At 69.0% G+C, this 228,510-nt stretch carries 211 protein-coding genes and 4 pseudogenes (1 of these 215 only partly in view); 96 read left to right on the top strand and 119 right to left on the bottom strand.

Annotated elements, in window-relative coordinates; all coding sequences use genetic code 11:
• The 5 genes from DMH01_RS04585 to DMH01_RS04605 all read right to left on the bottom strand — a co-directional run.
• Window positions 1-477: the 5' portion of an ABC transporter substrate-binding protein gene (locus tag DMH01_RS04585; protein WP_125673836.1), read on the bottom strand. The gene continues 507 nt to the left of window position 1, outside the view; the window shows 477 of its 984 coding nt (coding positions 1-477); its start codon is at window positions 475-477; its stop codon lies off the left edge, out of view.
• Window positions 474-1,262, bottom strand: a complete 789-nt coding sequence (locus DMH01_RS04590) for an ABC transporter ATP-binding protein (protein ID WP_125673837.1) — start codon at window positions 1,260-1,262, stop codon at window positions 474-476. Before DMH01_RS04590 ends, DMH01_RS04585 begins: the two co-directional genes overlap by 4 nt.
• Window positions 1,262-2,356, bottom strand: coding sequence for an iron ABC transporter permease (locus DMH01_RS04595; RefSeq protein WP_125673838.1), 1,095 nt, complete (start codon window positions 2,354-2,356; stop codon window positions 1,262-1,264). The genes DMH01_RS04590 and DMH01_RS04595 overlap by 1 nt, the downstream gene beginning before the upstream one ends.
• Complete coding sequence (locus DMH01_RS04600; protein WP_125673839.1) at window positions 2,337-3,077, bottom strand: bifunctional 2-polyprenyl-6-hydroxyphenol methylase/3-demethylubiquinol 3-O-methyltransferase UbiG; 741 nt, start codon at window positions 3,075-3,077, stop codon at window positions 2,337-2,339. The genes DMH01_RS04595 and DMH01_RS04600 overlap by 20 nt, the downstream gene beginning before the upstream one ends.
• A 351-nt stretch (window positions 3,078-3,428) precedes the next feature.
• The gene (locus DMH01_RS04605) at window positions 3,429-4,436 is read right to left on the bottom strand and encodes an XRE family transcriptional regulator (protein ID WP_125673840.1); all 1,008 of its coding nucleotides are present in this window, start codon (window positions 4,434-4,436) and stop codon (window positions 3,429-3,431) included.
• Between the two features lie 554 nt (window positions 4,437-4,990).
• Here DMH01_RS04605 and DMH01_RS04610 point away from each other — a divergent pair.
• The 8 genes from DMH01_RS04610 to DMH01_RS04645 all read left to right on the top strand — a co-directional run bounded on the left by DMH01_RS04610 (window position 4,991) and on the right by DMH01_RS04645 (window position 14,580).
• Complete coding sequence (locus DMH01_RS04610) at window positions 4,991-6,433, top strand: FAD-dependent oxidoreductase (RefSeq protein ID WP_125673841.1); 1,443 nt, start codon at window positions 4,991-4,993, stop codon at window positions 6,431-6,433.
• On the top strand, window positions 6,411-7,511 hold the full coding sequence (locus DMH01_RS04615) for a Gfo/Idh/MocA family oxidoreductase (RefSeq protein ID WP_125673842.1): 1,101 nt from the start codon (window positions 6,411-6,413) through the stop codon (window positions 7,509-7,511). Before DMH01_RS04610 ends, DMH01_RS04615 begins: the two co-directional genes overlap by 23 nt.
• Entirely contained in the window at window positions 7,508-8,698 is a 1,191-nt protein-coding gene (locus tag DMH01_RS04620) for a hypothetical protein (RefSeq protein ID WP_125673843.1), read from the top strand. Before DMH01_RS04615 ends, DMH01_RS04620 begins: the two co-directional genes overlap by 4 nt.
• 109 nt (window positions 8,699-8,807) lie before the next feature.
• The gene (locus DMH01_RS04625; protein WP_233621399.1) at window positions 8,808-10,154 is read left to right on the top strand and encodes a UDP-glucose/GDP-mannose dehydrogenase family protein; all 1,347 of its coding nucleotides are present in this window, start codon (window positions 8,808-8,810) and stop codon (window positions 10,152-10,154) included.
• A gap of 72 nt (window positions 10,155-10,226) precedes the next feature.
• On the top strand, window positions 10,227-11,828 hold the full coding sequence (locus tag DMH01_RS04630) for a DHA2 family efflux MFS transporter permease subunit (RefSeq protein ID WP_125673845.1): 1,602 nt from the start codon (window positions 10,227-10,229) through the stop codon (window positions 11,826-11,828).
• Window positions 11,829-11,859: 31 nt separating this feature from the next.
• Complete coding sequence (locus DMH01_RS04635; RefSeq protein WP_125673846.1) at window positions 11,860-12,852, top strand: isopenicillin N synthase family oxygenase; 993 nt, start codon at window positions 11,860-11,862, stop codon at window positions 12,850-12,852.
• Between the two features lie 105 nt (window positions 12,853-12,957).
• Entirely contained in the window at window positions 12,958-13,353 is a 396-nt protein-coding gene (locus tag DMH01_RS04640; protein ID WP_233621430.1) for a YciI family protein, read from the top strand.
• Window positions 13,354-14,580 (top strand): RNA polymerase sigma factor, encoded by a 1,227-nt coding sequence (locus DMH01_RS04645; RefSeq protein WP_125673848.1) that lies wholly within the window; start codon window positions 13,354-13,356, stop codon window positions 14,578-14,580. It begins immediately after the preceding gene.
• Window positions 14,581-14,814: 234 nt separating this feature from the next.
• Here the strand turns inward: DMH01_RS04645 and DMH01_RS04650 are convergent, their stop codons facing one another.
• Both DMH01_RS04650 and DMH01_RS04655 read right to left on the bottom strand, forming a co-directional pair.
• The gene (locus DMH01_RS04650) at window positions 14,815-15,672 is read right to left on the bottom strand and encodes a DUF11 domain-containing protein (RefSeq protein ID WP_125673849.1); all 858 of its coding nucleotides are present in this window, start codon (window positions 15,670-15,672) and stop codon (window positions 14,815-14,817) included.
• A gap of 134 nt (window positions 15,673-15,806) precedes the next feature.
• Window positions 15,807-16,472, bottom strand: a complete 666-nt coding sequence (locus DMH01_RS04655) for a nitroreductase/quinone reductase family protein (protein WP_125674329.1) — start codon at window positions 16,470-16,472, stop codon at window positions 15,807-15,809.
• Between the two features lie 110 nt (window positions 16,473-16,582).
• On the opposite strand from DMH01_RS04655, the gene DMH01_RS04660 reads away from it, so the two are divergent.
• A complete protein-coding gene (locus DMH01_RS04660) occupies window positions 16,583-17,017 on the top strand; it encodes a MarR family transcriptional regulator (RefSeq protein WP_125674331.1) in 435 nt (144 codons plus the stop codon).
• Between the two features lie 8 nt (window positions 17,018-17,025).
• Window positions 17,026-17,352, top strand: coding sequence for a YciI family protein (locus tag DMH01_RS04665; protein ID WP_125673850.1), 327 nt, complete (start codon window positions 17,026-17,028; stop codon window positions 17,350-17,352).
• A gap of 269 nt (window positions 17,353-17,621) precedes the next feature.
• Here the strand turns inward: DMH01_RS04665 and DMH01_RS04670 are convergent, their stop codons facing one another.
• A complete protein-coding gene (locus tag DMH01_RS04670; protein WP_233621400.1) occupies window positions 17,622-18,446 on the bottom strand; it encodes a class I SAM-dependent methyltransferase in 825 nt (274 codons plus the stop codon).
• Window positions 18,447-18,587: 141 nt separating this feature from the next.
• Here DMH01_RS04670 and DMH01_RS43160 point away from each other — a divergent pair.
• Window positions 18,588-18,728: pseudogene (locus tag DMH01_RS43160) on the top strand (NmrA family transcriptional regulator); the annotation flags it as partial.
• A gap of 178 nt (window positions 18,729-18,906) precedes the next feature.
• Here DMH01_RS43160 and DMH01_RS04680 read toward each other — a convergent pair.
• Window positions 18,907-19,827, bottom strand: a complete 921-nt coding sequence (locus DMH01_RS04680; RefSeq protein WP_125673851.1) for a proteasome assembly chaperone family protein — start codon at window positions 19,825-19,827, stop codon at window positions 18,907-18,909.
• A 105-nt stretch (window positions 19,828-19,932) separates the two neighbouring features.
• On the opposite strand from DMH01_RS04680, the gene DMH01_RS04685 reads away from it, so the two are divergent.
• Together DMH01_RS04685 and DMH01_RS04690 are read left to right on the top strand one after the other, a co-directional pair.
• Window positions 19,933-20,472 carry a PH domain-containing protein gene (locus DMH01_RS04685; RefSeq protein WP_199745362.1) on the top strand — a complete coding sequence of 180 codons (540 nt, stop codon included), beginning with the start codon at window positions 19,933-19,935 and terminating at the stop codon, window positions 20,470-20,472.
• Window positions 20,469-21,992 carry a PH domain-containing protein gene (locus DMH01_RS04690; RefSeq protein WP_125673853.1) on the top strand — a complete coding sequence of 508 codons (1,524 nt, stop codon included), beginning with the start codon at window positions 20,469-20,471 and terminating at the stop codon, window positions 21,990-21,992. The genes DMH01_RS04685 and DMH01_RS04690 overlap by 4 nt, the downstream gene beginning before the upstream one ends.
• On the opposite strand, the gene DMH01_RS04695 is transcribed toward DMH01_RS04690, so the two are convergent.
• Window positions 21,983-22,891: an SDR family oxidoreductase gene (locus tag DMH01_RS04695; RefSeq protein WP_125673854.1), complete on the bottom strand. Its 909-nt coding sequence runs from the start codon at window positions 22,889-22,891 to the stop codon at window positions 21,983-21,985. The two genes, DMH01_RS04690 and DMH01_RS04695, sit on opposite strands and share 10 nt — an antisense overlap.
• A gap of 111 nt (window positions 22,892-23,002) precedes the next feature.
• Here DMH01_RS04695 and DMH01_RS04700 point away from each other — a divergent pair, with 111 nt between their 5' ends.
• The 4 genes from DMH01_RS04700 (at window position 23,003) to DMH01_RS04715 (ending at window position 25,045) form a co-directional block, all read left to right on the top strand.
• Window positions 23,003-23,782 carry an IclR family transcriptional regulator gene (locus DMH01_RS04700; protein WP_125673855.1) on the top strand — a complete coding sequence of 260 codons (780 nt, stop codon included), beginning with the start codon at window positions 23,003-23,005 and terminating at the stop codon, window positions 23,780-23,782.
• 61 nt (window positions 23,783-23,843) lie between these two features.
• Complete coding sequence (locus DMH01_RS04705) at window positions 23,844-24,338, top strand: GNAT family N-acetyltransferase (protein WP_125673856.1); 495 nt, start codon at window positions 23,844-23,846, stop codon at window positions 24,336-24,338.
• 111 nt (window positions 24,339-24,449) lie between these two features.
• Window positions 24,450-24,644 carry a hypothetical protein gene (locus tag DMH01_RS04710; RefSeq protein WP_020631236.1) on the top strand — a complete coding sequence of 65 codons (195 nt, stop codon included), beginning with the start codon at window positions 24,450-24,452 and terminating at the stop codon, window positions 24,642-24,644.
• Window positions 24,623-25,045 (top strand): VOC family protein, encoded by a 423-nt coding sequence (locus DMH01_RS04715; protein WP_125673857.1) that lies wholly within the window; start codon window positions 24,623-24,625, stop codon window positions 25,043-25,045. Before DMH01_RS04710 ends, DMH01_RS04715 begins: the two co-directional genes overlap by 22 nt.
• Before the next feature lie 187 nt (window positions 25,046-25,232).
• On the opposite strand, the pseudogene DMH01_RS43165 reads toward DMH01_RS04715, so the two are convergent.
• Window positions 25,233-25,550, bottom strand: a pseudogene (locus DMH01_RS43165) (IS1634 family transposase); the annotation flags it as partial.
• Window positions 25,551-25,905: 355 nt separating this feature from the next.
• Between DMH01_RS43165 and DMH01_RS04730 the strand changes: the two are divergent.
• Window positions 25,906-26,646 (top strand): hypothetical protein, encoded by a 741-nt coding sequence (locus tag DMH01_RS04730; RefSeq protein WP_125673859.1) that lies wholly within the window; start codon window positions 25,906-25,908, stop codon window positions 26,644-26,646.
• Between the two features lie 156 nt (window positions 26,647-26,802).
• On the opposite strand, the gene DMH01_RS04735 is transcribed toward DMH01_RS04730, so the two are convergent.
• From DMH01_RS04735 to DMH01_RS04775, 9 genes are all read right to left on the bottom strand, one after another.
• Window positions 26,803-28,074, bottom strand: a complete 1,272-nt coding sequence (locus DMH01_RS04735; protein WP_125673860.1) for an aspartate aminotransferase family protein — start codon at window positions 28,072-28,074, stop codon at window positions 26,803-26,805.
• Between the two features lie 303 nt (window positions 28,075-28,377).
• Complete coding sequence (locus DMH01_RS04740; protein WP_125673861.1) at window positions 28,378-29,073, bottom strand: GntR family transcriptional regulator; 696 nt, start codon at window positions 29,071-29,073, stop codon at window positions 28,378-28,380.
• A gap of 4 nt (window positions 29,074-29,077) precedes the next feature.
• The gene (locus DMH01_RS04745; RefSeq protein ID WP_199745364.1) at window positions 29,078-29,863 is read right to left on the bottom strand and encodes an SDR family NAD(P)-dependent oxidoreductase; all 786 of its coding nucleotides are present in this window, start codon (window positions 29,861-29,863) and stop codon (window positions 29,078-29,080) included.
• 2 nt (window positions 29,864-29,865) lie between these two features.
• Window positions 29,866-31,563, bottom strand: a complete 1,698-nt coding sequence (locus DMH01_RS04750) for a hydantoinase B/oxoprolinase family protein (protein ID WP_125673863.1) — start codon at window positions 31,561-31,563, stop codon at window positions 29,866-29,868.
• Complete coding sequence (locus DMH01_RS04755) at window positions 31,560-33,620, bottom strand: hydantoinase/oxoprolinase family protein (protein ID WP_125673864.1); 2,061 nt, start codon at window positions 33,618-33,620, stop codon at window positions 31,560-31,562. The genes DMH01_RS04750 and DMH01_RS04755 overlap by 4 nt, the downstream gene beginning before the upstream one ends.
• Entirely contained in the window at window positions 33,617-35,248 is a 1,632-nt protein-coding gene (locus DMH01_RS04760) for a thiamine pyrophosphate-binding protein (RefSeq protein WP_125673865.1), read from the bottom strand. Before DMH01_RS04760 ends, DMH01_RS04755 begins: the two co-directional genes overlap by 4 nt.
• Before the next feature lie 51 nt (window positions 35,249-35,299).
• Window positions 35,300-35,923, bottom strand: coding sequence for a pyridoxamine 5'-phosphate oxidase family protein (locus DMH01_RS04765; RefSeq protein ID WP_125673866.1), 624 nt, complete (start codon window positions 35,921-35,923; stop codon window positions 35,300-35,302).
• Window positions 35,916-37,073, bottom strand: coding sequence for an FAD-binding oxidoreductase (locus tag DMH01_RS04770; protein WP_125673867.1), 1,158 nt, complete (start codon window positions 37,071-37,073; stop codon window positions 35,916-35,918). The genes DMH01_RS04765 and DMH01_RS04770 overlap by 8 nt, the downstream gene beginning before the upstream one ends.
• The gene (locus DMH01_RS04775) at window positions 37,057-38,070 is read right to left on the bottom strand and encodes a glutathione S-transferase family protein (RefSeq protein ID WP_125673868.1); all 1,014 of its coding nucleotides are present in this window, start codon (window positions 38,068-38,070) and stop codon (window positions 37,057-37,059) included. Before DMH01_RS04775 ends, DMH01_RS04770 begins: the two co-directional genes overlap by 17 nt.
• Window positions 38,071-38,165: 95 nt before the next feature.
• On the opposite strand from DMH01_RS04775, the gene DMH01_RS04780 reads away from it, so the two are divergent.
• Window positions 38,166-39,542 (top strand): wax ester/triacylglycerol synthase family O-acyltransferase, encoded by a 1,377-nt coding sequence (locus tag DMH01_RS04780; RefSeq protein WP_125673869.1) that lies wholly within the window; start codon window positions 38,166-38,168, stop codon window positions 39,540-39,542.
• A gap of 51 nt (window positions 39,543-39,593) precedes the next feature.
• Here the strand turns inward: DMH01_RS04780 and DMH01_RS04785 are convergent, their stop codons facing one another.
• Complete coding sequence (locus DMH01_RS04785; protein ID WP_125673870.1) at window positions 39,594-40,577, bottom strand: sorbosone dehydrogenase family protein; 984 nt, start codon at window positions 40,575-40,577, stop codon at window positions 39,594-39,596.
• A 281-nt stretch (window positions 40,578-40,858) separates the two neighbouring features.
• Between DMH01_RS04785 and pqqA the strand changes: the two genes are divergently transcribed.
• The 5 genes from pqqA (at window position 40,859) to pqqB (ending at window position 43,911) form a co-directional block, all read left to right on the top strand.
• Entirely contained in the window at window positions 40,859-40,945 is an 87-nt protein-coding gene (pqqA, locus tag DMH01_RS04790) for a pyrroloquinoline quinone precursor peptide PqqA (RefSeq protein ID WP_125674335.1), read from the top strand.
• Between the two features lie 83 nt (window positions 40,946-41,028).
• A complete protein-coding gene (gene pqqC / locus DMH01_RS04795; protein WP_125673871.1) occupies window positions 41,029-41,712 on the top strand; it encodes a pyrroloquinoline-quinone synthase PqqC in 684 nt (227 codons plus the stop codon).
• Window positions 41,712-41,984 carry a pyrroloquinoline quinone biosynthesis peptide chaperone PqqD gene (pqqD, locus tag DMH01_RS04800; protein WP_125673872.1) on the top strand — a complete coding sequence of 91 codons (273 nt, stop codon included), beginning with the start codon at window positions 41,712-41,714 and terminating at the stop codon, window positions 41,982-41,984. Before pqqC ends, pqqD begins: the two co-directional genes overlap by 1 nt.
• Entirely contained in the window at window positions 41,975-43,057 is a 1,083-nt protein-coding gene (gene pqqE, locus DMH01_RS04805; RefSeq protein ID WP_125673873.1) for a pyrroloquinoline quinone biosynthesis protein PqqE, read from the top strand. The genes pqqD and pqqE overlap by 10 nt, the downstream gene beginning before the upstream one ends.
• Window positions 43,054-43,911 carry a pyrroloquinoline quinone biosynthesis protein PqqB gene (pqqB, locus tag DMH01_RS04810; RefSeq protein WP_125673874.1) on the top strand — a complete coding sequence of 286 codons (858 nt, stop codon included), beginning with the start codon at window positions 43,054-43,056 and terminating at the stop codon, window positions 43,909-43,911. The genes pqqE and pqqB overlap by 4 nt, the downstream gene beginning before the upstream one ends.
• Here pqqB and DMH01_RS04815 read toward each other — a convergent pair.
• Window positions 43,908-44,882 carry an aldo/keto reductase gene (locus tag DMH01_RS04815; RefSeq protein ID WP_199745365.1) on the bottom strand — a complete coding sequence of 325 codons (975 nt, stop codon included), beginning with the start codon at window positions 44,880-44,882 and terminating at the stop codon, window positions 43,908-43,910. The two genes, pqqB and DMH01_RS04815, sit on opposite strands and share 4 nt — an antisense overlap.
• 107 nt (window positions 44,883-44,989) lie before the next feature.
• On the opposite strand from DMH01_RS04815, the gene DMH01_RS04820 reads away from it, so the two are divergent.
• Both DMH01_RS04820 and DMH01_RS04825 read left to right on the top strand, forming a co-directional pair.
• Window positions 44,990-45,508: a transcriptional regulator gene (locus DMH01_RS04820; protein ID WP_125673875.1), complete on the top strand. Its 519-nt coding sequence runs from the start codon at window positions 44,990-44,992 to the stop codon at window positions 45,506-45,508.
• The gene (locus DMH01_RS04825; RefSeq protein WP_125673876.1) at window positions 45,505-46,725 is read left to right on the top strand and encodes an MFS transporter; all 1,221 of its coding nucleotides are present in this window, start codon (window positions 45,505-45,507) and stop codon (window positions 46,723-46,725) included. The genes DMH01_RS04820 and DMH01_RS04825 overlap by 4 nt, the downstream gene beginning before the upstream one ends.
• 51 nt (window positions 46,726-46,776) lie before the next feature.
• Here DMH01_RS04825 and DMH01_RS04830 read toward each other — a convergent pair whose 3' ends face one another.
• Together DMH01_RS04830 and DMH01_RS04835 are read right to left on the bottom strand one after the other, a co-directional pair.
• Entirely contained in the window at window positions 46,777-48,153 is a 1,377-nt protein-coding gene (locus tag DMH01_RS04830; RefSeq protein WP_125673877.1) for an amidase, read from the bottom strand.
• 8 nt (window positions 48,154-48,161) lie between these two features.
• Entirely contained in the window at window positions 48,162-49,151 is a 990-nt protein-coding gene (locus DMH01_RS04835) for a D-2-hydroxyacid dehydrogenase (protein WP_125673878.1), read from the bottom strand.
• A 98-nt stretch (window positions 49,152-49,249) separates the two neighbouring features.
• Here DMH01_RS04835 and DMH01_RS04840 point away from each other — a divergent pair, with 98 nt between their 5' ends.
• From DMH01_RS04840 to DMH01_RS04850, 3 genes are all read left to right on the top strand, one after another.
• Window positions 49,250-49,990, top strand: a complete 741-nt coding sequence (locus DMH01_RS04840) for a maleate isomerase (protein WP_016336992.1) — start codon at window positions 49,250-49,252, stop codon at window positions 49,988-49,990.
• Window positions 49,991-50,076: 86 nt separating this feature from the next.
• The gene (locus DMH01_RS04845) at window positions 50,077-50,805 is read left to right on the top strand and encodes a maleate cis-trans isomerase (protein WP_125674339.1); all 729 of its coding nucleotides are present in this window, start codon (window positions 50,077-50,079) and stop codon (window positions 50,803-50,805) included.
• A gap of 3 nt (window positions 50,806-50,808) precedes the next feature.
• Window positions 50,809-51,501, top strand: a complete 693-nt coding sequence (locus DMH01_RS04850; RefSeq protein ID WP_125673879.1) for a GntR family transcriptional regulator — start codon at window positions 50,809-50,811, stop codon at window positions 51,499-51,501.
• A gap of 4 nt (window positions 51,502-51,505) precedes the next feature.
• Here the strand turns inward: DMH01_RS04850 and DMH01_RS04855 are convergent, their stop codons facing one another.
• The 3 genes from DMH01_RS04855 to DMH01_RS04865 form a co-directional block, all read right to left on the bottom strand.
• Window positions 51,506-51,982: a DUF4262 domain-containing protein gene (locus tag DMH01_RS04855; protein ID WP_125673880.1), complete on the bottom strand. Its 477-nt coding sequence runs from the start codon at window positions 51,980-51,982 to the stop codon at window positions 51,506-51,508.
• A 437-nt stretch (window positions 51,983-52,419) separates the two neighbouring features.
• Window positions 52,420-53,493: a tartrate dehydrogenase gene (locus tag DMH01_RS04860; protein WP_125673881.1), complete on the bottom strand. Its 1,074-nt coding sequence runs from the start codon at window positions 53,491-53,493 to the stop codon at window positions 52,420-52,422.
• A complete protein-coding gene (locus DMH01_RS04865) occupies window positions 53,490-54,953 on the bottom strand; it encodes an NAD-dependent succinate-semialdehyde dehydrogenase (protein WP_125673882.1) in 1,464 nt (487 codons plus the stop codon). Before DMH01_RS04865 ends, DMH01_RS04860 begins: the two co-directional genes overlap by 4 nt.
• Before the next feature lie 88 nt (window positions 54,954-55,041).
• Here DMH01_RS04865 and DMH01_RS04870 point away from each other — a divergent pair, with 88 nt between their 5' ends.
• Both DMH01_RS04870 and DMH01_RS04875 read left to right on the top strand, forming a co-directional pair.
• Complete coding sequence (locus DMH01_RS04870; RefSeq protein ID WP_125673883.1) at window positions 55,042-56,292, top strand: aspartate aminotransferase family protein; 1,251 nt, start codon at window positions 55,042-55,044, stop codon at window positions 56,290-56,292.
• Entirely contained in the window at window positions 56,292-56,789 is a 498-nt protein-coding gene (locus tag DMH01_RS04875; RefSeq protein WP_125673884.1) for a DUF3830 family protein, read from the top strand. The genes DMH01_RS04870 and DMH01_RS04875 overlap by 1 nt, the downstream gene beginning before the upstream one ends.
• 60 nt (window positions 56,790-56,849) lie before the next feature.
• Here the strand turns inward: DMH01_RS04875 and DMH01_RS04880 are convergent, their stop codons facing one another.
• Complete coding sequence (locus DMH01_RS04880) at window positions 56,850-57,836, bottom strand: hypothetical protein (RefSeq protein ID WP_125673885.1); 987 nt, start codon at window positions 57,834-57,836, stop codon at window positions 56,850-56,852.
• A gap of 173 nt (window positions 57,837-58,009) precedes the next feature.
• Here DMH01_RS04880 and DMH01_RS04885 point away from each other — a divergent pair, with 173 nt between their 5' ends.
• Window positions 58,010-60,973, top strand: a complete 2,964-nt coding sequence (locus DMH01_RS04885) for a BTAD domain-containing putative transcriptional regulator (protein ID WP_125674341.1) — start codon at window positions 58,010-58,012, stop codon at window positions 60,971-60,973.
• Here the strand turns inward: DMH01_RS04885 and DMH01_RS04890 are convergent.
• Window positions 60,957-61,751 carry a Calx-beta domain-containing protein gene (locus DMH01_RS04890; RefSeq protein WP_125673886.1) on the bottom strand — a complete coding sequence of 265 codons (795 nt, stop codon included), beginning with the start codon at window positions 61,749-61,751 and terminating at the stop codon, window positions 60,957-60,959. The two genes, DMH01_RS04885 and DMH01_RS04890, sit on opposite strands and share 17 nt — an antisense overlap.
• A 190-nt stretch (window positions 61,752-61,941) precedes the next feature.
• Between DMH01_RS04890 and DMH01_RS04895 the strand changes: the two genes are divergently transcribed.
• Together DMH01_RS04895 and DMH01_RS04900 are read left to right on the top strand one after the other, a co-directional pair.
• Entirely contained in the window at window positions 61,942-63,324 is a 1,383-nt protein-coding gene (locus DMH01_RS04895; protein WP_125673887.1) for an FAD-binding oxidoreductase, read from the top strand.
• Between the two features lie 12 nt (window positions 63,325-63,336).
• Complete coding sequence (locus DMH01_RS04900; protein ID WP_199745366.1) at window positions 63,337-64,890, top strand: acetolactate synthase large subunit; 1,554 nt, start codon at window positions 63,337-63,339, stop codon at window positions 64,888-64,890.
• A gap of 45 nt (window positions 64,891-64,935) precedes the next feature.
• Here the strand turns inward: DMH01_RS04900 and DMH01_RS04905 are convergent, their stop codons facing one another.
• The 5 genes from DMH01_RS04905 to DMH01_RS04925 form a co-directional block, all read right to left on the bottom strand.
• Complete coding sequence (locus tag DMH01_RS04905) at window positions 64,936-66,363, bottom strand: MFS transporter (protein WP_125673889.1); 1,428 nt, start codon at window positions 66,361-66,363, stop codon at window positions 64,936-64,938.
• Between the two features lie 57 nt (window positions 66,364-66,420).
• Window positions 66,421-66,909, bottom strand: a complete 489-nt coding sequence (locus tag DMH01_RS04910; protein ID WP_233621402.1) for a DUF3761 domain-containing protein — start codon at window positions 66,907-66,909, stop codon at window positions 66,421-66,423.
• 73 nt (window positions 66,910-66,982) lie between these two features.
• On the bottom strand, window positions 66,983-67,735 hold the full coding sequence (locus DMH01_RS04915) for an SDR family NAD(P)-dependent oxidoreductase (RefSeq protein ID WP_125673890.1): 753 nt from the start codon (window positions 67,733-67,735) through the stop codon (window positions 66,983-66,985).
• A 9-nt stretch (window positions 67,736-67,744) separates the two neighbouring features.
• Entirely contained in the window at window positions 67,745-68,632 is an 888-nt protein-coding gene (locus tag DMH01_RS04920; protein WP_233621403.1) for an SRPBCC family protein, read from the bottom strand.
• Window positions 68,625-69,182, bottom strand: a complete 558-nt coding sequence (locus DMH01_RS04925) for a transcriptional regulator (RefSeq protein WP_125673892.1) — start codon at window positions 69,180-69,182, stop codon at window positions 68,625-68,627. Before DMH01_RS04925 ends, DMH01_RS04920 begins: the two co-directional genes overlap by 8 nt.
• A gap of 84 nt (window positions 69,183-69,266) precedes the next feature.
• On the opposite strand from DMH01_RS04925, the gene DMH01_RS04930 reads away from it, so the two are divergent.
• The 3 genes from DMH01_RS04930 (at window position 69,267) to DMH01_RS04940 (ending at window position 73,220) form a co-directional block, all read left to right on the top strand.
• On the top strand, window positions 69,267-70,343 hold the full coding sequence (locus tag DMH01_RS04930; RefSeq protein ID WP_125673893.1) for a sensor histidine kinase: 1,077 nt from the start codon (window positions 69,267-69,269) through the stop codon (window positions 70,341-70,343).
• The gene (locus DMH01_RS04935) at window positions 70,340-71,008 is read left to right on the top strand and encodes a response regulator transcription factor (RefSeq protein ID WP_125673894.1); all 669 of its coding nucleotides are present in this window, start codon (window positions 70,340-70,342) and stop codon (window positions 71,006-71,008) included. The genes DMH01_RS04930 and DMH01_RS04935 overlap by 4 nt, the downstream gene beginning before the upstream one ends.
• A gap of 109 nt (window positions 71,009-71,117) precedes the next feature.
• Window positions 71,118-73,220, top strand: coding sequence for an MMPL family transporter (locus DMH01_RS04940; RefSeq protein WP_125673895.1), 2,103 nt, complete (start codon window positions 71,118-71,120; stop codon window positions 73,218-73,220).
• 67 nt (window positions 73,221-73,287) lie between these two features.
• Here DMH01_RS04940 and DMH01_RS04945 read toward each other — a convergent pair whose 3' ends face one another.
• Window positions 73,288-75,459: a 3-hydroxyacyl-CoA dehydrogenase NAD-binding domain-containing protein gene (locus DMH01_RS04945; protein ID WP_125673896.1), complete on the bottom strand. Its 2,172-nt coding sequence runs from the start codon at window positions 75,457-75,459 to the stop codon at window positions 73,288-73,290.
• Between the two features lie 10 nt (window positions 75,460-75,469).
• A complete protein-coding gene (locus DMH01_RS04950; protein ID WP_125673897.1) occupies window positions 75,470-76,681 on the bottom strand; it encodes an acetyl-CoA C-acetyltransferase in 1,212 nt (403 codons plus the stop codon).
• 146 nt (window positions 76,682-76,827) lie between these two features.
• On the opposite strand from DMH01_RS04950, the gene DMH01_RS04955 reads away from it, so the two are divergent.
• From DMH01_RS04955 to DMH01_RS04975, 5 genes are all read left to right on the top strand, one after another.
• Window positions 76,828-78,012 carry a TetR/AcrR family transcriptional regulator gene (locus DMH01_RS04955; protein ID WP_125673898.1) on the top strand — a complete coding sequence of 395 codons (1,185 nt, stop codon included), beginning with the start codon at window positions 76,828-76,830 and terminating at the stop codon, window positions 78,010-78,012.
• 52 nt (window positions 78,013-78,064) lie between these two features.
• Window positions 78,065-79,288, top strand: a complete 1,224-nt coding sequence (locus tag DMH01_RS04960) for a low temperature requirement protein A (protein WP_125673899.1) — start codon at window positions 78,065-78,067, stop codon at window positions 79,286-79,288.
• Between the two features lie 110 nt (window positions 79,289-79,398).
• Window positions 79,399-80,694: an acyl-CoA dehydrogenase family protein gene (locus tag DMH01_RS04965; protein ID WP_125674345.1), complete on the top strand. Its 1,296-nt coding sequence runs from the start codon at window positions 79,399-79,401 to the stop codon at window positions 80,692-80,694.
• Between the two features lie 18 nt (window positions 80,695-80,712).
• Window positions 80,713-81,921 (top strand): acyl-CoA dehydrogenase family protein, encoded by a 1,209-nt coding sequence (locus tag DMH01_RS04970; protein ID WP_125673900.1) that lies wholly within the window; start codon window positions 80,713-80,715, stop codon window positions 81,919-81,921.
• Window positions 81,922-82,067: 146 nt separating this feature from the next.
• Complete coding sequence (locus DMH01_RS04975) at window positions 82,068-83,075, top strand: MASE1 domain-containing protein (protein WP_125673901.1); 1,008 nt, start codon at window positions 82,068-82,070, stop codon at window positions 83,073-83,075.
• On the opposite strand, the gene DMH01_RS04980 is transcribed toward DMH01_RS04975, so the two are convergent.
• From DMH01_RS04980 to DMH01_RS05015, 8 genes are all read right to left on the bottom strand, one after another.
• Window positions 83,039-84,094, bottom strand: coding sequence for an alpha/beta fold hydrolase (locus tag DMH01_RS04980; protein ID WP_125673902.1), 1,056 nt, complete (start codon window positions 84,092-84,094; stop codon window positions 83,039-83,041). The two genes, DMH01_RS04975 and DMH01_RS04980, sit on opposite strands and share 37 nt — an antisense overlap.
• Before the next feature lie 117 nt (window positions 84,095-84,211).
• Entirely contained in the window at window positions 84,212-85,075 is an 864-nt protein-coding gene (locus DMH01_RS04985) for an SDR family oxidoreductase (RefSeq protein WP_125673903.1), read from the bottom strand.
• 86 nt (window positions 85,076-85,161) lie between these two features.
• Window positions 85,162-85,668: a GNAT family N-acetyltransferase gene (locus DMH01_RS04990; protein WP_125673904.1), complete on the bottom strand. Its 507-nt coding sequence runs from the start codon at window positions 85,666-85,668 to the stop codon at window positions 85,162-85,164.
• A 9-nt stretch (window positions 85,669-85,677) separates the two neighbouring features.
• Window positions 85,678-86,445 carry a type I methionyl aminopeptidase gene (gene map / locus DMH01_RS04995; RefSeq protein WP_125673905.1) on the bottom strand — a complete coding sequence of 256 codons (768 nt, stop codon included), beginning with the start codon at window positions 86,443-86,445 and terminating at the stop codon, window positions 85,678-85,680.
• A 43-nt stretch (window positions 86,446-86,488) separates the two neighbouring features.
• Window positions 86,489-87,643 (bottom strand): acyl-CoA dehydrogenase family protein, encoded by a 1,155-nt coding sequence (locus DMH01_RS05000; RefSeq protein ID WP_125673906.1) that lies wholly within the window; start codon window positions 87,641-87,643, stop codon window positions 86,489-86,491.
• Entirely contained in the window at window positions 87,640-89,625 is a 1,986-nt protein-coding gene (locus tag DMH01_RS05005; RefSeq protein WP_125673907.1) for a biotin carboxylase N-terminal domain-containing protein, read from the bottom strand. The genes DMH01_RS05000 and DMH01_RS05005 overlap by 4 nt, the downstream gene beginning before the upstream one ends.
• A gap of 175 nt (window positions 89,626-89,800) precedes the next feature.
• Window positions 89,801-91,414, bottom strand: a complete 1,614-nt coding sequence (locus DMH01_RS05010) for a carboxyl transferase domain-containing protein (RefSeq protein ID WP_125673908.1) — start codon at window positions 91,412-91,414, stop codon at window positions 89,801-89,803.
• 147 nt (window positions 91,415-91,561) lie between these two features.
• Window positions 91,562-92,371 (bottom strand): SGNH/GDSL hydrolase family protein, encoded by an 810-nt coding sequence (locus tag DMH01_RS05015; RefSeq protein WP_125673909.1) that lies wholly within the window; start codon window positions 92,369-92,371, stop codon window positions 91,562-91,564.
• A 151-nt stretch (window positions 92,372-92,522) separates the two neighbouring features.
• Between DMH01_RS05015 and DMH01_RS05020 the strand changes: the two genes are divergently transcribed.
• Together DMH01_RS05020 and DMH01_RS05025 are read left to right on the top strand one after the other, a co-directional pair.
• Window positions 92,523-93,113: a TetR/AcrR family transcriptional regulator gene (locus DMH01_RS05020; protein ID WP_199745367.1), complete on the top strand. Its 591-nt coding sequence runs from the start codon at window positions 92,523-92,525 to the stop codon at window positions 93,111-93,113.
• A gap of 57 nt (window positions 93,114-93,170) precedes the next feature.
• Window positions 93,171-93,668: a hypothetical protein gene (locus DMH01_RS05025; protein WP_034309225.1), complete on the top strand. Its 498-nt coding sequence runs from the start codon at window positions 93,171-93,173 to the stop codon at window positions 93,666-93,668.
• Between the two features lie 529 nt (window positions 93,669-94,197).
• Here DMH01_RS05025 and DMH01_RS05030 read toward each other — a convergent pair.
• The 3 genes from DMH01_RS05030 to DMH01_RS05040 form a co-directional block, all read right to left on the bottom strand.
• Window positions 94,198-95,319: a homoserine O-acetyltransferase gene (locus DMH01_RS05030; protein ID WP_125673910.1), complete on the bottom strand. Its 1,122-nt coding sequence runs from the start codon at window positions 95,317-95,319 to the stop codon at window positions 94,198-94,200.
• On the bottom strand, window positions 95,316-96,617 hold the full coding sequence (locus DMH01_RS05035; RefSeq protein ID WP_125673911.1) for a bifunctional o-acetylhomoserine/o-acetylserine sulfhydrylase: 1,302 nt from the start codon (window positions 96,615-96,617) through the stop codon (window positions 95,316-95,318). The genes DMH01_RS05030 and DMH01_RS05035 overlap by 4 nt, the downstream gene beginning before the upstream one ends.
• A gap of 78 nt (window positions 96,618-96,695) precedes the next feature.
• Window positions 96,696-97,094: a VOC family protein gene (locus tag DMH01_RS05040; protein WP_125673912.1), complete on the bottom strand. Its 399-nt coding sequence runs from the start codon at window positions 97,092-97,094 to the stop codon at window positions 96,696-96,698.
• A gap of 56 nt (window positions 97,095-97,150) precedes the next feature.
• Between DMH01_RS05040 and DMH01_RS05045 the strand changes: the two genes are divergently transcribed.
• From DMH01_RS05045 to DMH01_RS05055, 3 genes are read left to right on the top strand one after another with little or no spacing between them, the layout of a single operon-like run.
• Complete coding sequence (locus DMH01_RS05045; protein ID WP_125673913.1) at window positions 97,151-97,501, top strand: PadR family transcriptional regulator; 351 nt, start codon at window positions 97,151-97,153, stop codon at window positions 97,499-97,501.
• Complete coding sequence (locus DMH01_RS05050) at window positions 97,498-97,935, top strand: VOC family protein (RefSeq protein WP_125673914.1); 438 nt, start codon at window positions 97,498-97,500, stop codon at window positions 97,933-97,935. Before DMH01_RS05045 ends, DMH01_RS05050 begins: the two co-directional genes overlap by 4 nt.
• Before the next feature lie 36 nt (window positions 97,936-97,971).
• Window positions 97,972-99,525, top strand: a complete 1,554-nt coding sequence (locus DMH01_RS05055) for a helix-turn-helix domain-containing protein (protein ID WP_125673915.1) — start codon at window positions 97,972-97,974, stop codon at window positions 99,523-99,525.
• Window positions 99,526-99,647: 122 nt separating this feature from the next.
• Here the strand turns inward: DMH01_RS05055 and DMH01_RS05060 are convergent, their stop codons facing one another.
• From DMH01_RS05060 to DMH01_RS05070, 3 genes are all read right to left on the bottom strand, one after another.
• Entirely contained in the window at window positions 99,648-99,875 is a 228-nt protein-coding gene (locus DMH01_RS05060) for a hypothetical protein (protein ID WP_034309241.1), read from the bottom strand.
• 117 nt (window positions 99,876-99,992) lie between these two features.
• The gene (locus DMH01_RS05065; protein WP_125673916.1) at window positions 99,993-100,412 is read right to left on the bottom strand and encodes a pyridoxamine 5'-phosphate oxidase family protein; all 420 of its coding nucleotides are present in this window, start codon (window positions 100,410-100,412) and stop codon (window positions 99,993-99,995) included.
• Window positions 100,412-101,353, bottom strand: a complete 942-nt coding sequence (locus tag DMH01_RS05070; protein WP_125673917.1) for a zinc-binding dehydrogenase — start codon at window positions 101,351-101,353, stop codon at window positions 100,412-100,414. The genes DMH01_RS05065 and DMH01_RS05070 overlap by 1 nt, the downstream gene beginning before the upstream one ends.
• A gap of 166 nt (window positions 101,354-101,519) precedes the next feature.
• Between DMH01_RS05070 and ald the strand changes: the two genes are divergently transcribed.
• Window positions 101,520-102,635 carry an alanine dehydrogenase gene (gene ald / locus DMH01_RS05075; protein WP_034309245.1) on the top strand — a complete coding sequence of 372 codons (1,116 nt, stop codon included), beginning with the start codon at window positions 101,520-101,522 and terminating at the stop codon, window positions 102,633-102,635.
• Window positions 102,636-102,764: 129 nt separating this feature from the next.
• Entirely contained in the window at window positions 102,765-105,497 is a 2,733-nt protein-coding gene (locus DMH01_RS05080) for a BTAD domain-containing putative transcriptional regulator (RefSeq protein ID WP_125673918.1), read from the top strand.
• 25 nt (window positions 105,498-105,522) lie between these two features.
• Here the strand turns inward: DMH01_RS05080 and DMH01_RS05085 are convergent, their stop codons facing one another.
• Genes DMH01_RS05085 through DMH01_RS05100 form a run of 4 tightly spaced genes read right to left on the bottom strand, consistent with a single transcriptional unit; the run spans window position 105,523 to window position 107,198 of the window.
• The gene (locus tag DMH01_RS05085) at window positions 105,523-106,305 is read right to left on the bottom strand and encodes a hypothetical protein (protein ID WP_125673919.1); all 783 of its coding nucleotides are present in this window, start codon (window positions 106,303-106,305) and stop codon (window positions 105,523-105,525) included.
• The gene (locus DMH01_RS05090; protein WP_125673920.1) at window positions 106,298-106,627 is read right to left on the bottom strand and encodes a hypothetical protein; all 330 of its coding nucleotides are present in this window, start codon (window positions 106,625-106,627) and stop codon (window positions 106,298-106,300) included. The genes DMH01_RS05085 and DMH01_RS05090 overlap by 8 nt, the downstream gene beginning before the upstream one ends.
• Entirely contained in the window at window positions 106,627-106,899 is a 273-nt protein-coding gene (locus DMH01_RS05095) for a hypothetical protein (RefSeq protein ID WP_125673921.1), read from the bottom strand. The genes DMH01_RS05090 and DMH01_RS05095 overlap by 1 nt, the downstream gene beginning before the upstream one ends.
• Complete coding sequence (locus tag DMH01_RS05100) at window positions 106,896-107,198, bottom strand: YbaB/EbfC family nucleoid-associated protein (RefSeq protein WP_158633189.1); 303 nt, start codon at window positions 107,196-107,198, stop codon at window positions 106,896-106,898. Before DMH01_RS05100 ends, DMH01_RS05095 begins: the two co-directional genes overlap by 4 nt.
• 592 nt (window positions 107,199-107,790) lie before the next feature.
• On the opposite strand from DMH01_RS05100, the gene DMH01_RS05105 reads away from it, so the two are divergent.
• The 3 genes from DMH01_RS05105 (at window position 107,791) to DMH01_RS05115 (ending at window position 113,686) form a co-directional block, all read left to right on the top strand.
• A complete protein-coding gene (locus DMH01_RS05105) occupies window positions 107,791-108,954 on the top strand; it encodes an ABC transporter ATP-binding protein (RefSeq protein WP_034309248.1) in 1,164 nt (387 codons plus the stop codon).
• Window positions 108,954-109,838, top strand: coding sequence for an ABC transporter permease subunit (locus DMH01_RS05110; RefSeq protein WP_005150670.1), 885 nt, complete (start codon window positions 108,954-108,956; stop codon window positions 109,836-109,838). Before DMH01_RS05105 ends, DMH01_RS05110 begins: the two co-directional genes overlap by 1 nt.
• A 125-nt stretch (window positions 109,839-109,963) precedes the next feature.
• Window positions 109,964-113,686 (top strand): ABC transporter ATP-binding protein, encoded by a 3,723-nt coding sequence (locus DMH01_RS05115; protein WP_125673923.1) that lies wholly within the window; start codon window positions 109,964-109,966, stop codon window positions 113,684-113,686.
• 71 nt (window positions 113,687-113,757) lie between these two features.
• Here the strand turns inward: DMH01_RS05115 and DMH01_RS05120 are convergent, their stop codons facing one another.
• Window positions 113,758-114,069 carry a hypothetical protein gene (locus DMH01_RS05120; RefSeq protein WP_125673924.1) on the bottom strand — a complete coding sequence of 104 codons (312 nt, stop codon included), beginning with the start codon at window positions 114,067-114,069 and terminating at the stop codon, window positions 113,758-113,760.
• 74 nt (window positions 114,070-114,143) lie between these two features.
• On the opposite strand from DMH01_RS05120, the gene DMH01_RS05125 reads away from it, so the two are divergent.
• Entirely contained in the window at window positions 114,144-114,713 is a 570-nt protein-coding gene (locus DMH01_RS05125) for a DUF4291 domain-containing protein (protein WP_125673925.1), read from the top strand.
• Here DMH01_RS05125 and DMH01_RS05130 read toward each other — a convergent pair.
• Entirely contained in the window at window positions 114,710-114,976 is a 267-nt protein-coding gene (locus tag DMH01_RS05130; protein ID WP_125673926.1) for a hypothetical protein, read from the bottom strand. The two genes, DMH01_RS05125 and DMH01_RS05130, sit on opposite strands and share 4 nt — an antisense overlap.
• 361 nt (window positions 114,977-115,337) lie before the next feature.
• Between DMH01_RS05130 and DMH01_RS05135 the strand changes: the two genes are divergently transcribed.
• Both DMH01_RS05135 and DMH01_RS05140 read left to right on the top strand, forming a co-directional pair.
• Window positions 115,338-119,057, top strand: a complete 3,720-nt coding sequence (locus tag DMH01_RS05135; RefSeq protein WP_125673927.1) for a multifunctional oxoglutarate decarboxylase/oxoglutarate dehydrogenase thiamine pyrophosphate-binding subunit/dihydrolipoyllysine-residue succinyltransferase subunit — start codon at window positions 115,338-115,340, stop codon at window positions 119,055-119,057.
• A 125-nt stretch (window positions 119,058-119,182) separates the two neighbouring features.
• Window positions 119,183-119,971: an SMP-30/gluconolactonase/LRE family protein gene (locus DMH01_RS05140; protein ID WP_125673928.1), complete on the top strand. Its 789-nt coding sequence runs from the start codon at window positions 119,183-119,185 to the stop codon at window positions 119,969-119,971.
• Between the two features lie 246 nt (window positions 119,972-120,217).
• On the opposite strand, the gene DMH01_RS05145 is transcribed toward DMH01_RS05140, so the two are convergent.
• Together DMH01_RS05145 and DMH01_RS05150 are read right to left on the bottom strand one after the other, a co-directional pair.
• Window positions 120,218-120,937: a hypothetical protein gene (locus DMH01_RS05145; RefSeq protein ID WP_125673929.1), complete on the bottom strand. Its 720-nt coding sequence runs from the start codon at window positions 120,935-120,937 to the stop codon at window positions 120,218-120,220.
• 132 nt (window positions 120,938-121,069) lie between these two features.
• Window positions 121,070-122,635: a S8 family peptidase gene (locus tag DMH01_RS05150; RefSeq protein ID WP_125673930.1), complete on the bottom strand. Its 1,566-nt coding sequence runs from the start codon at window positions 122,633-122,635 to the stop codon at window positions 121,070-121,072.
• A 393-nt stretch (window positions 122,636-123,028) separates the two neighbouring features.
• On the opposite strand from DMH01_RS05150, the gene DMH01_RS05155 reads away from it, so the two are divergent.
• On the top strand, window positions 123,029-123,544 hold the full coding sequence (locus tag DMH01_RS05155; RefSeq protein WP_125673931.1) for a GNAT family N-acetyltransferase: 516 nt from the start codon (window positions 123,029-123,031) through the stop codon (window positions 123,542-123,544).
• 76 nt (window positions 123,545-123,620) lie between these two features.
• Here DMH01_RS05155 and DMH01_RS05160 read toward each other — a convergent pair whose 3' ends face one another.
• Genes DMH01_RS05160 through DMH01_RS05175 form a run of 4 tightly spaced genes read right to left on the bottom strand, consistent with a single transcriptional unit; the run spans window position 123,621 to window position 126,974 of the window.
• Window positions 123,621-124,508, bottom strand: a complete 888-nt coding sequence (locus DMH01_RS05160) for an ABC transporter substrate-binding protein (protein WP_370323351.1) — start codon at window positions 124,506-124,508, stop codon at window positions 123,621-123,623.
• An 8-nt stretch (window positions 124,509-124,516) separates the two neighbouring features.
• On the bottom strand, window positions 124,517-125,206 hold the full coding sequence (locus DMH01_RS05165) for an ABC transporter permease (RefSeq protein ID WP_125673933.1): 690 nt from the start codon (window positions 125,204-125,206) through the stop codon (window positions 124,517-124,519).
• Window positions 125,203-125,886, bottom strand: coding sequence for an ABC transporter permease (locus DMH01_RS05170; protein ID WP_125673934.1), 684 nt, complete (start codon window positions 125,884-125,886; stop codon window positions 125,203-125,205). The genes DMH01_RS05165 and DMH01_RS05170 overlap by 4 nt, the downstream gene beginning before the upstream one ends.
• On the bottom strand, window positions 125,886-126,974 hold the full coding sequence (locus DMH01_RS05175; protein ID WP_125673935.1) for an ABC transporter ATP-binding protein: 1,089 nt from the start codon (window positions 126,972-126,974) through the stop codon (window positions 125,886-125,888). The genes DMH01_RS05170 and DMH01_RS05175 overlap by 1 nt, the downstream gene beginning before the upstream one ends.
• Window positions 126,975-127,065: 91 nt before the next feature.
• Between DMH01_RS05175 and DMH01_RS05180 the strand changes: the two genes are divergently transcribed.
• Together DMH01_RS05180 and DMH01_RS05185 are read left to right on the top strand one after the other, a co-directional pair.
• Window positions 127,066-128,469 carry a bis-aminopropyl spermidine synthase family protein gene (locus tag DMH01_RS05180; RefSeq protein ID WP_125673936.1) on the top strand — a complete coding sequence of 468 codons (1,404 nt, stop codon included), beginning with the start codon at window positions 127,066-127,068 and terminating at the stop codon, window positions 128,467-128,469.
• Window positions 128,470-128,512: 43 nt separating this feature from the next.
• Window positions 128,513-129,256, top strand: coding sequence for a DUF4190 domain-containing protein (locus DMH01_RS05185; RefSeq protein WP_125673937.1), 744 nt, complete (start codon window positions 128,513-128,515; stop codon window positions 129,254-129,256).
• A gap of 96 nt (window positions 129,257-129,352) precedes the next feature.
• Here the strand turns inward: DMH01_RS05185 and DMH01_RS05190 are convergent, their stop codons facing one another.
• Complete coding sequence (locus DMH01_RS05190) at window positions 129,353-130,528, bottom strand: NADP-dependent malic enzyme (RefSeq protein ID WP_125673938.1); 1,176 nt, start codon at window positions 130,526-130,528, stop codon at window positions 129,353-129,355.
• Window positions 130,529-130,905: 377 nt separating this feature from the next.
• Between DMH01_RS05190 and DMH01_RS05195 the strand changes: the two genes are divergently transcribed.
• Complete coding sequence (locus DMH01_RS05195; RefSeq protein ID WP_125673939.1) at window positions 130,906-131,511, top strand: dTDP-4-dehydrorhamnose 3,5-epimerase family protein; 606 nt, start codon at window positions 130,906-130,908, stop codon at window positions 131,509-131,511.
• Window position 131,512: 1 nt separating this feature from the next.
• Here the strand turns inward: DMH01_RS05195 and DMH01_RS05200 are convergent, their stop codons facing one another.
• Window positions 131,513-133,120: a GMC oxidoreductase gene (locus tag DMH01_RS05200; RefSeq protein WP_125673940.1), complete on the bottom strand. Its 1,608-nt coding sequence runs from the start codon at window positions 133,118-133,120 to the stop codon at window positions 131,513-131,515.
• 168 nt (window positions 133,121-133,288) lie between these two features.
• Here DMH01_RS05200 and DMH01_RS05205 point away from each other — a divergent pair, with 168 nt between their 5' ends.
• Window positions 133,289-133,966: a hypothetical protein gene (locus tag DMH01_RS05205; protein ID WP_125673941.1), complete on the top strand. Its 678-nt coding sequence runs from the start codon at window positions 133,289-133,291 to the stop codon at window positions 133,964-133,966.
• 46 nt (window positions 133,967-134,012) lie between these two features.
• A complete protein-coding gene (locus DMH01_RS43510) occupies window positions 134,013-134,144 on the top strand; it encodes a hypothetical protein (RefSeq protein ID WP_255432000.1) in 132 nt (43 codons plus the stop codon).
• Between the two features lie 82 nt (window positions 134,145-134,226).
• Here DMH01_RS43510 and DMH01_RS05210 read toward each other — a convergent pair whose 3' ends face one another.
• Window positions 134,227-134,697 carry a hotdog fold domain-containing protein gene (locus DMH01_RS05210; protein ID WP_125673942.1) on the bottom strand — a complete coding sequence of 157 codons (471 nt, stop codon included), beginning with the start codon at window positions 134,695-134,697 and terminating at the stop codon, window positions 134,227-134,229.
• A 62-nt stretch (window positions 134,698-134,759) separates the two neighbouring features.
• Between DMH01_RS05210 and DMH01_RS05215 the strand changes: the two genes are divergently transcribed.
• Complete coding sequence (locus DMH01_RS05215; protein WP_125673943.1) at window positions 134,760-135,353, top strand: acid phosphatase; 594 nt, start codon at window positions 134,760-134,762, stop codon at window positions 135,351-135,353.
• Window positions 135,353-135,832, top strand: a complete 480-nt coding sequence (locus DMH01_RS05220) for a GNAT family N-acetyltransferase (RefSeq protein ID WP_125673944.1) — start codon at window positions 135,353-135,355, stop codon at window positions 135,830-135,832. Before DMH01_RS05215 ends, DMH01_RS05220 begins: the two co-directional genes overlap by 1 nt.
• Here the strand turns inward: DMH01_RS05220 and DMH01_RS05225 are convergent.
• Entirely contained in the window at window positions 135,829-136,365 is a 537-nt protein-coding gene (locus tag DMH01_RS05225) for a hypothetical protein (protein WP_125673945.1), read from the bottom strand. The two genes, DMH01_RS05220 and DMH01_RS05225, sit on opposite strands and share 4 nt — an antisense overlap.
• Before the next feature lie 245 nt (window positions 136,366-136,610).
• On the opposite strand from DMH01_RS05225, the gene DMH01_RS05230 reads away from it, so the two are divergent.
• Both DMH01_RS05230 and DMH01_RS05235 read left to right on the top strand, forming a co-directional pair.
• The gene (locus DMH01_RS05230; RefSeq protein WP_125673946.1) at window positions 136,611-137,537 is read left to right on the top strand and encodes a diacylglycerol kinase family protein; all 927 of its coding nucleotides are present in this window, start codon (window positions 136,611-136,613) and stop codon (window positions 137,535-137,537) included.
• 273 nt (window positions 137,538-137,810) lie between these two features.
• Window positions 137,811-138,065, top strand: a complete 255-nt coding sequence (locus DMH01_RS05235) for a WhiB family transcriptional regulator (RefSeq protein WP_007028999.1) — start codon at window positions 137,811-137,813, stop codon at window positions 138,063-138,065.
• A 467-nt stretch (window positions 138,066-138,532) separates the two neighbouring features.
• Here DMH01_RS05235 and DMH01_RS05240 read toward each other — a convergent pair whose 3' ends face one another.
• Window positions 138,533-140,056 (bottom strand): sensor histidine kinase, encoded by a 1,524-nt coding sequence (locus DMH01_RS05240; RefSeq protein WP_034305170.1) that lies wholly within the window; start codon window positions 140,054-140,056, stop codon window positions 138,533-138,535.
• A 106-nt stretch (window positions 140,057-140,162) separates the two neighbouring features.
• On the opposite strand from DMH01_RS05240, the gene DMH01_RS43650 reads away from it, so the two are divergent.
• Window positions 140,163-140,237 (top strand): 50S ribosomal protein bL37, encoded by a 75-nt coding sequence (locus DMH01_RS43650; RefSeq protein WP_369299112.1) that lies wholly within the window; start codon window positions 140,163-140,165, stop codon window positions 140,235-140,237.
• A gap of 69 nt (window positions 140,238-140,306) precedes the next feature.
• Here the strand turns inward: DMH01_RS43650 and rsrA are convergent, their stop codons facing one another.
• Window positions 140,307-140,630, bottom strand: coding sequence for a mycothiol system anti-sigma-R factor (gene rsrA, locus DMH01_RS05245; RefSeq protein ID WP_034305173.1), 324 nt, complete (start codon window positions 140,628-140,630; stop codon window positions 140,307-140,309).
• Window positions 140,627-141,265 (bottom strand): sigma-70 family RNA polymerase sigma factor, encoded by a 639-nt coding sequence (locus DMH01_RS05250; RefSeq protein ID WP_026466946.1) that lies wholly within the window; start codon window positions 141,263-141,265, stop codon window positions 140,627-140,629. Before DMH01_RS05250 ends, rsrA begins: the two co-directional genes overlap by 4 nt.
• Window positions 141,266-141,455: 190 nt before the next feature.
• Here DMH01_RS05250 and ybaK point away from each other — a divergent pair, with 190 nt between their 5' ends.
• A complete protein-coding gene (gene ybaK / locus DMH01_RS05255) occupies window positions 141,456-141,932 on the top strand; it encodes a Cys-tRNA(Pro) deacylase (RefSeq protein ID WP_125673947.1) in 477 nt (158 codons plus the stop codon).
• Window positions 141,933-142,037: 105 nt separating this feature from the next.
• Complete coding sequence (locus tag DMH01_RS05260; RefSeq protein WP_125673948.1) at window positions 142,038-142,601, top strand: hypothetical protein; 564 nt, start codon at window positions 142,038-142,040, stop codon at window positions 142,599-142,601.
• On the opposite strand, the gene DMH01_RS05265 is transcribed toward DMH01_RS05260, so the two are convergent.
• Complete coding sequence (locus DMH01_RS05265) at window positions 142,551-143,159, bottom strand: alpha/beta family hydrolase (RefSeq protein WP_125673949.1); 609 nt, start codon at window positions 143,157-143,159, stop codon at window positions 142,551-142,553. The genes DMH01_RS05260 and DMH01_RS05265 overlap by 51 nt on opposite strands.
• On the bottom strand, window positions 143,156-143,914 hold the full coding sequence (locus DMH01_RS05270) for an SOS response-associated peptidase (protein WP_125674347.1): 759 nt from the start codon (window positions 143,912-143,914) through the stop codon (window positions 143,156-143,158). Before DMH01_RS05270 ends, DMH01_RS05265 begins: the two co-directional genes overlap by 4 nt.
• A 101-nt stretch (window positions 143,915-144,015) precedes the next feature.
• On the opposite strand from DMH01_RS05270, the gene rsgA reads away from it, so the two are divergent.
• The 6 genes from rsgA (at window position 144,016) to DMH01_RS05300 (ending at window position 149,485) form a co-directional block, all read left to right on the top strand.
• The gene (gene rsgA / locus DMH01_RS05275; protein ID WP_125673950.1) at window positions 144,016-145,026 is read left to right on the top strand and encodes a ribosome small subunit-dependent GTPase A; all 1,011 of its coding nucleotides are present in this window, start codon (window positions 144,016-144,018) and stop codon (window positions 145,024-145,026) included.
• A 60-nt stretch (window positions 145,027-145,086) separates the two neighbouring features.
• Window positions 145,087-145,989, top strand: coding sequence for a hypothetical protein (locus tag DMH01_RS05280; protein ID WP_125673951.1), 903 nt, complete (start codon window positions 145,087-145,089; stop codon window positions 145,987-145,989).
• Complete coding sequence (locus tag DMH01_RS05285; protein WP_125673952.1) at window positions 145,990-146,862, top strand: hypothetical protein; 873 nt, start codon at window positions 145,990-145,992, stop codon at window positions 146,860-146,862. It begins immediately after the preceding gene.
• 139 nt (window positions 146,863-147,001) lie between these two features.
• On the top strand, window positions 147,002-147,673 hold the full coding sequence (locus DMH01_RS05290) for a hypothetical protein (protein ID WP_125673953.1): 672 nt from the start codon (window positions 147,002-147,004) through the stop codon (window positions 147,671-147,673).
• 71 nt (window positions 147,674-147,744) lie between these two features.
• Window positions 147,745-148,539: a hypothetical protein gene (locus DMH01_RS05295; protein WP_125673954.1), complete on the top strand. Its 795-nt coding sequence runs from the start codon at window positions 147,745-147,747 to the stop codon at window positions 148,537-148,539.
• A gap of 61 nt (window positions 148,540-148,600) precedes the next feature.
• Window positions 148,601-149,485: an NAD(P)-dependent oxidoreductase gene (locus DMH01_RS05300; protein ID WP_125673955.1), complete on the top strand. Its 885-nt coding sequence runs from the start codon at window positions 148,601-148,603 to the stop codon at window positions 149,483-149,485.
• Window positions 149,486-149,556: 71 nt separating this feature from the next.
• Here DMH01_RS05300 and DMH01_RS05305 read toward each other — a convergent pair whose 3' ends face one another.
• Window positions 149,557-150,048, bottom strand: a complete 492-nt coding sequence (locus DMH01_RS05305; protein ID WP_125673956.1) for a hypothetical protein — start codon at window positions 150,046-150,048, stop codon at window positions 149,557-149,559.
• Window positions 150,045-151,451, bottom strand: a complete 1,407-nt coding sequence (locus DMH01_RS05310; protein WP_125673957.1) for a wax ester/triacylglycerol synthase family O-acyltransferase — start codon at window positions 151,449-151,451, stop codon at window positions 150,045-150,047. The genes DMH01_RS05305 and DMH01_RS05310 overlap by 4 nt, the downstream gene beginning before the upstream one ends.
• Window positions 151,452-151,485: 34 nt before the next feature.
• On the opposite strand from DMH01_RS05310, the gene DMH01_RS05315 reads away from it, so the two are divergent.
• Window positions 151,486-152,265: an RNA methyltransferase gene (locus tag DMH01_RS05315; protein WP_034305196.1), complete on the top strand. Its 780-nt coding sequence runs from the start codon at window positions 151,486-151,488 to the stop codon at window positions 152,263-152,265.
• On the opposite strand, the gene DMH01_RS05320 is transcribed toward DMH01_RS05315, so the two are convergent.
• A complete protein-coding gene (locus DMH01_RS05320) occupies window positions 152,240-152,644 on the bottom strand; it encodes an HAD-IA family hydrolase (protein WP_125673958.1) in 405 nt (134 codons plus the stop codon). The genes DMH01_RS05315 and DMH01_RS05320 overlap by 26 nt on opposite strands.
• A gap of 111 nt (window positions 152,645-152,755) precedes the next feature.
• Between DMH01_RS05320 and DMH01_RS05325 the strand changes: the two genes are divergently transcribed.
• Window positions 152,756-153,259 (top strand): Rv3235 family protein, encoded by a 504-nt coding sequence (locus DMH01_RS05325; protein WP_125673959.1) that lies wholly within the window; start codon window positions 152,756-152,758, stop codon window positions 153,257-153,259.
• 66 nt (window positions 153,260-153,325) lie between these two features.
• Here the strand turns inward: DMH01_RS05325 and secA are convergent, their stop codons facing one another.
• From secA to DMH01_RS05370, 8 genes are all read right to left on the bottom strand, one after another.
• A complete protein-coding gene (gene secA / locus DMH01_RS05330) occupies window positions 153,326-156,157 on the bottom strand; it encodes a preprotein translocase subunit SecA (protein WP_125673960.1) in 2,832 nt (943 codons plus the stop codon).
• 222 nt (window positions 156,158-156,379) lie between these two features.
• Window positions 156,380-157,066, bottom strand: coding sequence for a ribosome hibernation-promoting factor, HPF/YfiA family (hpf, locus tag DMH01_RS05335; RefSeq protein WP_125673961.1), 687 nt, complete (start codon window positions 157,064-157,066; stop codon window positions 156,380-156,382).
• Window positions 157,067-157,618: 552 nt separating this feature from the next.
• A complete protein-coding gene (locus tag DMH01_RS05340) occupies window positions 157,619-158,257 on the bottom strand; it encodes a ComF family protein (protein WP_125673962.1) in 639 nt (212 codons plus the stop codon).
• Window positions 158,258-158,711: 454 nt separating this feature from the next.
• The gene (locus DMH01_RS05350; RefSeq protein ID WP_125673964.1) at window positions 158,712-160,439 is read right to left on the bottom strand and encodes an LpqB family beta-propeller domain-containing protein; all 1,728 of its coding nucleotides are present in this window, start codon (window positions 160,437-160,439) and stop codon (window positions 158,712-158,714) included.
• Window positions 160,436-162,151 carry an MtrAB system histidine kinase MtrB gene (gene mtrB / locus DMH01_RS05355; protein ID WP_125673965.1) on the bottom strand — a complete coding sequence of 572 codons (1,716 nt, stop codon included), beginning with the start codon at window positions 162,149-162,151 and terminating at the stop codon, window positions 160,436-160,438. The genes DMH01_RS05350 and mtrB overlap by 4 nt, the downstream gene beginning before the upstream one ends.
• 7 nt (window positions 162,152-162,158) lie before the next feature.
• The gene (gene mtrA / locus DMH01_RS05360) at window positions 162,159-162,836 is read right to left on the bottom strand and encodes an MtrAB system response regulator MtrA (RefSeq protein ID WP_005150760.1); all 678 of its coding nucleotides are present in this window, start codon (window positions 162,834-162,836) and stop codon (window positions 162,159-162,161) included.
• 111 nt (window positions 162,837-162,947) lie between these two features.
• Window positions 162,948-164,084 carry an NAD(P)/FAD-dependent oxidoreductase gene (locus DMH01_RS05365; RefSeq protein ID WP_125673966.1) on the bottom strand — a complete coding sequence of 379 codons (1,137 nt, stop codon included), beginning with the start codon at window positions 164,082-164,084 and terminating at the stop codon, window positions 162,948-162,950.
• The gene (locus tag DMH01_RS05370) at window positions 164,081-164,398 is read right to left on the bottom strand and encodes a bifunctional 3-phenylpropionate/cinnamic acid dioxygenase ferredoxin subunit (protein ID WP_125673967.1); all 318 of its coding nucleotides are present in this window, start codon (window positions 164,396-164,398) and stop codon (window positions 164,081-164,083) included. Before DMH01_RS05370 ends, DMH01_RS05365 begins: the two co-directional genes overlap by 4 nt.
• Window positions 164,399-164,551: 153 nt before the next feature.
• Between DMH01_RS05370 and DMH01_RS05375 the strand changes: the two genes are divergently transcribed.
• The 4 genes from DMH01_RS05375 to DMH01_RS05390 all read left to right on the top strand — a co-directional run bounded on the left by DMH01_RS05375 (window position 164,552) and on the right by DMH01_RS05390 (window position 170,176).
• Complete coding sequence (locus tag DMH01_RS05375) at window positions 164,552-165,337, top strand: IclR family transcriptional regulator (protein WP_125673968.1); 786 nt, start codon at window positions 164,552-164,554, stop codon at window positions 165,335-165,337.
• Between the two features lie 158 nt (window positions 165,338-165,495).
• Entirely contained in the window at window positions 165,496-167,934 is a 2,439-nt protein-coding gene (locus DMH01_RS05380; RefSeq protein ID WP_125673969.1) for an FAD-dependent oxidoreductase, read from the top strand.
• The gene (solA, locus tag DMH01_RS05385) at window positions 167,931-169,076 is read left to right on the top strand and encodes an N-methyl-L-tryptophan oxidase (protein WP_125673970.1); all 1,146 of its coding nucleotides are present in this window, start codon (window positions 167,931-167,933) and stop codon (window positions 169,074-169,076) included. The genes DMH01_RS05380 and solA overlap by 4 nt, the downstream gene beginning before the upstream one ends.
• On the top strand, window positions 169,073-170,176 hold the full coding sequence (locus DMH01_RS05390; RefSeq protein WP_125673971.1) for an aromatic ring-hydroxylating dioxygenase subunit alpha: 1,104 nt from the start codon (window positions 169,073-169,075) through the stop codon (window positions 170,174-170,176). The genes solA and DMH01_RS05390 overlap by 4 nt, the downstream gene beginning before the upstream one ends.
• Before the next feature lie 373 nt (window positions 170,177-170,549).
• Here DMH01_RS05390 and DMH01_RS05395 read toward each other — a convergent pair whose 3' ends face one another.
• The 3 genes from DMH01_RS05395 to DMH01_RS05405 form a co-directional block, all read right to left on the bottom strand.
• Window positions 170,550-171,182, bottom strand: a complete 633-nt coding sequence (locus DMH01_RS05395; protein ID WP_199745390.1) for a dTMP kinase — start codon at window positions 171,180-171,182, stop codon at window positions 170,550-170,552.
• Between the two features lie 84 nt (window positions 171,183-171,266).
• On the bottom strand, window positions 171,267-172,034 hold the full coding sequence (locus DMH01_RS05400) for a hypothetical protein (protein ID WP_125673973.1): 768 nt from the start codon (window positions 172,032-172,034) through the stop codon (window positions 171,267-171,269).
• The gene (locus tag DMH01_RS05405) at window positions 172,031-172,600 is read right to left on the bottom strand and encodes a papain-like cysteine protease family protein (RefSeq protein ID WP_125674349.1); all 570 of its coding nucleotides are present in this window, start codon (window positions 172,598-172,600) and stop codon (window positions 172,031-172,033) included. Before DMH01_RS05405 ends, DMH01_RS05400 begins: the two co-directional genes overlap by 4 nt.
• 250 nt (window positions 172,601-172,850) lie before the next feature.
• Between DMH01_RS05405 and DMH01_RS05410 the strand changes: the two genes are divergently transcribed.
• Window positions 172,851-173,885 carry a hypothetical protein gene (locus DMH01_RS05410; protein WP_125673974.1) on the top strand — a complete coding sequence of 345 codons (1,035 nt, stop codon included), beginning with the start codon at window positions 172,851-172,853 and terminating at the stop codon, window positions 173,883-173,885.
• A 63-nt stretch (window positions 173,886-173,948) separates the two neighbouring features.
• On the opposite strand, the gene ahcY is transcribed toward DMH01_RS05410, so the two are convergent.
• The gene (gene ahcY / locus DMH01_RS05415; RefSeq protein ID WP_125673975.1) at window positions 173,949-175,421 is read right to left on the bottom strand and encodes an adenosylhomocysteinase; all 1,473 of its coding nucleotides are present in this window, start codon (window positions 175,419-175,421) and stop codon (window positions 173,949-173,951) included.
• 92 nt (window positions 175,422-175,513) lie between these two features.
• Here ahcY and DMH01_RS05420 point away from each other — a divergent pair, with 92 nt between their 5' ends.
• The gene (locus DMH01_RS05420; RefSeq protein ID WP_233621431.1) at window positions 175,514-177,808 is read left to right on the top strand and encodes a hypothetical protein; all 2,295 of its coding nucleotides are present in this window, start codon (window positions 175,514-175,516) and stop codon (window positions 177,806-177,808) included.
• Between the two features lie 68 nt (window positions 177,809-177,876).
• Here the strand turns inward: DMH01_RS05420 and DMH01_RS05425 are convergent, their stop codons facing one another.
• The 3 genes from DMH01_RS05425 to DMH01_RS05435 all read right to left on the bottom strand — a co-directional run bounded on the left by DMH01_RS05425 (window position 177,877) and on the right by DMH01_RS05435 (window position 181,464).
• Complete coding sequence (locus DMH01_RS05425) at window positions 177,877-178,578, bottom strand: LPXTG cell wall anchor domain-containing protein (RefSeq protein WP_125673976.1); 702 nt, start codon at window positions 178,576-178,578, stop codon at window positions 177,877-177,879.
• A gap of 224 nt (window positions 178,579-178,802) precedes the next feature.
• Complete coding sequence (locus DMH01_RS05430) at window positions 178,803-180,323, bottom strand: amino acid permease (protein ID WP_125673977.1); 1,521 nt, start codon at window positions 180,321-180,323, stop codon at window positions 178,803-178,805.
• Between the two features lie 226 nt (window positions 180,324-180,549).
• Window positions 180,550-181,464 (bottom strand): cation diffusion facilitator family transporter, encoded by a 915-nt coding sequence (locus DMH01_RS05435; protein ID WP_125673978.1) that lies wholly within the window; start codon window positions 181,462-181,464, stop codon window positions 180,550-180,552.
• Window positions 181,465-181,608: 144 nt separating this feature from the next.
• On the opposite strand from DMH01_RS05435, the gene DMH01_RS05440 reads away from it, so the two are divergent.
• Window positions 181,609-184,608, top strand: a complete 3,000-nt coding sequence (locus DMH01_RS05440; protein ID WP_125673979.1) for a BTAD domain-containing putative transcriptional regulator — start codon at window positions 181,609-181,611, stop codon at window positions 184,606-184,608.
• Between the two features lie 58 nt (window positions 184,609-184,666).
• Here DMH01_RS05440 and DMH01_RS05445 read toward each other — a convergent pair whose 3' ends face one another.
• The 6 genes from DMH01_RS05445 to DMH01_RS05470 form a co-directional block, all read right to left on the bottom strand.
• The gene (locus DMH01_RS05445) at window positions 184,667-185,176 is read right to left on the bottom strand and encodes a hypothetical protein (RefSeq protein WP_125673980.1); all 510 of its coding nucleotides are present in this window, start codon (window positions 185,174-185,176) and stop codon (window positions 184,667-184,669) included.
• Window positions 185,177-185,365: 189 nt separating this feature from the next.
• The gene (gene manA, locus DMH01_RS05450) at window positions 185,366-186,589 is read right to left on the bottom strand and encodes a mannose-6-phosphate isomerase, class I (protein WP_125674353.1); all 1,224 of its coding nucleotides are present in this window, start codon (window positions 186,587-186,589) and stop codon (window positions 185,366-185,368) included.
• Window positions 186,590-186,655: 66 nt separating this feature from the next.
• Window positions 186,656-187,747 (bottom strand): hypothetical protein, encoded by a 1,092-nt coding sequence (locus DMH01_RS05455; protein WP_125673981.1) that lies wholly within the window; start codon window positions 187,745-187,747, stop codon window positions 186,656-186,658.
• Window positions 187,731-187,952 (bottom strand): Trm112 family protein, encoded by a 222-nt coding sequence (locus DMH01_RS05460; RefSeq protein ID WP_125673982.1) that lies wholly within the window; start codon window positions 187,950-187,952, stop codon window positions 187,731-187,733. Before DMH01_RS05460 ends, DMH01_RS05455 begins: the two co-directional genes overlap by 17 nt.
• A 52-nt stretch (window positions 187,953-188,004) precedes the next feature.
• A complete protein-coding gene (locus tag DMH01_RS05465) occupies window positions 188,005-189,360 on the bottom strand; it encodes a phosphomannomutase/phosphoglucomutase (protein ID WP_125673983.1) in 1,356 nt (451 codons plus the stop codon).
• Between the two features lie 72 nt (window positions 189,361-189,432).
• Complete coding sequence (locus DMH01_RS05470) at window positions 189,433-189,786, bottom strand: DUF3499 domain-containing protein (protein WP_073848429.1); 354 nt, start codon at window positions 189,784-189,786, stop codon at window positions 189,433-189,435.
• Window positions 189,787-189,902: 116 nt separating this feature from the next.
• On the opposite strand from DMH01_RS05470, the gene DMH01_RS05475 reads away from it, so the two are divergent.
• Entirely contained in the window at window positions 189,903-190,334 is a 432-nt protein-coding gene (locus tag DMH01_RS05475) for a metallopeptidase family protein (RefSeq protein ID WP_007028954.1), read from the top strand.
• A gap of 350 nt (window positions 190,335-190,684) precedes the next feature.
• On the opposite strand, the gene DMH01_RS05480 is transcribed toward DMH01_RS05475, so the two are convergent.
• Window positions 190,685-193,954: a glycosyltransferase family 2 protein gene (locus DMH01_RS05480; protein WP_233621406.1), complete on the bottom strand. Its 3,270-nt coding sequence runs from the start codon at window positions 193,952-193,954 to the stop codon at window positions 190,685-190,687.
• A gap of 133 nt (window positions 193,955-194,087) precedes the next feature.
• Window positions 194,088-194,471 carry a WhiB family transcriptional regulator gene (locus DMH01_RS05485; protein WP_007028952.1) on the bottom strand — a complete coding sequence of 128 codons (384 nt, stop codon included), beginning with the start codon at window positions 194,469-194,471 and terminating at the stop codon, window positions 194,088-194,090.
• A gap of 171 nt (window positions 194,472-194,642) precedes the next feature.
• On the opposite strand from DMH01_RS05485, the gene DMH01_RS05490 reads away from it, so the two are divergent.
• On the top strand, window positions 194,643-195,404 hold the full coding sequence (locus DMH01_RS05490; protein ID WP_125674357.1) for a site-2 protease family protein: 762 nt from the start codon (window positions 194,643-194,645) through the stop codon (window positions 195,402-195,404).
• Here DMH01_RS05490 and DMH01_RS05495 read toward each other — a convergent pair.
• The 3 genes from DMH01_RS05495 to mshB are packed head-to-tail and all read right to left on the bottom strand — an operon-like array spanning window position 195,388 to window position 197,430.
• On the bottom strand, window positions 195,388-196,194 hold the full coding sequence (locus DMH01_RS05495) for a hypothetical protein (RefSeq protein ID WP_125673984.1): 807 nt from the start codon (window positions 196,192-196,194) through the stop codon (window positions 195,388-195,390). The two genes, DMH01_RS05490 and DMH01_RS05495, sit on opposite strands and share 17 nt — an antisense overlap.
• Window positions 196,187-196,591 carry a hypothetical protein gene (locus DMH01_RS05500; RefSeq protein WP_125673985.1) on the bottom strand — a complete coding sequence of 135 codons (405 nt, stop codon included), beginning with the start codon at window positions 196,589-196,591 and terminating at the stop codon, window positions 196,187-196,189. Before DMH01_RS05500 ends, DMH01_RS05495 begins: the two co-directional genes overlap by 8 nt.
• Entirely contained in the window at window positions 196,588-197,430 is an 843-nt protein-coding gene (gene mshB, locus DMH01_RS05505) for an N-acetyl-1-D-myo-inositol-2-amino-2-deoxy-alpha-D-glucopyranoside deacetylase (RefSeq protein ID WP_125673986.1), read from the bottom strand. The genes DMH01_RS05500 and mshB overlap by 4 nt, the downstream gene beginning before the upstream one ends.
• Before the next feature lie 158 nt (window positions 197,431-197,588).
• Here mshB and DMH01_RS05510 point away from each other — a divergent pair, with 158 nt between their 5' ends.
• On the top strand, window positions 197,589-199,370 hold the full coding sequence (locus tag DMH01_RS05510) for an ABC transporter ATP-binding protein (protein ID WP_199745368.1): 1,782 nt from the start codon (window positions 197,589-197,591) through the stop codon (window positions 199,368-199,370).
• Window positions 199,371-199,745: 375 nt separating this feature from the next.
• Here DMH01_RS05510 and DMH01_RS05515 read toward each other — a convergent pair whose 3' ends face one another.
• The 5 genes from DMH01_RS05515 to typA all read right to left on the bottom strand — a co-directional run bounded on the left by DMH01_RS05515 (window position 199,746) and on the right by typA (window position 208,196).
• Entirely contained in the window at window positions 199,746-200,678 is a 933-nt protein-coding gene (locus tag DMH01_RS05515) for an ABC transporter permease (RefSeq protein ID WP_125673987.1), read from the bottom strand.
• Complete coding sequence (locus DMH01_RS05520) at window positions 200,671-201,687, bottom strand: ABC transporter permease (RefSeq protein ID WP_125674361.1); 1,017 nt, start codon at window positions 201,685-201,687, stop codon at window positions 200,671-200,673. Before DMH01_RS05520 ends, DMH01_RS05515 begins: the two co-directional genes overlap by 8 nt.
• Before the next feature lie 180 nt (window positions 201,688-201,867).
• Window positions 201,868-203,673 (bottom strand): ABC transporter family substrate-binding protein, encoded by a 1,806-nt coding sequence (locus DMH01_RS05525; protein ID WP_125673988.1) that lies wholly within the window; start codon window positions 203,671-203,673, stop codon window positions 201,868-201,870.
• 287 nt (window positions 203,674-203,960) lie between these two features.
• Window positions 203,961-205,670, bottom strand: coding sequence for an ABC transporter family substrate-binding protein (locus DMH01_RS05530; RefSeq protein ID WP_125674363.1), 1,710 nt, complete (start codon window positions 205,668-205,670; stop codon window positions 203,961-203,963).
• 603 nt (window positions 205,671-206,273) lie between these two features.
• Window positions 206,274-208,196, bottom strand: coding sequence for a translational GTPase TypA (typA, locus tag DMH01_RS05535; protein WP_125673989.1), 1,923 nt, complete (start codon window positions 208,194-208,196; stop codon window positions 206,274-206,276).
• Between the two features lie 195 nt (window positions 208,197-208,391).
• Between typA and DMH01_RS42930 the strand changes: the two genes are divergently transcribed.
• The gene (locus DMH01_RS42930; protein WP_007028942.1) at window positions 208,392-208,550 is read left to right on the top strand and encodes a hypothetical protein; all 159 of its coding nucleotides are present in this window, start codon (window positions 208,392-208,394) and stop codon (window positions 208,548-208,550) included.
• 7 nt (window positions 208,551-208,557) lie between these two features.
• On the opposite strand, the gene DMH01_RS05540 is transcribed toward DMH01_RS42930, so the two are convergent.
• Window positions 208,558-208,857, bottom strand: a complete 300-nt coding sequence (locus DMH01_RS05540) for a YciI family protein (protein ID WP_125673990.1) — start codon at window positions 208,855-208,857, stop codon at window positions 208,558-208,560.
• A 278-nt stretch (window positions 208,858-209,135) separates the two neighbouring features.
• Between DMH01_RS05540 and trpS the strand changes: the two genes are divergently transcribed.
• Complete coding sequence (trpS, locus tag DMH01_RS05545) at window positions 209,136-210,101, top strand: tryptophan--tRNA ligase (RefSeq protein ID WP_125673991.1); 966 nt, start codon at window positions 209,136-209,138, stop codon at window positions 210,099-210,101.
• An 83-nt stretch (window positions 210,102-210,184) separates the two neighbouring features.
• On the opposite strand, the gene DMH01_RS05550 is transcribed toward trpS, so the two are convergent.
• From DMH01_RS05550 to DMH01_RS05560, 3 genes are all read right to left on the bottom strand, one after another.
• Window positions 210,185-210,577 carry a (deoxy)nucleoside triphosphate pyrophosphohydrolase gene (locus DMH01_RS05550; protein WP_125673992.1) on the bottom strand — a complete coding sequence of 131 codons (393 nt, stop codon included), beginning with the start codon at window positions 210,575-210,577 and terminating at the stop codon, window positions 210,185-210,187.
• Window positions 210,578-210,671: 94 nt separating this feature from the next.
• A complete protein-coding gene (locus DMH01_RS05555) occupies window positions 210,672-212,003 on the bottom strand; it encodes an ATP-binding protein (RefSeq protein ID WP_125673993.1) in 1,332 nt (443 codons plus the stop codon).
• The gene (locus tag DMH01_RS05560; protein WP_125673994.1) at window positions 212,000-212,728 is read right to left on the bottom strand and encodes a response regulator transcription factor; all 729 of its coding nucleotides are present in this window, start codon (window positions 212,726-212,728) and stop codon (window positions 212,000-212,002) included. Before DMH01_RS05560 ends, DMH01_RS05555 begins: the two co-directional genes overlap by 4 nt.
• 144 nt (window positions 212,729-212,872) lie before the next feature.
• Between DMH01_RS05560 and DMH01_RS05565 the strand changes: the two genes are divergently transcribed.
• From DMH01_RS05565 to DMH01_RS05575, 3 genes are read left to right on the top strand one after another with little or no spacing between them, the layout of a single operon-like run.
• Window positions 212,873-213,958 (top strand): outer membrane lipoprotein carrier protein LolA, encoded by a 1,086-nt coding sequence (locus tag DMH01_RS05565; protein WP_125673995.1) that lies wholly within the window; start codon window positions 212,873-212,875, stop codon window positions 213,956-213,958.
• Window positions 213,955-214,950 carry an ABC transporter ATP-binding protein gene (locus DMH01_RS05570; RefSeq protein WP_125673996.1) on the top strand — a complete coding sequence of 332 codons (996 nt, stop codon included), beginning with the start codon at window positions 213,955-213,957 and terminating at the stop codon, window positions 214,948-214,950. The genes DMH01_RS05565 and DMH01_RS05570 overlap by 4 nt, the downstream gene beginning before the upstream one ends.
• On the top strand, window positions 214,947-215,828 hold the full coding sequence (locus DMH01_RS05575) for an ABC transporter permease (protein WP_125673997.1): 882 nt from the start codon (window positions 214,947-214,949) through the stop codon (window positions 215,826-215,828). Before DMH01_RS05570 ends, DMH01_RS05575 begins: the two co-directional genes overlap by 4 nt.
• A gap of 86 nt (window positions 215,829-215,914) precedes the next feature.
• Here DMH01_RS05575 and DMH01_RS05580 read toward each other — a convergent pair whose 3' ends face one another.
• From DMH01_RS05580 to DMH01_RS05590, 3 genes are read right to left on the bottom strand one after another with little or no spacing between them, the layout of a single operon-like run.
• A complete protein-coding gene (locus tag DMH01_RS05580; protein ID WP_125673998.1) occupies window positions 215,915-216,928 on the bottom strand; it encodes an ABC transporter ATP-binding protein in 1,014 nt (337 codons plus the stop codon).
• Window positions 216,928-218,550, bottom strand: a complete 1,623-nt coding sequence (locus DMH01_RS05585; protein WP_199745392.1) for an iron ABC transporter permease — start codon at window positions 218,548-218,550, stop codon at window positions 216,928-216,930. The genes DMH01_RS05580 and DMH01_RS05585 overlap by 1 nt, the downstream gene beginning before the upstream one ends.
• An 11-nt stretch (window positions 218,551-218,561) precedes the next feature.
• A complete protein-coding gene (locus DMH01_RS05590; RefSeq protein WP_125673999.1) occupies window positions 218,562-219,614 on the bottom strand; it encodes a thiamine ABC transporter substrate binding subunit in 1,053 nt (350 codons plus the stop codon).
• Window positions 219,615-219,689: 75 nt separating this feature from the next.
• Between DMH01_RS05590 and DMH01_RS05595 the strand changes: the two genes are divergently transcribed.
• Window positions 219,690-219,980: a 4a-hydroxytetrahydrobiopterin dehydratase gene (locus DMH01_RS05595; protein WP_125674000.1), complete on the top strand. Its 291-nt coding sequence runs from the start codon at window positions 219,690-219,692 to the stop codon at window positions 219,978-219,980.
• 385 nt (window positions 219,981-220,365) lie between these two features.
• On the opposite strand, the pseudogene DMH01_RS05600 reads toward DMH01_RS05595, so the two are convergent.
• Window positions 220,366-220,494: pseudogene (locus DMH01_RS05600) on the bottom strand (winged helix-turn-helix transcriptional regulator); the annotation flags it as partial.
• Between the two features lie 69 nt (window positions 220,495-220,563).
• Here DMH01_RS05600 and DMH01_RS05605 point away from each other — a divergent pair.
• From DMH01_RS05605 to DMH01_RS05615, 3 genes are all read left to right on the top strand, one after another.
• Complete coding sequence (locus tag DMH01_RS05605) at window positions 220,564-221,028, top strand: DUF2716 domain-containing protein (protein WP_125674001.1); 465 nt, start codon at window positions 220,564-220,566, stop codon at window positions 221,026-221,028.
• An 85-nt stretch (window positions 221,029-221,113) separates the two neighbouring features.
• Entirely contained in the window at window positions 221,114-221,488 is a 375-nt protein-coding gene (locus DMH01_RS05610) for a hypothetical protein (RefSeq protein WP_125674002.1), read from the top strand.
• Between the two features lie 90 nt (window positions 221,489-221,578).
• The gene (locus DMH01_RS05615; protein ID WP_125674003.1) at window positions 221,579-222,940 is read left to right on the top strand and encodes a M20/M25/M40 family metallo-hydrolase; all 1,362 of its coding nucleotides are present in this window, start codon (window positions 221,579-221,581) and stop codon (window positions 222,938-222,940) included.
• Between the two features lie 48 nt (window positions 222,941-222,988).
• Here DMH01_RS05615 and DMH01_RS05620 read toward each other — a convergent pair whose 3' ends face one another.
• From DMH01_RS05620 to DMH01_RS05645, 5 genes and pseudogenes are all read right to left on the bottom strand, one after another.
• On the bottom strand, window positions 222,989-224,050 hold the full coding sequence (locus tag DMH01_RS05620; RefSeq protein WP_125674004.1) for an ankyrin repeat domain-containing protein: 1,062 nt from the start codon (window positions 224,048-224,050) through the stop codon (window positions 222,989-222,991).
• A gap of 38 nt (window positions 224,051-224,088) precedes the next feature.
• Window positions 224,089-224,316, bottom strand: coding sequence for a hypothetical protein (locus tag DMH01_RS05625; RefSeq protein WP_125674005.1), 228 nt, complete (start codon window positions 224,314-224,316; stop codon window positions 224,089-224,091).
• The gene (locus tag DMH01_RS05630; protein ID WP_158633190.1) at window positions 224,313-224,807 is read right to left on the bottom strand and encodes a hypothetical protein; all 495 of its coding nucleotides are present in this window, start codon (window positions 224,805-224,807) and stop codon (window positions 224,313-224,315) included. The genes DMH01_RS05625 and DMH01_RS05630 overlap by 4 nt, the downstream gene beginning before the upstream one ends.
• Before the next feature lie 20 nt (window positions 224,808-224,827).
• Window positions 224,828-226,824, bottom strand: a pseudogene (locus DMH01_RS43170) (DUF6357 family protein).
• A complete protein-coding gene (locus tag DMH01_RS05645; RefSeq protein WP_125674009.1) occupies window positions 226,821-227,315 on the bottom strand; it encodes a hypothetical protein in 495 nt (164 codons plus the stop codon). The pseudogene DMH01_RS43170 and the gene DMH01_RS05645 overlap by 4 nt, the downstream one beginning before the upstream one ends.
• A 42-nt stretch (window positions 227,316-227,357) precedes the next feature.
• Here DMH01_RS05645 and DMH01_RS05650 point away from each other — a divergent pair, with 42 nt between their 5' ends.
• The gene (locus DMH01_RS05650; RefSeq protein ID WP_125674010.1) at window positions 227,358-227,726 is read left to right on the top strand and encodes a hypothetical protein; all 369 of its coding nucleotides are present in this window, start codon (window positions 227,358-227,360) and stop codon (window positions 227,724-227,726) included.
• Between the two features lie 67 nt (window positions 227,727-227,793).
• Here the strand turns inward: DMH01_RS05650 and DMH01_RS05655 are convergent, their stop codons facing one another.
• Window positions 227,794-228,504: a prevent-host-death protein gene (locus tag DMH01_RS05655; protein WP_125674011.1), complete on the bottom strand. Its 711-nt coding sequence runs from the start codon at window positions 228,502-228,504 to the stop codon at window positions 227,794-227,796.
• Window positions 228,505-228,510: the final 6 nt, after the last annotated feature.

The raw sequence follows: 228,510 nt of genomic DNA on the forward strand, positions 1-228,510 counted from the left end.
CACTTCCGACCTCGCGGTCGGATACTCCCAGCAGGTCTCGGTGTGCAGGTAACTCCGGATGCCGACCTGCTCCAGCAGTTTCGGCGTGATCCCGCGTTCCTCGCTGAAACCGGAGTTCCAGCCCGCGATCACCCAGTCGGCCTTGGCGTTGACCAGGATCTCACGCGTGACCCGCGAGGTGCCGAGCCGCTCGACCTTGGCGTAGTCGTCCTTCCACGGCGAACCGGCGATCGACGGGTCGCCGAGCGAATTCATCACGTAGCCGCGCATCCGGCCGGCGAGCCCGAGCGCGAACATCTTCTCGGCGCCCGAAACGTCGTAGGCGACGGGACGTTGCGGTGCCGGGAAGGCGACTTGCGCGCCGCAATTGGTCACGGTGGCCTGTGCCGGCGCGGTCGGTCCGGCCTCGACCTGGGCACCGCAGGCGCTCAGGAGCAGTGCCGCGGCGAAGAGCGCGATCACCCTGGACGGCTTCATCGTGGGATCCCCTCGGTTTCATCGGCAGGAAGGTCGTAGAGCAGTTGGAGCGCCCCGGTCACGGGGTGGGTCACCTGGGTGACCTCGACGCCGAACACGGCACGGACCGTTCCGGGGGTGAGCACTTCGGCCGGGGTTCCGCAGGCGGCCAGCGATCCGCCGCGCAGCAACGCGATCCGGTGACAGACGGCGGCGGCGAGGTTGAGGTCGTGCAGCGCGACGAGCACGGTGAGCCCGCAGTCCCGCAGGAATTTCAGCAGTTCCACCTGGTGGCGGACGTCGAGATGGTTGGTCGGCTCGTCGAGGACCAGCACCTCCGGTTCCTGCACGAGCGCCCTCGCCACCAGGACCCGCTGCCGTTCGCCACCCGAAAGCGTCAGCACACTGCGCTGGGCGAGATGGGTGATGTCCATCCGCCGCAACGCTTCCCGGCACAGCGCGCGTTCGCGGGCCGACAGCCGGAGATTGCCGCGCTGATGCGGCGACCGCCCGAGCGCGACGACCTCCTCGACGGTGAAGTCCAGATCCGCCCGGCTGTCCTGGGTGAGCGCGGCGATCCGGCGGGCGGTGTCGCGCAGGCCCTGCTCGGCGAGATCGGTCCCGTCGAGCAGGACCGCGCCGCCGGACGGTGACAGCGCCCGGTAGACACAGCGCAACGCCGTCGACTTGCCGCTGCCGTTGGGGCCGAGAAGGCCGACGACCTCGCCCGCGCCGACGTCCAGGCACAGCTCGCGGATCAGCGTCGACCCGGCCACCTCGACGGAGAGTTCGCGCAGTGACAGCATCAGCGACCTCCGAACGCGTAGCCGCGGCGCCGCATCACGACGAGGAACACCGGAACGCCGATGAGCGCGGTGATCACGCCGATCGGCAGTTCCTCGGGCGCGACGAGCGTGCGGGCGAGCAGATCGACCCACACCAGGAAGACCGCGCCCACCAGCGGCGCGAGCGCCAGCACCCGGCGGTGCCCCGAACCGGCGATCATCCGCACCACATGCGGCAGGACCAGCCCGACGAACCCGATCGAACCGCTGACCGCCACCAGCAGACCGGTGACGACCGCGGTGAGCAGGAAGAGCCAGCGGCGCAACGCGGCCGCGTCGGTACCGAGGCTCATCGCGGTCTCGTCGCCCATGGACAGGACGTCGAGCGCGGTGCCGTACCGGAGCAGGACCACGACGGCGACGGCCACCCCGAGCGCGGCCAGCGGCAGGGACGCCCACGTCGCCGCGCCGAGGCTGCCGAGCAACCAGAACAGCACGGTCTGCGCGGCCTGGCCGTTCGGCGACAGGTAGACGAGCACGCTCATCACGGCCTGGAAGGCATACGTGAGCGCGACGCCGGTGAGCACGAGCCGCAACGGCGTCAGGCCGAATTTGCTGCGGGCGGCGAGATAGACGATCGCCGTCGCGGCCAGCGCGCCGAGGAAGGCGGCCGTCGACAGCGCCAGCACGCCGAGCCCGGCGAACAGGCCGAACACCACGACGGCGGCGGCACCGACCGAGGCGCCCGACGAGATCCCGAGCACGAACGGATCGGCGAGGGCGTTGCGGACCAAGGCCTGTACCGCGACGCCGACCACCGCGAGCCCCGCGCCGACCACGGCCGCCAGCAGCACCCGCGGCGTGCGGACCTGCCAGACGATCGAGTACCCGGTGACCTCGTCGCCGGTGATGGTGCCGCCGGTGATCGCCTTTCCCAGGTAGCGCAGGACATCCGTGAGCGCGACGTTCGACGGGCCGAGCGCGATGCCCGCGATCAGCGAGATCAGGAGCGCGACCGACAGCAGGAGCACCGGGCCCGTGAGCCGGAGCGGGCGCGCGGTGCCGTCGTCCGGTTCCGCGAAGAGGCGGAGAGGTTCAGCCGGCACGTTCACCACGCACGATCAGGCGGCGCGCGTGGTTGTCGTACGGCGAGCCGTCGAAGTCACCGAAGCACTCGACGCCGGCGAAGCCCGCCGTCTCGAACAGCGCCTTCAGTTCCGCGGCGCTGTATAAGAAGGACAGGATCGACGCCTGCTTCACCTCTCCGCCGCGGACGAGGGTCCACTCGGTCCTGAGCCGCGTCCAGTCGTCGAGGATGGTGTCGCGCATGAACACCGTCCCGCCGTCGACGTCGACCGCCTTCGGGCGGCCGACCCAGCCGGCCAGCACCTCCTTGCCGAGAACGTCGATCAGCAGCCTGCCGCCGGGCGCGAGACTGGCGTGGGCGTTTCGCAGCACTGTGAGGTTGTCGCCGGGCTCGGTGAAGTAGCCGAACGACGTGTACATGTTGATGATCAGGTCGTACGCGGCGGGTTCGGTGTATTCGAGCATGTCGGCCTGGATCAGCTTCGCTGCGACTCCCGCGTTTTCGCAGGCTTCGCGCGCGCGTTCGAGCATCGCCGGGCTGAGGTCGACGCCGGTCACGTCGGCGCCCTTCTTCGCCAGCGGCACGACGTGGATCGCCGGGCCGCACGCGAGATCGAGCACCTTCGCGCCGTCGGCGACTTCGAGCAGCGGTGACGAGGCCGTCAGGCGTTCGGCCTCTTCGGCCCGGCTGGGCGGGAACATCACGTCCGCGAAGCCGACCCACAGGTCGTCGTCCTCGTACCAGTGCATCTCTCTCCGCTCGCCGGGCCGCATGATTCAGCCCCACAAGTCGTCGAAAGGTCGTCTTCGGTTCCCGGATCCGCCACCTTTCTCGTGGAGTGATCACGGGATGGCGTGTTCGGGGCCGCTCCGTGAAGGCCTCCCTTGAGACGCTGGATGTCTTCAAGGGCCCCTTGAAGACATCAGGAGTCACCGGTGCCCGTGCCCGCCTGAAGTACATGAAGGCCCCCTTCCTTGCGCCAGGCGCAAGGAAGGGGGCCTTCATGTACTGGGCAAGGTGTGAAGGCCTCCTTCCCTACCCTCACGGTAGGCAAGGAGGCCTTCACCACCTGACCGGAACGACCACCCCGGCGCCGGGGATCACGGCGGCGGGATCAGATCGATCAGGAAAGTCTGGTCGGGCGCTCCGGAACAACGCTCCCGGACGACCTCCGTACCCGCGACGGTGTCCAGGTCGCGCAGGCCCAGACACTGACTGGTGCCGACGGGCCGGATGACGAACCGTCCCGGCTCCGCCGGATCCGCCGAGGCGATGGTGAACAACTGGTCCATACCATCGTCGTCGCATTCGTCGCGGGACTCGATGAGGTCGTGCCCCAGCCCTTCGTTCACGACCGTGAGGCAGCCGACGCCGGTCTCCGGATGGTGCCACTGGAACTGCACGGCGTTCTCTTCCCCGACGGGGTCGATGAACAGGCGCGGCGCCGCGTCACCACCGCAGATCTGCTGGGCGACGATGGCACCGGAGTAGAGCCGGGTCCGATCCCGCCCCTCCGCGAGACAGAACTCGGGTGACCGGGCGGGCCGGATCTGCGCCCAGCTGCCCACTTCCCGCACGTCCAGCCCCGGCACCACGGCCGCGGTTTCCTTGGCCTTCGAGGACGCGCCGAACGACCGCGTCAGATATCCCAAGGTCCCGACGAGGACGAGGCTCACGATCGCGGCGACGATCATCGGCGCGCGCCAGCGCCGACGGGGTCGCGATTCCGGCTCCGGCTCCGGATCGGGCGGCGGGGCGGCTTCCCCCTTCGTCTCGTCGGGGGGCCGCGGCGGTGCCCCCATCGCGATCCGGGTCCGGGCGTCGAGCCACCGCCGTACCTCTTCGTCGTTCAACCCGCACGCGCGCGTGAACGTTTCGACGAACGATTCGCGCGGCAGTGTGGTGCGCCCGAGAGTGGTCGCGACCGTACTCGCCGGAAGGGTTCCCCCGAGTTCTTTCGCCCGTCCGGCCAGCTGTCGATAAGTCAATCCGGACCACGTTCTCAATACACGCAGTGCTGCTGTGAACTCAGCCGGTGAAGCCGTCGAGTCCGGCGGGTGAACCGTCGTCGGCGACTCCCCGTCGTCGCCCCCCTCATCAACGATCATCGCTCTAGATTGACTGAGCGGATCTCAGCCGCGATACCGCCATTCAGCGGCGTCGGAAACCGCTGTTCGGACCACTCGAACGATTTCGAACAAGGCCGAACTAGCCGAAGGTTGCCCCTGCGCTGGTCAGGAAGTCAGGCTGGCCCCAGTCGGCTTGAACACCGACCGAACCTGGGGAGGCTCGGGAAAGCCGGGCCGAAGAAAAATGAGCAAACCAGAGGCATCCGCACGATCATCGTCAAGGGCGACGGTGAACCCGGTGGAAACTCCTGGTTCATCTCGGAAGGCGTCCACTGAAATCTCTGCACTGAAGACCGGATGACGCCGGCATCGCCCGCATGGGGCTGGCGATGCGCTGATTCCGAAGAAAGACCCTCGTGCGCCGCACATCTGAGCACACACGAGGAGTGAACGCTGCGTTTTCCGCAGCGAATCGACTGTTCGACACCCGTTCGAGGGCATAACCCTTCGCCATGCCCTCCGGCGGCACGTCCCGATCTCGTTCGAACTCGGTCGTCCTGAATGGCGAACATCGGATTTGTGGAGCGTTGTTGATGGATAACGGTCAAAATGCCGTCGCCGAAAGGCAGGTAGTCGTCGTCGGCGCCGGCAATGCGGGCCTCTGCGCGGGAATAGCCGCACTACAGGCGGGTGCGACGGCGGTCAGCGTCCTGGAAGCCGCACCGAAACAATTACGTGGCGGGAACAGTTCCCTGACCAGGACCATGCGTTTCTCCTGGCCGGGAAGCCCCTTCATCGCCACCCTGCTGCGGGAGGCGGACAAAGGCCGGGTCGACGAGATAGTGGCGGGCCGGACCGGGTACACCGACGAGCAGTACCTCCGCGACTGGCTGGCGGTGTCCGGCGACCAGGTGGACGTCGCCCTCATCGAATCGATCATCCGCCGTTCGACGGACGCGATCACCTGGATGCGCGACTTCGGCCAGCGCTGGGCCCCGAGGCCGACCCCGCTGCCCGGTGACGTGCCGATCGTCCTCGACGGCGGCGGCCAGAGCCTGCAGGACCGGAACTTCGACCGGTTCGAACAGCTCGGTGGAACGGTCTTCTACGGCAGCGCGGTCACCGGTTTCGAAAAGACCGCCGACGACCGCTATCTGCTCCACGGTTCCGGCCCCGCGTTCCCGATGCTCGCCGACGCGCTGGTGCTGGCGTCGGCGGGCTTCGAGGCGAACGACCGGCTGCGTGAACGCCACCTCGGCGAGGAGTGGCGGGACGTGAAGTTGCGCGGCGTTCCGTTCAACGAAGGCGCCCCGCTGACGGCGGCCATCGACATCGGCGCCGACACCGCGGGCAACTGGGAGAAGTGCCACACCACGCCGCAGGGCATCAACCTGCCCGACCACATGCTGCCGGGGCAGATGCACAAGTCCCATGGTCTTGCCCGCTACGCCTTTCCGCTGGGCGTCGTGGTCAACCGGGAAGGCCGCCGGTTCTTCGACGAGTCCGGCGGTTACAGCAACCTCACCTACGTCACGCTGGGCCAGAAGATCCAGGAACAGCCCGGAAAGATCGCCTTCCAGATCTTCGACGACAAGGTCGTCTCGGCGGGCTCGCTCCCGAAGGGCTACGTCGGCGACCCGGCGTCCGTGTCCGTCTCCTCGCTCGAGGAAGGCGCCCGGAGGCTCGGTATCGACGCGGCGAACCTGACCGCCGAAGTCCAGCGGCTGCACGACGGCCAGACGGAGAAGCGGCTCGACACGCCTCCGTTCCTGTTCGTCCCTGTGGTCTGCGGGCTGACCTTCACCTACGGCGGGTTGTCCGTGACCCCGGACGCGGAGGTACGCGGCGGTGGCGAGCCGATCAGCGGCCTTTACGCGGCCGGCGTGATCGTCGGCGGTCTTTACGACCAGGGCTACCCGGGCGGCACCGGCCTCATGGCGGGCGCCGTGCTGGGCCGGGCGGCGGGCACCTCCGCCGCCCGTCACTCCATCCGGTCACGAGGAGGGGAAGCCCGTGTCGGCACCGTCGCAGGCTGAGAAGACGATCGTGATCGTCGGGCTCGGCAAGATCGGTTCGCTGTACGCCTCCTGTTACGGAGAGGCGGGGCACCGGATCCGCACCGTGGACATCTGCGACGGCGCCGACTGGGAGCGGGTGGCGCAGGTGCCGGATCCCTCGGCGGTCGACGCCTGGGTGGTCGCCACCCCGACGGCGACCCATCTCGCGGTCGTCGACGAGATCCTGCGGCGGCAGCCCGACGCCCGTGTCCTGCTCGAGAAACCGGCCTGCTACCCGGAAGACCTCGCCGGTCTCGGCCACACGGTCCGGCGCCACCCCCGTGCCCGGATCATCGTCAACGACGTGTATTCGCACAGTGAAGCCGTGCAGCGCTTCGCGGCGTCGGTGCGGGAACTCGCCGGCTTCGATCCGATCAGGAAGATCACCGTCGAATTCACCAAGAACCGGGAATTCGACGTCGCGAACGGCAGGTTCGTCGACACCCAGTACGGCGAGGCCGGTTACGAGGGCTTCCACATGCTGAGCATCCTGCGCGCGATCCTCCCTTCCGCGGAGTACCGGAGGTATCTGCGCACGGTGCCGTCTTCGGTGACGGCGGAGATGCGGGTGCGGACCACGGCGCCCGGCATCCCGGAGGTCGAGCTCTACACGTCGTCGACCGGCGCCATCGCCTTCCCCGAGCTGGCCGGATTCGCCTTCCCGGAAAGGGTTTCGGCGGACTTCATCACCCCATCGATGATCCCGTACGGGTCCGAGTTCCGGTACCGGTTCGCGGACGTCGAACTCTTCTCCGGGAAGCACGTAACCCTGGTCTTCGAACCGTTCTTCGGTTCGGAGCCCGACCACAAGAACATCCACGCCGTCCACCTCCGGGACGCCGCCGTTCCGGCGCGCCATTTCCTGATCGCCGTCAACCATTTCAAGGAGGCACTTCTGACCCAGCTCGACCTTTTGCAGCACCTCGACGAGGGCACCACGGTGGTCCGCCCCGCCGAGCACCGGTTCCTCGCCGCGCTGGGCTCGGCGATGTTCACCGGAACCTTCCCGCAGACAACGGAAAACGAGAAGTTCGCACGAATTGGGAGCGAAGCATGACGCGAAGCATCGAGGATCTTTCGGCACTGTTGCGGCCGGCCAAGGACATGCTGCCCGAGGTCTCGGACCGCGAGGTCGCGCTGGCCGAGGTCACCGGCCAGATCAAGAACGACGACGCCGCCCGTGCGCTGTTCGCGAAGGCGTGCCGGTTCGAGGCACCCTTCACCGCGAGCTGGATCCACGGCCCCGGTGACGAATCCCCTTACCTGTCCTTGGAGCTGGCCGCGTCGTCGCTGGACGACGACCGGTATCGCGCCCTGCTCGCCGACGTCGTGCTGTCGACGTCGACCTCGATCCCTTACGACTACCGGGCCATGGCCGCGGAAAGGCTCGTCCAGGCCGGAACGGGCGAGTACGCCGTCGCCCTCCAGGAGATCGTCGACTCCTACGAACCGCTGCCCGCCCGGGGACTCCAGGCGAAGATCGCCGTCCCCACCGACGGCATCGACCACCTCTTCGACATCCCCGAAACCGTGACCGGCAGGCTCAACCTCCTGATCGCGGCCAGCAGGGCGAAAACGCTGGAGAGCAGGCACATGCTCGCCGTGCGGATCCTCGCGAACGGTGTCCTGCCGTCGGAACCGGCCGGTGAGCCGGAGCGGCTGATCCTCGAAGACGTCGGGACGAGCATGGTGGCGGCGTCGGACTACCTCGTGCCGTGGGACCAGGAATTCCCCGGGGAGCACGGTTCCGGCCTCACGCTCGCGGAACTGGTGCGCATCACCCTGATGTGCGGGGAATTCTCGCTTCCGGACACGACCGTGCGGCCGATCCTGGTCGACTTCTACCGCTCGGTGCTGCGCACCTGCGGCCGCTCGATCATCGGTCTGTCGGCGGGGGTGTTCCATGTGGAGCACGGCACGCTCGCCACGCCTTCGTACTACTACCAGGGCCGCGACGCGATCCTCGGCAAGGGCTGCGTGATCGACTGCGTCGGCGGGGCGGTGCTGCAGGCGGGTTCGTTCCTCGGCGGCGGCTACATGCCGATCCTGATCCACACCCACAAGCACATCCGCAAGGGCGGCCAGGCCGCCGCTTCGGAGCGGAAGCAGATCCTTCCGTGCGTCTTCGCCGCGGAGGCGGGCGCCCGCTATCCGATGGACGCCATCGGCCTGTTCGAAACGGTGGACTACCTCGGCAAGGAGACCCCGTACGAGGGGATCAGGGCCATCCCCCACGCCAAGTGATTCACGGCTCGTCCTGCTGAAAATCCGTATCTCGCGAGGGCGCCGGGCAGTGCGGCTCCGTGCTGCCCGGCGCCATCGAAACTGGAGGGTAAGGGAAATGGGTGCAACTATGGGGGCAGAGGTCGCCGTCATCGGCGCGGGCTACGTCGGGCTGACCACGGCCGCGTGCCTCTCGTCCTTGGGACACCGCGTCGTCTGCGCGGACGTCGACCAGGAGAAGGTCGACGCGCTGCGGCGCGGTGAGGCGACCATCAGGGAACCGGGGATCTGCGAACTCGTGGTGGACGGGCTGGCGTCCGGGCATCTGCGGTTCGTCCTCGGCGCGAGCGCGGCGGCGGCCGGGGCGGACATCGTGATCCTCTGCGTGCCGACCCCGATGGGCGCGAGCGGCGCGGCGGATCTGTCCACTTTGGAATCCGTCGTGGCGGAGGTGCGGGATCTGCTGCCGCCCGGCTGCGTCGTGGTGAACAAGTCGACGGTCCCGGTCGGCACGGCGGCCCGCGTCGCGGACCTGATCGATCGCCCCGACGTGGCGGTCGTGTCCAATCCCGAGTTCCTGCGCGAAGGGTTCGCGGTCTACGACTTCCTGAACCCCGACCGGATCGTGGTCGGTTCGGCCGACCGTGACCCGGTCCCCGCCCGCCGGGTCGCCGAGCTGTACGACAAGCTCGACACCTCCGTGCTGGTGACCGATTCCGCGAGCGCGGAGATGATCAAGTACGCGTCCAACTGCTACCTCGCGACGCGTCTGTCCTTTGTGAACACCGTCGCCGAACTGTGCGAGTACCTCGACGCGAGTATCGACGACGTGACGACCGGGATGGGGTACGACGAGCGGATCGGCAAGTCGTTCCTGCGCCCGGGTCCTGGCTGGGGCGGTTCCTGCCTGCCGAAGGACACTTTCGCGCTGTTGCGCACCGCGGAATCGGCCGGCAGCGACTTCGCCCTGCTGCGAGCGGCGATCGAGACCAACGTGAAGCAGCAGGAGCTCGTGGTCGACAAGGTGCGCAAGGCCGTCGGCGGCGACCTCGCCGGCGTCCGGATCGGCCTGCTCGGTTTGACGTTCAAGGCCGGGACGGACGATCTGCGGGATTCCCCGTCGCTGGCGATCGCGGCGCTGCTGGCCGCCGAGGGCGCGGAACTGACCGGTTACGACCCCAGCGTCCACGCGCCGGTGCCGGGCGTGACCGACGACGTCCGGATCGCCGGGACCGCCTATCACGCGGCGAACGGGGCGGCGGCGGTCGTGCTGCTGACCGAGTGGCCGGAGTTCCGCGCCCTCGACTGGGGGCGGATCGCCGACCGGCTCGACGGCCGGTCCGTCATCGACACCCGGAACCTGCTCGATCCGCACACCGTGGCGCGGACCGGGCTCTCCTATCAGGGCATCGGCCGTCCGGACAGCGTCTGGGCTCCCGTGGCGAACGTCGCCGAAATGGTCACGCAAGCAGGATGACCCCCGGGGGGGGCGGACGGCGAGCGGCGCTGCTCGTCGTCCACCCCTTCCAGCGCCGGAACAGGAGGACGGATGGCGAAGCGGACCCGGCCCTGGCCCGCGCTTTTCGCATTGTGCCTGGGTTTCTTCATGGTCATGCTCGACATCAGCATCGTGAACATCGCGGTGCCGTCGATGGTGCGCGAACTCGGCACCGAGCTGACCGCGGTGATCTGGGTGACCAGTGTGTACCTGCTCGCCTACGCCGTCCCGATCCTGCCCGCCAGCAGGCTGGGCGACCGGTTCGGGCCGAAGCGCGTCTTCGTCGCGGGGCTGCTCGTGTTCACCGCGGCGTCGCTGTGGTGCGGGCTTTCCGGTGACGTGGAGACGCTGATCGTCGCCCGCGCGGTGCAGGGTTTCGGCGCCGCGCTGATGACCCCGCAGACCACGGCCTTCATCACGCATCTGTTCCCACCGGACGAACGCGGCCCGGCGATGGGCGCCTGGGGCAGTGTCGCGGGCCTCGCCATGATCGCCGGCCCGGTACTGGGCGGTGTGCTCGTCGACCATCTCGGCTGGGAATGGATCTTCTTCGCGAACGTCCCGGTCGGGTTGATCGCGCTGGTGCTCACCGTCGTCCTCGTCCCCGACTGGCGGCCGGGGAATTCGCACCGCTTCGACGTTCCCGGGATCCTGCTCTTCGGCGCGGGTCTCGTCTGCGTCGTCTTCGGTATCCAAAATGGACAGACCTACGGCTGGGGAACGGCCTTCGAGGTCATCGGGGCCGGGGTGCTGCTGCTGGGTGGTTTCGTCCTGTGGCAACGGGCCAACCGCCGCGAACCGTTGCTGCCGTTACGGATCTTCCGCCACCGCGACTTCTCACTCGGTGCCGCGTCCGCGGTGATGGTCGGTTTCACCATGACCAGCATGCTGCTGCTGTTCGTCATCTACGTCCAGTCGGTCCTCGGCCTGTCCCCTGCCGACGCCGGGCTGCTCATCGCGCCGCTCGCCCTGGTGTCCGGCGGCGTCGCGCCGTTCGCGGGCAGGCTTTCGGACCGGGTGAATCCCAAGTACCTGCTGGCGTTCGGGATGCTCTCCCTGAGCGGCGGCCTGTGCCTCGTCTCGCTGGTGATCATCCCGGCGAGTTCGCCGCAGGCCCTGCTCCCCGGGCTGCTGCTCTGCGGTCTCGGGGTCGGGTTCACCTTCTCCCCGATGAACAACGTGACCCTCAACTCCGTCGAGCGTTCGCTGGTCGGCAGCGCGTCGGGCATCTTCAACACCGCGCGCCAGGTCGGCGGGGTGCTCGGCGGCGCGGCGGTCGGGGTCCTGGTGCAGGCACGGGCCGGGGCCTCGATGACGGAACGGGCGAACGAAGCGGCGGCGGCGTTGCCCGCCGAGTTCCGGCAGCGCTTCGTCGACGGTTTCACCGGGGAGGCGGGGGCGGAGGTCGCCGCCAGCGAGTTCGGCGGCACTCCCCAGGTCCCCGCGAATCTGCCGTCCGAGATCGCTGCCCAGGCACGGGAACTGGCCGCGCAGATCACCGGCGCCGCGCTCACGGACGCGGTCAAGGCCGCTTTCCTGCTTCCCGTCGGCGTGCTGATCCTCGGCCTGCTGTGCTCGGTGAGCATGCGTGGCACCCGGACCGGGTCGATCGGGCAGGACAGATCGCCCGATCGGATGGCCGCGACCCGGTGATCACCGGCGCGGACCTGGCTACCGTCGCTCCATGACACTCGTACCGACGGTCGACCTGAGCGCCTGGCACGACGGCGACCGCACACAGCTCGCGCACGCCGTCGACGAAGCGTTGAAGCGCGTCGGATTCCTGCAGGTCGTCGGGCACGGCATCCCGCGGACGACGATCGACGACATGTGCGAAGCGACCGCTGCCTTCTTCGCGCTCCCTGTCGAGGAGAAGCTCCGATCAGCGCCGGCCGACCGCGCTTCGGACCGTGGGTATGCGGCCGAAGGCACCGAAGGGCTGGCGTACAGCCTCGGCGAGACGACGCCGCCCGATCTGTCGGAATCGTTCGTCATCGGCGCGGAGCACATCGACGGCGAAGACCCCTATGGCTTCTTCGTCCCCAACATCTGGCCCGAGCTGCCGGAGAACCTGCGTCCCGCGCTCACCGCGTACGCCGACGAAGCGCACCGGGTCGCCCGAGTGCTGCTGGAGATCTTCGAGAAGGCGCTCGGGCTGCCCGACGGCTACCTCGGCGCGTACACCCAGCACCCGACACGCACCTTGCGGGTGAACCACTTCGAGCGCCGAGCCGGAGCGCCCGAACCCTTGCCGGGCCAGATGCGGCTCGGCGCCCACACCGATTACGGCATCGTCACCGTCCTCTACGCCGATCCCGTCCCCGGCCTGCAGATCCACGGCCCCGACGGTGCCTGGCACGACGTCGTTCCCGCCGAAGACGCGCTGGTGGTGAACCTCGGCGACCTCACCGCGCAGTGGACCAACGACCGCTGGCGCTCCACCCTGCACCGGGTCGTGCCGCCGTCCGGGCCGGGGCCGTCACGGCGGCGAAGCGTGGCGTTCTTCTTCGACGGCGACCACGACGCGCGGTTCGAATGCCTTCCGACCTGCCATTCCGCCGAGAACCCGCCGAAGTATCCGCCGGTACTCGGCGGCGAGCACCTCTACGCCAAGATCACCGGCGGGCGCACCCTGGAACCCGCCGACGCGATGAACACCGCGGCCGACCGCGGCTGAGGAAGAATTCCCGGCGGACCATGTCCGGTCCGGTCCGGCGGCTCCGACGTCCCCGGCAGAAGGCACCGGAGCGGTGCCCGCCGAGAGGAGAAAACCGTGAAGTACATGATCATGATGTTCGGGTCGCAGAAGGACCTCGTCGACATCGCCGGCGCCTGGAGCGCCGACGAGGTCAAGGCCCTGCACGAGTTCATGACCAAGTGGAACAACGATCTGGTCGAGTCCGGCGAGTTCGTCGACGCGCAGGGCCTCTCCCAGCCGGCGCACGCCCGCCGCATCTCCCTGCGGGACGGCGCGCCCGTGGTGACGGACGGACCGTACGCCGAGACGCAGGAGGTCCTGGTCGGGTACACGACCGTCGACTGCGTGAGCTACGACCGCGCGACCGAGATCGCGGCCCGGCTCGCGGCCACCCCGCATCCGGAAGGCAGCGACCTCGGCCGCGACTGGTACGTCGACATCCGGCCGTGCGCCGACAGCTTCGAAGAACTGGAGCTCTAGGTGCCGGACAGCGGCGTCGAGGAGCTGCTGCGCGAGCTTTCGCCGCAGGTCCTCGGCGCTGTCGTCCGCCGCTACGGTCACTTCGACCTGGCGGAGGACGCGACGCAGGAGGCGCTGCTCGCGGCCGCGACGCAATGGCCCGCCGAAGGGCGGCCCGAGAATCCGCGCGCGTGGCTCATCACGGTCGCCTCACGGCGGCTGACCGACCTCCTCCGTGCCGAGCAGGCGCGGCGCCGTCGCGAGGACACCGTCGTCCACCGGACCTTGCCGGAGGAGCACCTCGCCCCCGCCGCCGACCGGCGTGCCGCCGACTCCGACGACACGCTCGTCCTGCTCTTCCTGTGCTGCCACCCGTCCCTGTCGCCCGCGTCGCAGATCGCGCTGACCCTGCGCGCGGTCGGCGGCCTCACCACGGCGGAGATCGCCCGCGCGTTCCTGGTGCCCGAAGCGACGATGACCCGGCGGATCAGCCGCGCGAAGGCCGGTATCAAGGCCAGTGGCGTCCCGTTCGGCATGCCGCCGGAACCGGGACGGCTCGACGCGGTGCTCCACGTGCTGTACCTGATCTTCACCGAGGGATACGCCAGCACGTCCGGCCCCGATCTGGTGCGGAGCGACCTTTCCGCCGAAGCCATCCGGCTGACCAGGATCGTCCACCGGCTGCGGCCGGACGACAGCGAGGTCACCGGCCTGCTCGCACTCATGCTGCTCACCGACGCGCGCCGTCCGGCGAGGACGGGGCCGGACGGCGCGCCGATCCCGATGTCCGAACAGGACCGGGGCCGGTGGAACACCGAGTACGTCACCGAGGGCATCGCGCTGCTGTCCGAAGCGCTGCCCCACGGGCCGACCGGGCAGTTCCAGATCCAGGCGGCCATCGCCGCGCTGCACGACGAGGCGCCGAGCGCCGAGGAGACCGACTGGCCGCAGATCGAAGCGCTGTACGAACTTCTGTTGCGGCTCTCCGACAATCCGGTGGTGGCGCTGAACCACGCCGTCGCCGTCGGAATGGCCCGAGGGCCGCGAGAAGGCTTGGCGGCGCTGGAAGAACTCGGTGACCGGATCTCCGGCGACCACCGGTTCCACGCCGCCCGCGCGCATCTGCTGGAGATGGCCGGAGACATCGCCGAAGCAGTCGAGTCCTATGTGGACGCCGCGCGGCTGGCCACCGGCCTGCCGCACCAGCGCTATCTCCACGCCCGGGCCGAACGCCTGCGGGGGTCGTGAGTGTCGTTCTACCGACCCGAAACACTCACGCACCCAGCGCGAACCCGCCGCGCCTTGGCGAGGGGAACCTTCCCCGCATCCAATGCAGCGAAAGCGCCCTTCACAACAGAACCCGAAACACCACGACCAGCACCAGCGCTATCTCCACGCCCGGGCCGAACGCCTGCGCGGGTCGTGAGTGGCAAGTGTCGTTCTAACGACCCAAATCACTCACGACCCACCGCTACCGAAGTGTCAGCAACTGACGAGGAGCCCGGTGATCGCCGTGCAGGTCGACGACGCGGTGTCGTTGGCGGGGTTCGGATCGGCGACGGAACTCTGCGTGATCTTCGCGGTCGTCTTGACCGGTCCGACGGTCAGCAGCCCGGTCGCGACCGAGAACTTGGCCGTGGCACTGGCTCCGGACGCGAGCGATGAGAAGTCGCAGTTGACGACCTTGGTGCCGCTCGGGTTCGAGCAGGCCGACGAGCCGGTGAAGCGCAGCCCGTTGGCGAGGGTCGACGCCACCCGGATCCCGGACGCCGCGGCCGGGCCCGCGTTCGTGACCTTGACCGTGTAGTCGATCGACGACGTCAGGAGCCCACGCGGGGACGCGGTCAGCGTGACCCCGAGGTCGGCGGCGATCGTGCCGCCGGTGATGGTCAGGACGGGACCGTCGAACGTCTCGAAACTGTAGTTCTCACCGAGGAACTGGTGCCGCAGGGTCACCGGGCCGAGCGGGGCGTCGTCCTTGATCCGCAGGGTGAACGTCACCTTGCGGCTGTCGCCGGGGGCCACGTCCCCGACCCCGCCGCGAATGCTCACGACATGCGAGCCACAGGTGAGCGCGCCCGGGCACGAGACGACCTCGGCGATCCCCGTGAGCGGCGTCTCGGCGGTGTAGAGCGTCGCCGCCCCACCCTCGATGGCCGCGTCCGTGAGCGCGTTGTACAGCGAGTGCTCGACGGTGAACGTCTGTCCACGCTGGACAGTGGTCGGGGCGACCACCACCGAACTGGTGGGAGTCTCGGCGAAGGCGGGGGACGGCGACACGAGGGTGATCGTGGCGGTCGCGACCACAAGCGACAGAAGTGTGGCTCTTCGGAGCTTCATCGGTTCTCACAATTCCCGTCGGGGGCGTCGCGCCGATCGGTGCGGACAACGATCAGTCGCCGGGTGACGGGCATTCGTTACCGGTGTTCCCCCGGCGAACCCGCCGCTCTCACCCGCTCGGAGCAACCCATCCGTCAGCTCGCGCCGTCGCCGCGGAGCGCGGGAAGCAGATTCGCCTCCTCGTAGGCGAAATGCTCTTCGAGTCCGTTCACCACGCGCTCGAATTCCTCGCGCAGCGCCGCGCGTTCGATCGTGCCCTCGCCTCGCAGCAGCCGATCGAGATCGCGCAGTGCGCGGGACACGGTCTCGTGCTCCTGACGCAGCCGCTTCAGCGCCGGCGCGAGCCCGGGATGGGCCTTCTCGATCGCGGTGAACGCGCCGTCCTCCCGGAGATGATGCATGCTCAGGTCGTTGCAGAAAGTCACGCAATGGCCGAGTAGTTCGCGCCGCAGATCAGGCCGGTCCGCGACCGGCGCGCCGTCGAGTTCGGCCCGCGCGGCCGCCAGTGTCTTGCGGAGCTCCGCGTGGTGGACGAGCAGTTGATCGGCGATCGCCCGGCCGCGGGCGGCATCGACCTCCAGCAGGTGCAGCGTGAAGCCCCGCTCCCCGCCTTCGAGCAGCACGGCACGCGCGGCGTGCGGCACACCGTCGATCTCGAGAGTCGCTTGTGGACTGACCAGAAGGTCGCGATACCAAGGCGAATCGTCGTCGAGCGCGAAAACCAGGTACCGGCTTCCGGCCGGGCGGCAGTCGACGCGAGTGGTGCGGGGACGCCCCGTTTCGGCGTCCGCGGTGGTCATCAGCACCGGCACTCCCCAGGTAGCATCATCGAGAAAGCTATTTTGCTTTGCAAGCAAAGCCTCTTTGCTTGCAAAGGTATCCAGGAGGGTGCCCGGTGTCAACCGAGGACATGGAAGTCGACGACGCCGTGCGGGCATTGCTGCTGCTCATGCCGCGGATGGTCGGACGCGCGAAGCGGATCAAGATCCCCGACGAACTCCAGTCGTTGTCACTGGCTCCGCGTCATCTGTCGCTGTTGTCGTACCTGCTCTTCGACGGGCCCATGACGGTGAACGAACTGGCCGAACGGCTGGAGGTCGCCCCGACCACGGTGAGCCTGATGGTCGGCGAACTGACCAAGAAGGACGTGCTCGACCGGCGCGAGGACGAGGCGGACCGGCGGCGGCGGATCGTCGCCATCGCCGAGCCGATGCGGCCCGCGATCGACGGCTGGCTCGCGCGGGGCGCCCGCGCCTGGCAGAAGGCACTCACGCCGTTGACCCCGGCCGAGCGGCGCATGTTCATCGATACCCTGCGCGCGTACGAAGACGGACTGACCGACTAGGAGGAGCGGTGCGCTACCTGCTCATGCTCTGCGGAACCGACGGCGATCCGGCGGTGACCACGGACATCACCGAGCCCTGCCGCGCCTGGAGCGAAGAGATGACGCGGCGCGGCCTGCGTGTCAACGGAATGGGCCTGCACCCGCCGGCGTCGGCGACGACCGTCCGCGTCCGCGGCGGCGAGGCACTGCTCACGGACGGTCCGTTCGCCGAGACGAAGGAACAGATCGGCGGCATCAACATCCTCGAATGCGACAGCCGCGAACAAGCCGTCGAGGCGGCGAAGACCCATCCCTGGGCCGCGATCGGCACGATCGAGGTCCGCGAACTGCTTTAGGCGCTGTCCTGCAAGTCCGCGCCTGCGCCGAGTGTTCGAGAGGGGTCGTGAGTGGTAAGGACGGTTCTAACCGTCCTTACCACTCACGACCCCCCGCGCAAAGTACTCAAAATGGACGCTGTCACTCACGACCTCGTTGGCGGCGTTCCACAGGTGGCCGTGCGGCCGGAGCTTGTCGCGAAAGCCACTTTCGCGACGTCTGATGTCCCGAAAGTGGCTTTCGCGACACCTGGATGCGCAGACCGCCAACAGGACTACCGGACACCGCTTTAGGCGATCCGGACGGTGACCTGGTTGTCGGCGTAGGTGTAGGCCACGTATTCGAATTCGACGCCGGTGCGTTCGACGTACTCCAGCCACGCCTTGTGCTCGTGCCGCTGCCAGCCTGGATAATTGAAGAACTCGTCGAAATGCACGATGCTGCCGGACCGCAGACGCGGGCCGACCAGATCGAGCACGGTTTTCGCGGAGCTGTACAGATCGCCGTCCACGTGCAGGAAATCGACGACGCCTTCGTGCCGCTCGAGAAAACCGGGAAGCGTGTCGGCGAACAGACCGACGACGAGTTCGGCGCCGGGGACATCGGGCAGGTCGTCGCGCGCGAACGAACCGGCGGGCATCCCGTTGAGCCAGTTCTCCGGCAGGCCTTGGAACCAGTCGAATCCGTAGGTCTCGACACCACCACGGGCCTTGGCGATCACGCGCAGCGTGTTCCCGCTCGCGACGCCGAATTCGAGGGCCATTCCCCCGGACGGGGCAAGGGAAAGCGCGTACGCGAGAGTCTCTTGCGGACGCGCGAAGTGCTTGGTCCCGGTCAGATGCTCACGGGCGAAACGATTGCTGTCCCTGGCCGCGTCCTGGTCGCCTGCGTAGATGATGTCGCGACGGCTCCGGATTTCGAACTCGACGATCCGATCGAAACAGCGATCGCCCTGCCGGACGATCTCCGCGCGCAGTTCCGCGGCGACCCGGTCCAGTTCCTCCGTATAAGGATCATGGAATCGGCGGGCGAGCCGGTGCAGGCCCCGGCCGAGCGTGCCACGAGCCGACCGGCTCAGGGTTTTCAGGGCTGAATGGGGTACCAGGTGACGCATCCCGGGACGATACACCAGCACCTTTCGGGTGAACGGGTTCAGAACGCGCGAGGCCCGGTTTCGTTGCGGTAACCGAGGGGTCCGCTCCCAGCATCGCGATCGCCGCCGGTACTCGGGTACCGGCACGGGAAAGGGAGCACGATGAGCAGGATCGTCATCTTCGGGGCGGGTGGACGCGGCGGACGCCGTGCCGTCGCCGAAGCCGTGAGCCGGGGGCACCAGGTCACCGCCGCCGTCCGGGATCCCGGCCGCCACGCGGATCTCGCCGGGGGCAACGTCACTGACCGGTCGACCACTCACTCCAGTCTCCGTGATCGCCACGCCTGCCACACGTCCACCGGCAACCACAGCTTGGCCAGGAAAGCCGCCAGCACACCTCCCCACCAGTACATGAAGGCCCCCTTCACTGCGTCTAGCGCAGTGAAGGGGGCCTTCATGTACTGGGACCAACGTAGGACTTCTAGCGCTCCGGCGCGTCGCCGCCGTTCTGCTCGGCCAGGAACCGCTCGAACTGGTTGCCCAGTTCCTCGGCGGTCGGCATGTGCTCGACCGACTCCGCCAGCAGGCTTTCCTTCCCGGAAGCCTCCATGAACGTGTCGTACTGCTGCTCCAGCGCGCGCACGACGCCGGCGACCTTCTCCGATCCGGCGACCTGGCGGGCGATCTCCGCTTCCGCCTCGTGCGACGCCTTCCGCAGTTCCCCGTCCGGCAGGTTCAGCCCGGTCGCCGCGGCGACGGCGCCGAGCAGGTTCAGCGCGGCACTCGGGTACGTCGATTCCTCCAGGTAGTGCGGCACGTGCGCCGCGAATCCGGAAGCGTCGTGCCCCCACTCGCCGAACCGGAACTCCAGGAGCCCGGCGATACTGCCCGGCACCTGCATCCGGTTGGGCAGCGGGCGGTGTTCGCCGACGAGTTCGTTCCGCGTCGCGTGCGCGGTCACGCCGAGCGGGCGGGTGTGCGGCGCGCCCATCGGGATGCCGTGGAAACCGGTCGTGAGCCGGACGTCCCAGCGTTCGACGAGCCCGCGCACCGCCGCGCAGAACCGCTCCCAGTCGTGGTCCGGCTCCGGCCCGGTGAGCAGCAGGAACGGCACTCCGTCGGCGTCGTGCAGCAGGCGGACGACCAGTTCGGGGGCGTCGTAGGCGTCCCAGTGGTCGATCGAGTACGTCATCGCCGGACGGCGCGAGCGGTAGTCGATGAGGCGGTCCACGTCGAACCGCGCGATCACCCGGTGCTCGGAGGAGTTCAGCAGCTGCTCGGCCACGAGCCTGCCCGCCGAACCCGCGTCCATGAAGCCGTCGAAGTAGTGCAGGAGCACGGCCCCGCCGAGGTCAGGGACGTCCGAGTCCACCTCGTACAGGTCTTCCGGGTCCAGCGCCACCAGATCCTCCAGGTTTCGTGGGTACGACCGTCTACAGGTGCCAACGCCCCGATAGGGGGTATCCATTCCGCCGACGGTGGCTTGGATCCTATCGGTCCGTGACAGGTGTCGTGGGCGGTCCACACCGAGGTGGTGCAGGGTGGAGGGGTGACAGAAGAGACGCTCGGCCTGCGCCCGCCCGCCAATCGGGTGAGCAGGCGCGCCATCGGCTACTGGACGGTGTGGGCCGCGGTCGGCTGGGTGATCCTCATCGCCGCGCAAGCGGTGTTCGTCCTCACGAGCGACGACGCGCCGACGTGGCTCACGGTGACCTTGACGATCTCCTGCGTGGTCGCGCCGCTGCATCTGCTGGTCATGCCGCAGTGGCGCTACCGGATCCACCGCTGGGAGGTCACCGGCGAAGCCGTGTACACCCAGGAAGGCTGGCTCAGCCAGGACTGGCGGATCGCGCCGATCTCGCGGATCCAGACCGTCGACATCGAACGCGACCCGGTCGAGCAGTTGTTCCGGCTGGCGAAGATCACCGTGACGACGGCGTCGGCCGCGGGCCCGGTCAAGATCGCCGGTCTCGACCACGCCGAAGCGCTGAAGCTGGCCGCGGAACTCACGAAGACCACGCAGGCCACGCCGGGTGACGCGACATGAGCACCGAGGCACCACCGGGCGCCGCCGTCGGCCAGTGGCGCCGGCTCGACCGCCGGATGCTGCTGATCCGGCCGGTGCTCGACGTCGTCAAATCACTCCCGGTGCTGATCGGGACGGTGATCCTCGGCCGGGGCAACGGCTGGGAGTGGTTCGGGCTCGGCGTCACCGCGCTGACCGTGTTCGTCGGTGTCTCGCACGTGCTCACTTCCCGGTACCGCATCGCGGACGGCCAGGTGGAATGGACCACGGGCCTGTTGCTGCGCAAGCATCGCGCGATCCCGCTGGACCGGGTGCGCACGGTCGACGTCACCTCGGAACCCAAGCACCGCTTGTTCTCCCTCAGCGCCGTGCGCATCGGCACCGGACGGCATTCACCCGCCCAGGGCGCGAACGGCGATCAGCTGGTGCTCGACGCCGTCAGCAAGACCGAGGCCCACCGCCTGCGCACGGTTCTCTTGCACCGCAAGGAGATTCCCAGCGAAACCGAGGCGGCGCCGCCACCGGAGCAGGTCGTGGCGGTGGTCGACCGCAAATGGGTGCGGTACGCGCCGTTCACGCTGTCCGGGCTCGCCGTGGTGGGCGCGATCTTCGCCGCGGTCTGGCATTTCGCGCACCAGCTGGACATCGCGCCGGAGAACGTCGGCCCGCTGCGGGATCTCATGGACGATCTGGCGAACACGGCGGTGTGGCTGATCGTGGTCGTCGCGGCGGTCGTCCTGCTCGTGGTCGTCTCCCTGCTTTCCGTCGGCGGCTACGTCCTGTCGTTCTGGAACTTCAAGCTCACCCGGGAGACGGAGGGCACCCTGCACGTCCGGCGCGGGCTGATCACCACGCGTTCGGTGTCCATCGAAGAAGAACGGCTTCGCGGCGTCGAAGTGAAAGAGCCGCTGCCGCTGCGGATCGCGGGCGGGGCGCGGCTCACCGCGATCGTCGGCGGGCTGCGGGAGGGCAAGGGCGGGGACAAGGGCGGCGGGCTCCTGCTGCCGCCCGCGCCCGTCGACCGGGTCCACGAGGTCGCTGCCGAGGTGCTGCGGGAGAATTTCGACCCGGCCACCGTCCCGCTGAACCGGCATCCCCGGCGGGCGCTGACCAGGCGGCTGACCCGCGCGGTCGGCGGCGTGCTGATCCTGGCCGCCGCCCTGTTCGGCTCGGCGTGGATCGATTTCCTGCCGTCGTGGATGTGGCAGGTCGCGCTCGGCCTGGTCCCGCTCGCCGCGCTGGTGGGCTGGGACCGCTATCGCAATCTCGGCCACGCGATCGTCGGGCGATATCTGGTCAGCCGGTCGGGTTCGCTGGCGCGGGCGACGGTGGCGATCCGGCGCGAGGGGCTCACCGGTGTCGTCGTCAGCCGATCGTTCTTCCAGCGCCGCGCCGGACTGATCACCGTGACGGCCCCGATCGCGGCGGGCAAGGGCGGCTATCAGGTGGTCGACGTCGGCGAATCGGCCGGGCTCGCGATGGCGGAGCAGGCGGCGCCCGGTCTGCTCACGCCCTTCCTGCGCCGGGAGGTTCAGCGATAGCCGGTGACGTCCGCGGGCAGGCCGGGGTCCTGGACCTCGACGAGATAGCGCCAGCAATCGGGACGGCTGCCGTCGAGGTCGGTGAATCCGTATTCCTTCGCCAATTCGCCACTGGACACCGATTTCCCGTTCCAACGGGCGACTTCCGCGTCGCAGGCCAGCGCCGCGACCGCCCTGCCGACGAACGCCGGGCTTTCAGAAATGGCGAAATGCGGCTGTACCTCCGTCGCGTCCCGCCAATTCTCTTCGGTCACCCGATAAGCGTCGAGCATCGCTTCGGAACGCAACCAGCCCGGCGTGACGGACACCGCGGTACCGCCATGCGGTGCCAATTCGTGCCCGAGCGCGAACGCCATCCGGTTCACCGCGGTCTTGGCCAGATCGTAGAAGAACGAAACCCGGTAGTTCTCCGCGTTGTATTCGGCGGTGCCGTCGTTGACCTCGACGACCAGCGCGCCGGGCCTCCTGATCATGAGCGGGAGCGCGAAATGACTGGTGATGGCGTGGGTGTCGACGGCGAGCCGCAGCGTCCGCAGGCCGACGTCCAAAGTGGACTCCCAGACCGTCTTCCCCCATTCGATGGGCGCGCCGTAGATGTCGTTGACGAGCACGTCCAGCGCACCCTGCTCGGCGTCGATCCGCTCCACCAGTTCGCGGACCCGGTCCGCCGCCAAATGGTCCACACCGATCGCGATCCCGTGCCCACCCGCTTCGTCGACGAGCGCCGCCGTCTCCTCGATCGTCTCCGGGCGATTCATTTCCGATCGCCGGGAACCGGTACTGCGACCGGTCACGTAAACGGTCGCGCCGGCGGCGCCCAGCTGGACCGCTATTCCCCGCCCTGCCCCGCGAGTCGCTCCGGCGACCAACGCGATCTTGCCGGCCAATGGCTTTTCCATGGACCGAACCTAGCAAGAAGTCCGCCTGTTCATGGACCAAAGACCCTGGTCCGCAATTCACACAATGTGCTAGCTTCTTGACTCTTCGTGATTCCCCGGCGAGAGGTCGAGATGACGCCTGCCGCACGATCCCTGGACACCACCGCCCCACCGAAACGCACCCCCGGCGCCAGCAGCTCGCGCAAAGTACTGCAGCTGCTGCTCTCCTTTTCCGAACGCCGCTGGGACGCGAGCGTCGCCGAACTCGCGGCGAGGATCGGCACCCCGGTCGCCACGACATACCGCTATGTCGCGCTGCTGAAGGAACTCCAGCTCCTGGAGGAGGGCAGGACGGGGCGCTATCACGTGACGAGCCAGGTGATGCCGCTCGCGCGGGCCGCGCAACTGGCCAACGATCTCGCCAGGCTGGCCCGCCCGACGATGGAGGAGGCGGCTCGCGACCTCGGCGAGACGGTGCTGCTGTTCCAGCATTTCGGCGAATCCGCGGTCTGCGCGGACCGCGTCGAATGCGAACGCGCGATGCGGTTCACCTTCCAGCCGGGGCATTCCGTCCCGCTCGGCACCGGCGCGTCGGGCAAGATGCTGCTCGCCATGCTGCCGGAGGGCGAACGCGAACGGCGGCTTTCCTCGATCGTCCAGCGCCGCGGCCCTGGCGTGCGGGAAGAGGTCAAACGCGCCGGGGCGAACCGGTTCGCGGTCAGCTGGGGCGAACTGGACGACGGCGTCTGGTCGTGTTCCGTGCCGATCCCGAGCACCGGGCACCGGCCCGCGGTGCTGACACTGGCCGCCCCCGCGACCCGGATCGGCGACGACGCGAAACGAGCGGCCATCGTCGCGCTCCAGTCGTACGCGAGCAGGATCCACCGCGCCGTCTCGTCGTTCGCTCTCTGATCACGCGAGTTCGCCCTAATTCACGCGCCTCCATGAGCCCCGGCTGGGTAGAACTCGACCCGTGATCCGACTCGCCACCCCCGAAGACCTTCCCGTACTCCAGGACATCGAACGCGCCGCCGGCGAACCGTTCCGCGCGCTCGGCATGGCCGCGATCGCCGACGACGACCCGCCGTCGATCGCGGACCTCACGGTCTTCCAGCGCGAGGGCCGGGCCTGGGTGTGGGACGCGGGCGACGGGCCGGTGGCGTATCTGCTCGCCGAGGTCGTCGACGGTCACGGCCACATCGAGCAGGTGTCCGTCCATCCGGATCACGCGCGCCGAGGTCTCGGGCGGCGGCTGATCGAGCACGCGGCGGAGTGGGCTTCGCGCGAAGGGCTCGCCGGACTGACACTGACGACGTACGCCGAGGTGCCGTGGAACGCGCCGTACTACGCCCGGCTCGGCTTCGCGACGCTCGACGAGGAGAGCCTCACCGAGGGCCTGCGAGCCGTCCGGGACCACGAAATCGCCCGCGGCCTGGACGCGTGGCCGCGGGTGACCATGCGTCGATGACCCGCCCGGGGGGTTGGGTTGGCGACCAGTGTCGAACATGTGTTCTACTGTCGGCGCCGGCCCCGGAGGGGGAAGCTCCGCGGGCCGGCACCGGACTTCAGGGAGGCACGGATGGCCGTCAAGATCACCCATCTCACCAACGGGCAGCAGGTGCGCTTCGCCAACGCGGACGGCGCCCGGCGCTACGCCGAGATCATCGGCGGCGGGGTCGACAAATGGCGGTTCACCGTGGTCAGCGGGCATGACCGCCCGGAATTGTCGGGGCGGGTCGTTAATGTGCCGGTATGGCGTATGACTTCCAGGTGACCGTGGACTCCGCTCATCCGCACGACCTCGCCGACTGGTGGGCGGAGCTGCTCGGATGGCGGGTCGAGGCGAGCAACGAGGAGTTCATCCGCGAGATGATCGCCAAGGGGTACGCCTCCGAGGAAGCGACGACCACGCACAACGGTGTCCTGGTGTGGAAGGACGGCGCGGCGATCGTCCACCCGGAGACCGGGCAGCGGTTCCTCTTCCAGCTGGTGCCCGAGGGGAAGACGGTCAAGAACCGGCTGCACCTCGACATCCGGATGGGGGCGGGCAAGATCGAGGCCGAACTCGAGCGGCTGACCGCGCTCGGTGCGACGTTCCTGCACCGCGGCAAGCAGGGGCCCGCCGAGTGGATCACGATCGCGGACCCGGAGGGCAACGAACTCTGCCTCACCTGAGGCGGGCCTGCGAGGGCCCGCCACTGGGGGTGTCATGAAGGGACCTGGTCCCGTCGGCTGTGCCCTTCATGACCGAGCGCGCGGCCCTCGTGCGCGAGTACGTGAAGGCCTCTTTCACGGCGCCTGGCGCTGTGAAGGAGGCCTTCACGTTACCCCTCAGGCGACTAGGCGAGCTTGTCCAGCGCAGCTTGCTGGTCGGCTCGATGATCCTGGCCAAAACCAACGCCTTGAACACCTCGTCCCGCTCGGCAGCCGCAGCGAACCCCAGCGTGTCGTATCCGCGGCCCAACGCGTCCAGCAGGTGCCCCGCACGCGTGGACGTGATCGGCAACAGACCACCTCCGTTGGCCGGACCGTCCGGCAGGCGCAGATCCAACTCGCCCTGCCCCGCGGCCAGCCGCTGCCGCGCCACCGCCTTGAGCAGCTCCAGGTCCGCATCCGTGTGCGCAGATCCGATGTGCTCGATGTCCCGCGAACCCCGCCGCTGGGAATGCACGATCTGCACCGCCCGCGCCCCTGACGCCGTCTTCACCGTCCGCACGTACGCCACGACCGACACCATAGAACCCCGACCCGTTTAGTGCGTGCCTCCCGACACAACACCCCAGGTCAAACCCCACAGACCCCCGAATCAGCCAACCGTGAGTCAAGTCGGGTTAGTGCGTGACTTTGCGGGCGTGGATCTTCGAGGATGGCCTGCTTCTCGGCGGGGATGGCGGGCGAAGGTCTGTGTCGTGCCATTGATCGCGATGGTCGCCGAGCGCAGCGGCCGCGGCTGCTTGATGACGTTGCGGATCGCCAGCTGAGTCGGCAACCGAGACCTCGCCGCCGACGCTGGTGGCTCTGCAAGGATGGTGGCCATGGCGAGCTTCCACGCGCGGTACGTGTCCGGTGATCCCGACGACGTATGGCGCGACCTGCGCGGTCTTGGCCTACGGGTCTTCGACGCCCCGTACCGCGAGGACGCCGAGGCGGTGGCGCGCGAGTTCGCCGACCGTGCCCGCAGGAACGTCGAGACGCTCGTTGAGCGGCTGCAGGCGCGGGGCTTCCGTGCGGAAGAGAACGACGACGAGGGGACGCCGTGTCGCGCCCACGTTCCCCCGTCGCCGGGCGCGCCCGCGCTGGCCGACTGGCTGGAGGTGACGTTCGCGCCGTTCCCGATGACGATCAGCGCGTGGATCCGGCAGGTGGGCGATGTGTGGCTCGTCGGGGAATTGCCGGGTTGGCCGGCCAGCGTGCTCGCGGACCCGTTGGTAGTGCAGCTCGAGTGGGCCGAGCGGGGCGGCTCGCGCTCCTACTACGAGGCCGAGCACGCCGCGTACCTCAGCGACACCGCGCGCCGGGACGCCGGCATCCCGTTCCAGCTCGACTACGCGCCCGACGAGCTCCACAAGGCGAACATCAGCGGCGACGCGCCCTACGGCATCGACCTGCCCGGCCCCGGAATCGACGGGAAGGTGGGGCCCGCGATCTGGTTCGTCGACGATCTCAACACTGCGTTCGCGGCCGGCGGCTTTCCCGGTGCGCTGTGGGACGAGGGCTACCAGGAGCCGCCCGCCGGATTGCGTGAGTCGCTCGCCGCGGGGCTGCTGCGGCTCTGAGGCCGCCAGACGGCTGGCCGGTCAGACCCAGTTGACTCATTCGGTTAGTGCGTGAAAACAGCCCCACCTGCAGGCATCACCTCAGGTGAACGCGACGCGGGCCTCACGAGCGCGGCACCGTGAGCCAACTCAGGCTTCACGTTATCCCTCAGGCGACTAGGCGAGCTTGTCCAGCGCACGCGGCAGAGCCGTAGCGAGCAGGTCGAGCTCGGTCTCCCCGGCGATCAACGGCGGCGACACCGCGATCCCCTTGGCCAGGTTCCGTACGAGGACGCCTTCGTCCCGTGCCAGCCGCTGCAGCCGGTTCGCCGCGCCGGGGTTCGCCTCGACGACTTCGGCCTTCAGCTCGACCGCGCCGAGGAAGCCGAGCCCGGCCCGGACCTCCGCCACCAGCGGATGCGAAGCGAGCCCGGAAAGCGCGTCCGCCAGCGGCTTCTCCAGTTCCCGCCCGCGCGGGATGAGCCCGTCGCGCTCGTAGATGTCCAGCGTCGCGTTCCCCGCGGCGCACGCGACCGGGTGCCCGGCGTAGGTCGCGCCGTGCCGCAGCACCGGCGCACCCGGCGCGCCGGTGAAGAACGGCTCGGCCACCCTCGGCGCGACGATCAGCGCGCCCAGCGGGATCGTCCCGCCGGTGATGCCCTTCGCGGTCGTGATCATGTCCGGTTTCACGGCCCACCGATCGATCCCGAACCAGGTGCCCAGCCGCCCGAACGCGCCGATCACACAGTCCGCGACGAACAGCACGTCGTGTTCGCGGCAGATCCCGGCGACCGTCTCGATGTACCCGTCCGGGGGAAGCAGGACGCCGCCCGCGCCGATCACCGGTTCGCAGAAGAACGCCGCGACCCGCTCCGGCCCGACCCGCAGGATCTCGGCTTCGAGCGCTTCGGCGCTGTCGTACGGCACGTGCGAGAAGTCGCCCGGCAGCGGCCCGAACCCCGCCGCGTTGGCCGCGATCCCGCCGACGGCCGTGCCGAAACCGTGCGTCCCGTGGTAGCCCTGCACCCGGCCGATGACGTGCACCTTCTCCGGGCGCCCGGTGTGCGCGAAATACGAACGGGCGATCTTGACCGCGGTGTCGATGGCGTCACCGCCGCCCGAACCGAAGAACACCTTCGAGCCCGGTTCCGGCGCCAGCGCGGAGACGCGTTCGGCGAGCTTCAGTGCGGGCTCGTTGGCGTGGTAGCCGAACAGGTTGTACGAATCGAGCGTCCGCAACTGGTCCGCGACGGCCCGCGCGATCTCCTCACGCCCGTGCCCGAAGTTCGCGTACCAGAGCGACGCCGTCGCGTCGAAGTACCGCTTGCCCTCGTCGTCCCAGACGTAGGAACCCTCACCGCGGGTGATGACGAGCCGGTCGCCGTCGACCGCCCCCATGTCCGCGAAAGGGTGCCACAGCGGATTGCGCGCGGACGCCGACGAAACCATGATCTTCCTCCTCGTGCTCGTGCCCCCATCCTCACCCGGATCCGGCCGGGACGCGAACACTCCATCGTGCACAGTTCGTGCCTCGGATCTGTCCGGCCTGTCGCGCCCGGGGGACTCGACAGATGTCGCGAAAGCCACTTTCGGGACATCAGGTGTCCCGAAAGTGGCTTTCGCGACACCCCAGGATCGGCGGCGGACACCTACCCGCGGCCCTTCTGGCAGTTGTTGCGAAAGCCACTTTCGCAACCTTCAGCGTTGGGAAAGTGGCTTTCGCAACGCGCTGGAAGCGCCGCCCGCCTCCACTCAAGACTCGCGACGGTCATAAGCGGCCAGAAGCTGCTTCTCCGCATCCCGCAGGTACTTCTCCAGCGCCGTCTCAGCGGGCCCGAAGCGCCCCCGCTCCAGATCCCGCAGGATCCGCTCGTGCCGCTCCAGGAACGGCTCGAAGAACGCGCGGGTGTTCTCCGCCAGTACGAAGAAGAGCCGCGTCTCCGCCAGCACCTGGCGCATCGTCGTGCTGACCCGCTCGCTTCCGGCCAGGTCGCCCACCGCCTGGTGGAACGCGATACTCGCGGTCCCGACGGCCTGCCAGTCGCCTTCGTCGGCCGCGGCACGGCCGTCCCGCACCGCGTCCGCGATCACCGACAGGTCCACAGTGGACAGCTCGGCCGCGCGCCGCAGCGCACCGCATTCGGTGACCCGCCTCATCACGTAGAGATCCGAGATGTCCTGCGCGGTCAGCTCCCGCACGAACACGCCGCGGTTGAGTTCGTGCACCGCGAGCCGCTCGTGCGCCAGGAGCTGGAAGGACTCGCGCAGGGTGTTGCGCGAGACACCCAGCGCGGCGCTGATCGACGGTTCCGAAAGCCTCGACCCGGGCGGGAAGACGCCTTCGGTGATGCGCTGGCGCAGGATCTCGGCGACCCGTTCCGCCGTCCCGCTCCGTTCGAGCAAGGGTCTGTCGCTGGCCAGCGTCTCCTCGGCGGCAGATGTGGACATGGCGCTACCTGACACCGAGTTCGAAGTCGAGGCTGTACCGGTTGCCCGGCATCGCGCCGGCGGCCTTGGCGCCGTCGACCGGGAGGGCGACCCCGTTGACGAACCGGGATTCGTCGCTGGCCAGGAAGACCACCGCTTTCGCGACTTCCCACGCCTCGCCGACCCGCGCCGCCGGCGTGCTCGCGGTCAGCTGGTGTTGCTTGGCTTCGAACTCCTCCGGCGACGCGAGGGTGCCGCGCAGCATGTCCGTGTCGATCGCGCCCGGGTTGACCGTGTTCGCGCGGATGCCCTGGTGCGCGTGCGCGACGGCGATCGACTTCGTCAGGCCGACCAGCGCGTGCTTGGTGGCGTTGTACACCGGGTCGCCGGGGCGGCCCATCACCCCGCCGTTGGACGACGTCGTGACGATGCTGCCCGCCTTGTTCGCGATCATGTGCGGCAATACGGCCCGCGTGCCGAGGAAGGCCGCGCGCACGTTCAGCGCGAAGATGTCGTCGAACTCCGCCAGCGTGGTGTCCACCAGCGGTTTCCCGAGGTGGATGCCGACGTTGTTGAACAGCACGTCGATCCGGCCGGTTTCGGCGACCACCCCGCGCACGAATTCGTCGACCTGTCCTTCGTCGGTGGCGTCCACAAGGGACTGACGGACGCCTTCGACGGCCTCCGCGGGTTCACGGATGTCACTGGAGAACACGGTCGCGCCCTCGGCGACGAACTCCTTCACGGTGGCGAGGCCGATGCCCCTCGCTCCCCCGAAGACCACCGCGACCTTGCCGGCCAGCCGACCCATGCTCATCTCTTCCCTCTCGACGAAACCGCTGTGTAGTCCTCCGGAAGGCGCACCAGCGCTCCGGGTTCTCCGTGATAGGTGACCTCGACGCCGTACAGCTCGCGCGCCGCTTCCACCGAGATGTATCCGTCGACGACGTCGGCGAGCACAGCCTCCGGATCCCGCTCGAAGGGGTCGCCGTAACCACCGCCACCGGGAAGGACCACGTTCACCACGTCGTCCGGACGCAGGTTCACCCGGCTCTTCGACGGCAAGGGACCGCGGGTCAGCTCGAACCGGCCGACCGCGCCGTCGTGTCCCGAGTCCACACCGGACGCCGGCCGAAGCACCCGGTCGACGTTCCCGTTGACACTCCACGAGATCTCACCGCGGGCGGCCATGGTGGTGCACTGGCCAAGGCCGCCGCGCCACTTTCCGGCGCCGCCCGAGTCCGAGCGCAGCACCCGTTCGAGCTGGATCAACGGCGCCATCGTCTCGATGACCTCCGTCGGCGTGGATCGCAAGCCGCTCGGGAACCCCGTGGTGTTCAGTCCATCCTTTATGGACCTAGCGCCGATCCCGCCGGTCTGGAAGACGTTGAGCATGAACTCATGGCCTTCGGCGTCCGTGCCGCGCCAGATCGTCATCCACAACGCGTCCGCGCTGTGCGCCATGGCGTTGCCGGGCAAGGCGGTGAGCAGCAGTGAAGGCAGGAAGTGCCCGATCAGGTGCCGCGACGCGACCGGCGCGGGCGGCGTGCAGTTGAGCACCGAGCCCTCCGGGGCGGTGACGTGCACCGGCCGGAACGAACCCGCGTTGTGCGGCACCTCCGGCGAAATGGCCGCCTTGACCGCGAACGACGCGTACGCCCTGGTGTAGTTCAGGACGACGTTGATCCCGCGGCGGCTCTGCGGCGACGAGCCGTCGAAATCGAGGTGGATGTCCTCGCCGTCGATCGTCACGGCGACCTTGAGGACGACCTCTTCGTCGTCGAACCCGTCGGTCACCAGCTCGCTGGTGTAGGTGCCGTCCGGCAATTTCGCCAGCGCGGCCCGCAGCGCCCGCTCGGAGCGGTTCATGATCTCCGCGGCGACGTCGTCGAGCGAATCGAGCCCGAATTCCTCCAGCAGCCGCACCAGGCTGGCGGCGCCGACCTCGTTCCCGGTGACCTGCGCGTACAGGTCGCCGATGGTCTCCTCCGGGGTGCGGACGTTCGCGCGGATCAGCAGTTCGAGATCCGCGTTGACCTCGCCCGCGCGGAGGAACTTCATGATCGGCAGGCGCAGGCCCTCTTCGAAGACCTCGGCGGCCTCGGCGGAGACCAGGCGCCCGCCGATGTCCGGGGCGTGGCAACAGGAGGCGAACCACGCGACCAGCCGTCCGCGCAGGAACACCGGCGTCGCGACGGTGATGTCGTTGATCTGCCCCGCCGTCTGCCACGGGTCGTTGGTGAGCAGGACGTCGCCGGGTTCCAGCGTCTCCGGCGGGTACGCGGCGACGAAATGGTGCATCCCGGTGGCCATCGCGTTGATGTGGCCGGGCGTTCCGCCGACGGACTGGCCGATCATCTCGCCGCGGGAGTCGAACACCGCGCAGGCGAGGTCGAGCGATTCCCGCACCACGGACGAGAACGCCGTGTTGACGAGGGCGTTCTGCTGTTCGGCCAATATCGAATGCAGCCGGTTTCCCAGCACTCCTACCAGGATCGGGTCGACGCTCATACCGTCACCACCAGACTGGCGTCTTCGCGGACGACACAACGCGCACCCGGCGGAACGACCACAGTGGACTCTCGTTCCTCCACGATGGCCGGGCCCTCGACGCGATCACCCGGCTTGAGCCGGTACCTGTCGAACACCGCCGTGTCGACAAAGCCACCTTCGGCGGGGAAGTACGCGGGACGGCTCCCCTTGCGCGCGTCACCCTCGGCCTCGGCGCTCGCGAGTTTCAGCGTGACCTCGGGCGCCGGGCCGCTGGAGACGACGCGCCAGTTCAGCACCTCGATCGCGACGTCCGGCCCGGTCCGCCGGTACAGCGTCCGATAGGTCTCGGTGAACGCGTCGATCAGCGACGCCGGCCAGTCCCCGTCCTCGACCGGCACCCGGATCTCGTAACCCTGCCCGGAGTACCGCATCTCGGCGATCCGGCGGTGCGTCACCTCCGCACCGTCCACACCGGACTTCTCCAGCAGCTCCGCGCCTTCGGCTTCCATCTCTCCGAACAGCGCGCCGACCTGTTCCCAGGAAAGGTCGAGAACCGCGGAGCGCGCCGAACGCACGAAGTCGAAAGCCAGTGGCGCGGTGAGGAATCCCGCCGCGCTGAGCACCCCGGCGGCGGGCGGCGCGACCACCTCGGGCGCGCCGAGCGCCCGCGCCACCCCGACGCCGTGCACCGGTCCGGCTCCGCCGAAAGTGAACATCGGCAGCTTCGCCGGATCCTTGCCGCGTTCGACGGCGTGGACCCTGGCGGCATTGGCCATGTCCTCGTCGACGCTGGTGTGGATGCCCCACGCGGCCTCTTCGACACTGACGCCGAGCGGTCCGGCGATCTTCGAGCGGATCGCCTCGCGCGCGCCGTCGGGATCCAAAGTCATTCCGCCGCCGAGGAAATACCCCGGATCGAGATAGCCGAGCACGAGGTCGGCGTCCGTCACGGTCGGCTCGGTGCCACCTCGGCCGTAGCAGACCGGGCCGGGCTCGGACCCCGCCGAATCCGGGCCGACGGTCAGCAGGCCGAGCGCGTCGATCCGCGCGATCGAGCCGCCGCCGACGCCGATCTCGATCATGTCCGTGACCGGTACCTTGACCGGCAGCCCGGATCCCGGCAGCAGCCGGTACTTCCGGTCCACTTCGAACTCGTGCGTCACCAGCGGCGCGCCACCGGAGATCATGCACAGTTTCGCCGTCGTGCCGCCCATGTCGAAGGCCAGCAGATCCTCGACGCCTGCCGCGGCACCGATCGCGGACGCGGCCAGCGCGCCACCCGCCGGGCCGGATTCGAGGATGCGGATCGGGTAGCGCGCGGCGGTGTCGACGGTCGCGATCCCGCCGTTGGACAGCATGATGTGCGGTGACGGCCGCACCCCGGCCGCGTGCAGCCGTCTTTCCAGGTCACGCAGGTACCGTTCGGTGAGGTCCTGGACGTAGACGTTCGCGACCGTGGTCGACATGCGTTCGAATTCGCGGATCTCGGGGACGACCTCGCTGGAAAGCGCGACCCGCAGACGGGGCGCGACCTCCCGCAGCACCTCGGCGGCCCGTCTTTCGTGCGCGGGATTGGTGAAGGCGTGCAGGAAACAGATCGCGACCGCGTCGATCCCCCGGGCGTCGAGCTCCCGGCCGAGCCGCGCGACGTACTCCTCGTCCAGTCCTGTGTGGACAGTTCCGTCGGCGAGGATCCGCTCGGGGACGTCGAACCGCAGATGCCGTGGTACCAGCGGCGTCGGCAATTCGATGAGCAGGTCGTACAGTTCGTAGCGATGCTCGCGCCGCATCTCCAGCACGTCGCGGAAACCGGCCGTCGCCAGCAGGGCGGTGCGTGCCCCTTTGCGTTCGATCAGCGCGTTCGTGACCAGCGTCGTGCCGTGCACGAACTGCTCGACGTCGCCCGCGTCGAGCCCGGCGTCCGCGAGTGTCCTCTTGAGACCTTCTTCGACCGCGCGGGCGGGCTCGTCGTGGGTCGTCAGCACCTTGCCGACGGCCACGACCCCGGTCTCGTCGAGCACGCAGAGATCGGTGAACGTGCCGCCGATGTCCACGCCGACGCGGAGCCCGCTCACGGGGATTCCTTGCGGTACCAGCGCGGCGAGGTGTTGAGCGGCGGAGCCATCTTCGCGCGCACGACCAGCACGTTGGGCTCGTCGGACTCGACGAATTCGCCGAGCAGCCGCCGGAACGCGCGTCCGAAGCCGGAGACGCGGTCCGCGTGTACGCCGAAAGCCCTCGCCAGGCCGACGAAATCGGGACTGTCCCAGTCCACCCCCCGGCGTGGCAGCCCCGCGCGATCCTGGTCGTAGCGGAGCATCCCGTAGCCACCGTCGTCGACGAGGATCACCGTGACCGGCAACTGTTCCTGCGCGAGCGTGTGCAGATCGCCGCAGCCGAACAGGAAACCGCCGTCACCGCTGACGCAGATCGCGCGGCCGGCGCCCGCGGCACCCGCGCCGAGCGCGGCGGGGAAGCCGTAGCCGAGGGTGCCCCAGCCCATCGGGTACGCGAGCTTGCGCGGCGCGCGGACACGATGGAACCCGCCGATCCAGTACCCGGCCACACACATGTCCGCGACCACGACCGCGTCCTGCGGCAGTACCTCGTCCAAAGTGGACAGAAGGTCCGCGGCCTGCGGTTCCTCCTCCTTGATCCGCTGCCGGACCCGGGCGGAGACCTTGGCGAGCCTGCCGACGAGTGCCGCGATACCCGCCCGTTCCTCGACTTTCAGCGCCTCGACGAGGACCCTGGCATCCCCGACCAGCGTGATGTCCGGCTGGTAGTTCTTGGCCGCGTCGTCCGGGTCGACGTTGATCGCGATGAGCTTCTTCGGCTGCGGCATCAGCCAGTTCTGCGTCATCAGCCCGTCGAAGTCCGTGCCGATCGCGAGGACGACGTCGGCCTCGTCCCACAGGGCGCCGACCTCGGGCGCGTGCACCGGATTCGGGGCGAGACAGGGATGATCGACCGGCAGGAGGCCGCGGGCACCGAACGTGGTGAGCACCGGCGCGGCCAGCCGTTCGGCGAGTTTCCCGATCGCCTCACCCGCCTCGGCGCGCAGCGCGCCGCCGCCCGCCCAGATCAGCGGCCGGTCGGCGGTGGCCAGGAGCGCCTCGGCCTCGGTGAGGTCCGGGATCTCGGACGGCCGGGCGTGCGACCGCGGCGGGCGGCGCGCGGGCGTCCGCTCCGACAGGAAGTCGGCGGGGATGCCGAGGTACACCGGCCCGCTCTGCGGCTGGAGCGCGAGCCGGGCCGCGCGGTGGAGGGTGGCGGCGACCTGGTCGGCGCTCGTCACGGTGAAGCCGGCCTTGGTGACCGGAGCGAACATCGCCTGCTGGTCCGACGTCTCGTGCAGTACGCCGCGGACCACGCCCGGCCGCCGCAGCGTGGACGGGATGTCGGTCGCGATGATCAGCACCGGCGCGGCCGACGCCATGGCCTCGCCGACGGCGGCGAGCGTGTTCGCCGCGCCGGGCCCCGTGGTCACCAGCGCGACGCCGAGCTTCCCCGTCGCACGGGCATAACCGTCGGCCGCGTACCCGGCCGTCTGCTCGTGCCGGACCCCGACGAGCCGGATGTCCGTATCGGCCAGCGCCTCCCATAACGGCAGGTTGTGCACCCCGGGGAGACCGAAGACGACTTCGGTCCCCAGAGCGGTCAGCGCGTCGGCGAGATGCTGGGCTCCGGTGGGTGCAGGCACCTCGCCGATAGTGCCAGATCGTTCAACGATCCAGCAACCACCGCGGTCGGCTCAGTACAAGCCCGCAGAGTAGGCGGCAGGGTCGTAATACGCCTCGAGGTCGGCCATGCTCTCGTCCGGCCGTTCGAAGGTCTTCGCGATCGCCGCCCGCGACGGCAGCGCGCCGGGCGTCCAGCTCTCCGGCGACCACAGCTTCGACCGCATGAACGCCTTCTGGCAGTGATGGAAGATCTCGTCGATGTCGACGACCAGCGCGAGCTTCGGCCTGCTGCCCTTTACGATCATGTCGTCGAAGAACGGTGCCTCCCGCACGAGCCGCGCGCGGCCGTTGATCCGCAGCGTGTCGCCGCGGCCCGGGATCAGGTAGATCAGCCCGACGTGCGGATTCGACAGCACGTTGTGGAACCCGTCGGCGCGCCGGTTGCCGGGCCGCTCCGGGATGGCGATCCGCGTGTCGTCCAGTACCAGCGTGAACCCGGCCGGGTCGCCCTTCGGCGAGACGTCGCAGGTGCCGTCGGCCGCCGACGTCGCGATCAGCACGAACGGCGACTCCGCGAGCCACTGGCGGTCCATCTCGTGCAGCTTCGGGCGCGCCTTGTTCGCGGTCCGTTCCAGCGGCGGCGGCAGGATCTCGCGCAGCTCGGCTTCGGTGGTGACTTCGACGAACTCAGACAATGTTGTGCTCCCTCGTCACGGCCCGGTCGCCGGCGAACCGGCGGACGTCGAGCCCGGTGATGTCGATGGCCGGGACCCGCCCCAGGTAGAGGTCCCGCACGAGCTCCCCCACCGCCGGGCCCATCTGGAACCCGTGTCCCGAAAAGCCGGTCGCGTAGAAGAACCGCGACAGGTGGACGCTTTCCCCCACGATCTGGTTGCGATCGGGGGTGACCTCGTACAGCCCGGCCCAGCCGCCGCGGATCCCCGCGTCGAGCACCGCGGGCACCCGGCGCGCGGCGATCTCGGCGAGTTTCGGCAGCCACTCGCCCGGCTGATAGCGGGTGTCGAAGCCGGGGTCGCCGTCACCGTCGCAGAAGGACATCGCCAGGCCGAGGCCCTCGCGGTGGAAGTAGAAGGCGGACGGCATCTCGATGGTCAGCGGCACGGACGCGGGCAGATCCGCGACCGGGCCGGTGAACACGACCTGCCGACGGTACGGCCGCACCGGGAGGTCGACACCGGCGAGTTCCCCGATCCGGCCCGACCACGCGCCCGCCGCGCAGACCACCGCGTCCGTCCGCACGAAACCGTCCTCGGTCCGGACGCCGGTGATCTCGTCGCCGTCGCGGTCGATCCCGACGACCTCGACACCGGTCCTGAGCACCGCGCCGTGCCCTCGGGCGGCCCGCGCGTAGCCCTGGACGGCGGAGTCCGGGGTCGCCTTGGCGTCGTCCGGCGACCACAGCGCCGCGACGACGCCCTCGGTGTCGATCAGCGGGGAGAACCGCCGCGCTTCGGCGGGTTCGACGAGACGGCTGCGGACACCGTAGGAGTTCTGCAGTTCCGCGCAGCGCTCGAATTCGGGCAGGTCCGCGGGGTCGGTGACCAGGTAGAGGTAGCCGTCGCGGCGGAAGTCGATCTCGGTCCCGTACGTCTCGGCGAAGGAGGTGTACTCGGCCAGCCCGCGCAGCCCGATCTCGATGTTGACCCGGGTGGTGAACGACGACCGGATCCCGCCGGCCGCCTTCGCCGTCGAGCCCGCGCCCAGGATGTCGCGTTCGAGCAGCAGGACCGAGACCCCGGCGGCGGCGAGCCGGTACGCGCAGCTGACCCCGATGATCCCACCGCCGATCACGACTACGTCGGTGCGTTCAGGAAGTGGCTCCATGCGGGTCCCCGATCCGTTCGTCCTCGGGCGGCGGTCCCGGCGGCGTGCCGTCGCCGAACGGGCGCCCGCCCAGCTGCTCCCGGTGGTGCGGCGTCGTCCAGCCGGACAGGTCCGGTCCCAAAGGGACGATCCGCGTCGGGTTCACCTGCTCGTGCACCGCGTGGTAGTGCCGCTTGATGTGGTCGAAGTCGACGGTGTCACCGAAGCCCGGCGTTTGGAAGAGGTCGCGGGCGTAGGCCCACAGCACCGGCATTTCGGTCAGTTTGTTCCGGTTGCACTTGAAATGCCCGTGGTAGACGGCGTCGAAGCGGACGAGCGTGGTGAACAACCGGATGTCCGCTTCGGTGATCGTGTCACCGACGAGGTAGCGCTGCTTTTCCAGCCGCTCGGAAAGCACGTCCAGCATGGCGAAGAGCCGGGTGTACGCGTCCTCGTACGCGGCCTGTTTGGTCGCGAACCCGGCTTGGTACACGGCGGCGTTGACATCCGCGTAGACGCCCACGTTGACGTCGTCGATCTCGCCGCGAAGTCGCTCTGGGTAGAGGTCGGGCGCGCCGGGCCGGTGGAGGCTGGTCCATTCGGTGGACAGGTCGAGGGTGATCTGCGGATAGTCGTTACTCACCAGCCGTTTGCTCGGAATGTCCACAATGGCCGGAACGCTGATCCCGCCCATGTAGTGCGGATCGGCCGCGTGATAGGCCTCGGCCAGGTACTTGATGCCGAGCACCGGATCCCGGTCGTCGGGATCGAGGGTGAACCGCCAGCTCTTCTCGTCCTGGATCGGGTCGGCCACGGCCACGCTCAGCGCGGACTCGAGGCCGAGCAGCCGCCGGACGACCAGGCCGCGGCTGGCCCAGGGGCAGGCCCGGCTGACCACCAGCCGGTATCTCCCCGCCTCCACCGGCCAGCCGTCGCGGCCGTCGGCGGTGATACGCGCGTCGAAATGGTTGGCGGACCGACGGAACTCACCCGTCTGCGGATCGGTCGGGATCGTCATGTGAGCCACCCTAAAGCGTGAGAAGGTGGTTTCGGTGTGCGTAGACTCTGGCACCCGGCGTGCTCGCACGCCGCCGCGCGGAAGGTGGTCCGACGATGCCGTTCATGCCCGTGACCGACTCGATGTTCCTTCTCGTGGAAACGCGCGAACATCCGATGCACGTCGGCGGACTGCAGCTGTTCAAGAAACCCGAGGGCGCGGGCCCCGACTATCTGCGTGACGTCCGCAAGAGCATGCTCGAGTCCGACAACATGCGCTCGGTGTTCCGGCGCCGTCCCGCCCGGCCGGTCAACACCGCCGGGCATGTCGCCTGGGCGACCGACAACGATCTCGAACTCGACTACCACTTCCGCCATTCGGCGCTGCCGCAGCCCGGCCGGATCCGTGAGCTGCTGGAGCTGACCGGACGCTGGCACAGCACCCTGCTCGACCGGCATCGCCCCCTGTGGGAGATCCACCTGGTCGAGGGCCTCCAGGACGGCCGGTTCGCGATCTACAGCAAGATCCACCACGCGCTGATGGACGGCGTCTCGGCACTGCGGCACCTTCAGGGCACGCTGTCGGACGACCCGTTCGACCTCGACTGCCCGCCGCCGTGGGGGCGCCGCGCCAAACCGGACGGCGGCCGCAACGGCAAGGCGTCGCCCTCGGTGTTCAGCACCTTCGGCAAGACGGTGAACCAGCTCGCCGGCATCGCGCCCGCCGCGGTGAAGGTGGCGCGGGAGGCGTTCCAGGAACACACTCTCACGCTGCCGTCACAGGCGCCGAAGACGATGTTCAACGTTCCGATCGGCGGGGCCCGCCGGTTCGCCGCGCAGTCGTGGTCGCTGGACCGCGTGCGCAAGGTGGCGACCGCCGCCGGGGTGTCGCGCAACGACGTCGTCCTCGCGATGTGCTCGGGCGCGCTGCGGGACTACCTGATGGAACAGAACGCGCTCCCCGACGCGCCGCTGACCGCGATGGTTCCGGTTTCCTTGCGGCGCAAGGACAGCGGGGACGCGTCGGGGAACAACATCGGCGCGCTGCTGTGCAACCTCGCCACCCATCTGACCGATCCGGCCGCCCGGCTGGCGACGATCAACGCGTCCATGCGGAACGGGAAGAAGCTCTTCTCGGAGCTGACCCCGTTGCAGACGCTGCTGCTGTCGGGCATCAACGTCGCCCAGCTCGGCGTGTCCCCGATCCCGGGTTTCGTGAACAACACGAAACCGCCGTTCAACCTGGTGATCTCCAACGTGCCGGGGCCGCGCAAGCAGATGTACTGGAACGGCGCGGCGCTCGACGGCATCTACCCGGCGTCGGTGCTGCTGGACGGGCAGGCGCTGAACATCACGCTGACCAGCAACGGGGACAACCTGGACTTCGGCATCACCGGCTGCCGCCGGAGCGTGCCGCATCTGCAGCGCATCCTGACCCACCTGGACACCGCGCTCGCCGAACTCGAACATGCGGTGGCCATCCCCCGCGTTTAGTCCTCCGGATGCGGTGGTCCACCGCATCCAGAGGACTAAACGCGCCGGGGGTCAGCTGCCGTCGGAGACGTAGAGGGCGCCCGGGGTGATCGTGTACAGCTGGCCGTCCGGGCCGGCGACGGCGTCACGCGTGCGGCCGAGGTTGGTCCAGAGCTTGCCGCCGTTGCCGTTCAGGTCGAGCTTGTACGTGCCACCCTTCAGCGACGCCATGTACAGCGAGCCCTTGTAGGCCGCGAGCCCGCTCGGCGTCGCCGAGGACGTCGGCCAGGACTTGACCGGGTTGGTCATCCCGGCCGTGTTGCACGGGCCTTCGCAGGTCGGCCAGCCGTAGTTCTTGCCCGACTCGATCTTGTTCAGCTCGTCGAGCCGGTTCGCGCCGATGTCGGAAACGTACAGCTGCCCGTTCGCCCAGGTCAGGCCCTGGACGTTGCGATGGCCGTAGGAGTACACGCGGCTGTTGAACGGGTTGCCGGGCGCGGCCGCGCCGTCGGTGGTGACCCTCAGGACCTTGCCCCCGAGGGAGTTCTTGTTCTGCGCGTTGGCACCGTTCTGGCCGTCGCCGGTGCCCGCGTAGAGGTAGCCGTCCGGCCCGAACCTGATCCGCCCGCCGTGGTGGTACTGCGAACCACGCGGGATCCCGGTGACGATCGGCGTCGGCGTCTGGCCCAGCTTCAGCTTGGCGATCCGGTTGTCGGAACTGGTCGTGTAGTAGACGAAGACTGTCTCGTCGGTGGCGTAATTCGGCGAGACGGCGATGCCGAGCAGGCCGGCCTCGGCGGTGACGCTCACCCCCGGGATGGTCTGGACCGTGGTGACCTTGCCCGCCTTGTCGATCTTGCTGATCGTCCTGGCGTCCTTCTGCGTGAAGACACCGGTGCCGTCGGGCAGGAAATCGATCGACCAGGCCTGGTTGAGGCCGCTCGCGAGCTGTCTGATCGCCTGGATCGACGGCGCTTCGGCGGCCGCCGGGACGGCCGCGATCGACACGGCCATCGCCGCGGCGAACGTGGCGGCGAGAGTACGACGTAAGGACATGGGACGCCTCCTTCAGTGACAACCCTGGAGCACCCGTCGAGTGGGATAGAAACACACAACATAACGAAACGGACACCACTGGACGGGCTAGCGGGCGCGCGGGCTGTTAACCGTTGTGTGCGCCGAGCGTGACGAATCGGGCGCCGCGATCGGCCATAGGTAGGAAACTTTACAAAATGCCGCCGGAAGTCGGTCCTTACGTCTGGTCAGAATCGGCGACCCGCTTCTAGGGTGACGGTGGCTCGGCCCTGTTCGATCCCCTGTGGACGTTAGGAGCAGAAATGATCGAGGTATGGACCACTCCCGACTTCGTCGAGTACGAAACCCCCATGGAGGTCACCGCTTACGCGGCCCGCATGGAGGACTGAATTCGCATCCGGTGGTGGGGGCCGTCCCCCACCACCGCCGCCGTCCCGATCAGCGAGCACCCGGAGGCAGCACGGTGTCCCTCATGTCGTCGTCGGAGTTCATCGCGGCGTTGCGCGGGCTTTCGCACCGCTATTGGGGCACGCACCCGTTCCACGTGCGGATGCACGACGGCGACCTTTCCCAGCACGAGCTGAAGATCTGGGCCGCGAACCGCTGGTACTACCAGTGCGTTCTCCCGCAGAAGGACGCGGCGATCATCAGCAACTGCCCGCTGCCGGAAATCCGCCGGGAATGGCTCGACCGCATCGTCTACCACGACGGGACGAGGGCCGGTGACGGCGGAATCGAGCGATGGCTCCGTTTGTGCGCCGCGGTCGGGCTCGACCGCGAGGAGGTTCTCGATCAGCGGCACGTCGCCCCCGGCGTCCGGTTCGCCGTCGACGCCTACGTGAATTTCGCCCGCACGAGACCTTGGCTCGAAGCGGTCGCCTCGGGGCTGACCGAAATGTTCGCCGGCCATCTCATGCAGCGGCGGGTCGCCGACATGCTGGCGAACTACTCGTGGATCGCGCCGGAGGATCTCGCCTATTTCACCAACCGCATCGACAAGGTCGCCGGCGAAGGCAAGGGAACGCTCGACATCGTCGTGCGGCACGCCGTCACCCGCGAGCAGCAGGAGAAGGCGATCGCCGCGCTGTCGTTCAAAACCGACGTGCTGTGGTCGATGCTCGACGCCATCGAGCACGCGGCGGCCGAGGAGCAGTGATGACCACCCTCGAACCGGGCTCGGTGCCGCGGCTGCGGCGCGGAGTCCGGCTGAGCTATGACCAGACCAGGGAAACGCACGTCCTCCTGTTCCCCGAAGGCGTGCTCGTCCCGAATCCGACCGCCGCGGCCGTGCTTTCCCTCTGCGACGGCGTCGCGGATGTCGCGGGAATCGCTTCGGCGTTGCGCGAACGCTACACCGGTGTGCGCGAGGAAGAGATCCTGGACGTCCTGTCCCGGCTGGGAGAACGGCGGGTCGTCGAATGGACCTGAAAACCGCGCAGCCACCACTGGGCATGCTGGCCGAACTGACCCACCGCTGCCCGCTGCATTGCCCGTATTGCTCGAATCCGGTCGAGCTGATCGCACGCGACGGCGAACTGTCCACAGAGGAATGGTCGTCCGTGCTCACCCAGGCGCGGGAGCTCGGCGTGCTCCAAGTGCACATGTCCGGCGGCGAACCACTCGCCAGACCGGATCTGCCCATCCTGGTCGAGCACGCCACAAAACTGGGGTGCTACGTCAACCTGGTGACGTCCGGACTCGGACTGACTGAGTCCAGAGTGGACGATCTCGTCGAACGCGGCATCGCGCATATCCAGCTGTCCGTCCAGGGCGCGACCGCCGAACGCGCGGACCGGCTCGCCGGAGCACGGGCGCACGACCGGAAGCTGGTCGCCGCCGAACTGATCAAGAAGGCAGGCTTGCCCCTTTCGGTGAACGTCGTCCTGCACCGGCAGAACCACGATCAGCTCGCCGGGATCATCGGCCTGGCCGAGGAAATGGGCGCGGATCGGCTCGAACTGGCCAACACGCAGTACTACGGCTGGGCCCTGCGCAACCGCGACGCCCTGATGCCGACCCGGCGGCAGCTCGACGAGGCCGAGCCGATCGTGCGCGCGGCCACCGAACGGCTGCGTGGCCGCATGGAGATCATCTACGTCGTCGCCGACTACTACGAGAAGTACCCGAAGCCGTGCATGTACGGCTGGGGCGCGCGGCAATTGACCGTGGCGCCGGACGGGAACGTGCTGCCGTGCCCCGCGTCGACGGCGATCGAGACACTGGAATTCGACAACGTGCGGGACAAGCCGCTGGCGTGGATCTGGTACGAATCCGGCTCCTTCAACGCCTACCGCGGCGAGGACTGGATGCCGGACACCTGCGGCACTTGCGACCGGCGCGGCATCGACTTCGGCGGCTGCCGGTGCCAGGCGTTCCAGCTCACCGGCGACGCCTCGGCGACGGATCCGGTGTGCTCGCGTTCGCCGCAGCGGGAGGTCGTCGACCTCATCCTCGCCACACAGGCGAAAACGGACGAACTCGTGATGCGGACGGCACGATGAGGGTGATCCTGCTCGGCACGGCGGCGGGCGGCGGTTTCCCGCAATGGAACTGTGCCTGTGCGCTGTGCGTTTCCGGCGCGCCGCCGCGGACGCAGGACTGCGTGGCGGTGAGCGCGGACGGCGAGGGCTGGTACCTCCTCAACGTGTCGCCGGACATCCGCGCGCAGATCCTCGCCACCCCACCGTTGCGCGCCGGGCCGGGGCCGAGGGAGATCCCGCTGCGCGGAGTGCTGCTGACCGACGCCGAACTCGATCATTCACTCGGCCTGCTTCTCCTGCGGGAAGCGGGCGGCCTGCCGGTGTGGGCACCGGACGCCGTACTGGGCGCCTTGTCCGAGCACTTCCCCGCACGGTCGATCATCGACGGGTACGGCGGCTGGGAGTGGCTGCCGTCGTCGAAGGTTGCCATCGACGGGCTGCGGGTGAGCATGCTTCCCGTGAGCGACAAGCGGCCGAAGTACGCGCGTTCGTCCACTGAGGACAGACCTTGGGTGGTGGCCTACCGGATCGAAGACGTCCAGACCGGCGGCGTCTTCGTGTACGCGCCTTGCCTGAAGAGCTGGCCGGACGGCTTCGACGACTTCACCCGCGACGCCGGCCTGGTGCTCTTGGACGGGACCTTCTACGCGCCGGACGAGATGTCGGGCGCCGCCGCGGCCGAAGCCGGCGCTCAACTGGCGATGGGCCATCTGCCGATCACCGGCAGTCTGGCGAAGCTCCGGCCCGGCCCGCGGTGGGCGTACACACATCTGAACAACACGAACCCGGTGATCGATCCCGCGTCGCCCGAACACGCCACCGTGTTGGACGGCGGCGCCTCGCTTCCCTTGGACGGTACCGAATTCAAGCTTTAGGCGACCCCTTCGGGGCTCGCGCCGGCCACGGGAACCGCGTCGGCGATGAGCCGATCGATCTCCGCGAGATCGTCCGCCGTCAGGTCGACGTCCGCGGCGGCGAGGCTGGCCTCGATATTGGCCGCCTTCCGCGCGCCCACGATCGCGACGTGCACGCCCGGCTGGGCGAGCGTCCACGCGATCGCCAGCTGACTGACGGAGATTCCTTTGCCCGCCCCGAATTCCTTGAGCCGGTCGACGACGGCGAGATTGCGCCGGAAGGTATCGCCGGTGAACGCCGACGACCGTGAACGCCAGTCGGTCTTCTCGAACGTCGTCTCCGGCGTGAAGGATCCGGTCAGCAGCCCGCTGCCCAGCGGGCTGTACACGAGCACGCCGATGTCGTTCTCGCGCGCGTACGGCAGAGGGTCGGTCTCGATGTCGCGGCGGAACAGGTGATACGGGGGCTGCAGGGTTTCCACGGGCCGGGTCCTGTCGAAGGCGGCCAGCCCCGCGGCGTCGTAGTTCGAGACACCGACGTGCCGGATCTTCCCGGCGTCGACGAACCCCTGGAGGATCCCGACCGTCTCCTCGGCCGGGGCGTCGGGATCGGGCCAGTGGATCTGGTAGAGGTCGATGTGGTCGACGTCGAGGAAGCGGAGGCTGTCCTCGATACCCTGGGTCAGCCACTCGCGCCGCGAGTCGCGCGGCCGTTCGGAACGCGGCTTGATGCCGCCCTTCGTGGCGATGACGAGGTTGTCGCGGTCGCGCTTGAGTTCTTCACGCAGCGCCTTCCCCAGCATCGCTTCGGACTTCCCGAAACCGTAGGCCTGTGCGGTGTCGAAGAAGTTCACGCCGAGTTCGCGGGCGTGGCGGATCGCCGCGATCGCCGCGTCCTCGTCGAACGAACCCCAGTCCCCGCCGAGTTGCCAAGTGCCGAAAGCGATCCTCGACACCTCGAGACCGCTCCTGCCCAATGTCGTCGTACGCATACCACCAGCAGAGCACAGACATCGGATCACCGCACCGGATCTCCCGGCCAATGAAACCCCCAAATAACTGTTTGACGGTTGGCGTCCCGGCAGCCGATACTCGGCTCATGTCCGAGTCCCCCGGCCTCGACGGGTTGCGTGTCCTCGCCCATCCCGTACGGCTGCGCATTCTGTCGCTTTTGACCGGTGTCGCGATGAGCGCGGCCGAAGCCGCGCGAGAACTCGGTGAGACACAAGCGAATGTCAGCTACCACCTGCGACGGTTGCACGAGGCGGGCCTGCTGGACGTCGCCGAGGAGGTCCGGATCCGGGGCGGCCTGGCGAAACGCTACCGGCACGATCCGGAGTCCGGATCGCGGTTCACCTCGGAGAATCCGCGGGAGGAACAGCTGCTCATCGCGACGATGGCCGAAGAACTCAAGCGCCGCAGCGAATTCCGCGTTCCGGGCAAGCAGGGGTCGACGAGCGACGCGGAGATGTGGGTCGACCGCGCGACCTGGGAGAAGGCGCTCGAACACGCTCGCGAACTGAGCGACCTCCTGCACTCCGCCGCGAAGCCGCCCCGCACCCGGGGCACGATCCCGGTCAGCGCGACGGTCTCGCTGTTCGAAATGAGGCGACGGTGACGTCCCTGCGCGAACCACTGCGCCACCACAACTTCCGCTGGCTGATCGGCGGCCGCACGTTCGGGGAGTTCGGCAACGCGGTCGCCCCGCTCGCACTCGCGTTCGCGGTGATCGACCTGACCGGTTCGGCCGTCGACATCGGCATCGTCGTCGGCGCGCGATCCGTGGCGAGCGTGGTCCTGCTGCTGTTCGGCGGGGTGCTGGCGGACCGGCTGCCGCGGTCGGTGATCCTGCAAGGCACCGAGGTCGCCGCCACCGTGACCCAGGCGGTGATCGCGGCGAGTGTCCTTTGTGGATTCGCGTCGATCCCGCTGCTGGTCGGCCTGAGCGTGGTCAACGGCGCGGTGGCCGCGATCTCCGCCCCCGCGTCGGCGTCGCTCACCCCGCTGACGGTGCCCGCCACCCTGCTCGCGCAGGCCAACGCGCTGGCCAGGCTGTTGTCGAACTCCGGCCGGATCGCCGGCGCCGGGCTCGGCGGCATCCTGGTCACCGCGGTCGGCCCCGGCTGGGCGCTCGCCGGGAACGCGCTGCTGTTCCTGGGCTCCGCCCTGTCCTACCGGTGCATCCGGCTCAGCCGCCGGGAACGGATCCCCGGCAGCCGCCCGCTGGCGGAACTCGTCGAGGGCTGGCACGAGTTCCGGTCACGCACCTGGGTGTGGGTCGTGGTCGTGCAGTTCATGGTGGTGAACGCCGTCATCGCCGGCGGGATCGCGGTGCTTGGCCCCATCGTCGCCGACAGCACTTTCGGCCGCTCCGGCTGGGGATTCGCCCTCGCCGCGCAGACGATCGGCTCCCTCGTCGGCGGCATCCTCGTGGCCCGATGGCAGCCTCGACGCGCACTGTTCGTCGGCGTCGCGGTGATCCTCTTCGAAGCGCCGCCGCTGATCCTTCTCGGCCAGGCTCCCTTGCTGCCGCTGCTGCTGGCGGCCATGTTCGTCTCCGGCCTGGCGATCGAGCAGTTCGTGGTCGCGTGGGACGTCTCGCTGCAGGAGAACGTGCCCGAGGACAAACTCGCGCGCGTCTACTCCTACGACATGCTCGGTTCCTTCATCGCCCTGCCCCTCGGCCAGATGGCGGCCGGGCCGGCCGCGCAGCACTTCGGGGTCAGCACGACACTGCTCGCGTGCGCCGCACTGGTCGTGGCCGCCACCGCTCTCGCGTTGTGCAGCGGCCAGGTGCGCGGCCTCGTCCGGAAGTCCCACGCCGCGCAACCCTGACCCCTCGGCCCCGGAGGTGGTAGCAAAGGTCCCTTGCTCCCTTTCCGCAGGTCACGGCCAGGGACGGACCTCCTCCAGGAGCTTCGCGACCGCGAGCACCAGGTCGTCGGAGTGCCGCGGGCCCACGATCTGCAAGCCGACCGGGAGACCGCGCGAGGTGCGGCCCGCAGGCACGCTGATGGCGGGCTGCTGGGTCATGTTGAACGGGTAGGTGAACGGCGTCCAGTCCGGCCAGCCGCTCAGCCCGCTGGCCGGCGGCACCTCGTGCCCGGCCTCGAAGGCGGGGATCGGGAGGGTCGGCGTGATCAGCACGTCGTAGCGCGTGTGGAACTCGCCCATCAGGATGCCGAGCGCGGCACGCTCGGCGTTGGCGCCGAGGTAGTCGCTCGCCGAGAAGGTCTTGCCGAGTTCCCACACCTTCCGCAGCCCGGGATCGACCTTCGTCTCCGAACCGGCGGGGAAGGTGTCCAGCCACTTGGCCGCCCCTGTCGACCACAGGATGTCGAAGGCCGGTTTGGGGTCGGTGAAGCCGGGATCGGTCTCTTCGATGTGCAGGCCCGCGTCGCCCAGCGACCGGACCGCCGACTTGACGATCTCCGCGACCTCCGGATCGACGTCGACGTAGCCGAGCGTCGGCGAGTAGGCGGCGATCAGCCCGCGCACGTCCCGGCGGACGGCCTCGCGATAGGTCGAGACCGGCGGCGCGAGCGCGGCCGGGTCCCGATGGTCGGGCAGGGCGAGGACGTCGAGGAGCAGCGCGGTGTCGTCGACCGAACGCGCCATCGGGCCGGCGTGCGAGAGCGGGCCGAACGGGCTCGCCGGGAACAACGGGATCCGGCCGTGCGTCGGTTTGAGCCCGACGATTCCGCAGAACGAAGCCGGGATCCGGATCGAGCCGCCGCCATCGGTGCCGACGGAAAGCTCGCCCATCCCCGCCGCGACGGCCGCGGCGCTGCCCCCGCTGGACCCTCCGGCCGTCGTCGACGGGTCGATCGGGTTGCGGGTGATCCCGGTCAGCGTGTTGTCGGTGACGCCCTTCCACGCCAGCTCCGGCGTCGTGGTCTTTCCCAGCAGCACCAAGCCGTTCTCACGCAGCCGCGCGGTGACCGGGCTGTCGACGTCCCACGGCTGGTCAGGGTCGATGCACCGCGAACCGCGCAGCGTCGGCCAGCCCTGGGTCAGGAACATGTCCTTGATCGAGGCCGGGACACCGTCGAGCCAGCCGATCGGATTGCCGTCACGCCAGCGGATCTCGGACGCTTTCGCCTGTTCGAGCGCGCCGTCGGCGTCGACCAGGCAGAAAGCGTTGGTCTCGCCGTCGCGTTCTTCGATGACACGCAAGGCGTTCTGGGTGGCCTCGACCGGCGACAGCTCCCCGGTGGCGTACGCGGCGACGAGCTCGCTCGCGGTCAACTTGGTGTCGTTCAATCCGGCCCCTAACCTTGGCGAAGCGTCTCCGACGGCACGTACCCGAGCTGCTTGTCCACGACGTTGCGCAGCGGCTCCCCCGCGCGCCAGCGACGGAAGTTGTCCGCGAACACCTCTACCAGAGTATTACGCCAGCCGACGAAGTCGCCCGACATATGCGGCGAGATCAGCACGTTCTCCATGGTCCACAAAGGACTGTCGGAGGGCAGCGGCTCGGTGTCGAAGACGTCGAGCGCCGCGCCGCCGAGCGGCCCGTCGCGCAGTGCGCCGATCAGATCCGAGGTGACGACCAGTTCGCCGCGGCCGACGTTGACGAACCGTGCGCCGGGTTTCATCGCGGCGAAGGTCTCGGCGTCGAACATGCCCTTCGTCTGTTCGGTCAGTGGCGCGACCGCGACGACGTAGTCCGCCTCGGGAAGATGACGGGCGAGGTCCGACGACGCGTACACGTCCCCGAAGTCGGGGTCGCCCTCACGAGGACGGCGGCCGACGCCGGCCACCGACATCCCGGCCGCCCGCAGCGTCCGCGCGATCGACCGGCCGATCGGCCCGGTGCCGACCACGAGGACCCGGCGGCCGGAGATCCGTTCGCTCTCCCGGTGCTTCCACTGCTTCTGTCGCTGCAGATCCCACGAACGGACGAAATCCTTGGCGAACGCGAGGACGACGCCGAGGACGTACTCGGCTATCGCCCCGTCGAACACCCCGCGGGAGTTGGTGAGCACGACGTCGCTCTCCTGCAGCGCCGGGAACAGGACGGGGTCGACGCCCGCGCTGGCGATGTGCAGCCAGCGCAGCTTGTCGGCCGCGTGCCAGGCGCCCGGGACGGCGGTCGAAAGGAAGTCGTAGACGAAGAACGCGTCGGCTCCGGATAACGCGTCGGCCAACCCGGCCTCGCCGGTGTAACGAACCACCGCTCGGTCTTCGATAGCGCGCATGTCCGGTGGGCGCGTGTCTCCACAGAGCACCGCCAGCACAGGGGTCTCCGAGGCGATCACGTTGACACCGTAAAAGTGGCTCGTATGATTGTCAACAATCCGAGGAACGACCCCCGGAGCACCGGACTGTGACAGCAGAAGTTTCCGGAGGCTGAGACTTGGATTTCGACTTACTGGAGTTCGAAGGCCCGTTGGCGCAGCGCGGTATCGGCGTGATCGCCCCCTTCGACCTGGCCCTGGAACGCGAGCTGTGGCGCTGGGTGCCCATGGAGGTCTCCCTCCATCTGGCGCGGACGCCGTACGAACCCGTGCCCGTCAGCATGGAGATGGCCCAGCTCGTCAGCGACAGCAGGCATCTCGCCGCCGCCACGCGGGACGTGCTCCACGTGGAGCCCGAAGTCGTCGCCTATCTGTGCACCTCCGGCAGTTTCGTCAACGGTGTGGACTACGAACGCTCCCTGACCAAGGCGATCTGCGACGCGGGCGCGACGGACGCCGTCACCACGTCCGGGGCGCTGGCGGAGGTCCTGCACCAGCTCGACCTCCACCGGGTCTCGGTGCTGACGCCCTACGACGGCGATCTGACCGGGAAGCTGCACGACTTCCTGGCCGAACTCGGCGTCCGCACCGTCTCCAGCGACCATCTCGGCCTGGGCGGCGGCATCTGGAAGGTCAGTTACCGGACCATCGCCGAACGCATCCTCGCCGCCGATCACGCCGACGCCGAAGCCATCTTCGTCAGCTGTACCAACCTCCCCACCTACGATCTGATCGAGCCACTCGAAAGCGCGCTCGGCAAACCGGTCCTCACCGCGAATCAGCTCACGATGTGGGCCTGCCTCCGGCGGATGAACCTGCCGATCGTCGGGCCCGGCAAGTGGCTCCGGGAGGTCGACTGACCTCTTCGCCTACGATTGTCGACAATCTGCCCTCCGGAGGTTCCGTGCCCATCTCGCCGTTCACCCCGCCCGAGCCGCCGTCCGAGGTGACCACCATCGGGTTCATCTACCCGGATCACGCGGCCGAAGACGACTACCCGCTCGCGGAACAGCTCCTCGGCGGGGACATGGCCGGGATCAAGCTGCCGGTCGAGCACATCTACGGAACCGATCTGCACGCCGTGCCGGAGCTGCTGGACCTCGGCAGCGAAAGCCGGCTCGCCGACGGCGCCGCGCTCCTGGCCAAACACGAACCCGACGCGGTGGTGTGGGCGTGCACCAGCGGCAGCTTCGTCTACGGCTGGGAAGGCGCCCGCGACCAGGCCGACCGGCTGGCCGCCGTCGCCGGTGTCCCGGCGTCGAGCACGTCCTTCGCCTTCGTCAACGCGGCACGAGCCCTGGGTGTCCGGCGGGTCGCGGTCGCCGCCAGTTACCCGGACGACGTCGCCCGGTTGTTCGTCGAGTTCCTCGGCGCGGGCGGGGTCGAAGTGGTCTCGATGGGCAGCGCGGACATCGACACCGCCGCCGAAGTCGGCGAACTCAGCCCGGAAGCCGTCGTCGAGCTCGCGGTGAGCCGGGACCACCCGGCCGCCGACGCGCTGCTCGTCCCCGACACCGCCATGCGGACGCTCGGCGAGATCAACACGCTCGAAACCAGGCTCGGCAAGCCGGTGCTGACCGCCAACCAGGTCACCGTCTGGGAAGGTCTGCGGCTCACCGGGAAGTCGCCGCTCGTCCGCACACTGGGCGCGCTGTTCGGGAGAAGGAGCAACTGAGCCATGTCCTTGCCGGATATCGAGCCGGTCAGCCGGGAATCGACCGCCGGGATCATCGCGCGGCAGCTGCGGGACGCGATCATGACCGGCGCCCTGCCTCCCGGCACCCAGCTCGGTGAAACGGATCTGGCCTCCCGGTTCCAGGTTTCGCGGGGGCCGCTGCGCGAGGCGATGCAGCACCTCGTTTCCGAAGGGCTCCTGCGCAGCGAGCGCCACCGCGGTCTGTTCGTGATCGACCTCGAACCCGGCGACGTCTACGACATCTACTCGGCGCGCTCTGCCATCGAGCGCGCCGCGATGCTGCGGGCACTGCGCGGGGACAGGGAACGGGTCGCCACCGAACTCGAAGAGGCCGTGCGCGCCATGGCCACCGCCGCGGACGACGACGACCCGACCGCGCTCTCCTGGGCGGACCTCCGTTTCCACGAGGCGCTGATCGCCGCTTCCGGCAGCAAACGGCTCGTGCGCATGGCCAGGACCCTGCTGATCGAGACCCGGATGTGCCTCACCGCGCTGCAGGCGACCTATCAGCAGGTCGAGGAACGGGTCACCGAGCACACCCGGATCATCGAAGCCCTGCGGGCCGGCGACGAAGAGACCGCGCTGTCGCTGCTGGAAGCCCATATGGAGGACGCCGTCCAACGGCTGGCCCCGGGAACCAGCCTGCGGGAAGGCGAAGCTCCCGCGGTGCCTTAGGGATTCAGCCACGGCCCCGCGCCCCCAGCACCGGCTGGCCGCCCGTCCCGCCGCGGAACTCCCTGTCCCACGGCCACTTGCCGTGCTCGTCCTCGTAGACCAGTTGCAGCGCACGGAATTCTTCGCCGTACAGGAGAACGGCGGTGAGCAGGTGCGCCGACGGTGAACTGAGCGGGACGACCTCGAACGACGGCCAGCCGACCGCGGCGGGCAGCACCTCACCCGCCTCCGGCGGGCCCGACCGGACCACCTGCTGGGCGAAATAGTTCAGCAGCTGCCCGGATCTTCGCTCTCTCAGACCGGTGACGACGAGCTCCGGCAGCCCGGCATCGGTGAGCCCGACCGTGTACGCGAAACCGGGTTGGACACTTCCGCGCTCGACCGTCTGCACCATCCAGCCGTACTTCCTGATCAGCGGACGGACCTCCTCGACGAGGTAGTCGTCGCGGGTCTTCCCGGGGTTGTCGCAATGCCAGCACATCGGTGCTCCTCCAGTCGTCGAATCCGATGACCGGCACTGTGCACCGGGGCACCGACAAAAACTCACGACCCCGGGTGCAGGCAGGTGGCGAACAGACCTTCGGCGGCTGATTTCGCGTCGCGATTCCCTTTCAGGGCACCATTTTCGCCTTGCTTGAGAAAATTCGAAGCCCAAGGCGAAGGCTCCACGGAACCGACGCTTCCTGGGCCTGCCCAATGTCGCGAAAGCCACTTTGAGGACGTCTGATGTCCCGAAAGTGGCTTTCGCGACACGGCCGTTGAGTCTTGAGGTAGTTGGCCGATCCAGTGCGCGAGTGGCAACTCCGGGAACCTGGACCGTCCGAAACTTGAGTACACGAAGGCCCCTTCCGTGCACTCAAAAGTCGTGAATGGACCGTTCATGACTTCCGGGACTTGACACGCCACTATGCGGATGGTTCAAGATAGAGCGGCGACCACCGCGGACCCGAGTTCGGCGGTGGTGGACTTCCCGCCGAGGTCGGGGGTTTGCACGGATCCCTCCTCGAGAACCTTTTCCACCGCAGCGCGCACATCTTGTGCCGCAACGGTTTCCCCGAGATGCTCGAGCAGCATCGCTCCCGCCAGGATCTGCGCCACCGGATTCGCGATGCCCTGTCCGGCGATGTCGGGAGCACTGCCGTGCACCGCCTCGAACATGGAAGGGAGCTCACCGGTCGGATTGATGTTGCCCGAAGGCGCCATCCCGAGCCCGCCCGTCACGGCCGCCGCCAGGTCGCTCAGGATGTCGCCGAACAGATTGGAAGCCACCACGACGTCGAGCCGGTCCGGCGCCTGCACCATCCGCGCGGCGAGCGCGTCGACATGGCACTGCTCGGCATGCACGTCCGGGTACTCCGCGGAGATCTCGGCGAAGATCTCGTCCCAGAACGGCATCGAGTGAATGAGCCCGTTGGACTTGGTCGCCGAACAGACCCGCCCCGTGCGCGTCTTCGCCAGCTCGAAGGCGTAGCGGATGATCCGCTCCACCCCGACCCGCGTGAACACGGACTCCTGTAAGACGAACTCGTTCCCCAGCCCACGATTGTGCCTGCCGCCGAGTTCCGAGTACTCGCCCTCGGAATTCTCCCGGACGATCACCATCTCCAGCTCTTCGGCGCCGCGGCCCGCCAGAGCCGACGTCGTCCCCGGCAGCAGCCGGACCGGCCGGAGGTTGACGTACTGGCTGAACGCGCGCCGGACCGGGATGAGGAGACCCCACAACGACACATGGTCCGGGACGCCGGGAAAACCGACGGCACCGAGAAAGATCCCGTCGAAGGCCGAAAGCCGCTCGATCCCGTCGGCGGGCATCATCGAGCCGGTTTTGGTGTACCGCTCACAACTCCAGTCGAACTCCGTCCAGGACAAGGAGAAGCCATGCGATGCCGCCGCGCGGTCGAGGACCTTGCGGGCCTCGACCGTCACGTCCACCCCGATCCCGTCGCCGGGAATGCTCGCGATCCGATAGGAGGTCCCTGCTCGAGAAGTCACAGAGCCACCGCGATGTACTTGGTCTCGAGGAACTCGTCGATGCCGACGCTGCCACCCTCACGGCCGAGCCCCGACTGCTTGATCCCGCCGAACGGCGCGGCAGGATTCGAGACCAGGCCCTGGTTGAGGCCGATCATGCCGGCTTCCAGCCGCTCCGAGACCCGTAGTGCCCGCTTGAGATCGGAGGTGTACACATAGGACACGAGCCCGAACTCGGTGTCGTTCGCCGCCGCGATGGCCTCGTCCTCGCTGTCGAACGGAGTGATCGGGGCGACCGGCCCGAAGATCTCCTCCGAAGCGAGCCTGGCGTCCTTGGGCACGTCGGTGAGCACCGTGGCCTGATAGAAGTTACCCGGACCGTCCACTGTGGATCCACCGGTGAGAACGCGCGCTCCTCGCTGGGTGGCGTCGGCGACCAGGCCGCTGACCTTCTCGACGGCGGCTTCGTCGATGAGGGGGCCGACGACGACACCCTCCTCGGTGCCGCGGCCCATCGGCAAGGCCTCCATGCGCTCGGTGAGACGCCGGGAGAACTCGTCGACGATGCCTCGCTGGACATAGAAACGGTTCGCGGCCGTGCAGGCCTCGCCGATGTTGCGCATCTTCGCGGTCATCGCGCCTTCGATCGCCGCGTCGAGGTCGGCGTCTTCGAAGACGAGGAAGGGGGCGTTGCCGCCGAGTTCCATCGAAGTGCGGAGCACCTTGTCCGCGCACTGTTCCAGCAGCTTCCGCCCGACGCCGGTCGAACCGGTGAAGGACAGCTTCCGCGCGCGGCCGTCGCGGATCAACGGCTCCATCACGCCGCCGGAGTCCGACGTCGTGAGCACGTTCAGCACACCTTCCGGCAGCCCCGCCTCGGCGAGGATCGCCGCGAGGGCCAACATCGAAAGGGGGGTCTGGGCAGCGGGTTTGATGACCATCGTGCAGCCTGCCGCGACCGCGGGCCCGATCTTGCGGGTACCCATCGCCATGGGGAAGTTCCACGGCGTGATCAGCAGACACGGCCCGACGGGCTGCTTCGTCACGAGGAACCGGCCCGACCCGTTGGGGGCGACGGCGTAACCACCGTCGATCCGGACGGCTTCCTCCGCGAACCAGCGGAAGAACTCGGCCGCATAGGTGATCTCGCCCTTCGACTCCGCGAGCGGTTTGCCCATCTCGAGGGTCATCAGCAGCGCGAGCTCGTCGGCGCGTTTGATCAGCAGTTCATAGGCGCGGCGCAGGATCTCACCGCGTTCACGCGGGGCGACGTTCGCCCAGTCGGCCTGTGCGGCGACGGCCGCGTCGAGTGCGCTGACGCCGTCCGCCGGTGACGCGTCGGCCACCTCGCACAGGGCTTCGCCCGTCGAGGGGTCGAGAACGGGGAAGGTCTTCCCGTCCGTGGCGGGCACCCACTTGCCGCCGATGAACAGTTCCTTGCCGACCGACGTGACCACGCCGGCCTCACTGATCGAGCTCATCCCAACGCTCCTCCATGTTGTCCCGAACGCCATGCTATGGATATTGTCAACAATCGACAACAGCTCAGCCGACCTAGGAGCGCAGCCCATGGCCCAGCTATCACCGCTGCTCAAGCAGGCAACGCCGGTCGTGGTCGACCACGGTGAAGGGGTTTACCTCTACGGCACCGATGGCAAACGTCACCTGGATTTCACCGCCGGTATCGGCGTGACCAGCACCGGCCACTGCCACCCGCACGTGGTGAGCGCGGCGCGGGAGCAGATCGGCAAGCTCGTCCACGGGCAGTACACGACGGTCATGCACAAGCCGATGCTGGAGCTGACCGAGAAGCTGGGCGGTGTCCTCCCGGACGGCCTGGATTCCCTCTTCTACGCGAACTCGGGCAGCGAGGCGGTCGAGGCGGCGCTCCGGTTGTCGCGGCAGGCCACGAAACGACCCAACGTCATCGTCTTCCAGGGCGGGTTCCACGGCCGGACCGTCGCGGCGGCGACGATGACGACGTCGGGCACCCGGTTCAGCGCCGGGATCGCGCCGCTCATGTCCGGCGTGCACGTCGCGCCCTTCCCCTACGCGTTCCACTACGGCTGGGACGAGGAGACGGCGACGAAGTTCGCGCTGCGCGAGCTCGACTACCTCTTCGCGACGGTCTGCGCGCCGAACGAGACGGCCGCGTTCTTCATCGAGCCGGTGCTCGGCGAAGGCGGGTACGTCCCGGCGAACACCGAGTTCCTGGCCGGGCTCCGGGAACGCGCCGACAAGCACGGGATCCTGCTGGTGATGGACGAGATCCAGACCGGCTTCGGCCGGACCGGCCGGTTCTGGGGGCACGACCACTTCGGGGTCCGCCCGGACATCGTGCTCATCGCGAAAGGGCTCGCGAGCGGATTCCCGATCTCGGGTATCGCCGCGTCGGAGGAGCTGATGGCGAAGGCGCTCCCCGGTTCCCAGGGCGGGACCTACGGCGGCAACGCGGTGGCCTGCGCGGCGGCGATCGCCACGCTCGAGGTGATCCAGCAAGAGGGCTTGGTCGAGAACGCCGCCGAACGAGGACGCCAGCTCTTGGAAGGCGTGCGGGTGATCGCGGACAAATCACCGTCGATCGGTGACGTCCGCGGGCTGGGGCTGCTGGTCGGTTCCGAGTTCACCACGCCGGACGGCGAGCCGGACACCGCGAAAGCCCAGGCGGCCCAGAAAGCCGCGTCCTCCAACGGATTGCTGCTGCTGACCTGCGGGGCGTACATGAACGTCGTCCGGATGGTGCCGCCGCTGATCGTCGATTCCGCGCAGGTCGACGAGGCGCTGCGCATCTGGGGTGACGTGGTGGCGGGGGTCGAGTGATGGCCCGCTACATCACGATCACGCTCGACAAACGCGGAGTGTCCTGCCGGGCCCGGCTGCTCGACGCCGAAGCCCCACGGACCTGCCGCGCGGTCTGGGACGCGTTGCCGCAGAGCGGTTCGGCGTACCACGCGAAGTACGCGCGCAACGAGGTCTACACGCTCGTGCCGCCCTTCGCCGAACCGAAGCCGGGCCGCGAAAACCCCACGGTGACCCCGATTCCGGGGGATGTCGTGTACTTCGGGTTCGAGGCTTGGGAGATCGGCAACCCGGCGTACGGCTACGACGAGGCCAGCGAAGCGCACAGCGACCAGGGCGCGACGGACCTCGCGATCTTCTACGGGCGCAACAACCTGTTGATCAACGGCGACGCCGGCTGGGTGCCCGGCAACGTGTTCGCGACGATCGAAGAGGGACTCGCCGAAATGGCGGAGGCCGCCCAGGATCTCTGGCTGCGAGGTGTCGAGGGCGAGACGCTTTCGTTCGCCCGCGCGTGAAACCCGTGGGCGGTGCGGGTTCGCACCCTCACCGCCCACGGGCCGGCACCCCTCCCTGGCTTACTGCCGCGCTTCGGTGAGCCGGTATTCGACGCCACCGACCTCTTCGCCGCGCTGGTCGACCTGGGTCACGTGGACGGTGAACTGCCCGCCGGCCGCCTCGGCGCCGGCGGTGAAGCTCAGCTTGGCACCCACCTGTTCGCCCGACTTGAAGGTCAGGCCGCTGATCCGGGCTCGCTGCGGGTTCACGATGGCCAGCTCGGTCTCACCGACCCGTTCCACGCCCTCCCCCTTCGCGCCGGCCGCCCGCCAGCGCGCGGCGAGATCGGGGCCGAGGTCGATGGTGATCCGTCCGGGGCCGGTGAACGGCCTGCCGGGCTGGGTGAAGACGATGTCGCCGACCGCCGTGGGCTCACGGCCGTCCCAGCCGAACACGATCGGCCGGAACTCCGGGATCTTGATCTTGAACGGTACGGCGTTCACGTTGTGCCAGCCGATGTTGTTGTTGTTCCGCGCGTTCGCCGACGTGCTCAGGCCCTCGGTCGGCAGATCGGTCGGCGCAAGCCACCGTGCCAGCAGGCAGAAGTGCGAGCCGATCGGGACATTCCACGGAATGACGACCCGTTTGGTGCCGTAGGGCACGCTCACGTTGGTGGCCGAACCGATGTAGGTCCACTGACTCGACCACTGGGCCACGGTGCCTTGCTTCGTGTAGTAGACCTGCAGCGTCCCCTTCTCGAGCGCGTCCCCGTACGGGCCGGGGTTGTTCAGCGTGACGTGGATGTAGGCGGTGCTCCCCTGGACGATCGGATCGTCCGTGGCGCAGAGGATCGTCGGCGAGAAACAGACCCGGATGTCGGGACTGGAGTAGAGCGAACCGGCCGAGGGTTCGAACCCGACGTCGGACGTGTTGTCCCGGATGAAGACGTCGCTCCGGGCTTCCGGCGCGGCCTGCACCGCGGGTGCGACACCCGCGAGCAGCGTCGCGGCGGCCAGGACGGCCGAGGCGAGCAGCGTTCGGCGGCGTCGCGGATTCCTGCTGATCATGTTCCCCTCCTTGGGCGAAACAGTCGACCCGTTGACCGTCCGCCAGACCGGTTGTGGCGGGGTTGCGGAGATCGTGTGCCCTAATTGGCCGATTTCGGTAGGTCTTCGCCCGGATACGCTCACCGGGGTCACATGCCGGAGGGAGCAGGGTGCCCGGGTCAGGGGAGCTACGGGTGCTGGGCCCGGTCGAAGCGATCGGCCCCACCGGGCGGGCGGAGTTGCACGGCGCCCGCCAGCGAGCCGTGCTCGGCGTTCTCGCCCTGCACGCGGGCTCGGTCGTCCCGATCCCCCGCCTGGTCGACGTGCTCTGGGGTGAAGATCCGCCGCGCACCGCGGTGAAGACCCTGCACAGTCATGTCGCCCGGATCCGGCAGGCACTGGAGGACTGCGGTTTCCCACCGGTCCTGCTCACCCGCAAGCCCGGGTACGTCCTGACGGTGGCACCGTCCTCTGTCGACGCTCTCCGTTTCGAACAAGAACTTCGTGCCGCCAAGCGGAGCGATCCCGGTCAGGCGGTGGCGGCGTTGCGTGAGGCGTTGCGGCTCTGGCACGGCGGTGCCTTCGCGGACGCCGAACTCGACGGCTGGGGACTGCGCGAGGTCGAACGGCTCCAGGAACTACGGCTGTCCGCCTGGGAAGAACTCTGGGACGCCGAGCTCAGGCTCGGCGAACACGAGGAGGTCCTCCGGGAACTTCCGCGGCTCCGGGCCGAGCAGCCCTACCGCGAACGGCTCGCCGCGCTGCACATGCTCGCCCTGCATCGCTGCGGGAGGCATGCCGAGGCACTGGAGACCTTCCAAGCCGTGCGCCGGGGGCTGGCCGACGAGTTCGGCGTCGATCCCGGCCCGGAACTGGTCGAACTGCACACGTCGATCCTGCGCCGGGCGCCCGAACTCGACGCGCCCGCACGGGGCACCGCGCCCGCGCAGCTCCCCGCCCGCGTCGGGCACTTCACCGGACGGCAGCAGGAGCTCGCTTCGCTCGACAGTCTCCTCGACGAAGCCGAGCCGCCGGTCGTGGTCATCTCCGGAGCGGCGGGGATGGGCAAATCGGCGCTGGCCGTGCAGTGGGCGCATCGCATCGCGGACCGCTTCCCCGACGGCCAGCTCTTCCTCGACCTCGCCGGGCACGATCCGGGTGAAGCGGTCTCGCCGGGCGATGCCCTCGCTCATCTGTCGCGCGGCCTCGGTCTCCCCGACGACCGGCTGCCCGACGCGACGGCCGAACGCGCGGCGCTCTACCGCTCGTTGCTGCACGGGAAGCGTTGCGTGATCGTCGCCGACAACGCGGGCGGTGTCGACCAGATCCTTCCGCTCGTCCCCGGCACGGCGAAGGCGATGTTGATCGTCACCAGCAGGCAGACCCTCGCCGCGCTCGGCAGCAGGCACGCCGTTCGCGTGTTCGCCCTCGACGCGCTGGCCGACCCGGAATCGATGACGCTGCTCACCCGGGTGCTGGGCGCCGACCGGGTCGCGCGCGAACCCGCTCAGGCCACGCGCCTGGCGAGGCTGTGCGACGGGATGCCGCTGGCGCTGCGGATCGCCGCCGCACGATTGACCGGTGAACCGGGCCGCCCGATCGCGGAACTCACCGAGGAACTGACCGGGGTCGGCCGACTGGAAACCCTTGCGGTACAAGGAGATTCTCGGACAGTCAAAACCGTCCTCGCGAGTGCCTACCTGCCGCTGGGCCAGGCTCCGGCTCGGCTGTTCCGGCTGTCCGGGCTGATCCCGGGGACTTCGTTCAGTTCGTCCCTCGGCAGCGCCTTGTGCGGGATGCCCGCCGAAGCGGGCCGGGTCGTGGCCGCCGAGCTGTCCGCGGCGCACCTGATCACCCCAGCGGGCCCGGATCGCTATCGGCTCCACGATCTGATCCGCGAATTCGCCGTCGCGTGCGCCCACGCCGACGAAACGACGTCGGGCCGCGCCGAGGCCGCGGACCGGCTGATCGACTGGTACCTGCACGTCGCCGCCGAAGCGAACCGGATCATCGACCCGAACCGCGATCTGGTCACCCCGTCATTGCGCCATCCGCCACCCGCGTCGCCCTTTCCGGCGGAAAGGCGTGCGGCGCTGGCGTTCCTGGGTGCCGAGCGCGCGAATCTGCTGCCCGTGGTGCGCTTCGCGCGCGAGCACGGCCGCAACACCGCCGCCTGGCAGCTCACCTACCTGCTCACCAGTTTCTACGACACCATGGGCGGCTGGAACGAGCGGATCGGGCTCTGCCGCGAAGGGGCCGCGGCGGCCGCCGAACTCGAAGATCCGTTGGCCGAGGCTGAAATGCTGCGGGCGCTGGGCGCGGCCTACTTCATGACTCGCAGGCTGACGGACGCGCTCGAAACCAACGCCCGCGCGTTGAAGGCGGCCCGCGCGGCAGGCGATCTCGAAGGCGAAGGGCATATCTACAACAACACCGCGAACGCCTACGCCGCGCTGCGCCGGTTCGACGAGGCGATCACCGCGTACCGGCTCGCGGTGGAGCGGTGTACTTCGGCGGGCAACCGGCTCGGGCGTGCCCTGTCTCAGCGCAACCTCGGCCACGCCTACATCCGCCGCGGCCAGCCGATGGACGGACTCAGCCCGCTGACGGCCGCGCTGGAGACGTTCCGCGAACTCGGCAACGCCCGGCTGGAAGCGGCCACCCTGGACACGCTCGGGGAGGCTTACGAGGAGCTCGGCGATCACGACGTCGCACTCGACCACCTCCGCAAGGCACTGGCCGCGTCCAGGGCGATCGGAGACCGGTGGCAGGAATGGGAGTCGCTTCTGCACGCCGGCCAGGTCCACCTCGCACGCCGGGACTTCCGGGCCGCGCGGGACGATTTCGACCAGGCGCTGCTGATCAGCCGGGACGTCGGGAACCGGCACAGCGAGGCGGCCGCGCTCGACCGGCTCGGCCGCGCCCACCTGGGGCTCGGCGATCTGGCCGCGGCGCGGGAGAACCTCGAGCGCGGCGTCGCGGTCCGGGCGGGAGTCCCGGATCCGTACGAGGAGGCTCATCTGCACCGCGACCTCGGCGACCTGGAAGCGCGGTGCGGCGACACGGCCGCCGCGGCCACCCACTGGGCTCGAGCGATCGAGCTGTACCGGCGGGCGAACGCGACGGCCGACGCCGACCTCGTCACCCGGCGGGACTGATCACCACGGTCGAGGTCGCGTACACGAGCTTGCCCTGAGACGGCTCGAAGAACTCGACCCGCGCCTTCCCCGTTTGCCCGGGAACGATCGTCAGTTCGGCGTATCCCCTGGTCTCACCGCGCTGGAAGGTGACGACACCGTCCTTCACCGGCTCGTGGGCGGAGCCTTCGGTGCGGTAGCGGATCGTGAGCGGTCCGGAGAGCCACGGCCGGGAGAGCACGAGCGGCACCCTGCAGGTGGTGGTGCCCAGCGCGAAGTTGGGCGGGATCGACCAGCAGATCTCACCTTCCTGGGTGGTGGCCAGCGGTGCGGTCTTGACCTTGTCGTCGTCGGCCACCCAGGCGACGCCGACGCTGTGCCCGATCCGTACGCCTCTCTCTCCGTACAGTTGCAGGGAGAACATCTCGTCGTTCTCCACGAAGGAATCGGCGCGGACCTTGACCGCTATCGTCTGCGCGTCCGCCCTCCCGGACCAGGTCAGCGTGCCCGCACGCGGCAGGTAGTCGACGCTCTCCTTCGCGACGAACGCCGGATCGACCGGCGAGCCGTTGCCGTCGATCGTCCGGTATTCGACCGAGCCCTGCGGCGCGCAGCCGCCGTCGGTGAGTGAAACGGTGAAGACAAGGGTGGTGTACCCGGCGCTCGTCCCTTCGGCCTGACTGACTCCGCTGACGTTCGCCACGGGCGCGGTGCAGCCCGCTTGCCCGCCTTCAGCCACCGGTACCGCAAGCCCGAACGTGACCGCCAGCGCCGCCCCCAGCGCCGCGATCCGTCTCATCCTGGTTCCCATCGAGCGTCCACCCCTTCCGGCGAGCCGCCGCGGCCCGCTGCGACATGGGTAACCGAGCGAGGTTGTCACGAGGTTGTGGCCACCGGGAAAGCAAACATGAAAATGATTCATGGCCATGGGCGCCTATGACGTACTACGCTTCGGTAACCAGGCAAAGAAGCGTGAGGAAGGGCACTCGATGGGCGATGTTGCGGCACGGTTCGCCGAGATCGTCGGGGACTCGAATTTGCTGTCAGGCGAGGCGATTCCCGAGGATTACGCACACGACGAGGCTTTGACCACCAGCCCTCAGCGGCCCGCCTACCTGGCGAAACCGGGAAGCGCCGAGGAGGTCGCGGAGCTGCTCAAGGCGGCGGGCGAACACGGCGTGCCGGTCACCGCGCGAGGATCGGGCACCGGGCTTTCGGGTGGTGCGCGACCGCGCGAAGACGGCCTGGTGATCTCGTTCGAGCGTATGAACGCGGTATTGGAGATCGACACCGAAAACCACGTCGCCGTCGTCCAGCCGGGCGTCACACTGTCCGATTTGGACGAAAAGACCTCGGAAGCCGGACTCGGGTACACCGTCTACCCCGGCGAGCTGAGCGCGAGCGTCGGCGGCAACGTCGGGACGAACGCGGGCGGCATGCGCGCGGTCAAGTACGGCGTCACGCGGCACAACGTCGTGGGCCTGCAGGCCGTGCTGCCGACCGGCGAGATCATCCGGACCGGCGGCAAGACCTCGAAGGTCTCGACCGGGTACGACCTGACCCAGCTGATCATCGGCTCCGAAGGCACCCTCGCGCTCGCGACCGAGGTCATCGTGAAGCTGTACCCGCGCTTGCCGCACGGCGCCACGGTGTTCGCCCCGTTCGAGACCTTCGACGAGGTGATGACCGTCGTCCCGAAGATCGTCGCCAGCGGCCTCGCGCCGCATATCCTCGAGTACATCGACAACCTCACGCTCGCGGCGATCAGCTACAACGAGAAGCTCAGTCTCGGTGTCCCGGACGCCATCCGTGACAAGGCGCAGGCGTATCTGGTGGTGGCGCTGGAAAACCGCGACAACGACCGGCTGCACGCCGATGTCGAGGAACTCGGTGGGCTGCTGGGCGATGTCGGCGCGATGGACGTGTACGTGCTCGAAGGCCCTTCGGCGCGCAAGCTCATCGAGGCGCGCGAGAAGGCGTTCTGGACGGCCAAGGCGGCCGGCGCCGACGACGTCATCGACGTGGTGGTCCCGCGGTCCGCCATGCCCGAGTTCCTGCGCAAGGCCAGGGAGATGGCGTTGTCGCGCGAGGCGGGCGCGCTCGGCTGCGGGCACGCCGGCGACGGCAACGTCCACCTGGCCATCTTCTGCAAGGACCCGGAGAAGCGGAAGCAACTGCTGACCGACATCTTCGCGCTCGGCATGGAACTCGGCGGCGCGATCTCCGGCGAGCACGGTCTAGGACGGGCCAAATCCGGCTATTTCCTCGATCTGGAGGACCCGGCGAAGATCGCGCTGATGCGCCGGATCAAGGAGAGCTTCGACCCGGCCGGGATCCTCAACCCCGGCGTTCTTTTCGCTGAGAGGGCTTGAAAAGTGAGTGAGATGAACGGCGCCCAGTCCCTGATCCGCACGCTCGTCGACAGCGGCGTCGACGTGTGCTTCTCGAACCCGGGCACCTCGGAGATGCACTTCGTGGCCGCACTCGACACCGTGCCCGAGATGCGCGGTGTGCTCGGCCTGTTCGAAGGCGTCGTCACCGGTGCCGCGGACGGATACGCCCGCATCGCCGACAAGCCGGCGGCCACGCTGCTGCACCTCGGCCCCGGCCTCGGCAACGGGCTGGCGAACCTGCACAACGCGCGCCGTGCGCACACCCCGATCGTCAACGTGATCGGCGATCACGCGACCTATCACAAGCAGTACGACGCCCCGCTCGAATCGGACATCGAGGCCGTCGCCGGTTCGCTCGATGGCTGGGTCCGCCGCTCCGAGCACACGAAGGACGTCGGTGCCGACGCCGCCGCGGCGGTCGCGGCCTCCCAGGACGCCCCAGGCCAGGTGGCGACGCTCATCCTGCCCGCCGACGCGTCCTGGGGTGAGGGCGGCGAGACCTGCGCGCCCATCCCGCCGCGGATCCCGCAGGTCGTCGACGCCACGACGGTGAAGAACATCGCCGAGGTGCTGGCCAGTGGTGAGCCGGTCGCGTTGCTCGTCGGCGGCAGCGGCTGCCGTGAGGCCGGTCTGCGCGCGACCAGCCGGATCGCGGCCGCGACCGGCGTGAAGGCGTTCGTCGAGACCTTCCCCGCCCGGCTCGAACGCGGCGCGGGTCTGCCGACGATCGAGCGGCTGGGCTACCTCGCCGAGCAGGTCGCGTACCAGCTCGACGGGATCAAGCACGTGATCGTCGCCGGGACGAAAGCACCTGTGTCGTTCTTCGCCTACCCCGGCAAGGCGAGCAACCTGGTTCCCGAAGGCGCGCAGGTCCATGTGCTGGCCGAAGTCGCGCAGGACGTGCCGCGAGCGCTGAACGACGTCGCCGACCTGGTCGCCGCCGAGACGGAGCCGGTGCTGCAGGAGGCTTCCCGGCCCGCGCTGCCGTCCGGGCCGTTGACCCCGCAGAACTGGGTCGAGGTGATCGGCGCGCTGCTGCCGGAGCGCGCGATCATCGCGGACGAGGCGAACACCTCCGGCCTGCTGCTGCCCACGGCGACCGCGGGGGCGCCCCGGCACGACGTGCTGACCCTGACCGGCGGCGCGATCGGCTATGGCATGCCCGTCGCGACCGGGGCGGCCGTCGCCGCGCCGGACCGGCCGGTGATCAACCTGCAGTCCGACGGAAGCGCGCTGTACACGATTTCGGCGCTGTGGACTCAAGCCCGGGAAAACCTCGACGTCACCACCGTCCTGCTGAACAACCGCGCGTACGCGATCCTGCGGCTGGAGCTGCAGCGGGTCGGCGCGGACGCCAACGGCCCCAAGGCGAACGAACTGCTCGACCTCTCCCGGCCCGACATGGACTTCGTCAAGATCGCCGAAGGCATGGGCGTCCCGGCGACCCGGGCGACGACGGCGGAGGAGCTGGCCGAGCAGTTCCAGCGCGCGCTCGCCGAACCGGGCCCGCACCTGATCGACGCGATCGTTCCGACGCTGTTCTGAGCGAAGTGCCCCTGCGTGCGACGAGTCTTCATCGCACGCAGGGCGCTAGCGGACCGAGGCGGCCAGAACTTCGGGCTGGCGTTGCTTCGGGACGAAAACGGTCAAGACGAGCCCTAGGAGCGCCGCACCGGCGGCGACCACGAAGCTCAGCCGGAACCCCGTCGCGGACGGGACGGAAACCCCGCCGACGGTGATCGCCAGCGACGCGAGCATGGTCGCCATCACCGCGCTGGACGTCGACGTGCCGACGGAGCGCATCAGCGAGTTCAACCCGTTCGCGGACGCGGTCTCGGTGACCGGGACCGAGCCCATGATCAGCGCCGGCATGGCCGCGTAAGCGATGCCCACACCACCGCCGATGATGATCGACGCCGTGATCAGCTCGAAGGCGTTGTCCATCAACACGGTCGCGAAGGCGTATCCGGCCGCGATGGTGGTGGCGCCGACCATCAGTGTCGTACGCGGTCCGTAGCGTTCGATGAGCCGGGCCGAAACCGGCGACAGCATGAACATGACCAGGCCGTTCGGCGCGAGGCAGAGCCCCGCCTGCACCATGGTCAGGCCGAGACCGTAACCGGTCGACGCGGGCGCCTGCAGCAACTGCGGGAACGACAACGCCATCGAGTACAGCGCGAACCCGATCATGATCGACGCGAGGTTGGTGAACAGCACCGGCCGCCGCGCGGAGACCCGCAGGTCCACGAGCGGATCACGCCGCCGCAGCTGGTAGGCGCCCCAAATCAGCAGGATCACCACCGCGCTCCCCGCGAAGACGAGGGTGCGGCCGCTGCCCCAGCCCCATTCGCCGCCCTTGACGATCGGCAACAGCAGGCAGATCAGTCCGGCCGTCAGCCCCAGCGCGCCGAGGTAGTCGAACGGTGCCGGTGTCTTCACCGGCGACTCCGGCACCACGAACAGGATCAGCAGGCCACAGACGAGCCCGAGCCCCGCCGACGCCCAGAACAGGACGTGCCAGTCGGCGTTCTGCGCGACCAGCGCCGACACCGGGAGCCCGATGGCGCCGCCGACGCCGAGCGTCGAACTCATCACCGAGATCGCGGCGCCGACCCGTTCCGGCGGGAGTTCGTCCCGCATGATGCTGATGCCCAGCGGGATCGCGCCCATCGCGCAGCCTTGCAGTCCTCGCCCGAGGACCATCAGCGCGAGCGAACTGGTCAGCGCGGACACCACCGAACCGGCGACCAGGAAGCCCAGGCTGATCAGCAGCAACCGGCGTTTGCCGTAGAGGTCGCCGAGCCTGCCGCTCACCGGCATCACCACGGCACCGGCGATCAGGGTCGCCGTGACCACCCACGACGCGTCCGACGGAGTCGAGTTGAGCAGCCGGGGAAACGCGGGGATGAGCGGGACGACGAGCGTCTGCATGAACGAGGCCACCAGACCGCAGGTGGCGAGCACGACGACGAAGATCCGGGGCGAAGGTGCCCGTCCGACCGGTTTCACCCTGCGCATCCCATGATCCGACCTTACACAGCACCACCCTTCTCAGTGAACGGTTCACCGACGGGATCACAGCCAGGCGCGAACCCCGCCATGGCCGGAACAGGTACCGCGGCGATTCTGGCTGTAGCTATAGGAACCGTCCTTGCAGAGGGCGGTCGCTCCGTCGGCCGCGCCGGGTCCGGCCGACGGCCGGTGGACACAGACACCGTCGGCGTTGCGGTAGTGGTCGCTTCCGCACTCCGCCAGGTTCGGCGCCTTCGCCGCCTGCGTGGTCTTCGGAGGTGTTTTCGCCGGTTTGGGCTCGACCTGTTTCGGCACCTCGACCGCGGCCGTGGTCGTCGGCACGAACTGCTGAGGTGCCGAGGGTGTCCGACTGCTGGTCGGCGTCGACGTTGTCGTCAGCGCCGTCGGGACTGTCGGCGTAGCCGGCGCTGTCGACACCGGACCGCTCTGCGGCGTGACCCGCCCGGTGGGCGCGGTCTCCACACCGCAGCCTCCGGCGACCAGAAGCCCGATCGCCAGTGCCATGCCCAGCTTCGTCGTCCTCTTCGACATAACGACCTCCCCAGCACCTGGTAGTGCCGCGTAGTCGGGAGATCGTCCGCCGGTGTTACTTACCGGACAGGGCCTAGTCGACCATTGAGCCGCAACTGATGTTCAACGCCGTCGCCGTCATGCTGCGGGCGTGGTCCGAGGCGGCGAAGGCGGCCACCCGGGCGACGTCTTCGAGTGATGCCGTCCGCTTGAGCATCGTCGCGTCGACCATGTCACGGATGGCGTCGTCGAGGCCGGCGCCCTCCGGAATCGTCTCCGGGATCCCGCCGGTGCGCAGGGTCACGACACGGATACCCTGCGGCCCGAGTTCGCACGCCAGCCCGCGCCGCAACGCCTCCATCGCGCTGAACGCGACCTGCAGCCCGCCGAGGTGGTAGCCCGGCAGCGGATCACCGTCGCCACCGAACATGAGGATCACCCCGGACCCCTGCCCGATCATGTGCCGGGCGGCGGCCCGCGCGGTGAGGAAGTTCGTCCGCACCGCCGTCCGGACCGGGCTTTCGAGGTCCTCCAACGACATCTCGACCAGCGGAGTGCCCTGGACGTCGTTGTGCGTGATCACGTTCATCGAGATGTCGACGCTGCCCGCCGAGGAAGCCACCGAAGCGGCATGCTCGTCGATGGCGGCTTCATCGAGAGCGTCGACTTCAGCTGTTTCGGCTTTTCCGCCCGCTGCCCGGATTTCGTCGGCCAGCGCGTCGAGTTTCTTCAAGGTGCGGCCGGTGAGGTGGACGGTCGCGCCCTCCCTGGCGAATCCGTGGGACACCGCGCTTCCGATCCCGCCCGCGGCCCCGTAGACGATCGCGTTCCTGCCTTCGAGCAACATCGATTCCTCCTATTTGCCATCCAAGGTGATGAGCCCTTCGGGTGTTCCCTCCAGGTGGACGTCGACCCACAACGGGCGCCACGAGCCGAGCTCGTGGAACCTGCGCAGTTCCGACAGACCGCTGAGCCAGCCCATCCACATGCCGTACGGCGGATTCTCGTCCGAGAATCCACTTTGGACGAACGTGAGCCTCGTACCGCCATCGGAATCCTCGAGTTCCCAGGTGGCGACGACGCCGTCCTGATACGCGAGCGACATCTTGGACCCTGGCTCCAGGTCGACGATCTTCGCCGCGTCCGGGTCCGTTTCCAGCGACCCCATCGCCCAGCGGCCACCGACATGGGTCTCCGCCTCGATCCGGGCACCGAACCAGCGAGTGAACACCTCTGGGTCGGCTATCGAGGAGTAGACCTCCCCTCGGGGCGCGCCGATCCGCACTTCTTCGCTCATCAGCGGGGAAGTGAGGTCGCAGCGCGCGGTGAGCGGCCGTCCTTCGACGTGATCGGCGAGGTTCGCGACCGAAAGCGCCCAGAACGTGTGCATCACGCCGAGCGACGAATCCGGGTCGGCGAGCATCGCGGCGTAGTCCGGCAGACCGCTCTGACTGAACGACAAGGACGTCTCGTCCCCGTCTTCGGCCAGCGCGATCTCGACGACGGTCTCCACCTCGCCGAGGGGCCAGGCGAACCGCAGGACCTTGTTCTCGGCCAGCAGCAGCCGTTGGCGCGGACGATCGCCTTCCGGCGTGTAACGGCCCCAGAACTCGTACCGGGACGGCAGGTCGACCTCCGCGTATTCGGAAAGCCACTCGCGCAGTGCCCCGGGATCGGTCAGCGCGTGCCAGACCTCGTCGATCGGCGCGCGCAGGCGCACCTGGAACCTCGTCGGTTCAGTCACGGGCATCTCCCTTCGGGTAACAGGCCACGGCGAGCTTGAAGGCGTCGCCTTCCGCTCCGCCGTAGCGGGTGAACAGATCCTGCAAAGTCGTCTTCAGCTCGTCGAGGAACTCCTGACGCCGCTCCGGCTCCACCCGGATCTCGCCGGAGACACCGATCGACGGCAGTTCCGGAGCGGCCCTGTCGAGCGCGGCGACGTCCGCCTGGACCTCCTCCATGAGGTCCACCAGGTAGCCAAGGCTCAGCTCGTCCCGCGCCGCCCGCGGGCCGAGCCGTCCCACCAGTCCCGGCGACAACCAGTACGAACGGGCGGTCGCCTGGTACACACCCTCACTGACGGCGCGCACCTTCCGCTCCGACACCTGCTTCACGAGACCGGCTTCCACCAGTCGCTTCACGTGGTAATAGACCCGCTGGGGTGTCTGATCCAGCACCGCCGCCACCTCGGTGCAGGACCGCGGCTCCGCCAGCTGCCGCAGAACGTCCACCCGCTGCGGTTTCAGCAACGCCTCCGCCTGGTCCAACCGCTCCAGGTACTCCACGTCTCTCACAGCGCCACACCCTTGATCACAAAAATCAGTTTGAACGTAAAAATCCATTTTGTCAATCGGGCCGGATCGCGCTACTCTCGTCGTGTGGCGTTCCTTCGGCGGTACTCGGCGGAGATCGCGGTCACCGCGGCGGTGATCGCGGGTTCCGTCGTGGCCTCGCTCGGGGACGGCGCGGAAACACCGCGCAACGCGGTCGTCGGCTGGGCCTGCGTGGCACTCGCCTGTGCCGCTTTGTTCCTGCGCCGCCGGTATCCGCTCCCCGTCACGATCTTCACCGCGGCCTGTTGCGCGATCTACTATCCGCAGACCGACCCCGACGGATTCGTGCTGCTCGCGTTCGCCTTCGCCCTGTACAACAACGCCTCGACCGGGCGGATCCGCAGCGCGGCGGTCGTCGCGGCGGCCTCGATGGGCGGCGTCGCGATCGGCGAGGCACAGGCCGGCACCGCACGACAGGTGGACGACTTCGCGTTCCTGCTGATGGCGGGCTGGTTCATCGCGCTGGTCGCGGTCGGCGCGGTGACGTACTACCGCCGCGAAGCCGAGCGCACCAAGGAATCCGAGGCACGGCGAAGGGCCACGGACGAGCGGCTCCGGATCGCGCGCGAACTGCACGACGTCCTCGGCCACAACCTGGCGCTCATCAACGTCCAGGCGGGCGCGGCCCTGCACGGCAAGGATCCGGCGAAATCCGAAGAGGCACTGACCACGATCAAACAGACCAGCAAGGAGGCCTTGCGCGAACTCCGCGCCACACTGGGCATGTTGCGGCAGGCGGACACTCCGAGCCTGGCCAGGGTCGCCGAACTGGCCGAATCGGCGGGCGCGCACGGGCTGACCGTCCGGACCGAGATCGACGGCACGGCCACGGAACTGCCGGCCGACGTCGAACACGCGGCCTTCCGCGTCGTCCAGGAGGCGCTGACCAACGTCGCGCGCCACGCCGCCGCGAACACCGTCGTGGTGCGGATCGGCTACACGCCCCATGATGTGTCCGTGCAGATCGACGACGACGGCCGGGGCGGCACGGCGAAACCCGGCAACGGGATCCGCGGCATGACCGAACGGGCCGAGGCCCTCGGCGGCGAACTCACCGCGGCCGCGCGCGAAGACGGCGGCTTCCGGGTGCGCGCCCGGCTTCCCCTGCGGGTGAAGAAATGATCCGGGTCCTGCTCGTCGACGACCAGCGGCTGGTGCGCGCCGGATTCAAGTCCATATTGGACAGTGAAGACGACATCACCGTGGTCGCCGAAGCGGCAGACGGCCGCGAATCCCTCCAAGCCGCGCACGACCACCGGCCCGACGTCGTCCTGATGGACATCAGGATGCCCGGGATGGACGGGCTCACCGCGACCCGGCACCTGCTCGAAGACCCCGCGCTGACCGGCATCAAGGTCGTCATCCTCACCACCTTCGACCTGGACGAGGACGTCTACGGTGCCTTGCGCGCCGGCGCCAGCGGATTCCTGGTCAAGGACACCGAGCCGGAGGAATTGATCCACGGCGTCCGCGTGGTCGCCAGGGGTGACGCGCTGCTCGCGCCGTCGATCACCCGGCGCCTGATCTCCGAATTCGCCTGCCGGGTGGACCGGCCCGCCCCTTCGCCCACCCTGAACCGGCTCACCGAACGGGAACGCGAGGTGATGAGCCTGGTCGCGGCCGGCCTGTCCAACGACGAGATCGCGAAGGAACTCGTGCTCAGCCCGGCGACGGCGAAGACGCACGTCAGCCGGATCATGACCAAGGTGGACGTCCGTGATCGCGCGCAACTCGTCGTGCTCGCCTACGAATCGGGCATGGTCACCCCTCGCTGGTTGACCCCGTGACCACAACCCCGGTAGTACGGGAGGAGCCTTAGGGGTCCCCAGAAGTTGCGGCCGGAGTGCCCGCCGGAGCCCGACGATATGCGGGGCGGGAAAGCCGATGCTTTCCGCCATGGACACCATCACTCTTTCCCGGCGGCAGCCGCCTGGGGGCGCGCTCTCGAAGCTGGCAGGCTGGTCTCAGCGTCACCGCTGGCTCGCCGTTTCGCTCTGGCTGCTCACTCTCGTCGGTGTCACGCTGGGCTCGCAGCTGGCGGGCAGCGCCTACCACGACGACCATTCCTTGCCGGGCACCGAATCCCAGCAGATCATGGACCTGTTCAAGGCACAGTCCCCCACACAGGCCGGTGCGACGGCGGAAATCGTCTTCAAGAGCGAGAGCGGACTCGCGACCGCACGCGGACCGATCGACGGGATGCTCGCCGAGGTCCGTGGCCAGCCACATGTGAAATCGGTGACGAGTCCCTTCGACACCCCGTCGGCCGTCTCCCGTGAGGGCACGATCGGCTACGCGGCGATCGCTTTCGACCTCGAGTCGCAAGATCTTCCGTACGACGACATCGTGCGCGTCGTCGACACCGCGAAGAAGACGGAGGCGGCCGGGCTCCAGGTCGAACTCGGCGGCGAGCCGATCAAACGGACAAGTGAAAGCGGCGGCCCGTCGGAGGGCGTCGGGTTGCTGGCCGCGCTCGTGGTCCTGGTCTTCCTGTTCCGCTCGATCCTCGCCGCCGGGCTCCCGGTGATCACGGCGATCTTCGCCGTCGGCAGCACGCTGGGCGTGATCGTGCTCGTCAGCAGGTTCGTCGACATCGCGAGCTACACGGCACCGCTGATGATGCTGGTCGGGTTCGGTGTCGGCGTGGACTACGCGCTGCTCATCTTTTCCCGCTATCGCGGCGAAATCCTGGCCGGTCTCGACCGCGAACAGGCGGCGCGGCGGGCGCTGGACACCGCGGGCCGATCGGTGCTGTTCGCGGGCGGCACGGTGATCATCGCGCTGCTCGGTCTGCTCGCCCTCGGCCTCGGTTCGCTGCGCGGGGTCGCCCTCGCGGTGGCATTGACCGTGCTCGTGACGATGCTCGCGTCGATCACCCTGCTGCCCGCGCTGCTCTCCCTTTTCGGCCGCCGCTTGGAAAAGGGCATTCGCAAACACGCCGAGAACCGGGAACACGGCAAGACCTGGGGCAAGCTCGGGGACGCGGTCCAGCGACGGCCGATGGTGCCGCTCGCGATCGGTCTGCTCGTCCTCGTCGGGCTCTCCTTGCCCGCGCTCGGCATGCGCCTCGGGTTCGCCGACGCGGGCACGGATCCGGAGACGTCGACCACCCGGCAGGCCTACGACCTGATGGCGGAGGGTTTCGGCCCCGGGTTCAGCGAGCCGTTGATCGTGGTCACCGAGAACGGCGATGGTGCCGCGCTGCAACGGAAACTCGAAGTCACGCCAGGGATCGCGGAGGTGACACCGCCGATGGGACAGGGCGTCACGACGGTGCTCGCCTTCCCCACGTCCTCGCCGCAGGACGAGGCGACCGCCGAACTGGTGGAACGGTTGCGGACGGAGGTGCTGCCGGGACTGCCTGGCAAGTATTTGGTCGGCGGGAGTGTCGCGGCGGCGGTGGATTTCGCGGACGCGGTGGGTGATCGGTTGCCGCTGTTCGTGCTGGTGGTCGTCGGGCTGTCGGCGTTGCTGCTGATGGTCGTGTTCCGCTCGATCCTGATCCCGCTCAAGGCGGCCTTGCTGAACCTGCTGAGCATCGGCGCCGCGCTCGGCGTGATGACGGCGGTGTTCGGCGACGGTCTGTTCGGAGCGCAGCCGGGACCGATCGAAGCTTTCGTGCCGGTGCTGATCTTCGCGATCGTGTTCGGGCTTTCCATGGACTACGAGGTGTTCCTGGTGTCCCGGATGCACGAGGAATGGCGGCGCACCGGCGATGCGCGCCACGCGGTCCGCGAAGGACTCGCTTCAACCGGCGGGGTGATCACGGCCGCGGCGGTGATCATGATCCTCGTGTTCGGCGCGTTCCTGCTCAACCCCGACCGGATGCTGGCGCAGTTCGGTCTCGGGCTGGCGGTCGCGGTGCTGGTGGACGCGTTCGTGATCCGCTGTCTCGTGGTGCCCGCGGTGATGCGGTTGCTCGGGGAACGCGCCTGGTGGCTGCCGCGGTGGCTGGACCGGCGGTTGCCGCACGTGGCGCTGGAGCCGTCGTCCCGCTGACCCCGGATGCAATGAAAGGCCCCTTCATTGCGAATTTCGCAATGAAGGGGCCTTTCATGTCACGCACTTATTCGTAGATCTCGCCCTTCGCGGCCTTCTCGACCAGCGACGCGGGCGGGGTGAAGTGGTCGCCGTAGCGCTCCGCCAGCTCGCGAGCCCGGTCGACGAAGCCCTGCAGGCCACCCTCGTACTGGTTGATGTACTGGATGACACCACCGGTCCACGCCGGGAAACCGATGCCGAAGATCGAGCCGATGTTGGCGTCGGCGACGGTGGTGAGCACGCCCTCGTCGAAGCACTTCACGGTCTCGAGCGCCTCGGCGAACAGCATGCGCTCCTTGAGGTCCTCGAAGGGAACCTCGGCGCTGCCCGACTTGAACGCGTCGCGCAGGCCCGGCCAGAGACCGGCCCGCTTGCCGTCTTCGTCGTAGTCGTAGAAACCCGAACCGGTGGAACGGCCCTTGCGGTCGAATTCCTCCACCATCCGGTCGATGACGCCCTCGGACGCGTGCGCGTTCCAGGTGCCGCCTGCGGCCTCGATCGCTTCGCGGGTCTCCTTGCGGATCTTGCGTGGCAGCGTCAGGGTCAGCTCGTCCATCAGCTGCAGCGGCGGGGCCGGGTACCCGGCCTGCGCGCCGGCCTGCTCGATCGACGCCGGCTCGACACCCTCGCCCAGCGCGGCGACGGCCTCGTTGAGGAACGTGCCGATGACGCGCGAGGTGAAGAAGCCGCGGCTGTCGTTGACGACGATCGGGGTCTTCTTGATCTGCAGCGTGTAGTCGAAGACCTTCGCCAGCGTGGCGGGCGAGGTCTTCTCACCGCAGATGATCTCGACCAGCGGCATCTTGTCCACCGGAGAGAAGAAGTGGATCCCGATGAAGTCCTCGGTCCGCTGGACACCCTCGGCGAGCGCGGTGATGGGCAGGGTCGAGGTGTTGGAGCCGAGCACGGCGTCCGGGTTGACGAAGCCCTCGATCTCCTGGAACACCTTGTGCTTCAGCTCGACGCTCTCGAAGACGGCCTCGATCACGAAGTCGACGCCGGCGAAGTCCTCCGCCTTGTCGGTCGGCTTGATCTTGGCGAGCAGCGCGTCGGACTTCTCCTGCGTGGTCTTGCCGCGGGAGAGTGCTTTCTCCTCCAGCTTGACCGCGTAGCCCTTGCCCTTTTCGGCGCCTTCGAGGGTGACGTCCTTGAGCACGACGTCGATCCCGGCCTTCGCCGAGACGTACGCGATCGCGGCGCCCATCATGCCCGCGCCGATCACGCCGACCTTCTTGGCGGTGTACTTCTCGAACCCTTCCGGCCGCGAACCGCCGGAGTTGATGCTCTGCAGGTCGAAGAAGAACGCCTTCGTCATGTTCTTCGAGACCTGGCCGGTGGCGAGGCTGACGAAGTAGCGGGTCTCGACGGTGATCGCGGTGTCGAAGTCGACCTGCGAACCCTCGATGGCCGCGGCCAGGATCGCCCGCGGGGCGGGCATGTTCGCGCCCTTGATCTGCTTGCGCAGGTTCGCCGGGAACGCGGGCAGGTTCGCCGCGAAGCTCGGGTTCGACGGGGTGCCGCCCGGGATCTTGTAGCCCTTGACGTCCCACGGCTGCACGCCGCCCTCGGGGTTGGCCTTGATCCACGCCTTCGCGGCCGGGACCAGCTCCTCGACGGTGCCGACGAGCTCGTGCACGAGGCCGAGCTCCTTCGCCTTGGCCGGGCGGTGCCGCTGGCCCTGCAGCAGCACGTTCAGCAGCGCGCTCTGGATACCCAGCAGGCGCACGGTGCGGACCACGCCACCGCCGCCGGGGAGCAGGCCGAGGGTGACCTCGGGGAGGCCGATCTGGCTGCCCTTGACGTCGGCCGCGATGCGGTGGTGCGTCGCGAGCGCGAGTTCGAGGCCGCCGCCGAGCGCGGCGCCGTTGATGGCGGCCACGACCGGCTTGCCCAGCTGCTCGAGCCGGCGCATCTGGCCCTTCATCTGGGCGCTGCTCGCGGTGATCTCGGCCGCGTGCTCCGGCTTGGCCTGGATCAGGTCGTTGAGGTCGCCACCGGCGAAGAAGGTCTTCTTGGCCGAGGTGAGGACGACACCGGTGATGCTGTCCTTCTCCGCCTCCAGGCGGTCCACGACCACGCCGAGCGACTCGCGGAAGTCGGCGTTCATCGTGTTGGCGGACTGCTTCGGGTCGTCCAGGGTGAGCACGACGATGCCGTCGGCGTCCTGCTCCCAGCGGATGGTCTTCGCTTCAGTCATTGTCTCTTCCTCAGACCCGCTCGATGATGGTCGCGACGCCCATGCCGCCGCCGATGCACAGGGTGACCAGGGCGCGGCGCGCCTGACGACGCTCCAGCTCGTCGACGACGGTGCCGACCAGCATCGCGCCGGTGGCGCCCAGCGGGTGCCCCATCGCGATGGCGCCGCCGTTGACGTTGACCTTCTCCTCGTCGAGGTGCAGGTCCTTGATCCACTTGAGGACGACCGAGGCGAAGGCCTCGTTCAGCTCCCACAGGTCGATGTCGTCCGGGGTGAGACCGGCGATCTTGAGGACCTTCTCGGTGGCCGGGGTCGGGCCGGTGAGCATGATCGTGGGCTCGGAGCCGACGGTCGCGGTCGCCACGATACGGGCGCGCGGGGTCAGGCCGAAGTCCTTGCCGATCTGCTCGTTGCCGACCAGCACCACCGCGGCGCCGTCGACGATGCCGGACGAGTTGCCGCCGGTGTGGACGTGGTTGATCTTCTCGACCGAGTGGTACTTCTGGAGCGCGACGGCGTCGAAGCCGCCCAGCTCACCGATGCCGGCGAAGGCGGGCTTGAGCTTGCCGAGGCCCTCGACGGTGCTGCCGGGACGGCGGTGCTCGTCGTGGTCGAGGATCGTGACGCCGTTGATGTCCTTCACCGGGACGACGGACTTCGCGAAGTAGCCGCCGGACCAGGCCGCTTCGGCCCTTTCCTGCGAGCGCACCGCCCACGCGTCGACGTCCTCGCGGGAGAAGCCCTCGATGGTCGCGATCAGGTCGGCGCCGGTGCCCTGCGGGACGATGTAGTTGTCGTACGCGGTGGCCGGGTCCATGAACAGCGCGCCGCCGTCGGAGCCCATCGGCACGCGCGACATCGACTCGACACCGCCGGCGATGATCAGCTGGTCCCAGCCGGAGCGCACCTTCTGCGCGGCGGTGTTGGTGGCTTCGAGGCCGGAGGCGCAGAAGCGGTTCAGCTGCACGCCGGCGACGGTCTCGGGAAGCCCCGCGTTCAGCGCGGCGGTGCGCGCGATCACGGCGCCCTGCTCGCCGACCGGGGACACCACGCCGAGGACGATGTCGTCGATCACGGCGGGGTCGAGGTTCGGGTGCCGGACCTTCAGTTCCTCGATGAGGCCGACCACGAGATCGACCGGCTTGGTGCCGTGGAGGGCACCGCCCTTGTTCTTGCCGCGAGGCGTACGGATCGCCTCGTAGATGTAGGCCTCGCTACTCACAGAAAAAACTCCTCCGCGTACGGCGCTGTATCAGGATGAAACGTACCGGCCAGTAGCCATGCTAATGCCGATTAACATAAACCGCGATAACCCCATGGTGTCAATGGGTTGCGATGCACGCAACCGGCGCTATCGTGTGTTCACCTATGGATCACCCGACCGAGCGCTCAGCCCGACCGCGCGACCGCAAGGCCCAGCTGGCAGGCCTCGCCGCGGAGCTGTTTCGCGCCCGCGGGTTCCACGGCGTCGGCATCAACGACATCGCCGCCGCGGCGGGCATCACCGGGCCCGCGCTGTACCGGCATTTCTCGGACAAGCAGGCGGTGCTCTCCTACGTCGTTCTGTCCGGCATCGACGACATGGAGACCGCGACCACCGAGACCCTCGCTGACGTCGACCTTCCCGTTCCCGCCCAGGTCAACGCCCTGTTGGGCACCCTCGCCGCGCAGGCCGTGGAGCGGCGTGAGGTCGCCGCGCTGTGGCGCTGGGAGGGCAGGCATCTGCCCCGGGAGGAACGGCGGGAGATCCGCCGACGGTCCGGCGCGGTGCTCGAAGCGTGGTCGAAGGCGCTGCTCGCGTTGCGGCCCGAACTGACCGCCGACGACGCCGAGCTGCTGTGCTGGGCGGGCCTGAGCGTGTTCGGCAGCGTCTCCGTGCATCACACGTCCGTGGCGAAGAAACGCTTCGCGCAGATCCTGGTGCAGCTGGCGGAGTCGGTGCTGCATGTCACACTGCCCGAGCCCGCGGAGCCGGCGGAGGAGACGCCCTCGATGGCGCTCGGCGAGCCGTCCCGCCGCGAGCAGATCCTCGCCGCCGCGACCGAGCTGTTCGGGCAACGCGGCTTCCGTTCGGTGAGCATGGAGGAGATCGGCGCGGCCGCCGGGATCGCCGGGCCCAGTGTGTACCGGCACTTCCCCAGCAAGGCCGCGCTGATGGTGGCGATCGGACATCGGGCGGCCGACCGGCTGGCGCTCGCCGCGGAACGCGCGTTGCGGACCGGCGACGAACGCGACGCGCTGCGCAGGCTGGCGGCGTCCTATGTGCACACCCTGCTGCACACCCCCGAACTGCTGGTGTCGTTCTCCGGCAGCCCCATGGAGCTGCCGGAACGCGACAAGGCGGACCTGATCCGGGTCCAGCGGGACTACGTCGCGCGCTGGATCGCGCTGGTGTCGGAAGTCCGCCCGGAACTGAGCCTGCGCGAAGTGAAGATCACCGTGCACGCGGCGCTGACCATCGCGAACGACCTCGCGCGCACCCGGCGCGTCAACGGCCGGCCGAACATCGAGGCGGAGCTGACGACGTTGATGCACGCCGTCCTCGGGGTCTGAAAGCGAGCTTTGGGCAAACTCGCGTGTCCCGCAAAGGAGTGAAGGGCACGATATGCGCGTGCCCACGAAACGCGGCCTGCATCTGGTGACCCGGGAAGAAGACCACAAGGTCACCACGCTGGAGCTCTTCTTCGACCTGGTCTTCGTCTACGCCATCACCCAGACCACGCAGCTGATGGCCGATCACCTCACCCCGCTCGGCATCGGGCAGGGCGTCGCGATGATCGCCGTGCTGTGGTGGTGCTGGTGTGCCTACGCCTGGCTGGCCAACACCCTCCATGTCGACCGCGGCATCGCCCAGCTGGCGATGTTCGCCGCGATGGGGACGATGTTCCTGGTCTCGCTGACCATCCCGGAGGCGTTCACCGACCTGCCCGGCGGCCTGTACGCGCCGCTGATGTTCGTCGGCTGCTACTTCCTCGTCCGGCTGCTGCATCTGACCGCGTACTTCGGCGCCGCGCGGACCGACCCCGAGCTGCGCAAGACAGTCCTGAAGATGTTCGTCGGCCTGCTGCCGAGCGTCGCACTGCTGACCGCCGCGGCCTTCTTCTCGGGCTGGGTACAGCTCGGCATCTGGGCGGTCGCGCTGCTGGCCGACTACGCCAACGTCTTCCGGACCCGCTCCTCGGACTGGCGGCTGCACCAGCCCGGCCACTTCGCCGAGCGGTTCGGGCTGATCGTGATCATCGCGCTCGGCGAGTCGATCGTGGCGATCGGCATCGGGATCAGCTCGTACCCGATGTCCTGGCCGATCACGCTGGCCGCCGTCTTCGGGCTCACCCTCGCTTCGGCGATGTGGTGGATGTACTTCGCCGCCGTCGCGCACGTTTCCGAACACAACCTGAAACGCGCCGAGGGCGTCGAGCGGGTGCAGATCGGGACGGACACGTACACGTTCCTGCACCTCCCGCTCATCGCCGGGATCGTGCTCGTGGCGCTGGGGCTGAAGAAGTCGCTGCTGTACGTGTCCGACACCGAGCACCACAGCCTCTCCGACGGCCTCCATGGGACCCCGATCTGGGCGCTCACCGGCGGGCTCGCGCTGTACCTCATCGCGTTGAGCGGGCTGCGGCGCCGGAACCTCGGCTCGTGGAACGTGCGGCGGCTGGTGCTCGCGGTGGTCCTGCTGGCCGCGACTCCGCTGCTGGAGCTGGTGCCGGCGATCGTGCTCGTCGGCATCGTCGCGCTGGCGGCGGTAGGCCTCGTGGTCGTCGAGAGGCGCAAGATCGTGAGTAATCCTGGCCTGCCCGGCCTCCCGGATCACTCACCGGCGTGACGTTCGCCTCCCCCGTGGTGGCGCATCAGCCCAAGGCGAGTTAACCTACTCACGAGTAGGTAAGCGAGGCAGGGAGACTCACCGTGGGTGCGCCTAGGAAACGAGACGCGATGGGCCTTGGCCTGTCCGCGCTCACCCGGCTGGCCGGGAGCAAGGTCATTGAACGGGCCGGACTTCGGAAGCCCGTGCAGAACCTGGTCAGTGCCGGGACGCGCAACGGCTTCCGGGTCGCGGGCGCGGCGGGACGGACCTTCAAATCCGCCCAGAAGCTCGGCAAGCCCGCGCGGCTCGCGCCTGCCGAGGACACCGGGCTGTTCGACCTCACCCCGAGTGAGGACCAGCAGCTCATCGTCGAGACCGTGACGGAGTTCGCGGCCGAGCAGCTTCGGCCCGCCGCGTCCGACGCCGACGCGAAACTCCATGCGCCCGAGGGCCTGTTGAGCCGTGCCGCCGAACTCGGCATCACGCTCGTCGGCATCCCCGAGGAGCTGGGCGGGGTCGGCACCGAACGGTCGGTCGTCACGAACGCGCTGGTCGCCGAGGCCCTCGCGCACGGCGACCTGGGACTCGCGGTCGCGGTGCTCGCGCCGTCCGCGGTCAGCACCGCGCTGGTGTCCTACGGCGACGAGCAGCAGCAGGCGGACTACCTGCCCGCGTTCGTCGGCGAGAACGTCCCGGCCGCGGCGCTCGCGTTGCAGGAGCGCACCGCGCTGTTCGACCCGTTCAAGCCCGCGACCAAGGCCCGCCGCACCCCGAAGGGCTATCAGCTCGACGGCGTGAAGTCGCTGGTCCCGCGGGCCGCGGACGCCGAGCTGTTCATCGTGTCGGCCGACCTCGAAGGACGCGGCCCGGCGCTGTTCCTCGTCGAGTCGTCGAACTCCGGTGTCACCATCGAGTCCGAACCGGCGATGGGCCTGCGCGGCGCGGCGACCGGGAAGCTGCACCTGGAGAAGGTCGCCCTTCCGGCCGGGGCGCTGCTCGGCGGCGGCAAGGCCGAAGTCTTCACCGAGGTCGTCCGGCTCTCGCGCCTCGGCTGGGCCGCGCTGGCCGCCGGAACCGCGAAGGCCGTCCTCGACTACGTGGTGCCGTATGTCAACGAGCGCAAGGCGTTCGGCGAACCGGTGAGCCACCGGCAGGCCGTCGCGTTCTCGGTGGCCGACATCGCCATCGAGCTGGAAGGACTGCGACTGGTCACGCTCCGCGCCGCTTCCCGCGCCGAACAGGGCAAGCCGTACGCCCGCGAGGTCGCGCTGGCCCGGAAACTGGCCACCGACAAGGGAATGCAGATCGGCAGCGCCGGGGTCCAGCTGCTCGGCGGGCACGGGTTCGTCAAGGAACACCCCGTCGAACGCTGGTACCGAGACCTCCGTGCGATCGGCGTGATGGAAGGCGCCGTCCTTCTCTAGGACTTTCGAAAGGCAATCATGATCAACCTTGAGGTTCCGAAGAAGGCCGGCACCCTGATCAACCAGGCGTACCAGGCCGCGGCCGAGGTGTTCCGGCCGATCTCGCGCAAGTACGACCGCGCCGAACACACCTATCCGGCCGAACTCGACATGTTCGCCGCGTTGCTGGACGGGCTGAACTCGTCCGGCGAGGGCGGCGCGGGCGCGGCGGGCGTCCGCCGGTCCGAGAAGAACGAGAAACCGGGCAACCGCAACGGTTCCAACCTCAACATCGTGCTCGGCACGATCGAGATGTGCTGGGGCGACGTCGGTCTGCTGCTGTCCATGCCGCGTCAGGGGCTCGGCAACGCCGCCATCGGCTCGGTCGCCACCGACGAACAGCTCAAGAAGTTCTCCGGGCTGTGGGCCGCCATGGCGATCACCGAACCGGACTGCGGCTCGGACTCCGCCGCGATCACCGCGACCGCGCGGCTCGACGGCGACGAGTACGTGATCAACGGCGAGAAGATCTTCGTGACCGCCGGCGAGCGCGCCGACGCCGTCGTCGTCTGGGCCACCCTGGACAAGACGAAGGGCCGCGCGGCGATCAAATCGTTCGTCGTCGAGAAGGGCACGCCCGGCTTCGAGGTGGTGCGCGTCGAGCACAAGCTCGGCATCCGCGCCTCCGACACCGCCGTGCTGCGGTTCGAAAACGTCCGCGTCCCCAAGGAGAACCTCCTCGGCACGCCGGAGATCGACACCGCCAAGGGTTTCGCCGGGGTCATGCAGACCTTCGACAACACTCGCCCGCTGGTCGCCGCCATGGCCATCGGTGTCGCCCGCGCGGCGCTGGAAGAGACCCGGAAGATCCTCACCGACGCCGGCGTGGTCATCGACTACGACAAGCCCGTCCACAGCCAGCACGCCGCGGCCGCGACGTTCCTGCAGCTGGAGGCGGACTACGAATCGGCGTACCTGCTGACGATGGAATCGGCGTGGATGGCCGACAACCGCAAGCCGAACTCGCTGCAGGCCTCGATGGCCAAGGCGAAGGCGGGCCGGTCGGTCGTCGAGATCACGCTGAAATGCGTCGAGCTGGCCGGAACCTTGGGCTACACCGAGGAATCGCTGCTGGAGAAGTGGAGCCGGGACGCGAAGATCCTGGACATCTTCGAAGGCACGCAACAGATCCAGCAGCTGATCGTGGCGCGCCGGATCCTGGGCAAGACGAGCGCCGAACTCAAGTAAGGCGTGGGGCTCGTGAGCGGTGAGGACGGTTAGAACCGTCCTTGCCACTCACGAGCCCGTTTATTTCCACCATTTCGACAACACCTTCGTGCTGCCCGGGCAGAGGTACTCTCGTAGTTTCCCAGCCAGCGAAGGCCGGAGTCGCGATGAGACCGCTCACCCCTGCCGCCCGCTGGTGTCTCATCGTCCTCGGCGTCACCGTCTGCTACTTCGCGGCGGCTCAGATCGGCATCCAGTGGGCGATCGTGCGGGACCAGATCTCGCCGCTGTGGCCCGCCGCCGGTGTCGCGCTGGCGGTGCCGATGCTGCTGGGACCGCGGTACTGGCCGGGGATCTTCCTCGGCGCCCTCCTGACGAACATCGCCCTCGGCCCGTCCCTCGGCACGGTCTTGGTGATCTCCGCGGGCAACACGATCGGGCCGATGCTGGCGTACGCGGTGATGCGGCGGCTGGGTTTCCGCACCGGTCTCGACCGGCTTCCCGACGCCGTCCTGCTGGTGGTGGCCGGGGCGATCGGGGGCACGGCCGTCAGCGCGGCACTGGGCACCGGCGTGCTGATCCTCGATGGCGCACTGGGTCCCGGCGACTTCTGGGCGACCGCACTGGTGTGGTGGACCGGCGACGCGATGGGCGTTTTGACGATCACGCCCCTGTTGCTTCTGGCGCCGAGGTTCCGCCTGCCCAAGCAGGTTTCTCTCCGCCGCTGGGGCGAGGCGGTGGCGCTCGCGCTCTTCGGTCTCGGCACGTCGATCATCGCGTCCACGACGACGTCGAAGCTGTTCCTGGTCTTCCCCGTGCTCGTCTGGGCGGCGCTGCGCTTCCGGCAAGCCGGGGCGCTGCTGTGTTCCCTGTGCGTCTGCACCTTCACGATCTTCGGCGCGATCCACGGGCTGGGCTCGTACGGTTCCTACGAGCTGGCGGCCCGGATGCTGCATGTCCAGGCCTACGACGCTACCGTCGGTCTCACCGCGCTCGTGTTGTCCACGATCGTCCTGCAACGTGATCGCGCGACCGCCGAGATCGCCGACGCCTGGCGTCAGATCACCGAAATGGTGGACCTGATCTCGGCACGCCAGTCCTTGCGCAGCGCCATGACCCAGCGCGAGGACGCCGAGGCTCAGGCAGCGTTCTCGTCCAGGAAACGGTCGAGGTAACGCCACGTGGTCCCGCGCGCCTTCCGGCCGGTGAGGACGCCGAGGTGGCCGCCTGGCGCGGTCTCGAAGGTCACCGACGGCGAGTTCTCCAGCAGCTCGGTGAGCCGTTCGACGGCCGCGCGCGGGGCGATCGTGTCGTTCTGTCCGGCGATGACCAGCGTCGGCACCTTGATCCCGGACAGCGCGATGATGCGGCCGTTGAGGTCGACCGTCCCCTCGGCGAGGTCGTTGGCGCGGAAGAACCGGTGGTAGATCTGGCCGAACGTCCGCCCGGGGTAGGCGATCATGTTGTCCATGAAATGGTCGACGGCCTCGATCTGCGCCAGGTAGTCGCGGTCGTCGAGATTCTTCAGGATCGCCAGTGGTTTGGTGATCTCCTTGCTGATCCCGGTGGCCCGGAACACCCGGCTGACCAAATAGGACGGTGCGCCACCGAGCGCCCGGTAGAACGGGGTCAGCAGGTGGCCGCCGGTGAGGTCCACCAGCGGGCGGAACGGGGCGATCAGCGGGATCGCGGTGAAGTCGAACGGCGACGCGATGGTCGCGATCGACTCGATCGGCAGATCGGGCTGGTCGGCGGTGGTCAGCAACGAGAAGATCCCGCCGAGGCACCAGGCGACGACGTGCACGCCCTGGCCGCCGGAATCCTCGCTGACCTTGCGGATCGCGCGCGGGAGCACTTCCTCGATCCAGTGCTCGATGCCGAGGCGCCGGTCGGAGAAGGCGACGTTCCCGTAGTCGACCAGGTACGTGTTGCGGCCGCCCTCGACCAGGTGCTCGGCGAGGCTGCACCCGCGGCGCAGGTCGAAGCACAGCGCGGGCGCGGCCAGCGGCGGCACCAGCAGCACCGGCGGGCCCGGCTGGGGGCTCTTGCCGGTCGTCAGGCGGTACAGCGAACGATTCGGGCCCTGGTCGATCAGGACGCGCGGCACCGGGCGAAGATCGGCGACACCACCGTGCAGCACCTTCCCGACGACGTTCGACGCGGCGGCGGCGAGCCGTGCCGGGGGTGTGGCCATGGTGTGCCTCCTGGGGAATCAACGCGGTAAGACGTAATCTTGCCGCTTGGGAGCGCACTACTCAACACCCCGGTCGCCACAGGCCGTCCATTTCGGACAGTTGCTAGGCCGGAAGAGTTAAGAATCGGTGCCCTTTTCCGTCGCCGGAGCACTCCGCGCGGCCCGCGATTCGTACTCCGCGCGAGCACTGGAATGCGTTGCGGAGGACAGAATTTTGTCGCCGCCGAGGGCGCGGAGCAGACCTTCGCCGAGGCGGCGCGGAAGCAGCCGTGTGATCCTGCCCATGGCGTCCAGCGACGCGGGCACGAAGACGTCGAACTTGGGACGGCGTAACGCATCGACAATGGCCTGCGCCACATCTTCCGGCTGAACCGACTTGAAGAACTTCGCCTCGCCGAGCCCGCTGGCCAGTTCCGTGCGCACCACCGCGGGCATCACACAGGACACCAGCACGCCCGTCCCGTGCAATTCCAGATGGACCGATTCCGACAGGCCGACGACGGCGTGTTTCGTGGCGCAGTAGGTGGCGGCGCCGGGGAATCCGGCCTTTCCCGCCATCGAGGCGATGTTGACGATGTGGCCGGTGCCACGCGGGCGCATCCGCTTCACGGCTTCCCTGGTGCCGTGGATGACGGCGTGCAGGTTGATCTCGAGCAACCTGCGGGTCGCCGCGTCGTCCTCTTCGTCGAGCGGCGCGAGCGGCATGATGCCCGCGTTGTTGATCAGCACGTCGATCGGGCCGACGCGCCGCTCGACCTCGTCGAGGAACTCGGTGAAGCCCTTCGTGTCGGTGACGTCGAGCGGCAGCGCCTCCGCGCCCAGTTCGGCGGCGGTCTTCTCGGCGAGGACCTGGTCCAGGTCGCCGATGACCACCTTGGCGCCGAGCCGGGACAGCGCCGTCGCGGTACTGGCCCCGATGCCCTGCGCCGCTCCGGTGATCACGACGACCTTGCCCGCCAGGGAACGTTCACGCTTGGCCATGCCGGTCTCCTCTGCGACTGCACTGTCCGGGGCACTGTTGGCGATGTGTCAACTATGGTGCACCGGAAGCCGCTGAGACGCCAGTCCTACGGGCGCTGCTCGAACACCTGCCCGATCCAGCCCTTGACGTCGAACCGTTCCGTCGGCTTGAAGCCCTGACTCTCGTAGTACCGCTGCAGGTCGCCGTCGCCGCCCGCCCAGCAATCGACGCGCACCAGGCCGATGCCGCGTTCCCGCGCCTCGGCCAGCGCGAACTCGATGAGCCGCGAGCCGACGCGGTGACCGGTGAACCGGCGCGAGGTCAGCAGCAAGCCGATGTAGATCTCCGGTTCGTCGACCGGCGAGACATGCGGGAAACGGTCACCGAGGATGATCGCCCCGGCCGCCTGGCCGTCGATCTCGGCGATGTACAGCCCGGGCCCGTCGGCCATCCCGCGGACCCGCTCGACCCGTTTCGGGATCGTGGACCACGGCTCGCTCCCCCACTGTCCTTCACTGCCGCGCGAGGCCAGCCACGCGACGACCTCGTCGAACATGTCCAGCAAGGTTTGGAAGTCCCCAGAACCACCCTGGCGGATGATGAAATCGCTCATTCTTCCGTTCTACAACATCGTGAGGACACGCGGACCTTCTGTGGTGATCGCGACGGTGTGCTCGACGTGGGCGGCCCTGGCGCCACGCACGGTGCGCACCGTCCAGCCGTCGTCCTCGATCCAGTAGCCGTCGCGGCCGCCGGCGAGGAACATCGGCTCGATCGCCAGCACCAGCCCCGGCTTGAGCCGCATGCCGCGACCCGGCTTGCCCTCGTTCGGCAGATGCGGATCTTCGTGCATGCTGCGGCCGATTCCGTGACCGCCGTGGTGCGCGAGGAGGCCGTAGCCCGCTTCGCGCCCGACGGTGCCGACGGCGTGGGAGATGTCGCCCATCTTGTTTCCCGCCAGCGCGGCGGCGATCCCCGCGGCCAGCGCGCTTTCGGTGGTCGCGATGAGTTCGAGGTCGGCGGGATCGGCGTCACCGACGACGTAACTGATCGCCGCGTCGCCGTGCCAGCCGTCGATGCAGGCGCCGGCATCGATGCTGACCAGGTCACCGTCCCGCAGCCGGTAGTCCGACGGGATGCCGTGGACGACGGCGTCGTTGACGCTCGCGCAGATCACGGCGGGAAACGGCGTCGGAGCGGCATGCGGCCGATAGTGGAGGAACGACGGTTTCGCGCCGGCGTCCCTGATCACCTGCGCGGCGATCTCGTCCAGCTCTTTCAGGCTCACGCCGAGCGCCGACGCCTCTTTCACCGCTTGCAACGTCCGCGCCACGACACGGCCGGACTCGCGCATGGCGTCCAGCTCGGCGGCGGATTTCAGCTCGACCATGCCGATAACTATACCGGTATAGTTATCGGCATGGTCGAGGGTGTCAGGCGACGCCGAGGTGCCGCGCGATCAGCATCCGCTGCACCTCCGAGGTCCCTTCCCCGATCTCCAGGATCTTTGCGTCCCGGTAGAACCGGCTCACCGGGAACTCGTTCATGAAGCCGTACCCGCCGAAGATCTGCGTCGCGTCGCGCGAATTGTCCATGGCGGCGTTCGACGCGACGAGCTTCGCGATCGACGCCTCCTTCTTGAACGGCTCGCCGCGCAGCATCTTCGACGCCGCCGCGTAGTACGCCAGCCGCGCGGTGTGCGTGCGCACCTCCATGTCGGCGATCTTGAACTGGATCGCCTGGTACTCGCCGATCTTGTGCCCGAACGCCTCGCGTTCCTTGACGTACCGCAGGCATTCGTCGACGCAGCCCTGCGCGAGCCCGACGCTCAGCGCGGCGATCGCGACCCGGCCTTCGTCCAAAATGGACAGGAACTGGGCGTAACCGCGGCCGCGTTCGCCGACCAGGTTCTCGGCCGGGACACGGACGTCGTCGAACGAGAGTTCGTGCGTGTCCGAGCAGTTCCAGCCGACCTTGGAGTACTTCGGCGCGACGGCGAAGCCCGGGGTGCCGGACGGGACGATGATCGCCGAGATCTCCTTGCGCCCGTTCTCCTTCACGTCGGTGACGGCGGTGACCGTGACCAGTTTCGTGATGTCGGTGCCGGAGTTGGTGATGAACGACTTGCTGCCGTTGATCACCCAGGTGTCGCCGTCGAGTTTCGCGCGCGTGCGGGTGGCGCCGGCGTCCGAGCCGCCGCCGGGTTCGGTGAGCCCGAAGGCGCCGAGCGCGGTGCCTGCGCACAGTTCCGGAAGCCACTTCTGCTTCTGTTCCTCGGTGCCGAACCGGTAGATCGGCATGGCGCCAAGGGAAACACCGGCCTCGACGGTGATCGCGACCGAGGAATCGACGCGCGCCAATTCCTCCAGCGTCAGGCAGAGCGCGAAGTAGTCGCCGCCCATGCCGCCGTATTCCTCGGGGAAGGGCAGGCCGAACAGGCCCATCTCGGCCATCTTCGCGACGATCTCGTACGGGAATTCCTCCCGCTCGTAGAGGTCGCCGATGACCGGGGCGACCTCGGAACGCGCGAATTCCTCGACCGTCTTGCGCAGCGCCTCGTACTCGTCATCCAGCCGAAAGTCGATCATTGCTCATCCTTTTGGGGTGTCACCACGGCTACCGTCTCGTCCAGCGCGACCTGTTGGCCCGCCCGGACGGGGAGTTCGCTGACCACGCCGTCGATCGGCGCGGTGATCGTGTGCTCCATCTTCATCGCCTCGACGACCACGAGCGGCGTCCCGGCGCTCACCACGTCACCGGCGGCGGCCTTGACCACCAGCACGGTTCCGGGCATCGGACTGGTGACCGGTCCGGCGCCACCCGCGGCACCGGCCGCCGAACGCAGCCGCTCGCGCTCGCCGATCGCGAAGCTGTGGCCGTCACGCGCGAGCCACACCGTCCTCCCGCTCCCGGCCGCGTGCCGGTAGCGGTGGAAACCGGTGGGATGCCGGACTTCCAGCAGATCGCCCTCGCGCCGCGCGGAAACGCGGACCGGTTCGGCGCCGTCGACGCTTACGAGCGCATTCGCCGGAGTGCCCTGCACCCGTACGACGACTTCGGAACTGCCCGACTTCAAAGCGAAGTCGATCCCGCCGGACCCACCGAGACGCCAGCCATCCGGCACATCCCACGGATCGATGACGGATCCCTGTGGTTGCAGGGAAAGCAGCCTGTCGAGCGCCGCCGCCACGAAGAACTCCGGCGGGACCTCTTCGGAGACCAAAGTGGACAGTCGCCGGTCGACGAGGCCCGTGTCGAGCTTGCCGTCGCGGACGTCGCCGTCGGCGAGGAGCCCGCGCAGGAAGGCGACGTTGGTGCCGACGCCGAGCAGCGCGGTGTCCGCGAGCGCCAGATCGAGCCGGTGCAACGCGGCCGCGCGGTCCGGGCCCCAGGCGATGACCTTGGCCAGCATCGGGTCGTAGTTCGAGCCGATGACCGCGCCCTCGCTCATCCACGAGTCGACGCGTACGCCCTCGCCGGACGGCTCGTGGACCACGAGTACGGTTCCCCCCGTCGGGATGAAGCCGCGAGCGGGGTCTTCGGCGTAGACGCGGGCTTCGACGGCGTGGCCGTCCAGCCGGACGTCGTCCTGCGACACGGTGAGCACGTCACCCGCGGCGATCTTGACCTGCCACTCCACGAGATCCAGCCCGGTGACGAGCTCGGTCACCGGATGCTCGACCTGGAGGCGGGTGTTCATCTCCATGAAGAAGAACTCGTCGGGCGCGGTGGCCGACACGATGAACTCGACCGTCCCCGCGCCGACGTAACCCACCGAACGCGCGGCCTCGACCGCGGACGCGCCCATCTTCGCGCGCGTCGCTTCGTCGAGGAGCACGGACGGCGCCTCTTCGATGATCTTCTGGTGCCGCCGCTGAAGACTGCACTCGCGCTCGCCGAGGTGGATCACGTTGCCGTGCGTGTCGGCGAGCACCTGGATCTCGATATGACGCGGCGTGGTGACGAACCGCTCCATGAGCAGGGTGTCGTCGCCGAACGAGCCCTTGGCCTCGCGGCGCGCGGACTCGACCGCCGCGTCCAATTCGGACAGTTCGGTGACCAGCCGCATACCCTTCCCGCCACCACCGGCGGACGGTTTGAGCAGCAGCGGGAACCCGACCTTCTCCGCGGCGGCCGCGAAACCGCCTTCGGGAATGTCCACATCGGACGCACCAGGCACCACCGGGACACCGGCCTTGGACACCGTCGCCTTGGCGCGGATCTTGTCGCCCATGGCGTCGATGGCCTCGACCGGCGGGCCGATGAAGACGAGGCCGGCATCGGCGCAGGCACGCGCGAATTCCGCGTTCTCCGCGAGGAAGCCGTACCCGGGGTGGACCGCCTGCGCGCCCGTGTCGACCGCCGCCTGGACGATCGCCGGGATGGACAGATAGCTCTTCGCCGCTTCGGCCGGGCCGATGCGGACGGCGGTGTGCGCCTCGCGGACGTGCCGGGCGTCGGCGTCCGCGTCGCTGTACACCGCGACCGAACGGATGCCGAGCCCCCGCAGCGAGCGGATCACGCGGACCGCGATCTCCCCGCGGTTGGCGACCAGAACCGTGTCGAACATGCTCACATCCTGTGTTTTCCGGCGGCGCGCGATCGCGAACGCGTAGCCAGGCCGCTCGTTGGCGAGTCGATCTCAATTCGCGTGGTCAGAGCGGCCTGCCTCCGCGTTCGCGAGTCCTTCGGACGGCATGCGCGCCAGCTTCGGCCGAGTTGAGCGATCCTCTGCATCGTCGCGCTCACATCCTGAAGACGCCGTAGTTGACATCGGACAAAGGCGCGTTGGCCGTCGCGGAAAGCGCGAGGCCGAGCACCGTGCGGGTGTCCGCCGGATCGATCACTCCGTCGTCCCACAGCCGCGCCGTCGAGTAGTACGGGCTGCCCTGCGCCTCGTACTGGTCGCGGATCGGATCCTTGAAGGCTTCTTCATCCTCTGTGGACCATTCGCCGCCGCGAGCCTCGATGGCGTCGCGGCGGACCGTCGAAAGCACCGACGCCGCCTGCTCGCCACCCATCACCGAGATCCGCGCGTTCGGCCACATCCACAGGAACCGCGGCGAGTACGCGCGGCCGCACATCGAATAGTTGCCCGCGCCGAACGAGCCGCCGATGACGACGGTCAGCTTCGGCACGCGCGCGCAGGCCACCGCGGTGACCATCTTCGCGCCGTGCTTGGCGATGCCGCCCGCCTCGTAGGCCTTGCCGACCATGAAACCGGTGATGTTCTGGAGGAACAGCAGCGGGATCGAGCGTTTGTCGCACAGTTCGATGAAGTGCGCGCCCTTCATCGCGGACTCGGCGAACAGCACGCCGTTGTTCGCGATGATGCCGACGGGGTGGCCGTGGATCCGGGCGAACCCGGTGACCAGTGTCGAGCCGTACTCCTTCTTGAACTCGCCGAACCGGCTGCCGTCGACGATCCGGGCGATGACCTCACGGACGTCGTAGGGCACGCGCGGGTCGGTCGGGACGACGCCGTACAACTCGTTCGGGTCGACTACCGGTGCCTCCGTCGGGAGCACGTCCCAGGGACGCGGCGTCCGCGGCCCCAAAGTCGACACGATCGAGCGAACGATGCGCAACGCGTCGGCGTCGTCCTCGGCCAGATGGTCGGTGACGCCGGACTGGCGCGAGTGGACGTCGCCGCCGCCGAGTTCCTCCGCCGTGACGACCTCGCCCGTCGCGGCCTTCACCAGCGGCGGGCCGCCGAGGAAGATGGTGCCCTGGTTCCGCACGATGACCGCTTCGTCGCTCATCGCCGGGACGTACGCGCCGCCCGCCGTGCAGGAGCCGAGCACCGCGGCGATCTGCGGGATGCCGCGCGCGGACATCGTGGCCTGGTTGTAGAAGATCCGGCCGAAGTGCTCACGATCCGGGAAGACCTCGTCCTGCCTCGGCAGGAACGCACCGCCGGAGTCCACCAGGTAGACGCACGGCAGGTTGTTGTGCAGCGCGACCTCTTGCGCGCGCAGGTGCTTCTTGACCGTCATCGGGTAGTAGGTGCCGCCCTTGACCGTCGCGTCGTTGGCGACGATCACGCATTCGCGGCCCGAGACCCGCCCGATCCCGGTGATGATCCCGGCCGAGGGCGCCTCGTCGTCGTACAGTCCGGTGGCGGCCAGCGGGGACAGCTCCAGGAACGGCGAACCCGGGTCGAGGAGGGTGTCGACCCGGTCGCGTGGCAGGAGTTTGCCTCGCTCGACGTGGCGGGTGCGGGATTTCTCCGGGCCCCCGAGCCGGGCGGCGGCGAGCCGCTTGCGCAGGTCTTCGACCAGCTCGGCGTGGGAGGTGACGCTGCGGGCGTACTCGTCGCTGCCCGGATCGGCCGAAGTGCTCAGTACGGGTGTGTCCATGGCTCCTCGTCGCCAAGTTAGCCGTCGTTAACTTGCCGTCGTAGGTTAACGCCCACTAACCCGCTCTGTCCACCGCGTCCTGGAAGCGCGTGAAGGCCCCCTTCCCTCGGCTGAGCCGAGGGAAGGGGGCCTTCACGTGCGAAACGATCAGCCGATCGCGGAGACCAGCGGGTTGTAGTAGCCGCCCCGCTGACCGGCGGCCGTCGGGTGGTACGAGTTGACGATCGGCCAGGTGAGGCTGTGCAGGTAGTCGTCGGCCGACGAGCAGATGTTGTGCCCGGTGAAGGCACCCCGCACGTCGACGAACTTCGCGCCGTGCGCGGCGGCGCGAGCCGAGATCACCGACGCCAGTGTGTCGGAACCCGAGTTGATCGCCGTGCGCTTCGTGTCGCTCAGCCCGACCGAGCACGAACCCGGCACCGTGTAGAAGCGCGGGTACCCCAGGACGACCAGCTTCGCGCCGGGCGCCTTGGCCTTGATCTTGCTGTAGACGTTGTTCAGCAGCCCCGGAAGCGTGTTGTTCACGTACGTCTTCGCGGTGTTGACCCGGTTGATGCAGGTCTGGTCGCTGCCGGTGGTGCAGGTGGTCATGACGTCGGCGAACCCGGCGTCGTTGCCGCCGACCGAGACCGTCACCAGCGTGGCGCTGGAGGTGACGTTCGCGATCTGATTCAGGACGTCGCCGGTGCGCGCCCCCGAGCACGCGACGAATTTGAAGGTGGTCCCGGCGTGGGCGTTGGCCCACAGCTGGGGATAGGCGTTGGCACTGCGCATGCAGTCGCCCGAGTTCCCGTAGCTGCCGGCGCCGACGCCGGACGAGTACGAGTCACCGAGCGCCACGTAGTTGGTCGCCGCTTGGGCGGTGCCCGCGAGACCGAAGGTGGCAAGGACAGCGACCCCCAGGGCCGCACCTAAACGAGTGAAGGAAAGAGCTTTGATCCGAGCAGGGACGGCCATGGTCACTCCTTCGTGACAAGTTAACGAGACACAGCATTACCAGGTGGTAGCCACACGCAAAAGGGTCATTTCCCCAGGTAACCCGCTTGGCCCAGGCTGGAAGTACGGCCGCGTGTTAGCGCTCGCTAACACGCGGCCTTAATATGGCCAGATGCTGGCGAACCCCACCCCACTCGTGAACGGCGAGAAGGCGAACAGGCGTGAACAGATCATGGCCGCCGCCGCCGAGCTCTTCGCCCACCACGGTTTCCACGGCGTCGGCATCGACGACATCGGCGCGGCCGTCGGCATCTCCGGCCCGGCGCTGTACCGGCATTTCCGCAGCAAGGACGCCATCCTCGGCGAGATGCTGAACTCGATCAGCCGCTATCTGCTCGACGGCGGGACGGCGCGGGCGAGCCAGCGGGACGAGCCGGGCGAGGTTCTCGAAGCACTGGTGAATTTTCACGTCGACTTCGCGCTCGCGCATCCCGCGTTGATCACCGTCCAGGAACGCAACCTCGCCAATCTCACCGACAGTGACCGCAAACAGGTCCGCGCCCTGCAGCGCCAGTACGTCGAGGTCTGGGTGCGCGCGATCAGTGACGCCGTCCCCGGGATCGGCGAACGGCAGGCGCGGTCGGCGGCGCACGCGGTCTTCGGGTTGATCAACTCGACGCCGTACAACCGCCATCTCGGTGACAGCGAACTGGCCGAAATGCTCTGCCGCCTCGCGCTGGGTGCACTGCACGCCGCCAAGTGACCACGTCCGGGTTTCGGCCTATCCCCACTTTTCCGTCCTCTGGTGTTTGATAGGCACGTGGAGCCGGACAGGAGCGAGTACGAGCGGAGGCTCGTCGAAAAGGCGCAGCGCGCGCTCGTCGCGATCAGCCTCGGGGAGGACGCCGAGGCGCTCGACGAGCTCACGCCGACCGCCGTCGAGCCCCAAGCCCGCTCCGAAGAGACCAAAGAGCTCGTGATGATGCTCTTCGGTGAATGCAGCGCCATGGTGTCGACCCTCGGTGACGGCGGCAGCGCACCGGTCAAGGTGCAGGTGTTCGACGAGGACGGTGAAGAGGTCTCGATCGACCAGGCGGACCCGCCCGTACGGACGGCCGTGCGCACGCTGCTGGCCGAGGTGCACGGCAACAGCGAGGCCGCGCAGGAACAGGTCGAGATCGCGCTCGCCAACGCCGCGCCGGACGAGGTCGACAGCCTGGTGCTGCAGGCGCTGCGCTGGACGATCCGGCTGTCGGCGGAATGCCTGGACCGGGATCTGCCGGTGGCGCCCTGGATCTCGGACGCCGTCGCGGACTAGGCGGGCTTGGCTCCGCCGGGTGTCGCGAAAGCCACTTTCGCGACGTCTGATGTCCCGAAAGTGGCTTTCGCGACATGCTTGCCGGCGGCTTGGGGCGACTGGGTGCCGAGCACTTTGCGCGGTGGTCGTGAGTGGTAATGAGCGTTCTAACCGTCATTACCACTCACGACCCCCGTCGAAAACCGGACTTTTATCCATTAACCAGACATTTCGCCGCCCGGAAGCGTCCCTTGTGGACAGTCAAGGAAAGGTCTCCCGTTCACCTTGAAGGCGGCGAAGAACTCTTCATCGCGGAGGGGCTGTCACACCACTGCGCCCCACTTCAATAAGTAGCGATGCGCAAGGGGCCAGGTCGCCAATGTCGCATTCGAGACGCTCAGTGTCCCCAATGCGACATTGGGGACACCGAGCACCGGCGGCAGGGCCAAGCGATCCGGCGGAAACACGTTGCGAAAGCCACTTTCGCAACCTTCAACGTTGCGAAAGTGGCTTTCGCAACGGCATCTCCCGCACCGGCAGGCACCGCGGCCTAGCCGAGCAGAAGCTTCACCAGCCGCGCGATCTGCTCGGTCTCGATCAGGAAAGAGTCGTGCCCGTACGGCGAGCCGATGACGGCGAACTCCGCCCCGGCGATCCCGTCCGCGATGGCCTGCGACTGGTACAGCGGGTACAACCGGTCACTGTCCACCCCGGCCGCGACCGTGCGCGCGGTGATCCGGCCGAGCGCGTTCGCGACCCCGCCCCGCCCGCGGCCGACGTCGTGCGTGTTCATCGATTCGGTGAGCACCACGTAGCTGCCGGCGTCGAACCGGCGGGAAAGCTTCCCGGCGTGATGGTCCAAATAGGACTCAATGGCGAATCGCCCACCGTACAAGGGGTCTTCACCGTCTTGGTGGCGACGTCCGAAGCGTTGCGACAGTTCGGCTTCGCTGCGGTAGGTCGCGTGCGCGATGCGGCGCGCGATGCCGAGGCCGGTGTCCGGGCCACCGCCGGGGACGTCGTAGTAGTCGCCGCCGTGCCAGCCCGGATCGGCGCGGATGGCGTGCAGTTGCGGCGCGGCCCAGGCGATCTGGTCCGCCGACGCCTGCGCCGTCGACGCGAGCACGAGCAGTGCCGCGACCCGGTCCGGTTCGCTCGCCGCCCATTCCAGCGCGCGCATCCCGCCCATGGACCCGCCGGCCACCGCGGCCCATCGGCCGATGCCCAGCGCGTCGGCGAGGACGGTCTCGGCGCCCACTTGGTCCCGGACGGTCACGGCGGGAAACCTGCTGCCCCAAGGGTTTCCGTCCGGATGCCGGGAAGACGGGCCGGTCGAGCCCTGGCAGCCGCCGAGCACGTTCGGGACCACGACGAAGAACGCGTCCGTGTCGATCGCCTTGCCCGGCCCGATCAGGCCGTCCCACCAGCCGGGGCTGACGTGGCCTTCCTCCGCGGGTCCGGCGGCGTGACTGTCCCCGGTCAACGCGTGCTCGACGAGGATCGCGTTGGAGGCGCTGGGATTCAGCGTTCCCCACGTCTCGTAGGCGAGCGTGAAAGGCAGCGTCCCGCCGGTTTCGAGTGCCTGGACACCGCTGACGAACCGGCGACGGCCAGGCGGATCTCCCTCCCGCCACGCACCGGTGACGGGAGGGAGATCGGAAGCCTCGGTCACAGAGCGGCCTTGGCCGCCCGGAATCCGGCCTCGAGATCGGCCTTGAGGTCCTCGACCCCTTCCAGCCCGACGGCGAGCCGCACGAGCCCCGGCGTGACCCCGCTGGAGGCCTGCTCCTCGGGCGTGAGCTGGCTGTGCGTCGTCGAGGCCGGGTGCACGATCAGGCTGCGCACGTCACCGATGTTGACCAGTTGGCTGTGCAGTTCCGTACCGTCTACAAAGGCCCGTCCGGCTTCGACACCGCCGCGCAGGTCGAACGACAACACCGCGCCGGCGCCCTTCGGCAGATACTTCTTCGCGGCCTCGTGGTACGGGCTCGACGGCAACCCGGCGTAATACACCTTCTCGACCTCGTCGCGCTGCTCCAGCCATTCGGCCAAGGCCTGCGCGTTGGACACGTGCCGCTCCAGACGCAGCGAAAGCGTCTCGATCCCTTGCAGGATCAGGAAACTGTTCAGCGGCGCGATCGCGGCGCCGGTGTCGCGCAGGATCTGGACGCGGGCCTTGGCGGCGAACGCGCCCGGGCCGAGGGCCTCCCAGTACTTGAGGCCGTGGTAGCTCGGGTCGGCTTCGTTGAAGCCCGGGAACCGCGCCGGGTCCTTGCCGAAGTCGAAGGTGCCGCCGTCGACCAGCACCCCGGCGACCGTGGTGCCATGCCCGCCGAGGTACTTGGTCGCCGAGTGGACGACGATGTCGGCGCCGTGCTCGATCGGGCGCACGAGGTACGGGGTCGGCACCGTGTTGTCCACGACCAGCGGGACACCGGACTCGTGCGCGGCGTCGGCGACCGCGCGGATGTCGAGCACGTTGCTGCCCGGGTTGGCCAGCGTCTCGGCGAAGAACAGCTTGGTGTTGGGCCGGACGGCCGCCTTCCACTGCTCGATGTCGTCCTGATCCTCGACGAACGAGACCTCGATGCCGAGCTTCGGCAGCGTGTAATGGAAAAGGTTGTAGGTGCCGCCGTAGAGCGCCGGGCTGGAGACGAAGTGGTCGCCCGCGTTCGCGAGGTTGAGGATGGCCGCCGTCGTCGCCGCGCTCCCGGAGGCGAACGCCAGCGCCGCGACACCGCCTTCGAGCGCGGCGAGCCGCTGCTCCAGCACGTCCTGCGTGGGATTGTTGATCCGCGTGTAGATGTTGCCGGGCTCGGCGAGGCTGAAGAGGTCGGCGCCGTGCTGGCTGTCGCGGAACACGTACGAGGTGGTCTGGTAGATCGGGGTCGCCCGCGCGCCGGTGGCCGTGTCCGGCGCCGCACCCGCGTGGATCTGCTTGGTCTCGAACGACCATCCGTCCGCGCTCATCGCGATTCTCCTAGCGGTTCAAGGGTTTCGGCTGTTGTCACCGAAGCTAGCTCCGCCGAACGGAGCACCCAACCGCTCTCAGGACGTGGGATTCTTTTCCTGAAGAGCGAACCTGTTGCCCTCCGAGTCGGTGAACATCGCCCACCAGCCCCACGGCTGCTTCTCCGGCCGGGCGGGGAACTCGACACCCTTCGCCGAAAGCTCCTGGTACGTCTTTTCGATGTCGTCGGCGTAGAAGAAGAAATTGCCCGTCGGGAGTTCGTCCCGCACTTCGAACCGCTTGAGGTCCTCCGGCGCGGTGCTCAGGACGAGTGACGTCGCACCATCGGCGGACGTGACCTCGACCCACCGGCTCCCTTTGTCGTCGTACGGCACGTCGGTGGTGATCTCGAACCCGACGACCTCGGACCAGAACCTCTTCGCCCGGTCCTGGTCCCGCACCCCGACGACGATCTTGTGCACACCCTGAATCGCCACTTCGACCCCTTTGTATCCATCATGGATATAACGAGATCGGAGTGTATGCTTCCCGGATGGCCGACGGCAACCCGCAGCTCACCCCCGCGGCGTTCCAGACCCTGCTGGCGCTCGCGAAAGGTCGCGCGCACGGCTACGCGATCATGGGTTTCGTCGACGAGGTGAGCGGCGGCACCACCCAGCTCGGTCCCGGCACGCTGTACCGGACGCTCGCCCGGCTCGTCGCCGACGGCCTGGTCGAAGAGGCCCCGGACGCGAGCGAGGACCAGCCGCACGACTCGCGCCGCCGCTACTACCGGCTGACCCGCGCCGGCCGGGACGTCGCCGCCCGCGAGGCGGAGTTCCTGAGCAGGCTCGTCGCCGTGGCCGGGCAGGCCGGGCTGCTGAAGCGGGCGGAGTCGGCGTGAGCCGGGCGCTCGGTTTGACGCCGCATCTGTTCGTTAAGGACGTCGACGCGTCGCTTTCCTTCTACGCCAAGGCGTTCGGCGCCGTGGAGCTGTTCCGCAACGTGCTGCCGAACGGCGTCGTGCTGTTCGTGGAACTCGCCGTCGGCGACGCGCGGCTGCTGGTGAGCCAGGAGATCCCGCGGCTGGACGCCCTCGCGCCGTCGACCCTCGGCGGCACGCCGATGCTCTTGATCTTGGAGACCGAGGACCCCGACGACCTCGTGCGGCGCGCGGTGTTCGCGGGCGCGCGAGTGGAGGCGCCGGTCGAGGAGATGTTCTTCGGCGAGCGCTACGGCCGGATCGTCGACCCCGACGGCCACCGCTGGGCGCTGACGACCAAACGGGAGCGGTTCACGCCCGAAGACATCGACGCGAGGACCCCACGCGAGGTCTGACGTGTGCGGTGGTCCCACCTGCTGGACAATCGCCCCATGGTTTCCGTGCGGAGCGTGGTCGATCGGGTCGGTCCGACGCTGTTGCACGCCCTCCAGGTCCCCGAGGAGTCCCCGGCCGTCGGCGACGTCGTCATCGCCGAACCCGGCAACACCCTCGCCGCGGGGGACCTCGTCCTCGGTGTCGCGATCACCGAAACGCCGGACGCCGCGGAACTCGTCCGGCTCAGCGCGGCCAAAGGCGCCGCCGCCGTCCTGCTGAAACCGCCGCTCGCGGCGAAACCCTCGGTGAAGCGGGCGGCGAAATCGGCGGACATCGCGTTGATCGAGGTGCGCTCGGCGACGTCGTGGGCGCAGCTCGTCTGGCTGCTCAGGACGGTCCTCGACGCACTGGCCGACGAGTCGGACGCGCTGGAGGACGGCGGCGGCCCCGGTTCCGGCGACCTGTTCCGGCTCGCGGACGCCGTCGCTTCGGTGGTCGACGCGCCCGTGACCATCGAGGACACCAACTCGCGGGTGCTCGCCTACTCGGCCCGGCAGGACCTGACCGACTCCGCGCGCGTGTCCACGATCATGGGCCGCCGCATCCCCGACGACGTGCTCGCGCGGTTCCGGTCACGAGGGGTGTTCCGCGAGCTTTCCCGCGGGCGGCAGACGATCTTCGTGCCCGCGCAGCGCGACGGCACCCTGCCCCGGCTCATCGTGCCGATCCGGATGGGCGGCGAACTGCTGGGGTCGATGTGGGCGGTCGTCGCGGGGCCGGTCTCCGACGAACGCGCGGCCGCGTTCGCCGACGCGGCGCCCGTCGTCGCACTGCACCTGCTGCGCCGTCGTGCGCACACCGATTCGCAACGCCGGGTCTCGGCCGAGCTCCTGCGTGCCGTGCTGGAAGGGAAGGCCAGCCCGCGCAAGGCGATCGCGGAACTCGACCTCTCGGAAGAGCCGCACCGTGTCGTCGTCATCGAAGTCGCCGGCGGCGACGGCCGTGACGACGAGGGCCTGCGGCTCGCCCTCCTCGAACGGATCTCGCAAGGCGTCGGCAGGCGGCCGGTGGCCACCGAACTCGGGGGCGTCCTCTACGCGGTCGTCCCGGACGGCGACGGCTGGAACGAACTCCGGGCCGCGCTCGAAGCCCTGCCATCGTCGAGAAAGGGCGGGACACCGCGGGCGGCCGCCGGGTCGGCCTGCGAAATCGGCGAACTCGCGACGTCACGGCTTCAGGCCGACGAGGCACTGGGGCTGCTCCGCGCGAAGCTCGTGCCCGGCCGCGTCGTGGTCTTCGACGAGGCGTGGACAGCCCTTTCGCTGCATCGCGGCGCGACGGCGGCGAGCACCTCGAAGGTCGCCGAGCTCGGTCCGCTCGGCTTGCTGCGCGCGCACGACGAAGCCCACGAGAGCGGCTATGTCGACACGCTCTACCAGTGGCTGCGGCATCCGGGAGACCCGCGCGCGGCCGCGAAGGAACTCCGGATCCATCCCAACACCCTGCGGTACCGGATGCGACGGCTGCTCGATCTCGTCCCGCTGGATCTCGACGATCCCGACGTCCGGCTGGCGTTGATCACGCAACTCGTTTCGCTGAGGTGGAGCTGATGCAACCACAAACCGCTCGATAACGAACATTTTGTAGTTCTACAAAACCGCGCGCAGACGTCAGGAAAGGGTCTTTCCTGACGTTTTTCGTCGTGAAAGACCCTTTCCTGACATCCGACGGTTCAGTGCGCGCTGGCGCGATAACCGTCCTCAATGGTCTGCCGCACCGCGGCGAGCAGATCGGCACCGGGGTAAAGCGGCAAAAGAACACCGGGGCCGCCGTCGACCCGCAGCGCGGCTTCGTAGCCGTTTCCGGGGGTTTCGACCAGGCCCACGATGACATCTGCCGGATTGCCTTCGGTGTCGACGGTGCGGACGCGCCGCTCCCGTCGCCAGTCCTGATTTGTCATGCGGAACAGAATGGCAGCTTACCGGCCAGTAAGATCAACATCTTGACTCGATCGTGCTGCATTTACCGTTTCGCAGGTTGCACGGCCGCGCCCACCCCCAGCGAACGCGGCCGTGCCTCAAACCCGATAACCGAGATCTTCGGCGACGAATCTCTTCGGCACCATCCGGACCCAGACGGTCCCTTTCACCTCGGGATCATCGTGCAGGTAACAACGAAAACGCGCATCCCATTTGCGTTCGTCCCGGCCGAGATACCGGCTCAGCAGCCGCCGTCCACGAGGGACGTCGAAGGGCAGCACCTCCGCATCGCCGCGCGCGAGCACCTGCCGCACGAGGCCGGTGCCAACGTCGCACACGTCGACGGTCACCGCGATCGACGGCGACTCGCGGACGAGACGGGCCAGCCGCGCCCACGGTCCGGTGAGGATCCAGAAGGCCTGTTTCTCCCAGAGGTACCAGGCCGGGCGCACGGTCGGCCCGGCCGCGGCGACCCTGGCCGTGAGCGGACCGGCGAGGAATTCGTCGACGTCGAACATCAGATCTCGAGCACCGTTTTGCCGATCGCGCCACGCGACTGCATGACCGCGTGCGCGTCGGCGGCCCGTTCGAGCGGGAATCGTTGGCCGATCACGGGTTCCAATCGCCCGGCGGCGGCTTCGGCGAGCGCCGACTCGGTGAACGCCCGCATCTCGGCCGGTCCGCCGAGGCCTCGGATCACGGTGACCCCTCGCGCGGCGGCGTCCTCTTCGGACACCTCCGTCCACGAGCCACTCGACAGCCCGTAGATCAGCATCCGGCCACCCGGCTTCAGCAACCCGAACGACGTCGCCCCGATTTCGCCGCCGACCCCGTCGAACACGACGTCGACCTCGCCCGCCTTCGCCGCCCAGTCCGGCTCGCGATAGTCGACCGCCAGGTCCGCGCCGTGCTCCCGGACGTGCTCGGTCTTCGCCGCGCCACCGGCCGCGCCGACGACCTCGGCGCCGGCGGCCTTGGCGAGCTGGACGAGCAGGCCGCCGACGCCGCCCGCCGCGGCCTCCACCAGCACGCGCTCGCCGGGGCGGATACGCGCGGCGGTCACCAGCGCGGTCGCCGTGCGGCCGTCGGCGAGGATCGCCACCGCGGCGTCGAGGGCCAGGCCGTCCGGCACCTCGAAGACGGAATCGGCGGCGACCGCGACCCGTTCCGCGTACGCCCCGGAACCACCGGTCGAGGTGACGACGCGCTTGCCGACCAGGCCGAGGTCGACCCCGTCCCCGACCGCGCTGATCACGCCGCCGACGCCGTTGCCGGGGATCATCGGCAGTTCGGCGCGGAACGGCCCGCCTCCGCCTGCCCGGAACTGCGTCTCGACGAACGTGATGTTGGCGAACGCCACCTCGACCAGGACCTGGCCCGCTGCGGGGACCGGATCCGGGGCCTCGCCCGCGACGAGCACTTCGGGCCCGCCGAACTCTTTCAACCACACGGCTCTCATGTGACCCAAGGTGCAAGCTCCAGTCGACTGGAGGTCAAGCGATTGTGCTGTCGAAACCATGATCGGTTCGCAACACTGTCGCGGGCAAACGATGACACCGCCGTCCGGGTGGCTCACCGTGAGTGGCAGCACCTTTGTTCCCAGACCCGCCGCCAGGAGGCATTCCGTGCGTATCGCCGTCCCCCGTGAGATCAAGAAGCACGAATACCGGGTGGCGCTCACCCCGGCGGGCGTGCACGAACTGACCGGGCGCGGCCACGACGTCTTCGTCGAGACCGGCGCCGGCCTCGGCTCCTCCATCACCGACGAGGAGTACGTCGCCGCGGGCGCGAAGATCCTCGCGACGGCGGAGGAGACCTGGTCCGAGGGCGAACTCGTGCTCAAGGTCAAGGAGCCGATCGCCGAGGAGTACCCGCGGCTGCGCGCCGACCAGGTGCTGTTCACCTATCTGCACATCGCCGCGGACCGTCCGCTGACCGACGCGCTGCTGGCCGCGGGCACCACCGCGATCGCCTACGAGACCGTGCAGACCCCGAACCGCGCGCTGCCGCTGCTCGCGCCGATGTCCGAGGTCGCCGGACGGCTGGCCCCGCAGGTGGGCGCGTTCTCGCTGATGAAGCCGAGTGGCGGCCGCGGTGTGCTGCCCGGCGGCATCCCTGGCGTGCACCCGGCGCGTGTGGTCGTCATCGGCGGCGGTGTCGCCGGCCTCAACGCGGCGCGGGTCGCCCTCGGCCTCGGCTCGGACGTCGAGATCCTCGACACCAACGTCGACCGGCTCCGTCAGATCGACAACGACTTCGGCGGCCGCATCCGCACGGTGACCTCGAACGCGCTGTCGGTGGAGCAGTCCGTGCTGGAGGCCGACATGGTCATCGGCGCGGTGCTCGTGCCCGGCGCGAAGGCGCCGAAGCTGGTCTCGAACGAACTCGTTTCGCGGATGCGCCCGGGCAGCGTGCTCGTGGACATCGCGATCGACCAGGGCGGGTGCTTCGCCGACTCGCGGCCGACCACGCACGACGAGCCGACCTACAAGGTCCACGAGTCGGTGTTCTACTGCGTCGCGAACATGCCGGGCGCGGTGCCCCGGACGTCGACCTACGGCCTCACCAACGTGACGCTGCCGTACGCCGTCCAGCTGGCGGAGCACGGCTGGCAGAAGGCGCTGCAGGCCGACGCTTCGCTGGCGAAGGGCCTCAACACGCACGCGGGCGCCCTGACCAACGCCCCCGTCGCCGCCGCGCACGGCCTGGCCGCCACCGACCTGGCCGACGTCCTGGCCTGACCCCCACGCCACTCTCCCACGCGAGGGATCTTTGCCACCCCGGTGCGCAAAGGTCCCTCGCTCCTTTTTGCGCCTTTCCGGCCCTCGGTTCCCCGCCGTCGCGGCACACTGTCCGCGGGGAGGTACTCGATGGAATTCGAGGTACTGGGGCCGATCCGCATCCGTTCCACCGGTCGTACCGTGGCCGTCACCGGGCGTATGCAGAGGATCCTGCTGGGGACGTTGCTGGCGAACGCCAACCGCGACGTCCCGGCGAGCGCTCTCGTCGATGTGTTGTGGCCGGGGGAAACCGACGATTCCGCGTCGAAGCTGTATCTGCACGTCCACAAACTGAGGCGGCTGCTCGGCGAACCTGATCGACTGGCGAGCGGGGAGGGCGGCTACCAGCTGCGGGTGCTGCCGGGGGAACTCGACGCCCAGCGGTTCGAGTCGCTCGTGGACGAAGCCGTCGCAAGCGATCCGCGACGGTGCGCCGAATTGTCGCGTGAGGCGCTCGGCCTGTGGCGCGGGGAACCGTATGACGGCCTCGACTCGCCGGAGTTGGCCGACCAGGCACGGCGGCTCACCGAGCGACGGCTGGCCGCGATCGAGACGCTGTGCCAGGCCGAACTCGCCGACGGCAGGCATTCGTCCCTGGTGGACGAGCTGACCGAACTGGTGCGCCGTCACCCGTTCCGGGAACGGCTGCACGAACTGCTGATGATCTCGCTGTACCGGGCGGGGCGTCGTACCGCGGCCTTGGACGTCTACCGCGCGGCGCGACAGTTGTTCGTCGAAGAACTCGGGATCGAGCCAGGCCCGGACCTTCGCGAAACCGAAAGGCGAATCCTCGCCGGGTTACCGATCGAACCGGCAGGCTCGCCGGCACCGGCTGTCGTGCCGTCGGAATTGCCCCGCACCGTACGGAACTTCGTCGGCAGGGCAGCGGAACTGTCCGAATTGGACGATCATTTGTCCGGCAGGGATCCGGCATCGGTCTGCGTCGTGGTGGGCACCGCGGGCGTCGGCAAGACCGCGACGGTGGTCCGCTGGGGCAACCGGGTCCGCCCCCGGTTCCCCGACGGCCAGCTGTACGTCGACCTCCGGGGTTACGGGCCGGAGCGGCCACCCCCGACCGCGAACGTGCTCGCCGGGTTCCTCGAAGCACTGGGGGTCGACGGCCCGGCGATCCCCCGCGAACTCCCGGCGCGGGCGGCCCGGTTCCGTGCCTTGGCCGCCCGCAGACGAATGCTCGTCGTACTGGACAACGCGCGGACCTGTGAGCAGGTCAGGCCCCTGCTGCCGATGAGTTCGTCCTGCCATGTCGTCGTGACGAGCCGGGACTCACTCGCCGGACTGGTGGCCCGCGACGGCGCGAACCGGATCGTCCTGCGCCGCCTCCCGCCGTCCGACGCGCGGGAGTTGTTCCGGGGGCTGGCGGGTGACCGGGCCGACGGCACCGCGGACGCGATCGACGCGGTGGTGCGGCACTGCGTCCGGCTGCCGCTGGCCCTGAGGATCGCTGCGGAGATCTTCCGGGCCCGCCACCACCTCAGCGTCGCCGACCTCGCCGTCGAGCTGGCGGACGAACATCGGCGCCTCGACCTGATGGACGCCGACGGCGATGCCCACACCTCGATCCGCTCGGTGTTCTCCCGGTCGGTCCACCACTTGCCGCCGACGCCCGCGCGGCTCTTCGTCCTGTGGGGTCTCCATCCCGGGCACGACCTCACGGCATCCGCGTTCGCCGCGCTCTCCGGCGAAGACCTTCGCACCACCAGGCGGGCCCTCGACGCGCTCACCCGATCGCACCTCGCCGAGGAAGGCTTCAGCGGGCGGTACCGGACGCACGACCTGCTCCGGGCCTACGCGCGAGAACTCGCGGACCAGGTCGAGCCCGCCGCCCGAGAGGCGGCCTTGAGACGTCTGTTCGTGTGGTACCTGCGTACGGCGATCGCGGCCCGCGCACTCGTCGACCCGAAGGCCCGCGTGATCGACTTGGACGGCGTGGAGGAGACGCGGATCGAAGCACCGTTCCACACCCGCGACGACGCGCTCGCCTGGTTCGCCGCCGAGCGCGCGAACCTGGTGACCGTGGTGCGGGCCGCGGCGGACCAGGGCGCCGAGGACGTCGCCTGCCTGCTCGCCGCCGCGCTGATGCGGTTGTTCTACCTGACCAAACACTGGGACGACTGGCTGGTCACCCACGAGATCGCGGTGACCGCCGCCCGGCGGTCCGGCAGGCGCGTCGACGAGGCCTACCTGCTGCTCGGCCTCGGGATCGCCCATGACGACGTCGGCGGTTTCGAGAAGGCGATCGAGTACTTCCGCGCCACGGCGCAGGTGTTCGACGAGCTCGGCAACCGGCACGGGCAGGCATGGACCTTGAACAACCTCGGCGTGACGCAGGACAGCATGGGCCGCTTCGCCGAGGCCGCGGAGAGCTACACGGCCGCGCTCGAGATGTTCCGGGCGGACGGCGACCTCCATGGTGAGGGCATCGGGCTGAACAACCTCGGCGACCTACGCCGTCAGCAGGGCGCGTTCGACGACTCCCTGCGTCATCTGCGGAACGCCGTCGAACTGCAGCGGAGCAGTGGTGATCGCACCTCGCTGCGCTTCACCCTGCGGACGCTCGGTGACCTGTACCGGGACAGGGGGCTGCGGGAGCAGGCGAGCGAGGAGTACCGGCACGCGCTCGCGATCACCCGCGAACTGGACGATCGATGGGGCTCGGCCCGGCTGCTCGTCCAGCTCGCCGACCTGTCGGCCGCGGACGGACGCGAAACCGAGGAACGGGACCACCTCCACGAGGCACTCTCGCTGTGCGCGGCCACCGGCGATCCGATCGTCGAGAAGATCCGGGCCCGCCTCGGCGCGTGAGGTTTCACGCGCCGAGGCGGCCGGTTCAGGCGGGGGTTTCCTCGAGTCCGGCGGGTTCGTCCGCCGGTTCGTCCTCGGCCGTGCCCGGTTCTTCGGGAGCGACGACCCCGCCTTGCGACTCGCCCATCCCGGCTTCGCCGGTCAGCTTCTTGTCCTCCGGCGGGTGTTCGGGTGCCGGCTCGAGGACCCATTTGTCGGGGTCGCTCACCTGGGACGGCAACGTTCCCGGCGCCGGGAAGCTGAGCGCGGAGATCTCGATGGCCTTCACGTTGGCCGCGAACTCGCCCATCGTCACGAGGGCGCTCTCGATGAGATCGGCGTAGCTGGTGGCCAGAGCGTTGATCGCGGTGATCACCTCGCTCGGATCGAGAAGAGTGGCACAGCCGGCTGCCGCCTTTGTGATGAACCCGATGGCCATAGCCCAGGTCTCGTGCACGAAGGCGATCGCTCCGGCGAGCAGGGTGCCCACTTCCCCCAGTTTCGCGGCCGTCAGGTCGCACTCCTGGACGATCCGATCGGTGTGGACCTTGAACGCGTCGAACGCGCCTCCCTGCCAATACGAGTCCAGCGAACCCAGTTTCGTGTTCAAGCCGTCCGCCACCATGCTCGGTGTCTTCTGCGCTTCACCCCATTGTGTGGCGCGCGCCGACGGGATCGCGGGATCGCCGAGGACGTTGCGGATCTCGTCGAGAATCATCTTCACCCCGGCGGAGACCGAGCCGGGGGGAATGACGAAGACGTCCAAGAACTCCGCGGCGTCCAGCACGGTCGCCGCGTCACCTTCCGGGTACGGCGCCGGTTCAGTCATCGTCGCTCCCCAGGTAGCCGAACTGCTCGTAGTATTCGGCGTCTTGTGCGGCGTAGGTGTTGGCGACGGTGACGAGTGCGGCCTCGGTGTCGTCGAAGCTCTTGACCGCCTCGCCGAGTTTCTCGACGACGAGCGTGCACGCCGCGTTGTAAGCCTCGATGTATCCCACGTTGGTGGCGAGCAGACCGAGGTCCCCCGGTTGCATCGTCAGCTCGCCGATCGTGTCCTTGAGCGCGGTCCACGAGTCGGCCGCGGCCCCGAACTCCGTCGCCATCTCCGCGAGCGACTCCGGGACGACCTCGTAGCCGGTTCCCTCTGGCATCAGAGCTTCCTCCGTTCGATTCGCCGGGTCCTGGCGGCCTGTTCGGCCCGCTCGATCGCCGCGAGGAGGTGGCCGCCGAGCGCGGCCGGGTTCATCGCGCGCAGTGCCCGCTCGTCTAGGTCGACGGCGACCAGGTCGCCGGCCTCGTCGACGTGGACCCTGCCGAGACCGGCGTCGATGTCCGCGACGGCGAAGTGGTCTTCTCGCCGGGAAGCCGGCCGCTTGCCGTCTTCCTCATCATCGAGGTCGTGAAGCCGCAGCAGGCCGTTCATCGGACGCCCGCCTGGATCAGCCGGCGGTATTCGGCGCGAGCCTCGTCACGCGCCTGACCGACCGCTTCGACGATGTACGCGCCGAGTTCGCCGCCGCGGCTGCGGGCCACGGCGGCCCGGTCGATGTGGATCCCGACGAGCCGCGCCCGATGATCCACCTCCGCCCGCACGAGTCCCCCACGTGCCGAAGCGGTGTAGTGCCGCCCCTCCAGTTCCCCCGCCGCCCGCGCGAACGCGGCCTTGTTCCTCGCGAGGAACTCCCCGAACTCTCTGATCTTCCGTACCGGATCGGTGTCCACCGGTCGCTCTCCCCTCGTCACTGAACGACGACAGGGTGGCGCCCGCACCTTTCCCGAACCTTTCCCCGGCCACGGCGCCCCGCACCGCGAGCTCTCTCACCAGGCCACGGCGTCCCGCGCCGTAGGCCACCACCTCGCCACCGGCGCCGACCGCACCGCGGGGGTCCCGGGGGGGCTCGGCCCCCCGGGTGATACGACGAAGCCCCACCTCGGGGAAGGTGCGCAAGCACCGACCAAGGTGGGGCAAAAGGGGCTGAGGGCGGCCCGCTCAACCAGCCTGGGGGTCACTGGGAGCGGGCCGCCTCCTACATCGTAGGTAATAAGTCGCCGTCGCGCTGCATGGGGTTGCCATGTCTTCCGAATTATTTGTTCACGGGCCGCCTGGATGGTCGGTGATTTTCCATGCTCCGCAGCGCATATCCGGTAGTCAGCGGCCATTCGGCTCAGCGACGGGTGCGTTGGAGGACGGAGTCGTCACCGTGCCGAACGTGACGAAGGTCGCTTTCGGCGGATTGACCCCTTCCTCGGGTGCGCACTCACCCCGTGAGGCAGGATGTCGCGTGATCGGCCTTCGTCAACAAAAGGGGACGGTATGCACGACGGCAGTGGCCGCATCGCGGTGCAGAACCTGAGCAAGCAGTTCGGTGCGGTCAACGCGGTCCAGAATCTGAGCTTCACGGTGGAGCCCGGTTCGGTGACCGGCTTCCTGGGGCCCAACGGGGCCGGGAAGACCACGACGCTCCGGATGCTGCTCGGGCTGGTGACGCCCACGAACGGCACGGCGACCATCAACGGGCGCCCGCACGACCAGCTGGGGAATCCGGCGCGGGTCGTCGGTTCGGTGCTGGAGAACGAGGGTTTCCACCCGGGGCGCACGGCGCGGAATCACCTGCGCGTGTACTCGGCGGCGATCGGGATGCCGGATCAGCGGGTGGACGAGGTTCTGGGGCTGGTCGGCCTTTCGTCGGCGGCGGACCGCAAGGCGGGCGGGTTCTCGCTCGGTATGCGGCAGCGGCTGGCGCTGGCGACGGCGTTGCTGGGGAACCCGCAGGTGCTGGTGCTGGACGAGCCGACGAACGGTCTCGACCCCGAGGGCATCCTGTGGCTGCGGAACTTCCTGCGCGCGTACGCGCGTGAGGGGCGCACGGTGCTGGTCTCGAGCCACCTGCTGAACGAGGTGGAGCAGACGATCGACCAGGTCGTGATCATCAGCCAGGGCATGACGCGCTACAACGGCTCGCTGGACCAGTTGCGCAAGAGCAACCAGTCCCGGGTGCTGGTGCAGTCCGCCGACGCGAACGGCCTCGTCGCCGCGTTGCAGGAGGCGGGGATCACGCAGGTCTCGCCGATGCCGGACGGCCGGGTCGCGGTGTCGGGTGCGACGGTGCAGCAGATCGGTGACATCTCGGCCAAGGCGAGCATCGCGGTCTACGGCATGCAGGAGGAGACGGCGGATCTGGAGCGGATGTTCTTCCAGCTGACGCAGGGTCAGTACGCCGCGCCGCCGCCCGGGTTCCAGCAGGGCCCGCCGCCGGGCTACCAGGGTCCGCCCCCGGGTTATCAGGGCCCGCCGCCCGGATATCAGGGGCCGCCTCCCGGCTACGCGCCGCAGAACACGCCGCCGCCCGGTTTCGCGCCGCCGCAGCAGTTCCAGCAACAGGGTCAGCCGCCGCAGCAACCGCAGTACCAGCAGGCGCCGCCTCAGCAGCAGGCGCAGCAGCAGGGCCAGAACGAGGGCTGGGGAGGCCAGGGCTGATGGGCAACCTGATCAAGGCGGAGTTCCGCAAGACGCTCACGCTCAAGGCGTGGTGGGCGCTGATGATCCCCGCGGTGGTCTTCGCTTTCGCGTTCGCCCTGTTCTGGGGCATGGTCACCAACGATTTCAGCGACTTCCTCGGCCGCTCCGACACCCGTGAGCTGACCGAGGCGCTCGGCATCTCGACCGGTGAGCTGCCCGTCGGCCTGCTCGCCCTCGGGCACGGCATCAACATCGGCACGATGATCCCGATCATCTTCGGTGTCTTCGCCCTCGCCGGCGAGTACACGAAGAAGACGATCACCACGACGTTCCTCACCGCCCCGAACCGGGTTTCGGCGTTGAGCGCGAAGATGATCACCTACATCGCCTGGGGTGCGATCTACGGCGTGATCATCGTGGGCGCGGCGAGCCTCGGCACCGTGATCACGGTCGACAGCCAGCGCCTGCCGACGGCGGGCCAGTGGCTGGGCGTGCTCGGCGCGGGTGTCCTCGCGACGATCCTGGCGACCCTGTTCGGGATCGGGGTCGGCGCGGTCTGGCGCAGCGTGGTCGGCAGCATCATCACGCTGACCATCTGGATGCTGGTGGTCGAGAACGTCCTGGTGTTCGTCATGTTCGGCGCCGCCGACATCACCTGGCTGGGCGGCGTCCTGCCGAACGGCACGGTCAACGGCATCGTGGGCGCCATCGGCGCGGAGGCGTTCGGCGCCGCCGGTGTGAAGGTGCCCGGCCTGCAGGACGAGACCGCGTGGGCGCTGCAGTACGCGGCCGGTGCGCCCGGCGCGTTCTCGTGGTGGGCGTCGGCGCTGATCTTCTTCGGCTGGACGATGATCTTCTTCCTGGCCGGCTGGGCCGTGAACCAGAAGAAGGACATCACGTAAGTCACAGTCCACAAGCGCCATGAAAGGTCCTTTCCTTGCAAATTCTGCTAGGAAAGGACCTTTCATGGCATTCGGCCCCGCGCGAACCGGCCGGGGTTGTCGGTGGGGCCGCATAGGCTTGCGGGGTGACTACTGCTCCACCTCGTCCGCGTCAAGCCAGTCCGGCTCGTGAGACCGCCCCCGCGCCCACCGGAGGCTGGATCCGCCGCCTGGCCGCTTCGTGCTGGAAACATCCTTGGCTGGTCGTGCTCTCGCTGGGCGCGGCCATCATCGGCGTCGGGTTGCAGGCCGCCGGTCCGCTGCTGATCCGCGAGGCGCTGGACGACGCCGTCGCGGGCGACACCTCCCGCCTCGGCCTGCTCGCCACGGTGATGGCGGTGCTGCAGGTGCTGACCTTCGGCAACGCCTTCGCCCGCCGGTACGTCGGCGGGCGGCTGGCCCTCGACGTCCAGCACGACCTGCGCCGCCAGGTGTTCAACGCGGTCTCCCGGCTCGACGGCGGCAAGCAGGACGCGCTGCGCACCGGCCAGGTCGCCTCCCGCGCGATCTCGGATCTTCAGCTGGTCACGTCGGTCCTGATGCAGGTGCCGCTGTCGGCGGGTTCGGTGATCTTCGCGCTGCTGTCGCTCGGCGCGATGCTCTGGATGTCGCCGACGCTGACCCTGATCGCGATGGTGGTCGCCCCCGCGATCGCGATCATCATGGCGGTGAGCCGGAAACGGCTCTTCCCGGCGACGTGGGCGGCCCAGCAGCGCGCGGCCGACGTCGCGCAGCAGGTCGAGGAGACCGTCACCGGCGTACGCGTCGTGAAGGGCTTCGGCCAGGAAGCGCGCGAAGTCGCGAAGCTGGAGAAGACCGCGAAGAAGCTCTTCGCGGAACGCATGCGCGCGGCCCGGCTCTCGTCGTTGCCGACGGCCACGACGGCCGCGCTCCCCGCGGCGGGTCAGGTCGCGGTACTGGCGGTCGGCGGCGTCCTCGCGCTGAAGGGTGAAGTCAGCCTCGGCACCTTCCTGGCGTTCGCGACCTATCTGTCCATCCTGATCGGCCCGGCACGGATGATCTCGAGTCTCGTCGTGCAGGCCCAGCTGACCAGGGCCGGAGCGGAACGGGTCAACGAACTGATCGACGCGCAGCCGGACGTCGTCGACAGCCCGGACGCGCGGCCGCTGCCCGAAGGCCCGCTCGGCGTCCGGCTGGAGGACGTCTCCTTCGGCTACACACGGTCGGATCCCGTGCTCGACGGACTCACCCTGGAGGCCCGGCCGGGCGAGACGCTCGCGCTGGTCGGCACGGCCGGCTCCGGCAAGTCGACGATCTCCTTGCTGCTCCCCCGGTTCTACGACGTGCACAGCGGCTCGGTCCAGGTCGGCGACCTCGACGTCCGCGACGTCCGGCAGCGAGACCTGCGCAGCGTCATCGGCGTGGTCTTCGAGGAGGCGTTCCTCTTCTCCTCGTCGGTGCGAGACAACATCGCCTACGGCAGGCCGGACGCGAGCGACGAGGAGATCCGCGCGGCCGCGCGGGCGGCGGAGGCGGACGAGTTCATCCAGCGCCTCCCCGACGGCTACGACACGCTCGTCGGCGAGCGCGGTCTCACGCTGTCGGGTGGCCAACGGCAGCGGCTCGGCCTCGCCAGGGCGCTGATGACCGATCCGCGCGTGCTGGTCCTCGACGACGCGACCTCCGCCATCGACACGGTCACCGAGGCCGCGATCCACGACACGCTGCGTTCGGTCACCGCGAGCCGGACGACGCTGCTGATCGCGCACCGCCGCTCCACCCTCGCCCTCGCCGACCGGATCGCCGTGCTCGACAAGGGCCGCGTCGTCGACGTCGGCACCGAGGAGGAGTTGCTCGCGCGCTGCCCGTTGTTCCGTGAACTCGTCGCGGGTCCGAGTGACGACGTCGAAGAACCGCATCGCTGCGAGGGCCTGGACTGCGGCCCCGCCGGAATCACCCCGGCCCTGTGGCCTGAGCAGGACAAGGCCGACGAGCTGTCAGGTGAACGGAAGGGCACCGGCGGCGAATGGGACGTCGACCTGCCGCCGAGTCCCGAACTCGTCGAAGGCGTCCGGAAACTGCCGCCCGCCACGGACGTCCCGCGCCTGCCGGGCACCGACGTCACCGCGCCCGAACCGAAGTTCCGCCTCGGCCGCCTGCTCAAACCGGTGCGCGGCCCGCTGGCCGTGGTGATCGGGCTGGTCGCGGCGGACGCGCTGGCCACCATCGCGATGCCCGCGCTGTACCAGTACGGCATCGACAGCGGGGTCCGCGCGGGAGCGGAGGCGGTGATCTGGCTGGCCGCCGGTATCGGCGCGCTGGTGATCCTCACGGACTGGCTGGTGGTCTACCTCCAGACCAGGATGACCGCGCGGGTCGGTGAGACGGTGCTGTATTCGCTGCGCGTCCGCAGTTACGCCCATCTGCAACGGCTCGGGCTCGACTTCTACGAACGCGAACTGTCCGGGAAGATCATGACCCGGATGACGACCGACGTCGACGCGCTCTCGACGTTCCTGCAGACCGGTGTCGCGCAGGCCGTGGTGAGCGCGCTGACACTGGTCGGGATCGCGGCGGCGCTGATGATCACCGACATCGGGCTGGCGGCGTACGCGCTCGCCGTGCTGCCGATCCTCATCGTGGCGACGGTGATCTTCCGCCGGGCGTCGTCCAAGGCGTACACCGAAGCCCGGGAACGGGTCAGCGTCGTCAACGCGGACATGCAGGAGAACGTGAACGGGCTGCGGGTCGCGCAGGCGTACACCCGCGAGGAGCGGACGGCGGAGAAGTTCGCTTCCCGCAGCGACGAGTACCGGCGTTCGCGGCTGCGCGCCCAACGCTATGTCGCGACGTACTTCCCTTTCGCGGCAATGCTTTCCGGGTTGGCCGAGGTCGTCGTGCTGATCGTCGGCGCGAACCGGGTCGCGGCGGGCACGCTGTCGGCCGGTGTACTGGTGGCGTTCCTGTTGTACCTCGGTCAGTTCTTCTCGCCGATCCAGCAGCTGTCCTCGGTGTTCGACGGCTATCAGCAGGCACGGGTCGGCCTGACACGCATCGGCGATCTGCTGCGCACGCCGACTTCCGTTCCGGCAGCGGAAAACCCGGTCCCGGTCCCGGAGCGGCTGCGTGGCGAGGTCTCCTTCAAGGACGTCGATTTCGCTTACACCGCAACGGACGATCCCGCTCTCAAGCAACTGACGCTGGAGGTCGCGCCCGGGGAGACCGTCGCCTTGGTCGGTGCGACGGGTGCCGGGAAGTCGACGGCGGTGAAGCTCGTCGCGCGTTTCTACGACGCGACAGGCGGCGTGGTCCGGATCGACGGGACCGACATCCGCGAGTACGACCTCGCCGCCCTGCGCACGCGAATGGGCGTGGTACCGCAGGAAGCGCATCTGTTCTCGGGAACCGTCGCGGACAATGTGCGCTACGGCAGGCCTTCCGCGACGGACGCGGAGGTCGAGGAAGCGGTCCGGTCCGTCGGCGCGCTCGACGGTGTCGCCGCGCTCCCGGCCGGCTTCCACCAGCCCGTCGGTGAACGCGGACGGTCCCTTTCGGCCGGGCAACGGCAACTCGTCGCCCTCGCCCGCGCCGAACTCGTGGACCCGGACGTCCTCCTGCTCGACGAGGCGACCGCGGCCCTCGACCCGTCCACCGAAGCCGCCGTCCTGCGCGCGACGGAACAGCTCGCGCGCCGCCGCACGACCTTCGTGGTCGCGCATCGCCTCGCCACCGCCGCCAAGGCGGACCGGATCGTGGTGCTGGACCACGGCCGGATCATCGAACAGGGCACGCACGCGGACCTGGTCGCGGCGAACGGCCACTACGCGCGACTGTGGTCCCTCGGCTGATAGGGCCCCAATCCGTACCGCACCAGGAGGGGCCGCAAGTGGCAATTCCGGTCCGGAGCCCGAAACGCCCTTCACGCGGCAGAGAGATCCAGCTGGAATTGCGCCCCCGGAGCCGCCGGTTCCCATCCCCGAGCCAGCGCCAGCCGGATCGCCCGTTCGACGTCCGAAGGCAGCACGGCCTTCGACGGCACCCCCATGTAGTTCAACGGATGCGCGTGATCCGTCTGGACCACCAGCACCGCACCCCGCGCGTCCTCCAATTCCACCCCGTACGAAAGGAAATACCCGCCGTCCTGTGCGTAGGTGGGCTTCCGCCGGACGATCCACCGATAAGCGGTCTCGTCGACGACGATCCGTCGCGAACCCTTGCGCAGCAATGCCATGAAGCCAGCATGACGAGCACGGCAAGGGAATTTCGGTCGCGCGCGAACCCGCGCACCTGTCACCATCACGGCAAATGAACGAAGAGATCCCGGCGCGGCAGATCCGCGCCGTGCACACCAAGACCACGATCCGCGTCTATCAGGCGTACTCGCCGGCCATCGCCGACGCCGCGCTGAAGGCGGGCACTTTCGTGCCGCCGTTCAAACGCGAACGCATGACCTGGATCAAGCCGTCCTTCCTCTGGATGGCGTACCGCTGCGGCTGGGCCGCGAAACCCGGCCAGGAGCGCGTACTCGCCCTCGACATCACTCGCGAGGGTTTCGCGTGGGCGCTCGAACACGCCGCGCTCAGCCACTACGACCCGGACGTCCACCCCGACCGGAAGACGTGGCAGGACGAGGTCAAGGCCAGCCCGGTCCGCATCCAGTGGGATCCGGAACGCAGCATCCGGCTCGGCGCCCTGAAGCACCGTTCGCTCCAGATGGGCCTGAGCGGCGAAGCCGTCGATCGCTATGTCGACAAATGGATCACGGCGGTCGCCGACGTCACCCCGGTCATGCGCGAGGTCGGCGCCCTGGTCGCGGCGAATCGCATCGAAGACGCCGAAGCGCTGCTACCCGCGGAGCGTCCGTACCCCGGTTAAGGCCGCCACTTGAGGCCGCTCATCCCGGCGACCTCGAGGTCCTGAGCCGAAGCCCAGCGGACGGTCCCCGGCCGGACGTGCACCCCGGCCGTCACCGCCCAGTCCGGCTCGTCGGGCTCGACGTGCTCCATCTCCTTGAAGTCGGCGAGCGTCGGCCAGACCGCCGAGCACGAGTCGCACATCAGCACGACCTTGCCGGACTCGGTGACCAGCGGGCGCACACGCCCCTCGTCCCAGAACGACGGGCACTCGTCCAGCCACATCGGCTGCCACCACCTCGCGGGCGATCGGCGGCCGGCACGACACCGGCCGCATCCTCCACCCAGCGAAACCCCCTGACGTGAACTCCAGGCTGTCCGGGCACGACGTCCCAGCCAACCTTTACCGACGAGACAGTGACCTGACCTGCACGGACGGTGAGAACGGGAGCAAAGGTCCCTTGCTCCCCCACGGGAAGCGAAGCGGGCCTGATTTCGGTCTCTTGATCGAGACAGTGACCCATCACCTAGTGCGCCACGCCTCACACAGGCCAGTTCCATCACACGGCCGCGACCGAGGGGGTTAGCCTGGTAGGCGCATCAGCGGTGTTCAAGATCTCGAGACGGATAGAGGCGAGTCCAAGCCGTGTCCAGCAGCAGCCCTGCGTCACAATTCGGCCCCAACGAGTGGGTCGTCGAGGAAATGTACGACCAGTTCCTTGCCGACCCCAGCTCAGTCGATGCCGCCTGGCACGACTTCTTCGCGGACTTCAAGCCAACGCAGGACGCGCAGGCGAAGGCTGACGACGCACGTCAGACCACGGCGGAGGGAAGCCCGGACACGAACGGCCAGGCCGCCACGCCGACGCCGCAGACGGTCCGCAACGCCGAGTCCGCCGCGAAGCAGACCGCCCCGGCGAAGGCTGCGCCGAAGACGGCCCCGAAGACCGAGGCGAAGGCGGCGGCTCCCAAGGCCGCGCCCAAGGCTGCCGAGAAGGCCCCCGCCAAGCCCGCCGAGAAGGACGCCGAGCCGGAGTCGAAGCAGCTCCGCGGCGCCGCGGCGGCGATCGCGAAGAACATGGACGCCTCGCTGTCCGTGCCGACGGCCACGAGTGTGCGCGCGGTCCCGGCGAAGCTGATGGCCGACAACCGCATCGTCATCAACAACCACCTCAAGCGCACCCGCGGCGGCAAGATCTCCTTCACGCACCTCATCGGGTACGCGATGGTCCGTGCGCTGAAGAACTTCCCGAACATGAACCGGCACTACCAGCTGATCGACGGGAAGCCGTTCGCGGTCACGCCGGAGCACGTGAACTTCGGTCTCGCGATCGACATGAAGGGCAAGGAAGGCTCCCGCACGCTCGTCGTGGCCTCCATCAAGGCCACCGAGAACATGACCTTCATGCAGTTCTGGCAGGCCTACGAGGAGATCGTCAAGAAGGCCCGCAACGGCAAGCTGACCGCCGACGACTTCGCCGGCACCACGATCTCGCTGACCAACCCCGGCGGCATCGGCACGAACCACTCGGTGCCGCGGCTGCAGGCGGGCCAGGGCGCGATCATCGGCGTCGGCGCCATGCAGTACCCGGCGCATTTCGAGGGCACCAGCGAGAAGGCCCTGGTCGACCTCGGGGTCTCGAAGATCATGACGCTGACCTCGACGTATGACCACCGCATCATCCAGGGCGCGGAGTCGGGCGAGTTCCTCAAGCGCATCCACGAGCTGCTGCTCGGCGAGGACGGCTTCTACGACGACGTCTTCACCAGCCTGCGCCTGCCGTATGAGCCGATCCGCTGGGTCGCCGACATCCCGGACGGCCCGGTCGACAAGACCGCGCGTGTCATCGAGCTGATCGACGCCTTCCGGATGCGCGGTCACCTGATGGCCGACACCGACCCGCTGAACTACCGGCAGCGCAGCCACGCCGACCTCGACGTCCTCTCCCACGGCCTGACCCTGTGGGACCTGGACCGCGAGTTCCCGGTCGGCGGCTTCGCCGGCCAGGAGCGGATGAAGCTGCGTGACATCCTCGGCGTCCTGCGCAACTCGTACTGCCGCACCGTCGGCATCGAGTACACGCACATCCTCGACCCCGAGGAGCGCCGCTGGATCCAGGACCGCGTCGAGATCCCGCACGAGAAGCCGGACCCCGCGGTCCAGAAGTACGTGCTCTCGAAGCTCAACGCCGCCGAGGCGTTCGAGACCTTCCTGCAGACCAAGTACGTCGGCCAGAAGCGGTTCTCCCTCGAAGGCGGCGAGACGGCGATCCCGCTGCTCGACACGCTGCTGGACAAGGCCGCCGAGCACGAACTCGACGAGGTCGTCATCGGCATGCCGCACCGCGGCCGCCTGAACGTGCTCGCGAACATCGTCGGCAAGCCGATCGCGCAGATCTTCCAGGAGTTCGAGGGCAACCTCGACCCGGGCCAGGCGCACGGTTCCGGTGACGTGAAGTACCACCTCGGCGCCGAGGGCAAGTACTTCCGCATGTTCGGCGACGGCGAGACCAAGGTGTCGCTGACCGCGAACCCGTCGCACCTGGAGACCGTCGACCCGGTCCTCGAGGGCATCGTCCGCGCGAAGCAGGACATCCTCGACAAGGGTGGCGAGGGCTTCACCGTTCTCCCCGTCCTGATGCACGGCGACGCGGCCTTCGCGGGCCAGGGTGTCGTGGCCGAGACGCTGAACCTGGCGCTGCTGCGCGGGTACCGCACCGGCGGCACCGTGCACGTCATCGTCAACAACCAGGTCGGCTTCACCACCGCGCCCGAGCACTCGCGGTCGAGCCAGTACGCCACCGACGTCGCGAAGATGATCGGCTCGCCGATCTTCCACGTGAACGGCGACGACCCCGAGGCCGCGCACTGGGTGGCCAAGCTGGCCGTCGACTACCGCCAGGCGTTCCACAAGGACGTCGTGATCGACCTGATCTGCTACCGCCGCCGCGGCCACAACGAGGGCGACGACCCCTCGATGACGCAGCCGGCGATGTACGACATCATCGACACGAAGCGTTCGGTCCGGAAGACCTACACCGAATCGCTGATCGGCCGCGGCGACATCTCCGTCGAAGAGGCCGAGGCCGCGTTGCGCGACTTCTCCAGCCAGCTGGAGCACGTGTTCAACGAGGTCCGCGAGCTGGAGAAGCACCCGGCGAAGGCCAGCCCCTCGGTCGAGGAGGAGCAGCAGGTCCCGGCGAAGGTGCCCACGGCGACCACCGCCGAGGTCATCGAGCACATCGGCGACGCGTTCCTCAACGTGCCCGAGGGCTTCACCCCGCACCCGCGGGTCAAGCCGGTCATGGAACGCCGCCACAAGATGTCCCGCGAAGGCGGCATCGACTGGGCGTTCGGTGAGCTGCTCGCCTTCGGTTCGCTGGCCATGGAGGGCCGCCTCGTCCGGTTGTCCGGCCAGGACTCCCGCCGCGGCACCTTCACCCAGCGCCACTCGGTGCTGATCGACCGCAAGACCGGCCAGGAGTACTCGCCGCTGGCCAGCCTCGCCGACGGCCAAGGCCGCGTCATGATCTACGACTCGGCGCTGTCCGAGTACGCCGCGGTCGGCTTCGAATACGGCTACTCCGTGGCCAACTCCGAAGCGCTGGTCATGTGGGAAGCGCAGTTCGGTGACTTCGTCAACGGCGCGCAGACCGTCATCGACGAGTACATCTCCTCCGGTGAGGCCAAGTGGGGCCAGCTCTCCGACGTCGTGCTGCTGCTGCCGCACGGCCACGAAGGCCAGGGCCCGGACCACACCTCCGGCCGCATCGAGCGCTTCCTCTCGCTGTGCGCCGAAGGCTCGATGACCGTCTCGGTGCCGTCCACCCCGGCGAACTACTTCCACCTGCTCCGCCGGCACGCCCTCGACGGAGTCAACCGGCCGCTGGTGGTCTTCACCCCCAAGTCGATGCTGCGCAACAAGGCGGCGACCTCGGCGGTCGAGGACTTCACCGGCCAGTCGAAGTTCATGTCGGTCATCGACGACGCCGACGTCGACCCGTCGAAGGTGCGCAAGGTGCTGCTGACCTCGGGCAAGCTCTACTGGGAGCTGGTGGCCGAGCGGACGAAGCGCGAGGCGAACGACATCGCGATCGTGCGGGTCGAGCAGTACTACCCGCTGCCGAAGAAGAAGCTGCTGGCGGCGCTCGAGCGCTACAACGGCGCCCCCGCGGTCTGGGTCCAGGAGGAGCCGGAGAACCAGGGTGCGTGGCCGTTCTTCGGCCTGAACCTGCCGCGGAAGCTGCCGGAGGTGTTCTCCAGCCTGGACGTCGTGTCGCGTCGTCCGATGGCGGCGCCGTCGGCCGGTTCGTCCAAGGTGCACGAGGTCGAGCAGAAGGCGCTGATCGCGCGGGCCTTCGACTGATCGCCCAGTAGTACATGAAGGCCCCCTTCCTTGCGCCTGTCGCAAGGAAGGGGGCCTTCATGTACTTGAGGTGTCGAAAACGGCGGGTCCCGTTCGTGTAGGGGGAAACGAACGAAGGAGACACCATGAAGACCCTGCTCGACGGCCTCAAGCTCCCCGAATCCGCCCGCTGGCACGACGGCCGTCTCTGGCTGGCGAACTGGGGCGGTGGTCAGATCCTCGCCGTCACGCCCGGCGGCGAGAGCGAACTGATCGCGAACGTGCCGACCGCGATGCCGATCACCTTCGACTGGCTCCCCGACGGCCGCCTGCTCATCGTCGACGGCCCGAACGCCCGCCTGCTCAACGCGGACCTGAGCACCTACGCGGATCTGAGCCCGGTCGCCTCCCTCTGGAACGAGGTCGTGGTCGACGGCCGCGGCAACGCCTTCGTCAACGGGATGAACGACTTCCAGGCGCCGGGCGCCATCGCCGTCGTCACCCCGGACGGCGAGGTGCGCCAGGTCGCCGACGGCATCCTGTTCGGCAACGGCATGGCCGTCACACCCGACGACGCGACCCTGATCGTCGCCGAGTCGTACGGCAGCAGGCTCACCGCGTTCGACATCGCCGAGGACGGTTCGCTGTCCGGCAGGCGGGTGTGGGCCGACCTCGGCGGCGACCACCCGGACGGCATCTGCCTCGATGCCGACGGTGCCGTCTGGTACGCGGACGTGGCGGGCAAGCACTGCGTCCGCGTCCGCGAAGGAGGCGAAGTACTTCAGAAGGTCGAAGCCGACCGAGGCTGCTTCTCCTGCACGCTCGGCGGCGAGGACGGGCGTTCGCTCTACGTCCTCGCCGCGGAGTGGCACGGCTGGGAGAACCCGTTCGGCGACGGGCCGACCGGGCAGGTGCAGGTCACCGAAATCGGCTAGTCGAGCAAGGAGGCCTCCGCGGCGAGGTGCGGGCGCCGATGGGACACTTCCTGATGACTGGATCGACAGTGGGGTCGTGAGTGATAAAGAGCGTTAGAACGCTCTTTATCACTCACGACCCCGCGCGAATATGCACAAAGGCGCCAAATCGGACTGGCGAGCTCGGGGATGGGTCCCTTATGGACAGTTCGGCCCGCGTCGGCACTCTTCGGCGAGCCCGCGGCATCACGCCCTTGCCTTACCCTGCTAGCCGATCGCCTCGGAGGTCGCCTTGGCCAGCTTCAAGGCGTTCTCCTTGCACACCGTCTGGTTGACCGTGCCGGACGGGTCGGGGCCGGTCACGATGATCTCGCCCTCGACGTTGCCCTGATAGAACTTGATCTGGCACTGGCTCGACGAGTCGAGCTTGGTGTGCACGGCCTTGGTCGACTTCGCCATGCTGGGGATGAGGACGCCGCCGTCGGTCACGGCGTTCTCGACACTCGCCTTCGCCCACGCCTCTCCGGCGCCCGACCCCGGCTCCTTCGACTTCGACAGGTACATCGAGACGGTCGCCGAAGGCGCGTTGGGCTCACGCCAGCTGCAGGACGAACGGGTGTAGGTGATGTCGTCGTTCGACGTGCTCGCCGGCTCCTCGCCCTTCGGCGTTTCGAGCGGCGGCAGGTTCCGGATCTTGGTCCCGATGCGCGCGCAGGCGGGCATGGCGGTGTACTTGTCCGGCGGGCCGGTCTTCTTGGACGACGTCGGCGCTGCGGTCGGCGACGAACCGTTGTCGTCGGACAGCAGCAGGAAGGCGGCGACCCCGCCACCGCCGAGCAGCACCACCGCGCCGATGACGAGCCCGACGATGAGCCCGGTGTTCGACTTCTTGGGCGGCGGCCCGTATCCGGGCTGCGGATATCCGGGATATCCCTGCGGCGGATACGGCTGCTGAGGTCCCTGCTGATAGGGCGGTCCGGGCTGCATGCGGAGAGGGTAAAGCCTCGCCAAGGTCCTTAGTGGACGAACGCCGCAACTGGGCGCCGAATCACTCTCCGGAGACGGGAAGGCCCCCTTCCCAGCAGGAGGAAGGGGGCCTTCACGTACTCCAGGGGTGGATCAGACGGTCAGCGACCAGCTGTTGAGCGAGCCGGTGTCGACGCGGTAGACGTCCTGCACCTTCAACTTCCAGGCGCCGTTGGCGGCCTCGGTCGAGACGTTGGCGGTGTAGGTGGTGTTGATGTTGTCGGACGAGTCGTTGCTCGAACCCTTCAGGCGGTACGAGCTGCCGTCCGGCGCGACCAGGTCGATGACGAGGTCACCGACGTAGGTGTGCGTGATGTTCACCGCGACCTTGGTGGTGGCCGAGGCGTTGCGGGCGCAGTTCGCGACGGTGATCGTGCTGGTCACCGCGGCACCGGCGTCGGGGATGGCGACGACGCCGCTGTTGGTCTGCGTGCCGCAGGGGGTCGGCTCGGGGCCGGGGCCACCGTCGGCGCCGGTGTAGAGCAGCACGTTCGGCGAACCGGTGCCCGGGTTGGTCACCTTGTCCTTGGTGCCGTTGGCGACCAGCGCGTCACGGACCTGCTTCGGCGTGGCCGTCGGGTTGGCGGAGGCGTACAGGGCCGCCGCGCCCACGACGTGCGGGGTCGCCATCGAGGTACCGCTGATGGTGTTGGTGCCGTTGTTCAGCCACGTCGACGTGATGCCGCTGCCCGGCGCGAAGATGTCGAGGCAGGTGCCGATGTTGGAGAAGCTCGACCGCGCGTCCGTGTTCGTCGTCGAGCCGACGGTGATGGCTTCCGGCGTACGGGCGGGCGAGACGTTGCAGGCGTTGGCACCGGTGTCGTTACCGGCCGCGACGCCGTAGGTGACACCCGACGCGATCGACCGCTGGACGGCCTGGTCGAGGGTCGTCGAAGCGCCACCACCGAGGCTCATGTTCGCGACGGCGGGCTTGACGGCGTTCGCGGTCACCCAGTCGACACCGGCGATGACGCCGGCGGTCGTCCCGGAACCGGAGCAGTTCAGCACGCGGACGGCGACGAGCTTGACGCCCTTGGCCAGACCGTGCGCGGTACCGCCGATGGTGCCCGCGACGTGGGTGCCGTGACCCTGACAGTCCGTGGCGTCGTTGTCGTTGTCGACGGTGTCACGGCCGTGGGTCGCGCGCCCGCCGAAGTCGGGGTGCGTGGTGAGGATGCCGGTGTCGACGACGTACGCGGTGACGTTCGACGCCGTGGTGCTGTAGCTGTACTTCTGGTTGAGCGGAAGGCTCTGCTGGTCGACCCGGTCCAGGCCCCACGACGGCGGGTTCAGCTGGTCCGCCGAGATCGAGACGGTCTGGTTCTGCTCCACGTAGGCGACGGCGGGGTCGGCGGCGACGCGCTTCGCCTGCTTTTCCGTCAGTGCGCCGGAGAAGCCGCGGACCGAAGACGCGAAGGTCTTCTCGACCGTGCCGCCGTGGCGCTGGGTCACGCTCTTCGCGGTGGCTTCGACCGACGAGCCGTCCTTCAGCACGACGATGTAGCTGTCCTTGATCGCCTTGTCGCTACCCGCGTTGACGATCGAACCCTCGGCCGCCGACGCGACGGTCGTGCCGCCCAGCGCCGTCAGCACGGCGACGGCCGCGGCCACACCGAAGGCGGGCAGTCGTCTCTTCAAGGTTCCCAGGGAATTGTTCAAGATATTCCTCCCAGGCAGGGTCGACCCACGGGCATGAAGAAGCCCGCCGGATCGTTGGGGTGACTCAGAGGTGAAGCGCGTTCCACTTAGGAGCGCAGGCTGAGACTAAGTGGCGGATTCACCCCAAGGAAGACCTTGCATTACGGACATCCCGGTAGTAATGGACGTCGCGTCGGCGCAGTTCGGGCACCGTTCAGCCCCCGCCTTTAGTCGCGTTTTACCGCCGTACGGCCCACGAAGAATTGGGGATCCGCACATCTGGTGGTCGTTTCCCGTCCCCTCGGCCGTTTCAACGCCGTGGAAGTACACACGGATGGCCGCCTACTAAAGTCGCGACCTCGCGGCGCGGAAATCGATTTCCATCCTACCTTCGGATGGAGCACACTCGGCCGCATGCTGCTCCGACAGGAAACCCCGGCCGACCGCGAGGCGATCCACGCCGTCCATCTGGCCGCGTTCGCGAAACACAGTGTCCCGGTGGTCGAGGCGAAGCTCGTCGACGAACTGCGTGAGGACGGTGACCTGATCGGCGCACTGTCCATCGTGGCCGAACGCGACGGGGAGGTCGTCGGGCACGTCTGCTGCAGCCCGGCCAAACTCGGCTCCGATGAGGCATCGACGGTCGGTCTCGGCCCGCTCGGAGTCCTGCCCCAGCACCACGGTTCGGGCATCGGCTCCGCGCTCGTACACGCCGTGCTCGGCGCGGCGGACGCGCTCGGCTACGGCGCCGTGGTCCTGCTGGGCGACCCGAACTACTACTCCCGCTTCGGCTTCGTGCTCGCCGCGCGGCACGGGATCACGCCGCCGGTCGCGGAATGGGCGCCGCACTTCCAGGTCCGCACCCTGCGCGCGTACACGCCCGGCCTCCAGGGCGAGTTCCGCTACTCGCCCGCCTTCGACCGCCTCTAGCCCCCTCCGCGTTCAGTCCTCTGAATGCGGTCCTTGCGCGTGCAACTACCGCATTCAGAGGACTAAATGCGTGGGATCAGGCGGGCGCGAGGAGGTTGTTCCGGCGCAGGAACTCCTCGGCGACGTCGAGCGGATTGCGCTTCTCTTCGCTGAACTGGACGTTCAACTCGGTCAGCTCGTCGGTCGTGAGCACCGCCGAAACCCGGTTCAACGCGTCGACCTCCTTCGGCGACAACGTCCCCTTCGCGACGAGCGGCACGATGTTCTGCGCGGGGAACATGTTCTTGTCGTCCACCAGCGGGACGAACCCGTTCGCTGCGATCGACGAAGACGTGCTGAAGAGATCGGCGACCTGGATGTCGCCGGACTTCAGCGCGGCGACCGTGACCGGGCCGCCGGTGTCGGTCGTGCGGATCTCGGCGAACTCGCAGCCGTAGAGCGTCTTGATCTTGTCCTTCCAGCGGCTGCTCCACTGACCGGGACCGCCGAACACGAATTCCCCGCACCGCTTGCCGAGATCGGAGAACGTCCGGATCCCGGAATCGGCGAGTTCCTTGCGCACCACCAGCAGGTCCTTGTCCTCCGCGGGCGCCTGTTCGAGGACCTCGAACCCGGACGGCAGCCTCTGTTTCAGCTGCGCGTAGACGTCCTGCGGTGTGGTCGCCTGCGTGTCCTTGTCGAAGTAGCGCAACAGGTTCCCGCTGTAGTCCGGCACCACCGAAAGCGATTTGTCCTGCAGCGCCTTGACGACGACCTCGCGGCTGCCGACGGGCGGGCGCACGGTCACGTTCTCGGCACCCGCGTTACGCAGCGCGCCCGCGTAGATCTGGGCCAGCAGAAGGCTTTCCCCGACATCGGACGCGCCGATGATGATGTCACCGGTCGCACCGCCCTCGGCACCGCCGGCGAGCGGATTACCACAAGCCGTTGCCAGCAAAGCGATCCCGGCGAACAGCGCCGCCATCCTCCGCCTCATGCCTTCGCCTTCTTCCCGCTCGCCGCCTGCGCCAGCCGGACACCCTTGGGCACCAGCAGCCGCTGGACACCCGCCAGCGCGAGATCGAGCACGACCGCGAGCAACGTCGTCAGCACCGCGCCCGCGACCACCTGCGGATAGTCCAAAATGGCCAGTCCGTCGAGCAGGAACCGGCCGAGCCCGCCGAGCCCGACGTAGGCGGCCACGGCGGCCGTCGCCACCAGTTGCAGCACCGAGTTCCGCACCCCGCCGAGCACCAGCGGCAGCGAGATGGGCACCTCGACCTTCCACAACCGTTGCCAGCCGGTCATTCCGATGCCCTGCGCCGCGTCGACCACGCCGTGGTCGGTCGCCTGCAGGCCCGCGTACGTCCCGGCGAGGATCGGCGGGATGGCGAGCACCACGAGCCCGATGATCGTCGAGAGCTCGCTTTCGGTGAAGAGCAGGAACAGGAAGGTCACCAGCCCCAGCGTCGGCAGTGCGCGGATCGCGTTGCCGCCGCTCACCAGCAGCACCGCGCCGCGACCCGTGTGCCCGACGTAGAGGCCGAGCGGGATCGCGATGAGCAGCGCGAAGACCAGGGCCAGCGCCGTGTAGCCGAGATGCTGCAGCAACCGGGCCGGGATGCCGTCCACGCCCTGCCAGTGGGCCGGGTCGCCGAACCAGTTCAGGACGTCGCCGATCATTTCGCCCCCGCCGTGGTCGCCACCCGGTCCCAGGGTGTGAGGAGATTGCGAAGCTGGACCAGCACCAGGTCCACGATCAGCGCGAGCAGCAGGGTCGCGACGATCCCGACGACGATCGGCGAGAAGTACTCGCGCTGGAAGCCGTCGGTGAACAGCACGCCGAGCCCGCCGGTGCCGATCAGCGCGCCGACACTGACCAGGCTGATGTTGCTGACCGACGCCACCCGGACGCCGGCCGCGAGCACCGGCACCGCGAGCGGCAGCTCGACGGCGAGAAAGCGGCGCGCGGGTTTGTAGCCGATCGCCGTGGCCGCGGCGACGACGTGCGGCGGGACGGCGTCGAGCGCGTCCAGCACCGGGCGCACGAGCAGGGCGGCGGTGTAGACGGTGAGCGCGACGATGACGTTGACGCTGTCGAGGATCTTCGAACCGATGATGCCCGGGATCACCACGAACAGGGCGAGCGACGGGATCGTGTACAGCAGGTTCGACACGACGAGCAGGACGTTGCACACGGCCCGGTAGCGATGGCCGAGCCAGCCCGCCAGTACCGCGATCACCAGGCCCAGCACCAGCGGGACCAGCGAAAGGTAGATGTGGTCGAGCAGGTCGCCGAAGAACTGCGACCTGTTGTTGGCGCTGCCCAGGTAGCGGCCGAGCTCCGCGAAGAAGTCCCCCATCAGGAACTCAGCGACGGCGCTTCGATCACCTCGAGGACTTGCCGGGCTCTGACCACGCCGAGGACCTTCTGGTCGGCGTCGACCACGACACCGAGGCTCGCGGGCGACGAAAGCGCCGCGTCGAGCGCGCCGCGGATCGGCGACCCCTGGACGTACAGGGATCCGCCCGCGACGAGATCGGTCTCCGCCAGCACTCCGTCCACAGTGGACTCTGGGCGCAGCCAGCCGCGCGGCTGCCCCTCGGCGTTGACCGCGACCTGCCAGTCGTCGGACGGTCCGGGGGCGGGCTTGCCGACCTCGACGCGCTTCACCTCTTCGACGACGATCCCGTCCGCCGAAAGGAAGGAAAGCCCGCGGTAGCCGCGATCCTTGCCCACGAAGGACGCGACGAAGTCGTCGACGGGATGACGCAACACGTCCGAGGGCGTGCCGTACTGCGCGAGCACGCCGCCGACGCGGAGCACCGCGATCTTGTCGCCGAGCCGCACGGCCTCGTCGATGTCGTGGGTGACGAACACGATCGTCTTCCCCAGCTGAGACTGGAGGCGCAGCAGTTCGTCCTGCAGTTCCTCGCGGACGATCGGGTCGACGGCGGAGAACGGCTCGTCCATCAGCAGCACCGGCGAATCCGCCGCGAGCGCCCTGGCGACGCCGACGCGCTGCTGCTGGCCACCGGAAAGCTGGGCGGGGTACCGCTTGCCGAGTTCCGCGGGCAGGCCGACGGTCTCGAGCAGCTCGGCCGCGCGTTTGCGCGCCTTGCCCTTGTCCCAGCCGGACAGCAGCGGCACGGTGGCGACGTTGTCCAGGACCGTCCTGTGTGGAAAGAGGCCGGCGTGCTGGATGACGTAACCGATGCCGCGGCGCAGCAACGCCGGGTCGCCGTCGCTGACGTCCTTGCCGTCGAGCAGCACCGTGCCCGAAGTCGGCTCCACCATCCGGTTGATCATCCGCAGCGACGTGGTCTTGCCGCAGCCGGACGGCCCGACGAAGACGGTGATCGTGCCGTCCTCCACGGTGAGGTTCAGGTCGTCGACCGCGACCGTCCCGTCCGGATACCGCTTGGTCACGCCACGGAACTCGATAGTCACGTGTCTCTCCCCATGTCTGGTCGAAAAACCGTAGCCCAGATCGGCCCTGTTGGCACGGTGTCCCAGGGGGCGGGTCACTAGGCTGCTGGCTGTGAGTTCCTCCGTCGATGACGTCCTGGCGGCGCACGGTGTCCACGTGCGACCGCTCCATCAGGTGATTTCCCTGCTCCGGACGGATTGGCGTGACCTCGGTGAACTGGTCCGCATCAGCACCGCGCCGCGCCGGAGTGTCGAAGACGTCCTGAACGCGCTCGGCGACGACCTCGAGCGGGCCGAGTCCCGCTTCCGGCTGACCCCCGCCGCGCGCGAGAAGTACGCGCGCTTCGAGGCACGGGACCGGAAATCCGACCCCGACCTGCTGAAGACCATCACCAGCTACGTCGAGAACGTGCCCGCGCCGCTGGCCGCGCTTGACCACGTGCAGGCGACGCCGGAGACGGTGCTGAACCGGGCGCTGTGGCTGGACGAGCGGTACGACCTCGGCACGGCGAAGCTGCTGTTCCTCGGCGACCACGACCTCACTTCGCTGGCCGTGCGCGCGTTGCGGCCCGACGCGGACCTCACCGTCGTCGACCTCGACGATCGTGTTCTCGCCTACATCGACGAACTCGGCGAGCGGTCGATCCGCACCCTGCACACGGATCTGCGCGTCGGCCTGCCACCCTCGGTGAGCGGGCGGATGGATCTCGTGTTCAGTGATCCGCCTTACACCCCCGAAGGAATGGGTTTGTTCGCGGCGCGCGGGGTCCAGGCGCTCACCGAACCCTCGGACGGGCGACTGCTGCTCGCGTACGGCTACAGCCCCCGGCATCCCGCTCTGGGCGCGCAGGTGCAGCGGGCACTCGCGACGCTCGGGCTGACCTTCGAGGCGATCCTGCCGGACTTCAACCGGTACTTCGGCGCGCAGGCGATCGGGAGCGCGGCGGATCTCTACGTCTGCCAGCCGACCGCGAAATCGAAGAAGAACCGCGGCGGCAAGGGGAAGGCCGCGATCTACACGCACGGCCCGCAGTCGGTGGAGTCGGCCGGGGCGGCCAAGCCGTCACTACTGGACAAGCTGCACGAGATCGCCACCGAAGGCGGGCTGGCGCTCGAGTCGCGTCCGGTCGACTGGTCCGTCTCCGGCCCCGAAGGCGACGCGGTCGCGATGGACCTTTCGGCCGACCCCGGGCCGTGGCTGCTGCGGACCCTGCTGGGCACCAACGCGCGACGACTGGCGCTGCTGGTCCCGAATTCGCATCCCGACCTGACGAACGCCGAGGCGCAGGCCGCGCTGAACGGGCTGATCGGCGCGAAGTACAAGCTGCGGCTGTTGCGGAGCACCCCGGACAACCGGCACGCCATCGTCGTCGCGGACGCCGTCGACCACCAGGAAGAACTGCTCACCCGGGCGCACGCGCGGCTGGCGAACGTCTCACTCGACGTACCGCCGGACCTGACGGACGCGCGGCTGATCGACCTGCCCCGGCACCGGCTGGCGGAACTACTCGGCTGAGCGTGTCATCGGAACTTCATGCGGTCTTCCTAGGTTCAGTCCCATGTACGAACCTCAAGGCCCCGGAACACCGATGGCGCAGCCGTACGGGTACGCCTACCCGCCGGGGCCTCCGCCGCAACGCCCCAAGACCAGCGGCCTCGCGATCGCCACACTCGTACTGGGCCTGGCCGGTTGCCTGGTGCTGCCGTTGCTCCCCGCGTTCATCCTGGGCATCATGGCGCTCAGTCAGACCGGTCCCGGGAAACAGCAGGGCCGGGGCCTGGCGATCGGTGGCCTCGCGGCCGCCGCGTTCTGGACCATCGGCTGGGTCGCCCTGATCGGGAACACCATGGGGAACCCGGACAACTACACCGCGAGCCCGCCGAGCGCGAGTTGCGCGACCCCGCCGGCCGGATACGCCAACATCTGCACGTTGAAAACGGGCGATTGCTTCCAGAAGCCCGCGGTCACGGGTACCTACACCAGCGTCGAACTCATCCCGTGCGACCGCGCGCACAGCACCCAGGTGATCGGGGCCTTCACCGCGGCGGACGGCCCCTGGCCCAGTGGCGGGGAACTGAAAGCGGAAGCCTTGAACCACTGTCAGCGGATTCTGGCGAAGAACGTGGACACTCCGCGACTCAACGCGGAGGGTGTCTACACCGACCTGGTCACCTGGAAGCCAGGGCGCGACGAGTGGAAGCACGGCGTGCGCACCGTCTTCTGCACACTCAATTCGCCCGACTCGCAGCTGACCGGTTCCGTCCTCGTCCCCGGCGCCGATCTGTCCATCCCTACCGGCTGACGTGCGCAACCCCCACACGCTATGAAAGGCCCCTTCATTGCAAATTTCGCAATGAAGGGGCCTTTCATAGCGCTTGAGCGAGCGTGAAAGGGACCGTCACACCACGCCGTCGGCCTCGGCGGCCTTCGCGACGGCCGCCGCCACCTCGGGTGCGACCCGCGGGTCCAGCGGGCTCGGGACGATCCGGTCCGGGCCGAGGTCGTCCTGCGCGACGGCGAAGATCGCTTCGGCCGCGGCCAGCTTCATGTTCTCCGTGATCGCCCGCGCGCCGGAGTCCAGCGCGCCGCGGAAGACACCGGGGAACGCCAGCACGTTGTTGATCTGGTTCGGGAAGTCGCTGCGCCCGGTCGCCACGATCTTGGCGTACCGCGACGCCGCGACCGGGTGGACCTCCGGGTCGGGGTTGGACAGCGCGAACACGATCGCGTCGTCGGCCATCCCGGCCAGCAGGGTCTCGTCGATGGTCGCCCCGGACAGGCCGAGGAAGACGTCGGCACCCTTCAGCGCCTCACCGAGGCCGCCGCGCAGACCGGCCGTGTTCGTGGTCTCGGCGAGCTTCTGCTTGATCGGGTTCAGGCCTTCGCGACCCTCGTGGATGATGCCGCGCGAGTCGAGCACGGTGACGTCGGCGACGCCGGCGTTCTGCAGGATCCTGGCGCAGGCCACCCCGGCCGCGCCCGCTCCCGAGACGACCACGCGCTGGCCGGAGATGTCCTTGCCGAGGACCTGGTTCGCCCCGCGCAGCGCGGCCAGCGTGACGATCGCCGTCCCGTGCTGGTCGTCGTGCATGACCGGGCAGTCGAGGACCTCCTTGAGGCGGTCCTCCAGTTCGAAGCAGCGCGGCGCCGAGATGTCCTCCAGGTTCACCGCGCCGTACGACGGACGCAGCCGGACCAGGGTCTCGATGATCTCGTCGACGTCGGTGGTGTCGAGCACCAGCGGGATCGAGTCGAGCCCGCCGAAGGTCTTGAACAGGACCGACTTGCCCTCCATGACCGGCAGCGAGGCGCTCGCGCCGATGTCACCGAGGCCGAGCACCGCCGTACCGTCACTGACCACCACGACCAGCCTGTCCGCCCACGTGTACCGCTTCGCCTTGGCCGCGTCCTCGGCGATCGCACGGCTCACCTTCGCCACCCCAGGCGTGTACGCGACCGAGAGGTCACGGGGCGAGGAGATCGGGCGCGTCGCGGCCACGGAGAGCTTGCCGCCCTCGTGGCCCTCGAAGATCTCGGTGTCCGTCACTGGCGTGGTCATCGTGGTTCCCGTCATTGCTTCCGCCGTGTCTAAGGACGGCGAAGTCTCGATTCGAGCGAAGGTCATGGGATTCTCCTGGGACTGCGAGCGGGGGAACTGGCCGGTGAGCAGGCCAAAACTGGGCATGGCCCGGCCACCTGGGGTAACTCGTCCTCCGACACGGCAGCCCAGCGCGGTAGCGCCGGCCTGTCGGCGAAGCGTCCAATCGGCCATCGGTGCCGTGGGTATGGCGACGGCCGCGGACGCAGCGGTCAGATCATTGTGACAGGCATGCGGACCAGTGTGCCCCTCTGGTGCGGTTGATGTCACAAACGGGCCCGGATTTCCGCAGCTCAAGAGACCTTTCCCAAGACGTCCATCCGGTTTGGGAAGGGCTCGTTAGCATTGAGGTCATGCATGCCAGGCGCCTCAGCATCTCCGACTGTTTCGAGTTCACCCCGCGGGTTTTCCCCGATCACCGCGGCCTGTTCGTGGCGCCGTACCAGGAAGAAGCGTTCGTCGAAGCGGTCGGGCACCGGCTTCGCCTCGGGCAGACCAACACCAGCGTCTCGCGGCGCGGCTCCATCCGTGGTGTGCATTTCGCGGACACCCCGCCCGGCCAGGCGAAATACGTCTACTGCCCGAGCGGTTCGATGCTGGACGTCATCGTGGACCTCCGGGTCGGCTCGCCCACTTTCGGTGAATGGACGTCCGTGGTGCTCGACAGCGCCGAGTACAAAGCGGTCTACATCGCCGAAGGCCTCGGCCACGCCTTCATGGCGCTCGAAGACGAAACCATCATGGCGTACCTCTGCTCAGAGCCGTACAACCCGACGGGCGAGCACGGCGTCAACCCGATGGACGCCGATCTCGCGCTGCCATGGCCACAGGACATCGAACCCATCGTGTCCGAAAAGGACACCACGGCTCCCTACCTGAAAGAGGCTCTGGAGCAGGGGTTGCTGCCCCAGTACGACGACTGCGTGGCCTACTACGAGAAGCTGCGGGCCGCGAACTGAGCTAGCGCACCACGTCTTCGCTCAACACCCGCTCCACGTTCCGTTCCGCCAGCGCGGTGATCGTCACGAAGGGGTTCACGCCGGTACTGCCCGGGATCAGCGAGCCGTCGGTGACGTAGAGATTCCGATAGCCCTTCACCCGGCCGTACAGGTCGGTGGCCTCACCCAGCACCAGTCCACCCAGCGGGTGATAGGTGAACCGGTTCTCGAACGACCGCGTATCCCCGAACAGGTCACTGCGGTAGATCGTGCGATTCGCCCGGTTGACCTTGTCGAACAACGACTTCGCCGCGTCGATCGACGGTTTCCCCTGCGCGGCGTTCCAGCGCAGCCGCACGGAGTCGGTGGCGGCGTCGTAGGTGAAATGGCCACGTTCGGGGTTCTTCGTGATCGCCAGGTAGAGGCTCAGCCAGGTCTCGACCCCGGCGGGCACCGGCGCGACCTCGGCGAAGACCGGGTTCACCGGGTCGTCCCACGCGTCGATGCCGAGCGCGGGCATCCCCGACTGCAGCGATCCACCGACGTCCCACGCGTGGTTGGCGCGGCCCAGCATCACGTTGCCGTTGGTACCCCAGCCGCGGCCGACCTCGTCGTTCAGCCCGGGCAGCGTCCCGGTTTCCCGCGCCCGCACGAGCAGTTCCGTCGAACCGAGGCTGCCGGCGCCGAGGAACAGGTACTTCGCGCCGAACTGTTTCCTCGCGACGACCGCGCCGTCCTCGGCGGTTTCGTGCACGGTCAGGACGTACGTGCCGTCGGTCTGCCGGGTGATCCCGCGGACCTGGTGCAGCGTCTTGATGGTCACGTTCCCGGTGCCCAGCGCGGCCGCGAGGTAGGTCTTGTCGAGGGATCGCTTGCCGTGGTTGTTGCCGTAGATGACCTCGGACGCGAGGGCCGACTTCGGCACCGCGCCCGCTTCTTCCCGTTTCATGTACTCGAAGTCGTAAACGCTGGGCACGAACACCGTCTTGAGTCCCGCCCGCGTCGCGGCCTTCCGGGAAACCCTCGCGTAGCGGTAGGAACGGCAGGTTTCGAACCAGCGCGGGTCGATGTGGTTCACGCCGAGGGCCCGGTTGGCCAGGGGGAAGTACTTTCCGTACATCTCGTCCGCGTCGACGGCGGGCAGGATCTCCTCGAAGTACGACCGCTTCGGCGTCACGGCCATCGCGCCGTTGACCAGCGAACCGCCCCCGACGCCACGGCCGACGTAGACGGACATGTCGCCGTGGTCCACCCGGTCGAGCACACCGGGGTACCGCTTGATGTCCCGGTTCGCCAGGTCCATCCAGAGAAACGACGCGAGCGGGGCCTGCGTGCGGTCCTTGAACCAGGCGGCCCGCCGGTCCGGCCGGAGCATGTCGCAGAAGATCTTGCCGTCGGGCCCGGGGTCGGCCCACAGTTTGCCCATTTCGAGCATGACCGTGGGAATCCCGGCTTCGCCGAGCCGGAGCGCGGTCACCGCGGCGCCGTACCCGGTGCCGACGACCACGGCCGTCGAGAAGCCTGGGGACGATTCCCCGGCTTGCGCGGTGGAAATCGTGGTGAGCCCGAGAGCGGCGGCGGAGTTGAGCGCGGTGAACCCGAGGAACCCGCGGCGCGACAGTGGGGACATGGGCCGATGATCGCCCGCTGTTCGACACCCCTTCAAGGGCGAATCCGAAGCGGATTCGCGTCAGCTGGGTAAACACCGTTTATTTTCACTCGAACGTGGCGATTCCAGGGGTCCCTTGGGTGGCTTCCCCGATGTGATCCCCACCCGGGCAGACCACCCTTTCGGGTCATGAGACGTCTTCTCGCCGCGACCGCGGCCGCACTGTCCGCAGCCGCCCTCCTCGCCTTCCCCGGCCAGGCCTCCGCGGCACCGTCGCCGCTGCCCGACTTCGACTTCTCCGCCTGCCCCGCCCCGCCCGCCAACGCCGACCCGGGCACCTGGCGCTGCGAAGCCTTTGTCTCCCAAGGAGTCCTCACCATCGGCGACCGGGACATCCCGCTCGGGGAGATGCGGCTGACGTTCTCCGAAGGCGAAGTGGACGGGAAATACGCGCAGGTGTTCGGCGAACTGCGGCACGCTCCGGCCCGGGTCCGCGGCACTTTCGGCGCGAGCCTGCAGCTGAAATACGGCGGTTACTCGGACTTCCAGTCGAACGACGAGCGCCGCGGCGAACTGGATCTCTACGCGGCCCTGCGACATCCCTTGCTGCCCAAGGAATGCGCGGTCGGCACGCTCGCCGAACCGCTGCACTCGGTCGTCAAGGACGATCCCGCGGTGCCCTTCGAGGTGATCTCGCAGAACCCGACGACGGTGAAGTTCGGCGTCGTCGACTCGCAGCTCGCCCTGCCGCGCACGACCGGTTGCGGCCGGCTGGCGCCGGTGGCGGACCAGTTGCTCGGCCTGCCGTCCCCGAGCGGGCGGAACACCTTCAAGCAGGTGACCTACGTGCAGTTCAAGCCCCTCTGATCACCCGCGTCCAGAGGACTAAACGCGCGAGAGAACCGCGCCTTAGGTGCCCACCGCCGGTGCGCGAACGGCCGACACGCGTGATCAGGTGGACAACACGCGTGACTGGATGGACGACACGCGTGATCCGGCGGACGACTCCCGCACGGCCGAGGTCCGCCGCGAGCCGTCCGTCTGATCACACGTGTCGGCCGTCTGGACACGCGCGTCGTCCGTCTGGTCACGCGAAGGGCATCCGCGAGGGCCAGGCATGAAGGTGCTTACTTCTTCTTGGTCACCCAGATGGTGATGGTCGCGGTCACGACGGGTTTCCCGTTCGTGTCCGTGATCGTCGCCGGCACGGGAAGCTCGAAACCCTCGTCGCCGAATTCCGGCAACTCCGGCAGTTCGGCGACCGCGCGCAGGCTCGTCTCGGCCTTCGCCACGTATTCGACCGTCATCCCCTTGGGCAGCCAACGATGCGTCGTCGGGACGGTCGCCTCGGCGAGCATGCCCATGGCGATCTCGGCGAGGTTGCATGCCGCGATCGCGTGAAAAGTCTTGATGTGGTTGTAAACACCCCACCACTTCGGGGACGTCACCTCACACCGGCCGGGACGCAGTTCGCGCACCGACGGGAGCACCGTCCGGAAGTACGGCACACGCAGGCACATCGCCGCCGAGAACAGCTGTTTGCCGACCGGCTTGCCCGCCAGCCGGTTCCACATCGCGTAGGTCGGATTCTGCGCCATCACGGTCTCCTCACCATGTTACTCACCAGTAGCATAGCCGGACCGCAGGCTATATTCGCAACGTGGCACATCGGCTCTTCCTCCTCCGGCACGGCCAGACCGAGTGGTCCGTCAACGGACGGCACACCGGACGCACCGACATCCCGCTCACGACCGCCGGCGAGGGGCAGGCCCGCGCGGCGGGCGGCACCTTGCGCGCGGTGCTCGGCGGCAACCCGGCGCTCGTCCTCTCCAGCCCCCGCACCCGCGCGCTGCGGACGGCCGAACTGGCCGGGCTGCGCGTCGACGAGGTCACCGAAGAGCTGGCCGAATGGGACTACGGCGACTACGAGGGCGTCACCACGCCGGTGATCCGCGAGACCGTTCCCGGCTGGACGGTCTGGTCACATCCGATCCCCGGCGGCGAAAGCGCGGAGGACGTCAACGTCCGCGCGGACAAGCTGATCGACCGAGTCCGCGAACCGCTCGGCAAGGGTGACGTGATCCTCGTCGGGCACGGGCATTTCAGCCGGGTCCTGGTCGCGCGCTGGATCGGCCTCCCGTCGACCGCGGGCGTCCACTTCGGACTCGACCCGGCCGGCGTCGCCGTGCTCGGCGACGAGCGCGGCGAGCCGCAGATCGAACACCTCAACCTGCTGCCCACGACGGAGGACTAGTGGACGACCGCATCCGGCGCATCCGCGAAGAAGACGTGGACGCCGTCGTCCGGCTCGTCTACGACCTCGCCGAGTTCGAACGCGCCCCGGACGAATGCCACCTCACGCCCGAGCAGTTGCGCGTCGCACTGTTCGGCGAGGCTCCGGGACTGTTCGGGCACGTCGCCGAGGTCGACGGCGAGATCGTCGGCTACGCGCTCTGGTTCCTCAATTTCTCCACCTGGCGCGGCGTGCACGGCATCTACCTGGAGGACCTCTACGTCCGCCCCGAGCAGCGCGGCTCCGGCCTCGGCAAGGCGCTCCTGGCCACTCTCGCGGCCGTCTGCGTCGAGCGCGGCTACGCGCGCCTCGAATGGTCAGTGCTCAACTGGAACCCGGCACAGGGGTTCTACAAGTCCCTCGGCGCCGTGCCGATGGACGAATGGACCGTCGACCGTCTCACCGACGAGCCACTGAAGGCACTGGCCGCCCAGGTCTAGTCCCGCTCCTCGCGTTCGCGACGCGCCGCGCGACCCGCGGCGCCGTCGCGCTCGGCGGCTTCTTCCTCGCTCTCGCCTTCCTGCATCCCGAGCGCCCACGCGCGCGAGGGGCGACGGAACAGCAGCACGATGACGGCGACGCCGATCAGCGCGAGCGGCACTCCCCACACCGGCTGCCCGGACGGGCCCGCGCCGTACCAACCGACGCCGACCAGGATCAGCGCGACCACCACGCCGGGCGACCTCGCCCACGTCTTCCCCATCATCAGGCCGGCCGCGCAAGCCAGCGTTCCGGCGGCGAGGACGAGGTAATAGGCGACCTCGGCCAGGAGGTTCTCCGGTCCGGCCTGGCCGTTGACCAGGAGCAGGATCGCGAACACGATCAGGGCGAGCCCCGGCAGCGCGGTGACGGCCCCGGCGAGGCGGACTTCACGGGGCGCGGGCGAGAGCTTGTCGGCGATGGACACGGCGAAACAGCCTTCCAGGCTTCCGGACACGGTGCTCCACCAGGGCGGGTCACCGTACGTGAGCACATTCGATCGTATGCCACCCGGTCGGCCGGTTTCCCCTCGCCGCCGCATGGGAAGAATTGGCAGTGTCGTCGATGAGCGGGCGGTCGGCCCGGGTGCACTTGTCACGACGCGCTGTCACCAGCCGGCAGTGAGGAGGGACGCCCGCCACAGGGCCATACAGTGCTGCTCCGAGGACGCACGGGCCATTGAGCTTCGCGTCACCTGACGCTCCCCTCTTCGGGCCGAAGAGGCTTACCCTGCGGTATGTGCGTGCCATCCTCGTCGTGAACCCCCAGGCCACCTCGACCACCGCCGGTGGCCGTGACGTGCTGGCGCACGCACTGGCCAGCCAGGTCAAACTCGACGTGGTGGAGACCGACTACCGCGGCCACGCGATGGCCGTGGCGCGGTCCGCCGCCCGCGACGGGATCGACCTGGTGGTCGCCCACGGCGGCGACGGCACGGTCAACGAGGTCGTCAACGGCCTGCTCGCGGACGCCGACGGCGATCCGGCGAAGGTCGGGGGCGCGCCCATGCTCGGTGTCGTGCCGGGCGGCTCGGCGAACGTCTTCGCCCGGGCGCTGGGCATCGCGCACGATCCCGTGGAAGCGACCCATCAGCTCCTCAACGCCATCGAGAACGACCGGAGCCGCGAAGTCGGCCTCGGGATCGCCGACGGCCACTGGTTCACCTTCAACGCCGGCCTGGGCTGGGACGCGGACGTCGTCGGCCGCGTCGCCAAACGCCGGGGCAAGCAGACCACCGCCGGGCTCTACCTGAGGGCCGCGGTGGCGTCGCATCTGCGGCCTCCGCTCGGCCGCCCGCCGCTCACGGTCAGGATCCCGGGTGAAGAGCCCACCGAAGTGCTGACCGCTTTCGTGTCGAACACCGATCCGTGGAGTTACCTGGGCAACCGTCCCGTCCACCTGAACCCGGGCAGCTCGTTCGACACCGGACTGGGCCTTTTCGCGTTGAACGGTCTGGGATTGCCCACCGTGTTCAAGCATGTACGGCAGGCATTGCTCACGAAGAGCAACCAACGCGGCCGACGTCTCCTTCGTCACGATGACCTGCCGATGATCCGCATAGACGCTGCTGAACCGGTAAACTTCCAGGTGGACGGCGACCTCGTCGGCCAGCGGAAGAGGGTGGAGTTCTTCAGCGTCCCGGGAGCACTGACGGTAATCGTCTGACGACCGGACCGCTGATCGCCTGCGGCAAAGTACGAACTGCCGCTCATCGACGCAGAACCTCCGCTCACCGCATCGGCCTTCCCTTCGGAAGGCTGTTTCGGAACGAAACCGCAGGTCAGAAGCGTCGCTCGGCCGGGTGAGCTGACTCACCGATCTTCAGAAAACCCTTGTCGAAACGGGTGCTTCGTGAAAGCATTCACAAGCACCCAAAAAAACGACCGCCATGACGACTATGGCGCGGAGTACCGCGCCGTTATGAAGGAGCTCAGAAACATGGACTGGCGCCACGACGCGGCCTGCCGAGACGAGGACCCCGAGCTGTTCTTCCCCGTGGGAACCAGCGGTCCTGCTCTGTCGCAGGTAGCGCAGGCGAAGGCCGTGTGCCACCGCTGCACCGTCGCTTCCGACTGCTTGGCCTGGGCATTGGCCAGCGGGCAGGACGCAGGCGTTTGGGGCGGGATGAGCGAGGACGAGCGACGGGCCCTGAAGCGCCGTCGTACGCACATCGGCACGCGTACCTCCGCCTGAGTCTTTCGGACTCAGCACGCTTCATCGCATTACTCACAACTGAGCAAGACCCCAAGCTTCGGGAAACTCCCGCGGCGTAGTGGCTGCATGGCCGCTCGTCGCGAGGTGACACGTACCCGACTTGAGCTTAACAAGCGAGGCCGACACGCCCTCACGGGGGTATGGCTTCAGCGGACTTTTTCCAAGTCCTCCCGCGGAACCGTTACAGGGCCGGCGCCACTTCTCTTCGGGCGCCGGCCCTAAAACGTGTCCGGATGAGACTGTCCCTTGTGGACGATCACAAGGGACGGTCCACCAGACCCGTTGGCGGAGCTGAGATTCATCCGGAGAGCGGCCGTACCCGTGAACCCGCCCCGGCCGAAGGCCCCGCTATCGCGCTGGCAGGGCGCCTTCACACTTACGCGACCGGCAAGACCAGGTCGCGCCCTGCCGACGTCGATGGCGGACGCGGGTTCACTCACAGAGACTCAGAGCCGTCGGGACAAGGGGATCCGCAGCGCCGCTTCGGTTCCCAGCCGTCGCCCGGCGGTCTCCTCGGATTCCCCACGCAACCCGCGGATCGACAGCGATCCGCGCAGCTCCGACTCGACCAGTGTCCGCACGATCTGGAGCCCGAGGCCGTCACTGCGTTCCAGCGAGAAACCCGAGGGAAGCCCGCGTCCGTTGTCGCGGATGACGACGTCGAGCCAGCGGGCGGAGCGCTCCACGACGAGTTCGACCTTGCCCGGCCGTCCGTCGGGGAACGCGTGCTCGATGGCGTTCTGGACGAGTTCGGCCAGCACCATCACCAACGGCGTCGCGATTTCGGCGACGACGACACCGAACGAGCCGGTGCGCGAAAGCCCGACCTGAGATTCCGCCGTCGCGACCTCGCCGACCATCGGGAGGACGTTGTCGAGCAGCTTGTCGAGATCGACCCGCTCGTCCACCGAGATGGACAGCGCCTCGTGCACCATCGCGATCGACGAGACCCGCCGCACGGACTCGCCGAGCGCGAGCCGCGCCTCCTCGCTGGAGGTCCGGCGCGACTGGAGCCGCAGCAGCGCGGCGACGGTCTGGAGGTTGTTCTTCACACGATGGTGGATCTCGCGGATGGTCGCGTCCTTCGAAAGGAGAGCGCGGTCACGGCGCTTCACCTCGGTGACGTCGCGCACCAGCACCAGCGCGCCCGCGGCCTGCCCGGCGGGACGCAGCGGCAGCGCACGGAAGAGCACGACGGCGCCGCGCCGGGAATCCGCCTCCGTGCGGCTGCTGGGCTTGCCGTCGAGCGCCTCGATGATCCGGTGGGACACCTCGGTCGCGTCGAACGGGTCACGGATGAGCGACCGGGTCAGCGGCGCGAGGCGCTGCCCGACGAGATCGGACTCGTGCCCCATCCGGTGATAGGCCGACAACCCGTTCGGGCTGGCGAAGACCACCGTGCCGGTCGGGTCGAGGCGGATCAGGCCGTCGCCGACCCGTGGGCTCGTATGCGTGTCCGTCTGGTTACCCGGGCTGGGGAACGTGCCGTCGACGATCATCTGGCACAGGTCGCCCGCGCTGCCGAGATACGCGATCTCGAGCGGGCTGGGCACCCGTGAGGCCGCCAGGTTGGTCTCGCGGCTGAGGACGGCGATCACCGTGCCGGCGAACACCACCGGGATGGCCTCGCGGCGCATCGGCAGGTCGCGGTACCAGTGCGGATCCTCTTCGCGGCAGATCCGCACCTCGCGGCTCGCCTTGGCCAGCTGCGGATGCTCGTCGACGGTGAACCGGGAGCCGACGACGTCCTCCGGATGGGCCGTCGGCGCCGTCGTCGGGCGTGCGTGGGCGACGCAGACGTAGTCGCCGCCGTCCGGCTGCAGCTCCTCCGAGACGGCGACCCAGAGCAGGAAGTCGGCGAAGGACAGGTCGGCCAGCAGTTGCCATTCGGCGACCACGGTCTGGAGATGGTCCGCGGCTTCACCGGACAGGCCGGTGTTCTCCGCGAGCAGATCGGAAAGGGTGGACACGTCCCCATCCAAGCAGGGTGAGGGCCGCATGACACACTGGAGAGGTTGACCCTGGCCCAGCGGTGTCGTACCACCCCGCGAGGGCCACTCGGACGAGGAGTGAAACATGTCGAAGCGCGCCCGCAAGCGTCGCGACCGTAAGAAGAACGGCGCGAACCACGGCAAGAAGCCCAACTCCTGATCATTCGATCAGACGGCGAAGGCCCCCGCACCGATCCGGTACGGGGGCCTTCGTGTGTCCTGAGTCGCCTTACTCGAAGGTCTGCTCGATCTTGACCTCGGTGCGTTCGATGGTGATCGCGCCCTTGGTCTGCACGGTCTGGCGGATCGAGGCCCGCAGCCGGGACTTGAGGTCGTCCGGCGCGTGGTCACCGCCGCACTTGCGGGCGAGGAGCTGCTTGATGTGCTCGTCGATGCCGTATTCCTCGAGGCACGGCGGGCAGTCCTCGATGTGCTTGCGCAGGGCGGCGTCGCGCTCGGCGCTGCACTCCTTGTCCAGCAGCAGGTAGATGTCGGCGAGGGCTTCCTCGCACCTGACCTTGTCGTCCGCGCCGGCGCAGTAGTCCTCGCTCATCGCCCCGCCACCTCCTGCTGTTTGCCCGCGCGGATGAAGCCCCGCTCACGGGCGACGTCGGCGAGCAGGTCACGGAGCTGGGCGCGGCCGCGGTGCAGCCGGGACATCACGGTGCCGATGGGCGTGTCCATGATCTCGGCGATCTCCTTGTACGCGAAACCTTCGACATCGGCGAGGTAGACCGCGAGGCGGAACTCCTCGGGCAGCTTCTGCAGCGCTTCCTTGACGTCGGCGTCGGGCAGGTTGTCCATCGCCTCGACCTCGGCCGAGCGCAGCCCGCTGGAGGTGTGACTCTCCGCCTTGGCGATCTGCCAGTCGGTGATCTCCTCGGTGGGCTGCTGCACCGGCTGGCGCTGACGCTTGCGATAGCCGTTGATGTAGGTGTTCGTGAGGATGCGGTACATCCACGCCTTGAGGTTGGTGCCCGCCTTGAAGGACGCGAAGGCCGCGTACGCCTTCAGGTACGTCTCCTGGACGAGGTCCTCGGCGTCGGCGGGGTTCCGGGTCATCCGCATGGCGGCCGAGTACAGCTGGTCGAGCAGGGGCATCGCGTCCCGCTCGAAGCGCTCGGCCCGCGCGGCCGCCTCTTCGGCGTCCGTGCCCGTGTCCGGCGCGGGATTCTGCGTGCTCGGCAAACCGTTCCCTTCCCGATCGGCGTCGATGCGCTTGTGCGCATGAGACGTCGTCGAGTTTACGCGCGGGCGGATCACCTGGCCGCCCGGCGTGCGCGGGATCAGGATTCGGGGAGCTTCGAGTGTGGTGGACACGTGCCTTTCAACAGTGCGGCCCGGCCGGGCATTCCCGGCGCGCTCGTAGACTCCGCCCATGGCAGGCAAGGGAACCCCGGCGACGGCACTGCTGGCGAAGCAGAAAGTGGCGCACGTGCTGCACGCCTACGACCACGACCCGCGGGCGGAGTCGTACGGCCTCGAAGCCGTCGAAGCGCTGGGGCTCGACCCCGCGCGCGTGTTCAAGACACTGGTCGCCGACGTCGACGGGAAACTGACCGTCGGCGTGGTCCCGGTCACCGGTCAGCTGGATCTGAAGGCGCTGGCGGCCGCCGTGGGCGGGAAGAAGGCGAAGATGGCCGACCCCGCCGCCGCCCAGCGCGCGACGGGATACGTGCTCGGCGGGATCTCGCCGCTCGGGCACCGGAGCAGGCTGCCGGTGGTGATCGACTCGTCGGCGGAGAAGTTCGAGACCGTGCACTGCTCGGCGGGGCGACGCGGGCTGGAGGTCGAACTCGCGCCCGGCGACCTGGCGCGGCTCACCGGTGCCGTGGTCGCGCCGATCGCCGGCTGACCTCCCCCTCGCGAGGGAGCGGAGCCGGACCGCAGCGGGAAGATCACGCGGCCGCGCTCGGGAATCGTCTTCGGCAAGCGAACGACGATTCCTGGGAGCGACGAAATGACCGAGACCCTGCCCAGCGTACCGAGATGGGCGAACCTCGCCGCCCACGCGACGCTGCTGGTGACGTTGCCGTCCGGGCTGTGGCGGATCGCGATGGGCCTGAGTATCCCGGTCGGGTTCACCGAGCAGGGGCTGGCGGAATTCGGCATACCGGGCTGGGGCACGGCCTACGTCTTCGGACTGAGCCTGCTCGCCGAAGCGCTCGCGTTCCTCACCCTCGGGCTCGTCCGGCCGTGGGGTGAGGTGTGGCCGCGCTGGATACCGGGGCTGCGCGGACGGCGGATCCCGCCGCTCGCGGCGATCCTCCCGGCCGCCGCGGGCGCGATCGCCCTGACCGGGCTGGGTGTCCAGGGACTGTTCGGCTGGGCGGAGGCCGGTTCCTCGATGGGGCCGGGGAGCTGGGAAGACTCGCCGGTCTACGGCATCGTCATGGCGGCCTGTTACGCGCCGCTCCTGCTCTGGGGCCCGTTGCTGGCGGCCGTCACCGTCCACTACGCGCGGCGGCGGCTCTCAGGTGAGCGGCCGCAGCACACGCTCCAGCCACTCGGCGGCCGCGCGTGACACGCCTTCGAGGTCGGCGCTGAGGTTGTGATCGCCCTTGAGCACCACGATCTCGTGATGCGGCCCCGCCTTGGGCAGACCGAACGGGTCCCGGTCACCCTGCACCACCAGGGTCGGGACCTCTACGGCGTCCAGTTCACCCTGCCGGGTCTTCTCCGGCTTCCCCGGCGGATGCTCGGGGAAGGCCAGGCAGAGCACCGCCACCGCCTGTCCCGTCGCGGCGGTCCGGCAGGCGACGCGGGCCCCGGACGACCGGCCGCCGAACACGAGCGGAAGGTCGTCGAAGCGCGCGGAGATCTCGTCGGCCACGGTGAGCCAGGCGGTGTCGAGCTGGGTGGCGGGTGCGGGCGCCCGGCGGCCCGCCACCCGGTACGGCTGCTCGACGAGCGCGACGTGGACACCCACCGCCTGCGCCGCGCGGGTGACCGCGACCAGGTCCTTCGCGCCGATGCCCCCGCCCGCGCCGTGGCCGAGCATCAGCACCGCGATGCCTTCCTCGGCACAGTGCAGTTCGGCCCGCGCGGGGCCGTAGGCGGTGTCGATCTCCAGCTTCGTCATGAGTTCGGCAGCTCGAAGAGCGAGCTTTCGGCGACGGGTTCGACGCGGTCCAGCAGCTCCGGGCCGTTGTTGCGGACGTTGTTGACCAGGCTGGACACCGGCCGCAGCTCGATCGTGTCGACCAGGTCCGCCGGGGGCGGGACGAGCAGGTCGGTGACGTCTGCACGATCCGGGTCGAGCCAGGTGTCCCACTTTTCGCGCGGCATCAGCAGCGGCATGCGGTGGTGGATGTCGGTGAGCCTGCCGACCGAGTCGGTGGTGATCACGGAGAAGGTGATCAGCGGGTCGGCTTCCTTGTCGTCCTTCGGCCGCCAGGTCTCCCAGATCCCGGCGAACGCGAGCGACTCGTCACCCGGTCCGGTCATGAAGAAGGGCTGCTTCTCCTTGCCGTCGCGCCGCCACTCGAACCAGCCGTCGGCGGGGACGAGGCAACGCCGCGCGGAAACCGCCTTCTTGAACGACGGCTTCTCCTTGGCGGTCTCGGCACGCGTGTTGATCATCTTCGAGCCGACGCCGGGGTCCTTCGCCCAGAACGGGACCAGCCCCCAGCGCATCATCCGCAGCGACCGCACGGCGGGCTCGTCTTCGAGCACCGCGCCGTCGGCGTCACGCGGATGCCGCTGGACGACGGTGGGGACGACCTTGGTCGGCGCCACGTTGTGATCGGTCCGGACCCGGCCCTCGGTCAGGTCCACCGCGGCGAACTCGTCGATCAGCGCCGCCGGGTCCTTGGTCGCGGCATAACGCCCGCACATGCGAAAACCTCCCTGATCGACAGCCATCGTTACACGCTACCGATGCGTTGGCGAGCAGCATGGGATCATAGTTGCGCGGTATGCGAAGAGCAGGAGGCGGTTTGGCTGGCAAGGACTGGCGCAGGCTGGACGAATCCGACGTGCGGATCCGGCCCGGCAAGGGCACCAGGCCGCGCAGCAAACGCCGCCCCGAGCACGCGGACGCCTCCACGGCGATGGTCATCGGCAAGGACCGCGGGCGCTGGACCTGCGCGATCGACTCGGATCCCGACCGGGTCGTCACCGCGATGCGGGCCCGCGAGATGGGCCGGGTCTCGGTCGTCGTCGGCGACACCGTCGGCATCGTCGGCGACGTGAGCGGCAAGCCGGACACGCTCGCCCGCATCATCCGGGTGGACGAACGTTCCAGTGTGCTGCGCCGGACCGCGGACGACACCGACCCCTTCGAACGGGTGGTGGTCGCCAACGCCGAGCAACTGCTGATCGTGACCGCGCTGGCCGATCCCCCGCCGCGCACCGGCTTCATCGACCGCTGTCTCGTCGCCTGTTACGCGGGCGGCCTCGAACCGGTCCTGTGCCTGACGAAGGCCGACCTCGCGAGCCCGGACGAACTCCTCGCCGGCTACGCGGGCCTCGACATCCCGGCCGTGGTCACCCGGCACGACGAGCATCCGGACGAACTGGCCGGGCGGCTCAAGGACCGGGTCACCGCGCTGGTCGGGCATTCCGGGGTCGGGAAGTCCACTTTGGTCAACCGGCTGGTGCCGGACGCCGGACTGGCGACCGGCGTGGTCAGCGCGGTCGGCAAGGGCAGGCACACGTCCGTCGCGGCGGTCGCGCTCTCCCTGCCCGGCGGTGGCTGGGTGGTCGACACGCCGGGTATCCGCTCCTTCGGGCTGGCCCACGTGACCGCCGACGACATCGTGCTCGCCTTCGAGGAGTTCGCCGAGGCCGCCGAGGAGTGTCCCTCTGGCTGCGGCCACCTCGGGCCGCCTTCGGACCCGGACTGCGCCCTCGACGACGTGGTCACCGAGGGTGACGCGAGCCAGGAGCGTTTGACCTCGTTGCGGCGTCTCCTGGGCTCCCGAGCTGGGCATGACGACGATCGGTAACTAATTTCGGCTTCGCGCGATAACCCGTTCGGATTAGATCAACTTTTCTGAGGGGTCCTCTTGAAGCGCGTAACCACACTCGCCGCCATCACCACGGCCGCCGTCCTGGCGCTGTCCGCCTGCGGTGGCGAGAAGCAGCCCGGCGCGGCTGCCCCCGCTCCTGCTCCTACCGAGCAGAAGAGCCTGCTTTCGGCGCCGCTCGGCGACCCGATCCAGCTCGCGGCCCTGACCCGCGAGAGCACCAAGAAGGCCAAGTCGTCGAAGGTGACGATGGAGAGCGTCGCCGGCACCGAGAAGCAGACGGTGACCGGACAGGGCGTGTACGACGGCGAGAACACCAAGTTCTCGATGTCCATGGACAGCGACGGCAAGAAGCTGGACGTGGTGTTCGTCGACAGCGCGCTGTACTTCAAGCTCGACGCGGCCGACAAGGCCGAGATGAAGACCGACAAGTCGTACGTGAAGATCTCGGCCGACGGCCAGGACCCCATCTCGCAGCTGCTCGGCAAGATGATGTCGAAGGCCATCAAGGACAGTGACCCGTCGCGCACCCTCGAGCAGGTCTCGAAGGCGGGCAAGATCACGAAGTCGGACCAGGTCGAGCTGAACGGTGAGCCGACCAACCACTACGTCATCGAGATCGAGGTCGAGAAGGCCATCGCCCTCGTCGTCGGCGACATCGGCATCCCCCTGCCCGCCGACGTGCTGAAGCAGCTCGACGCGAAGCTCAAGGGCAAGAACGTCACCATCCCCACCGAACTGTGGCTCAACGCCGACCAGCTCCCGCTGCAGGTCGTTTCGGACCAGACCGCGTTCGTGAAGGCCATGGGCGCCCCCGGTGACGGCGTCGCCAAGACCACGGTCAAGTACACCGACTGGGGCAGCCCGGTGAACATCACCGCCCCGCCCGCCGACCAGGTCGGCGACCTGGCGGAGATGATGAAGAAGGCCGGCGGCCGGTAGATGCGTCGTACCTTCAAACTCGTCGCGGTCGCCGCGGCCCTGACCCTCGTGGTCACGGGCTGCGGCACCCGTCCGGAGGCGACCCCCGAGCCCGCCAAGGGCGGCGGCGAGCTCGCGCTGGCCACCCCGTTCACCGACGCGCTCGGCCTCGTCGAGGCCGCGAAGCAGGGAACTCGGAAAGCGAAGTCCTCCACGACGACCATCGACGGCATGCTCGGGGCCCAAGCGGTCACGGGCACGGTGAAGGCGTTCTACGACGGTCCCGCCACGAAGCTCGACGCGAACATGACCGTCGACGGCGAAACGGTCGGGATGCGGCTGGTGGACCGGGTCCTGTTCATCAAGCTGTCCGGCGAGCAGCGGGCCCAGTTCAAGACGGCCAAGACCTGGGGAAAGATCCCGCTGGACAGCGAGGAACCCCGGAGGAAGGCCATCGGGAAGGCCATGCAGCGGTCCTTCGAGATGGGCGATCCGGCGAAGCAGCTGGAGATGGTCGAAAAGACCGGCAGGATCATCAAGTCGGAACAGACCCAGCTGAACGGCGTGCCGGTGAACCACTACTTCGTGGAATTCGACATGCGGAAGCAGTTCGACCTGTTCCTCGGCGACGACCTGCCCGCGGACCAGCGGGCAGACGTCGAGAAGCGGCTCGAAGGCAAGGACCTCCGGGTTCCGGCCGAGCTGTGGATCAACGCCGAGCAGCTTCCGGTGAAGATGACCATGGACATGACCGCGCTCATGAAGGGGATGGGGGCGCCCGAGTCGGTCGACGCCAAATCGACCTACACCTACAGCGACTGGGGCGTGGCCGTCGATGTCTCCCCGCCGCCCGACGGTGAGGTCGCCGACTACATCGAGCTGATGGGCGGCTAGACCTTTTGCGCGTGAAGGCCCCCTTCCTCGGCTGAGCCGAGGGAAGGGGGCCTTCACGCGCTTCCGGACCATCGGACGGTGGAAATTCACGCGCCAGGCGCTACGGTAGTGGTACAGACCATTCACCCGAGGGAGTCCCATGCGTGCCACCGGATTCGCCGTCGTCTGTACCGCTCTCCTGCTGCTGGGCGGCTGTGCCGGGGAAGAAAAACCGGTGGTGAACGACGCGGCGCAACTGGCCTCGGCCGCCGCCGCGGGCACGCAGAAGGCCCGCTCGTCCAAGATCGCGCTCGAGACCACCGCGGAGGACGGCCGCAAGGTCGTGGTCACCAGTTCCGGGCTCTACGAGGGCCCGAACAGCAAGTTCTCCATGGTCGCCGAGGTCGCGGGTGAGAAACGGGACCTGATCTTCGCCGACGGCGTCCTCTACTACCACCTGTCGGACACGCAGGTCCAGGAGTTCAAGACCGACAAGGAATGGGTCAAGATCACGCCCGACGGCAAGGATTCGCTCTCCGCGGCCAACGGCGCGTTGCTGACGAACGTCGTCGAGACGATGGATCCGACGCGGACGATCGACCGGATCTCGAAGTCGGGCAAGGTCACCAAGTCCGAACAGACCGACGTGGACGGCACGGCCGCCACGCGGTACGCCCTCGATCTCGGCGGCGCCCCGGCCGAGCTGTGGCTGGACGGCGAGCAGCGCCCGGTGCGGGTCACCCTCGGCAAGACCACGGTCAAGTACGACAGCTGGGCTTCGGATGTCGTGATCATCGCGCCGCCGCCGGAAGCGGTTGGCGACAGCCGCTGAGCCGTCCCCCGATCGGGGTGCGGACCGCGGCTGTGTTTCGCTGGGGCGCCCGCCTTTGAAAGCAGGTCCTCATGCGGAGAACGGCCCTGTCCACCGTCTTGCTCGTACTCGGCGCACTGCTCGGCGCGTGCGACAGCGGAGCCGTGTCGTTCGCCGACGCCCGCGCGCTCGCCGACGGAGCCACGTCCGCCATGGACGGCAAGGCCGCGAAGTTCGTCACCGAGGTCACCGCGGGCACGATGCGGTCGAAGAGCCAGGGACAGGCGAGGGTCGCGGGGGCGGGCACCGCGCTGGCCATGACCACGGACTTCCTCGGCGAACCCCTCGAACTCCGCCTCGTCGACAAGATCGTCTTCGCCAAGGTCCCGGAGGCCGCCCGCGAGGACGTCCCCGGCGGAAAGCCGTGGGTGAAGGTCTCCCCCGACGGCGCGGACCCGTTTTCGCAGGTCGCCGGCGGCAGTATCGACCAGCTGGCGAAGCAGAACGACCCCGGCCGCACGCTCGGCCAGGTGCGGAAGGCGGGCACGCTCGTCGAATCCGGGCACACCGAACTCGACGGGGTGCCCGCCGAGCACTATCGGCTGGACGTCGACATGGCCGCGCTGGGCGGTGATCTGCCCGCCGGGTTGTCGGCCGAGGCCATCGGGGAACTGCAGGGGAAGCTCGGGAAGATCCCCATGGAGGTCTGGCTCGACGATGCGCACCGGCCGTTGCGGATCGTGCTCGACCTCGCGCCGGTTCTCGCCGCTTCGGGTGTCCCGGACAGCGCGATGGCCCGGATCGTCACGAGCTACAGCGAATGGGGCACGCAGGCCGACATCCAGGCGCCGCCGCCGGAGGAGATCGGGGAAATCCCGGCGGGCTGACCCGTCACGTTCCCCGCGCGCGTCTCGTCCTTCTCGTGAAGGCAGGACAGGAGGAACGAACATGCGGGTGATGGTGATCGGGGCGACCGGGGTGCTGGGGCGTCCGCTGGTGCGGCGGCTGCTGGCCGAAGGTCACGAAGTGAGCGGGCTGGCCCGCGGGGTGGACCGGGTCGCGGCGGTGCGCGCGACCGGCGCGAAACCGGTGCAAGGTTCGCTGTTCGACGTCGATTCCCTGGCAGGCGCGCTGAACGGGCACGACGCGGTGCTGAACGTCGCGACCCGCATCCCGGACACGCGCCACGCGATGACGTTGTCCGGCTGGGCCGAGAACGACCGCGTGCGGATCACCGGCAGCCGGACCCTGGCGGACGCCGTGCGCAGGGTCGGCGAAGTGGGGATCGTGGTGCAGGAAGGGATCTCGTTCGTCTACGCCGACGGCGGCGACCAGGAACTGGACGAGGACGCGCCCCTCGAGCTGCGTGGCAACATCGCGTCTTCGACGGTGGCGCACGCGAACATCGCGGAACTGGCGGACGAGGGGCGCACCGCGATCCGGCTGCGGATCGGGCTCCTGGTCGCCGACGATCCGATGACCACGACGATGCTGGCTGCCGCGCGGCGCGGTTCGCCGTTGATCCTCGGCCGACGGACCGACTGGACCGCGGCGATCCACCCGGACGACGCGGCGGCGGGCGCGATCGCGGCGCTGCGGGCACCGAGCGGCGTCTACAACCTGGCCGCGGATCCGGTGCGGAAGCAGGAACTCGGCGAGGCGATGGCCGCCGCGGCCGGTGTCCGCCGTCCGCACGCGCTGCCGAAGTGGCTGGCGAACCGGCTGGGCCTGATGTCGGTGCTGGCGCGTTCGCAGCGCGTCGTCTCGACCCGGCTCACCGAGGCGACCGGCTGGCGCCCCGAACGCCCGGTGCCCGGCCCGTCCTGGTTCTGACGCGTTCAGTCCTCTGAATGCGGTAGTCGCGCGTGCAAGGACCGCGTTCAGAGGACTGAATGCGGGCGGGGTTAGAGGAGTTCCAGCAGGAACGGGAGCTCTTGGGGCGCGTACCAGGCGAGTTCGTGGTCTTCGGCGTCGCCGAGGGTGAACTCCGCGTCCGGGTCGCCGAGGTCGGCCTGGTCGATCACCGCGGCGGCGGCCCGCACGGACTCCGCGGCCTCGGCGGCGTCGACGTGGATCGCGGCGACGTCGGCGATCTTCACCGGCCCGGACAGCCGGACGACGGCGGCGTCGAGATCCGCGCGCAGTGTGACCTCCTCGACGTCCGCCGAGATCACCACGCGCCGCGGCTCGGGCTTCTCCTCGGCCGCGATCAGCCGGAGCGACGCCCTCGCGGCGTCGAGCAGCGCGGCGTACTCGAGCTCTTCGTCGGATCCGCTGGCGTAGGACTCCCGCAACGCCGGGGTCAGCGCGAATCCCGTGCCACTCCGCGCCCGGAACTCGCCGGTGGTTTCGAGCTCACGGAGCATCGCGATCGTCGCCGGTAGATAGACCCTCACCAGTGCGCACCCTTCAGCTCTTCCAACGATTCCTCGATCATCCCGGCGAGCAGGTCCACATCGGACACGGCCTTGCGATCGCCGTTCAGTCCGAAGTAGACACCCCCGTGATACGAGGTGACCCCGATCGCCAGCGCCTGATTGCGCACCAGCGGCATGACCGGGAACATCTCCACCATCTTCGCCTGTCCCGCGTAGAGCGGCACCTGCGGGCCCGGTGAGTTGGTGATCAGCACGTTGAAGATGCGTCCCGACATCGACCCCGCCGCCCGCGCGCCCAGCGAATGCAGCGTCGCCGGGGCGAAACCGCCGACCGTCAGCAGCCCGCGCGCGGCGACGGACCGGCCGGAGTCGAGGTGGTCCGCCATCGCGTGCCCGATGTGCTGCAACCGCAGGACCGCGTTCGGCTCCCCGACCGGGAGATCGACCAGATAGGCGTCGACCTGGTTCCCGACCAGCGCCGGCGTCGAGTATTCGGCCGTCTCGGCGTCGCGGACGGCCATCGGCACCAGCGCGCGCACGGTGGTCGTCGCGGTCAGGTTCGAGCCGCGGGAAAGCAGCCATTCCCGCAGCGCGCCGGTGATCGCGGCGAGCACGACGTCGTTGACCGTGCCGCCGTGCGCGGCGCGGACCTTGCGGAAATCCTCCAGCCGCGTACGGACCACGGCGAACATGCGGCCGCCCGAGGTGCGGACGTTGAGCGGCCCGGACGGCGCCGGATTCACCATGGTCTTCAGCGCCGACGCGACGTCTCCGACCGTTTCGGTGACCTTGCCCGCCATCGCGGTGGCGTCGTGGGCGATGGAACGGACGTTCTCCACCAGCTCCGTCGGCCGCTGCACGGTCTCGGCGACCGCGTCGAGGATCAGCTGCGTACGGCTCGGTTCCCGGCGGGGATGCCAGGTGTCGTCGAACGGCTCCGGCTCCTGCGGGGTGCCGTCGAGGATGAGCTGCCCGAGCTCGATGGTGCCCAGCCCGTCCACGACGGACTGATGCGTCTTGGTCACCAGCGCGACGCGGTCTCCCGCGAGCCCCTCGACGAAGTACGCCTCCCAGAGCGGCCTTCCCGGATCGAGCCGACGCGACATCAGCCGCGCCACGAGATCGAACAGCTGGCCGTCGGACCCCGGCTGCGGCAGCGCGGACCGGCGGACGTGGTAGTTCAGGTCGAAGTCGACGTCGTCGACCCACACCGGCCGGGCGAGATGCCCCGGCACCTCCAGCACCCGCTGCCGGTAACGCGGCAGGAACGCGAGGCGCTGCCCGATCAGGTCCAGGAGCTGCTCGTGGGTGAAGCCGTCGCGCGGCCGCTCGAAGACCGCCACCCCGCCGACGTGCATCGGGGTCGAGTGGTCTTCCACGTACAGGAACGAGGCGTCCAGCGCGGAGAGGCGGTCGGGCATGGGCCGATCCTTACATAGTGGGACACTCGCCGGTGTGGGTGATGAGTCGGTGATCTCGCCGAAGGACCGGTTCCTGACGGTGTACGGGCGCAAACCGGTGCTCGAGGCCTTGGACGACGCGGCGCTCGAGGTGGACAAGGTGATCCTCGCCGACACCGTGCGAGGGCCGAACGCCGCCGAGATCCAGCGTGCCGCCAAGGCCGCCGGGGTGCCGGTGCAGCGCGCGAGCGCGCACCGCGTCAAAGTGCTGGCGGGCAACGGTAAACAGGACCAGGGCGTGCTGGCCGACGTCGTCGCCCCGCGGATGCGCTCCCTGCACGCGGCCCTGTCCGACGGCAGGCCGCCGTCGCGGGTGCTGCTGCTCGACGGCATCACCACCCCGGCCAACGTCGGGATGATCCTGCGCACGGCGACGGCAGCAGGTTTGGAAGGCGTCGTGGTGCCGCGGCGCGGGGTCGCCGCCCTCGACCCGATGGTGGTCAAGGCTTCGGCAGGCGTCGCGTTCCGCGCGCCGGTGCTGCGCTGCGGCAGCGCGCGCGAGGCGGCCGAAATGCTCACCGAAGCCGGCTACGGGATCTTCGCGCTGGGCGCTTCCGCCCGGAGTTCGGTGTTCGACGTCGAGCTGCCGCAGCGCGCGGCCTTCGTGCTGGGCGGGGAGACGAACGGCGTCGGCGCCGAGGTCGGCGAACTGGTGACGGAATGGGTGTCGATCCCGATGCCCGGCGAGGTCGAGTCGCTGAACGTCTCGGCCGCCGCCGCGGTGCTGTCCTTCGAGCTGGTGCGCCGAGCTAAAGCTTCGGGAACAAGGCGCTGAGCTCGGTCAGCGTCTCCTCGACCGAAGTGTGGTGCACCCCCGCCATCCCGGCCGCCACCGCCGCGCGGACGTTGTGCGCGGCGTCGTCGACGAACACGCACCGGTCGGCGGGCAGGTCGAGCAGCCCCGCGGTGAGCAGGTAGACCTCGCGTTCGGGTTTGGCCACACCGACCTCGCCGGAGAAGACGAGCGCGTCGAAGAACGGGTCGAGTGACCGTTTGGCCTCGTCCGACGCGCTGGGAGCGTTCGAGAGCAAGGCCGTTTTGATGCCGCGCTCCCTGGCCGCCAGCAGGAAGGCGTACAGCTCGTCCGCGCCGGCGTCCGTGAGCACCCCGACGTAGTCGATGACCAGCCCTTTCAGCACCGGCCCACCGTACACAAGCGATCACCGCCCGGTTCATCCTCTCGGGCGGTCCTTGTCGCGGCTCCACCCGCCGCCCGCCCCTTAGTTGCTGGGCGCGGCCGAGGGGGCCGCGGAGGGGACTGTCAGATGAAGTCGTACGTACTGAGACGGCTTGAACCGTGCGAGCCGCCGTACCGGGTCGACGGCAGGCCGGACAGCCTGATGCACCGGGCGCCGCCGCCGGACAACCAGCTCGTGCTGGACCTGCCGCTGTTCGGCGAAGCCGTCGTGGAGGAACCACGGCCGCGTCCGGACACCCCCGACGGCAAGCAGGTCGGCAGGCTGCTGACCACCATCCTCGAAGCCTGCGACGGGCGCCGTCCGGCGGTCCAGGTGCGGCCCATCCTCGACCCCGCGCTGCACAGCGCCCTGCTCGACCGAGGCCGCCGCCGTCCCTCGGGCGGCTACCGGCCGAAGTCGGTCCACCTGGGGCATCCGGCGGACGGCGTCGTCGAAGCCTGCGCGACCGTCGAACAGAACGGACGCTGCCTCGCCCTGGCCGCCCGCTTCGAGCGGACGCCGTCGGGCTGGGTGTGCACCCGCTTCCACCTGCTGAAGCCGCCGCGCCGGGTCTCCGCGCTCGCGGCCTGATACGCGTGAAGGCCCCCTTCCCCCGGCTCAACCGAGGGAAGGGGGCCTTCACGCGCTTGGGGCCTTTTAGCGGCGCGGGCCCTTCTTGCCCTTCTTCTGGGAGGCGCGCTGCGCGGCGCGACGCTCCCGCCGGGTTCCGCTCTGGTCGCCACCGGCGCTGCCGGCACTGTCCGAATGCGACTCGACGCCACCGTCCTCGGACGGGCCCGACATGGTCAGCCCGGACTGCGAACCGCCGCCGAGTCCCTTGCCCCGCAAGGCGGACGGCACGGACTCGGTGTCGGTCGCCGGCGCCTGCGGAGGCGTCGGACGGGCGTGCCTGCCGTCACCGTTGGCGGCCTGGCCGTTCCCGGCGCCGACACCGGCGGGCAGCGCGGACGCCGACTCCGGTGCCGGGGTGGTGGGCTCGGCCTGCTCGACCTGGAGGTTGAACAGGAAGCCGACGGCCTCCTCCTTCAGCGACTCCAGCATCGCGCGGAACATGTCGTAGCCCTCGCGCTGGTACTCGATGACCGGGTCGCGCTGAGCCAGGGCCCGCATGCCGATGCCCTCCTTGAGATAGTCCATCTCGTAGAGGTGCTCACGCCATTTACGGTCGAGCACGGTGAGCATCACCTGGCGCTCCAGGCTGCGCATCGCGCCTTCGCCGACCTTCGCGTCGATCTCGGCTTCGCGCTCGTCGTACGCGCGGTGGGCGTCTTCGAGCAGCGCCTCACGCAGCTTGTCGGCGTCGAGGTCGTCGTCCTCGGTGAGCTCTTCCCAGGTGACCTTGACCGGGTACAGCTGCTTCAGCGCCGTCCACAGCTTCTCGTGGTCCCAGTCCTCGGAGTAGCCCGTGGCGGTCTCTTCGGTGACGTACGCGTTGATGACGTCGACCAGCATGTGCTCGATCTGCTCGCGGAGATCCTCGCCCTCGAGGACGCGCAGGCGCTCGGCGTAGATCACCTTGCGCTGCTCGTTCATGACCTCGTCGTACTTGAGGACGTTCTTGCGGATCTCCATGTTCTGCTGCTCGACCTGCGTCTGAGCGCTCTTGATCGCCTTGGAGACCATCTTGTGCTCGATCGGCACGTCGTCCGGCAGCCGCATGGTGGTCATGACGCGCTCGACCATCGTCGCGTTGAAGCGGCGCATGAGCTCGTCACCGAGCGACAGGTAGAACCGGGACTCGCCGGGGTCACCCTGACGGCCGGAACGACCGCGGAGCTGGTTGTCGATCCGGCGCGACTCGTGCCGCTCCGTGCCGAGCACGTACAGCCCACCGGCCTCGCGGACCTCGTCGGCCTCGGCCTTGGTCTCCGCCTGGATCTCCTCGAGCACCTTCGGCCAGGCGGCCTCGTACTCCTCGGAGTGCTCCACCGGGTCGAGGCCGCGGTCGCGCAGCACCTCGTCGGCGATGATGTCCGGGTTGCCGCCGAGCACGATGTCGGTACCGCGGCCCGCCATGTTCGTGGCGACCGTGACCGCGCCCTTGCGCCCGGCGCGGGCGACGATCAGCGCCTCCCGGTCGTGGTGCTTGGCGTTGAGGACCTCGTGCGGGACACCCAGCTTCAGCAGCAGCTTCGACAGGTGCTCGGACTTCTCGACACTCGTCGTGCCGACCAGCACCGGCTGGCCCTTCTCGTGCCGCTCGGCGATGTCCTCGGCGACGGCCTCGAACTTGGCCTGCTCGGTCTTGTAGATCAGGTCGGCCTGGTCGGCGCGGACCATCGGCTTGTTGGTCGGGATCGGCACCACACCCAGCTTGTAGGTCTGGTGGAACTCGGCCGCCTCGGTCTCGGCGGTACCGGTCATACCCGCCAGCTTGTCGTAGAGCCGGAAGTAGTTCTGCAGCGTGATCGTGGCGAGCGTCTGGTTCTCGGCCTTGATCTCGACGCCTTCCTTGGCCTCGATCGCCTGGTGCATGCCCTCGTTGTAGCGGCGGCCGTGCAGGATGCGGCCGGTGAACTCGTCGACGATGAGGACTTCGCCGTCACGGACGATGTAGTCCTTGTCGCGCTTGTAGAGCTCCTTGACCTTCAGCGCGTTGTTCAGGTAGCCGACCAGCGGCGTGTTCGCGGCCTCGTAGAGGTTGTCGATGCCGAGCTGGTCCTCGACGAACGCGACACCCTTCTCGGTGACACCGACGGTGCGCTTGCGGATGTCCACCTCGTAGTGGACGTCCGGCTTCATCAGCGGGGTCATCCGAGCGAACTCGATGTACCAGCGCGAGGACTGGTCGGCCGGGCCGGAGATGATCAGCGGCGTCCTGGCCTCGTCGATGAGGATGGAGTCCACCTCGTCGACGATCGCGAAGTTGTGGCCGCGCTGCACGCAGTCTTCGAGGCTCCACGCCATGTTGTCGCGGAGGTAGTCGAAGCCGAACTCGTTGTTCGTGCCGTGCGTGATGTCGGCGGCGTACTGCTGGCGGCGGACCTCGGGCGTCTGGTCGGCCAGGATGACCCCGACCTCGAGGCCGAGGAAGCGGTGGATGCGGCCCATCCACTCGGCGTCACGTTTGGCGAGGTAGTCGTTCACCGTGATGACGTGCACGCCCTTGCCGGAGACGGCGTTCAGGTACGCGGGGAGGACCTGGGTCAGGGTCTTGCCCTCACCGGTCTTCATCTCGGAGACCTGGCCGAGGTGCAGCGCGGCGCCGCCCATCAGCTGGACGTCGTAGGGCCGCTGACCGAGCACGCGCCAGGCCGCCTCCCTCGCCACCGCGAAGGCCTCCGGCAGGAGGTCGTCGAGGGACTCGCCGTCCGCGTGCCGTTTACGGAACTCGTCGGTCTTGGCCCGCAGCGCGGAGTCCGAAAGGTCCTTGACGTCGTCTTCGAGGGTGTTGATGTGATCGGCGATGTGTCGCAGCCGCTTCACCATTTTGCCCTCGCCCGCGCGGAGCAGGCGGTTCAGCACCATCCGGTCGACCTCACTAGCTGATTGTGATCGCACCCGAGCCGGTCCCGGGCAATCTCGTACGCGGCGGCGCCTGGTAACGCACCACCGTCCGCCCCCATCGTAGGGAACACCTCGGTGTTCGCGCACGCACCGTCTGTCGGTACCTGCCGCACCGCGCCTGATCCGGACATGACGGCGGCCCGCACGGGACGCGTGCGGGCCGCCGTCTGGACGTGGGGCCGGCTAACTCAGCCGGATGACGCCGTAGTCGAAGCCTCGCCTCCGATAGACGACGCTCGGGCACCCGGCGTCGGAGTCGTTGAACAGGTAGAAGTCGTGACCGACCAGTTCCATCTCGTAGAGAGCCTGGTCGACCGTCATGGGCTCCGCGTCATGCTTCTTCTCGCGGACGATGCGACCGGGCTGGTGTTCGGTCACCCCGTCATCCCAGCGCTGCTGGGGCATCTCGAAGTCACCGCTCTCGACGGCGAAACCGTTGGCCATGGGTTCGGCCTCCGGCGCCTCGAGTACAGCGGTACCCGCCAGATGTCGGGTGTCGGTGGTCATGCCACCGGCGGCCGCCATCGAAGTCGCCTCGGCGACGGATTCCGGGCGGCTGCGGCCGTAGTGCACGCGCCGGCGGTCGTGTGTCTTCCGCAACCTGTTTTCGAGCTTGTTCAGTGCGGAATCCAGCGCTGCGTAGAAGTCGCCGGCACACGCTTCGGCGCGTACGGCGGGGCCGCGGCCCTTACCGGTGATTTCGACGCGCTGGCAGTTCTTCGACTGCCGGCGATTGGGCTCGTGGAAGAGCTCCACGTCGTAACGGATGACCTTCTTGTCGTAGCGCTCTAGCCGGGCCAGCTTTTCGCTGACGAGTGCCCGATAGTGGTCGGGCACCTCCACGTTGCGGCCCTTAACGACGATGTCCATACACGACCTCCCTCGCTGAAATGACTGCGAGCTGTAGATGTGTTCACTAGGGCGCCGGTAATGCGGGGACGAAGCCCGGATCGCGGGCGATGAGGGAACTCGGCATACGGTCACGACGTCTCGTGTCGGATGTCCGAGCGCGGACTCAGCGCGGCTCCGGCGCCAGGGACATGGGCTGGTCACCTCCCTGCCTGCCGGGATTGCTGATAGCGCTGCACGTTAGCTGCATCACGCCGCGAGCAACAGCCCCCGAGCCGGGGGATATCAGGACGTGAGACCTCGTCACCGCACGCGACGAAGACCGCGCGGCCAGCGCGACAATCCGGCCTGTCGGGCGTCGTCCCCGTGATTTGTTTTCACGCGGACGGCGCAAGGCTTCGGACAGGAAAATGCGGAGGGTGCCTAGGACACCGGCCCCGAGGGAATCCGCCGCCACCCCGGTGGAGTGGCGGGCCGTCGGAGTGTTCCCCTCAAGCTCCCTCATATCTCGTCAACGCCCTTGTACCCATTCCCGTTCCCGATCATTCATCACTCTTGTAGGTGACAGCCCGATCACCCGGCGGCGGCCAGCGCCACCACCGCCGAAACGTGAATTCCGCTTATGTCCAAAAAGCGCGTACAAGCGGCGGCGGTCGCTCCGGTTGTGATCACGTCGTCAAGGAGAACGACCTTGTCCGGACGGCCTCCCGGGACCAGGCGCAGGCGTCCGTCCAGGTTCGACACCCGCTCGGCGCGACTGAGCCCCACGGCGTCACGAGCACCGGATCCGAGCCTGAGTACCGGCGCCACGGTCGCGGATTTTCCCTTGCCTCTTAGCGCTTTCACGCATTCGTCGGCGACGCGCCGGACGTGCGGCCCGCCGCGCACGCGCGACGCGGACCGTCGCGAAGGGACCGGGACGAGACAAGGTTCGGGCTCCGGGTCGGGCAGCTGGACGAGTGCTTCGGCGATCGCCTGCCCGAAGGAGGGGGCGAGGTCGCGGCGGCCGCGTTCCTTGTAGGCAAGGATCAGGCGACGGGCCTCGTCGGCGTAGGGGGCCAGGGCGTACACGGGCACGAGACCCGACGTCGGGCCGCGGGCGATTTCGGCGAGCGAACCCCAGACGGTGTGGCAAGTGGCGCAGCAGGGCGCGCCCGGTGCTCCGCAGGACGCGCAGCGGGCGGGGATGAGGAGATCCAGGAGTTTGGACATGGGGTGAGTGTCGGCCGGGGCTCCGACAGTTCCGGCGCCCGGTGTGTCGTGAGAGGTCCGGTTTGGACCCTTTTCGTCCTAAGGGGACCAGTCAGGACCGCAGTTTTCGAGAAGGCTCCCGGGTGCTTGGGTCTCGGTCCGTGAAGGCCTCCTTCCCTACCCTGAGAGTAGGGAAGGAGGCCTTCACGAACTTCCGCAACCACAGACGGGTCGCTAGCACCGCTAGGAAAGCTAGTGCTACTAAAGGTCCCTTGCTCCCGCCGGGGAACGGGCAGGCGGGGTTGGCACGTTGCGAAAGCCACTTTCGCAACGTTGAAGGTTGCGAAAGTGGCTTTCGCAACGTCCGGGCCGCCCGAAGTACCGCGAAGCGACCCTTCACACCTGCCAAGTACATGAAGGCCCCCTTCCTTGCGCCTGGCGCAAGGAAGGGGGCCTTCATGTACTTCAGAACCGCTCAGCCCGGGTAGAAGGGGTCCGCATCGGTGACGGTGTGCGCCTGCGGCCGCCAGACTTCGCCCAGCTCGGAGGCGACCCACAGCCCGCCCGCGTCCGCGACCAGGTTCTGCCTGCTCGGCGCCGCGGTGACGCCGTGCACGGGCGGGGTCAGGTTGGAGCTGTTGAACGCGTCCATCCGCTGCCCGTCCAGCGGCACCTTGACCACCGGCAGCGAGGTCGACGACGTCGCGGCGATCAGGTGGTCCTGGGTCGCCCAGTCGACGTCGACGACGTCCTTGAGGTCGCGTTCCTGCAGTTTCCGCGGCGCCCGCAGGGCCACCGAGTCCGCCGTCCGCACGATCGAGGCGACCACCAGCTGCCCGTTGACCACGGCGGCCAGCCGCGAGCCGTCGCGCGAAAGGCGCAGTTCGGTGATCTGGCCGAGGCCGGTGAGCATGGTCGCGTCGACGCCTGCCTTCACCCAGCGGCCGTCCGCGGCCAGGGTGACCCTGGCGACGGTGTTGTGGTCGACGACCGTCCAGACCTCGCCGGAGACCCCGCCCCCACGGGCGACCGGGCGCCAGGTGGGGCGGCTCAGGCTGCCGCCGAACAGATCCACCGAAGCGAGCTCGTGCCCTAGGTCGCCGACCCGGAGCCACTGCCTTCCGTCGCGTTCTTCGACCACCGCGAGCCGTTTCCCGTCGACGGACTGCGCGGCGCTGACGACCTTGTACCCGCCGTTGCCCGCGGGCCCGCCGACCGGCTGCCCGTTCTCGAGCGACCGGACCCGGCCGTTCACGGTCATCAGTCCCTGCAGTTCCGAGTTGGGCGCGATGTCCACGTTGTAGTTGGGCAGTTCGCTGGCGCGCCAGTACTCGTGGTCCGGCACCAGCGCGGCGCCGTCGGCCAGCAGCCGGATCCGGCTCAGCGTCACCGTCTGCAGCGAGAGGACGATCTGCGCGGCGATCAGGCTCCGGTCCGCGGGGCTGGCCCCGCCGACGCCGGTCAGGTTGATGTCCAGGGTCCCGTCGTCCGTGCTGCGGACGTTGCTTTCGGTGGTGACCTGGTCGCCGAGCAGGTCCTTGACCGCGCCCTTCAGCCCTTCGGAGGGTCCCTGCAGCACCAGGTCCATCACCCGGCCGGGCAATCCGGCCTGCGGTTTCGCCGCGACGTAGCGGAGGTCGGGGACGAAGGCGCCCGAGTCGGTCGAGTAGAAGCTGATCGGCACCCGGAAGTAGTTGAGCGCGAAATCCTCGTCGGTGACGGCGAGCTCCTGCGGCGGGTCCACGATCCGCCACTGGCCGTTCGGCTGCTTCCGCAGTTTGAACTGCTGCGAGTACTCGGCCTTCACCGGGATGAACGCGCTGTCGGGGCTCAGGTTGCCCAGTTTGAACCCGCGGACGTTCACCACCTGCTCGTCCGGGTTCCCCGACGACGACGCGGTGTCGTAAACGGTGCCGAAGGTGTCGTCGATGATCGTCAGCCCCTGCGACGGCTTCCAGTTGCGCCGGGCTTCCTCGTCGAGGTACACCCGCGCGTCGGCGTTCGCCGTGCCCGGGGTCGCGGAGTTGCGGATGAACTGGCGGGTGACGGTCAGCGGGTCGATCCCGGCCGCCGGTTCGGCGACGTCCGCCGGCACCTGGCCGGGTTTGTCCCCGGAGACGACGACGGGCTGGGATTCGAGCGGGATGTTCGCGCAGCCCGCGAGCAGCAGCAACACCGCGAGCAGGGGCAGGAGCCGTTTCACCGGCCGACCTCCTCTGGCTCGGCGAGGATCGCGTCGGGGGCGGGGCGGACTTCGAGCAGGCCGGACGATCCGTGCGTGTCCGTCGGAGTGTGATCGGGCGGTGGCAGGACCAGCGGGCTCTCCCCCATCGGCGTGTCCTGCCGCCGCGGCAGCACGAGCCGGAAACAGGCGCCGTCGCCGGTTTCGCCCCACGCGTCGAGCACGCCGCCGTGCAACCGGGCGTCCTCCTGGCTGATCGCGAGGCCGAGCCCGGTACCGCCGGTGCGGCGGTTACGGGACGGGTCGGCGCGCCAGAACCGGTTGAACACCAGTTCCGCTTCGCCCGGCCGCAGTCCGACACCGTGGTCCCGCACGGTGATGGCGACCGCGGTCTCGTTGACCGCGAGGGTCAGCACCACCGGGTTCCCTTCGCTGTGGTCCACCGCGTTGGCCAGCAGGTTGCGCAGGATCCGCTCGACGCGGCGCGCGTCGACCTCGGCGTGCGCCTCCTCCTCCGGGAGGACCAGTTCGACCGAACTGCCCGCGTTGCCCGCGATCACCCGGACCTGCTCGACGGCCCTGGTCGCGATCGGCCGGACGTCGATCAGCTCGGCGGAAAGCTCCTCGACGCCCGCGTCGAGCCTGCTGATCTCCAGCAGGTCGCCGAGCAGCGCCTCGAACCGGTCCAGCTCGTCGACCAGCAGTTCGGTGGAGCGCGCGAGCCCTGCCGGGAACTGTTCGCGCGACGCGTGCAGCACGTCGGCGGCCATCCGGACGGTGGTCAGCGGGGTCCGCAGCTCGTGCGAGACGTCGGAGGTGAACCGGCGCTGCAGACCGCCGAACTCCTCCAGCTGGCGGATCTGCCGCTGGATGCTCGCGGCCATCTCGTTGTAGGACACGGCGAGTTTGGCCAGATCGTCCTCGCCGAGCACGGCGAGGCGCTGGTCGAGTGCCCCGCCCGCGAACTGTTCGGCCGCCGCGGCGGCCTGCCGGACCGGCCGGACCACCTGCCTGGTGACCAGGTTCGTGATCCCGGCCAGCAGGAGCAGCAGCACGAGCCCGCCGACGAGCAGCGTGTTCTGCACGGTCGAGACGGTGTTCTGCTCGCTGGTGAGCGGGTACAGCAGGTAGAGCTGGAGCGGGTTGATCATCGTGCTCACCGGCGCGCCGACGATCAGATACGTCGTCTTGCCGCCGTCGGCGTCGGTGACCGTGTGGATCAGGTGGCTGACCTGCTCGGTCTCCACGAACTGGCGCAACCGCTCCGGGACCCGGTCGTAGGGGCCCGCGGCCACCGGCCTGCTCGACTGGTCGCGGCCGCCCGCGGCCAGCACCGGTTCGAAGGTGCCCGCGGCCGATCCGGCGCTGTCCTGCGACGACGTCGTGCTGGTGATCTTCTTTAGCGCGTTCTTCATCCGCGCGGTCAGCGCTTCGGGGCTTTCGGTGCCGACGCCGATCAGTTCGCCGGCCGCGGTCTCGACGACCGCCCGCGTCTGCGCGATCGCCGCGTTCTGCTTGGTCTCCAGCAGCCGTTCGGTGATCTGGTTCTGCAGCACCATGCCCAGCACGAACACCACGGCCGACGACAGCGCCAGCGTGGACACCGTGACCCGGAACTGCAGCGAATGCCGCCACAGTTCGTTGAACGAGACGACCTTGCGGCGCACGAAAACCACGATGCGCCGGAAGTGGCGCATCGTGGTCTGGGCGAGCTTTCGCAAGCGTCCGTTCATGGGGTCATCACGGCGGGCCGGCCTTGTACCCGACGCCGCGAACGGTCAACACCACCTCGGGGTGTTCCGGGTCCTTCTCGACCTTCGAGCGCAGCCGCTGGACGTGCACGTTGACCAGCCGGGTGTCGGCGGCGTGGCGATAGCCCCACACCTGCTCGAGCAGCACCTCGCGGGTGAACACCTGACGCGGCTTGCGCGCGAGCGCGACCAGCAGGTCGAACTCGAGCGGGGTCAGCGGGATGGCCTTGCCCTCGCGCGTCACCTCGTGGCCGGGGACGTCGATCGCGAGGTCGCCGATCGTCAGCGACTCGGCGGGCTCGGCCTCGGTGCGGCGCATCCTGGCGCGGACGCGGGCCACGAGCTCCTTCGGTTTGAAGGGCTTGACCACGTAGTCGTCGGCCCCCGACTCGAGCCCGAGGACGATGTCCACGGTGTCGCTCTTGGCGGTGAGCATCACGATCGGCACGCCGGACTCGGCCCGGATCGCCTTGCAGACGTCGATGCCGTTCATCCCGGGCAGCATGAGGTCGAGGAGGACCAGGTCCGGTTTCAGCTCACGAAGCGCGGGCAGCGCCCGTGAGCCGTCGGCCACGACGGCTGTGTCGAACCCCTCCCCACGCAGCACGATGGTGAGCATCTCCGCGAGAGCAGGGTCGTCGTCGACGACCAGAACACGTGCCTTCATAAACCTATGTTCGCACTAGTTTCCCCGCGCGAGCGCGCGACCCGGCGATGTGACCACCAGAAAGATCATCGAATCGGGCAAATTGCTCCATCCGAGTAGGGTCTTGGGGCCCTAGATCTCACGTCGGAGCCTGGTGAAGGGCCTCGGGGAGTCGATCGCGAACACACCGGCCAGGACATCGCCGCGGTGATACGTCGCGACGAACCGCTTCGCGGCGACGTCACCTTCGGCGATCCGCACGTCTTCCGTGGCCACTCCGGCGAATTGAAGCCGCCGTCCGTACTGATCGGACCAAAAGTAACCGTGTCGTGCGAAATGCGTGACGGTCGAGCCGGCGAGCAGATTCGCGACCGCGACGCCCGGCTGGTCCGAGGCCGCCGTCCAGTGTTCGGCGCGAACCCGCTTGCCGCGACGGGGACAGCGGTACCGCGCGACGTCACCCACCGCGATCACTCGGGGATTCGCTGTGACACAGCCGGAATCGACCAGCACCCCGTCGTCGACGGCGAGCCCGGAGCCGGTGAGCCATTCGGTGGCGGGCCGCGCCCCCACTCCGGCGACGACGAGATCGGCGGCGAGCTCGCGGCCGTCGGCGAGCCGCACGCCGGTGACGCGACCGCCGCCGGCGAACCCCGCGACGGGGACGCCCGTGATCAGCCGGACGTCGTTCTCGGCGTGCAGTTCCCCGCACACCGCGCCCATCCGCGCGCCGAGGACGGAGGCGAGCGGCACCGGCATCGCCTCGACCACGGTCACTTCGTGCCCGAGCAGACGGCACGCGGACGCGACCTCCGCGCCGATGAATCCCCCGCCGATGACGACGACCGAGGAAGGCCCCGCCGCGAGAGCGGCTTTCAGCGCGACCGCGTCGCCGAGGGTCCGCAAGGTGTGGACGCCGGACAGATTCCTTGCCGCGTCGAGGGTTCTGGCCACCGCACCGGTCGCGATGACGTAGCCGTCGGCGGCGATCGTGGTGCCGTCGCCGAGCGTCACGCCTTCGCGGCCGAGCTTCTCGGCGCGGACACCGAGATGCCATTCGGCGGACAGCGCGTCGAGATCGTCCTGCCCGGCGAGCGCGAGATCGTCGTCGGAAACCTTGCCCAGCAAGAAATCCTTCGACAGCGGCGGCCGGTCGTACGGCGGCTCGGCGCCGATCATCACCAGCCGCCCGTCGAAACCACGCCCGCGCAACTCCTGTGCCGCGCGAAGCCCGGCAAGGGAGGTGCCGACGACGGCGACCGATCTCAAGCCACTTCCCGGCGCGCCTCGGTGTCCACGTAGATCACGCCGTCCGCGATCACGACCGGGTACGTGCGCACGGGGTTCTTGGCGGGCAGGCAGTCCGGGGCGCCGGTCCGCAGGTCGAAGCGCGCGGCGTGCAACGGGCATTCGACGTAGCAGCCCTCGATCCAGCCGTCCGCGAGCGACGCGTCCTGATGGCTGCAGGTGTCGTCGAGGGCGTAATAGGCGCCCTCGGCATGGAAGACCGAGACGGGAACGGGGCCCGGCAAGCGGAGGGCTTCGCCTTCGGGCAGTTCGGAGACGGAGCAGGCACGGATCATCGGGGCCTCCGGGGAAAGGACCGACGGTTTGTTGATGTTGCGTATTACGAGACGGGACGTGCTCTGCGCAACAATCACCCCCGAGGGGCCGGTACGTCAAGGGATTCGCCCACTCAGCCGAGCGGATCCGGGCGAAACGGCTACTGTTGCGTCATGCGGAACCAGGACGCGGGGAACGCAACGCCCAGTCAGGTGCAGTCCGTCGACCGTGCGATCAGCGTGCTGGAACTGCTGGCGCGCAACGGGGAAACCGGGATCACCGAGATCGCGGGCGAACTCGGCGTGCACAAGTCCACGGCGTCGCGCCTGCTGAGCGTCCTGGAGAACCGCGGCCTCGTCGAGCAGCTCGGCGAACGCGGGAAGTACGCGATCGGTTTCGGCGTCGTCCGGCTCGCCGGCGCCGCCACCGGCCGGATGGACCTGGCGAAACTCGGCAGACAGACCTGCCAGGGCCTGGCGGAGACGCTCGGCGAGACGGTCAACATCGCGATCGCCGACGACGGCGTCGCGATCAACGTCAGCCAGGCCCGCGGCTCGGCCGCGATCTCCACGCAGAACTGGACCGGGCAGCGCACTCCCCTGCACGCGACGTCCAGCGGAAAGGTGCTGCTCGCGTACCTGGGCGACGTCGAGCGCAAACGTTTGCTCCGGCGGAAGCTCGAACGGTTCACACCGCGGACCACGGTCGACCCGGAGGAGCTGGCCGCCGAGCTGGAGCGGGTCGCCGAGGACGGGTACGCGGCCTGTTTCGAGGAGCTGGAGCTGGGGATGCACGCGGTCGCGGTGCCGGTGCGCGGCCCCGGCGGCGACGTCGTCGCGGCGATGAGCGCTTCGGGCCCGTCGTACCGGCTTTCGAAACAGCGCGTGCGACAGATCGTCCGGCCGCTGACCGAGGCGTCGGCGGATCTTTCGGCGCAGCTGGGGTACTTCCCCGAGTGAAGAGGCCGACCTCTTCGGGCTCTTGACAGCGCGCCCGCACGTGCCGCACTTTGTTGCTGAAGACGGAACAACGTGCCTCATCCGCAACAGCGCCTGTCACCCCGATGCCCTCGTGTCCTTTGTGGACTCTCCAGGGCAGGCAGGAGGTACCCCGCACCATGCCCCCAGGACCCCGCGTCGTCGTGATCGGCGCCGGCATCGTCGGCTGCGCGCTCGCCGACGAGCTCACCGAACGAGGCTGGACCGACCTCACCGTGCTGGACCAGGGCGACCTGTTCACCACCGGCGGGTCGAGTTCGCACGCACCCGGTCTGGTCTTCCAGACCAACTCCTGCCGCACGATGACCGGGTTCGCCGCGTACACCGTCGCGAAGTACGGCGCGCTCGATCTCGACGGCAACCCGTGCTTCCGGCCCGTCGGCGGGCTGGAGGTGGCCACGACACCGGAGCGCCTCGCCGACCTCGAACGGCGGCACGGCTGGGCCACCGCGTCGGGCGTCGAAAGCAGGCTCGTCGATCCGGACGAATGCGCCGCGCTGCATCCGCTGCTCGATCCGGCCAAGGTGCTCGGCGGATTCCACATCCCCTCCGACGGCCTGGCCAAACCCCTGCGCGCCGCCGAGGCGCAAGCACGCCGTGCGATCGCGCGCGGCGCGAAGTTCCTCGCGCACCAGAAGGTCGTCGGCATCGAACGGTCGGGTGGCCGCGTCACCGGTGTCACCACCGGGACCGGGAGCTTCCGCGCGGACATCGTGCTGTCGTGCGCCGGGATGTGGGGGCCGTTGCTCGGCGAACTGGTGGACCTCGCGATCCCGTTGGTTCCGATGGCGCACCAGTACGCGCGCACCAGCCCGCTGCCGTCCCTCGCCGGCGTGACCGAGGAGGCCACGCGGCCGATCCTGCGGCACCAGGACGCCGACCTCTACTTCCGCGAGCACGTCGACCGGATCGGCATCGGCGCGTACGGGCACCGGCCGATGCCCTTGCCTCCCCACGAGATCGGCACCGGCGAGGGGATGCCGTCGGAGCTCGCGTTCACCCCCGCGGACTTCGAGCCGTCCTGGGCCGCCGCCGTCGACCTGCTGCCGTCGCTGGGCGAGACCAAGGTCGAGGAAGGCATCAACGGCCTGTTCTCCTTCACCCCGGACGGCATGCCGCTGCTGGGTGAGCATCCGGACCTCGACGGCTTCTGGGTCGCCGAAGCCGTGTGGATCACGCATTCGGCCGGAGTCGCGCACGCCATGGCGCGGTGGCTCGTCGACGGCCAGCCCGGCGTGGATCTGCACGGCTGCGACCTCGCCCGGTTCGAGCGCGTGCAGCTCGCCCCGGACTACGTCATGGCGCGCAGCTGCCAGAGCTTCACCGAGGTCTACGACGTCGTCCATCCCTTGCAGCCCATGGAAGAACCGCGGCCGCTGCGCACCAGTCCCTTCTACGAAAGGCAGCAGGAGCTCGGCGCGTTCTTCCTCGAAGCGAGCGGCTGGGAACGTCCGCACTGGTACGAGGCGAACGCGGATCTCCCGGAGGTCGGCCTCGTCCCGGAGCGCAACGACTGGGCCGGGCGGTACTGGTCGCCGATCGGCGGCGCCGAAGCGCTGGTCGCGCGGCAACGGGTCGCGATGTTCGACATGACGTCGCTGAAACGGGTGGAGGTCACCGGCCCCGGCGCGTTGCCGTTCCTGCAGACGATGACCACGAACCAGCTCGACAAGAAGCCCGGTTCGGTCACCTACACGCTGTTGCTCGACGAGGACGGCGGCGTGCGCAGCGACTTGACCGTCGCCCGGCTCGGCGCCGAAAGGTTCCAGGTCGGCGTCAACAGCGCGATCGACATCGACTGGCTGCGGCGGCATCTCCCCGGCGACGGCGCCGCGCAGATCCACGAGACCACCCCGGGCACCTGCTGCATCGGGCTCTGGGGCCCGCTCGCCAGGGCCGTGCTCCAGCCACTGTCCACAACGGACTTCTCGCACAAGGCGATGGGCTACTTCAAGACGAAGCAAGCGTACGTCGGCCTGGTGCCGGTGACCGCGATGCGACTGTCCTATGTGGGCGAACTCGGCTGGGAGCTGTACACGAGCGCGGATCTCGGCCGCCGGTTGTGGGACACGCTCTGGGAAGCCGGGCAGGCGCACGGGATCATCGCCGCCGGCCGGGAGGCCTTCTCCAGTATGCGGCTGGAGAAGGGATACCGGCTGTGGGGAACGGACGTCACCGCCGAGCACGATCCGTACGAGGCCGGGCTCGGTTTCGCCGTGCGGATGGACAAGGGTTACTTCATCGGGAGGGACGCGCTGGCCGGTTGCTCGGCGGAAACGGTGACCAGGAAACTGACCTGTCTCACCGTCGACGATCCGCACTCGGTCGTGCTCGGCAAGGAGCCGGTGTTCGCCGACGGCCGTCCCGCCGGGTACGTCACGAGCGCCGCGTACGGCTACACCGTCGGCAAGAACATCGCCTACGCCTGGCTTCCGGTGGAGTTCACCCAGCCGGGCAGGCCGCTGGAGATCGAATACTTCGGCGAGCGGATCCCCGCCGTCGTCGCGAGTGAACCGATGTTCGACCCCGGGATGAACCGGATCAGGAGCGCCGCATGAGCCACTACGACGTCATCGTCATCGGCCTCGGCGGGATGGGCAGCGCCGCGGCGTACCGGCTCGCCCGGCGAGGGCAGCGCGTGCTGGGCATCGACCGCTTCGCGCCCGTGCACAACCTCGGGTCCAGCCACGGCGGCTCGCGGATCACCCGGCAGGCGTACTTCGAGGACCCCGCGTACGTCCCGCTCCTGCTGCGGGCGCACGAACTGTGGGACGGGGTCGAACGCGACTCCGGCCGGAAGATCTTCACCCGGTGCGGCGGGATCATGCTCGGCGGCCCCGACTCCAGGACGGTGGCGGGAAGCCTGGCCAGCGCCCGGAAATGGGAGCTGCCGCACGAGCTGCTGGACGCGGCGGAGATCCGGCGCCGATTCCCGACGATGAACCCGGACGATCACGAGATCGCCCTGTACGAGGAGAACGCCGGGTTCGTCGTGCCGGAAAGCAGTGTGGCCGCGCATCTCCAGCTCGCCGCGCGAGCCGGGGCGGAGCTGCACCACGAAGAGAAGGTCCTTTCGTGGCGTGAGACGTCCACCGGTGTCCGGGTGGGGACGTCCCAGAACTTCTACACGGCGGACCAGCTGGTGATCTGCCCCGGCGCGTGGGCGCCGGAACTGCTCGCCGAACTCGGCATCGGCTTCACCGTCGAACGCCAGGTCCAGTACTGGTTCGCGCCGTCGGGCGGGGCCGGGCCGTTCCGCGCCGGACGGCATCCGATCTACGTCTGGGAAGGCGGGAACGGCCGCCAGTTCTACGGTTTCCCCTCGCACGACGACGCCGGGAGCGTGAAGGTCGCGTTCTTCCGCGGGGGCCGGACGTGCACGCCGGAGACCATCGACCGGACGGTGCACCCCGAAGAGGTCGAAGAGATCTCGGAGTTCGTCGGGCGGAAGATGCCGTCCCTGCCCGGCGCTTTCCTGCGCGGGGCGACCTGTATGTACACGAACACGCCCGACGAGCACTTCGTCATCTCCCGCCATCCCGCGCACGAACGCGTGGTGGTCGCCTGCGGGTTCTCCGGGCACGGCTTCAAGTTCGTCCCGGTGGTCGGCGAGATCCTCGCCGACCTGGTCGTGGACGGCACGACCGGGCATCCGGTCGCCCTGTTCGATCCCGCCCGGTTCGCCGGAGTCCCGAGATGACGAGCCTCATTCCCACGCTGAGCGGCGGCTACTACACCGACCCCGCGATCTTCGCGGCGGAGCAGGAAAAGATCTTCGAGCGCCAGTGGTTCTGCGCGGTTCGGGCGGCGGATCTGCCGTCGGCCGGCGACTTCCGGACCGTCCGGATCGGACGGGAGAGCGTGCTCGTCAGCCGCGGCCGGGACGGCGGATTGCGGGCGTTCCTCAACGTCTGCCGCCATCGCGGGGCCCGGCTGTGCACCGAGGAGTCGGGCACGGTGAAACGCGCGTTCCAGTGTCCGTACCACGCGTGGACGTACGGGCTCGACGGCAAGCTGATCGCGGCGCCGAACCTGGCGAACCTTCCCGACATCGACCGCTCCGAGTACGGGCTGCACACCGTGCACCTGCGCGAATGGCTGGGTTACGCCTGGGTCTGCCTCGCCGCGGATCCGCCGTCGTTCGAAGCCGACGTCGAAGGCGCGGTGCGGGAACGGCTGGGCGATCTGGAGTCGATCGAGCGCTACGGCCTCGACCGGCTGTCGGTCGGGCGCCGGATCACCTACGACGTCAAGGCGAACTGGAAACTGATCGTCGAGAACTTCATGGAGTGCTATCACTGCGCGACCATCCACCCGGAACTGACCGAGGTACTGCCGGAGTTCGCCGACGGGTACGCGGCGCAGTACTACGTCGGGCACGGCGCCGAGTTCGGCGAGGCCGTGGACGGCTTCACCATCGACGGCACGACCGGCTTCGACCGGCTCGACGGTGTCGCGAACGAACAGGACAGGCGGTACTACGCGATCACCATCCGGCCGCAGGTCTTCGTGAACCTGGTGCCGGACCACGTGATCTTCCACCGGATGTACCCGCTCGCGCCGGACCGGACGGTCGTCGAATGCGACTGGCTGTATTCCGAGGAGGTCGTGGCGTCGGGGCGGGACGTGTCACGGTCGGTGGAGTTGTTCCACCGCGTCAACGAGCAGGATTTCGACGCCTGCGAACGCTGCCAGCCCGCGATGGCGTCCCGCGCCTACCGCGGCGGTGGGGTGCTGATGCCGTCCGAACACCACATCGGCGAGTTCCACTCCTGGCTACTCGCGCATTTAGAGGACTGAACGCGGTAGTACCTACCTGGTCACCTCCGACGTTGCGAAAGCCACTTTCGCAACGTTGAAGGTTGCGAAAGTGGCTTTCGCAACGTCCGGCGGGACGCTTCACCCAGCGCGACCCCTGCGGTGGAGGAAGAGGCGCAGGTACCGAAGGGGGCAGGTCTCGTGACCGGATCGGACGACACGCGTGATCCGGCGGACGACACGCGTGACTGGACGGACGACACGACCACGCGTGCCATCCCTCCCAGCGCGAAATCGCCACTCACGACCCCCCGGCGACCGGAGGCGAAGGCTTCTTTCACTGCATCAGACGCGGCGAAGGGAGCCTTCAGCCCACCGCCGGCCCGCCCGCGAACAGGACTTGCAGGACAGCGGACTAAACGCGGAGGAGGGAGGTGGCGAGAGCCGAGGTGTCGACACCGGCGACGCCGTCGAGGACGTGCCAGGGCGCGAGCCAGCCCGTCGCGGCGAGCTCGTCGTAGACCACCGAGCACCGCTTCTGGAGCGCGTCGTCGGTCTCAAAGGAATCCCGCGCGCGGTCGGCGTCGCTCTCCGCGCGGCGCTGCGCGCGGTCGGCGGCGACGTCGGCGGTGACCCGGAGCAGCAGATGCGCGACGGGCACCGGCAAGCCGAACCGGTCGATCTCCAGCTCCTTGAGCCAGCGCACGAACTCGCCGTCCGCGCCTTGGTGGAGCCGGGCCGCGCCGTACGCCGCGTTCGACGCGACGTACCGGTCGAGCAGCACGACGTCGTGGTCTCCGAGGCGGGCGCGGATCTCGTCGGCCGCGCCTCGCCGGTCGAGCGCGTAGAGCATCGCCATGCCGTAGACGGAGTCGGCGAGGTCGCCGTGGCCGCGGTGCAACGCTTCCTTCACGAGGTCGGCGTGCACGCTATCGCCGTATCGCGGGAACGCGATGGACGTGACGCTCGCCCCGGCCGCGTTCAGCGCGCCGGTCAGCGCGTCGGCGAGGGTGCGCTTGCCCGCGCCGTCCAGACCTTCGATCACCACGAGTCGTCCCACCGGCCCAGATTACGGGGCGGTGGTCGACCGGCGGGCCAGACGGGGTCAGCTCACGTCCGGCCCACCGGTCCGCTAGGGGACGCGCCTCTTCGAGTGCAGGAAGAAGCCGGCGACACCGATGAGGAGCAAGCCGCCGAAGATCAGCAGCGGCACGAAACCGGTGTCCTGCGCGTCGGGCGCGGGGCCACCGTCGCCGCGGGGCATCACCTGGGCGTTGTAGCCGCCGGCCTTGCCCTCCTGGGCGTACGGCGAGTTCGCGAGCATGGCGCCGTACCGGCCGGAGACGGTCTTCTGGTACTCCGCGAGGGTGGCCGAGGCCCCGGTCGCGTGGCCGCTGGCACCCGGGTCGAGCAGGGTCACCCGGCCGTCGCGCAGCGCGTACCAGGCGTCGACCTGGGGTTCGTGGAGCAGCGTCGCGCCGGCGGGCAGCCTCTTGGCCAGTTCGCTTTCCCGGTCGCCCGACGCGATGTTGCCGACGCGCCAGACACCGTCGTCGCCGCGGACCGACCAGACGGTCGCGGTCCGCCCGTCGGACGCGGTCACCGGCACCGCGACGTAGGCGAGCCTCCCGGCGACCGCGCCGTCACCGGCGACGAAATCCCTCGAAAGCTCGTAAACGGGGAAGGATTCGTCGACGACGCGCACCGACGGCGTCTGACTCGAACCACCCGTCTGCGTGAAGAAGCGACCGATTTCGGCACGCAGCGTGGGGTCGTCGGCAGCCGCCTTCGCGGCCGCGAGATCTTCACCGGAGAGGTGATCCGCGCGCGCTCCGGGCGCGGAGACCAGCAGCGCGACCGCGACCAGCCCGGCGAGCCCGAGGAACCGCCGCGCGCTCATCGCCGGATCCCGGTGAGCGTGTGGGTCCAGGTGAAGGACTTGTTCGCCGCGTAGAAGTCGTAGGTCGACCAGTTGTAGCGGTTGCCGGTGGGCAGTGGATCCCCCCACGAGATCCACTTCCGACCGGCGTCGTGGCCGTAGAGGACGTGCATGTGGCCGCCGCCCGAGGCCCAGCCGACCCGCGTCTGGACGGGCTTGCCGTCGCCGGTCTGGGCCTGGACGGCGGCGTAGGGGAGGCGGCCCTTGAGGTAGTTCCCCGGGGCCGAGAAGCCGAGCTTGCCGAAGGCACGCCGGACGTCGCCCAGCGTTCCCGGCTTGTCGGCGCACTCCCGGCGGCGCTCGTCGTGGGCGATCCGGCAGAATTCGTTCTGAGTGACGGTCACGCCGTGGTGTGCCGCGATGGTGTTGCCGGAAGCCACCCAGCACCACTGGGACTTCTCCTGCGCCTGCATGGCGATGGGGTTCTGGCGGGCAGGCGGCGAGGGCAGCGCGCTCGCCGGGGTCTGGATCGCCAGCCACGCCACGAGACTCGCGGCGCCGGCGGCGCAAAACCTCCTCGAGAACACAGGCACGACGGGCCTCCTGGTCACCATGGCGAACCAATGTGGTCACAACGGTGAACAGCAGGCTCACACAGAGCAAGATGGGCACTCGGCGGAACGGACCGTTCCGGGGCGTTTCCACACCCCGGAACGGTCACTCTTCCGGGGTCAACCACCCCGAACGGGGGACGTAGTGTTCACAGTGCGCTGCTAACGTGAACGTTCCGCGGTGTTCACGCTCAGCGCACACACTGGTCTGGTGAAGGGACGAGCGGTGACACGAGACGGTGCCGATACGTTCTCGGCGGGAACGCATGCCGCGAACGATGACACCCCGACGATCATCGACGGCACGCGCCGTCAACCGCTCGAAGCCTTGCCCAAAGAACTCGTCGAGGCCCTCCGGAGCGGCGAATTCCATCACGCGCTCCGGCAGGCGATCGCGTACCGCGGCCTGTCGCTCGCCCGGCTCCGCGCCCACCTCGGGCTCCGCGGTGTCCAAATCGGACAGTCGACGTTGAGCTACTGGCAGCGCGGCTTGCGGCAGCCGGAGGTGCCCAAGGCGATCCCCGCGGTGCGTGCGCTGGAATCGGTGCTGCAACTGCCCCCGGACGCGCTCGTCGTGCTGATCGGGCCGCGGACGGCGCGGGCGCGCGGGCACCAGATGGCCGCGTCGTTCCACGACATCCGGTCCGGCGACATGGGTTCGATCGTCGACCAGTTGCTGGCCGAACTGGGCGCGTACCCGTCGTCCAACCGCTACAACGCCGACCTCGAGATGCTCTCGGTGCACGACACGATCACCTTCGACGCCGCGCACCGGCAGGTCGGCCTCCAGACCCGGCTGGTGTGCCGGGCCCGGCGGCACGGCCCGGACCGGTACGTCACCGTCTACAACGGCGACCCCGGCTGCAACATCGGCGACGTCGAGCTGATCACCGCCGAGGGGTGCCGCGTCGGCCGGATCCGGCGCAACGCCGGGGCCGAGACGATGGCCACCGAACTGCTCTTCGACCGGAAGCTCGCCGAGGGCGAGATCCACGTGTTCTGCTTCGAGGTCCGCGACGACTCCGGCACCGCGTCGCCGGGGTACTTCCGCATGCTGCGGGACCAGTGTTCGAGCTACCTGGTGCAGCTGAAGTTCGCGCTCGGCGCGCTGCCCGCCCGCTGCACCCGGCAGTTCCGGACGCGCGACGACGCCGTGCCCGTCGAGTCCGAGGAACTGCCCCTCGACATGGGCGGCGTGACCAGTGGTTTCTTCAGCGACGCCGGACCGGGGCTGGCCGGCATCGAGGTCGAGTGGCGCTAGCGCGTGCGATGAAAGGCCCCTTCATGGCAAATTTTGCGATGAAGGGGCCTTTCATCGCAGCCGTCAGTACCGGTAGTGGTCGGTCTTGAACGGACCTTCGACGTCCACGTCGATGTATTCGGCCTGATCCTTGGTCAGCTTCGTGAGCTCACCGCCGAGCGCGTCGAGGTGGATCTTCGCGACCTTCTCGTCGAGCTTCTTCGGGAGGCGGAAGACCTCCTTGTCGTACTCCTCGTGCTTGGTGAACAGCTCGATCTGCGCGATCACCTGGTTGGAGAAGCTGTTCGACATCACGAACGACGGGTGCCCGGTCGCGTTGCCCAGGTTCAGCAGGCGGCCCTCGGACAGCACGATGATGCTCTTGCCGTCGGGGAACACCCACTCGTCGACCTGCGGCTTGATGTTGATGCGCCGGATGCCCGGGTAACGCTGCAGGCCCGCCATGTCGAGCTCGTTGTCGAAGTGGCCGATGTTGCCCAGGATCGCCTGGTGCTTCATCTTCGCCATGTGCTCGACGAGCACGACGTCCTTGTTGCCGGTCGTCGTGATGATGATGTCGGCCTCGCCGAGGACGTTCTCCAGCTTCTTGACCTGGTAGCCGTCCATCGCCGCCTGCAGCGCGCAGATCGGGTCGATCTCGGTGACGATCACCCGCGCGCCCTGGCCGCGCAGCGATTCCGCGGCACCCTTGCCGACGTCGCCGTACCCGCAGACGACCGCGACCTTGCCGCCGATGAGGACGTCGGTGCCGCGGTTGATGCCGTCGATCAGCGAGTGCCGGATGCCGTAGCGGTTGTCGAACTTCGACTTGGTCACCGCGTCGTTCACGTTGATCGCCGGGAACAGCAGCTCACCGGCCGCGGCGAGCTGGTAGAGCCGCAGCACGCCGGTGGTGGTCTCCTCGGTGACACCGCGGATGCCTTCGCCGATCTTGGTCCATTTGCCGGTGTCGGCCGCGACGGAGGCGCTCAGCAGCTGCAGGAACACGCGGAACTCGTCCGAGGTGTTCTCGTCCGGAGCGGGGACGACCCCGGCCTTCTCGAACTCGGTTCCCTTGTGCACCAGCATGGTGGCGTCGCCGCCGTCGTCGAGGATCATGTTGGGACCTTCACCGTCCCAGGTCAGCATCCGCTCGGTGCACCACCAGTACTCCTCCAGCGACTCGCCCTTCCAGGCGAACACCGGGACACCCTTGGGCTCCTCGGCGGTGCCGTGCGGGCCGACGACGACCGCCGCGGCGGCGTGGTCCTGGGTGGAGAAGATGTTGCAGGAGGCCCAGCGCACCTCCGCCCCCAGCGCGACGAGGGTTTCGATCAGGACCGCGGTCTGTACGGTCATGTGCAGCGAGCCCGAAACCCGGGCTCCCCGCAGGGGATAGACCTCGGCGTACTCGCGGCGCAGCGCCATCAGGCCCGGCATCTCGTGCTCGGCGAGGCGGATCTCCTTGCGGCCGAACTCGGCGGCCTCGAGATCGGCGACGGCGAACTCGATGCCGTTGCGGGTGTCGTGCCGCTTGGCAACGCTTTCGGGGGTCATATGCGCGCTTCCTCCAAGGTTGGATGACATCGGAACAGTACCGTTGTCGGCTCAAAGCCCACTGGAACGGTTTGGAGGCCTTCACCGTGGTCATGCCGGGTCCCGATACCCGCGTCGTCGAAATACGCGTACCCGGGCTAGTGGGCACGAGCGGTGAAAGCCTGCTGGATTCGACGTCGGTGGTCGACGTCGCGGGCGACGGGATCGGCAGGCTGATCCGGCCGTCGGACCGGCTGCGCCGTCCCGCTCCCGGTCCGGTGCTGCCCGCGCTCGGCCGTTCGATCCCGCGCATCCTCGAAGGCTACCTGTGGAGCGGGATGACCTCCGGGGGCGCGGCGAAGGCGACCTGGGCGCTGCTGTTCCCGTTCTCGCTGGCGAACGTCGCGCATTGGATGCTGCCGCCGGTCCCGGAGGGCAAGCGCTTCGCGGCGCTGCTCGGCGCGGTGTGCCGAGGTCTGCTGCGGGTGGCCTCACTGTTGCTGACGATGTTGCTGATCAGCCAGCTCGCCGTGGTCTCGCTCGACCTTTTCGCCGCGCAGTGCCTCGCGCCGGGTTCGACCTGTCTCGAAGGAGCGCCGTCGTTCCTGCGGGAGTTCGCACCGCTGCGGACGGCGATCGGGGTGCTGCCGCTGCTGGCGCTGATCTTCGTGCTCGACCGGATCCCGTCGTCGGACTGGCGATCGCGGAACAGGCTGCACCGCGTCCCCAGTTCGAGCCCGCTGCAACCACAGGACCTGCCGCGGACGCCCGGCCTGCGCACTCTCCACACCGTCGCCGCCTTGACCTGTGTCGCGCTTCCGTTGCTCGGCGGGCCGTTCCGGCTGCCGTCCGCGACGTTCGACCTGATCGTCTGGATCTGCGCGCTGGCCCTCGTCCTCGCCACGCTGGTGGCCTCGACGGTCGGTTTCTCGGCCGGGCCGGTGATCCGGGGCGGGCTGATCGGGATCGCCGTCGTCCTGGTCGGGATCACCGTCGTGCGCCGGACGCCGCTGCCCGCGGGGCTTCCGGGCGGCGGACTCGGCGGAGCGGACGGGACGGTCGAGGCGCTGGGAGCGGCGATGGTCGCGGTGACCGTGCTGTTCGCGCTGATCCTCGTCCCGGCGGCCCTGCTCGGACGGCCGACGTGGAAGCACCTGCCGCACCGGCTGCGGCCCTGGCTCGGCGGCTGGGCGGCGGCGCCGGTCGTCGCGCTGGCCGGCCTCCTCGGTGGCGGCTTCGGCGCGGGTCTCGCGGTCGCGCTGCGGCAGCTGGTCGGCGCGAACGAACTCCGGCTGCCCGACACCTACGCGCTCGTGACGGTGCTGTGGGGCGCCGGTCTCGCGCTCGCCGTCGTGCTCGGCGTGCTGGGCTTCGCGGTCGCCGTCCCGCTGCGACGCCTGCGCCGCGGCATCCCGAAGATCGTCGCGCTGATGGAGATCGACAAGGCGCAGGAAGAGGAAGCCGCGAGCGCCTGGGCCCGCGCCTCGTGGGAACGCAAGCATCTGCACCATCTCGCGCTCACGGTGGCGCTGGCGATGGCGGCGGGCGGCGGGGCGCTCCTGGTGCTGCGCTTCGGTTTCGGCCCGCTGCCGGGCTGGTTCAAGCCCCTCTCCGCGATCGGCGTGTTCGCGCTCGGCGCGATGGCGGCGGGGCTGCTGCGCGTCGTGTTCGCCGCCGCGACGACCCCCAAACGCAGCCGTCACCTCGGCGCGCTGGCGGATCTCGTGTGCTTCTGGCCGCGTGCCGCCCATCCGACCGTCCCGCCGAGCTACGCGCTCAAGGTCGTCCCGGAACTCGCGGACCGGGTCAAGGAACATCTGGCCGATCCGGGCACGAGGGTCGTGCTCTCCGGCTACAACCTCGGCAGCCTGCTGACCGTGCTCGCCGCGGCCCGCGTGATCGCCGATCTCCCGCCGGAGGACCGCGACCGGGTCGGGCTGCTGACCGCGGGGTCGCCGCTGCAATGGGGTTACCAGCGCGCCTTCCCCGCGATGCTGCCCCAGGCGCAGCTGGCCGGACTGTACGAAGACCTCGACGGCCGCTGGCGCGCGCTGTGCCGCGGCACGGACATCTTCGGCGGCGGCGTCACGACATGGCGGCATCGCGTGGTGTCCGGGAAACTGCTGGGCGACGGCTACCTGCCCGGCGGCGGGACCGGGCCGCTGGCCGCCGAGGCCGACGATCAGGGCGTCCTCGTGCTCGGCGGCGACCACTGGCTGCCGGACCCGATGCGCGGACCGACCGGACGCCACCGCTGGGCGCCGGGGGTCCTCAAGCACACGGACTACGTCGTCGACGCCGAATGGGACAACGCCGTCGCGATGGCCGCCGGCCTCGGCAGGCCTCGCCCGAAGAACCAGTGGGGCGAGCAGGGATCGCTGTTCGGGGACTTCCCCCAGATGCGCTGAAGCGCGTGAAGGCCCCCTTCCCTCGGCTGAGCCGAGGGAAGGGGGCCTTCACGCGCAACCAGCTAGCTTCAGTTGGCCTTGCCGCGACGCACACGCAGCAGGACCAGGACGCCGGCACCGGCCAGGACCAGCAGGCCACCGGCCCACAGCAGCCAGGCGTTGTCGAAACCGGTGTCCGCGAGGCCGCCGCCGTTACCGCCGTTGCCGCCCACGTTCGGGGCGGGGGCGGTGGTGCTGGGGGCTTCCGACGTCTGGGACGGCTTGTCCGTGGTGGTCGGCGCGGTCGTCGGCGGCTTGACCGTCGAGGTCTTCGTCGGCTCGCTCGGCTTCGTCGGCTCGCTCGGCTTGGTCTTCTTCTCGCCGCAGGCGAACCAGTGGCTGATGTCGGCCTGCTTGCCGCCGCCGTTCATCGGCGAGCGCAGCTTCTCCCACGGCGGGGTCTCGGCGAGGCCACGCTTGCCGGGCTCGTAGATGTTGTAGCCGTCGCCGCCCTTGACCACGATCGCGGTGACGGTGACGCCTTCACCGACCGCGGTGATGTTGAGGTACTTCTCGTTGTCCCCACCGGTGAAGGTCAGGTCTTTCGTCGAGATCTCGGTGCCCGGCAGCTTCGCCTTCTCACAGGTGCTGACGTTCTTCGGCGTCGGGATGGCGCGGGGGTCGTCGGTGTGGCACGCCAGCGCGGTGCCCGCGGTGCCCAGCAGGGCGGCGGTGGCGAGGGCGACGACGGTGACGGCGGAACGAACACGCCGTCTGGGCTTGATCTGCATTCGGAGCTCTCCTGTACCGATCGGGGGACAAACGAGCGAAGCGCGGTTGCCTCTTCTGAGGGACGAAGGTCAACTCGCGGTACTTCTCCACGAGTCCCGTTCACCCGACGGGGTGAGGCAAGAGCCCGGACGTTAGCGCACACCGATTTCACACCGGAACCGGGGCCCCCGACAGAACGGCCCACCATCCACAAAGGAATGGTGGGCCGTCGAAACGAGAATGATCAGTCCGATACGGACGTCGGCACCTCGCCCTTGGCCTGCTTGCCGAGCAGGGATCGGCGACGGCTGTAGGCGAAGTAGATGACGACGCCCAGCGCCATCCACGCCAGGAAGCGCAGCCACGTGAGCACGGTCAGGTTCAGCATCAGCCACAGGCACGCGACGATCGCCAGGATCGGGATCACCGGGACCCACGGCACCCGGAAGGCGCGGGGCAGATCGGGCCGGGTCTTGCGCAGCACCAGCACGCCCGCCGAGACCAGAACGAAGGCGAACAGCGTCCCGACGTTGACCATTTCCTCGAGTTTGTCCGCCGGGAAGAACGTCGCCGCGACCGCGACCAGTCCGCCGACGACGATGGTCGCGCGCTTCGGGGTCCCGTTCGAGCCGGTCTTCGCCAGGCCGCGTGGCATCAGGCCGTCACGCGACATCGCGAAGATGATCCGGATCTGGCCGAGCATCAGCACCATGACGACGGTCGTCAGACCGGCGAGCGCACCGACGGAGATGATGTTGGCCGCCCAGTCGACGCCGTTGGCCGCGAACGCGGACGCGAGCGTCTTCTTGCCGCCGTCACCCGCCGTGGTGGCGAGCTCCTTGTAGTTCACCATGCCGACGACCACGAGCGACACGGCGACGTACAGCACCGTGACGATGGCGAGCGAGCCGAAGATGCCGCGGGGCACGGCCTTCTGCGGGTTGCGGGTCTCCTCGGCGGTGGTCGCGACGATGTCGAACCCGATGAACGCGAAGAACACCAGCGACGCGGCGGCCAGCAGGCCGAAGACGCCGAACGCGCTGCTGCCGCCACCGGCGATCAGCGAGAACAGCGACTGGTCGACGCCGGTCGACGCCGATTCCGCGGCGGGCTGGGCGTCCGGGACGAACGGGGTGTAGTTCGACCCCTTGATGTAGAAGATGCCCAGCACGATCACGAACAGCACCACCGCGACCTTGATCCCGGTGATCACCATGGAGAACCGCGAAGACAGCTTCGTACCGACGGCGAGCAGCGTCGCGAGCACCAGCACCACGAGCAGGGCGCCCCAGTCGACCGGGATCGGGCCGAGCTCGAACGTCGTCTTCGTGCCCTTGCCGAAGATGTAGGAGAGCACGGTTTCGAGGTAGGCGGACCAGCCCTTCGACACCGCGGCCGCGCCGACCGCGAGCTCCAGGATGAGGTCCCAGCCGATGATCCACGCCATGAACTCGCCGAACGTGGCGTAGGAGAACGTGTACGCGCTCCCGGCCACCGGGACGGTCGACGCGAATTCCGCGTAACAGAGGGCGGCGAGCGCACAGGCGATGGCCGCGAACACGAACGCGAGCGAGACCGACGGCCCCGCGAAGTCACCGGCCGTGCGCGCGGTGAGGGTGAAGATACCGGCACCGATGACGACGGCGACACCGAAGACGGTCAGGTCCCACGCGCTCAGGTTCCGCCTGAGCTTGGTCCCCGGTTCGTCGGTGTCCGCGATGGACTGCTCGATGGATTTCGTACGCCACAGACCGTTTCCGGGCACCCTTGACCTCCTACACCTGACTGCGGTTCAACGGACCCTATCGCCCGGTCGTGACGGCAGCGCGGTGGGAGAGCAACGAAGTACCCGGAGGTCGTGGCGGTAATCGGCGCGGTACGGAGAGTTGCTCCGGACGGCGGTCGCGAAAGCGCCGAAGGGAGCTTTCACCGCATGTCACGCGGGGAAAGCTCCCTTCACCAAGTCGGACGCGGGGAAAGTCCCCTTCGGCTCAGGCCAGCGCGCGGTCCAGGTCCGGCTCCAGGTAGATCAGCTTCGCCGTCGGTACCTTCGCCCGCACACGCGCTTCGGCGTCGTCGATGGCCTGCGCGATGTCCGCGGTCTCCAGCCCCGGCACCAGCGCGAGCTTCGCGGCGACCAGCATCTCGTCCGGGCCGATGTACAGCGTCCGGATGTGGATGACCCGCTCGACCTTGCCCGCGGCGAGTTCGTCGACGATCACGTCGAGGTCGGTCTCGGAGGCGCCTTCACCGATCAGCAGGCTCTTCATCTCGATGATCAGGATGATCGCGATGATGCCGAGCAGCACACCGATCGTCACGGTGCCGATGCCGTCCCACACCGGGTCGCCCGTGATCACCGAAAGCCCGACACCGGCGAGCGCGAAGACCAGACCGAGCAGCGCGCCCGCGTCCTCCAGCAGCACCACCGGCAGTTCCGGCGTCTTGGCCTGGCGGATGAAGGCCCACCAGCCCGCGTCGCCCTTGATCTTCTTCGACTCCTGGATCGCGGTGTAGAAGGAGTAGCACTCCAGCCCGATCGCGACCACGAGGATGCCGACCGCCACCAGCGGCGAGGTCAGGTCTTCGGGCTGCGAGATCTTGTGGATGCCCTCGTACAGCGCGAACACCGAGCCGAGGCTGAACAGCATCAGCGCGACGATGAACGAGTAGAAGTACCGGTCCCGCCCGAAGCCGAACGGGTGGGTGCGGGTCGCCTTGCGCTGCGAGGTCTTCTGGCCCAGCAGCAGGAGCCCCTGGTTCGAGGTGTCCGCGAGCGAGTGCACGGACTCGGCCAGCATCGAGGACGACCCCGTGATGAGGAAGCCGGTGAACTTCGCGGCCGCGATTCCGGCGTTCGCCACGAGCGCGGCGATGATCGCCTTGGTTCCGCCACCTGCAGACACGTGCAACTCCCCAAATGGTGTCCCGATATGCCGGGTTCGAAGGCTAGCAGTGCAGATGAGCCCGTACACGGCGGGCGGGACAGGTCACAGAATTGTCGGGCCCCCTCGCTAGTCTCGCCCCTCTCATGACCTGGGGAGGTGCCCGTGCCGCGATTCGGCGTGCTCGGACCGCTGACGATCGAGAGCCCGCCCGGGCGGCGCACGACGCCGCGCGGCGATCACCAGCGTGCCCTGCTGGCCGTCCTGCTGCTGAACGCGAACTCGTCCGTCCCGGTCGACGCCCTGGTCGAGACCCTCTGGCCGGACACCCCGCCGAAGTCGTACTCCTCGAATCTGCACACGTACGTCTCCCGCCTGCGAGCCCGGTTCGAGGGGCTGGAGATCGAGCGTGATCCGCACGGCTACCGGCTGGTGGTCGAGCCCGCCGACCTCGATCTGCTGTCCTTCCGCGAAGCCGCCGCGGCGGGGAAGGCGGCGGCGCGGGCGGGCGATCCGGCGGCGGCAGCCGGGCACTACCGCCGGGCGCTGGCGGAATGGCGCGGACCGGTCCTTTCCGGACTGCACGTCCCCCGGCTCGACGCGGACATCGCCCGCCTCGAGTCGGAGCGGCTCGCCGCCTTCGAAGACTGTGTCGACGCCGAACTGTCCGACGGCAGGCACGGCGAGCTCACCGGTGAGCTCCAGGCGATGATCACCGAACATCCGCTGCGCGAGCGGCTGGCCGCGCAGCTGATGATCGCGCTGCACCGCGCCGGACGGCAGGCCGATTCCCTGGCCGTCCACCGCGATCTGCGCGCCACCCTCGTCGAGGAGCTGGGCGTGGAGCCCGGTGCCGAGGTCCGCCGGGTGCACGCCGCCGTGCTGCGCGGCGAGGATCCGGTGCCCTCGGCCAAGGTGGCGCCGGTCTTCCCGATCTGCCAGCTGCCGCCGGACATCGCGGATCTCGCCGGCCGCGAGAGCGAGATCGCGAAGCTCTCCGCGCTGCTCGGCGAGGCCACCGGTGTCCCGGTCGCGGTGATCACCGGCGAACCGGGGGCGGGCAAGTCCACGCTCGCGGTCACCACCGCGCACAGGCTCCGCCGGTCCTTCCCGGACGGTCAGCTGTTCGTCCCGCTGGCAGGCGCCTCGGACCCTCGCGAACTCGCCGACGTCCTCGGCGACCTGTTGCGCGCGCTCGGCGTCACCGGTCCGGCCATCCCGGACGACGTCGAGGCCAGGGCGGCGGTCTATCGCGGCCGCCTCGCCGATCGGCGGGTCCTCGTGGTGCTCGACGACGCCGCGAGCCCCGAGCAGGTCCGCGCGCTGCTGCCGGGAACGCCGGGCAGCGCGGTGCTGATCACCAGCAGGCAACGGCTTTCCGGGCTCGCGGGGGCGGATCGGCTCCATCTCGCGCCGTTGTCCGGTGCCGAGGCGGTGACCCTCCTGGCGCGGCTGGCCGGGCCGGACCGGGTCGGCGCCGAACGCGCGGACGCGGAACGGATCGCCAAGGCCTGCGGCAATCTCCCGCTGGCGTTGCGGATCGCCGGCAGCAGGCTCGCGATGCGGCCCGGTCTGCCGCTCGGGAAGCTCGCCGGGAAGCTGGAGGACGAGGTCTCGCGCCTCGACGAACTCCAGGTCAGCGATCTCCAGGTCCGCGGCAGTATCGCGTTGAGCTATCAGGCGCTGAGCCCGGCCGCGCGGCGCGCCTTCCGGCTGATCGGCCGCTGCCGCACCCTCGACCTGCCGGCGTGGGCGGTGTCGACGCTGATCGATGACGAGGGCGCCGACGAGGCCATCGACGAACTCGTCGAGGCCAGCCTGCTCGAAGCCACCGGTCTCGATCCGACGGGTGAGCAACGATTCCGTGTCCACGATCTCGTGCGCGTGTTCGCCACGGAACTCGGCCGTGCGCTGGAGACCCACGCCGAGCGAGTGGCGACGGTCGCGAAGGTGTCGGACGCGGCGCTGTGTCTCGCCGACACGGCGGCCCGCCGCCTGCCGAGGACGGTGCCGATGCCGTTGTCTGATCACGACGTGCCCGCGCAGCCGTTGGCGGACGAGCTGGTCGAGCGGCTGCTGCGCGACCCCGGCACCTGGTTCTCCGTGGAGCGGGCCAACCTGGTCGCCGCCGTCTCGTCGCTGTGCGCCGTCGGCTGGCGGCGGAAAGCGTTGCGGATACTGGAAAGGCTGAGTGCGTACCTGTACTTGCACAGCCATTACACCGATATGCGGACGGCGTACGAGACCTTGCGCGACGCCGCCCGCGAGGCGGGTGACAGGCATATCGTGGTCGTCGCCGAGGCGAACCTGGCGGTACTGCTGCACGTCCGAGGCGAGTACGAGCTCGCCGCCGAGGGCTACCGCGAATGTTCGAAGGAATTGGCGGAGCTGGGCGATATTTCCGCGCAGGCGTGGGTCGAGACGAACCTGGCGCGCTGCCTCGTCGGCCTCGGCAGGGCGGGCGAATCCCTGCACGCCGCGACCCAGGCCCGCGAACTGTCCACTGTGGATGAAAGTGGGGCGTACGCGCGGCAGGCGGAGTCCGCGGCGTTGCACCGCCTCGGCAAGATCTCCGAGGCACTGGAGATCGACAGGCGCAGCCTCGCGCATGCGCGCGAACGCGGCGACGAACGGCAACTCGGTGTTGCCCTGCAAGGACTTTCGTGGTCGCTGATGCTCGACGGCCGCCCGGAGGAGGCCTTGGCGACGATCGAGGAATCGGTCCGGGTGCTGCGCCGGACAACGGCGAAGTCGGCGCTGGCGAAGTCTTTGCGCACCCAGGGCGCGATCCTCGCGGGCGCCGGACGGCGGGACGACGCGGTGAAGGCCTACGAGAACGCGCGACGGCTGGCCGGTGCACTCGAAGAACGGCCGCGCGAGCTTTCCTGCACGCGCGCGATAGCCGCGAGCTGGATCGGCGACGGGCACGCCGATCGCGCGATTCCCGTGCTGCGCCAGTGTCTTGACGAATTCCGCGCCATGGGCGGGAAACCCGCGACGACCCTCACCCTGCACGTATTGCGCAGGGCGTACGAGGCCGTCGGGGAAACGAAGGCGGCCGAGGCGGCGGGCGAAGAGGCGAAGCGATTGGGAGTCCCCCACGACGCCAACGCTTCGACCCTCGTCCGGTTGCTGTTGTCGCTCACCGAACCCGCCCCGGCCTGACCGGGGGGTGCCCGACCCCTCAGACGGGCACCACCCGGAAGTCACCATCAGCCCGGAGTCATACCGCGGCGAGCCGTGGTTCGCGCCGTCCGGCGGAGAACCAGGCCAGCACGATCACCAGCACGCCGTTGGCCGCGGCGTCCCACACCGGCGGCGCGGCGGGCCCCAGCCGCGCGACCGCGAACACGTTGATCAGCCCGGCGACGGTCAGCATCACGCGGACGGGCTGGGTGCCCGTCACCACCAGCGCGGCCGTGAGCAGCACCTGCGCGCCGAGCGAGACGAGCACGACCAGCGGAAGGTTCAGCCTGCTCTCCGCTTCGGCGGCGAGGCCGTGCAGGCCGGAGCCCGCGGCCTTGACGGACTCGATCGTTTCGCCTGCCAGCCCCGCCAGCGCCTGCGCGGAGCCGACCAGGTCCTGGCCGCTCGGCAGCGGGAGCACCAGGTCGACGACCGGGACGAGCACGGTCACCACGGCGGCTCCGAGCGCGGCGAGCAGGGCACTGGGGCGCGCGGAGACCGGCACCCGGTAAGCGCGTCCGCTCGCCGTGTCGGGATGGGAAGTCACTACTGCTGCTCCTTGGCTATCGACATCCGGGACGAGCCGACGCCAAGCGCCGGGTCACCCCTTCGGGCGATAGTTGCGGAACCCACCACACGGAACGCACACACTTCGGCCAAGCACCCACGCGTTCAGTCCTCTCGATGCGGTCCTTGCGTGTGCAAGTACCGCATCGAGAGGACTGAACGCGAGAAATCAGCAGGTGCCGGCGGTGGCGCGGAACACCTGGGTGCGCTCCCCGGACAGCGGGCGCACGCGGACCTCCGGGTCGGCGGCCGGGAGCCACACCGACTGGCCGCGGCGGAGTTCGACCTGCTCGCCGTCGTCGGCCGTCACCAGCAGGCCACCGGCGGTGCACAGCAGGATCTGCGGGCCGACGTCGTGGACGGCGACCTCGCCGCCGTCCCCTTCCGCCCATTCGATCCGCGACAGCTCGAACTCGGGCGCGTCGGTGCGGTACACCGACATGCGCTCCTCGCGTTCCCCGCTCTGCACCGGCATCTCGCCGCACGCGAAGTCGACGACGCGCAGCAGCTCCGGCACGTCGACGTGCTTCGGGGTCAGCCCGCAGCGCAGGATGTTGTCCGAGTTCGCCAGGATCTCGACGGCGGTGCCGTGCAGGTACAGGTGCAGGTTCCCGGCGGGCAGGTAGATCGCCTCGCCCGCGCTGAGGGTGAGCCGGTTGAGCAGCAGGGCCGCGAGCACGCCCGCGTCCCGGGGATGCGACTCTCCGAGCTCCAGGATGGTGCGGCATTCGAGGTCGAACTCGCCGCGTTCCTGGACGTGCTTCACACACGAATCGAGGACCTCGGGCAGCAGTTCGTCGAGCGCCGCCTGCGGCAGGGTGATCCAGGTGGTGAACAGCGCGCGCAGCCCGGCCGGATCCGGCTGGGCCTCCAGCAGCACCGCGTACTTCGCCAGCCCAGGCGTCTCGATCGCCTTGAGCAGCGAGATCGTGCGTTCCGGGTCGCGGAAGCCCGCCAGCGCGTGGAACTCCGTCAGCGCGCAAACGAGTTCCGGCTTCGCCGTCGGATCCGGGTAATTGCGGTTCGAAGCGTCTCGCGGGATCCCCGCCGACTCCTCACGCGCGTAGCCCTCCGCCGCCTGCGCGGCCGACGGGTGCGCCTGCATCGAGAGCGGCTCTTCGGCGGCGAGGATCTTCAGCAGGAACGGCAGCCTGCCGCCCCAGCGGCCGGCGCAGGTCGTGCCGAGCTGGCCGACCGGGTCGGCTTCGACGAGCTCCAGCAGGCTCCGCTCGGTGCCGTCCGGGCCGATGACGTGGGACGGGTCGCCGGGGTGGGCGCCCATCCACAGTTCCGCCTCCGGATGCGGCGCCGGCACCGGGCGCCCCAGCAGCTCGGGGATCGTCGTTCTCGACCCCCACGCGTAGGGCCGCACGGCATTGCGCAGCAGCTCCACTGTCACCTCAACTCCTCGCCGGGCACGGGTGGTGCCGGCCCTCATTGCTTACGTCGCGCTCGGGACTCACGCCGTTGCGGGCGTGTACCTCCCGGCGCCGCCGATGCTGCCGACGGCCAGCCCCAGATAGACCGCGGCCAGCTCGAAACGAAGCGCGAGAACGGCCGCACGCACGATCTCGTCCGTTTCGATCTCTTCGGCCGGGGCGATCACGTCGCCGCCGGGCAGCAGGTCTTCCGCCTGATAGCGGGCCGCGTCGGCGGCGGGCCCCGTGCGAACGGCGAGGAGCAACACCCTCGGCGTCGCACCTGCCCCCTCCTCCGGGTCCGCGAAGATATCGCGCTCCACGCCCCCGGACAACGCCGCCCGCCGCAAAGCGGGCCTGGCCAGCGCCTGGCGATAGTCCTCCACGTCACAGACGAGGGCGGCGTGCGCGGCGAACGCGTGGGCAGCGTGCTCGCCGACGGCGACCGCGACCGGGTCCAGCCCCCACAGCAGCGGCTGGCGCTCGGCCAGCTTCAGCGCCATCGCCTTGGCCGGGTTCGCGAACGAATCCCTGGCCAGGTAATCCTTCTCGGCCTCCGCGTCGAGATGGTCCGCGAGCTGCTCCAGATCGGCCACCAGCAGGCCGAGCGCGTTCGCGGTCAGCAGGGCGGCGGCGAGCCCGCGCGGGAACGCCATCTCCGGCGGAACCGGGATCCTCGGCGCGAGCAGGACACCCTTGCCCGCGACGGCGGCGGCGACGGGGCCTTCGTCGGGCGCGGACAGCACGACGGTCGCCCCGAACCGGGCGGCGCGTTCCAAGGAGGCCGCCAGCTCGCGGTCACCGGCGTCGTCGGTGTGCGCGAAGACCACGTCGAGCGCGCCGATCCAGCTCGGCACCACCTCGGCGACGACCACCGGAACCGGGCACGCCGGGGCCAGGAGCGCGGCGACCAGCCGGGTCAGCGTCCGGCTGACCCCCGGCCGGTCGATCAGCACGAGCGAGCGCGGGCGCCCGACGTCCAGGCGATCGCTCAGCTCGAGTTCGGCCGCGGCCGCGGCGGTCGCCCGGACCTGGGCGCCCGCCATCGCGGCGGCACGGAGAAGCCCCGCGGTGTCGGCCTCGGCCAGCCTCGCGGGATCGTCGAGCAGGGACTCGTCAGGGACCGTCGGCATGATCGCCATCCGGGGTCGTCGGCTCGGTGGCTTCGTCCAGCAACAGTACCGGGATTCCATCACGGACCGGATACACGCGACCGCATTCCGTGCAGGTCAGCGCGTCGGCTTCCGGATCGGCCGTCGTCCCCGGCCGCAGCGGCGCGTGATCGGGGGACGGGCAGGCCAGGATCTCCAGCAACTGTGCGTCGAACGTGACGGCCATGGTTACTCCCTACCTGTGGGACGGCTCGAGATGTGTTTTCACGACACATTCGTTACCCACGGACGATCGCCAATACGTCTTCGGTCAGCGCCCGGACGGCCTCGGCGTCGGCGGCCTCGACGTTCAGGCGGAGCAGCGGCTCGGTGTTGGACGGGCGCAGGTTGAACCAGCCGCCGCCGGGGAGCTGCACGGTGAGGCCGTCCAGTTCGTCGATCTCGACGCCGTCGCGGGCGCCGAACGCGTCCTTGACCGCCATCATGCGCGCGACCTGGTCGTCGACGGTGGAGTTGATCTCGCCGGAGGCCGAGTACCGCGAATACTCCGCCGTCAGCTCGGACAGCGGGCCCGACTGCTCGCCGAGGGCGGCGAGCACGTGCAGCGCGGCCAGCATGCCGGTGTCGGCACGCCAGAAGTCGCGGAAGTAGTAGTGGGCGGAGTGCTCCCCGCCGAAGATCGCGCCGGTCTTGGCCATCTCGGCCTTGATGAACGAGTGGCCGACCCGGGTGCGCACCGGCTTGCCGCCGTGTTCGGCGACGATCTCCGGGACGCCCTTCGACGTGATCAGGTTGTGGATGATGGTGCCGCCCGGCTCCTTCTCCAGCTCACGGATCGCGACCAGCGCGGTGATGGCGCTCGGGGAGACCGGCTCGCCGCGCTCGTCGACGACGAAGCAGCGGTCCGCGTCGCCGTCGAAGGCGAGGCCCGCGTCGGCGCCTTCCTCGCGCACCTTCGCCTGGAGGTCGACGATGTTCTTCGGGTCGAGCGGGTTGGCCTCGTGGTTGGGGAAGTTGCCGTCGAGTTCGAAGTACATCGGGACGACCTCGATGGGCAGGCCCGCGAAAACCGTCGGAACGGTGTAGCCGCCCATGCCGTTGCCTGCGTCGACGACGACCTTCAGCGGACGGCTGCCCGACAGGTCGACGAGCTTGCGCAGGTACGCCGCGTAGTCCGCGAGGACGTCCTTCTCGGTCACCGAACCGCGCTGGCCCTCGAAGGCGGGCACACCCTGCTCGACGGTGTCGCGGATCTCCGCGAGACCGGAGTCCTGGCCGACGGGGGCGGCGCCCGAGCGGCACAGCTTGATGCCGTTGTACTTCGCCGGGTTGTGGCTGGCGGTGAACATGGCGCCCGGCAGGTTGAGCGACCCGGACGCGAAGTACAGCTGGTCGGTGCTGGCGAGGCCGATCGACACGACGTCGAGGCCCTGCGAGGTCACGCCGTCGGCGAACGCGGCGGACAGCTCGGGCGAGGAGTCGCGCATGTCGTGGCCGATCACCACGGAGTCGGACTCCGGCTTGATCAACAGGGCGAACGCCGATCCGAGGTCGCGGACGAGTGCCGCGTCCAGCTGCTCACCGACCACGCCGCGAATGTCGTAGGCCTTCACGATGCCCGAAAGGTCTGGCACGCCTGCTCCCCGCCAATAGTCTCGTTACAACGCCCTCTGGCGCGCTCGAAAGCCTACCGGCGAGCCCTCGCGTCAGGCGCGGCCGGGCAGGACGCGCAGGTGGCCGCGCCTGCCCGAGGGTCCCTCGGGTTCGGGCTCGGGCGCGGGCTTGTCGGACCGGCCCGCCTCGCGCACGGCCTCGGCCAGCGCGGTCAGCTCGTCGGCAGACGGGTCCGGGGCGGCGAAGGCCCCTTCGTGCCGGACGACTTCCCAGCCCTTGGGCACGGTCAGCCGGAGGGCGTGCGCCTCGCAGAGGTCATAGGAGTGCGGCTCGCTCGCCGTGGCCAGTGGGCCCACGACGGCCGTCGAATCGCTGTAGGCATACGTGAGCGTGGCGACAGCGGGTTCGAGACAACCCGTTCGCGAACACTTTCGTACGCTCCGCACGATCGAGAACGATAGCGCGTCGCGAGCCGAGCGTACCGGCGACACGCGCTTTGAATCGCCGAGCGCGTACCCTTCGGTTCGTGGCGACGGCTCGTGATTCCCGACAGCGACGGCGGATGCGCCGGGACCGGCACGGCCGGGGCCTGCGCGGAGCGCTGTATCCGTCGACCCTTCCCGCCGCCGCTAGCAGGGCGGAAAGGTTCGACGCGCTGGTTTTGGACGCGCTCGAACCGATCGAAGCGCGGTGGCGGCACGAGCTGACGAAGCTCGACGTCGCCGTCGACGACGTCCCCGAAGTTCGCTCGGATGGCGCACCGACCGGAGTGGACGGCGTGTTGCACGACGGCGCCGTCCCGCTCTCGCGGCTCGTGCCCGCCGGCGTCGACCGCGCCGGCCTCCCGACGCGGGCCCGCATCGTCCTCTACCGGCGCCCCCTCGAAGCGCGCGCGAAAGACCCCGGCGAACTCGCGGAACTGGTCCACGACGTCCTCGTCGAACAGGTGGCGGGCTACCTCGGCGTCGAACCCGACGTCATCGAAGGCGAATAACCCCTCACCCTCCGCTTCTCCCCCCAGCCCAGCCCCCGCCCTTCCCCGGGGGGCGTCCCCAGCCCAGTGTATCGCGGGGCGACGACGGGACCTGCGGAAACGGCGCTGGAGCGCCGAGTTGTCCACAAGGGGAAGGGGCTGTGGATAACTGGGGCGCGGGGGCTTGGGCAGGCTCAGAAGGTTCCCAATGTCGCATTTGAGACGCTGAGCGACCCTGATGCGACATTGGGAACCCCGAGCCTCCCGGCCGGAGGCGGGAGATGAGCCCAAGCCGACCGCTGGAATGTCCTGAAGGTCCCCTTTGAGACGTTGAACGTCTCAAAGGGGACCTTCAGGACAGCCGAGAGAACTCAAGAACGCCTCCGCGTAGGAACAGCGGTCAGCAGCGTGAACAGCACCGCCGCCACCTGCGCCAGCAGCAGCAGATTCCGCGTGGTCCCCTGATGCTCCACCACCACCTCCGACGGCGTGGGCGGAACCGAGACCGCCACCTGGTGCCCCCAAGCCCGCACGATCGGCACGGCCTTGCCGTCCACACTCGCCTGCCAGCCCGCCTCGAACTCCGCGGCCAGCACGAGCAGCCGCCCGGTCGGGCCTTCCGAGACGCGCACCCGCACCTCCGGCAGCCCGGCCTGCACCGGTGCCACCCCGGGCGACGCGCCGGGCGCGCCCTTCCCGGTCACGGCCGCCTGCGCCAGTTCCGGCGAGATCAGCGCCACCTGCCCACCGGCGGGCAGCAAGCGCAGCACCGGACGCCCGTCCGAAGTCGGCGCCGCCGGAGCGACCAGGTCCCGCGCGAGTTCGACGAAGGCACCGCCGTCGGCACCGCTCGGCAGGACGACATACGAGACCCCCGAGGCCAAAGCCGCCGCGAAGGCCTGTTTGACGGCATCCGGCGAGCCTTGCAGAAGGTCCCGGCGCCACGAGGCGAGCCGATCGGCGCTGCCGGGCGTCGGCGCGAGTTCGTCGTCGCCGAAACTCGGCAACCGCCCACCGGTCTGCCGGACACCATCCTGAACAGAACCGACCACCAGCACGGAGCGGCCACTCGAAGCCAGCTCCGCGGAAATCTCCGGAGCCAGCGAGGGACGCTCACCCGCCCGCAACGGCCCTTCCCGTCCGGCGACGACCGCACCGGTCGCCAACGCGAGCAGCACCAGCACCCCGGCCACGGCCGTGACCTTCGCCAGCCACGGCGCGGGGTCGACCCCGGACCCGCCTCGCTGCCAGGTCGCCAGCACCGTCCACAGCAACCCCGCGCTGACCACCAGCAGCGGCACCCCGGCGTACCCGGTCGCGTGCGCGCCGCCCGACATCGGCGTCACGGCCACGAACCGCACCGCCACGAGCCCGAGCACCCCCAGCACGACGACCGCGACACCGCCGCCCGCGCCCTTCGACGGCCGGACCACCAGCGCGACGATCGCGGCCGCGACCAGCGCCACCCCGATCGGCCACGCGCCGGGACCGCCAGGGTCCAGTCCGGCGAGATCGGCCCCGGACGCGGCCGTGGCGCCGCCGCCGAGCCCGTGCAACAGCAGTTCCGGATGCCGCAGCAGCACACTCGGCCACGGCAGCAGCAACGCCAGCGGAAGGAACACCACGATGCCGACCGACGCGATCCGCCGCGCGAGCCCGGTCGGCGACGGCAGCACCACGAACCCGATCACGAGCCCGACCAGCGCCAGCGCGTGCGCCAGCGGCGAGAAGGCGCCGATCAGCGCCAGCCCGATCGCGCTCAGCGCGGAAACGTGCAGCCAGCGCGAGTCCGCGCGGACCAGCAGCCCGACGATGCCCGCGATCACCAGGGGCAGCAGCAGGTGCACGACGACGACGTCGAGCCGTCCCTGCGCGACCGAAGCGGTGGCCGCGGGGAGCACGCCGTACGCCGCCGCGACGACGGCCCGAACCCAGCGACGCACGCGAAGGTGCCGAGTGGCGGCGTACGCGCTCAGAGCCGCGAGCGGGATGTCACCGATCAGCAGGATCGCGACCAGTGCCGCCGGACCGCCGATCGGGGCGAAGATCGCGCCGAGCGTGCCCAGCACCGGCAACGTCGCGGGCGCGGGGCTCGCCGTCCCGCCGGCGATCGCGTGCCACGGCGCGAGATACGACGCCCAGATCTCGCCGAGCCCGCCGACCGGCAGCAGTTTCCCGCCGAAAAGGTCCAGCCCGAGCCGGGAACCGTTGACCACGAACGCGAGGGCCGTCAGCACCACGAGCATGATCACCGGCGGGGCGAACACGGTCGCGCCCAGGACGCGTTTCCGGTCCACCTCGACGAACACGAGCTCGGGTTCCGGCCGCCGCGGCACCGGAGACGGTTTCGGTCCCTCTTCCTCGGGAGCCGCAGGCTTTTCGGGAACCGCGACCGCGACGACCCCGCTGGGCCGCCTCAGCCCCGTCCCCCGCGAGCCGACGCCGCGCATCGCTCCCGCGGGCAGCGCGCCGGGCCCGACCGGACGGTCCTGCCCGGCCTTCACCGCCTCCGGCGGGATCCAGGCCCCTTCCTGATCGACACTTTCCGGCACCGTCCCGAGGGCGAAATCCCGTTCCACGCCACGCCGGACGAGACCGACGACACCGGCGCGCACCGCGTTGCGCACCCGCGTCATCCGGCCGGTGAAGAGCCCGCGGACACGGCCCGGCCTGCCCGTCTTCCGGCGTTCGGCGCGGGCCGCGCGCAGCCCGCCGCGGCCGCGCAGCAGGTACCAGGTGGCCCTGAGTTCCGCGCCCGCCTCGCCGGTGCGCCGCAGCAGCAGGAACGCGAGCGCCCGCAGCACCGCGAACAGCGGAATTCGAAAAAGGCCGAACCAATAGGACAGTGGGGAGCAGTTGACGAGGAACACCCGCAGCCCGTGCGCGCGGTTCGCCGTCGCGAGGGAAAGACCGAGGGCATCCGGTTCGCGCTGCCCGGTGCTGAGCGCGCGAGCGTGCCGGAGCCGGGCCGGCGGCACCGAAAGCACCCGCCCGCCCGCGGCGTTGGCGCGCCAGCCGAAGTCGAGATCCTCGCGCAGCAAGGAAAAGCCGGGGTCGTAACCGCCGAGGTCGTGCCAGACTTCCCGCCGCACCAGCGATCCCGCGCTCGGCACGGCGAGCACGGCGGTGTCGTTCTCGTCCGGTGAGATCTGCTGCCGGTGGCCGATGGCGTCGGTCGACAATCCGGCTTCGACGATGAGCCGCGGGTCGCTCCAGTCGACCGCGAGCGGGCCGAGCACCGTCGCGTCGGGCTCGTTTTCGGCCGCTGCCAACAGGTTTTCGAGGCAGTCGGGTTCCGGCGCGCAATCGTCGTGCAGCAGCCAGAGCCAGCCACCGGGATCACCCCAGCGGTCGACGGCGTGCTCGACGGCCTCGCCGACGGCGGCGCCGAAGCCGACATCACGGGAAAGTGTGAGAATTCCGTCCAGGACCGGCGCTTCGCCGACGGACGCCGCGTCGGCGAGGATCTTCGCCGTCCCGTCGGTGGATCCGGTGTCGACCGCGAGGATGTGCCGCGGCCGGACTCCGCTGCGCCGCAGCGCGGAAAGCGCCAGTGGCAACCAGTTCTCGCCGTTGTGACAGACCACAATGGCCAGAACGGGGACCGTGCGCAACACAGGTGACGCGGCAGTGCGGGACAACGGGCACTCCAGATGTGGCGGCGAAGTCGAGTGCCGCCACCCTACGACGCGACCCTGTCACCCGTTGGTGGCCCCACGATGTGGAAGCGGGCGTAAGCGATCTCCGGCGCGCACAGGCCACCGGAGATCGCCGTCACACAGCTCGCTTTTTCAGTTTCCTACGCTCACGTTCGGAGAGCCCGCCCCAAATACCGAACCGCTCGTCATGCGCGAGGGCGTACTCGAGGCACTCGTCCTTGACCTCGCAACCGAGGCAGATCCGCTTGGCTTCACGGGTGGAGCCGCCCTTCTCGGGGAAGAACGCCTCCGGGTCCGTCTGCGCGCAGAGGGCCCGTTCCTGCCAGTCCTGCTCTTCCGCGGAGGCATCGTCGAAAAGCTCGGTGAGATCGCCCAGTTGCTGCTCCGGGACCTCACCCCAACCCACGACTTGCCCCCATTCCCTTCCATCTGCTTCCAACCGCACGTCCGCCTCCTCGCTGTCCACGCACTCCCCAGGCTGGCGGTGTTGAAACACCATCCGCCGCCCCCTTCCAGCGACGAATGACATCACTGTGATTACACCCGTGTAGTGCGGTCAGGTCAAGCGGAGTAGCGAGTTCGGGGGATACCCGCGCGTAGAAGCGCAAGGGGACACGCCGAGAACTTCACATCGGGCATACGGAAGACTGGAGGGGTGCAGAGATCAGCAGTGCGGCCAAGCCCGATCTTCCTCGGCATCCTCGCGGTCACCGTCCTGGGCGGTGTACTGGCGGCTTTCGGCGACACGACCACGATTTCCCGGCAGGACTACGACCCGCTCATCACCATCGGCGTGATCCTGCTCGTCATCGGCGGCTGGGTGGCGTCACTGACGCTCCACGAATTCGGCCACGCCGTCGTCGCCTTCCGCGGTGGTGACCACAGCGTCGCCCACAAGGGTTACCTGTCCATGGACGTCCGGAAATACACGGATCCGATCCTGTCCATCGTCCTGCCGTTGGTATTCCTCGTCATCGGCGGCATCCCGCTGCCGGGCGGCGCGGTCTGGATCGAACACGGACGCCTGCGGTCACGCGGGGTCCAGTCGTGGGTTTCGCTCGCCGGACCGCTGAGCAACCTCGGCGTCGGTGTCGCGCTGACCCTCGTCATCGCGCTCGTGCCGATGGCGAGCGGGCTCGTGATCGGGCTTTCGTTCCTGGCGCTGCTTCAGATCGTCACGTTCATCCTGAACATCCTGCCGATCCCCGGCCTCGACGGCTGGGGCGCGATCGAGCCGTACCTTTCGCCCGGGGCGCGCGAGTTCGGCGCGAAGGCCCGGCCGTGGGCACCGCTGGCGCTGTTCGCCGTGCTGATCGCCATCCCCGGAGCCAGCGGCGTGTTCTGGAATGTGTCCTACGCGGTCTTCGACTCCGTCGGAGGGTTCACGCTCGCTGCCCAATACGGACAAGACGCGTTCATGTTCTGGAAGTGAGCTCGCCGTCAGGGTGCTCGGTGAACCATTCGTGCGCCCGCTTCCAGACGCGTTTGAGGCCGGACCGCTCGCCGAGGTAGTCGCCCGCCATGCCGACGACCGGCAGCTTCCCGAGCGCACGGTGGAAAAGACGGCCGCGAGGCCGCTTCTCCAGTTCGTCGACGATGCCGAGCAGACCCCGGCCGAGGCGCCACAGCGTGCCGGCGGCCGCCTTCAGGGTGATCTTGCCGTGCTTCTTCTTCGCGTCGTCGAGTTCTTCGGTGAGCTTCGCCGCTTCGTCGTCTTCGGCGGCCTTGTCGTGTTCGGCGTGTTTGCCCGCCGCGATCACCGGATCGATGTCGCGTTCGAAAAGGACCCACGCGATCAGCCGGACGCGGGCGCCGACGTCCGTCACGCCGTACTCCCCCGCGATCGCGCACAGCAACACGCCCTGCGCCGCCGAACCGAGCGCGTCCTGCACGGGCAACCGGTCGGCCAGCGCGCCGCCGAGACCGGGGATCGCGGTGATCAGCGCGGTGAAGCGGCCGACCCGGTTCACCCACCAGTCCGTCCGCTGGTAGTTCGACATCTCGGCCCACGCCGCCGTGCCGGGCACCTTGACCGAGGTGATCCCGTTGAGCAGCTTGTCCTTCAGCCCGGGCTCGACGCCGTCGAGGTCCTCGTGCCTGCGCCCCCTGGCCTGGAGACCGAACGGATCCGCGTCACGCAGCGCGTCGACCATCGGCCCGCAGGCGCGGACGAACGGCCGCAGCACCGCCACGACCTGACGGTCCGAAATCGCTTCACCCACTGCTAGCTCCCTTCGCCCTGCCGAGACCGCCACCCAGCGCCAGTGCTCCCGGCAGCGCCCCGCCGCCGATCAGCAGCAAGGCCCGCCAGTCCTGTATCAGCACCAGATCACCACCGGGACCGGTCACGCCCATCACGAGTACGACTAGTACCCAGACGAGCAGCGGAATCACCGAAAAGGAGGGCCGCACCACTTTCGCGGTCGTCCGCACCAGGAGCGGAGTGGTGATCACCGCGAGCACCACGGTCACCGGCATGGGCGCGTCCCCGAGCTTCGGCAGCACGATCCCGTCGAGCCGGAGCGGCAGGAAGAACAGTTCGAGCAGCCCGAGCAGGAACGCGTCGAAGGTCAGCAAGGCCAGCAGCAGACGCTGCCGCGAGGTGAGCGGCGGGTTCACCTCGCGAGTCCCCCGAACAGATCGGCCGCGGCGCCCTCGGCAGGCCCGTGCGCGAGCACGAAGTACTCGTTCGGGGTGATCGGCTGCGCGATGTCGTTGCTCAGCGCGAAGTGATCCGCGAGATGCGGTGGAGCGGGCACGCTGACCTGGGTCTCGTGCGCCCGGAGCGCGGCCGCCTTCGCCGGGATGTGCGCGCCGACGTCGACGACGGTCGTGATGGTCTCGTCCGGCGTCACCGGCAGTTCGCCGTCTTCGGGGACCCGGAACGGAGAGCGTCCGCGCAGCGCGGCGAGGCCCGCTGCGACGGCGTCGCGGGAAGAAACCGTGTGGAAGACCCGCTCGACCGACGCGGCCTTCGGCGCCGCGGCCATCGTGACCTCGTGCGCGCGGATGTGGTCCGGATGCCCGTAACCCCCGAAGGCGTCATACGTGACGACGACCTGGGGCCGGACCTCGTCGAGGATCTCGGCGAGCTGCGCCGCCTGTTCGTCGAGGTCGCCGCCGGAGAACGCGCGCGGATGGGCCGCGGACGGCGTCCCGGCCATGCCCGAGTCACGCCAGCGGCCGATCCCGCCGAGATACCGGTGCCGGGTGACACCCAGCGCCGCGCAGGCCGACGCCAGCTCGCCCGCGCGGTAGCCGCCGAGCTGGTCCGAAGCCCACGAACCGAGACCGTCGAGGGACGGCGGGATGACCTCGCCTTCCTCACCGAGCGTGCACGTGACGACGGTCACTTCGGCGCCTTCGGCGGCGTAACGCGCGATGGTGCCACCGGTGGTGATGCTCTCGTCGTCCGGATGGGCGTGTACGAGCAGCAATTTGGGCAGATCGGAGATCACGGCTTGAAGACTAATTCGAACACGGCGCGCTTTCCTTTATAGGGTGTCGGGAACGGAAGCCGGAGAGCACCGACCTTAGTCGGGCGACTCTCGGTTATCCTCGCGCGAGTCACGGGCATTGCGCCGTGACCATATGTACCCCCACGAAGGGCATCTTGGTGAGCACTGAAGCAGCATCGTCGGACCTCGGCGGCGTGTCGGGTTCGGTTCTGTCCATCTCCGACCTGAGCGTCTCGTTCCCGACCGACGAAGGCGTGGTCGACGCCGTCAAGGGCATCGGTTTCGACGTCAAGCCGGGTGAGATCGTCGCGGTGGTCGGCGAGTCCGGTTCCGGCAAGTCGGTGACCTCGATGTCGGTGCTCGGGCTGCTCCCGAAGACGAGCCGGATCGCGGGCGAGCTCCGGCTCGGCGACCGCAACCTGGCCGACCTCAAGGAGAAGGACCTCCAGAAGATCCGCGGCAACCAGGTCGCGATGATCTTCCAGGAGCCGATGACCGCGCTGAACCCGGTCTACACCGTCGGCTGGCAGCTGCGCGAGGCGCTCCGCTCGCACCAGGACATCTCGAAGGAAGCCGCCGACAAGCGCGCCATCGAGCTGCTGGAGATGGTCGGCATCCCGAACCCGCCGCTGCGCTTCAAGCAGTACCCGCACCAGCTCTCCGGTGGTCTGCGGCAGCGCGTCGTCATCGCGATGGCGATCTCGTGCGACCCGAAGGTCATCATCGCCGACGAGCCGACCACGGCGCTCGACGTCACCGTGCAGGCGGAGATCCTTGGCCTGCTGCGCAAGCTGCGCGACACCCTCAACACCGCGATCGTGCTGATCACGCACGACATGGGTGTGGTCGCCGACCTCGCCGACCGCGTGGTCGTGATGTACCAGGGCAACATCGTCGAAGAGGCGCCGGTGCGCGACCTGTTCGCGTCGCCGTCGCAGGAGTACACCCGCAAGCTGCTCGCCGCGGTCCCCGTGCTCGGCCAGCGGCCGGAAGGCCGCCGCCTGCTCGACGACTCCGGCATCGACGCCGACAGCGACGAGGCCTCGAAGATCGCCGAAGAGATCCGGCTCGCCGACGCCGAGCTGGAGGCCGTGATCGAGGCCGACGCCCCGGCGCTCGAGATCAAGAACCTCGTGCTGGAGTACCCCGGCCGTCGCGGCCAGGCGAAGAACCGCGCGGTGGACGACGTCTCGCTGAGCATCGCCAAGGGTGAGATCGTCGGCCTGGTCGGCGAGTCCGGTTCCGGCAAGTCGACCGTCGGCCGCTGCGCGATCCGCCTGCTGACCCCGACCGCGGGCACCGTGTCGATCGCGGGCAAGGACATCACGAACATGTCGAACAAGGACCTGCGCCCGCTGCGCCGGTACTTCTCGATCGTGTTCCAGGACCCGGCGTCCACACTGGACCCGAAGATGACCATCGGCGAATCGATCGCCGAGCCGATGGTGCTGCACAAGTTCCTGCAGGGCAAGGCCCTGAACGAGCGTGTGGCGTCCCTTTTGGACAAGGTCGAGCTCGGCGGCCACTACCGCAACCGGTACCCGCACGAGTTGTCCGGCGGCCAGCGCCAGCGCGTCGCCATCGCCCGGGCGCTGTCGCTCGACCCGGCGCTGCTGATCGCGGACGAGCCGACCTCGGCGCTGGACGTGTCGGTGCAGGCGCGCGTGCTGGACCTGTTCCTGGACCTGCAGCGCTCGCTGCAGTTCGCCTGCCTGTTCATCAGCCACGACCTCGCCGTCGTCGACCTGCTGGCCGACCGCGTCGCGGTGATGCAGCACGGCAAGCTGGTCGAGGTCGGCACGCGTGACCAGGTGCTGCACTCGCCGCGTGAGGACTACACCCGTCGTCTGCTGTCGGCCGCTCCGGTCGCGGACCCGGTGCTGCAGGCCGAGCGGCGTGCGGCCTGGGAGGCGGGCAAGCTGGCCCCGGTGGCCGACTGAGCCTCAGAGATACGCGAAGGCCCCCTTCGCCGCGCTGGACGCGGTGAAGGGGGCCTTTGTGCATCTGGACGACACTCGCGTGTCTGGAGGCGTAACTCGCGTGATTGAGCGCGTAACTCGCGTGTCTCCCGGCCGGATGTGAGAGTTACGCCTCCAAGCACGCGAGTTACGCCTCTGATCACGCGAGTTACGCCTCCCGCTAGGGGGACCTGACAGCGTGTCGCGAAAGCCACTTTCGCGACGTCTGATGTCCCGAAAGTGGCTTTCGCGACACCTGGCACGGTGCACGAACGCCGCTCCGGGCCTGAAGCGCGTGAAGGCCCCCTTCCCTCGGCTGAGCCGAGGGAAGGGGGCCTTCACGCGCTGAAGAGGGCCTTACGCCTTCTGGCGGCGCTGCCGCGGGTCGAAAGCGTCCCGCAGGCCGTCACCGATGAAGTTGATCGTCAGCGAGATCAGCACCAGCACGACGAACGGGCCGAAGAACAGCGCCGGCCGCGCCTGGAGCTGCGCGTAGTTCTCGAGGATGACGCGGCCGAGCGAAGTGTCCGGCAGCTGCACCCCGAGCCCGATGAACGACAGTGCCGCCTCGATCAGCACGGCCTGCGCGATCGCGAGGGTCGCGTTGACCGTGATGAGGCCGACCATGTTCGGCACCAGGTGCTTGAACACGATGTGGAACGTCCCGGCGCCGGACGCGCGGGCGGCGTCCACGAACTCGCGCTGGGACAGCGACATCGACTCGGCCCTGGCGATACGGGCGATCGGCATCCAGCCGAAGGCCGCCAGCACCATCGCGACGATGTACCAGGTACCGCCGCCGAACACCTTGGCCAGGATGGCCGCGGCCGCGATCTGCGGGACGATCAGGAACAGGTCCGTCACGCGGGAGATCGCCGAGTCGGTGAAGCCGCGGAGGTACCCCGCCATGGCACCGAAAACGGTGCCGATGGTGGTGGCGACCAGCGACACGATGAGCGCGATCAGCAGCGAGTACTGGGTGCCGCGCAGGATCTGCGACACCATTTCCTTGCCGACCTGCGTCGTGCCGAGCGGGTACTCCGAGCTGGGCTTGGCGAAGGACGGGAAGGAACTGTCTTCGTAGCTGTAGGGCCAGAAGATCGGCATGATCAGCACGGTGAGCACGAGCAGCAGCAGGACCGCCGTGCAGATCATCGCCAGCTTGTGCCGCAGGAACTTGCGCAGGACCAGCTTGCCCTGACTCTGCGGCTCGGGCAGCGCCTCGGGCGGAAGCGTGCCATCGGCGGGCTTGGAACCTTCCGCCGCGATAAGGGAGTTCAAGTCAGCCAACGCGAATCCTCGGGTCCAGGATGCCGTACATCAGGTCGGCGATCAGGTTGGCGACGATGATGCTGCTGGCGATGAGCACCAGCCACCCCATCATCACCTGCGTGTCGCTCTTGGTCACGGCTTCGACGAGCAGCTTGCCCATGCCATTCCAGTTGAACACCGTCTCGGTGATGATCGCGCCCGAGAGCACGGCACCGAAGTTGACGGAGAACAGCGTGGTCACCGGGATGAGCGCGTTCCGGAAGGCGTGGCGGAAGATGACCCGGCCGTTGGCGAGTCCCTTGGCACGCGCGGTCCGCACGTAGTCCGCGTTCAGCGTCTCCAGCATCGAAGCGCGCTGGAACCGGCTGTACGCGGCGAAGCTGATCGCCATGATGGACAGCGTCGGCAGCAGATACGCGCCGACGTAACTGGCGAGGAAACCGCCTGGACCGTCGAAATTCAGCGATTCCGGGCTCGTGGTGCGGATCCACGGGTTACCGAGCACATCGGACAGTCCCAGGTCGCGGACCCAGCCGTTGAACTCGATCGCGTAGCGCTTGAGCACGATGGCGACACAGAAGATCGGCATCGAGAACAGCAGGAAGGCCAGCGTGGTGGCGATGTAGTCGATGATCGAGTACTGCTTGACCGCCGCGACCACACCGACGAGGACGCCGAGCACGAGCGCGAGGATCTCGGCGCCGACGACGAGCTTCAAGGTGACCTCGAACGCGGCCATGACCTTCGGGAACACCGGGGCCTGCGCGTTGCCCTGTGCGATGGAAACGCCCCAGTCGCCGGTGACGAAGTTGCCGAGCCAAGTGAAGTACCGGGGCACGATGCTCTGGTCCAGGCCGAGCTGCGAGGCCATCTGCGCGATGGCTTCCTTGCTCATGGCCGGGTTGCTCTTCATCTCGGCGAGCGGGTCACCGGTGCCGGCGACCATGACGAAACACAGGAAAGTCCCGACCAGCAGGACGGGAATCGATATCGCCAGACGGCGAAGAATGTAGATCACCAGGTTCAACGAACTGCTCCTCATCCGGGCCTGGCCGCCGAAGTGCTGGACCGCTGCCCGGTTGTCCACCGTAGTGGCGGTAACCCTACGGTCAACAGCTACTTCCGGCGGGTACGGGGCCCGGCTTGTGGCCGGACCCCGTACCACCAGGATCGCGTAAGCGAGTGGTGAAAAAGCGGGGCGGAAGCCCTACTTCTTCTGCTCCCACTCACCGACGTTCCACAGGACACCGTTGTACGACTGCATGTAAGTGCGGTCGATGCCCTTGAACGCCCACATGGACGGGGTCTGGAACAGCGGCAGCGTCGCGTACTCGTCCGCGATCGCCTGGTCTGCCTTCTGGTAGTTCTCCAGCTGCACGGCCTCGTCGGTGGCCTTCACGGCCGCCTCGAAGGACGAGTCGATCGTCGGGTTCGACAGGCCCTGGTAGTTCTGGCTGCTGTCGTCGACACGGGTGATGTAGATCGACTTCTGCTCGGCCTTGAACGGAGCGGCGGACCAGCCGAAGAGCGCGGCGTCGTAGTCGCTGGCCGCGAGACGGCCACCCTTCAGGAAGTTGGCGTCCTGGTCGTCCGTGATCTCGATACCGGCGGCCTTGGCCTGCGAGATGATGATCTCGACGGTCTGCTGACGGCGGGTGTTCTGGTTGTGCGAGATCTTGAACGACGCGCGCTGGCCGTTCTTGGCGAAGATGCCGTCGCCACCCTTGACCCAGCCGGCGTCGGTCAGCGTCTTGGCCGCGGCCTCGGCGCCCAGACCGGCCTTGCTGCTGTACAGGTCCTTGAAGCCCTGCTCGCCCGGCATGAACACGATGCTGTTCAGCGGGGTCGCGTCGGCCTGGACCTCCTTCAGCAGCTTGTCGGTGATCTCCTGGCGGTTGACGACCTCGAAGAACGCCTTGCGCAGGTCCTTGTCCTTGAACATGCGCTTGTAGTTGAGGTCGATGTGCTCGAAGGTCAGCTGCGAGGCCGAACCGTAGGTGATGCCCTGGGCGGCGAGGCCCTTCATGGTGTTCGCCGCGGTGGCGTCCGGCTGGGTCGAAGCGGCGATGTCGATCTCACCGTTCTGCAGCGCGGTCGCCATGGCCTTGGTGTCCTCCATCGCCTTCACGACGATCTTGGAGGGGCCACCCTTGCCACCGATCCAGTTCGGGTTCTTCTCGAGCGTGACGGCCTTCTGGTTGGCGTCGAACGCGGTGATCTTGTACGGACCCGAAGCCGGCATGACGTCGGCCTTGAAGCCCTTGAACCCGTTGGTCCAGAAGTCACCGGCCTTCGCCAGCTGGGCCGCGTCGCTGGTCGGGGTCAGCTTGGTGATGTCGGCGACGCCCGAGTTCTTCTCGACGATGTGCGCGGGCATGATCGCGGTCGAGTTGAACAGACCCTTGTAGTCCAGGTACGGCTCGGTGTACCGGGTCTCGAAGGTCAGGTCGTCCTTGCAGGTCGCCTGGTCGATCAGCTGGTAGCCGGTCGTCGAAGCGGCGAGGAAGGCCTGCTTGCCGTCGGAGGTCTTCGCCTTGCCGGAGTGCGCAAGCCACGACAGGTACATGTCGTCGCAGTCGAACGCCTCGTTGTCCGACCACTTGACGTTCGGCTTGATCTTGTAGACGACGGTCTGCGGCGACTTGGAGGTGACCTCCCAGGAGTCGAACACGTCGTTGTTCAGCAGCACCTTGTTGTTGCCGTCGAGCACGTCGGCGCCCGCGAGCACGGCGGTCAGGATGTAGGTGTTGTACGACGTGTTGGTGTCGGGCGTGTCGTTGTTGTAGCCCGAGTACCCGTCGTCGATACCCACCGTGACGGTGCCTTCGTACCCCGGGGTGTCCGCGAGCTTGAAGTTTTCGCCGTTCTGCGCCTTGCCGGTCGCCATGCTCTTGATGTCGGTCGACGACCCGTTCGGGTCGGTACTGCCGCTGTCGCCACCGCTGCATGCGCTCAGCACAAGCGCGGAGGCCGCGACCAGCGACCAGGCGGAGACTGCCTTGGACTTCCTCATGAAGTGTGCCCTCCTAGCACTGGGTTCCTGAGATCGGAACAGGACCCCACACCGCTCCGGTGAGATGGCCCGGAGCTTATGACACGCCAAGCAACACTCATTTGGCGCACTGCGGGTGCACGCTAGAAAGGAAATGCACGAACAGTCACCAGTTCCGGGGCGATCGTGACCAAAGGGTAACTTGCGGCTGACATCAAGAAATACAGTGGTTACCTTGAGGAATCAGTCCACCACTCGAACGTGCCGGGAAAGGTCACCCTCCAGGGTCCGGCTCGGACTCGAAACGGCTACTTCGGACCCCGTGTCCAGTTCACCGCGGACCCGAAAGGGCCCACCATAGGAGGACCAGCGGTTACTCCGGAAATACCAGAGCCGATGGCCAGGGTATCGGCCAGCTGGAACAACGGAATGGCAACATTCCGACGCCACAATTCCGGTTCCAGGGCCGAAAGCGTGTCGGCCACCGGGGTGGCGCCGGTCAGCGCGGCGTCGATCGAAGCCTGCAGCGCCGGATCGCAGAAGCCCAGCGGGTTGCCGGGGACGACGGCCTTGGTCTTGTCGGTGAGCTGATCGGGGCGGCAGCCGAAGGTGGACGCCAGCACCGAAGCGACGTCCGCGCCGCCGGTGACCTGGCCGATCACCGCGATGTCGATGCCGACGTTGCCCGCGCCCTCCGGCGTCGTCTGCTGGACCCCGTTGAGCACCGGCATGGCCAGCATCGTCGAGAAGAGCTCCCTCGGCTGCGGAGCGATCGCGTTGACCTCGATCCCCGCGGCCACCAGTTGCGCCGTCAGCTCCTTGGCGATCGTCGCGTACGGCTCCTGTTTGGCGGGCGAGGCCACGACCAGCGAAAGGTTCTTCCCGTTCTTCCGCCAGGTGCCCGCTTCCTTGGTGTATCCGGCGGATTTGAGCAGTTCCTCGCCCTTGGCGGGATCCGCCGCCGACGGCGGCCCAGGGGCCGGGATCGTCGGCTGGAAACCGGGTGCCGACGGGACGCGGACCTGCGCGTCGGCGCGGAGCTTGTCGGACGGGCCGCCGTCGGTCGCCTCGGTGATCAGCTTGCCGCGGTCGATCAGCGCGGTGACCCCTTCGCGCACCTGGGGATCCGACAGCGTCGAGCTCACCGGCCGCAGGAGGATCTGCGCGACCGTGGGGCGCGCGACCGTGTGCAGCTGGACGGCCGAGCCGAGCTCGCCGAGCCGTTTGAGGCCGGTGCCGTCGGTCCTCGTCATCGCGAACTGGTCGTTGCCGCTGCGCAGGGCGGCCAGTGTGCCGTCCTGATCGGCCGCACGGAGCACGATCCGGTCGAGGGCGGAGGGTTTCTCCCAATAGCGCTCGTTGCGCTCCAGGGTGATCTCTCCGCGCGCCGTGTCGAGGCCCTTGATGGAGTACGGGCCGCCGACCGCCGGGAATGTCGTCGCCAGCGCGCCCTGCCACCCGTTCGGGGCGTCCTTGAGCAGATGCGCGGGCAGGAGGTTGCCGAAGAGCGTCTGCCAGCCCGGATACGGCTTCGCGAAGGTGACCTCGACCCGCTTGCCGCCTTCACGCGATTGGATGTCCGAGATCAGCCGGTAGCCGGCGGCCCCGATGACGCCCGGCTGGTCGCGCATCGCCTCGCGGAGATAGGCGAAGTCCTCGGCGGCGATCGGCGCGCTGTCGGACCAGGAGGCGTCCGGGCGGATCGTGTACGCGACCGTGAACGGCTGCTGCGAGACGACCTCGGCGGACTTCATCAGGTTCTTGTCCAGCTCGAAGCTGCCGTCGTCCTTCGGGCGGAACACCGACGGGAGCAGCAGCTGCGAAAGCGCCGACGTGACCTGGGAAGCGTCGGCGAGGTTGTGCGGGTTGTAGCCGCCGAGGACGTCGTCGACACCCACGACCACCTGCGAAGGCGTCTTCGTGGTCGACGTGCTCACCGGGGAGGCCGAGGAGCTGACCACGGGCGGGGGCGGGGTGTTGCTGCAGGCGGCGAGGAGCACGGCCGCGCACGCCAGCATGGACGCCGCTGTGGTCGGTGACCGCACGCCTTGATCCTCCCGGTTTGTCCCTCGCCTGGTCGCCATAGAGCTATCACGCGCGCCATGGCCTCGGCAGCGAGATTCCCATATCGGCCCGGTCGTCGCCCGACCGGATGCCGTCCTCCTCCGGTGGACGTCCGGGAGGCCCCCGGGGTTCCTGCCGGGCCGTGGCTTTTCGGCGGCGCCGAAGCGCGCTCGCTCCACAATCGGTTCCGCAAACCCGGAACATTCCGGAACGGCCGCCGGAATGTTCGCCACCGCACGATTGATGACCGAAACGATCGAGACCGCGAGTCCTATCCGGACGCAATTAGGGTCTTTTGTTTCGCGCCCGCCCGGATCCGCGTTCCCGGCCCGGCGCGCGGGGCCGCTCCGCCGCCGTTCCGTCCGGGGTGTTCCGGTGTTGTGAACACCGTCCGAAAAGGAGTTCGGCTTTGCCTCGAAATTGTCGGGAAAGGACCTTTCTTTAACGAAGAACGCCTGCCCGAATACGGTGCGTGACCGCATTGGGACCCGGAAACGCCGGAGGGCGCCTACTCACGGTGAGTGAGCAGGCGCCCTCCGGCGCGGGACGATCGGGGGTCAGCCGCGGTTCTTGTTGCGGTTGCGCTCCTTGGCGCGCTGGTTGACGTCCAGCGTGACCTTGCGGATCCGGACGACGTCGGGGGCGACCTCGACGCACTCGTCGACGGAGCAGAACTCCAGCGCCTCCTCCAGGCCCATCTTGCGCGGGCGGGCCAGCGTCTCCATCACGTCGGCGGAGGACTGACGCATGTTGGTCAGCTTCTTCTCCTTGGTGATGTTGATGTCGAGGTCTTCGGCACGCGGGTTCTCGCCGACGACCATGCCCTCGTACACCTCGGCGCCCGGCTCCACGAAGAAGGTGCCGCGGTCGGCGAGCTGGATCATCGCGTACGCGGTGATCGGGCCGGACCGGTCGGCGACCAGCGAACCGGAGTGGCGGGTGCGGATCTCGCCCGCCCACGGGAAGTACCCCTCGAACACGTGGTTCGCGATCCCGGTGCCGCGGGTCTCGGTGAGGAAGTCGGTGCGGAAGCCGATCAGGCCGCGCGCCGGCAGGACGTAGTCGAGCTTGATGCGGCCGGTGCCGTGCCCGCCCATGTGCTCCATGCGGCCCTTGCGGGCGGCCAGCAGCTGCGTGATGCCGCCGAGGTGCTCCTCCGGGGAGTCGATCGACAGGCGCTCGAACGGCTCGTGCAGCTTGCCGTCGATCATCTTGGTGACCACCTGCGGCTTGCCGACGGTCAGCTCGAAGCCCTCGCGGCGCATCTGCTCGACGAGGATGGCCAGCGCCAGCTCGCCACGGCCCTGGACCTCCCAGGTGTCGGGGCGCTCGGTCGGCAGCACCTTGATGCTGACGTTACCGATGAGCTCCTGGTCAAGGCGCGCCTTCACCAGGCGGGCGGTGACCTTGTCGCCACCGCTGCGGCCGGCCAGCGGCGAGGTGTTGACACCGATGGTCATCGAGATGGCGGGCTCGTCGACGGCGATCCGGGGCAGCGCCTCCGGGTTCTCGACGTCGGCGAGGGTGTCGCCGATGGTGATCTCCGGGATACCGGCGATGGCGACCAGCTCGCCCGCGCTCGCCTCGGTCGCCGGGACGCGGGTGAGCGCCTCGGTGACCAGCAGTTCGGAGATGCGGACGTTCTGGATGGTGCCGTCCTCGCGCATCCACGCCACGGTCTGGCCCTTGCGCAGGCTGCCGGAGTGGATGCGGATCAGCGCGATCCGGCCGAGGAAGTTGGACGCGTCGAGGTTCGTGACCAGCGCGCGCAGCGGGCCTTCGCGGTCGGCGAAGGGCGGCGGCACGTGGCGCATCAGGGTCTCGAACAGCGGGTCGAGGCTTTCGCTCTCGGGCACCGCGCCGTCGGCGGGCTGCTCGAGGCTCGCCTTGCCCGCACGCGCGGAGGCGAAGACGACCGGCAGGTCGAGGATCGCGTCGAGGTCGGCGTCCTCGATGTCACCGGCCAGGTCGAGCAGGAGGTCGTGGGTCTCTTCGACGACCTCGGAGATCCGGGCGTCGGGCCGGTCGGTCTTGTTGACGACCAGGATGACCGGCAGACCGGCTTCGAGGGTCTTGCGCAGCACGAACCGGGTCTGCGGGAGCGGGCCCTCGCTGGCGTCGACCAGCAGCACCACCCCGTCGACCATGGACAGGCCGCGCTCGACCTCGCCGCCGAAGTCGGCGTGACCGGGGGTGTCGATGACGTTGATCGTCACCATGCCCTCTTCGGTCTTGCGGCGGATGGAGGTGTTCTTCGCGAGAATGGTGATGCCCTTTTCCCGCTCGAGCTCCCCGGAGTCCATCACGCGATCGACGAGTTCGGCGCGTTCCTCGAAGGCGCCGGACTGCCGGAGCATCGCGTCGACGAGGGTCGTCTTGCCGTGGTCGACGTGTGCGACGATGGCGACGTTGCGCAGGTCGGGCCGGGTCTTGCCGGACGAGCGGCCGGCATCGACTGCGGTGGCGCTGGCTGCGGGCACGCGAAGGCTCCAAAGGGTTTCAAGTTCGGGTGTGGTGCCCACGCTCGCGCGTTCGAGACACGCCTGGCCGACTTTGGCCATACGCGGACCACACCAGGATACCGGTACCCCGGATGTGAGCAGCCCCACGCCCCAAGATCGGTTAGGCTCACCTAACGTGTAGAGGTCGCCGACACGGTCGGACAAGGAGCGCGCGTGGGCAAGAAACTACCTGACGACCCGCACAAGCTCGTGCGCAAATGGATGAAGTCCGGCAAGGTCAAGAAGAAATGCTGCCGGTCGAAGTCGAGGTGCGGCAAATGCCCCGTCCTCGCCCTGAAAAAGGCGAAGACGAAGATCGCGAAGGCCGCTTAGAAGATCGTCAATGCACCACCGCCTCGTTGATCGCCCGCAGTTCCGGCGCGGTCCTGGTCGGCGAGAACTCGATCACCTCGTAGGCGGCCATGTGCTTGACCGAGAAGGGGTCGGTCGCGAGGATCGCGTCCAGCTTTCCCCTGGCCATGGGCTTGGTGATGAGCACGCCGCCGATGCGCGGGTTGCGCCTGCCGGAGGCGAGGAAATTACCGTGCTCGTACTGTTTGGTCAGCCAGTCCGCGTGGTCCGGGAGCACATAGTCGATTTCTTCGATGGGCGCTGTGTAGGTCAACAGGACGACAAACATGAGTCGAAGGTAGACCCGCATCGCCAATATGACGGGTGTACTGCCCCGGCCGATATGAAGTGTTGACGCTACGTGCCCGTAATGAGTGATCCGCGCCTGCTTTTTCGGTTGCGGTAGGATCATGGTCATGCGCGCGCAGAACGCTCAGTGGTGGCCGCCCTCCGGCGGCCCCGAAGTCCTGCGCTGAACCAGACGAGCGCACCACCAGGCCGCCCCACCGGGCGGCCTTTTTCGTGCCCGGACCCTGGGGCGGCCCGAATCCGGAAGGAAGAAGGCAGATGATCAGGTTGTCCGGGATCACCCCGTCCGGCCACGTCCACGTCGGGAATCACCTGGGGGCCATCCGGCGCTGGGCGGACGAGGGCGGGCCGGACGACCTGTACTTCGTCTCCGACCTGCACGCCATGACGAACGCGCACAATCCCGCGAAGCTGCGTTCGATGGCCTCCGAACAGCTGGCCGTGCTGATCGCGGCCGGGATCGAGCCGGACCGCGTGTTCGTGCAGTCCGACATAGCCCGCGAGCTGGGCGCCCTCAACTGGGTCCTGGAATGCACCTGCAACTACGGCGAGGCCGCCAGGATGATCCAGTTCAAGGAGAAGTCGAAGGGCCGGGCCGGGGTGCGGCTGTCCCTGCTGACCTATCCGGTGCTGATGGCGGCGGACATCCTGCTGCAGGGCGCGGACGAGGTCCCGGTCGGCGAGGACCAGCGGCAGCACGTCGAGCTGGCGCGAACGCTGGCGAAGCGGTTCAACTCCACCTACGGCGACGTGTTCACCATGCCGAAGGCGGTGCTGCCGCCCGCCGGCGCGCGGGTCATGGACTTGGCCGAGCCGACGCGGAAGATGTCCAAGTCGACGAAGGAAGAGGCCGGGGTGGTCTTCGTCCTCGACGAGCCCGACCAGGTCCGGCGGAAGGTCAAACGCGCGAAGACCGACGGCGGGTCGAAACCGGCCTACGCGCCGGAAACCCGGCCGGGGATGGCGAACCTGCTGGACATCCTCGCGGCGTGCGTCCGGGAGAAGCCCGAGGACCTCGCCGACCGGTTCGACTCCTACGGCCAGGTGAAGGAAGCCGTCGCCGAGGCGCTGATCGAGGAGCTGCGGCCGGTCCGGGATCGCGCGCTGGCGCTGCTGGCCGACCCCGGTGAGCTGGAACGGGTGCGCAAGGCGGGTGCCGTCCGGGCGGCGGAACGGGGTGAGCACCGGTTGCAGTCCGCGCTGCGGCTCATCGGCGCCGGCTGAACAAGGCGGGCTGAAGGGGCCCATCGCCGCATCAGACGAGGTGAAGGGGACTTTCACCGCATGAGACGCGGGGAAAGTCCCCTTCAGCTCTCCTCGGCCAGGAGCGCGGCCAAGGCGGGCAGGAGGACGCGGTCGGCGGGAAGCCAGTCGAGGTCGTCGAGGTCGCGCGCGGAGATCCACCGGACGTCCTTGTGTTCCACCGCCCGCGGCTCGTCCGCGGCGCTGACCAGCGTCGCGGCGTAGATCCGCAGCACTTTCCCCTTCGGCAGCGGCACGTCGTCGCCGACCCGGCCCGCGACCGTGACGGCGACGTCCAGCTCCTCCAGGCATTCACGGGCCAAGGCGGCTTCGTCGCTTTCGCCGTCCTCGACCCGCCCGCCCGGCAGTTCCCATTGCCCGGCGTGGTCGGCCGGCCAAGCCCGCTGCTGCGCCAGCAACTGTCCGTTCCGCACGAGGGCGGCACCCACGATCACCACGCGCTCACCCTACGACCGGGCGTGAAGGCGCGAGTTGCGCCTCCAAGCACGCGAGTTGCGCGCCTGGACACGCGAATCACGCCGTGTGCCGAAGTCACGCGCCAGGCCGCGCCGCCTGCCAGACGACCTGGAAACGCGCCCCGCCATCGGGTGACTCGCCGACGCGGACGCGGCCCCCTCGGCGCCGGACGGCCTCCGCGACCATCGCCAGGCCCAGCCCGGTGCCGCCGGACGACCGGGCCCGCGAATCGGACACACGGTAGAACCGGTCGAACACCCGCTCCCGGTGTTCCGGCTCGATACCCGGCCCGTCGTCGTCGACCACCACCCGCACGGTGGACCGCGCCGCGAGCACCGACACCACGATCTGGCCCCGCGCGTACCGGCAGGCGTTGCGAAGCAGGTTGCTCAGCACCAGTTCGACCTCGGCGTGCGTGGCCAGCGCCCACGCGGCCCCGACCGTGCCGCTCACCCGGATCTCCGGCGCGCCGGCGGGCATCCGCGCGACCGCGGCCCGCACCTCGCTCACCAGCTCGACGGGTTCCGCGGGCGGGACCTCCCCCGCGTCCGACCTCGCCAGCGCCAGCAACCCGTCGAGCAGCGCGGAGAGCCGTTCCGCTTCCTCGAGGATGTCGGAAAGCGTCTCCTGCGAGAGGTCGGGATCGGGATTGGCGACCGCGACCTCGGCCTGCACGCGGATCGACGCGACCGGCGACCGGAGCTCGTGCGCGGCGTCCCCGGTGAACCGGCGAAGCCGTTCGGCACCTTCCTCCTGCCTGGCCAGCAACGCGTTGAACTCCTCCGCCAGCGCGCGGAGTTCGTCGTGCGAGTCCGGGAGCGGCAGCCGCGCGCCCGGCGGGAGCACCCGCACCGACCCGCGCATCCGCGCCACCGGCCGCAACGCGAACCGCACCAGCAGCCACGTCGCGATCCCGGCGCCCACCGCGCCGACGGACGCGACCACGAACAGCCACAACCCGCCGGAGTGCACAGCGGTCGCGAAGCCGACCAGACCCGCGCCCGCGACGACGAGCCGTTGCTGCCCGTCGGGAGCGGTGACCACGGTGCCCGCCCAGCGCCAGCTGTGCTCTCCGCCGGTCGTGACCGGTTCGCCGGCTTTCAGCGCGCGGACGTCCGCGGGGCCGAGGTTCGCGGGCGGCAGGCCGTCCACCGGGCCGCCGCCGGTGTCGAGGACGCGGACGGTGACCGCCGCTCCGGACGGCGTCCGCCCCGCGGCGACGTCGGCCTTCGCGGTGTTCAGCTGGGCGCTCAGCTCGTCGTCGACCGAGCCGATGAGCAGCGGCTGGAGGTTGTCCCCCGCGACCGCCGCCAGCCCGAGCAGGAACCCGAGCGTGACGGTGGCCGTGAGCAGGGTGATCCGGACCTCCAGCGATCGGCGGCGCCACCAAGACGGCGAGCCGATCACCCCTGTCCCGCCGGGGCGATCACTTCGTCGAGCTGCGCGTCCGAGGCCAGGTAACCGTGCCCGCGCACGGTCCGGACCAGCGCGCCCGCACCGACCGCGTCGAGTTTGCGGCGCACGTAACCGACGTAGACCTCGACGACGTTCCGGGTCGCGGCCTGCTCGTCACCCCAGACGGCGCGCAGCAGCTCGTCCTTGGTGACGACCGTTCCCGCGCGGCCGGCCAACACCTCCAGAAGCGCGAACTCGCGAGGGCTGAAGGCCACTTCGACGCCGTCGTAGCGGACCTGTCGCAGGCTCCGGTCGACTTCGAGCGCGCCGATGCGCAGCGGCCCGCGGATGGCGTCCGGCGAGGCCCGCCGCAGCACCGCGCGCACCTGCGCGACCAGGACGACGAACGAGAACGGTTTCACGAGGTAGCCGTCGGCGCCGAGGTCGAGGCCGTCCGCTTGGTCGACCTCGCCGTCCTTCGCGGAGATCATCAGCACCGGCGTGGTGACACCGAGCGCGCGCAGGCGTTCGAGCACGCGATACCCGGAAAGACCGGGAAGCATGATGTCGAGCAGCACGACGTCGAAGGAACCCGTCTGCGCGAGCCGCAGGCCGCTGGGCCCGTCGGCGGCCGTGACCACGTCCATGTCCTCGGCGCGCAGCCCCCGCTGCAACGCCTTGCGCACGCCGGGCTCGTCGTCGACCACCAGTACTCGAGGTTTCACGTCCCTCATCATTCACGCTTCGACCAGCTCACGCGCGACCTCTCAGCGCCATCTCAGCTCCGGCGGCGGAGTCTGAGTGGTGTCTCAGCGTTTCCGGGGAAGCGTTGTCGCCAAGACCCGAGCACACTGGGGTTCGGGGAAACAGGGAGAGACAGCATGGATCCGAAGAGGAAGGCCATCACCGCGGCGGTGGTGGGGACGGCTCTCGGCGTCGGCGGGCTCGTGGTCGTCGCGATGCCGGCCACCGCGGGCGACGCGCCCGTCTTGCCGCAGATCAGCGCCGAAGAGCTGGTGCAGTCGACGCTCAACGCGAAGCCGTCGGCGTTCGACGGGAAGGTCAAGGTCAGCAACGACCTCGGCCTGCCGCAGGTCGGCGGCGCCCTGCCCGGTGTCTCGGCGCTCGACGTCGACTCGGCGCAGGTGTCGACCGACGGCGCGGGCAAGAGCAAGATCTCGCTCACCGAGGGCTCCAGCCAGCAGACCATCGTCCGGAACGGCCAGACCGTCTGGGAGTACAGCTCCAAGGACAACTCGGCCACCAAGGTGACCATCCCGGACGGGCTGGCCAAGGAGCACCAGGACAAGGCCCAGGCCGTCGACCCGGCCACGGTCGCCTCCGAACTGCTCGGCAAGGTGCGCGAGAGCAGCACGATCGCCGTCGACGGGACGGCCTCGGTGGCGAACCGGGCCGCGTACGAACTGGTGCTGACCCCGAAGCCGACCGAGCGGACCCTCCTGCGCGAGATCCGCGTCGCGATCGACGACCAGACCCGGATGCCGCTGCGGGTCACGGTGCTGGCCAACGGCACGTCCGCCCCGGCGTTCGAGGCCTCGTTCAGCGAGATCAACTTCGCGAACCAGCCCGCGTCGAACTTCGAGTTCACCCCGCCCAAGGGCGCGAAGGTGACCGAGAAGGCCGCCGAGGTCGACCCGAAGAACCGTGAGCTGGCCGAGCAGGCGAAGTCCGACATCAAGGTCGTCGGCGACGGCTGGGACACCGCGATCACCGGCAAGATCCCGGCCGACGCGCTGGCGAAGGCCGGCGACGCCAAGGACGAGCAGGGCCGCCAGGTCGACCCGAAGGCGTTGCTTTCGCGGTTCGCCAAGCCGGTCAGCGGTGCCTGGGGCAGCGGCTGGCTGATGACCACGAAGGTCGGCACCGGTGTGCTGACCGACGACGGCCGCTACGCCGCCGGCGCGGTGCCGGAGCAGGTCCTCTTCGAGGCCTTGGCCGCGAAGTGACCACCACGTTCGAAGCCGGAGCGGACGCTTCCCAGGAGGCGTCCGCTCCGGCGGTACCCATGGCGGCCCGTACCAGGGGCCTGCGCAAGGTCTACGGCCGCACGGTGGCCGTGGACCACGTCGATCTCGACGTTCCCGAAGGCGCCGTGCTGGGGATGCTCGGCCCCAACGGTTCGGGCAAGACGACGACCATCCGGATGCTGCTCGGCCTCGTGCGGCCGACCGAGGGCGAGGTCGAACTCTTCGGCAAACGGATGCCCGACGAGGCGGCGCACGCGTTGCCCGACGTCGGCGCGCTGGTCGAGGGGCCGGGTTTCCACCCTTTTCTCTCCGGGCGGGAGAACCTGCTGCGCGTGGCCGCGGCCGAACCGCGGCTGGCCTCGGCGGGAATCCCCGGAGCGGTCGACGCGGCGCTTGAGCGCGTCGGCCTGACCGGCGCCGCCACCCGGCGCTACAAGGGTTATTCGCTGGGGATGAAGCAGCGGATGGGCCTGGCGAGCGCGTTGCTCGTGCCGAGGCGGATGGTCGTGCTCGACGAGCCGACGAACGGCCTCGACCCGGCGGGCACCAGGGAGATCCGCCGGATCATCGGCGAACTGCACGCCGACGGCGTCACCGTGCTGGTGTCGTCGCATCTGCTGGCGGAGGTCGAGGCGACCTGCACGCACGTCGCGGTGCTCCAGTCCGGGAACGTGATCGCCCAGGGCGAGCTCTCGGAACTGCTGGAGTCGGGGAACGCGGCGCTGCTGGTGCGGACGCCGGACGCCGAACTCGCGGTGGAGACGTTGCGGGAGAACAGGATCGGCAGCAGGCTCACGCCGGACGGCGTCCGCGTCGACCTGACCGCGGCCGAAGCCCCCGAGGTGCTGCGTCAGCTGGTGACGGCCGGGGTGGCCGTGCACGAGGCGGCGAGGGCACGGACCGGGCTCGAAGACCTGTTCGCCCGGCTGACCCAGCCGGAGTCCACTGTAGACGGTGAGGGGGAGTCGTGACCCACGCTCTGGCCGCGGCACCCGCGGCACGGACCGGGCAGGACAGTATCGGCCTGCTCCGGTTGTACCGCGCCGAACTGCGCTGGATCTTCCGGCGGCCGCGCACACTGGCCGTACTGGGCCTGCTCGCGTTGATCCCGGTGATCATCGGGGTCGCGCTGACGCTCGTCGACCCGGCGGAGACGAGCGGCGGTGGTGGCGGCAACGGGGACGGCGCGCTGCTCGCGTCCGCGGTCAGCAACGGCTTCATCCTGCCGGTCGCCGCGCTGACCATGACGCTGGGACTGCTGCTCCCGCTCGCCTCGGCGATGGCCGGGGCGGACGCGATCGCCGGCGAGGCGGCCCACGGGACGCTGCGCGGCTGGCTGATCGCGCCGGTCGGCCGGGGCAGGCTGCTCGCGATCAAGGCGTTCGGCGTCGCGACGGTTTCGACGATCGCCGTACTGGCCATGACGTTCACCGGTTTCGTCACCGGGCTGATCATCAGCGGCACCGATTCGATGTTCACTCTCACCGGCTCGACGCTGAGCGTCTGGGACGCGCTGGGCCGCATCCTGCTCGTGGCCGCGTGGGTGGTCCTGCAGCTGTGGGCGGTCGGCGCGGTCGCGCTGGCGATCTCGGCGTTCACCGAACATCCGATGCTGGTCGTCGCCTCGGTGCTGGCCGGGACGATCGTGTTCACCATCCTCGGCTTCCTGGACGCGGTCTCGTGGCTGCATCCGTTCCTGCTCAACGAGAACTGGACGCAGGCGCCCGCATCGGTGCTGATGGACCCGGTGGACACCGCGATGCTCGGCGAAGGCGCGCTTCGCGCCGCCTGCTACATCGCCATCGGGCTCTCGATCGCCTACGCGCGCCTCACGACGCGGGACGGCTGACCTCCCACGTGGGCTGAAAGGGCCCTTCACCGCATACGACGCGGCGAAGGGCCCTTTCGTCGCGTGAGACGAGGGGAAAGTCCCCTTCAGCCCAGGAGGGCGACGCCGTCCGGGTCCAGGGCGAGCCGCACGGTGTCACCGGGGCGCAGATCGGCGGTGACCGGCGCGACGGCGTCCACAGTGGACAGATTGCCGCCGGGGGCGACCACGAGCCGCACGTGCTCCCGCCGGTGCACCACGGCGACGACCTCGCCCTCGACACCCTCCGGGGCGACCCGCAGACCGTGCGGCCTCAGGCCCAGCCGCACGGCACCGTCCTCGACATCGGGCAGCGTGACCTCGCCGAGCACCGTCCGCACCGTCCCGCCCGACGCCTCGCCGTCGACGAAGGTGGTCACGCCGAGGAAACGCGCCACGTCCTCGCCCACCGGCTGCCGCCAGACGCGGCGCACCGCGCCCTCCTGCCGGATCTCACCGTCGTCGAGCACGGCGACCCGGTCGGCGAGCGTGAACGCCTCCTCCTGGTCGTGCGTGACCAGCAGCGCGGTGATCTTGCTGCGCCGCAACAGGGCCGCGAGGTCGATCGCCAGCTGTTCCCGCAGCCCGGCGTCCAAACCGGACAGTGGTTCGTCCAGCAGTAGCAACCGCGGTTCCGGCGCGAGCGCGCGGGCCAGCGCCACCCGCTGCGCCTGCCCGCCGGACAGCTCGGTCACCCTCCGCCGCTCGTAACCGGCCAGCCCGACCAGATCGAGCAGCGCGCGGATCCGGTCGGCGTGCTCGGCGCGAGGCACGTCGTGCATCCGCAGCCCGAACGCGATGTTGGCGGCGACGTCCTTGTGCGGGAACAACTGCCCGTCCTGGAACACCAGCCCGAACCCTCGCCGGTGCACCGGGACACCGGAGAGGTCCTCGCCGTCCCACCGCACGGTGCCCGACGTCAGCGGCTCCAGGCCGGTGATCGCCCGCAGCAGCGTCGACTTCCCCGAACCGGACGGGCCGAGCAGCGCCAGCACCTCGCCGTCGGCGATGTCCAGCCCGGCGTCCTTCACGGCCGCGAAGGATCCATAGTGGACGGTCAGATCCCGTACCGACAGCGACACTAGAACTCCCCTACCGAATTCTGCCCGCGGACCGCGCCGAACCGGTCGATCAGCACCACCGCCACCACGGTCACGATCATGAGCAGCGCGCAGGCCGCGTAGGCCATCTGGTTGTTCAGCTCCCCCGGCCGCGAGATCAGCGTCGCCACGGCGACCGGCAACGTCGGCGCGTCCGGCCTGGCCAGGAAGCTCGTCGCGCCGAACTCGCCGAGCGCGACCACGTAACCGAACCCGGCCGCCGCGACCAGCGAACGCGCCGTCAGCGGGAGATCGATCTCCCGCCACACCCGGCCGGGGCTCGCGCCGAGCGTCGACGCGGCCTGCCGCAGCCGGACGTCGACCGACCGCAGCACCGGCAGCACCATCCGCACGATCAGCGGGATGATCACCAGCGCCTGCGCGAGCGGCACCAGCAGCGGAGACGTCCGCAGGTCGCCGGGGAGCGCGTCGAGCGTGACGAGATAGCCGAAGCCGACGGTCACCGCGGACACACCCAGCGGCAGCATGAGCGCGGCGTCCATCGTCTCGCCCATCCCCCTGGCCAGCCTGCCCGGCGTGCGGCGCAACGCCACCAGCACGACCGAGGCCAGCACCCCGACGATCATCGCGAGCGTCGTCGCGTCGAAGGCCGTCCGCAGCGACATCGACGCCGCGTCCCAGCCGGAAACCTGAAGGGCGCCATGGGAGCCCTGCCCGGCCAGGGCTTCGTACCCGGCGAGGCTCCAACCGTCCGAATCGGACCCAGTGGACACGGACTCGACCAGCAACGCCACGATCGGCGTCATCAGGAGCGCGACCACCGCGAGCCCGGCGGCCACCGCCCACCACTCGCCGCCCCTCGGGCGCCGCGCGGTCTCGCTCCGCGAACGCAGCCGGACCGCGTTCTCCCGGCGCCGCCTCGCCAGCGCGCCGACGACCAGCGCGGCGACGACGGCGGCGAACTGCACCAGCGACAACGCGGCCGCGCCGGAGAGGTCGAGGAGTTCGACCGTGCGCAGGTAGATCTCGGTCTCCAGGGTGCGGTACTTCGCGCCGCCGAGGATGAGCACGACACCGAAACTGGTGGCGCAGAACAGGAACACCACCGCGGCCGAAGACGCGACGGCCGGGGCGAGCGCGGGCAGCGTCACCGAGCGGAAGGCACGCCACGGCGACGCGCCGAGTGCCCGCGCCGCGTCCACGGTGCGCGGATCGAGATGGCTCCACAGCCCGGAAACCGTGCGCGCGACGACGGCGACGTTGAAGAAGGCGTTGGCCAGCACCAGGGGCAGCAGCCCGCCGTCGGGCCAGAGCGCGCGGAACGCCAGGCCGACCACGACGGTCGGCAGCACGAACGGCACCAGCACGAGCGTCCGGACGAGCGAAACCCCCGGCAGCCGCACCCGCGCGAGCAGGAACGCGACCGGCAGGCCCGCCAGCACGGCCACGATCGTCGAGACCCCGGCACTGGCGACGGTGAATCCGGCGAGCTTCCAGGTCAGCGGGTCGCCGATGGCCGTGCCGACGCCGCCGGAGCCGAATCCGCGCGCGACGATCGCCGCGACCGGCCAGGCGAAGAACACCACGAGGAAACCGAGCGGCAGCACGGCGAGTGCGGCCAGCCCGGCTCCTCGGAAGGTCAGCCCGGTCGCACTCAGCCTTCGAGAAGTGTGCGCCACTGGGCGATCCACTGCTCGCGCTCGGCCTGGATCTTGGCCGGTTCGAGCGTCTTCGGCTGCTGCGGCTGCGGCGCGGCCTGCGCCCAGCCCTGCGGGAGCTCGACGCCCTGACGGGCCGGGTACACGTACATGTTGCTCGCCACCGTCACCTGGAACTGCTGGGACAGCAGGAAGTCCACGACCTTGCGGGCCTTCTCGACCTGCTTGCCGCCCTTCAGCACCCCCGCGTACTCGACCTGGCGGTAGCAGGTGTCCAGCAGTGCCTTCGTACGCGGCTTGCCGTCGTCACCGATCTCGGCGGCGGGCGAAGAGGCGTAGGAGACGACGATCGGGCGCGGGCCCTTGCCCGAGGAACCCGAGAATTCCTTGGAGTAGGCCTCTTCCCAGCCGCTGACCGTCTTGAGCCCGTTGGCCTTCAGCTGCGTCCAGTATCCCTGCCAGCCCTGCTCGCCGAACTGGGCGACGGTGCCGAGCAGGAACGCCAGGCCGGGCGACGACGTCGCGGGGCTCTCGGCGACCATCAGGTCCTTGTACTTGGCGTCGGCCAGGTCCGCGAACGACTTCGGCTCGGGGATCCCCTTGTCCGCGAAGTACCGGGTGTCGATGTTGACGCAGACGTCGCCGAGGTCGACCGCGGAGAGCCGGTGCTCGGGGTCGACCGAGTAGCGCTGCGGGCCGCGATCGGCCTCCGGGCTGGTGTACTGCTCGAAAACGCCCTCGGTGAGCGCGCGCGAGGCGAACGTCGAGTCGATGCCGTACGCGACGTCCCCGATCGGGTTCGCCTTGGTCAGCACCAGTTTGTTGGTCAGCGCGCCCGCGTCCCCCTGCTTGAGCACGGAGATCTTGATCCCGGACTGCCGCTCGAACGCGTCGAGGACCTCCTGGGGCGCGAGCCACGAGTCGTGTGTCACGAGCGTGACCGTCGCCGGCGCCTGCGGGTCGTTCCCCGTGTTCCCGGAGAGCGAGCAGCCCGCGACGAGGGCGGCCACCGTGCCAGCCGCAACGACCGTGCGGAGGGCGCGTTTCATCTAGCCTCCTGCGTTCTTCAAGGGGGGACCCGTGGCAAACGTGCAGCGTAGCCGACGGCGTACCACCATGGAGTCATGGCGGAAATCTTGAACGACCAGCAGGCCGACGAAGCCGTGACCAAGCTCTCCGGGTGGACCCGCGACGGCGTGACGATCGAGCGGACCGCGAAGCTGCCGAGCTTCCCGAAAGCCATCGAAGCGGTGGACAAGGTGGCCGAACTGGCGGAGGCGGCCGACCACCATCCCGACATCGACATCCGCTGGCGGACGGTGACGTTCCGGCTCAGCACGCACTCCGCCGGGGGCCTGACGGCGAAGGACTTCTCCCTCGCGTCGCAGATCGACGGGGTACTCGACGGGATGTGACGTCCGCGACGATCGCGCCACGACTCCGCTTCTCGGACGTCTTCCCAGTAGGGACACAACGAGAAAGGACGAGTGATGACGCAAGCGATCGTGGTGGGGTTCTCGGCGTTCGGCGCGATGGTGGCGGCCGCTGCCGGAGTGCTCTGGTACACGGCGCGCGATCGGCATCACCAGCACGATCAGTGACGTTGATCACACCGGCGTCCGGCAGGTAACGCGGAGCCTGATCAACGCGCTGTTCCCGGCGGACCTGTCGCTTCTCTCCCCCGGGGAACCGCCGTGAACAACGCCTCCATCACCGCCGCCCAGCGCGCCTGGGTGACCACGTTCGCCGCCGCCATCACGCTGCTGACGATCGTCGTGCTCGGCCTGCTCGGCTAGTCCTTCAGCCCGAGCAGGCCTCGCGGGCGGCGACCAGCTCCGGAAGGTGCTTCGCCGCCCACTCGAGGCATGCCTCCGTCGGCTCGACCAACGTCCGGCCGAGCGAGGTGAGCTCGTATTCCACACGCGGCGGCGTCTCGTCAGCCGGGCGCGAACATGTCGGGCCTCAACGGCTTCACCCATCCGAAGTTATCCTCCGTCGGTGAGCGTCGAGCCTCTGCCCGGCCCCGAATACACACGGGTGTGGAATCGCTTCTTCGCGGACTTCTCGTTCCGAGCCGGCAACGATCCGCTCAAGTGGCCCGGGATCGTAGAGCCCCCAGGGTCGGTGACCTGGCGCCTGGCCGCTCTCGACAAACATCCTGAGTATGAGCTGCTGGACTGGATGGTTTCCGTGATCCGGGAGGGCCTGACCTCGTGCGCCGACGAGTTGTACGCGCTCGACTGGCACCACGAGTCGTACCGGCTCGCGACCACCGCGAAGGACTGGCCGCTCAGCCCGTTCCCGGACGGTGACTACCACATCTACCTGACCCCGGACTTCCGGCTCGGCACGTTCGGGCACCCCTGGGAGTACACGATCTGCGTGTTCGGTGAAGAACTGGTGACCGCGATTTCGGCCGAACTCACCCTGATCCTCGGCAAACCGCTACGCAGGTCCGCGTAGGCCCGATTGCCGCTTCCGGGCCGACGCGCCGAGCCGCCGCGCGCAGGACTCTTCAGTGGTCTTGAAATCCAGTGAGGAGTTCACCATGAACCGTTCCACCGCAGCCGTCGCCAACGCCTTCTTCCTCTTCGTCGGTGTCGCGGGACTGATCATCCAGATCGCGTCGGGCGTCCCCGGTTTCCCGGACGTCCCGCCCGGCCCGTTCATCCTCGGCGTGTCCGGGATCCTCGTGCTGACGCTGGCCGCCAGGTACCGGTGGATCCTGTTCCTCGGCGTCGCCGCGCCGGTGTTCATCCTCGTCGGCGCCCTGCTCGAAGGATCGTTCTGGGGACGGCTCGCCGACATCGGCGACTTCGGGCCCTTCGTCGGCACCGTGCTGCTGATCGGCGGGGTGCTCGCCGCGGCGGTCACCGGCGTCGTCGCCGTCTCGCACGCGTACCGTCGGGTGGCCGCGCGCTGAACCGGAAAAGGGGACGATCGGAGGTTGCCCTGGCGGCTCCGTGACTCTTAGCTACTCGAACGAGTTTCTTCGAGAAGTGAGGGGTGTTCCATGGCAGGTCTGCGCAGACGTGAGGTGCTCGCGGGCGCGGTGGCACTGGCGGGCGCGGCGACGATCGGGCTGAACCCCGGCACCGCCGCCGCGGCCACGCAGCAACGTCCGGGCGCGCAGTTCCCGCCGTCGCTGGAATTCGGCGACTACCCGGTGGTCGCGCGAGTGCGGTCGCGGCGGGCACTGGAGCACCTGCGGGTGCTCAGCGACAAGATCGGCCCCCGGATCGCCGGCACCGAAGGCGAACTGCGAGCCAGGGACTACATCGCGAAGGTGCTCCGGGACCTGCGCTACCAGGTCACGCTGCAGCCGTTCCCGATCGCCGACAAGTTCCTGGGCAGCCTGTCGATCGGGCGCGACAGCTGGCAGACCGGCTCGTCCCCGCAGGGCTTGCAGGACGTCACGCGCGAGGCCGTCGTCGTCGACGCCGGTGACGGCAGCACCCTGCCCGACGATCTGACCGGCAAGATCGTGCTGATCGCCGCCGTGACCAACAAGGCCGACGCGTACCTGACGGCCGCGCAGCGCGGAGCGGACGCCGTGCTGCTCGGCCGGATCGGCGCCGACCCGGCACGCAAGCTGTCGGCGTTCTCCCCGACGCTGGCCACCCCGGTCACCATTCCGGTGCTCGGCCTGGCCCAGGTGCAGGTCGAGCGCCTTCGCGAACGGCTCGCCAAGGGTTCGGTCACGGTGAAGGCGACGGCCACGCACCACAAGAACCTGACGTCGTACAACGTCATCGCCGAGCGGCCCGCCACGTTCCCCGGCAAGGACGAAGGCGTGGTCATGGTGACCGCGCACTACGACAGCGTCCCCGGCTCCCCCGGCGCCAACGACGACGGCAGCGGCACCGTGCTCTGCCTGGAACTGGCCCGCGTCCTGCGGTACCTGCCGACGAACAAGACGCTGCGGTTCGCGCTGTGGGGCTCGGAGGAATACGGGCTGATCGGTTCGCGGCACTACGTCAAGAACCTGTCCGACCCGGAAGCGAAGCGGATCGCGGGCTGCTTCCAGAACGACATGGTCGCCACCAGCTGGGACCCGGCGATCACCTACTGGCTGCTTTCGGTCGACGGCGCCGACAACGCTACGACCGCCGCCGTCAACGCCGCGGCGAAGCGGCTCGGCTACGACCCTCAGGTCAAGGGCCCGGTGGCGCGCGGTTCGAGCGACCACGTGCCGTTCTTCGAGCGCGGGATCGCTTCGGGCAACTTCAGCTGGCGCGGCGAATCCGGCCCGGCGCTGCTGGAGCCGACGTACCACACGCCGGAAGACACCATCAAGGACAACGTTTCCCTTGAGCGGCTTCAGGTCTCGCTGGAGCTGATCGGCTCGGCGGCGTACAGCCTGCTGCGGAAGTGAGGTTCGCCGGGCGGCCCCGATGCACCTATCGGGGCCACCCGGCCGTCCTCAGCGTGTGTAGTCCACCGCGCCCAAGGCGATCGGGGCCGGATTCCTGGCGACCCAGGCCACGGCGAGCTCGCTCATACGATCGAGGTGGCCGTCCGCGCCACGGCCCGACCTGACCTCCTTCGCGATCTCCTTGGCTTCTTGGAGTTCTTCCTCGCCGAGAGGCTCGCCCTGCGCCAGGAAACCCGGGAACGCGTCGGCCATCGCGCGATAGTCACGGTCCCAGTTCGCCCCGCCGTTCCGGAACATCTCGTCGGTGATCCGGCCGGTGACGCGGATGGCCTCGCACTGCACCGTCTCGCCCGCACCGCTCGACGGCACGAGAAGCTCCCAGAGCGCCTTGTGCCGCTCCTGCCAGGATCCGTCGGGCACGACGATCGGGGACACGCCGTCGTGCCTCGACCGCCGGGCGACCGGCTCGACCCCGAAGATCCCGTACAGCTCGCCGAGCGCGGCGTCGGTCTTCCCGAAGAGGTCGGAGTTGAAGTTCCCGCGGTGGAACTCGAAATCACGACCGATCCGCTCGACCTCACGGCGCATCTCGGCCGTGACGCTCGTGCCGTGTTCGAGCAGCAGCTTCGCGATCTCGACACATTCGGGGAGGTCGATGTTCCGCGTGATGACCAGGGCCCGCTTCAGTAACGACTCGCCGCTCTTGTCGAGAACCTCGGTGGAAGCCCCGTGCTCGATCAGGACTCGCGCCGGCGCGGACCTCAGCCTGCCCACCGCCGTCAGAAGCGGCGTCTTCCCGGCTTTGTCGACCGCCTCGATGTCCGCACCGAGTGAGAGCAGTAAGGGAATCTGCTTCGGAACACCACGGGAAGCCCGCGTATGAAGCGGTGTCCTGCCGTCGCCGTCCGGGGTGTCGACGGCGAGCCCCTGCTCGCTCAGCCAGACGACGAGCTCGTCCGGGCATTCCGGGAAGCCGATGGCGGTCCCTTTGGCATAGCCGCCCCGCGCGTCGAGCTCGCATTTGCCGAAGACGGCTTTCAGCTCCTCCAGCGGAGCCGAGGTCAACATCTCCTGGAAGTCCTTGGGAAGGGTCTTCCGCTTTCGTGCCATCGTCTTCGTCCTTTCAGCCGAACTTCGGGCGCAGTTGTTCACGCATCTGCCGGAAGTTCTTCGGCTTCACAGCCCAGCACGAGGATCTTCACCGGCAGCCTCTCACCGAGGTACGCGTTCACCGCCGCTTCGATGCCCGGCCACTGGCAGGACACGGGCGTGATGACGTCGCCGGGCGCCAACGATTCCCAGCCGTCCACCGATCCCGGCAGGTCCGCGGCTTCGACCAACGATCCGATGAGATCGACGGTGGCGTCGTCCGTCACTGTTCCCCCTTCGCTCGCTGCAGGTCGAGGAACTTCCGCATGACTTCGGAGACCTCCGGTTCCTCGTCCGCCGGCGAGATGTCGGCGTCGTCGATGTGGAACCGCCGCAACAGTTCGAGGGCGGCGTCGCTGACGAGGAGGTCGACGACCGTTTCGAGCACGAAGTCGTCACCGCCCTCCTCCGTGCCGGTGGGGATGAGCCGCTCCCAGTCACGGGGAAGGCCGAGGTGGCTGTAGAACATGTCGAACTGTTCTTCGGTGGTCACCACCACCTCGCCGAGCTCGTAGCCGGTGAGCGGCGATTCCCTCAGCGCGTCGGCGAGCCTGCCGGTGACGATCCAGTACCCGCTCGTCGTGACGATGTCGTCGCCGAGCCAGCCGGCGAACTCGTAGTGCAGCGGGCCGACGAGTGGTTCGGCCCCGCGCCGCGGGTCGTAGTCGATACCGGGACCGAGGCCTCCGGCGACCTCGGGTTCGAAACGGTGGTACACGGAACGACCTCCCGGAGTGCTCATGCCCAGTTTCCGAGCTCGGCGTCGATACGCGGATCCGTGCGGACCCACACCTCACCGTCGGCGGCTCCCGGCGGAGCGTCCACGCGTTCGAGGCCGAGCGTCCGGACCAACCCCAGGAGCTCGTCCCGATCCTCGCCCGCGTCCTCGATGGAGTAGCTGTCGAACAGGACGTAGTGCACGTCCCAGCGATCGTTGTATCCGGAGTCGGCCCAGATCTTGCAGAAGCGGTCCACCGTCTCCCGGTCGAACGGCACGACCTGTTCCGGCTCGCCCGCCGCGGCGAAACCTTTCGCGATGTCGTCGGCACCCCACCACGCCACGGCTTCGGCGACCGCGGCCGGAGTGAAGTCCTCCAGCGCGAGAAAACCCTCCAGAAGCCAGCCGACCCCGGTTTCCTCGACACCCAGCTCTTTCTCCTGCAAGTGGGACACCAGGCCGTCCGCCATGGCGCAGGGCCCGGAGAAGGTGAAGACGCCGGAGGCGACCACGAGGGTGCCGCCGTCCGGATGCGAGGCATTGAGCGTCGTATCCGCTTCCGGCACGTTCCTCACCAGAGCGAGCAGGTCAGCCGGTACGCCGTCGTAGAGCGCTGCCTGCGCCTGCGGGTCTTCGTAGAAGTTGAGTTCGCCGATGTGGTCGAACGTCACCACGAGACCGCGGCCCTCCGCGGTGAACCAGGCGTTGACGGTGTCGCCGCCGCCGTTGCCGAAGCCGAAGTGCGTGACCCCGTCGACCGTCACCGGCTCGTGTCCGTCGATGCGGGTCAGGATCTCCAGCCGGCGGCGCAGTTCGCGGGGATGGGTCCGCCGGAGCATCGACTCGTCGAACCGGGAGCGGAGCCGGGCGCGTTCGAAAGCGGCGACATCGGGCCACCAGGGGCCGTAGTGGTCGAGGGCGCTGAAACCGCCGCGGGCGAAGTTGGCCACCTGGGTCCGGTAGTCGCCGCGGTTGGTGACGAGGCGGTACTCGATCAGAGAGTCCTGCGCCCCCTTGATCCGGCAGATGGTGCCGACGTCGAACATGAGCAACAGCGCCTCTTCGTTCTCCTCGTCCTCGACGCGGTACGACGCGTTGTCGTCGGCACGGTGCAGGTCGACGAACTCCTGGAACGCGTCGGGCGCGGATCGAGCGTCACCCGGCGCCCACTTCCGCTCGTTGCCTTTGGCGTCGCTGAAGGTCAGTGGTCTCATCGTCATCCTTGCTTTCTGGCCTTGTCGGCGGCTTCGGAGCACATCAGGAAGCTCACCGCGCGCACCGCGTCGTCGGCGAGGTGCGGGAAGGCGCGGCGAACCTCGCGCTGGACCTTCTCCTCGATTCGCCGCCAGTCACGCTGTTTCACGGCGTGCTCGCCTCTTCGCCGGTCGCGGGAGATCCGCATCCCGGCGCACGCCTGCTCCGCGGCGGCGATCACCCGCGTGACCTCGGGAAGCAGGCCGGGATCGACGGCGCCCGGATCCCGGGCCGGTCCCTTCCCGCCGTGCGGATAGCGGCCCGTGTACTTGAGCAGCGCCTTGTCGAGCGGGGCAAGCCTGGCGCGCTGACGGTTCGCGTCGTACTCGCGGACGAGCGACCACTCGGACCACGCGCTCGCGGAGCGCAACGCCTCGAAGAGCTGCCCGCGTTCGAGCAGCTCGACGTCCGCGCCCTGAGCGACGAGCCAGCGTACGTCCCAGCGAGTGTCCCGGAACAGCGACTCGACGTCGGAAGGCGCGCCGAAGAGGATCGGGTCCAGCAACGCGACCGCCGCCGGTTCGTCGAGAGGCCCCCGGGTCCCGGCCGCCTCGCACAGCGGCAGGATCGCGCTCCACAACAGCAGATACCGGGTCAGGTCGTCCCGGAGCACCTCGAGATGGGCCTCCGAGACCGGGAAGGCGAACCTGCGAGGGTCGTGGTTGGCGTTGGCCCCGGCGTCGAGTTCGAGCCTGAGCTCACCGTCCGCGCGGATCACTCGCGGCATCCAGGGGTTCTCGCGGATGAAGAGGACCTCGCTCATGACGCCCACCCGCGGGCGACCTGGCCGAGGACGTCGACGATGCCGCGGGACACGACCTCCAGCTGGCTGCGGCTGCCGATGATCGGCCGTGGGTAGGGAGGATTCGGGTCGGGCTCGCCCCGGGAGCGGCGGATGGCCAGGGCCAGCGCGTGCAGCATCTCGGGCTCACCCTGCCGCTCGCCGTCCGCGAGCACCGCCAGGCGGCACTCCTGGGAGTTGAGTCCCCGTCCGAGCTGCACCACCAGGCTGCACACCACGGCTCCCGCGGCGACCTCCACGGTGAACGACCGATGGCGTGGGCCCGTCGATATTCGCGAGACCTCGGCCCCGGCCGCGCGATACGCCCGCATGAACTCGCTCGCGGGGAGCGCGGCGAACGCGCCGCTCGCGGTGAGCAGCGAATCTTCCTCGTAGGTATCCGTCGCCTCGGCCGCCCAGTCACGCTGGGCATCGCACCAGCGGGCGAGCGGTGAGAGGGCGGGGCTCGTCATGCGGTTCATCCTCGGTCCGTGGCGGCGTGCTCGAATGGCCGCATGAAGAAGACGAAACGCCGGCCTCTGCGGTTCCTCGTGATCGCGCGCACGGCACCCGGCCGCCATCCGCACCCCATGGAGGTGGCTCTGCACCCGGCCGGCGCCGCTTCCCGCGTTTCGATCTCGGTGGGCCCGCATCCCGTGAACGCGGGTGGACAGGTCGCCCTCTCCCAGGTGCTCGACGAGTCCCTGGCCGGGCTCAGCCCGTCCTGGACGGAGGAGTTCGACGAGGCGGACCTGCACTGGGTGGTGCCGTACCTGGTCCGCCTCCAGGCCGGGGAGGACACGACGGACGAGATCGTGGCGGCCTACACGGCGCGGCACGGCAAGCCGCCCGCGACGATGTCCCAGGACCGCTACGGCGTCTGATCAGTCGGTGAAGCGACTTCCCAGTCGGCTCAGGCCGTAGTCCTGACTGGGGGGCGGCCGAGCGGACTCATCGCGGGTCAAGCGCCCCGGCGAGCAGGTCACCGACCAACCTCAAGTCCTCGATCTCCACGTCTCGCCCTTCCGGCACAGCCCTGATCTTTCGCAGCGATTGAGCTTCAAAGCGAATGAACCATTGTCGAGTGTGGAGAAGTGCGTCGGCACGTAACCGCGGTTCAGCGGATTCAATCTGATCTCGCGATGCCGGCCCGCAGGTTCGGTCAAGCGTGATGCGCACAATGTCCAGGAGATCCGTCCCCTCTTTGGCGGCGCCACGATTCATTATCGACTGCAGTTTCATCGCGATAAGGGGACCCGGCTCGGCAACTCGCACTCTAAGGGGCGGGAGCCCTTCCGCCCTGAGCATGAGCGCGGACGCGGTAGACGCCGCCCACGCATGAGCTTGGACATGCAGGCGGTCGGTCGGGTCGTCCGGAAGGTCGTCGATGTCGGCGTCAGTAACCTCAAGTACGTCAACCTGCACCTCGCCCCACGGGGTGCGGACCAAGGCGCCGGCCGGCCCGCTCGGCGTCGCACCGGCCGCCACCAGGAGTTGAAGCTGTGATTCCTCGTTCACGGATCGACGATCGACGGTGTCGAGGTCGGTTGTCACCCGGTACGGCGTCGTCAGCCTGCACATGACCGCGAGGCCGCCCACAAGCACGACCGCACGTCCTGTCTGCTCGGCCACCACGGGTATCGCGCTGACGATCTGGGTCATCGACCT

Source organism: Amycolatopsis sp. WAC 04182 (assembly GCF_003947465.1).
Lineage (GTDB): Bacteria > Actinomycetota > Actinomycetes > Mycobacteriales > Pseudonocardiaceae > Amycolatopsis.

Bases quoted from the DNA above. Each gene is read 5' to 3' on its own strand.
- DMH01_RS05055 (WP_125673915.1), top strand. From the start codon at position 97,972: ATGGTTTCCGTGCGGAGCGTGGTCGATCGGGTCGGTCCGACGCTGTTG.
- DMH01_RS05265 (WP_125673949.1), bottom strand. From the start codon at position 143,159: ATGACGAAGCTGGAGATCGACACCGCCTACGGCCCCGCGCGGGCCGAA.
- DMH01_RS05125 (WP_125673925.1), top strand. From the start codon at position 114,144: ATGAACGAAGAGATCCCGGCGCGGCAGATCCGCGCCGTGCACACCAAG.
- DMH01_RS04785 (WP_125673870.1), bottom strand. From the start codon at position 40,577: ATGTCCTTACGTCGTACTCTCGCCGCCACGTTCGCCGCGGCGATGGCC.
- DMH01_RS04610 (WP_125673841.1), top strand. From the start codon at position 4,991: ATGGATAACGGTCAAAATGCCGTCGCCGAAAGGCAGGTAGTCGTCGTC.
- DMH01_RS04670 (WP_233621400.1), bottom strand. From the start codon at position 18,446: ATGCGTCACCTGGTACCCCATTCAGCCCTGAAAACCCTGAGCCGGTCG.
- DMH01_RS04655 (WP_125674329.1), bottom strand. From the start codon at position 16,472: ATGACCACCGCGGACGCCGAAACGGGGCGTCCCCGCACCACTCGCGTC.
- DMH01_RS05080 (WP_125673918.1), top strand. From the start codon at position 102,765: ATGGAATTCGAGGTACTGGGGCCGATCCGCATCCGTTCCACCGGTCGT.
- DMH01_RS04620 (WP_125673843.1), top strand. From the start codon at position 7,508: ATGACGCGAAGCATCGAGGATCTTTCGGCACTGTTGCGGCCGGCCAAG.
- DMH01_RS05455 (WP_125673981.1), bottom strand. From the start codon at position 187,747: ATGCCGACGGTCCCTGACGAGTCCCTGCTCGACGATCCCGCGAGGCTG.
- DMH01_RS05235 (WP_007028999.1), top strand. From the start codon at position 137,811: ATGGACTGGCGCCACGACGCGGCCTGCCGAGACGAGGACCCCGAGCTG.
- DMH01_RS05145 (WP_125673929.1), bottom strand. From the start codon at position 120,937: ATGCAGCCCGGACCGCCCTATCAGCAGGGACCTCAGCAGCCGTATCCG.
- DMH01_RS05130 (WP_125673926.1), bottom strand. From the start codon at position 114,976: ATGTGGCTGGACGAGTGCCCGTCGTTCTGGGACGAGGGGCGTGTGCGC.
- DMH01_RS05110 (WP_005150670.1), top strand. From the start codon at position 108,954: ATGGGCAACCTGATCAAGGCGGAGTTCCGCAAGACGCTCACGCTCAAG.
- DMH01_RS04895 (WP_125673887.1), top strand. From the start codon at position 61,942: ATGGGCGATGTTGCGGCACGGTTCGCCGAGATCGTCGGGGACTCGAAT.
- DMH01_RS04910 (WP_233621402.1), bottom strand. From the start codon at position 66,909: ATGTCGAAGAGGACGACGAAGCTGGGCATGGCACTGGCGATCGGGCTT.
- DMH01_RS05340 (WP_125673962.1), bottom strand. From the start codon at position 158,257: ATGTCCAAACTCCTGGATCTCCTCATCCCCGCCCGCTGCGCGTCCTGC.
- hpf (WP_125673961.1), bottom strand. From the start codon at position 157,066: ATGGACATCGTCGTTAAGGGCCGCAACGTGGAGGTGCCCGACCACTAT.
- DMH01_RS05200 (WP_125673940.1), bottom strand. From the start codon at position 133,120: ATGTCCCCACTGTCGCGCCGCGGGTTCCTCGGGTTCACCGCGCTCAAC.
- DMH01_RS04935 (WP_125673894.1), top strand. From the start codon at position 70,340: ATGATCCGGGTCCTGCTCGTCGACGACCAGCGGCTGGTGCGCGCCGGA.
- DMH01_RS04700 (WP_125673855.1), top strand. From the start codon at position 23,003: ATGACGCCTGCCGCACGATCCCTGGACACCACCGCCCCACCGAAACGC.
- DMH01_RS05560 (WP_125673994.1), bottom strand. From the start codon at position 212,728: ATGATGAGGGACGTGAAACCTCGAGTACTGGTGGTCGACGACGAGCCC.
- DMH01_RS05260 (WP_125673948.1), top strand. From the start codon at position 142,038: ATGACCGAGACCCTGCCCAGCGTACCGAGATGGGCGAACCTCGCCGCC.
- DMH01_RS04980 (WP_125673902.1), bottom strand. From the start codon at position 84,094: ATGGCCACACCCCCGGCACGGCTCGCCGCCGCCGCGTCGAACGTCGTC.
- DMH01_RS05155 (WP_125673931.1), top strand. From the start codon at position 123,029: ATGCTGCTCCGACAGGAAACCCCGGCCGACCGCGAGGCGATCCACGCC.
- DMH01_RS04730 (WP_125673859.1), top strand. From the start codon at position 25,906: ATGGCGAGCTTCCACGCGCGGTACGTGTCCGGTGATCCCGACGACGTA.
- DMH01_RS05105 (WP_034309248.1), top strand. From the start codon at position 107,791: ATGCACGACGGCAGTGGCCGCATCGCGGTGCAGAACCTGAGCAAGCAG.
- DMH01_RS04880 (WP_125673885.1), bottom strand. From the start codon at position 57,836: ATGATCAGCAGGAATCCGCGACGCCGCCGAACGCTGCTCGCCTCGGCC.
- DMH01_RS04750 (WP_125673863.1), bottom strand. From the start codon at position 31,563: ATGAGCGTCGACCCGATCCTGGTAGGAGTGCTGGGAAACCGGCTGCAT.
- DMH01_RS04905 (WP_125673889.1), bottom strand. From the start codon at position 66,363: ATGCGCAGGGTGAAACCGGTCGGACGGGCACCTTCGCCCCGGATCTTC.
- mtrA (WP_005150760.1), bottom strand. From the start codon at position 162,836: ATGAAGGCACGTGTTCTGGTCGTCGACGACGACCCTGCTCTCGCGGAG.
- DMH01_RS05590 (WP_125673999.1), bottom strand. From the start codon at position 219,614: ATGAAACGCGCCCTCCGCACGGTCGTTGCGGCTGGCACGGTGGCCGCC.
- DMH01_RS05420 (WP_233621431.1), top strand. From the start codon at position 175,514: ATGCCGGGTCCCGATACCCGCGTCGTCGAAATACGCGTACCCGGGCTA.
- DMH01_RS05085 (WP_125673919.1), bottom strand. From the start codon at position 106,305: ATGACTGAACCGGCGCCGTACCCGGAAGGTGACGCGGCGACCGTGCTG.
- DMH01_RS05645 (WP_125674009.1), bottom strand. From the start codon at position 227,315: ATGACGAGCCCCGCCCTCTCACCGCTCGCCCGCTGGTGCGATGCCCAG.
- DMH01_RS04715 (WP_125673857.1), top strand. From the start codon at position 24,623: ATGGCGTATGACTTCCAGGTGACCGTGGACTCCGCTCATCCGCACGAC.
- DMH01_RS05005 (WP_125673907.1), bottom strand. From the start codon at position 89,625: ATGTTCGACACGGTTCTGGTCGCCAACCGCGGGGAGATCGCGGTCCGC.
- DMH01_RS04710 (WP_020631236.1), top strand. From the start codon at position 24,450: ATGGCCGTCAAGATCACCCATCTCACCAACGGGCAGCAGGTGCGCTTC.
- DMH01_RS05485 (WP_007028952.1), bottom strand. From the start codon at position 194,471: ATGGTGTTTCAACACCGCCAGCCTGGGGAGTGCGTGGACAGCGAGGAG.
- DMH01_RS04900 (WP_199745366.1), top strand. From the start codon at position 63,337: ATGAACGGCGCCCAGTCCCTGATCCGCACGCTCGTCGACAGCGGCGTC.
- DMH01_RS05065 (WP_125673916.1), bottom strand. From the start codon at position 100,412: ATGTTCGACGTCGACGAATTCCTCGCCGGTCCGCTCACGGCCAGGGTC.
- DMH01_RS05140 (WP_125673928.1), top strand. From the start codon at position 119,183: ATGAAGACCCTGCTCGACGGCCTCAAGCTCCCCGAATCCGCCCGCTGG.
- DMH01_RS05325 (WP_125673959.1), top strand. From the start codon at position 152,756: ATGAAGTCGTACGTACTGAGACGGCTTGAACCGTGCGAGCCGCCGTAC.
- DMH01_RS04850 (WP_125673879.1), top strand. From the start codon at position 50,809: ATGTCCTTGCCGGATATCGAGCCGGTCAGCCGGGAATCGACCGCCGGG.
- DMH01_RS05475 (WP_007028954.1), top strand. From the start codon at position 189,903: ATGCGCCGGGACCGGCACGGCCGGGGCCTGCGCGGAGCGCTGTATCCG.
- DMH01_RS04945 (WP_125673896.1), bottom strand. From the start codon at position 75,459: ATGACTGAAGCGAAGACCATCCGCTGGGAGCAGGACGCCGACGGCATC.
- pqqE (WP_125673873.1), top strand. From the start codon at position 41,975: ATGGACCTGAAAACCGCGCAGCCACCACTGGGCATGCTGGCCGAACTG.
- DMH01_RS05210 (WP_125673942.1), bottom strand. From the start codon at position 134,697: ATGGCGCAGAATCCGACCTACGCGATGTGGAACCGGCTGGCGGGCAAG.
- DMH01_RS05390 (WP_125673971.1), top strand. From the start codon at position 169,073: ATGACGAGCCTCATTCCCACGCTGAGCGGCGGCTACTACACCGACCCC.
- DMH01_RS04635 (WP_125673846.1), top strand. From the start codon at position 11,860: ATGACACTCGTACCGACGGTCGACCTGAGCGCCTGGCACGACGGCGAC.
- DMH01_RS04865 (WP_125673882.1), bottom strand. From the start codon at position 54,953: ATGAGCTCGATCAGTGAGGCCGGCGTGGTCACGTCGGTCGGCAAGGAA.
- DMH01_RS05060 (WP_034309241.1), bottom strand. From the start codon at position 99,875: ATGACAAATCAGGACTGGCGACGGGAGCGGCGCGTCCGCACCGTCGAC.
- DMH01_RS05595 (WP_125674000.1), top strand. From the start codon at position 219,690: ATGGCGGAAATCTTGAACGACCAGCAGGCCGACGAAGCCGTGACCAAG.
- DMH01_RS05285 (WP_125673952.1), top strand. From the start codon at position 145,990: ATGCGTCGTACCTTCAAACTCGTCGCGGTCGCCGCGGCCCTGACCCTC.
- DMH01_RS04960 (WP_125673899.1), top strand. From the start codon at position 78,065: ATGCGCGTGCCCACGAAACGCGGCCTGCATCTGGTGACCCGGGAAGAA.
- DMH01_RS05070 (WP_125673917.1), bottom strand. From the start codon at position 101,353: ATGAGAGCCGTGTGGTTGAAAGAGTTCGGCGGGCCCGAAGTGCTCGTC.
- DMH01_RS05010 (WP_125673908.1), bottom strand. From the start codon at position 91,414: ATGGACACACCCGTACTGAGCACTTCGGCCGATCCGGGCAGCGACGAG.
- DMH01_RS04820 (WP_125673875.1), top strand. From the start codon at position 44,990: ATGTCCGAGTCCCCCGGCCTCGACGGGTTGCGTGTCCTCGCCCATCCC.
- DMH01_RS05095 (WP_125673921.1), bottom strand. From the start codon at position 106,899: ATGAACGGCCTGCTGCGGCTTCACGACCTCGATGATGAGGAAGACGGC.
- DMH01_RS04630 (WP_125673845.1), top strand. From the start codon at position 10,227: ATGGCGAAGCGGACCCGGCCCTGGCCCGCGCTTTTCGCATTGTGCCTG.
- DMH01_RS05205 (WP_125673941.1), top strand. From the start codon at position 133,289: ATGAGACGTCTTCTCGCCGCGACCGCGGCCGCACTGTCCGCAGCCGCC.
- DMH01_RS04975 (WP_125673901.1), top strand. From the start codon at position 82,068: ATGAGACCGCTCACCCCTGCCGCCCGCTGGTGTCTCATCGTCCTCGGC.
- DMH01_RS04985 (WP_125673903.1), bottom strand. From the start codon at position 85,075: ATGGCCAAGCGTGAACGTTCCCTGGCGGGCAAGGTCGTCGTGATCACC.
- DMH01_RS04600 (WP_125673839.1), bottom strand. From the start codon at position 3,077: ATGCACTGGTACGAGGACGACGACCTGTGGGTCGGCTTCGCGGACGTG.
- DMH01_RS05290 (WP_125673953.1), top strand. From the start codon at position 147,002: ATGCGTGCCACCGGATTCGCCGTCGTCTGTACCGCTCTCCTGCTGCTG.
- DMH01_RS04915 (WP_125673890.1), bottom strand. From the start codon at position 67,735: ATGTTGCTCGAAGGCAGGAACGCGATCGTCTACGGGGCCGCGGGCGGG.
- DMH01_RS04735 (WP_125673860.1), bottom strand. From the start codon at position 28,074: ATGGTTTCGTCGGCGTCCGCGCGCAATCCGCTGTGGCACCCTTTCGCG.
- DMH01_RS04740 (WP_125673861.1), bottom strand. From the start codon at position 29,073: ATGTCCACATCTGCCGCCGAGGAGACGCTGGCCAGCGACAGACCCTTG.
- DMH01_RS04855 (WP_125673880.1), bottom strand. From the start codon at position 51,982: ATGTGCTGGCATTGCGACAACCCCGGGAAGACCCGCGACGACTACCTC.
- DMH01_RS04780 (WP_125673869.1), top strand. From the start codon at position 38,166: ATGCCGTTCATGCCCGTGACCGACTCGATGTTCCTTCTCGTGGAAACG.
- DMH01_RS05300 (WP_125673955.1), top strand. From the start codon at position 148,601: ATGCGGGTGATGGTGATCGGGGCGACCGGGGTGCTGGGGCGTCCGCTG.
- DMH01_RS05160 (WP_370323351.1), bottom strand. From the start codon at position 124,508: ATGGCGGCGCTGTTCGCCGGGATCGCTTTGCTGGCAACGGCTTGTGGT.
- DMH01_RS04770 (WP_125673867.1), bottom strand. From the start codon at position 37,073: ATGGAGCCACTTCCTGAACGCACCGACGTAGTCGTGATCGGCGGTGGG.
- DMH01_RS05655 (WP_125674011.1), bottom strand. From the start codon at position 228,504: ATGACCCAGATCGTCAGCGCGATACCCGTGGTGGCCGAGCAGACAGGA.
- DMH01_RS04640 (WP_233621430.1), top strand. From the start codon at position 12,958: ATGATCATGATGTTCGGGTCGCAGAAGGACCTCGTCGACATCGCCGGC.
- DMH01_RS04745 (WP_199745364.1), bottom strand. From the start codon at position 29,863: ATGGGTCGGCTGGCCGGCAAGGTCGCGGTGGTCTTCGGGGGAGCGAGG.
- DMH01_RS05295 (WP_125673954.1), top strand. From the start codon at position 147,745: ATGCGGAGAACGGCCCTGTCCACCGTCTTGCTCGTACTCGGCGCACTG.
- rsrA (WP_034305173.1), bottom strand. From the start codon at position 140,630: ATGAGCGAGGACTACTGCGCCGGCGCGGACGACAAGGTCAGGTGCGAG.
- ahcY (WP_125673975.1), bottom strand. From the start codon at position 175,421: ATGACCCCCGAAAGCGTTGCCAAGCGGCACGACACCCGCAACGGCATC.
- DMH01_RS05035 (WP_125673911.1), bottom strand. From the start codon at position 96,617: ATGAGCGCGGACGGATGGTCGTTCGAGACCAAGCAGATCCACGCGGGT.
- DMH01_RS05045 (WP_125673913.1), top strand. From the start codon at position 97,151: ATGGCCGACGGCAACCCGCAGCTCACCCCCGCGGCGTTCCAGACCCTG.
- DMH01_RS04870 (WP_125673883.1), top strand. From the start codon at position 55,042: ATGGCCCAGCTATCACCGCTGCTCAAGCAGGCAACGCCGGTCGTGGTC.
- pqqD (WP_125673872.1), top strand. From the start codon at position 41,712: ATGACCACCCTCGAACCGGGCTCGGTGCCGCGGCTGCGGCGCGGAGTC.
- DMH01_RS04940 (WP_125673895.1), top strand. From the start codon at position 71,118: ATGGACACCATCACTCTTTCCCGGCGGCAGCCGCCTGGGGGCGCGCTC.
- DMH01_RS05610 (WP_125674002.1), top strand. From the start codon at position 221,114: ATGAACCGTTCCACCGCAGCCGTCGCCAACGCCTTCTTCCTCTTCGTC.
- pqqC (WP_125673871.1), top strand. From the start codon at position 41,029: ATGTCGTCGTCGGAGTTCATCGCGGCGTTGCGCGGGCTTTCGCACCGC.
- DMH01_RS04650 (WP_125673849.1), bottom strand. From the start codon at position 15,672: ATGAAGCTCCGAAGAGCCACACTTCTGTCGCTTGTGGTCGCGACCGCC.
- ybaK (WP_125673947.1), top strand. From the start codon at position 141,456: ATGGCAGGCAAGGGAACCCCGGCGACGGCACTGCTGGCGAAGCAGAAA.
- DMH01_RS04605 (WP_125673840.1), bottom strand. From the start codon at position 4,436: ATGATCGTTGATGAGGGGGGCGACGACGGGGAGTCGCCGACGACGGTT.
- DMH01_RS04690 (WP_125673853.1), top strand. From the start codon at position 20,469: ATGAGCACCGAGGCACCACCGGGCGCCGCCGTCGGCCAGTGGCGCCGG.
- DMH01_RS05530 (WP_125674363.1), bottom strand. From the start codon at position 205,670: ATGCTGGCGTGCGCGGCCGTGCTCCTCGCCGCCTGCAGCAACACCCCG.
- DMH01_RS05375 (WP_125673968.1), top strand. From the start codon at position 164,552: ATGCGGAACCAGGACGCGGGGAACGCAACGCCCAGTCAGGTGCAGTCC.
- DMH01_RS04990 (WP_125673904.1), bottom strand. From the start codon at position 85,668: ATGAGCGATTTCATCATCCGCCAGGGTGGTTCTGGGGACTTCCAAACC.
- DMH01_RS05165 (WP_125673933.1), bottom strand. From the start codon at position 125,206: ATGATCGGCGACGTCCTGAACTGGTTCGGCGACCCGGCCCACTGGCAG.
- secA (WP_125673960.1), bottom strand. From the start codon at position 156,157: ATGGTGCTGAACCGCCTGCTCCGCGCGGGCGAGGGCAAAATGGTGAAG.
- DMH01_RS05425 (WP_125673976.1), bottom strand. From the start codon at position 178,578: ATGCAGATCAAGCCCAGACGGCGTGTTCGTTCCGCCGTCACCGTCGTC.
- DMH01_RS05270 (WP_125674347.1), bottom strand. From the start codon at position 143,914: ATGTGCGGGCGTTATGCCGCGACCAAGGACCCGGCGGCGCTGATCGAC.
- DMH01_RS05170 (WP_125673934.1), bottom strand. From the start codon at position 125,886: ATGGGGGACTTCTTCGCGGAGCTCGGCCGCTACCTGGGCAGCGCCAAC.
- DMH01_RS05620 (WP_125674004.1), bottom strand. From the start codon at position 224,050: ATGGCACGAAAGCGGAAGACCCTTCCCAAGGACTTCCAGGAGATGTTG.
- DMH01_RS05650 (WP_125674010.1), top strand. From the start codon at position 227,358: ATGAAGAAGACGAAACGCCGGCCTCTGCGGTTCCTCGTGATCGCGCGC.
- DMH01_RS05015 (WP_125673909.1), bottom strand. From the start codon at position 92,371: ATGGCCGTCCCTGCTCGGATCAAAGCTCTTTCCTTCACTCGTTTAGGT.
- DMH01_RS04815 (WP_199745365.1), bottom strand. From the start codon at position 44,882: ATGCGTACGACGACATTGGGCAGGAGCGGTCTCGAGGTGTCGAGGATC.
- DMH01_RS05190 (WP_125673938.1), bottom strand. From the start codon at position 130,528: ATGACGGGAACCACGATGACCACGCCAGTGACGGACACCGAGATCTTC.
- DMH01_RS05370 (WP_125673967.1), bottom strand. From the start codon at position 164,398: ATGATCCGTGCCTGCTCCGTCTCCGAACTGCCCGAAGGCGAAGCCCTC.
- pqqA (WP_125674335.1), top strand. From the start codon at position 40,859: ATGATCGAGGTATGGACCACTCCCGACTTCGTCGAGTACGAAACCCCC.
- DMH01_RS05400 (WP_125673973.1), bottom strand. From the start codon at position 172,034: ATGAGCGCGCGGCGGTTCCTCGGGCTCGCCGGGCTGGTCGCGGTCGCG.
- DMH01_RS05380 (WP_125673969.1), top strand. From the start codon at position 165,496: ATGCCCCCAGGACCCCGCGTCGTCGTGATCGGCGCCGGCATCGTCGGC.
- DMH01_RS05540 (WP_125673990.1), bottom strand. From the start codon at position 208,857: ATGTTTGTCGTCCTGTTGACCTACACAGCGCCCATCGAAGAAATCGAC.
- DMH01_RS04970 (WP_125673900.1), top strand. From the start codon at position 80,713: ATGATCAACCTTGAGGTTCCGAAGAAGGCCGGCACCCTGATCAACCAG.
- DMH01_RS05460 (WP_125673982.1), bottom strand. From the start codon at position 187,952: ATGGCCGTCACGTTCGACGCACAGTTGCTGGAGATCCTGGCCTGCCCG.
- DMH01_RS05615 (WP_125674003.1), top strand. From the start codon at position 221,579: ATGGCAGGTCTGCGCAGACGTGAGGTGCTCGCGGGCGCGGTGGCACTG.
- DMH01_RS05185 (WP_125673937.1), top strand. From the start codon at position 128,513: ATGTACGAACCTCAAGGCCCCGGAACACCGATGGCGCAGCCGTACGGG.
- DMH01_RS05525 (WP_125673988.1), bottom strand. From the start codon at position 203,673: ATGAGGAAGTCCAAGGCAGTCTCCGCCTGGTCGCTGGTCGCGGCCTCC.
- DMH01_RS04775 (WP_125673868.1), bottom strand. From the start codon at position 38,070: ATGACGATCCCGACCGATCCGCAGACGGGTGAGTTCCGTCGGTCCGCC.
- DMH01_RS04875 (WP_125673884.1), top strand. From the start codon at position 56,292: ATGGCCCGCTACATCACGATCACGCTCGACAAACGCGGAGTGTCCTGC.
- DMH01_RS05120 (WP_125673924.1), bottom strand. From the start codon at position 114,069: ATGGCATTGCTGCGCAAGGGTTCGCGACGGATCGTCGTCGACGAGACC.
- trpS (WP_125673991.1), top strand. From the start codon at position 209,136: ATGATCAGGTTGTCCGGGATCACCCCGTCCGGCCACGTCCACGTCGGG.
- DMH01_RS05310 (WP_125673957.1), bottom strand. From the start codon at position 151,451: ATGCCCGACCGCCTCTCCGCGCTGGACGCCTCGTTCCTGTACGTGGAA.
- DMH01_RS04590 (WP_125673837.1), bottom strand. From the start codon at position 1,262: ATGCTGTCACTGCGCGAACTCTCCGTCGAGGTGGCCGGGTCGACGCTG.
- DMH01_RS04660 (WP_125674331.1), top strand. From the start codon at position 16,583: ATGGAAGTCGACGACGCCGTGCGGGCATTGCTGCTGCTCATGCCGCGG.
- DMH01_RS05090 (WP_125673920.1), bottom strand. From the start codon at position 106,627: ATGCCAGAGGGAACCGGCTACGAGGTCGTCCCGGAGTCGCTCGCGGAG.
- solA (WP_125673970.1), top strand. From the start codon at position 167,931: ATGAGCCACTACGACGTCATCGTCATCGGCCTCGGCGGGATGGGCAGC.
- map (WP_125673905.1), bottom strand. From the start codon at position 86,445: ATGGTCGAGCTGAAATCCGCCGCCGAGCTGGACGCCATGCGCGAGTCC.
- DMH01_RS04890 (WP_125673886.1), bottom strand. From the start codon at position 61,751: ATGAGACGGATCGCGGCGCTGGGGGCGGCGCTGGCGGTCACGTTCGGG.
- DMH01_RS05000 (WP_125673906.1), bottom strand. From the start codon at position 87,643: ATGATCGACTTTCGGCTGGATGACGAGTACGAGGCGCTGCGCAAGACG.
- DMH01_RS04695 (WP_125673854.1), bottom strand. From the start codon at position 22,891: ATGGAAAAGCCATTGGCCGGCAAGATCGCGTTGGTCGCCGGAGCGACT.
- DMH01_RS04955 (WP_125673898.1), top strand. From the start codon at position 76,828: ATGGATCACCCGACCGAGCGCTCAGCCCGACCGCGCGACCGCAAGGCC.
- DMH01_RS04965 (WP_125674345.1), top strand. From the start codon at position 79,399: ATGGGCCTTGGCCTGTCCGCGCTCACCCGGCTGGCCGGGAGCAAGGTC.
- DMH01_RS05020 (WP_199745367.1), top strand. From the start codon at position 92,523: ATGCTGGCGAACCCCACCCCACTCGTGAACGGCGAGAAGGCGAACAGG.
- DMH01_RS05565 (WP_125673995.1), top strand. From the start codon at position 212,873: ATGGATCCGAAGAGGAAGGCCATCACCGCGGCGGTGGTGGGGACGGCT.
- DMH01_RS04625 (WP_233621399.1), top strand. From the start codon at position 8,808: ATGGGGGCAGAGGTCGCCGTCATCGGCGCGGGCTACGTCGGGCTGACC.
- pqqB (WP_125673874.1), top strand. From the start codon at position 43,054: ATGAGGGTGATCCTGCTCGGCACGGCGGCGGGCGGCGGTTTCCCGCAA.
- DMH01_RS05195 (WP_125673939.1), top strand. From the start codon at position 130,906: ATGCATGCCAGGCGCCTCAGCATCTCCGACTGTTTCGAGTTCACCCCG.
- mtrB (WP_125673965.1), bottom strand. From the start codon at position 162,151: ATGAACGGACGCTTGCGAAAGCTCGCCCAGACCACGATGCGCCACTTC.